The sequence below is a fragment of the Nitrospira sp. genome (genome assembly GCA_029194675.1).
In the GTDB taxonomy this organism is placed as follows: domain Bacteria; phylum Nitrospirota; class Nitrospiria; order Nitrospirales; family Nitrospiraceae; genus Nitrospira_D.
In genome coordinates this window covers 633,320-864,005 of record JARFXP010000001.1, presented here as the reverse complement: position 1 = coordinate 864,005, position 230,686 = coordinate 633,320, and the positions used below count along the sequence as shown (strand labels likewise).

The 230,686-nt window shown below is 56.0% G+C and carries 223 protein-coding genes, 1 tRNA gene, 5 pseudogenes and 1 riboswitch; of the genes and pseudogenes, 129 read left to right on the top strand and 100 right to left on the bottom strand.

Annotation, left to right across the window (positions count from 1 at the left end; all coding sequences use genetic code 11):
* Window positions 1-459 precede the first annotated feature (459 nt).
* From P0120_04085 to P0120_04035, 11 genes and pseudogenes are all read left to right on the top strand, one after another.
* Window positions 460-1,758 carry a cytochrome P450 gene (locus P0120_04085; GenBank protein ID MDF0673511.1) on the top strand — a complete coding sequence of 433 codons (1,299 nt, stop codon included), beginning with the start codon at window positions 460-462 and terminating at the stop codon, window positions 1,756-1,758.
* Window positions 1,759-1,783: 25 nt separating this feature from the next.
* Window positions 1,784-3,337, top strand: coding sequence for a hypothetical protein (locus tag P0120_04080; GenBank protein MDF0673510.1), 1,554 nt, complete (start codon window positions 1,784-1,786; stop codon window positions 3,335-3,337).
* Between the two features lie 27 nt (window positions 3,338-3,364).
* Window positions 3,365-4,858, top strand: a complete 1,494-nt coding sequence (locus tag P0120_04075) for a Dyp-type peroxidase (GenBank protein ID MDF0673509.1) — start codon at window positions 3,365-3,367, stop codon at window positions 4,856-4,858.
* A 257-nt stretch (window positions 4,859-5,115) separates the two neighbouring features.
* The gene (locus P0120_04070; GenBank protein MDF0673508.1) at window positions 5,116-6,714 is read left to right on the top strand and encodes a hypothetical protein; all 1,599 of its coding nucleotides are present in this window, start codon (window positions 5,116-5,118) and stop codon (window positions 6,712-6,714) included.
* Between the two features lie 6 nt (window positions 6,715-6,720).
* Window positions 6,721-8,979 (top strand): serine protease, encoded by a 2,259-nt coding sequence (locus P0120_04065; GenBank protein MDF0673507.1) that lies wholly within the window; start codon window positions 6,721-6,723, stop codon window positions 8,977-8,979.
* A gap of 182 nt (window positions 8,980-9,161) precedes the next feature.
* Window positions 9,162-9,632, top strand: a complete 471-nt coding sequence (locus tag P0120_04060) for a hypothetical protein (GenBank protein MDF0673506.1) — start codon at window positions 9,162-9,164, stop codon at window positions 9,630-9,632.
* On the top strand, window positions 9,625-10,869 hold the full coding sequence (gene ltrA / locus P0120_04055) for a group II intron reverse transcriptase/maturase (GenBank protein MDF0673505.1): 1,245 nt from the start codon (window positions 9,625-9,627) through the stop codon (window positions 10,867-10,869). Before P0120_04060 ends, ltrA begins: the two co-directional genes overlap by 8 nt.
* 601 nt (window positions 10,870-11,470) lie before the next feature.
* A pseudogene (locus tag P0120_04050) lies at window positions 11,471-11,734 on the top strand (IS1634 family transposase).
* 588 nt (window positions 11,735-12,322) lie between these two features.
* Entirely contained in the window at window positions 12,323-13,663 is a 1,341-nt protein-coding gene (locus P0120_04045) for a beta/gamma crystallin-related protein (GenBank protein ID MDF0673504.1), read from the top strand.
* A 188-nt stretch (window positions 13,664-13,851) separates the two neighbouring features.
* Window positions 13,852-14,346, top strand: a complete 495-nt coding sequence (locus tag P0120_04040; protein MDF0673503.1) for a hypothetical protein — start codon at window positions 13,852-13,854, stop codon at window positions 14,344-14,346.
* 608 nt (window positions 14,347-14,954) lie between these two features.
* Window positions 14,955-17,294: a tyrosinase family protein gene (locus tag P0120_04035; GenBank protein MDF0673502.1), complete on the top strand. Its 2,340-nt coding sequence runs from the start codon at window positions 14,955-14,957 to the stop codon at window positions 17,292-17,294.
* A 216-nt stretch (window positions 17,295-17,510) separates the two neighbouring features.
* On the opposite strand, the gene P0120_04030 is transcribed toward P0120_04035, so the two are convergent.
* Window positions 17,511-17,729 carry a hypothetical protein gene (locus P0120_04030; GenBank protein ID MDF0673501.1) on the bottom strand — a complete coding sequence of 73 codons (219 nt, stop codon included), beginning with the start codon at window positions 17,727-17,729 and terminating at the stop codon, window positions 17,511-17,513.
* On the opposite strand from P0120_04030, the pseudogene P0120_04025 reads away from it, so the two are divergent.
* The 8 genes and pseudogenes from P0120_04025 to P0120_03990 all read left to right on the top strand — a co-directional run bounded on the left by P0120_04025 (window position 17,640) and on the right by P0120_03990 (window position 26,044).
* Window positions 17,640-17,819, top strand: a pseudogene (locus P0120_04025) (ATP-binding protein). The gene P0120_04030 and the pseudogene P0120_04025 sit on opposite strands and share 90 nt — an antisense overlap.
* A gap of 232 nt (window positions 17,820-18,051) precedes the next feature.
* Window positions 18,052-21,378, top strand: coding sequence for a TIR domain-containing protein (locus P0120_04020; protein MDF0673500.1), 3,327 nt, complete (start codon window positions 18,052-18,054; stop codon window positions 21,376-21,378).
* A 776-nt stretch (window positions 21,379-22,154) separates the two neighbouring features.
* The gene (locus P0120_04015) at window positions 22,155-22,457 is read left to right on the top strand and encodes a hypothetical protein (GenBank protein ID MDF0673499.1); all 303 of its coding nucleotides are present in this window, start codon (window positions 22,155-22,157) and stop codon (window positions 22,455-22,457) included.
* Complete coding sequence (locus tag P0120_04010) at window positions 22,448-22,690, top strand: DUF2283 domain-containing protein (GenBank protein MDF0673498.1); 243 nt, start codon at window positions 22,448-22,450, stop codon at window positions 22,688-22,690. The genes P0120_04015 and P0120_04010 overlap by 10 nt, the downstream gene beginning before the upstream one ends.
* Window positions 22,691-22,989: 299 nt before the next feature.
* On the top strand, window positions 22,990-23,265 hold the full coding sequence (locus tag P0120_04005) for a type II toxin-antitoxin system ParD family antitoxin (protein ID MDF0673497.1): 276 nt from the start codon (window positions 22,990-22,992) through the stop codon (window positions 23,263-23,265).
* Window positions 23,262-23,570 (top strand): type II toxin-antitoxin system RelE/ParE family toxin, encoded by a 309-nt coding sequence (locus P0120_04000; GenBank protein MDF0673496.1) that lies wholly within the window; start codon window positions 23,262-23,264, stop codon window positions 23,568-23,570. The genes P0120_04005 and P0120_04000 overlap by 4 nt, the downstream gene beginning before the upstream one ends.
* Window positions 23,571-24,246: 676 nt before the next feature.
* Window positions 24,247-25,686: a glutamine synthetase family protein gene (locus P0120_03995; protein MDF0673495.1), complete on the top strand. Its 1,440-nt coding sequence runs from the start codon at window positions 24,247-24,249 to the stop codon at window positions 25,684-25,686.
* Between the two features lie 151 nt (window positions 25,687-25,837).
* Window positions 25,838-26,044, top strand: a pseudogene (locus P0120_03990) (IS5/IS1182 family transposase).
* A gap of 111 nt (window positions 26,045-26,155) precedes the next feature.
* On the opposite strand, the gene P0120_03985 reads toward P0120_03990, so the two are convergent.
* From P0120_03985 to P0120_03970, 4 genes and pseudogenes are all read right to left on the bottom strand, one after another.
* A complete protein-coding gene (locus P0120_03985) occupies window positions 26,156-26,401 on the bottom strand; it encodes a response regulator transcription factor (protein ID MDF0673494.1) in 246 nt (81 codons plus the stop codon).
* Window positions 26,402-26,512: 111 nt separating this feature from the next.
* Window positions 26,513-26,799: pseudogene (locus P0120_03980) on the bottom strand (response regulator transcription factor).
* Between the two features lie 203 nt (window positions 26,800-27,002).
* The gene (locus tag P0120_03975; protein ID MDF0673493.1) at window positions 27,003-27,623 is read right to left on the bottom strand and encodes a histidine kinase; all 621 of its coding nucleotides are present in this window, start codon (window positions 27,621-27,623) and stop codon (window positions 27,003-27,005) included.
* A complete protein-coding gene (locus P0120_03970) occupies window positions 27,583-28,035 on the bottom strand; it encodes a PAS domain S-box protein (GenBank protein MDF0673492.1) in 453 nt (150 codons plus the stop codon). Before P0120_03970 ends, P0120_03975 begins: the two co-directional genes overlap by 41 nt.
* 490 nt (window positions 28,036-28,525) lie before the next feature.
* On the opposite strand from P0120_03970, the gene P0120_03965 reads away from it, so the two are divergent.
* From P0120_03965 to P0120_03955, 3 genes are all read left to right on the top strand, one after another.
* Entirely contained in the window at window positions 28,526-28,912 is a 387-nt protein-coding gene (locus tag P0120_03965; GenBank protein ID MDF0673491.1) for a hypothetical protein, read from the top strand.
* Window positions 28,913-28,935: 23 nt separating this feature from the next.
* Window positions 28,936-29,295 (top strand): CBS domain-containing protein, encoded by a 360-nt coding sequence (locus P0120_03960; protein MDF0673490.1) that lies wholly within the window; start codon window positions 28,936-28,938, stop codon window positions 29,293-29,295.
* 96 nt (window positions 29,296-29,391) lie between these two features.
* Window positions 29,392-29,751: a hypothetical protein gene (locus tag P0120_03955; GenBank protein MDF0673489.1), complete on the top strand. Its 360-nt coding sequence runs from the start codon at window positions 29,392-29,394 to the stop codon at window positions 29,749-29,751.
* A gap of 54 nt (window positions 29,752-29,805) precedes the next feature.
* On the opposite strand, the gene P0120_03950 is transcribed toward P0120_03955, so the two are convergent.
* From P0120_03950 to P0120_03925, 6 genes are all read right to left on the bottom strand, one after another.
* Entirely contained in the window at window positions 29,806-30,612 is an 807-nt protein-coding gene (locus P0120_03950; protein ID MDF0673488.1) for a class I SAM-dependent methyltransferase, read from the bottom strand.
* Entirely contained in the window at window positions 30,575-31,729 is a 1,155-nt protein-coding gene (locus P0120_03945; GenBank protein ID MDF0673487.1) for an efflux RND transporter periplasmic adaptor subunit, read from the bottom strand. Before P0120_03945 ends, P0120_03950 begins: the two co-directional genes overlap by 38 nt.
* A 136-nt stretch (window positions 31,730-31,865) precedes the next feature.
* Entirely contained in the window at window positions 31,866-32,141 is a 276-nt protein-coding gene (locus P0120_03940) for a hypothetical protein (protein MDF0673486.1), read from the bottom strand.
* Between the two features lie 130 nt (window positions 32,142-32,271).
* Complete coding sequence (locus P0120_03935) at window positions 32,272-32,718, bottom strand: hypothetical protein (GenBank protein ID MDF0673485.1); 447 nt, start codon at window positions 32,716-32,718, stop codon at window positions 32,272-32,274.
* Window positions 32,719-32,765: 47 nt separating this feature from the next.
* Window positions 32,766-33,116, bottom strand: coding sequence for a sigma factor (locus P0120_03930; GenBank protein ID MDF0673484.1), 351 nt, complete (start codon window positions 33,114-33,116; stop codon window positions 32,766-32,768).
* Window positions 33,117-33,127: 11 nt separating this feature from the next.
* Window positions 33,128-33,484: a YciI family protein gene (locus tag P0120_03925; GenBank protein ID MDF0673483.1), complete on the bottom strand. Its 357-nt coding sequence runs from the start codon at window positions 33,482-33,484 to the stop codon at window positions 33,128-33,130.
* A 513-nt stretch (window positions 33,485-33,997) separates the two neighbouring features.
* Between P0120_03925 and P0120_03920 the strand changes: the two genes are divergently transcribed.
* The 3 genes from P0120_03920 to P0120_03910 all read left to right on the top strand — a co-directional run bounded on the left by P0120_03920 (window position 33,998) and on the right by P0120_03910 (window position 35,592).
* Window positions 33,998-34,909 carry a DMT family transporter gene (locus P0120_03920; GenBank protein MDF0673482.1) on the top strand — a complete coding sequence of 304 codons (912 nt, stop codon included), beginning with the start codon at window positions 33,998-34,000 and terminating at the stop codon, window positions 34,907-34,909.
* Window positions 34,910-34,921: 12 nt separating this feature from the next.
* The gene (locus P0120_03915) at window positions 34,922-35,122 is read left to right on the top strand and encodes a hypothetical protein (GenBank protein ID MDF0673481.1); all 201 of its coding nucleotides are present in this window, start codon (window positions 34,922-34,924) and stop codon (window positions 35,120-35,122) included.
* A 77-nt stretch (window positions 35,123-35,199) separates the two neighbouring features.
* Window positions 35,200-35,592 (top strand): nuclear transport factor 2 family protein, encoded by a 393-nt coding sequence (locus P0120_03910; protein MDF0673480.1) that lies wholly within the window; start codon window positions 35,200-35,202, stop codon window positions 35,590-35,592.
* On the opposite strand, the gene P0120_03905 is transcribed toward P0120_03910, so the two are convergent.
* The gene (locus P0120_03905; protein MDF0673479.1) at window positions 35,589-35,993 is read right to left on the bottom strand and encodes a hypothetical protein; all 405 of its coding nucleotides are present in this window, start codon (window positions 35,991-35,993) and stop codon (window positions 35,589-35,591) included. The genes P0120_03910 and P0120_03905 overlap by 4 nt on opposite strands.
* On the opposite strand from P0120_03905, the gene P0120_03900 reads away from it, so the two are divergent.
* Complete coding sequence (locus P0120_03900) at window positions 35,994-36,542, top strand: alpha/beta fold hydrolase (GenBank protein MDF0673478.1); 549 nt, start codon at window positions 35,994-35,996, stop codon at window positions 36,540-36,542.
* Here the strand turns inward: P0120_03900 and P0120_03895 are convergent.
* On the bottom strand, window positions 36,528-37,697 hold the full coding sequence (locus tag P0120_03895; protein MDF0673477.1) for an IS4 family transposase: 1,170 nt from the start codon (window positions 37,695-37,697) through the stop codon (window positions 36,528-36,530). The two genes, P0120_03900 and P0120_03895, sit on opposite strands and share 15 nt — an antisense overlap.
* A gap of 105 nt (window positions 37,698-37,802) precedes the next feature.
* Between P0120_03895 and P0120_03890 the strand changes: the two genes are divergently transcribed.
* From P0120_03890 to P0120_03850, 9 genes are all read left to right on the top strand, one after another.
* A complete protein-coding gene (locus P0120_03890; GenBank protein ID MDF0673476.1) occupies window positions 37,803-38,150 on the top strand; it encodes a hypothetical protein in 348 nt (115 codons plus the stop codon).
* A 469-nt stretch (window positions 38,151-38,619) separates the two neighbouring features.
* Window positions 38,620-39,141: an HNH endonuclease gene (locus tag P0120_03885; GenBank protein MDF0673475.1), complete on the top strand. Its 522-nt coding sequence runs from the start codon at window positions 38,620-38,622 to the stop codon at window positions 39,139-39,141.
* The gene (locus P0120_03880; GenBank protein ID MDF0673474.1) at window positions 39,138-39,293 is read left to right on the top strand and encodes a hypothetical protein; all 156 of its coding nucleotides are present in this window, start codon (window positions 39,138-39,140) and stop codon (window positions 39,291-39,293) included. Before P0120_03885 ends, P0120_03880 begins: the two co-directional genes overlap by 4 nt.
* A gap of 19 nt (window positions 39,294-39,312) precedes the next feature.
* Window positions 39,313-40,446: an FAD-dependent oxidoreductase gene (locus P0120_03875; protein MDF0673473.1), complete on the top strand. Its 1,134-nt coding sequence runs from the start codon at window positions 39,313-39,315 to the stop codon at window positions 40,444-40,446.
* A gap of 166 nt (window positions 40,447-40,612) precedes the next feature.
* On the top strand, window positions 40,613-40,837 hold the full coding sequence (locus P0120_03870; protein ID MDF0673472.1) for an addiction module protein: 225 nt from the start codon (window positions 40,613-40,615) through the stop codon (window positions 40,835-40,837).
* Window positions 40,838-41,038: a hypothetical protein gene (locus tag P0120_03865; protein MDF0673471.1), complete on the top strand. Its 201-nt coding sequence runs from the start codon at window positions 40,838-40,840 to the stop codon at window positions 41,036-41,038.
* Between the two features lie 332 nt (window positions 41,039-41,370).
* A complete protein-coding gene (locus tag P0120_03860) occupies window positions 41,371-41,604 on the top strand; it encodes an addiction module protein (protein ID MDF0673470.1) in 234 nt (77 codons plus the stop codon).
* Window positions 41,601-41,897, top strand: coding sequence for a type II toxin-antitoxin system RelE/ParE family toxin (locus P0120_03855; protein MDF0673469.1), 297 nt, complete (start codon window positions 41,601-41,603; stop codon window positions 41,895-41,897). The genes P0120_03860 and P0120_03855 overlap by 4 nt, the downstream gene beginning before the upstream one ends.
* 56 nt (window positions 41,898-41,953) lie before the next feature.
* Window positions 41,954-42,400 (top strand): GNAT family N-acetyltransferase, encoded by a 447-nt coding sequence (locus P0120_03850; GenBank protein ID MDF0673468.1) that lies wholly within the window; start codon window positions 41,954-41,956, stop codon window positions 42,398-42,400.
* Window positions 42,401-42,417: 17 nt separating this feature from the next.
* Here P0120_03850 and P0120_03845 read toward each other — a convergent pair whose 3' ends face one another.
* A complete protein-coding gene (locus P0120_03845; protein ID MDF0673467.1) occupies window positions 42,418-42,654 on the bottom strand; it encodes a hypothetical protein in 237 nt (78 codons plus the stop codon).
* A gap of 111 nt (window positions 42,655-42,765) precedes the next feature.
* On the opposite strand from P0120_03845, the gene P0120_03840 reads away from it, so the two are divergent.
* Window positions 42,766-44,244, top strand: a complete 1,479-nt coding sequence (locus P0120_03840) for an alkaline phosphatase D family protein (GenBank protein MDF0673466.1) — start codon at window positions 42,766-42,768, stop codon at window positions 44,242-44,244.
* 107 nt (window positions 44,245-44,351) lie between these two features.
* A complete protein-coding gene (locus P0120_03835; GenBank protein MDF0673465.1) occupies window positions 44,352-44,834 on the top strand; it encodes a hypothetical protein in 483 nt (160 codons plus the stop codon).
* Window positions 44,835-44,862: 28 nt separating this feature from the next.
* Here the strand turns inward: P0120_03835 and P0120_03830 are convergent, their stop codons facing one another.
* The 3 genes from P0120_03830 to P0120_03820 form a co-directional block, all read right to left on the bottom strand.
* Window positions 44,863-45,288 (bottom strand): hypothetical protein, encoded by a 426-nt coding sequence (locus P0120_03830; GenBank protein ID MDF0673464.1) that lies wholly within the window; start codon window positions 45,286-45,288, stop codon window positions 44,863-44,865.
* A 293-nt stretch (window positions 45,289-45,581) separates the two neighbouring features.
* Window positions 45,582-45,965 (bottom strand): OsmC family protein, encoded by a 384-nt coding sequence (locus P0120_03825; GenBank protein MDF0673463.1) that lies wholly within the window; start codon window positions 45,963-45,965, stop codon window positions 45,582-45,584.
* A gap of 34 nt (window positions 45,966-45,999) precedes the next feature.
* Window positions 46,000-46,728, bottom strand: coding sequence for an SAM-dependent methyltransferase (locus tag P0120_03820; protein ID MDF0673462.1), 729 nt, complete (start codon window positions 46,726-46,728; stop codon window positions 46,000-46,002).
* A 421-nt stretch (window positions 46,729-47,149) separates the two neighbouring features.
* On the opposite strand from P0120_03820, the gene P0120_03815 reads away from it, so the two are divergent.
* Window positions 47,150-48,388, top strand: a complete 1,239-nt coding sequence (locus tag P0120_03815) for an efflux RND transporter periplasmic adaptor subunit (protein MDF0673461.1) — start codon at window positions 47,150-47,152, stop codon at window positions 48,386-48,388.
* A 12-nt stretch (window positions 48,389-48,400) separates the two neighbouring features.
* On the opposite strand, the gene P0120_03810 is transcribed toward P0120_03815, so the two are convergent.
* Window positions 48,401-49,252, bottom strand: coding sequence for a hypothetical protein (locus P0120_03810; protein ID MDF0673460.1), 852 nt, complete (start codon window positions 49,250-49,252; stop codon window positions 48,401-48,403).
* A gap of 428 nt (window positions 49,253-49,680) precedes the next feature.
* Here P0120_03810 and P0120_03805 point away from each other — a divergent pair, with 428 nt between their 5' ends.
* Together P0120_03805 and P0120_03800 are read left to right on the top strand one after the other, a co-directional pair.
* Entirely contained in the window at window positions 49,681-52,872 is a 3,192-nt protein-coding gene (locus P0120_03805) for an efflux RND transporter permease subunit (GenBank protein MDF0673459.1), read from the top strand.
* On the top strand, window positions 52,869-54,071 hold the full coding sequence (locus P0120_03800; protein MDF0673458.1) for an efflux RND transporter periplasmic adaptor subunit: 1,203 nt from the start codon (window positions 52,869-52,871) through the stop codon (window positions 54,069-54,071). Before P0120_03805 ends, P0120_03800 begins: the two co-directional genes overlap by 4 nt.
* A gap of 173 nt (window positions 54,072-54,244) precedes the next feature.
* Here P0120_03800 and P0120_03795 read toward each other — a convergent pair whose 3' ends face one another.
* The 7 genes from P0120_03795 to thiC all read right to left on the bottom strand — a co-directional run bounded on the left by P0120_03795 (window position 54,245) and on the right by thiC (window position 61,256).
* The gene (locus P0120_03795; GenBank protein ID MDF0673457.1) at window positions 54,245-54,952 is read right to left on the bottom strand and encodes a methyltransferase domain-containing protein; all 708 of its coding nucleotides are present in this window, start codon (window positions 54,950-54,952) and stop codon (window positions 54,245-54,247) included.
* Between the two features lie 902 nt (window positions 54,953-55,854).
* Window positions 55,855-56,274: a group II truncated hemoglobin gene (locus P0120_03790; GenBank protein MDF0673456.1), complete on the bottom strand. Its 420-nt coding sequence runs from the start codon at window positions 56,272-56,274 to the stop codon at window positions 55,855-55,857.
* A 21-nt stretch (window positions 56,275-56,295) separates the two neighbouring features.
* Window positions 56,296-57,387, bottom strand: coding sequence for an aminomethyltransferase family protein (locus P0120_03785; GenBank protein ID MDF0673455.1), 1,092 nt, complete (start codon window positions 57,385-57,387; stop codon window positions 56,296-56,298).
* A gap of 64 nt (window positions 57,388-57,451) precedes the next feature.
* Window positions 57,452-57,850, bottom strand: a complete 399-nt coding sequence (locus P0120_03780; GenBank protein ID MDF0673454.1) for a histidine kinase — start codon at window positions 57,848-57,850, stop codon at window positions 57,452-57,454.
* Window positions 57,851-57,937: 87 nt separating this feature from the next.
* A complete protein-coding gene (locus P0120_03775; protein ID MDF0673453.1) occupies window positions 57,938-58,453 on the bottom strand; it encodes a tetratricopeptide repeat protein in 516 nt (171 codons plus the stop codon).
* A gap of 88 nt (window positions 58,454-58,541) precedes the next feature.
* A complete protein-coding gene (locus tag P0120_03770; GenBank protein MDF0673452.1) occupies window positions 58,542-59,342 on the bottom strand; it encodes a sulfide-dependent adenosine diphosphate thiazole synthase in 801 nt (266 codons plus the stop codon).
* A 9-nt stretch (window positions 59,343-59,351) separates the two neighbouring features.
* Complete coding sequence (gene thiC, locus P0120_03765; protein MDF0673451.1) at window positions 59,352-61,256, bottom strand: phosphomethylpyrimidine synthase ThiC; 1,905 nt, start codon at window positions 61,254-61,256, stop codon at window positions 59,352-59,354.
* Between the two features lie 115 nt (window positions 61,257-61,371).
* A riboswitch (TPP riboswitch) is annotated at window positions 61,372-61,474 on the bottom strand.
* 161 nt (window positions 61,475-61,635) lie between these two features.
* Here thiC and nadA point away from each other — a divergent pair.
* From nadA to lspA, 3 genes are all read left to right on the top strand, one after another.
* Complete coding sequence (gene nadA, locus P0120_03760; protein MDF0673450.1) at window positions 61,636-62,739, top strand: quinolinate synthase NadA; 1,104 nt, start codon at window positions 61,636-61,638, stop codon at window positions 62,737-62,739.
* 84 nt (window positions 62,740-62,823) lie between these two features.
* Window positions 62,824-65,637, top strand: a complete 2,814-nt coding sequence (gene ileS, locus P0120_03755; protein MDF0673449.1) for an isoleucine--tRNA ligase — start codon at window positions 62,824-62,826, stop codon at window positions 65,635-65,637.
* Window positions 65,634-66,167: a signal peptidase II gene (gene lspA / locus P0120_03750; protein ID MDF0673448.1), complete on the top strand. Its 534-nt coding sequence runs from the start codon at window positions 65,634-65,636 to the stop codon at window positions 66,165-66,167. The genes ileS and lspA overlap by 4 nt, the downstream gene beginning before the upstream one ends.
* Before the next feature lie 94 nt (window positions 66,168-66,261).
* On the opposite strand, the gene P0120_03745 is transcribed toward lspA, so the two are convergent.
* Together P0120_03745 and P0120_03740 are read right to left on the bottom strand one after the other, a co-directional pair.
* Window positions 66,262-66,522, bottom strand: coding sequence for a DUF2024 family protein (locus P0120_03745; GenBank protein MDF0673447.1), 261 nt, complete (start codon window positions 66,520-66,522; stop codon window positions 66,262-66,264).
* 12 nt (window positions 66,523-66,534) lie between these two features.
* Complete coding sequence (locus P0120_03740; GenBank protein MDF0673446.1) at window positions 66,535-67,410, bottom strand: undecaprenyl-diphosphate phosphatase; 876 nt, start codon at window positions 67,408-67,410, stop codon at window positions 66,535-66,537.
* A 286-nt stretch (window positions 67,411-67,696) separates the two neighbouring features.
* Between P0120_03740 and P0120_03735 the strand changes: the two genes are divergently transcribed.
* The gene (locus P0120_03735; GenBank protein ID MDF0673445.1) at window positions 67,697-68,362 is read left to right on the top strand and encodes a hypothetical protein; all 666 of its coding nucleotides are present in this window, start codon (window positions 67,697-67,699) and stop codon (window positions 68,360-68,362) included.
* Window positions 68,363-68,513: 151 nt separating this feature from the next.
* On the opposite strand, the gene P0120_03730 is transcribed toward P0120_03735, so the two are convergent.
* The 4 genes from P0120_03730 to P0120_03715 are packed head-to-tail and all read right to left on the bottom strand — an operon-like array spanning window position 68,514 to window position 75,448.
* Complete coding sequence (locus tag P0120_03730) at window positions 68,514-69,503, bottom strand: amidohydrolase family protein (GenBank protein ID MDF0673444.1); 990 nt, start codon at window positions 69,501-69,503, stop codon at window positions 68,514-68,516.
* A gap of 5 nt (window positions 69,504-69,508) precedes the next feature.
* Window positions 69,509-70,144, bottom strand: coding sequence for a DUF2238 domain-containing protein (locus tag P0120_03725; protein MDF0673443.1), 636 nt, complete (start codon window positions 70,142-70,144; stop codon window positions 69,509-69,511).
* A gap of 7 nt (window positions 70,145-70,151) precedes the next feature.
* Window positions 70,152-73,592 carry an acyl-[ACP]--phospholipid O-acyltransferase gene (locus P0120_03720; protein MDF0673442.1) on the bottom strand — a complete coding sequence of 1,147 codons (3,441 nt, stop codon included), beginning with the start codon at window positions 73,590-73,592 and terminating at the stop codon, window positions 70,152-70,154.
* Complete coding sequence (locus P0120_03715; protein MDF0673441.1) at window positions 73,589-75,448, bottom strand: MutS family DNA mismatch repair protein; 1,860 nt, start codon at window positions 75,446-75,448, stop codon at window positions 73,589-73,591. Before P0120_03715 ends, P0120_03720 begins: the two co-directional genes overlap by 4 nt.
* A gap of 92 nt (window positions 75,449-75,540) precedes the next feature.
* Here P0120_03715 and P0120_03710 point away from each other — a divergent pair, with 92 nt between their 5' ends.
* The 6 genes from P0120_03710 (at window position 75,541) to P0120_03685 (ending at window position 78,969) form a co-directional block, all read left to right on the top strand.
* Complete coding sequence (locus tag P0120_03710; GenBank protein ID MDF0673440.1) at window positions 75,541-76,422, top strand: 50S ribosomal protein L11 methyltransferase; 882 nt, start codon at window positions 75,541-75,543, stop codon at window positions 76,420-76,422.
* An 89-nt stretch (window positions 76,423-76,511) separates the two neighbouring features.
* A complete protein-coding gene (locus tag P0120_03705) occupies window positions 76,512-76,904 on the top strand; it encodes an MOSC domain-containing protein (protein ID MDF0673439.1) in 393 nt (130 codons plus the stop codon).
* Between the two features lie 86 nt (window positions 76,905-76,990).
* Window positions 76,991-77,650, top strand: coding sequence for a class I SAM-dependent methyltransferase (locus P0120_03700; protein ID MDF0673438.1), 660 nt, complete (start codon window positions 76,991-76,993; stop codon window positions 77,648-77,650).
* A 19-nt stretch (window positions 77,651-77,669) separates the two neighbouring features.
* Complete coding sequence (locus P0120_03695) at window positions 77,670-78,005, top strand: hypothetical protein (protein MDF0673437.1); 336 nt, start codon at window positions 77,670-77,672, stop codon at window positions 78,003-78,005.
* Window positions 78,006-78,048: 43 nt separating this feature from the next.
* Entirely contained in the window at window positions 78,049-78,228 is a 180-nt protein-coding gene (locus P0120_03690; GenBank protein MDF0673436.1) for a hypothetical protein, read from the top strand.
* 36 nt (window positions 78,229-78,264) lie between these two features.
* On the top strand, window positions 78,265-78,969 hold the full coding sequence (locus tag P0120_03685) for an FRG domain-containing protein (protein ID MDF0673435.1): 705 nt from the start codon (window positions 78,265-78,267) through the stop codon (window positions 78,967-78,969).
* Window positions 78,970-79,299: 330 nt separating this feature from the next.
* Here P0120_03685 and P0120_03680 read toward each other — a convergent pair whose 3' ends face one another.
* From P0120_03680 to P0120_03670, 3 genes are all read right to left on the bottom strand, one after another.
* Window positions 79,300-79,584: an XRE family transcriptional regulator gene (locus P0120_03680; protein MDF0673434.1), complete on the bottom strand. Its 285-nt coding sequence runs from the start codon at window positions 79,582-79,584 to the stop codon at window positions 79,300-79,302.
* A gap of 41 nt (window positions 79,585-79,625) precedes the next feature.
* On the bottom strand, window positions 79,626-79,952 hold the full coding sequence (locus P0120_03675) for a type II toxin-antitoxin system RelE/ParE family toxin (GenBank protein ID MDF0673433.1): 327 nt from the start codon (window positions 79,950-79,952) through the stop codon (window positions 79,626-79,628).
* Window positions 79,953-80,295: 343 nt separating this feature from the next.
* Window positions 80,296-80,454 (bottom strand): hypothetical protein, encoded by a 159-nt coding sequence (locus P0120_03670; GenBank protein ID MDF0673432.1) that lies wholly within the window; start codon window positions 80,452-80,454, stop codon window positions 80,296-80,298.
* 146 nt (window positions 80,455-80,600) lie between these two features.
* On the opposite strand from P0120_03670, the gene P0120_03665 reads away from it, so the two are divergent.
* Window positions 80,601-80,900, top strand: a complete 300-nt coding sequence (locus P0120_03665) for a BrnT family toxin (GenBank protein ID MDF0673431.1) — start codon at window positions 80,601-80,603, stop codon at window positions 80,898-80,900.
* Window positions 80,901-80,903: 3 nt separating this feature from the next.
* A complete protein-coding gene (locus tag P0120_03660) occupies window positions 80,904-81,122 on the top strand; it encodes a CopG family antitoxin (GenBank protein MDF0673430.1) in 219 nt (72 codons plus the stop codon).
* A gap of 165 nt (window positions 81,123-81,287) precedes the next feature.
* Here P0120_03660 and P0120_03655 read toward each other — a convergent pair whose 3' ends face one another.
* The 3 genes from P0120_03655 to thiD form a co-directional block, all read right to left on the bottom strand.
* On the bottom strand, window positions 81,288-82,064 hold the full coding sequence (locus P0120_03655; protein ID MDF0673429.1) for an alpha/beta fold hydrolase: 777 nt from the start codon (window positions 82,062-82,064) through the stop codon (window positions 81,288-81,290).
* A gap of 61 nt (window positions 82,065-82,125) precedes the next feature.
* Window positions 82,126-83,523, bottom strand: a complete 1,398-nt coding sequence (locus P0120_03650) for a hypothetical protein (protein ID MDF0673428.1) — start codon at window positions 83,521-83,523, stop codon at window positions 82,126-82,128.
* The gene (gene thiD / locus P0120_03645; GenBank protein MDF0673427.1) at window positions 83,462-84,262 is read right to left on the bottom strand and encodes a bifunctional hydroxymethylpyrimidine kinase/phosphomethylpyrimidine kinase; all 801 of its coding nucleotides are present in this window, start codon (window positions 84,260-84,262) and stop codon (window positions 83,462-83,464) included. The genes P0120_03650 and thiD overlap by 62 nt, the downstream gene beginning before the upstream one ends.
* 541 nt (window positions 84,263-84,803) lie before the next feature.
* Between thiD and P0120_03640 the strand changes: the two genes are divergently transcribed.
* On the top strand, window positions 84,804-86,111 hold the full coding sequence (locus P0120_03640) for a hypothetical protein (protein ID MDF0673426.1): 1,308 nt from the start codon (window positions 84,804-84,806) through the stop codon (window positions 86,109-86,111).
* Window positions 86,112-86,421: 310 nt separating this feature from the next.
* Entirely contained in the window at window positions 86,422-87,063 is a 642-nt protein-coding gene (locus tag P0120_03635; protein ID MDF0673425.1) for a response regulator transcription factor, read from the top strand.
* Between the two features lie 28 nt (window positions 87,064-87,091).
* Here the strand turns inward: P0120_03635 and P0120_03630 are convergent, their stop codons facing one another.
* From P0120_03630 to P0120_03620, 3 genes are all read right to left on the bottom strand, one after another.
* On the bottom strand, window positions 87,092-87,748 hold the full coding sequence (locus tag P0120_03630; protein ID MDF0673424.1) for a response regulator transcription factor: 657 nt from the start codon (window positions 87,746-87,748) through the stop codon (window positions 87,092-87,094).
* Between the two features lie 588 nt (window positions 87,749-88,336).
* A complete protein-coding gene (locus P0120_03625) occupies window positions 88,337-88,864 on the bottom strand; it encodes a hypothetical protein (GenBank protein ID MDF0673423.1) in 528 nt (175 codons plus the stop codon).
* 433 nt (window positions 88,865-89,297) lie between these two features.
* Complete coding sequence (locus tag P0120_03620) at window positions 89,298-89,744, bottom strand: response regulator (protein MDF0673422.1); 447 nt, start codon at window positions 89,742-89,744, stop codon at window positions 89,298-89,300.
* Window positions 89,745-90,635: 891 nt separating this feature from the next.
* Here P0120_03620 and P0120_03615 point away from each other — a divergent pair.
* From P0120_03615 to P0120_03605, 3 genes are all read left to right on the top strand, one after another.
* Window positions 90,636-91,022: a DUF2630 family protein gene (locus P0120_03615; protein ID MDF0673421.1), complete on the top strand. Its 387-nt coding sequence runs from the start codon at window positions 90,636-90,638 to the stop codon at window positions 91,020-91,022.
* A 198-nt stretch (window positions 91,023-91,220) separates the two neighbouring features.
* Window positions 91,221-91,604, top strand: a complete 384-nt coding sequence (locus tag P0120_03610) for a hypothetical protein (GenBank protein ID MDF0673420.1) — start codon at window positions 91,221-91,223, stop codon at window positions 91,602-91,604.
* 335 nt (window positions 91,605-91,939) lie between these two features.
* Entirely contained in the window at window positions 91,940-92,782 is an 843-nt protein-coding gene (locus P0120_03605; GenBank protein ID MDF0673419.1) for a dihydrofolate reductase family protein, read from the top strand.
* A gap of 149 nt (window positions 92,783-92,931) precedes the next feature.
* Here P0120_03605 and P0120_03600 read toward each other — a convergent pair whose 3' ends face one another.
* From P0120_03600 to P0120_03570, 7 genes are all read right to left on the bottom strand, one after another.
* Window positions 92,932-94,077: a sorbosone dehydrogenase family protein gene (locus P0120_03600; protein ID MDF0673418.1), complete on the bottom strand. Its 1,146-nt coding sequence runs from the start codon at window positions 94,075-94,077 to the stop codon at window positions 92,932-92,934.
* Between the two features lie 91 nt (window positions 94,078-94,168).
* On the bottom strand, window positions 94,169-95,272 hold the full coding sequence (gene pqqE, locus P0120_03595) for a pyrroloquinoline quinone biosynthesis protein PqqE (protein MDF0673417.1): 1,104 nt from the start codon (window positions 95,270-95,272) through the stop codon (window positions 94,169-94,171).
* Window positions 95,269-95,550 carry a pyrroloquinoline quinone biosynthesis peptide chaperone PqqD gene (gene pqqD / locus P0120_03590; protein MDF0673416.1) on the bottom strand — a complete coding sequence of 94 codons (282 nt, stop codon included), beginning with the start codon at window positions 95,548-95,550 and terminating at the stop codon, window positions 95,269-95,271. The genes pqqE and pqqD overlap by 4 nt, the downstream gene beginning before the upstream one ends.
* Window positions 95,519-96,313: a pyrroloquinoline-quinone synthase PqqC gene (gene pqqC / locus P0120_03585; GenBank protein ID MDF0673415.1), complete on the bottom strand. Its 795-nt coding sequence runs from the start codon at window positions 96,311-96,313 to the stop codon at window positions 95,519-95,521. Before pqqC ends, pqqD begins: the two co-directional genes overlap by 32 nt.
* Complete coding sequence (pqqB, locus tag P0120_03580; protein MDF0673414.1) at window positions 96,286-97,209, bottom strand: pyrroloquinoline quinone biosynthesis protein PqqB; 924 nt, start codon at window positions 97,207-97,209, stop codon at window positions 96,286-96,288. Before pqqB ends, pqqC begins: the two co-directional genes overlap by 28 nt.
* A gap of 26 nt (window positions 97,210-97,235) precedes the next feature.
* The gene (locus tag P0120_03575; GenBank protein ID MDF0673413.1) at window positions 97,236-97,373 is read right to left on the bottom strand and encodes a hypothetical protein; all 138 of its coding nucleotides are present in this window, start codon (window positions 97,371-97,373) and stop codon (window positions 97,236-97,238) included.
* A gap of 1,433 nt (window positions 97,374-98,806) precedes the next feature.
* On the bottom strand, window positions 98,807-99,082 hold the full coding sequence (locus tag P0120_03570) for a hypothetical protein (GenBank protein ID MDF0673412.1): 276 nt from the start codon (window positions 99,080-99,082) through the stop codon (window positions 98,807-98,809).
* Window positions 99,083-99,109: 27 nt separating this feature from the next.
* Between P0120_03570 and P0120_03565 the strand changes: the two genes are divergently transcribed.
* Window positions 99,110-100,573, top strand: a complete 1,464-nt coding sequence (locus tag P0120_03565; protein ID MDF0673411.1) for an IS1380 family transposase — start codon at window positions 99,110-99,112, stop codon at window positions 100,571-100,573.
* 227 nt (window positions 100,574-100,800) lie between these two features.
* Here the strand turns inward: P0120_03565 and P0120_03560 are convergent.
* The 7 genes from P0120_03560 to P0120_03530 all read right to left on the bottom strand — a co-directional run bounded on the left by P0120_03560 (window position 100,801) and on the right by P0120_03530 (window position 107,398).
* A tRNA-Arg gene (locus tag P0120_03560) sits at window positions 100,801-100,876 on the bottom strand.
* Between the two features lie 198 nt (window positions 100,877-101,074).
* A complete protein-coding gene (locus tag P0120_03555; GenBank protein MDF0673410.1) occupies window positions 101,075-101,425 on the bottom strand; it encodes a fibronectin type III domain-containing protein in 351 nt (116 codons plus the stop codon).
* Window positions 101,426-101,723: 298 nt separating this feature from the next.
* Window positions 101,724-101,927 (bottom strand): hypothetical protein, encoded by a 204-nt coding sequence (locus P0120_03550; GenBank protein ID MDF0673409.1) that lies wholly within the window; start codon window positions 101,925-101,927, stop codon window positions 101,724-101,726.
* A 478-nt stretch (window positions 101,928-102,405) separates the two neighbouring features.
* Window positions 102,406-102,600, bottom strand: a complete 195-nt coding sequence (locus P0120_03545) for a MoaD/ThiS family protein (protein ID MDF0673408.1) — start codon at window positions 102,598-102,600, stop codon at window positions 102,406-102,408.
* 89 nt (window positions 102,601-102,689) lie between these two features.
* Window positions 102,690-104,072, bottom strand: coding sequence for an HD domain-containing protein (locus tag P0120_03540; GenBank protein ID MDF0673407.1), 1,383 nt, complete (start codon window positions 104,070-104,072; stop codon window positions 102,690-102,692).
* Window positions 104,073-105,077: a galactose-1-phosphate uridylyltransferase gene (galT, locus tag P0120_03535; GenBank protein ID MDF0673406.1), complete on the bottom strand. Its 1,005-nt coding sequence runs from the start codon at window positions 105,075-105,077 to the stop codon at window positions 104,073-104,075.
* A 116-nt stretch (window positions 105,078-105,193) separates the two neighbouring features.
* Entirely contained in the window at window positions 105,194-107,398 is a 2,205-nt protein-coding gene (locus tag P0120_03530) for a glycoside hydrolase family 57 protein (GenBank protein ID MDF0673405.1), read from the bottom strand.
* A 99-nt stretch (window positions 107,399-107,497) separates the two neighbouring features.
* On the opposite strand from P0120_03530, the gene P0120_03525 reads away from it, so the two are divergent.
* From P0120_03525 to P0120_03515, 3 genes are all read left to right on the top strand, one after another.
* Window positions 107,498-107,899: a VanZ family protein gene (locus tag P0120_03525; protein ID MDF0673404.1), complete on the top strand. Its 402-nt coding sequence runs from the start codon at window positions 107,498-107,500 to the stop codon at window positions 107,897-107,899.
* A 61-nt stretch (window positions 107,900-107,960) separates the two neighbouring features.
* Complete coding sequence (locus tag P0120_03520) at window positions 107,961-109,064, top strand: phosphotransferase (protein ID MDF0673403.1); 1,104 nt, start codon at window positions 107,961-107,963, stop codon at window positions 109,062-109,064.
* 61 nt (window positions 109,065-109,125) lie between these two features.
* Window positions 109,126-109,875 carry a nucleotidyltransferase family protein gene (locus P0120_03515; protein ID MDF0673402.1) on the top strand — a complete coding sequence of 250 codons (750 nt, stop codon included), beginning with the start codon at window positions 109,126-109,128 and terminating at the stop codon, window positions 109,873-109,875.
* A 51-nt stretch (window positions 109,876-109,926) separates the two neighbouring features.
* Here P0120_03515 and P0120_03510 read toward each other — a convergent pair whose 3' ends face one another.
* From P0120_03510 to P0120_03500, 3 genes are all read right to left on the bottom strand, one after another.
* Window positions 109,927-111,291 (bottom strand): sigma-54 dependent transcriptional regulator, encoded by a 1,365-nt coding sequence (locus tag P0120_03510; protein MDF0673401.1) that lies wholly within the window; start codon window positions 111,289-111,291, stop codon window positions 109,927-109,929.
* Window positions 111,292-111,393: 102 nt separating this feature from the next.
* Entirely contained in the window at window positions 111,394-112,719 is a 1,326-nt protein-coding gene (locus tag P0120_03505) for a DUF1015 domain-containing protein (protein MDF0673400.1), read from the bottom strand.
* Window positions 112,720-112,845: 126 nt separating this feature from the next.
* Window positions 112,846-113,850 carry a polyprenyl synthetase family protein gene (locus P0120_03500; GenBank protein MDF0673399.1) on the bottom strand — a complete coding sequence of 335 codons (1,005 nt, stop codon included), beginning with the start codon at window positions 113,848-113,850 and terminating at the stop codon, window positions 112,846-112,848.
* Between the two features lie 1,383 nt (window positions 113,851-115,233).
* Here P0120_03500 and P0120_03495 point away from each other — a divergent pair.
* From P0120_03495 to P0120_03425, 15 genes are all read left to right on the top strand, one after another.
* A complete protein-coding gene (locus P0120_03495; GenBank protein ID MDF0673398.1) occupies window positions 115,234-116,043 on the top strand; it encodes a fibronectin type III domain-containing protein in 810 nt (269 codons plus the stop codon).
* Window positions 116,044-116,354: 311 nt separating this feature from the next.
* On the top strand, window positions 116,355-118,700 hold the full coding sequence (locus P0120_03490; GenBank protein ID MDF0673397.1) for a secretin N-terminal domain-containing protein: 2,346 nt from the start codon (window positions 116,355-116,357) through the stop codon (window positions 118,698-118,700).
* Complete coding sequence (locus P0120_03485; GenBank protein ID MDF0673396.1) at window positions 118,697-119,203, top strand: type II secretion system protein; 507 nt, start codon at window positions 118,697-118,699, stop codon at window positions 119,201-119,203. Before P0120_03490 ends, P0120_03485 begins: the two co-directional genes overlap by 4 nt.
* A complete protein-coding gene (locus P0120_03480; protein MDF0673395.1) occupies window positions 119,178-119,579 on the top strand; it encodes a prepilin-type N-terminal cleavage/methylation domain-containing protein in 402 nt (133 codons plus the stop codon). Before P0120_03485 ends, P0120_03480 begins: the two co-directional genes overlap by 26 nt.
* 152 nt (window positions 119,580-119,731) lie before the next feature.
* Window positions 119,732-120,427, top strand: coding sequence for a LysM peptidoglycan-binding domain-containing protein (locus tag P0120_03475; protein MDF0673394.1), 696 nt, complete (start codon window positions 119,732-119,734; stop codon window positions 120,425-120,427).
* 44 nt (window positions 120,428-120,471) lie between these two features.
* Window positions 120,472-121,686, top strand: a complete 1,215-nt coding sequence (locus tag P0120_03470; GenBank protein ID MDF0673393.1) for a type II secretion system F family protein — start codon at window positions 120,472-120,474, stop codon at window positions 121,684-121,686.
* Between the two features lie 63 nt (window positions 121,687-121,749).
* Complete coding sequence (locus P0120_03465) at window positions 121,750-123,477, top strand: ATPase, T2SS/T4P/T4SS family (protein ID MDF0673392.1); 1,728 nt, start codon at window positions 121,750-121,752, stop codon at window positions 123,475-123,477.
* 169 nt (window positions 123,478-123,646) lie between these two features.
* The gene (locus P0120_03460; GenBank protein MDF0673391.1) at window positions 123,647-124,477 is read left to right on the top strand and encodes a hypothetical protein; all 831 of its coding nucleotides are present in this window, start codon (window positions 123,647-123,649) and stop codon (window positions 124,475-124,477) included.
* A 10-nt stretch (window positions 124,478-124,487) separates the two neighbouring features.
* Entirely contained in the window at window positions 124,488-125,108 is a 621-nt protein-coding gene (locus tag P0120_03455; protein MDF0673390.1) for a PilN domain-containing protein, read from the top strand.
* 3 nt (window positions 125,109-125,111) lie between these two features.
* Window positions 125,112-125,684 carry a type 4a pilus biogenesis protein PilO gene (pilO, locus tag P0120_03450; protein ID MDF0673389.1) on the top strand — a complete coding sequence of 191 codons (573 nt, stop codon included), beginning with the start codon at window positions 125,112-125,114 and terminating at the stop codon, window positions 125,682-125,684.
* A gap of 2 nt (window positions 125,685-125,686) precedes the next feature.
* Complete coding sequence (locus tag P0120_03445) at window positions 125,687-126,301, top strand: hypothetical protein (GenBank protein ID MDF0673388.1); 615 nt, start codon at window positions 125,687-125,689, stop codon at window positions 126,299-126,301.
* A gap of 6 nt (window positions 126,302-126,307) precedes the next feature.
* Window positions 126,308-127,015 (top strand): hypothetical protein, encoded by a 708-nt coding sequence (locus tag P0120_03440; protein ID MDF0673387.1) that lies wholly within the window; start codon window positions 126,308-126,310, stop codon window positions 127,013-127,015.
* A 136-nt stretch (window positions 127,016-127,151) separates the two neighbouring features.
* Complete coding sequence (locus P0120_03435; protein ID MDF0673386.1) at window positions 127,152-128,462, top strand: glutamate-5-semialdehyde dehydrogenase; 1,311 nt, start codon at window positions 127,152-127,154, stop codon at window positions 128,460-128,462.
* A complete protein-coding gene (locus P0120_03430; GenBank protein MDF0673385.1) occupies window positions 128,463-130,253 on the top strand; it encodes a hypothetical protein in 1,791 nt (596 codons plus the stop codon). It abuts the gene before it with no gap.
* Between the two features lie 169 nt (window positions 130,254-130,422).
* Window positions 130,423-130,599 carry a hypothetical protein gene (locus P0120_03425; protein MDF0673384.1) on the top strand — a complete coding sequence of 59 codons (177 nt, stop codon included), beginning with the start codon at window positions 130,423-130,425 and terminating at the stop codon, window positions 130,597-130,599.
* A 38-nt stretch (window positions 130,600-130,637) separates the two neighbouring features.
* Here the strand turns inward: P0120_03425 and P0120_03420 are convergent, their stop codons facing one another.
* On the bottom strand, window positions 130,638-131,204 hold the full coding sequence (locus tag P0120_03420) for a metal-dependent hydrolase (GenBank protein ID MDF0673383.1): 567 nt from the start codon (window positions 131,202-131,204) through the stop codon (window positions 130,638-130,640).
* Between the two features lie 30 nt (window positions 131,205-131,234).
* The gene (trmL, locus tag P0120_03415) at window positions 131,235-131,699 is read right to left on the bottom strand and encodes a tRNA (uridine(34)/cytosine(34)/5-carboxymethylaminomethyluridine(34)-2'-O)-methyltransferase TrmL (GenBank protein ID MDF0673382.1); all 465 of its coding nucleotides are present in this window, start codon (window positions 131,697-131,699) and stop codon (window positions 131,235-131,237) included.
* 111 nt (window positions 131,700-131,810) lie between these two features.
* Here trmL and P0120_03410 point away from each other — a divergent pair, with 111 nt between their 5' ends.
* The 13 genes from P0120_03410 (at window position 131,811) to P0120_03350 (ending at window position 146,794) form a co-directional block, all read left to right on the top strand.
* Entirely contained in the window at window positions 131,811-133,760 is a 1,950-nt protein-coding gene (locus tag P0120_03410) for a sigma 54-interacting transcriptional regulator (protein MDF0673381.1), read from the top strand.
* Between the two features lie 231 nt (window positions 133,761-133,991).
* Complete coding sequence (locus tag P0120_03405; GenBank protein MDF0673380.1) at window positions 133,992-134,426, top strand: hypothetical protein; 435 nt, start codon at window positions 133,992-133,994, stop codon at window positions 134,424-134,426.
* A gap of 103 nt (window positions 134,427-134,529) precedes the next feature.
* Entirely contained in the window at window positions 134,530-135,303 is a 774-nt protein-coding gene (locus tag P0120_03400; GenBank protein ID MDF0673379.1) for an MBL fold metallo-hydrolase, read from the top strand.
* Between the two features lie 11 nt (window positions 135,304-135,314).
* The gene (locus P0120_03395) at window positions 135,315-136,130 is read left to right on the top strand and encodes a class I SAM-dependent methyltransferase (protein MDF0673378.1); all 816 of its coding nucleotides are present in this window, start codon (window positions 135,315-135,317) and stop codon (window positions 136,128-136,130) included.
* Between the two features lie 59 nt (window positions 136,131-136,189).
* Entirely contained in the window at window positions 136,190-137,257 is a 1,068-nt protein-coding gene (locus P0120_03390) for a hypothetical protein (protein ID MDF0673377.1), read from the top strand.
* Window positions 137,258-137,615: 358 nt separating this feature from the next.
* Window positions 137,616-138,026 carry an ester cyclase gene (locus tag P0120_03385; GenBank protein ID MDF0673376.1) on the top strand — a complete coding sequence of 137 codons (411 nt, stop codon included), beginning with the start codon at window positions 137,616-137,618 and terminating at the stop codon, window positions 138,024-138,026.
* Between the two features lie 207 nt (window positions 138,027-138,233).
* Window positions 138,234-138,836, top strand: a complete 603-nt coding sequence (locus tag P0120_03380; GenBank protein ID MDF0673375.1) for an MBL fold metallo-hydrolase — start codon at window positions 138,234-138,236, stop codon at window positions 138,834-138,836.
* A 442-nt stretch (window positions 138,837-139,278) separates the two neighbouring features.
* A complete protein-coding gene (locus P0120_03375) occupies window positions 139,279-139,836 on the top strand; it encodes a hypothetical protein (GenBank protein ID MDF0673374.1) in 558 nt (185 codons plus the stop codon).
* 391 nt (window positions 139,837-140,227) lie between these two features.
* Window positions 140,228-141,385: an efflux RND transporter periplasmic adaptor subunit gene (locus tag P0120_03370; protein MDF0673373.1), complete on the top strand. Its 1,158-nt coding sequence runs from the start codon at window positions 140,228-140,230 to the stop codon at window positions 141,383-141,385.
* Window positions 141,386-141,395: 10 nt separating this feature from the next.
* Entirely contained in the window at window positions 141,396-144,695 is a 3,300-nt protein-coding gene (locus tag P0120_03365) for an efflux RND transporter permease subunit (GenBank protein MDF0673372.1), read from the top strand.
* Window positions 144,696-144,757: 62 nt separating this feature from the next.
* Window positions 144,758-145,015: a hypothetical protein gene (locus P0120_03360; GenBank protein MDF0673371.1), complete on the top strand. Its 258-nt coding sequence runs from the start codon at window positions 144,758-144,760 to the stop codon at window positions 145,013-145,015.
* A 582-nt stretch (window positions 145,016-145,597) separates the two neighbouring features.
* Window positions 145,598-146,032 (top strand): hypothetical protein, encoded by a 435-nt coding sequence (locus tag P0120_03355; GenBank protein MDF0673370.1) that lies wholly within the window; start codon window positions 145,598-145,600, stop codon window positions 146,030-146,032.
* A 627-nt stretch (window positions 146,033-146,659) separates the two neighbouring features.
* Window positions 146,660-146,794, top strand: coding sequence for a hypothetical protein (locus P0120_03350; GenBank protein ID MDF0673369.1), 135 nt, complete (start codon window positions 146,660-146,662; stop codon window positions 146,792-146,794).
* Window positions 146,795-146,993: 199 nt separating this feature from the next.
* On the opposite strand, the gene P0120_03345 is transcribed toward P0120_03350, so the two are convergent.
* Window positions 146,994-147,407 (bottom strand): hypothetical protein, encoded by a 414-nt coding sequence (locus P0120_03345; protein MDF0673368.1) that lies wholly within the window; start codon window positions 147,405-147,407, stop codon window positions 146,994-146,996.
* Between the two features lie 492 nt (window positions 147,408-147,899).
* Between P0120_03345 and P0120_03340 the strand changes: the two genes are divergently transcribed.
* Window positions 147,900-148,130 (top strand): hypothetical protein, encoded by a 231-nt coding sequence (locus P0120_03340; protein MDF0673367.1) that lies wholly within the window; start codon window positions 147,900-147,902, stop codon window positions 148,128-148,130.
* Between the two features lie 145 nt (window positions 148,131-148,275).
* Here P0120_03340 and P0120_03335 read toward each other — a convergent pair whose 3' ends face one another.
* The 13 genes from P0120_03335 to rplU form a co-directional block, all read right to left on the bottom strand.
* Window positions 148,276-151,959 (bottom strand): DUF1566 domain-containing protein, encoded by a 3,684-nt coding sequence (locus P0120_03335; GenBank protein ID MDF0673366.1) that lies wholly within the window; start codon window positions 151,957-151,959, stop codon window positions 148,276-148,278.
* Window positions 151,960-152,315: 356 nt separating this feature from the next.
* Window positions 152,316-152,474, bottom strand: coding sequence for a hypothetical protein (locus P0120_03330; protein ID MDF0673365.1), 159 nt, complete (start codon window positions 152,472-152,474; stop codon window positions 152,316-152,318).
* A gap of 85 nt (window positions 152,475-152,559) precedes the next feature.
* The gene (locus P0120_03325) at window positions 152,560-152,751 is read right to left on the bottom strand and encodes a hypothetical protein (GenBank protein MDF0673364.1); all 192 of its coding nucleotides are present in this window, start codon (window positions 152,749-152,751) and stop codon (window positions 152,560-152,562) included.
* 13 nt (window positions 152,752-152,764) lie between these two features.
* On the bottom strand, window positions 152,765-152,992 hold the full coding sequence (locus tag P0120_03320) for a type II toxin-antitoxin system MqsA family antitoxin (GenBank protein ID MDF0673363.1): 228 nt from the start codon (window positions 152,990-152,992) through the stop codon (window positions 152,765-152,767).
* Window positions 152,989-153,270, bottom strand: coding sequence for a DUF4258 domain-containing protein (locus tag P0120_03315; GenBank protein MDF0673362.1), 282 nt, complete (start codon window positions 153,268-153,270; stop codon window positions 152,989-152,991). Before P0120_03315 ends, P0120_03320 begins: the two co-directional genes overlap by 4 nt.
* A 103-nt stretch (window positions 153,271-153,373) precedes the next feature.
* Window positions 153,374-154,366, bottom strand: coding sequence for a biotin synthase BioB (gene bioB, locus P0120_03310; GenBank protein ID MDF0673361.1), 993 nt, complete (start codon window positions 154,364-154,366; stop codon window positions 153,374-153,376).
* A gap of 118 nt (window positions 154,367-154,484) precedes the next feature.
* Window positions 154,485-155,885 (bottom strand): tetratricopeptide repeat protein, encoded by a 1,401-nt coding sequence (locus tag P0120_03305; protein ID MDF0673360.1) that lies wholly within the window; start codon window positions 155,883-155,885, stop codon window positions 154,485-154,487.
* A gap of 3 nt (window positions 155,886-155,888) precedes the next feature.
* On the bottom strand, window positions 155,889-156,269 hold the full coding sequence (gene rsfS / locus P0120_03300; protein ID MDF0673359.1) for a ribosome silencing factor: 381 nt from the start codon (window positions 156,267-156,269) through the stop codon (window positions 155,889-155,891).
* A gap of 22 nt (window positions 156,270-156,291) precedes the next feature.
* Window positions 156,292-157,029, bottom strand: coding sequence for a nicotinate-nucleotide adenylyltransferase (gene nadD, locus P0120_03295; protein ID MDF0673358.1), 738 nt, complete (start codon window positions 157,027-157,029; stop codon window positions 156,292-156,294).
* A gap of 23 nt (window positions 157,030-157,052) precedes the next feature.
* Entirely contained in the window at window positions 157,053-158,174 is a 1,122-nt protein-coding gene (gene proB, locus P0120_03290) for a glutamate 5-kinase (GenBank protein ID MDF0673357.1), read from the bottom strand.
* Entirely contained in the window at window positions 158,156-159,181 is a 1,026-nt protein-coding gene (gene obgE / locus P0120_03285) for a GTPase ObgE (GenBank protein MDF0673356.1), read from the bottom strand. The genes proB and obgE overlap by 19 nt, the downstream gene beginning before the upstream one ends.
* A 121-nt stretch (window positions 159,182-159,302) precedes the next feature.
* A complete protein-coding gene (rpmA, locus tag P0120_03280; protein ID MDF0673355.1) occupies window positions 159,303-159,566 on the bottom strand; it encodes a 50S ribosomal protein L27 in 264 nt (87 codons plus the stop codon).
* Window positions 159,567-159,586: 20 nt separating this feature from the next.
* Entirely contained in the window at window positions 159,587-159,901 is a 315-nt protein-coding gene (gene rplU / locus P0120_03275) for a 50S ribosomal protein L21 (protein ID MDF0673354.1), read from the bottom strand.
* 210 nt (window positions 159,902-160,111) lie between these two features.
* Here rplU and P0120_03270 point away from each other — a divergent pair, with 210 nt between their 5' ends.
* Window positions 160,112-160,456, top strand: coding sequence for a PilZ domain-containing protein (locus P0120_03270; GenBank protein ID MDF0673353.1), 345 nt, complete (start codon window positions 160,112-160,114; stop codon window positions 160,454-160,456).
* Between the two features lie 135 nt (window positions 160,457-160,591).
* Window positions 160,592-161,506, top strand: coding sequence for a branched-chain amino acid transaminase (locus tag P0120_03265; GenBank protein ID MDF0673352.1), 915 nt, complete (start codon window positions 160,592-160,594; stop codon window positions 161,504-161,506).
* A 96-nt stretch (window positions 161,507-161,602) separates the two neighbouring features.
* On the opposite strand, the gene secG is transcribed toward P0120_03265, so the two are convergent.
* The 4 genes from secG to gap all read right to left on the bottom strand — a co-directional run bounded on the left by secG (window position 161,603) and on the right by gap (window position 165,091).
* A complete protein-coding gene (gene secG, locus P0120_03260; protein MDF0673351.1) occupies window positions 161,603-161,959 on the bottom strand; it encodes a preprotein translocase subunit SecG in 357 nt (118 codons plus the stop codon).
* A gap of 6 nt (window positions 161,960-161,965) precedes the next feature.
* Window positions 161,966-162,748, bottom strand: a complete 783-nt coding sequence (gene tpiA / locus P0120_03255) for a triose-phosphate isomerase (protein ID MDF0673350.1) — start codon at window positions 162,746-162,748, stop codon at window positions 161,966-161,968.
* 39 nt (window positions 162,749-162,787) lie between these two features.
* Window positions 162,788-163,987 carry a phosphoglycerate kinase gene (locus P0120_03250; GenBank protein MDF0673349.1) on the bottom strand — a complete coding sequence of 400 codons (1,200 nt, stop codon included), beginning with the start codon at window positions 163,985-163,987 and terminating at the stop codon, window positions 162,788-162,790.
* 90 nt (window positions 163,988-164,077) lie between these two features.
* The gene (gap, locus tag P0120_03245) at window positions 164,078-165,091 is read right to left on the bottom strand and encodes a type I glyceraldehyde-3-phosphate dehydrogenase (protein ID MDF0673348.1); all 1,014 of its coding nucleotides are present in this window, start codon (window positions 165,089-165,091) and stop codon (window positions 164,078-164,080) included.
* A 358-nt stretch (window positions 165,092-165,449) separates the two neighbouring features.
* Between gap and P0120_03240 the strand changes: the two genes are divergently transcribed.
* A complete protein-coding gene (locus tag P0120_03240) occupies window positions 165,450-167,867 on the top strand; it encodes an endonuclease MutS2 (protein ID MDF0673347.1) in 2,418 nt (805 codons plus the stop codon).
* 271 nt (window positions 167,868-168,138) lie between these two features.
* Window positions 168,139-168,306 carry a hypothetical protein gene (locus P0120_03235; protein ID MDF0673346.1) on the top strand — a complete coding sequence of 56 codons (168 nt, stop codon included), beginning with the start codon at window positions 168,139-168,141 and terminating at the stop codon, window positions 168,304-168,306.
* Window positions 168,307-169,366: 1,060 nt separating this feature from the next.
* Here the strand turns inward: P0120_03235 and P0120_03230 are convergent.
* Together P0120_03230 and P0120_03225 are read right to left on the bottom strand one after the other, a co-directional pair.
* Window positions 169,367-171,496 (bottom strand): caspase family protein, encoded by a 2,130-nt coding sequence (locus tag P0120_03230; GenBank protein MDF0673345.1) that lies wholly within the window; start codon window positions 171,494-171,496, stop codon window positions 169,367-169,369.
* 135 nt (window positions 171,497-171,631) lie between these two features.
* Entirely contained in the window at window positions 171,632-172,906 is a 1,275-nt protein-coding gene (locus tag P0120_03225; protein ID MDF0673344.1) for an ISNCY family transposase, read from the bottom strand.
* 507 nt (window positions 172,907-173,413) lie between these two features.
* Between P0120_03225 and P0120_03220 the strand changes: the two genes are divergently transcribed.
* From P0120_03220 to P0120_03200, 5 genes are all read left to right on the top strand, one after another.
* Complete coding sequence (locus P0120_03220; GenBank protein ID MDF0673343.1) at window positions 173,414-174,793, top strand: autotransporter outer membrane beta-barrel domain-containing protein; 1,380 nt, start codon at window positions 173,414-173,416, stop codon at window positions 174,791-174,793.
* A 72-nt stretch (window positions 174,794-174,865) separates the two neighbouring features.
* Entirely contained in the window at window positions 174,866-175,570 is a 705-nt protein-coding gene (locus P0120_03215; protein ID MDF0673342.1) for a toll/interleukin-1 receptor domain-containing protein, read from the top strand.
* A gap of 14 nt (window positions 175,571-175,584) precedes the next feature.
* Window positions 175,585-176,607 (top strand): hypothetical protein, encoded by a 1,023-nt coding sequence (locus tag P0120_03210; GenBank protein ID MDF0673341.1) that lies wholly within the window; start codon window positions 175,585-175,587, stop codon window positions 176,605-176,607.
* A gap of 524 nt (window positions 176,608-177,131) precedes the next feature.
* Complete coding sequence (locus P0120_03205) at window positions 177,132-177,299, top strand: hypothetical protein (protein MDF0673340.1); 168 nt, start codon at window positions 177,132-177,134, stop codon at window positions 177,297-177,299.
* A 135-nt stretch (window positions 177,300-177,434) separates the two neighbouring features.
* A complete protein-coding gene (locus P0120_03200; protein MDF0673339.1) occupies window positions 177,435-179,054 on the top strand; it encodes a hypothetical protein in 1,620 nt (539 codons plus the stop codon).
* Window positions 179,055-179,961: 907 nt separating this feature from the next.
* On the opposite strand, the gene P0120_03195 is transcribed toward P0120_03200, so the two are convergent.
* The 10 genes from P0120_03195 to P0120_03150 all read right to left on the bottom strand — a co-directional run bounded on the left by P0120_03195 (window position 179,962) and on the right by P0120_03150 (window position 193,502).
* Window positions 179,962-180,135, bottom strand: a complete 174-nt coding sequence (locus P0120_03195) for a hypothetical protein (protein ID MDF0673338.1) — start codon at window positions 180,133-180,135, stop codon at window positions 179,962-179,964.
* 616 nt (window positions 180,136-180,751) lie between these two features.
* The gene (locus tag P0120_03190) at window positions 180,752-181,228 is read right to left on the bottom strand and encodes a DUF1284 domain-containing protein (GenBank protein ID MDF0673337.1); all 477 of its coding nucleotides are present in this window, start codon (window positions 181,226-181,228) and stop codon (window positions 180,752-180,754) included.
* Window positions 181,229-181,649: 421 nt separating this feature from the next.
* On the bottom strand, window positions 181,650-182,591 hold the full coding sequence (locus tag P0120_03185) for a hypothetical protein (protein ID MDF0673336.1): 942 nt from the start codon (window positions 182,589-182,591) through the stop codon (window positions 181,650-181,652).
* A gap of 70 nt (window positions 182,592-182,661) precedes the next feature.
* Window positions 182,662-183,648 (bottom strand): hypothetical protein, encoded by a 987-nt coding sequence (locus P0120_03180; GenBank protein MDF0673335.1) that lies wholly within the window; start codon window positions 183,646-183,648, stop codon window positions 182,662-182,664.
* A gap of 430 nt (window positions 183,649-184,078) precedes the next feature.
* Window positions 184,079-185,320: a catalase family protein gene (locus P0120_03175; GenBank protein ID MDF0673334.1), complete on the bottom strand. Its 1,242-nt coding sequence runs from the start codon at window positions 185,318-185,320 to the stop codon at window positions 184,079-184,081.
* Window positions 185,320-186,813: a hypothetical protein gene (locus P0120_03170; protein MDF0673333.1), complete on the bottom strand. Its 1,494-nt coding sequence runs from the start codon at window positions 186,811-186,813 to the stop codon at window positions 185,320-185,322. Before P0120_03170 ends, P0120_03175 begins: the two co-directional genes overlap by 1 nt.
* Before the next feature lie 26 nt (window positions 186,814-186,839).
* The gene (locus P0120_03165) at window positions 186,840-188,117 is read right to left on the bottom strand and encodes a hypothetical protein (protein MDF0673332.1); all 1,278 of its coding nucleotides are present in this window, start codon (window positions 188,115-188,117) and stop codon (window positions 186,840-186,842) included.
* Window positions 188,118-188,177: 60 nt separating this feature from the next.
* Window positions 188,178-190,073 (bottom strand): hypothetical protein, encoded by a 1,896-nt coding sequence (locus tag P0120_03160; GenBank protein MDF0673331.1) that lies wholly within the window; start codon window positions 190,071-190,073, stop codon window positions 188,178-188,180.
* Between the two features lie 67 nt (window positions 190,074-190,140).
* Complete coding sequence (locus P0120_03155; GenBank protein MDF0673330.1) at window positions 190,141-191,040, bottom strand: hypothetical protein; 900 nt, start codon at window positions 191,038-191,040, stop codon at window positions 190,141-190,143.
* A 29-nt stretch (window positions 191,041-191,069) separates the two neighbouring features.
* The gene (locus tag P0120_03150; protein MDF0673329.1) at window positions 191,070-193,502 is read right to left on the bottom strand and encodes a hypothetical protein; all 2,433 of its coding nucleotides are present in this window, start codon (window positions 193,500-193,502) and stop codon (window positions 191,070-191,072) included.
* A 439-nt stretch (window positions 193,503-193,941) separates the two neighbouring features.
* On the opposite strand from P0120_03150, the gene P0120_03145 reads away from it, so the two are divergent.
* The 13 genes from P0120_03145 (at window position 193,942) to P0120_03085 (ending at window position 208,451) form a co-directional block, all read left to right on the top strand.
* A complete protein-coding gene (locus P0120_03145; GenBank protein MDF0673328.1) occupies window positions 193,942-194,835 on the top strand; it encodes a glycine--tRNA ligase subunit alpha in 894 nt (297 codons plus the stop codon).
* Complete coding sequence (glyS, locus tag P0120_03140) at window positions 194,832-197,006, top strand: glycine--tRNA ligase subunit beta (GenBank protein ID MDF0673327.1); 2,175 nt, start codon at window positions 194,832-194,834, stop codon at window positions 197,004-197,006. Before P0120_03145 ends, glyS begins: the two co-directional genes overlap by 4 nt.
* 61 nt (window positions 197,007-197,067) lie before the next feature.
* Window positions 197,068-197,559, top strand: coding sequence for a hypothetical protein (locus P0120_03135; GenBank protein ID MDF0673326.1), 492 nt, complete (start codon window positions 197,068-197,070; stop codon window positions 197,557-197,559).
* A 29-nt stretch (window positions 197,560-197,588) separates the two neighbouring features.
* The gene (gene ppdK / locus P0120_03130; protein ID MDF0673325.1) at window positions 197,589-200,357 is read left to right on the top strand and encodes a pyruvate, phosphate dikinase; all 2,769 of its coding nucleotides are present in this window, start codon (window positions 197,589-197,591) and stop codon (window positions 200,355-200,357) included.
* Window positions 200,354-201,472 carry a bifunctional diaminohydroxyphosphoribosylaminopyrimidine deaminase/5-amino-6-(5-phosphoribosylamino)uracil reductase RibD gene (ribD, locus tag P0120_03125; GenBank protein ID MDF0673324.1) on the top strand — a complete coding sequence of 373 codons (1,119 nt, stop codon included), beginning with the start codon at window positions 200,354-200,356 and terminating at the stop codon, window positions 201,470-201,472. Before ppdK ends, ribD begins: the two co-directional genes overlap by 4 nt.
* Window positions 201,469-202,758, top strand: coding sequence for a hypothetical protein (locus tag P0120_03120; GenBank protein MDF0673323.1), 1,290 nt, complete (start codon window positions 201,469-201,471; stop codon window positions 202,756-202,758). The genes ribD and P0120_03120 overlap by 4 nt, the downstream gene beginning before the upstream one ends.
* A gap of 38 nt (window positions 202,759-202,796) precedes the next feature.
* Complete coding sequence (locus P0120_03115; protein MDF0673322.1) at window positions 202,797-203,570, top strand: hypothetical protein; 774 nt, start codon at window positions 202,797-202,799, stop codon at window positions 203,568-203,570.
* Entirely contained in the window at window positions 203,567-204,736 is a 1,170-nt protein-coding gene (locus P0120_03110; protein ID MDF0673321.1) for an MFS transporter, read from the top strand. The genes P0120_03115 and P0120_03110 overlap by 4 nt, the downstream gene beginning before the upstream one ends.
* Window positions 204,737-204,816: 80 nt before the next feature.
* Window positions 204,817-205,470, top strand: a complete 654-nt coding sequence (locus tag P0120_03105) for a riboflavin synthase (protein MDF0673320.1) — start codon at window positions 204,817-204,819, stop codon at window positions 205,468-205,470.
* Between the two features lie 79 nt (window positions 205,471-205,549).
* Entirely contained in the window at window positions 205,550-205,777 is a 228-nt protein-coding gene (locus P0120_03100) for a DUF433 domain-containing protein (GenBank protein ID MDF0673319.1), read from the top strand.
* Window positions 205,774-206,106, top strand: a complete 333-nt coding sequence (locus tag P0120_03095; GenBank protein MDF0673318.1) for a DUF5615 family PIN-like protein — start codon at window positions 205,774-205,776, stop codon at window positions 206,104-206,106. Before P0120_03100 ends, P0120_03095 begins: the two co-directional genes overlap by 4 nt.
* 302 nt (window positions 206,107-206,408) lie before the next feature.
* Window positions 206,409-206,651 carry a hypothetical protein gene (locus tag P0120_03090; GenBank protein ID MDF0673317.1) on the top strand — a complete coding sequence of 81 codons (243 nt, stop codon included), beginning with the start codon at window positions 206,409-206,411 and terminating at the stop codon, window positions 206,649-206,651.
* A gap of 408 nt (window positions 206,652-207,059) precedes the next feature.
* Window positions 207,060-208,451, top strand: coding sequence for a DUF1214 domain-containing protein (locus P0120_03085; protein ID MDF0673316.1), 1,392 nt, complete (start codon window positions 207,060-207,062; stop codon window positions 208,449-208,451).
* A gap of 166 nt (window positions 208,452-208,617) precedes the next feature.
* Here the strand turns inward: P0120_03085 and P0120_03080 are convergent, their stop codons facing one another.
* A complete protein-coding gene (locus P0120_03080) occupies window positions 208,618-208,812 on the bottom strand; it encodes a hypothetical protein (GenBank protein MDF0673315.1) in 195 nt (64 codons plus the stop codon).
* A gap of 95 nt (window positions 208,813-208,907) precedes the next feature.
* On the opposite strand from P0120_03080, the gene P0120_03075 reads away from it, so the two are divergent.
* The 9 genes and pseudogenes from P0120_03075 to P0120_03035 all read left to right on the top strand — a co-directional run bounded on the left by P0120_03075 (window position 208,908) and on the right by P0120_03035 (window position 212,873).
* Window positions 208,908-209,387 carry a type II toxin-antitoxin system VapC family toxin gene (locus P0120_03075; protein MDF0673314.1) on the top strand — a complete coding sequence of 160 codons (480 nt, stop codon included), beginning with the start codon at window positions 208,908-208,910 and terminating at the stop codon, window positions 209,385-209,387.
* The gene (locus P0120_03070; protein MDF0673313.1) at window positions 209,384-209,560 is read left to right on the top strand and encodes a hypothetical protein; all 177 of its coding nucleotides are present in this window, start codon (window positions 209,384-209,386) and stop codon (window positions 209,558-209,560) included. The genes P0120_03075 and P0120_03070 overlap by 4 nt, the downstream gene beginning before the upstream one ends.
* Window positions 209,561-209,907: 347 nt before the next feature.
* Window positions 209,908-210,129: a DUF3995 domain-containing protein gene (locus P0120_03065; protein ID MDF0673312.1), complete on the top strand. Its 222-nt coding sequence runs from the start codon at window positions 209,908-209,910 to the stop codon at window positions 210,127-210,129.
* A gap of 122 nt (window positions 210,130-210,251) precedes the next feature.
* A complete protein-coding gene (locus P0120_03060; protein ID MDF0673311.1) occupies window positions 210,252-210,494 on the top strand; it encodes a ribbon-helix-helix domain-containing protein in 243 nt (80 codons plus the stop codon).
* Window positions 210,479-210,817: pseudogene (locus tag P0120_03055) on the top strand (type II toxin-antitoxin system PemK/MazF family toxin). The gene P0120_03060 and the pseudogene P0120_03055 overlap by 16 nt, the downstream one beginning before the upstream one ends.
* A 419-nt stretch (window positions 210,818-211,236) precedes the next feature.
* On the top strand, window positions 211,237-211,485 hold the full coding sequence (locus P0120_03050) for a hypothetical protein (GenBank protein ID MDF0673310.1): 249 nt from the start codon (window positions 211,237-211,239) through the stop codon (window positions 211,483-211,485).
* Between the two features lie 45 nt (window positions 211,486-211,530).
* Window positions 211,531-211,848 carry a nucleotidyltransferase family protein gene (locus P0120_03045; GenBank protein MDF0673309.1) on the top strand — a complete coding sequence of 106 codons (318 nt, stop codon included), beginning with the start codon at window positions 211,531-211,533 and terminating at the stop codon, window positions 211,846-211,848.
* Window positions 211,829-212,173: a DUF86 domain-containing protein gene (locus P0120_03040; protein MDF0673308.1), complete on the top strand. Its 345-nt coding sequence runs from the start codon at window positions 211,829-211,831 to the stop codon at window positions 212,171-212,173. The genes P0120_03045 and P0120_03040 overlap by 20 nt, the downstream gene beginning before the upstream one ends.
* Window positions 212,174-212,471: 298 nt before the next feature.
* Window positions 212,472-212,873, top strand: coding sequence for a hypothetical protein (locus tag P0120_03035; protein MDF0673307.1), 402 nt, complete (start codon window positions 212,472-212,474; stop codon window positions 212,871-212,873).
* Window positions 212,874-212,986: 113 nt separating this feature from the next.
* Here the strand turns inward: P0120_03035 and P0120_03030 are convergent, their stop codons facing one another.
* The 3 genes from P0120_03030 to acs are packed head-to-tail and all read right to left on the bottom strand — an operon-like array spanning window position 212,987 to window position 215,629.
* Entirely contained in the window at window positions 212,987-213,208 is a 222-nt protein-coding gene (locus tag P0120_03030; GenBank protein ID MDF0673306.1) for a hypothetical protein, read from the bottom strand.
* A gap of 25 nt (window positions 213,209-213,233) precedes the next feature.
* Window positions 213,234-213,686 carry a hypothetical protein gene (locus P0120_03025; GenBank protein MDF0673305.1) on the bottom strand — a complete coding sequence of 151 codons (453 nt, stop codon included), beginning with the start codon at window positions 213,684-213,686 and terminating at the stop codon, window positions 213,234-213,236.
* Window positions 213,687-213,739: 53 nt separating this feature from the next.
* Window positions 213,740-215,629, bottom strand: a complete 1,890-nt coding sequence (acs, locus tag P0120_03020) for an acetate--CoA ligase (GenBank protein MDF0673304.1) — start codon at window positions 215,627-215,629, stop codon at window positions 213,740-213,742.
* A gap of 253 nt (window positions 215,630-215,882) precedes the next feature.
* Between acs and P0120_03015 the strand changes: the two genes are divergently transcribed.
* A complete protein-coding gene (locus P0120_03015; protein MDF0673303.1) occupies window positions 215,883-216,737 on the top strand; it encodes a caspase family protein in 855 nt (284 codons plus the stop codon).
* A 78-nt stretch (window positions 216,738-216,815) separates the two neighbouring features.
* Here P0120_03015 and P0120_03010 read toward each other — a convergent pair whose 3' ends face one another.
* A complete protein-coding gene (locus tag P0120_03010; protein MDF0673302.1) occupies window positions 216,816-216,986 on the bottom strand; it encodes a hypothetical protein in 171 nt (56 codons plus the stop codon).
* A 146-nt stretch (window positions 216,987-217,132) separates the two neighbouring features.
* Here P0120_03010 and P0120_03005 point away from each other — a divergent pair, with 146 nt between their 5' ends.
* From P0120_03005 to P0120_02980, 6 genes are read left to right on the top strand one after another with little or no spacing between them, the layout of a single operon-like run.
* A complete protein-coding gene (locus tag P0120_03005; protein ID MDF0673301.1) occupies window positions 217,133-217,699 on the top strand; it encodes a hypothetical protein in 567 nt (188 codons plus the stop codon).
* 43 nt (window positions 217,700-217,742) lie between these two features.
* Window positions 217,743-218,354 (top strand): penicillin-binding protein activator LpoB, encoded by a 612-nt coding sequence (locus P0120_03000; GenBank protein ID MDF0673300.1) that lies wholly within the window; start codon window positions 217,743-217,745, stop codon window positions 218,352-218,354.
* A gap of 15 nt (window positions 218,355-218,369) precedes the next feature.
* A complete protein-coding gene (locus P0120_02995; protein MDF0673299.1) occupies window positions 218,370-219,830 on the top strand; it encodes a hypothetical protein in 1,461 nt (486 codons plus the stop codon).
* A complete protein-coding gene (locus P0120_02990) occupies window positions 219,827-220,966 on the top strand; it encodes an LPP20 family lipoprotein (protein MDF0673298.1) in 1,140 nt (379 codons plus the stop codon). The genes P0120_02995 and P0120_02990 overlap by 4 nt, the downstream gene beginning before the upstream one ends.
* Before the next feature lie 31 nt (window positions 220,967-220,997).
* On the top strand, window positions 220,998-221,267 hold the full coding sequence (locus P0120_02985) for a hypothetical protein (GenBank protein ID MDF0673297.1): 270 nt from the start codon (window positions 220,998-221,000) through the stop codon (window positions 221,265-221,267).
* A 4-nt stretch (window positions 221,268-221,271) separates the two neighbouring features.
* Window positions 221,272-221,715: a type II toxin-antitoxin system VapC family toxin gene (locus tag P0120_02980; protein MDF0673296.1), complete on the top strand. Its 444-nt coding sequence runs from the start codon at window positions 221,272-221,274 to the stop codon at window positions 221,713-221,715.
* A 26-nt stretch (window positions 221,716-221,741) separates the two neighbouring features.
* On the opposite strand, the gene P0120_02975 is transcribed toward P0120_02980, so the two are convergent.
* The 5 genes from P0120_02975 to P0120_02955 form a co-directional block, all read right to left on the bottom strand.
* The gene (locus P0120_02975) at window positions 221,742-222,617 is read right to left on the bottom strand and encodes an HAD-IIB family hydrolase (protein ID MDF0673295.1); all 876 of its coding nucleotides are present in this window, start codon (window positions 222,615-222,617) and stop codon (window positions 221,742-221,744) included.
* Between the two features lie 4 nt (window positions 222,618-222,621).
* A complete protein-coding gene (locus P0120_02970) occupies window positions 222,622-223,329 on the bottom strand; it encodes a hypothetical protein (protein MDF0673294.1) in 708 nt (235 codons plus the stop codon).
* Window positions 223,326-224,651, bottom strand: coding sequence for a glycosyl transferase family 2 (locus P0120_02965; protein ID MDF0673293.1), 1,326 nt, complete (start codon window positions 224,649-224,651; stop codon window positions 223,326-223,328). The genes P0120_02970 and P0120_02965 overlap by 4 nt, the downstream gene beginning before the upstream one ends.
* Window positions 224,648-225,892, bottom strand: coding sequence for a glycosyl transferase (locus P0120_02960; GenBank protein ID MDF0673292.1), 1,245 nt, complete (start codon window positions 225,890-225,892; stop codon window positions 224,648-224,650). The genes P0120_02965 and P0120_02960 overlap by 4 nt, the downstream gene beginning before the upstream one ends.
* Window positions 225,893-226,143: 251 nt before the next feature.
* Complete coding sequence (locus tag P0120_02955) at window positions 226,144-227,805, bottom strand: thiamine pyrophosphate-binding protein (protein MDF0673291.1); 1,662 nt, start codon at window positions 227,803-227,805, stop codon at window positions 226,144-226,146.
* A 152-nt stretch (window positions 227,806-227,957) separates the two neighbouring features.
* Here P0120_02955 and P0120_02950 point away from each other — a divergent pair, with 152 nt between their 5' ends.
* The gene (locus P0120_02950; protein MDF0673290.1) at window positions 227,958-229,133 is read left to right on the top strand and encodes a class I SAM-dependent rRNA methyltransferase; all 1,176 of its coding nucleotides are present in this window, start codon (window positions 227,958-227,960) and stop codon (window positions 229,131-229,133) included.
* A gap of 175 nt (window positions 229,134-229,308) precedes the next feature.
* Here P0120_02950 and P0120_02945 read toward each other — a convergent pair whose 3' ends face one another.
* Window positions 229,309-230,460: a hypothetical protein gene (locus P0120_02945; protein MDF0673289.1), complete on the bottom strand. Its 1,152-nt coding sequence runs from the start codon at window positions 230,458-230,460 to the stop codon at window positions 229,309-229,311.
* Window positions 230,461-230,686: the final 226 nt, after the last annotated feature.

The window sequence follows — 230,686 nt, the reverse complement described above, 5'->3', positions numbered from 1 at the left end:
AGGATCTGCCCAAAACTTCCATGCATGAAGGGATCGATCGGCTGCGTAGTTCCATCCGAAAACGTAAAACCACCTCATAAGAAGAATCCAGGTGAACCGTGGCGATATGACTCCAATCCGACCGAATCCTGTCCTGCCAGAAGTCTGATTCAGCTCTACCCACCCATATCTTTAGGCGAGGGATGCTGTATCGCAATGGATACGGGACTGTATCGATTTCGATACCTGTGGGTGTAGGGATAAAAGCGCAGTGAATCACTACTAAGAACTGCTGATGCACATTGTCCGCATCCTCCAAGGCTATTGAAGCCCCGACTACTTGCGCAACCCCTCCTCTCGTCACGGTGGCATTCTTGCATAAGTAGAAGGTAACTGTTCGCCTTGACCACGAAAGCAAGATTGTTCCATCGTGCATTGAGGTCGACCTATCGAAACCTGTAGTCTTGCGGGGTGAATGCCATGACAGAGACTCCTCCTGTCCACATGAATCAGATGTCTCGGCTTCCCTCCACCTGGCGCTCTTGCCTCATCCCCCGCAGTGACACCATTCGAGCGTGGCTGACCGCGCCGTGGGTGTTTCGTCTGTTCAACGCGATCTTGAGACGATGGGCGCCGGTGCTGGAGCTGGGCAAACTGGTGATTGTCAGCCGGCATGCCGATGTGGTGGACGGGCTGGCGCATGACAACGAGTTCACGATTGCCGAGATCAACGCGGAGCGCACGAATCGCGACAATGGCCCATTTGTCTTGAGCATGGATCGTTCCCCGCAACATGACCGTGAAAAGGATCTCTTGAACGACGTCATGTATCGCACGGATCTCGAGCGCATCCGCACCATTGTCTCGACCAGGGCCGAGGAATGCATGGAACGCGCGCGCCGGCAGGGGTGGCTGGACGTGGTCGGCGGACTCACCCGTCTCGTCCCGCTGCGCGTACTCGGTGAGTATTTTGGAGTGCCCGGGCCGGATGATGCGGTGATGTTGCGCTGGATGCGGACCCTGTTCAACGATTTGTTCCTGAATCCCCTCGACTGTCCAGAGACCGCGCGCCAGGCGAAGGAATCGTTCGAGCAACTGCGGCCCTATCTCCTCGGGTGGATCGCTCGGCGTAAGGATGAGATCGCCTCCGGCCGTCAGGATGTGCCTGATGACGTGCTCACCCGCATGCTGCGTCGACAGCGCGAACCTGGCATGGAATGGCTGGACGATGACGCAGTGCGCCGGAATATCTCTGGCCTGATTATCGGGGCGCTCGACACGACCAGCGCGTCCGCGGTTCGGGCCATCGACGAACTGTTGCGGCGTCCCGCCGCATGGGCCGCCGCTCGTGAGGCAGCCTTAGCCGGGGACGAGGCGACTGTGTCGCGGTACGTGTTTGAAGCCTTGCGATTCAATCCGCATAATCCGTTCGTGACCCGGTACAGCCAGGAAGGGGCCACCGTCGGTCGCGACAGCCCGCGCGAGCGCCGGCTACCAAAGGGCAGGACCGTCGTCTTCGGCACGTTCTCCGGGATGTTCGACCAAGCGGTGTTTCACGAACCCCGGCAATTTCGGACCGACAGGAGTCCGACACAGTACCTGCACTTTAGTTCGGGCCTCCATGCCTGCCAGGGCCGCTACATCAACGGGGTGCAGATCCCACTGCTGGCGGCTGCCGTGCTGCGACTTGGCAAGGTCTCCCGAGCCTGCGGATGGGACGGACGCATCGCCTGGGATGGGCCTTTTCCGGATCGGTTGCTTCTCACGGTGGCTGGTTGACGTCATGTAGAAACTGGTGAACGACATGGCTGAACAATACGCGTTGACGGTGATCGTGCCGGTACCTGATGAGAAGATCGAAGGGCTTCGAGCGCTGTTGAATGCCGTCGGCCAGAACATTACCAATCCGGGTGAGCCAGGTGCCGGCAGCGTCAAACTGGAAAAAGTTCGTGACCATCTCCCTCCATCGCATGCCATTCAACAGGGTCCAAATTTCATCGAGTTTGGCCGACTGACAACGGTGCACTTCCTTCGTTGGGTGCTCCTCGAACCGGCACGCGATGCGACGGGCGGACCCATTGCGGCCAGCCTGGCCTTCTCGACTGACTATGACGGCCCATTCGAAGAGCACGTGAAGGAACTGGTCTTGGTTGCCGAGCCGGCCTTCCGTACAATCTACTCCTTTTGCGAGCCTCCACCTGGGAGTGAGTCGCTGCAGGTCTACTTGTCGGCGCACATTCGGCCGGAGGCGGCTTTCTATCGAGGACACCCCGGGCGGTCGACTCAGCAAATCCTGACGGCCGACGATCAGAACGAAGAGGAACTACGTCTGATATTGGAGCTGGAGCTCGATCGGGTTCATGCCACGGGGTCGGCAGCTCCGGCCACCATCGTTCAGCGATTACGTGAGGCGACAGGCCGAAGCGGGTGGAAATCGGCGCCTTCAAGCGGACCGCCGCCTGCGATCGCGACAAGAAGGCTTCTCCTTGTGACCCTCACAGGACTCATTCTGTTGGGGATGCTGTATGGAATCGGGACGTATTTCTTCGACACGATTCCGGCTCGGGTGCTGTTCACGTTGTCGGTCCCAATCGCGGCATTCGCGCTCTTCGCCGCCCTGGTGAACCTGCTCGATCGGATCGAGCATGGGCGTGAACGAGGAATATTGCAACGGGAAGGGCCTCCGAAGCAGGTGGATGGGTCGATCGATCCCTATGTGGCCGACCGGAGCGACGTCCGTCTCCGGATGGTGACGGAACTCGAAGACCGTGGCCCCTTGGTGCAAAACCAAATGACGCATGTGGCGAACATCAAGCCCGGCATGGTCAGGCTTGCGCTCTTGCGCGGCCTGTTGGCGACCAGCAGCTTCCTGACCCGCACGCTGTTCGTGCGCGGCACCTTGACAGGGCTCGCAACGATCCATTTTGCCCGCTGGGTCTTGATCGACGACAACAGGAGGCTGCTCTTCTTCAGTAATTACGACTTCAGCTGGGAAAGCTATCTGGGCGATTTCATCGACCAGGCGGCGGACGGACTCACTGGTATCTGGTGCAATACGACCTTTTTCCCGCGGGTCCGGTTCCACACCGTGAGTGGGCTGGTGCGCCTCACGGTGCTCGTCCTCCGATTCCTGCCTTGGTTTTCCCGGCTGCCGGCGGTGCGTGTATCTGAAGGCGGCGCGCGACGAGAACAGGAGTTCAAGCGGTGGACCAGAGACCATCAAGTACCGACTCAGGTCTGGTATAGCGCCTATCCTCGGCTCAGTGTCACCAACGTGAACGGCAATACCGACATTGCGCAGGGGTTGTTCTTGCCGTTGACCGGCGAAGCTCAAGCGGCTTGGTTGCGGCGTCTGTAACGGTGCACATGTGATGAGAGGTGGGGGATGATTCCGTGTGACGGACTTCGGCTGGAGTATCACGACATTCAAGCACTGGTACAGCAAGACTATGTGGATTTGCCCTCGGCGATCTTCATCCTGTGCCAGGTGACGGATCCTGAGCGTGCCCGCGCATGGCTCGCCGGTGTGGTCGAACAGATCGAACGGGTCAGCCGGCTCGATCTCGATCACCCCGGGCGCACGAGCGCGGTGCATGTCGCCTTCACCAGCCATGGGTTAAGCGCGTTGGGCCTTGCCGCTGAGGTACTGAATCAATTTCCCCGTGCATTCCGAGAGGGAATGGCCACCTTGCAGCGGGAACGATTGTTGGGTGACCGTGGGGAGAGCCGCGCCGCCAACTGGGAATGGGGGGCCGAGCGTGATTCGACGTGGGCCGACGACCATCCGCGGCCGGACCCCAGGCTGCACGTGATGCTGATGGTGTACGCGCAGGATGCAGACATGCTGCGCGATCGAATCGAGACGCTAGTACCTCGTGGAACGGATCAGGGACTCCGTGAACTCAAACGGCTCGACACAGTGTTTCTTGCCGGCCCTGAGCGTGAGGCCGACGGACGATCGGTCGGGCCGAAGGAACATTTCGGTTTCAGGGATGGAATCGGTCAACCGCATGTGGCGGGGATGCCTCCGCGCGATCTGAATGTGACCCCGGCGGAGGGGAACACCCTCGCGCCAGGCGAAGTGCTGCTCGGGTATGCCAACTCGTACGGCGAAATGCCGGAGGGGCCTACTGATGCCCAGGGCCTGGGTTTCGGGAGGAACGGCACGTTTCTCGTGTTCCGGCAGTTGCGGCAGGACGTCAAACAATTCTGGGACTATGTCGCTGCCTGCTCAAACAGTGAAGCCGACACAGCGATCAAGCTGGCGGCGAAAATGGTCGGGCGCTGGCCGGACGGCACCCCGTTGGTCGTGTCGCCGGATCATCCCGACCCTGAAGCACGGACGCACGATCGATTTCTGTACGCGAGCGATCGAGATCATCCCGATCCCCACGGCATACGTTGTCCCATCGGGGCGCACATCCGTCGAACCAATCCGCGCGACTCGCTGGGCGAGGATCCGGCCCGGGCTTTGGGGCTGGCCAATCAGCATCGCATCATCCGGCGCTCCAGGCCCTATGGACCACCGTTGGTCGAGAATATGGATCCCAAGAGCATGATGCGCGCCGTCGACAATGGGGTGGAGCGCGGACTTCACTTTCTCTGTCTGAACGCCGCTATCGACCGCCAGTTTGAATTCGTGCAGAGTCTCTGGGCCAACAATCCGAAGTTCGGGAATTTGTACGAAGATCCGGATCCCTTGATCGGCGTCCAGGATGGTCGAACGGGACAGTTCACCGTCCAAGGCGAACCGATTCGCTGCCGCTATGCCGGCATGCACCGGTTCGTGCAGGTGCGCGGCGGTGCCTATTTCTTCCTGCCCGGCATCGAAGCCATTCGAACGCTCGCTCGGAATTCGACGACAGCCTTGAGCCGCTGAGACCATCAGGACATTTCATCCTGCTGAGGAACAATGGAGTCCTGTCTTCCGAGAAACATGGTCGAGGTCTATGGCAGGATTCACGGTCAATGAGTTGGGGCACATCTTGTTCTGCTTGTGCCACTAAGCGCAGGAAGACGAGGAATGCACATGGCAAGATCGCTGACCCCACCTTTCATCTCCCATGTGTTAGAGCAGGACTACGGCATGATCTTTCAATCTGTCATTACAACCTAATGCGATTGAGGTCTAGACTGATGACGCTGATATCAGTGCCTTTGAAGGAGGTGTGTCATGTTTTCTGTTCCCCGACGCCCGATTCCGAGGTTGAGGCGTGCGCGGGACAAAGCAAGTGGTGGGTACAGGTGTCGCAAGCGGTGCTATTCTCATTGGCCGTTAGTACAACATTCTTCCTTTCGGCAGCTGCCGCTAGTCAAGCCGAGCGGCCAGTGGTTGTTGTTCCAGGTATTCTTGGTTCCAAGCTTTGCGATGGAACAGGCAAGGTCGTGTGGGGCAAGAATGACTCTCTTTTTAACTTTTCAGAGCTGAAGCTTCCATTTCAAATAGATTATGGCGTCCTCAATCATAAGCCATGTGGACTTATTGAAAATATACAGATTCTAGGTCCATTCCAATTGCATCAATACGATTCATTGCTTAGGTACTTAATGAGTCGAGGCTATAGGCTCAATGAGGATCTCAGGGTCTTCTCTTACGATTGGCGGCTCAGCAATTATCACAACGCTGAGGAACTAAGAAAATATATAGCAGTGAACCTTCCGGACGAGACCAAGCAAATCGACATCGTAGCCCACAGCATGGGGGGGTTGATTGCAAGGATTTATGTTCAGAACCTAGGCGGAGTTAACCGCGTCCATAACCTAATATTCTTAGGTACTCCCCACAGGGGATCAGCGAGCGTATTTCGAATGCTCGATCAAGGTTGGGGATTTTGGCAAAACCTGGCCGCAGGAGGGTTGGCCTCAATTCGGGAGACCGTGCTGACATTTCCATCGATATATCAATTGCTTCCGAGCTACAGGTATTGCTGCGCTTGGAAGAACGAAACGTCTGGTCAAATTGAGCGGACTTTCGAAAGCACAGATCAAAAGTCCTGGATGCGATTTGCTTGGCTCCCTGGCCAGTTCAAGAATGGCCAGGGTCGTGACGGTCTTTTCAACCTGCTTCGGGAAGCGTCGGAGCTTCAGGATCTAATGATTCAACCATTGCCAGAGGGCTTGCGATCCTTCAACATTGTTACGGGGCTCATCGATACGCCATGGAAGACATTCTTCGGGTCTCAGTCTGGTGCCTTTGCTGGCGCCATACCTTATCCCGGTGACGGGACAGTCATCGATTGGAGCGCGGCCAACGGTGTTCTGAGCGAAGCGCGTCCCTCAACAGCCGAACATGGCACGATTTTCGATGGCGACGCGCCTCGTCAAGCAATCAAGTGGTTACTTGGAACGGATACTGAACCGAGGAAGGGAATACCCCTCGATTACCGTGGCGTCCTTCGGGATGCTAAAGGCCGCGATTTCAATCTGATTAACATTTTCTATGAGACGGAACCGAACGTCTCAGTGCCGGGCACGCCTACAGTGTTTCGTTTGCGCTTAAGAGGGGAGCTGGCACTGGCCAAAGCAGATCTCCGAAATGTCGAGCTTTGGCTGGACGATGAAACAGGCGGTCACCCTCTGCAGATAACCAGACAGGAGGTAGTCACAGAAGGAAACATCGCCCAGCATGATATTGCTGCGGCGTTTGCCTCACCCACGGAATCAGGACCTCACAGCGTCAATGTGAAGATACCTGGTGCCGGTACGTTTGCCGACATTGTGTTTGTTCTGAGGTAGAGACGCATGAGAATGGTTTCTCGTATGTCAGTCTTGTATCACTGTCTAGTTATTGTCCTCTGTGCGATGTTACTCCGACCGGCTACGGCGGAAGCGGCGACGGAGCAAGCATTTCAGTCCGCAAAACCGGGTGTCGTCAAAATACGAGTTGAAGGTGCTAATCCTGTCGACAAGCCTAAACGCATAGAGGGGAGCGGCTTTATCGTATATTCCGACAAGGGACTCACACTTTTGATAACCGCTGCCCATGTCATTGGTTCCAGTCAAACCACGCAGTCGCTCAATCCTGACTGGCTTGTCAACGATCTGGAGCAAACAGTTAAGAGAACGATCAAAATCGATGTTCTTGACGCGAACGGTGTGCTTGTTGAGAAGAGCGCGGCGGCGGTGCTGGGGCAGGACGACAAGCAGGACATAGCTGTTTTGGAGATGGAAGGAAGCAACTTCAAGACTTTGGAAGGCGTATACGAATTGCAAGAGCTGCAGGGACATCTCAGCAATGTACTCGCGATCGGTTACAAAAAGGGGGAGCGGCAGATCGGATTTCATTCCGGAATGGGAAGCCTCGAAAGCTCAACGAGGTTCGGTCGTTCGTTCACCATCGATTCCAAGATTGACGCGGGAAGAAGTGGGGGGCCAATCCTGGATTTGGAAACAGGCAAGGTGGTTGCGATAGTAAGCCAAGACCTGGGGAGCTTAGGCCGTCATGAAGCAGTTCCCGTCGCCTTTGCACTTCCTATTCTCAACATTGTGTTCGGGGATCGGGGCATTCCATTTCCTATATCAAGAGCATCGCCGACTCCGCAGGACAAAATCGGTATATGGGTAGCACGGTTTCGGGGCGACGACAAAGAAAAAGACTTTCCCGCTCAGCGGGATGTTGTCGGTGATCTTGTCGCGGCGGTAGATCGACGGCAAGAGTTGAAGGATCGCGTAGAAATCCGAGAGCTACCTTATGCAGTCAGTGGAGGCCCTGAAGATGTGAGAGAGCGCGAGGTAATGTCATTGGGGGAACAACACAACGCTTCCGTGGTTCTATGGGGTGATATTACAGGAATCGTGGCAAACGAGGTTTTCCGTCCAAGGGTAACAATCATGAAGAAATGGCAGGAGGGTTTAAAGGCACCAACAATTTTGATGAAACCTATTACGAAAATCGTCCGCGAAGAAGAACTCCGTGAACTGACGAGCATCCCAGATACGGCCTATCTACCGCCGGAGCGGATACAAGCGCCGCTCAAACTGGTGCGGTATATCGTTGCATTGGCATATTTTTCGCAAATCATGCCGAAGGAAGCGGCGCAACATTTTGATGAATTCATTACAGAGGGAATCTCTTCTAACGTAAGGGTGCCTGTAGTTTATCTCTATAGTGCTCTCTCACACTTTATTGTCTACCGTATGACCGGAGAAAAGGAGGCATTAGCCAAAGCGCATGTTCGTTTCGAGGAAACCGTGCAGCAGGCTCGTACATCAGAAGAGGCTTCATCGTATGCAGCTGTCCTCCGAGTCGTATCTTCAATGTATAGAGTTATGGTTCAAACGAATGTGGACCCCGAAGAGAACCGTAAGCGTGCTCGTCAGAGATTAGAGGAGCTTGTATCTATTTTGGACCAGCAGCAGGTTTCGCAGTCTCTTGGAGAGAAGGAGAAGAAGGAAACACTCGCATTCGCGAAAAAATACCTCGGCGTGACCTATCAGGAGTTAGCCATGACGGAGCTGATCCCTGATGAGGATGAGGCGAAGATTAAGGAGGAGATCCTTAGAGACATGGGCCTAACAGACGTGCAAGGCCTGACAGATGTGGTAAGACTCCCTGGTGTGCCATTGGCCGGGATGGTCAGACATTACCAAAAACAATATCTTACGCTTTCAGTCAAGGCACTGGAAGGTGCTACAGTTCTTTACGAAGAGCAGCAGAACTGGGAACATTATGCGAGAGCGCAGAACCTTGTTGGCCCCTCGTACGAGGGTTTGGCGATTCTTAATGTGGAGCCTTATCAGAATCGCATAAATGCCATTCGTGCTTTCCAGAATGCAGCTAGGGTGAGGAAGGAGCAGAAAGACTGGGATGGTTATGCCTCAGTGCAATATAACTTAGGTATTGAGTACGAATATATGGCTGAAAGCGGTATGGACAAAGAGAAGAACATGGAGTTAGCAAGAAATTCTTATGAAGAATCGTCAAGGGCGTCGTATGAAGCTAACAATCAAATCAAGCTTGACCGCGCCAAAGCAAAACTTAGAACATTGTTTGAAAAATAGATTTCTGACTGTGGGAGTTAACCTCCCCCCCCCTTTTATTACACCAAAGCCGAGGAAGCACCCATAAATAGGGTCAGCCCGACAAAACGGGGTCGGGAGCCAGTGTGCTACAAACGTCGCCATCACGGAAATGATGGGGACGGTGCTTTATCCATGATGAGGGGCGGCCCCTCGGAGTCGGCGTGCAGGCGCAGATTTCAAACCACCGCAAGCGGCGTCGATCAAGAGTCGTCGTCGTGAACGTTGCCGGAAAAGGCGGAGAGACACTCCGTCAGGTGAGAATCAAGAAGACGAACGCAAGTGAACCGCTGAGGACGTGTCGAAAGACCCTACCCGACGTCGAAACCGGGACGAAGACTCTGTCCCGCGAAGCAGGTGGAGGGAAACCTGTCTACCGCTCCACTGGCGTCCGGCATGAAGGCGGCGTGATCTTGATGCAGGCGTGGGTGAGGAACGTAGGAACCTGTCGTTCCGATGCAAAGGGAGATGCGCAAGCGGGGAGCCCCCGCAAGCGCCTGAGTACCGAGGCGGAGCACAGGGGCGGAGTTGCTCATAGTAGGGACGAAGGTTCTGTAATGGGACTGGACCGAAGGGGCGGCGTCGTCAGGGGTTATCGGGCGGGCAACTCGCAGGAGGAGGACTCGCATGGGTAACGCCAAACCGTTTTGTATTTCCCAACACGACGTGTGGGATGCGTACACACGGGTGAAGGCCAACCACGGGGCAGCGGGAGTCGACGGCCAGTCGATTGAGCAGTTCGAAGAGGAATTGGAACACAACCTCTATCGGCTGTGGAATCGACTGAGTTCAGGGAGTTACTTCCCGCCCCCGGTGCGCCGGGTGGACATTCCGAAGGGTGATGGACAACGGCGGCCGCTCGGGATTCCGACGGTCGCAGATCGTATCGCCCAGACGGTGGCCCAACGATACCTCGAGCCGATGGTGGAACCACGGTTCCATGGTGACTCGTATGGATATCGCCCGGGTCGGTCAGCGCATCAGGCCCTGTCAGTCGCGCGTCAGCGGTGCTGGCGCTATGACTGGGTACTGGATCTCGATATCAAGAGTTTCTTCGAGACCATCGACTGGGAACTCTTGTTACGAGCGCTGCGCCGACACACTGAGTGCAAATGGGTGCTGCTCTATATCGAGCGCTGGCTCAAGGCGCCCGTGTGCATGCCGGATGGGACGTTGGTAACGCGGAATCAGGGAACGCCTCAGGGGGCCGTGATCAGTCCCTTGCTGGCAAACTTGTTTCTGTATTATGTGTTCGACGGCTGGATGACGAGACATTACCCCGACATCCCCTTCGAGCGCTATGCTGACGACATCATCTGTCACTGCAGAAGCGAAGCGCAAGCGCGAGTCCTCAGAGACGCGCTTGGGCAACGACTGAGACAGTGGCACCTGGAACTACACCCGCACAAGACCAAGATCGTGTACTGCAAGGATGCCAATCGACGGGGAAGCTATTCCGACCAGTGCTTCGACTTTCTGGGCTACACATTTCGCCCGCGATCGTCGAAGAATCGTATGGGACAGCTCTTCGTCAGTTTTGCACCGGCCGTGAGCGAGAAAGCGGCCAACGCGATGCGGCAGCGCATCCGTCGCTGGCGGCTGCATCAACGCACCGATCTGGCTTTGGAAAAGATCGCTCATTGGACCCGACCAATGTTGCAAGGCTGGGTGAACTATTATGGGCGATTTTACGCGTCGGCACTCCGTCGCGCCTTGCGCACGCTGGATGCATTCCTCGTGCGCTGGGCACAACGCAAATACAAAAGACTCCGCGCTCGCACCACACGGGCATGGCAATGGCTGTGGCGGGTATACGCTCGCCAGCCAGACCTGTTTGCCCATTGGGCGCTGGTCTCAACGGTTCGACGCTAGGAGCCGGATGAACCGAGAGGTTCACGTCCGGTTCTGGGAGGGCGTAGGGGTGAAATTCTCCTGCGCTACTCAACTTGTTTGGGAAAGTCACTTTCCTGGTCATGCTGGTTCAGACGCAACGCCTGTTGTAGGACTCGCGGGCTTCATGTGTTCGCCCCAGTCGCCGGCAGAGATCGGCTCGCGGGATGGATCGAATGATACTCGGCTCACCCGCCTACGTAGGGAGCCACGGTTGCCTGTCTCTCCGCAGTAGTCTGCTATGGCGGATGGATCAAGCCGTGGGGCTCCACTCGTTGTGCGGAGGCGCGCGGTGGAGGGGAGTGTCCAGGTGCCATGACCCGTTGACATTGTTTGAGAAACGCAGGTACGGTCTGTGGCGCTAGGCACGACATGGGGCGCAACAAGAAGCCTAATACTTTCCGATGTCTCGCCGTCGCGAAAGGGGTGGACCGGACATATCATCAATAACCAAGCCGATGAGCGAGTGCGACCAAGCTCTGTAGGAGTCTGACAAATGAATCGGGGTCACATCTTGTTCTGTGCGTGCCAATAAGCGCAGGAAGACAACGAAGGGACAGGGCATGGTCTGACCCCAACTTTCTTTATGGCCTATTGCCTGCACATTACCTTGAGAGCACACCTCAAGTCCTTGGCGCCAGGCCTCACCTCACGTGCCGTGCTCGACAAGCTCGCCGGTATCCAGATGCTCGATGTGCACTTCCCAACCACCGATAGCCCCACCTTGATCTCGAGCCGTTACACCGAGCCCAACCTAGAGCAGCAATTGCTCGTGGACCGACTCAAGCTTACTTTCCCCCCGCAAACCCCACCGCGAATCACCCCCGCCGGCCAACTCGTGCGCTGACCTGACCGAGCCATTGGAGTGGAGCCCTGAACACCTCGTTGTCCATTTCATGCGCTTTCCGGACCGGTTAGCCCCTCCAGTTGAGAAAGTTGGGCTAGTATCGGATTGGATTCACCTCATGAATCTCTTTTGATCCGCCCGTCTGTGGTCAGGATTTGTGTTCAAGCGTGAGTTGTTGCTCCGCTATGTGTACGACGTTGAATTTACTGATACTGAGGATCCCATCCGATGAGTCGACGTTCTTGTCTTATGCTGGCACCTAGCTTGCCTTATCAGTGAATATCAATTCACCCAAAAGAGAGCCTAGAGAAAAGGGTGGTGTTGGCAATGGGCGTTTCCGGCGTCAAGCCATTACCGTGATTCGCTGACGAAAGAACCGCAGCGTGACGATCTTCACGAATCCGGCATGCAGAAAGCGATGAAGAGCCATGACGCAGGGGGGATTCCAAAATTGACTCATACAAAATATTGCCTCTAGACGAGGCGTTTGAGCCATAACATTGTTACTTTCTTGAAAGGAGAAATACGATGGGACATAGACAGGACCTTAACAGTTTATCGGCTAGCGAACGTCAAGCACTAGTCAACTTGATCCTTCAATACCTGAACGATGCCGTTGTCGCAGCCCACACGACGATCACGCACTCAGGTGAGCATATATTCACTGGCCACCGCCAATATATCGAGGAGTTGGAGACCTTCCTGGCTGCCCAAGGCGGTGGGCGTTTTGTCCCGCTACCAGCATGGAGTCCGGCCAATCCGATCCCACCAGAGTTCAATGTGGTCAAACCTAAAGATGACGGGACCCCGCAGCCATTCGGTCCGTTGAACAACCTGAATCCCAACTTACCGATGCCGAGCCAGTACGCGCCACCCGCGGTGTGCAACTTCGCATCTGCCACAGATCTCGGCAACGACGTTAATGGGTGGCATGGCTCGGTTCACGGCGCGATCGGGGGTACGATGGGAGACTTCAACACGGCCTCGGCCGCGCCCATCTTCTGGTGTTGGCACGCATTCGTCGATGAGATCTACTGGGATTATCAAAACCAGTGCACGGCGCGTCCTGACTCAGAGATCATCCTCTTTGAGCACGCCAACTTCCATGGCCAACACAAGCACGTCTTCAACCCTGAGCCCAACCTGAATGCCGGCGACGACTCGTTCTTTAACGACCGCGTATCGTCAATAGTCGTGTTGGGGGGCAACTGGGAGGTGTTTCGACACAGCCAATACGTCCAGCCATATCCGGTGGTGCTGGGTCCTGGCCGATACCCATGGGTTGGCGCTATCGGCATTACGAACGACGATATGTCGTCTCTCCGACCCACATCGAGAGCAGCAACGGTGCAGGGAGAAGCGCTTCACGCCCATGCCGTACTGTTTGAGCACATCAACTTCCGCGGCGCGCATAAGCACGTATTTGCTGAGGAGCGCAATCTCGCGGCCAGTGACGACTCGTTCTTTAACGATCGAACCTCGTCAATCGCCATTCTGTCGGGAACATGGGAGTTCTTCCGGCACATCAACCTGGTAGACCGGTATCCGCGCTCGCTGGGCGAGGGGCTCCATCCTTGGGTCGAGACTGCTGGTATTCGCAACGACGATCTGTCCTCCCTGCGCCACGCTCATGGTCAGCCGCAGCAGCCTGGTACCCCGATCAATTCCCACCTCGTACTGTTCGAGCACGCCAATTTCCATGGTGCGCACAAACATCTGCTGCGGGCCGAACATAATTTCAATGCGGCCGATGACTCCTTCTTCAACGACCGCGTTTCGTCACTTGCTGTGCGCCAAGGACGCTGGCGCTGTTTCCGCCATGCTGATTTCATAGCACCGTATCCACCGCTGCTTGCGCAGGGACTCTACCCATGGGTCGTCGCAATTGGCATAGACAATGATGATATGTCTTCAGCCCGGCCCGAGTGAGTGGAGGATGGGGTTGTTGACAGGGTGACAACTGACCCAACTGGTCGAAATATATACCGTGTACGGTCACAATTGACTAAGCGCCTGGATGTAGTGCCACTTTGCAAGTAAGGCTAAATTGTGCGTGTGGCGTTGCTCTAACGCTCGATTGTGACCGGCCTTGGTATGCCAGATTTCCACTTGAAATCATGAACGTCGATGTGGGGCGACCTAAGATGAGGGGCGGTTTTTTAATCTGGTTCTTCACGGCCTTTCTGCTCGGCTACGGAAGTGGCTATGCCGAGGAGACAGTGCCGTCCCTGCCCATCCTTGACTGTAGCGTTACCGCCATTCATGGCTATTTCCCTACCTATTCGCGACCACCGGTTGCTGGGAACAAGGTGCAGATCAATATTGGTCATCTTACCGAGACACGAGGCGTTCTCGATTTTGTTTCCGAACGGCACCGTGAAAAGAAAGTGGTGTCCGTTATTTCGTATAGGGAACCATTCAAAGTCGTAAGGGTAGTGAGGAGCCCGGATGGGCAGCTCATTCGGCTCCTATCTATATCAGAGCTGAATCAGTCGTTAACGCTTGATTTGCGCTACTTTGCTAAAGCGCAAAAGAAGTCCTATGTCTCATTGCTGTATGAAGTGCCCATTGTTGCCGGAATCTGTTTTCTTGAATGTGTCGCAGGCAAATGAATCGGGGTCACATCTTGTTCTGTGCGGGCCAAGAAGCGCGGGAAGACGACGAAGGCACAGGGCAAGGTCTGACCCCAACTTTCCTATACCGAAGGCGGCTCTCAATTGGCCTCCATTGCGTAGTGCTCCGTAGTGACCTTGACAAGCGGGTATACTACGTGCTATGCAAAACGCTCTTTTCGATGTCGGCAAAGTCGCACCAGCGGTTGTTCAGGTGGAGGGCGCAATGCAGCCTGACACCAGTAGGCGAATCACCCCTCGCAGCCCTCTCGTTGCACTCACGTCTTTCCGCATAAGCGCACCCGTCCGATTGCACCGAATCAGGGAGGGAGGTTGTCCTGATCTGAACTCCCCGATGGTCGAGACGGCTTCGGTTTCACTCTCCAACAGTCTGATCGTACTCTTGGCTTTGACGTTGCTCGCGGCCCTAATCCGTCTCGTGCTCGACTTGTCAAGCCAATGCTCACCGGGGTGCATTGGGCAAGACTTGACCCCAACTCCCATTCCATCGTGCCGAGGAAAGGACAACTATGAGCATACATAAGATGAGGTCTAGTTCTTGGGCTATGGCCTTCGTTCTTCTATTATTGATGTGCTTGATAGGAATTTTGAGTAATCCAAAGAGTGTGAGCGCCCAATGGGGTGGATGGGAGAATTTGGGAGGAACTATACTGGAGCAACCGAATTGTGTCAGTTGGAGTTCAGACCGCATCGATTGCTTCGCCCGGGGAACGGACAGCGCCATGTACCACCGCTGGGGGGACGGGAGCCAGTGGGGTGGCTGGGAAAGTCTGGGCGGCGTCATACTGGAGGCACCCGAGTGCGTCAGTTGGGGGTCGAATCGCATCGATTGCTTCGCCCGTGGGACAGATCTTGCCATGTACCATCGCTGGTGGGACGGGAGCCAGTGGGGTGGGTGGGAAAGTCTGGGCGGCGTCATACTGGAGGCGCCCGACTGCGTCAGTTGGGGGTTGAATCGCATCGATTGCTTCGCGCGCGGGACAGATCTTGCCATGTACCATCGCTGGTGGGACGGGAGCCAGTGGGGTGGCTGGGAAAGTTTGGGCGGCGTCATACTGGAGGCGCCCGAGTGCGTCAGTTGGGGGTTGAATCGCATCGATTGCTTCGCGCGCGGGACAGATCTTGCCATGTACCATCGCTGGTGGGACGGGAGCCAGTGGGGTGGCTGGGAAAGTTTGGGCGGCGTCATACTGGAGGCGCCCGAGTGCGTCAGTTGGGGGTTGAATCGCATCGATTGCTTCGCCCGTGGGACAGATCTTGCCATGTACCATCGCTGGTGGGACGGGAGCCAGTGGGGTGGCTGGGAAAGTCTGGGCGGCGTCATACTGGAGGCACCCGAGTGCGTCAGTTGGGGGTCGAATCGCATCGATTGCTTCGCGCGCGGGACAGATCTTGCCATGTACCATCGCTGGTGGGACGGGAGCCAGTGGGGTGGGTGGGAAAGTCTGGGTGGCGTCATACTGGAGGCACCCGGCTGCGTCAGTTGGGGGTCGAATCGCATCGATTGCTTCGCCGGCGGGACAGATCTTGCCATGTACCATCGCTGGTGGCCATGCCCTTCCTGTGGGGTGGTGAGCCGACGGAATATCAAAACTTTCACGGAGGCGGACCTCAACGCTCTGCGTCACGGGATTGAAGTGATGCAGAGCCGGCCGGAGACAGATCCAACCAGCTGGGTCTATCAGGCCAACATTCATGGAACCTTCGACGTTCCGACCCTAGAGGCATGGAACTCCTGCCAGCATGGAAGCTGGTATTTCCTCGCGTGGCACCGCATGTATCTCTATTATTTCGAGCGCATTCTGCGGAAGGCGTCTGGTAATCCAGAATTTGCGCTTCCTTACTGGGACTACAGTGATTCAGGCGATCCCAATGCGCGTCAAATTCCACTGCCCTATCGAGAGCCGGCCGACGCTTCTAGCAATCGTCTATTCGTGACGGACAGAAGTTCTGTGATGAATACCGGAGGCCTCCTCCCTGCATCAGCGGTGCAACTCTCTGCCTTGTCCCGTACCAACTTCAGCTCTCCGGCCGGTAGTAGTCTGAGTTTTGGTGGCCAGCGATCCGGTCCCGGTCATGCTCTGGGTCCCCACAGTCAATTTGAGAGTACCCCGCACGACGCTGTGCACGTCAACATCAGCGGCTGGATGGGCAGCTTCGAGTTTGCAGCCCGTGATCCGGTATTCTGGCTCCATCACACCAACATTGATCGTCTATGGGAAGTCTGGCTCGCCCAAGGGAATGGGCGGGCCAATCCTGCCACAGGGCAGGGCGATCCATGGCTTACTGCCTCCTTTACCTTTTTCGATGAAAATGGAACTCAGGTGACCTTGACGGGCGCTGACATACTCAATACGGTGACCCAATTGAATTACCGCTATAACGACCCTCCAGAACAACAGAAGATTCACGGACAGGAGAAAACATCAAGTCAGGCCGGCCAACCGAGGCTCCTTACCGAAAAAGACACGAGTCATCTCATGCTCAAGGATGAGCCCGTCTCGGTCCAATTGAAACTTCCAGAAGAAAAACGGGACGTGGTCAAGGGCGGCCTTGTGCTACGCCTTGAAGACGTCGAGATCGAGGATATCCCTATCGGACATTATGAGGTGTACGTCAACTTGCCTGAAGGTGAAGTGCCTAATTATCAGAGTGCCTACTATGTGGGCAACATATCCTTCTTTGGCCTGTCGCCAAAGAGCGAGACGGAGCGCGCAGGGAAACCGACACAAGGGTCCTATGCCTTTGACTTGTCCGATGTCGAAGTAAAACTGAAGAATGCCGGGAGTTGGACTGGGGACCTGAAGGTGACGTTCGTCAAAACGGGCCCAGAAGCACCTCCAGGAAAGGAGAGGAGGGAGATGATTGAGAAGGCCGGTAAACCAGCCAAAGTAAAAATTGGACGTATTAAAGTTACGAGGGAGTAACTTCCCATCGTTGCGGCAACCGGAGTTAACCCCAATCCGAAAATAAAATTCGTCTCTTGGTTTATTCCGCGGGTCCTGTCATGGCGAACAGCCCCACCGTGCTCACTCCACCCATCCCCCAGTGGGGCCCTTCCGTTGCGTGCGGTGGGGCGCCCCGTTCGCCACATCACCCGCAGCGTTTATGCGATCTGGTGTCAAAATTATTTCGGACTAGGGTTAAGCTTCATCTGTGACGACTTTGTTAGCTGGGAAGCGTTCATGAATTGAGGTCACATCCTGCCGTGTGCAGGTCAATAAGCGCAGGAAGACAAGGAAGGCACATGGCGAGATCTGCCCCCAATTCATCTCGTGGTCGGTCAACTCCCAGTCGATCACTGGCATACGGCGATCGGTGAGCCGACGTTGGCCGATGCCATTCTTGACCGGCTCGTGCACAACGCTCATAAGATCACGCTGAGAGGAGAATCGATGCGCAAACGGTTAGCCAAATCGGACAGAAGTCGGCCACCGAAGACAGAGCAGTGAGGCCCTGCGTTCGCGGGGCTCCGAGAGGTGGCCGGATTCGCTCGGAATCGGCGGCGGGATTCAGCGGAATATGCAGTGTGTAAAGTGAATTGAAATCCGAAGTGCAATGGGATTTTGAGAACGCTGAACTTCTGCTAAGTCAGGGTGACCACGTTTCATAGGTGGTATTCCTCAAACAGTCCGCTGAGAGAAAGGATAAAGAGAAAGGAGACAAGACCCAACACAATCTGTCATGAGCGTAAAAGGTCAGTTCAAATATAAAGCCTTCATATCATATAGCCACGCCGCGGATGGGAAACTGGCGCCGGCGCTGCAATCGGCACTCCATCATTTTGGCAAGGCTTGGTACCGCCTTCGTGCGATACGGGTCTTTCGGGATAAGACCACACTTGCCATGACCACTGAGCTGTGGCCATCGATCGAAAGAGCTCTCAGCGAGTCCGAGTTTTTTCTCTTGCTCGCCTCGCCCCAAGCGGCGGACTCACAATGGGTTCAGCAGGAAGTTGATTGGTGGCTGCGGAATTGTGCTGTTAACACGCTCTATATTGTGATGACTGAAGGAGCCATATTCTGGGACCGGACTAAAGGCGATTTCGATTGGGCCAAAACCACAGCGCTCCCGCCTAACCTGCGAGGCCAGTTTAAGAACGAACCACTTTATATCGATCTGCGGTGGGCTCGTTCGGAAGAGAAGCTCTCGCTACGGCATTTGCAGTTTCGAGCCGCAATACTGGACATCGCCTCGCCACTTCTCGGCAAATCTAAGGATGAACTGGATGGAGAAGATGTGCGCCAGCACCGCAGGACTAAGCAAGTGTCCTGGGCGGCTGCGATTGCGATAGTCGCATTTGCGGTGGCGGCTGGCTGGCAAGCCGTTGTGGCAACAAGAGAACGAGTCGTGGCAACGAGGGAACGAAATGAAGCACAGTCGCAGAGGGCTATTGCCGATGATCAACGGCGGAATGCGGAAGCGCGCCTGGGCGATGCCGTTGATCTTGCCAAGACGATTCTCGGCGGAATCGACCAGAAGCTCCTTCCCGTGGCGGGTGCCGAACCCGTCCGCTTCGAACTGCTTCAGGCCACCTCGAACCTTCTCGACCGCCTCCAGGCCGGAGCGGAGAATAACGCAGTTCTGCGGGCGCGAATGGAAGGACACGGACGGCAAGGCTACCTCGCCGAGTCAGGCGACCTCTCCCTCGCGGCGCGCGAGTATGAAGAGTACGCGCAACTCGCAGAAAAGCTGCGGATTGCGCAGGGCGATGCTACTGAGACGGGACGCGACGTGGCCGCCGCATACAGGAATCTCGGCAACGTCCAGTTGCAACAGGGACACACCGCCAAAGCGCGGCAGTCGCTGGATAAAGCGGTAAGCCTTGGACAGGGATTGGCATCGCAGTCCGTCGGCGCGTCACAGTATACGTATGAGCTGGCGCAAAGCTATCGAGGACTGGGAGACGTCGCCCGACTCGAGGAAGACTTTGCTGCCGCCAGGGAAGCATATATGAGACTGGTGAAGCTCAGCGAGGAATTGGTAAAGACCGATGCATCGAGTATCCCATACCGATGGCAGAGTGCACTAGCGTATACCGGCCTGGCGGACTTGGAAATGGATGCGGGGAATCCTACTGGCGCCAAGAAGCCGTTGAAAAACTCACGCCGGATCCTGGAGTCCCTGCGTGCCGGAGCGGGCCGCGACCAACGACTTGATTTTGCTCTAGCGATGGCATATTGCAAATCCGCTGAGGCCGCCAAGGCTACTGGCGCCGACGTTGAAGCGCATAGATGGTACGAACCATGCTTAGAGCACAGTACTGCTCTGCGGAATTCAAACCCCGACAACGCGCAATACCGACAGGTACTCGCCGGCGCCTATGTCGGGCACGGCGATCTGCTGGCGAGAACCGGTGAGCCCGGCCAAGCTCGGGACGCATTCGTTTCCGCCATCGCTATGCTGGACGCCGTGATCGCGCGCGATCCGTCCAATGCCGTTTGCCGTTGGCAATTGGCCGGCGTGCATCAACGGCTCGCCGCCTTCTCGCAACAGCTGGGGAATTGGAAAGAAGCGCGCGCCGAACTCGAGCACAGCCTGAAACTCAAGAAGCAGTTGGTGGACTCGGATCCCGACAATATGCGATGGCAACGCGACCTTCTCAAGTCTTACGCGGACATACTCCGTCTATCCGATCATCCGCAGGCCGGCATCCCCATCCAGGAGCACCTGCAAGCGGCCAAGACGGTCCTCGCGCATCTACGCCGGGACCCTCGCTCTGCGCGCCACTCCGCAGTGCTCGAAACGGCGGCATTGCTAAAGCAGTTCCTCTACCGGGAGCGCTATGTGCAGGTCTCGCTGTTTAACTTTCTTGGCAAAACCCTAATCGTCAATACGCCCGTTTTCCTGAGTCTACCGCGGAATTATGTGATGAGCCCCATTGGACTAGGTGACGCTATTGATGGATTTCTCTGGGGCGTCAAAGACGATCTGGACATCGTGCGTAAGACTGGTGACTTCACACGAATTAAGCACGGTGTCTTTCATACCAGGATAAGTATGAACGTCGGTTACTTCGATGGCAGATTCTCGGCGGAAGATGAGCTTCAAGCCCAAATGGCTGCAATGAACGCGACAAACGTCAATGTGGTCAAGGAGGTGATTGCGACCTACCCTACTCTGACGGTTACCGCCGATGCTTTTGGTAAGCGCATTTCCATGTTCTATCTCGCGTTAGGAATCGACAGTAATACGGCGCTTATCAACTATCGTCATCCACCGGTCCGAACACCTCTCGATGACGAGGTGTGGCGGGAATTTCGAAACGGATTTTCGATGGACATCGTTAACCGCTGGGATCGAGGCCAAAACGCATTCGATATCATCACAAACGCCCTGGCTCGCCTTGCAGTTGTTCCCTCGTACGTATCGCAGTTCATGTTTCAGACGACACTTGGTCCTGAGACGTCCAAGACTCGGCCTTTCGTCAGGCAATCGTGCGAGCTTAAAGTGCGAGAGGGAAAGCTCGCGGGGCTCCGGACGGAGATCGATTCCTCGAACAAACTGATCCGACACGCCAAAAACGAAGTGCGGATCAACACTTACTCGGGAGGCGTTTTTGATCAAGGTAAGGTCACATACGAGGTAAATCCGACGGGTCGGGTAATTGTCTCGAAAGGAGCGCCAGAGATCGCTAGTGAAATACAAGAACCATTAGTAATTTCGGGAGCGGATGAGCTGCTATCTATGATGGGATTCCCATTCGCCGCACGCATTCCTATGCATGAGTTTCTGGCGCGGCTGTTCTCGTTTTATGATCTGCGGTTCATGGGCGAAACCGAGGGGCGACTGGTCCTCGAAGGAAAGATCAAGATGGCGAAAGCGAAGCGCGTTTTGAACAACCTCGAATTTAATGATGATCTGGCAGTAGTCGCCCTCAATCGGATTGCAGCGCTTAAGGTTTTGGTCAGTAAGAAGGACTATCGCCTCGAGCGTATGGAAGTAACTGGTAAGCAGGATAATTTGCCCTTCCAAACGCAACTGCATCTGTTAGGCTTTGAGCCGGAATAGCCACTCCATGTACCTACGAGAAACTTGATCTGTTCGGCCCGGTTCAGGGATGAAACAAAGGGAGTCGGCCACTGCTGTCCAAAATAATCGGCTGTTTCGAGTTCTTCCCCCGTGAATGCTGCATATGAGACGGTCTCTGGTCACCCATCCAGTTCAGGTTGTCCGTTCTGCTGTCCAAGATCAGGTAGCGAATAGCCTCTGTTGGGGCGGCGCTGGTATGAGCAGCGGCCGTTCAAAGGACGCAATGAGCCAGTCCCACAGATCCCGATAGGCCACAAAAAGGGGTCGCCCATCTCGAAGGCGCCGGTCAAGAGGGCACAGTCCATCGGTCTAGAAAAGGGTCGGGAGTACTTTATAGTCATCGGGTGTATTTTCTGGCCATTGAACCGACCCAGACCATTAAATCCAGCCAGGTTTCTTAACCAGAAAGTCCCTCCCTCTCATCCGCCTCCTCGTCGCACGTGATATTCTCCTCACACAGTGACGACGCGCCCTCGCCGCGATTGCCTCGTTCAAGGTCGTGAAAGGTGTTCTGTTGCTCCTTGTCGTATAAAATAGGGTCTGGCTTTGGAATCGCACAGTTGAAACAAGGTGCTGAATCCCTACGTCTGGTGAAGTTCACGGCATCGTCCACGCAAGCCTTGCCAGGTCGCTGTTCCTGATTGAGATTGTGCTACACTGGCGCCAGCTGGCGGATAGAAGAATATCGTGTACAGGCTGCGGCTTCGACCTCGGCTTCACCGGGGCGGTAGAAGCACGGTGCACTGACGAGTGGCATGGTCGACCGCATTGTTTCCAAGAGTGGAAACACTGTTCGGCTTACGGATGAGCGGTGGGCTCATATCACCAAGGAGCATGGTGAACTTGCTGGGTTGCGCGTGGATGTGCTGGAGACTGTGTCGTCTCACGACCGGGTCCTGGTCGGTGGGGATGGAGAGCTCCTGGCTGTTCACGAAATAGAAAAGGGGAAACATCTTGTGGTCGTGTATCGAGAACAGGGCGACGATGGCTTTGTCATCACAGCGTTTCTGACCCGTCGCATTCGGTCTCTGGAGAAGAGGAGGCAGTTATGGCCATAGCGGACATTCAGGAGTATCTGAAGCTCATTCCAGCCGTGAACCGGGCGCCGCAGCATGCCGTCTGGCTGGCGTATGATGCTGAGGCGGACACCCTGTACGTGAATTACAAGAAGCCCAGTCATGCGACCGATAGCGAAATGACCGACGACGATGTGATTGTCCGTTATGAAGGAGACGAAATCATCGGGTTTACCGTGTTACAGGCGAGCAAGCGCATCAAGAAAACAGCTTAGACTTGAATGGTTGAACCACAAAACGGGGTCGTGAGTCATTGTTTGGGAAAGTCACGGTCCTGCTTTTGCTGGCTCAGGCTCAACGCTTGCTCGGAGGCCGCGCGGGCTTCAGTTGTTCGCCCCAGCCGCCGGCAGAGATCGGCTCGCGGGATGGATCGAATGATACTCGGCTCACTCGTTGCCCGGAGGCGTACGGTGGAGGATAGTGCCCATGTGGCTTGACCCGCCTGCAAATATCCAATTGTCTTAGTAAAATAATATGATAGAATATGATTTATGAATCATACACGGAGGACGTTATGGCTAGTATTGAACGCATGACTATCACCATGCCTACTGACATGGCGGCGGTCATCAAAGCGGCGGTTGATGACGGTGACTATGCCTCTACCAGCGAAGTTGTGCGCGAAGCCTTGCGCGAATGGAAACAACGCCGAGCATTTCAATCTCAGGAATTTGCGGCACTGAAAGCAGATATCGATAAGGGATTGGCTGACATTGCTGCTGGTCGGGTACGTCCGTTTGATAAAAAACGAATCATTGCTAGAGGGAGGAAGTTATCAGGCAAGTCTTGACCCTCCATCTCACCGATGCAGCGGAAGCCGACCTTGCGGAAATCTGGACATACATTGCGACTGAAGCCAATGAAATCACTGCAAACCGTTATTTTGAATGGATTACCAAGACTATAGATGTGGTGCGGCAATCTCCGCTAATTGGCACGACCCGCGACCAACTCGGTACGGGCTTGCGTGTGACGTTTCACCATCCTTATGCCATTTACTACCAAGTGACTCAGCGCAGACTTATTGTTGTCCGGGTTCTTCATGGTGCGCGAGATGCTGCCGCCATCGCTGAGCAAGGTGGGTTTGTTCACTGACGCACGTTTTTACCACAGTAACACCGCCTGGCTTACAGCTAGGCGGCGCAGCAAGGAACCATTTTATGAAATACGGATATGCCCGTGTCTCTACCGACGACCACAATCCTGACTTGCAACTTACCGCGCTCAAAAGAGCGGGCTGAAACAAAACTCTTGTTGATGAAGGTAGAAGCGGCCCGACCCTTAACCGCCCTGCCCTTAAGCGTTGCCTGAAACAATTGGAGCATGGCGATATGCTGATGGTCTGGAAGTTCGATCGCCTCGGGCGCACGCCTGTTGTAGGGCGCGCGGGCTTCGGTTGTTTGTAGGGGCCACCGGCAAAGGTGTTCTTGCGAGTGGGCCAGGTGGCAGGTAGCCGGTTCGCGCGAGAGTTACCTTGACGAGGTTCAGGCCGACCAGTCATTACGCATCGTCATGGCGAGCACACTGTTGAGTTCGGCGGTTAGTGATGGCCCAGGTTGAAAGAACATGGACCACGCTCATTCCTCAAAATCCACATGTCCTCAAATCCACATTGCATACCTAAGCAAGGTGTGCGAGACTCGTTCCCGTCTGGATGGTTGCTTCGTGGTCTTCCCGGTAGAGGTGATCGTGAAGCCAAGCTGCATCCAGGCGATGTGAGCTGGGTGCACATATATCTACCCTTTAATACTACGAACTGTTGAGGTGACCAATGAATTCAAAGACAGCGGCCGAGCTGAAGAGTTTCCTCGAGATTCCGTATGAAGAGCCCGAAGAGATGAATCTCCAGGCGGCGGAGCGCGCCGGGCAGACCGACGCAAAAGATCTCGAGCAGGAATATACGGCTTGGTTAAAGAAAGAAAAGCACATCAAAGCCGTCACCTTGTGCTTCTCTGATATCGAGGGACGCCTCCACATGCTCGATTACGACAAGAAGTTTCTGCTGGACTCGTTGGCGAATCTGACGTTTGACGGGTCGTCGATCAGGGGATTCACGCCGCAACATGAGTCGGACCTGCGTCTTGCCGTCGACTGGTCGTCCATCCGCTACTTTCCCGCCGATGTGATCGGGGCGGGGAAGGTGATTTTCTTTGCGTCTGTTTTAAACAGCGATCGGACGCCATATCACAGCGACTTCCGGGGCATGCTGAAATCTTTCACGGAGCACCTCAAGAAGAAGGAAGGTCTGACGGCCTATGCCGCCTGTGAAATCGAAGGCTTTCTGGTGGAAGGGCCGAACGCCGAGCAACGGTACCGCGAACAGGGGCTGAAGCTCATCTCAACCGGCGGGTACTACCACTCACTCCCGATGGATCCGCTTCGCCAGTTCATCGACAAGTCGGCGGAAGCCCAGCGGGCGTTGGGCTTCAAGAACGAAAAGGATCATCCGGAGGTCGCACCCTCGCAGTTCGAAATGAACTTTTCCTATGCCGATGCGGTGCGTGCGGCCGATCAGGTGCAACTGTACAAGCTGATCTGCCGCCAAGTGGCCCGCTCCATGGGACACACCGCCACATTCCTACCGAAGCCGTTCGTCGGGATCAACGGTTCCGGTATGCACACCAATTTTTCCTTGAGCAAGAACGGCAAGAATATGTTCTACGATGCGAAGGGGAAAGACGGCCTCTCCGATCTGGCCTGGGACTTCATCCTCAAGCTTCTGAATCACGCGCCGGAGATCTGTCTTGTGTTCAATCCGTCGGTGAATGCGTATCGCCGCCTAGATCCTCATTTTGAGGCGCCGAACCAGATCAAGGTCTCGGCGATCGATCGTGGCTCTATGATCCGTATCCCGATGGCTAATGAAAAAACGGCGCGCATCGAATTGCGTTCGGTCGCTCCCGATGCGAACCCCTACCTCGTGCTGTACACCATGCTTAAGACCGGTCTGGAAGGGGAGCGCTTGGAAAAGGAACAGACAGCCGGCGTGCGCGGTGGATTCCTTCCGGGCAACATCAATGATGCGATTGCGCTGTTCAACGAGTCGAAATTTATCGCCGAAATCCTCGGCGACGACAGTAAGAAGAAGTATGCGAGCTTCAAGCAATTGGTAGCGGATCGATCTTCGAAAGAGCTTGGGACGATCGTGAAGGCTTCGGAAGTGCTTTTCCATCACGAAGTCACAAATCAGATGCTCTGGAATCAGTTCTAGGAAGGGCTGATTTATTCTCCGCTCGTGATGGGTTACGGGTAGCGCAGCACTGATGAGGAGGCGCGCCCATGCAGCAATCAACGTTGGCCGAGGTTACGTTTGAACAGTATCGCAAGCCCACCCGGCGGGAACGGTTTCTCGACGAGATGAACCGGATGAGACGACGCTCGGCAAGGTTCGCCACCTGCTGGAAACCCACCAGCTGGGCGAACCACTCTTTGTGCGAATCCGAGCGCATGTGGTCACGCACGGCTTGCAGGTGAGCCGAGGGACCATCGTGGATGCCACCATCATCAGTGCGCCCAGTTCGCCGAAGACTCGCCAGAAGGCGCGGGATCCGGAGATGCCTCAGACCAAGGACGATGTAGTTTAGTTGAGCGGTAGTGGGGGAGAGAAAGAAGACTACCGGCTGTGTTTGCAGAAACTACGAGGTTTCAGTGAGGCAACTACCCTATTGCAAACAGAGGAATCACGCTGTTGTGACCAAGCCATGCGCCATGGCGTACTTGACCAACTCCGTCGTTGTGTGGACGTTGAGTTGTTCCATGATCTTAGTCTTGTGAAATTCAACGGTACGGTGAGAAATCTTCAGCTGGTCGGCGATTTCTTTCGCGGACAGTCCTTCGGCGACCAATTGCAGAATCTCGTGCTGCCTTGTCGTCAAGTCCTCAATCGTGGCTGAACGGGGCTGTGTCGGTTTCAGGAAAGATGCCATGACTTCTTTCGTAATGAGGGGAGTCATATAGAACTTGTCGTTCATCACGGATTGAACCGCCTGCATCAATTCGGTGGCCGCCGATCGTTTCAGTAAGTAGCCTGATGCTCCTGCTCTGAACGCTGCGTTGACATAAGCCAGGTCAGCATGCATCGTGACGAAAATCAGTTTTACTTCAGGATCTGCTTCTTGAGCTTCTTCGCCGCCTCGATGCCGTTCAGCCGGGGCATTGAAATGTCCAGTACCACGATGTCAGGCCGGAGATTGAGAGTATCTTCGATCAAGGCGCGACCGTCTTCTACGGCGCCTACCACGTCGCAATGGTCTTCCAGCAATTTCTTGAATCCCTCGAGCACAAAGGTATGGTCGTCAGCTATAAGAACTCGTGGTTTCTTCATGTAGCGCTCCAGAGAATGGAATGTGCACAATGATGTGTGTGCCTCGGCCTAGTTGGGACTGGATGTCTAATCGGCCTCGCACGGACCGTACCCTCTCCGCATATTGACAAGACCCAACCCGGGATGGCGAGCCCGAATGTCCTTGAGATCGAAGCCGACACCGGTATCATAAATCGATAGCGTAATCTCTTGGTCGTCACAGGTCAATTCGAGCCCACGCGTGCGGCGCGGGCATGTTTCATGATGTTGGTCAGGCTCTCCTGCGCCACTCGATAGAGACAACTGGCAATATCGCGCGGCAAAGTATCGGTTACCTCTTGCTGTACGATGACGGTTTTAATCCCAGTCTGCTCCGACCATTCATCAGCCATGTGTTTGAGCGCCGCAGTCAGACCAAGGTCGTCCAGGACGGAAGGATGAAATTGGTAGGCCATGCGGCGGACATCATCGGAAATCCTCACCAACCGTTGATTGAGGGATTGGATCGTCTCCTTAGCTTGGATGGTCAGCGTCGCTGGGTCGGACAACATATTCGTCATCTCGATTGCCAGCAGAGCCAGCCGCTGATTCACGTCGTCGTGAAGTTCGCGTGCGATGCGCCGACGTTCCTCTTCCTGCGCCGCCATCAGTTCGGTGGTGAGCGACCGGAGCTGCCGTTCAGTCCTCAATCGGTCCGTGATGTCCCGCACGATCACTGTAAACGTCGTCCTCTCGCCAAGGCTCAGCTTGGAGATACTCGCTTCCGCGGGAAACTCACTTCCATCCTTTTTCAGACCGAACATTTCACGTCGCTGTGCCATCCGGACGAGCCGATTCAGTGTCATGGACAAACGCGTTCATGTAGGATGGATGATCAATCCGAAACCGTTCGGGTAGCAGCAGGTCGATCCGGTTTCCGAGCACTTCCTCCGGATCGTAGCCGAATAGTTTCACCGCCCCTTGATTAAAGAGCGTGATCGATCGATCGTCCGCGGTGACGATGATGGCGTCTTCGGCGATATCTAAGATGTCGGCAAGCCGCCCCTGCGAGAGACGCAGCGCCTGTTCAGTCTGAACGCGTTCCGTGATTTGCGTTACCAAAGATCGATTCACGGTGGCGAGTTCCTGAGTCCTTTCTGTGACCTTTTGTTCGAGATCTTCGTTCGCCTTCTGCAGTGCCGTTTCCGCTTGGCGCCGTTTCCAGGCAAACCAGACCAGGACCCACAAAGCCACAATCGTGATGGCCCGGTTTCCCATCTGGACCCATCGCGGTAAATCGACAAACCACGGGCTCCAAGTCCTCCAACCATCGTGAGGAGCGTTCCCGCTCCGGCGGCTAGGGACGGTAGCCATGAAAAACGTGAAGCTGTGGCGATCAACACGACTATGACATAGAGCGCATGGTCGGCGAAGGCCGTAGGCGTGTAGATGTCGAAGATGAATAACCCGATGAAGAGCAGGAGTGTGACGCCGAGCAGGATAGGTTCCCTGAATTGAGCATTGATACGCATGCTGTCGCCAATGAGCTATCGAAACGATAATGCGTCCGGCTCTCGGGTGGGTTGCGGTTGTCACTAAGGTTATCGAGGATCGTTGCCTCGCGTCAAATGAGTTGGGTCGACAGGCTGGATAGTCACAATTATATGGTGGATATTGCAATTGAACACCAATTCGAGCGGCTTGCTTCGCTTATTCCGATGGAGGTATCATCCACCTAATTCATTCCCGCCTGTATAGAGGAGGTGTTATGTCTACGCGCACCGCTTCTGCAAAACAACGGATTTCACTCGATCGTAGTATCGAACGCATGCGCAAACAGTTGGCTGAACTGGCCACGTTCCTGGGCAAGGGCACACCGACCCGTAATTTGGAGGAGTTTGATCTGGACACGGAGCGATTGATCGGCGATCTCCTTGGCCAGACCTCCGATCTCCTCCATGCCTATGAGTATGCTGAACTGGGTGAAGCGGCCGGCCTGGTGAACATGACGGACGAAGCACCGGAAAGCGCCGGAATGGACGATCAACGATACAGCTTGCTCCAGCGGAGCCGGGTATTGGAAAGCTGCGTCTCGGAGTTGGAAGCCCGCCGCGCGACCGAACCCAAAGGGGGAAGGCCAGTCGGAGGACCCTGATCGGACCCCAAGTGGTGGAACACATGACTCCCGAGATCCAGAGTCTCTCGCAAGAGGCAAGCCTGCGGGAGGCGGGGCTGGTGATGCAGAAATGGAAATTGGGCTCACTGCTTCTGACGGACGATCAATCGTACGTGGGGTTCATCACGGATTCGATTCTTGCGCGCGCAGTGGTCGCCAACGGCGTCGACGCGAATACCACGCCGGCCAAAGCCTGCATGCGCAAACCGGTGGTGGCCATTGCAGGCGATCGTCCGATTATCGAGGCCGTGCGGCTCATGAAGGACCAGGCCACCAGGCACGTCGCCGTCACGCAAGACGGACAGATTATCGGCGTCATCTCGGTCTCCAATATTCTGCGGTACTACTCGGGTGTCGTCTAACATGAGACTCGCAATGTCTGACGTGCAATGCGTAGAAGACACGGGTTTTTGAGATACCTCTACACTCATTATGGATTGTTGCCGGGAGGTGAACCGATGGGGCCGACTAAAGTGATCGTAAGAGACAGCGGGCTATACGATGCTGTATCCGGTAAACTGGTCAAGGACGGTTTTGCGAATCGCCGCGAGATGGAGGACTACGTGAACCATCATTACCTCGTCTTACCGGTCATCGACAATGCAGGACGACCATGGCAGCTTGATGGAAAACCGGTGTACTGTCTTCATGGTGTGCAATACGAGACGGTGGATGATCAGAAGGTCCACCTCGCCCGCTGCCCGGAGTGCGGCGGCATGGGGATACGTTCAGACGAATTTACGGTGGAATCGGATTGCATCCGGTGCACAGCCTGCGGAAACGAGTTTGATACCAGGCTCGAAATGATGGAGACGTAAGAAAGAATTGCTTGGCTCTAACCTCTGTTCATGGAACCCGAGAATGACCGGATCTCAACTCTCCGCCTTCGCAAAAATCTGGAAGTGCTGGCGATCGATGAGATCGTAATCACCTACCAGGAGATAGCCGGCGTCCTCCATTTCGCGCCGGACCTCTGCTTTCTCGACTCTGTGATCGAATAGGCCGGAAACGAATCCACGAGGATAAAAATCGAGAATCGCGACGCGACCGCCGGGCCGTAGCGATGAGGCAAGAGACCGAAAATAGGCGACGCGGTCATTTATTTGGTGGTAGGTATCGCAACTGAACACCAGGTCGACGGGCTCTGGAAGTCTTGGATCGTGCGGCTCGGCCAGGACCGGTCGGACATTCGGGGTCCCTCGGGCGACCATCTCCTTGAAGATCATGTTAATGGCTCGCTCCTCGATATCAACCGCATAGACCGTTCCTCTTGGCCCGACCGCCTTGGCCAGATGCCAGGTAAAGTACCCTCCGCCGGCACCCAAGTCTGCAACGCGCGATCCCCGCGCGATGGCCAGCTTTTCAACGACGACTTGTGGTTTCTGCCAGACGTCCCGCGAGGGATCGTTCATGCGCTGATAGGCCCGCTCGATACAACCGGTGAGAGAGAGCATGACAACCAATAACGCGCTGAACAACTTGCGTGGCAACCTGTGGTGCATAGCTTTTTCCGTTCTCGAGGCCTGTGTTTCGGATCGGTCAAGTAGGTTGACCGGGATGACGACGATCTCCAACAGGGGATGTTTGGTGAACACGTCGCCGAACGATGTTCGGGTGGTGTCCTGTGGCATCAGGATCGGTTCAAGGCTTTCCGGCCTCGTGATGCTCTTTCGAGTCATTCTCGGCGGCCTTCGCGACCGCGACGAGGACCCCATCGCGGAGCTTAAAGGAGCCCACCGCTGCGATCTGCTCGCCGGCCGCCAGGCCGGTATGGATCACGATCTCATCCCCGAACATGGGGCCGCTTTCAACCTGTCGGGTATGGACTCGGTTGCGTCCATCTTTGTCCGACAGGATGACGAATACTTGGTCGCCTCCCGGCCCCTTACGGAGCGCGCTGACTGGTATCGCGACGACTGTACGTTGAGGGCCGACCGGGACCCGGACTCGGACCGAAGCTCCGGGTGCCGGTACATTGTTGGTGCCTTCGATTCTGGCACGTATCATGGCATTCCGGGTCGTCGGATCGATGCGGGCGTCGAGAGCCACGATCTTGGCCGTGACAACCGGGGAATCACCGGCCGCGAGCACTTCGACGGCTTCGCCGCCCTGCAAGCCGGCGGCGATCTGCTGCGCGACTGTGAAGTCCACATGCACGGCTTCGCCGACGCCCTGGAGCGTTGTGAGCAACGTCCCCTCCTCTAGATACTGGCCTGGATGGACATCGGCAATGCCGACGCGCGCACGGAACGGGGCCCGGATCGTCTTCTTGGCGATGATGGCCTTCGTGCGGGCGATCTGAGCTCGTGCCACATCCAGGTCGGCGCGGGCGCGATCCACTTCTTCCTGCGTGGTCGCCAACTCTTGATTCAGGCTTCGCCTGCGATTGAGGATTGTTTTAGCCAGGGCGGCCTGGGCTTCTTGGGCCTTGAGCTCCGCTTCTTCCACTGACACATCGAGCGCAACCAGTAACGTCCCCGGTTCCACGATCTGCCCGGGATGAGCCGGACGTCCCGGACCGTCCCGGCGAGTTCGTTCTTCAGCGTGATGGAACGTAAGGCCAGCACGGTGCCGATCGACGTGGTAGTCTGGCGGTGGTCGATCGCTCGTGCGACGGCAAGGGTGACCGACTCCATCGGCTCCGGCTGATTGGCCGAGGCGGCCTGCTCGCTCTGGAACGATTCGTACTTCCATGACGCGAGGCCGATGCCCAGCAGGAGCACAAACAGCACAAGTAAGATCGATCCGACCCAATTCTGACGATTCATGGTTAGGCTCGCCGGACCATGTTACCAAATTCTGAGCCTCCATGGCTTGGGTCTCCGTTTGTCACGGTCTGCCCTTGCGGAGCGATGGATGGGTCAGTCAGAGGACGGCAGGGAAGGATAGCGGTCAATGATCAGGCGAGGCTGGTTGATCATCAAGGCCACACTCAGTCCGCCAACTCGGCCAGTCGCTTTTCCAGAAACCGCTGTTCCGGTTCTTGCTTGGTGAGAGCAAGCGCCTTTTTGTATGAAGCGCGGGCCTCTGCGTCTTTTCCAAGTCGTCGACAGAGATCAGCCCGTGCAGCGTGCGCCAGATGATAGTTGGCCAACTCACCGCCGACCAGGAGATCATCAACCAACTCTAATCCCTTGGCTGGTCCATCCCGCATCGCGACCGCCACGGCTCGGTTAAGTGCGATGATCGGTGATGGGTCGGCGCGCAAGAGCAGATCATACAATGCGACGATTTGAGACCAATCGGTCTCAAGGGTGCTTGGGCCTCGGCGTGGACCGCGGCAATGGCTGCCTGCAAGGTGTAGGGACCGAAGCGCCGTGAAGCCAGTGCTCGTTCGATCAACCCGATGCCTTCCCTGATGAGGTTCTGATTCCACAGAGAGCGGTCCTGATGTTCCAACAATACGAGCCCTTTGTTTCGGACGTGCGTGCGGCACGCCGTGATTCGTGCAGCAACATCAAGGCAAGTAGACCCATGACCTCCGGCTCCGGCAAGAGATGTAAGAGGAGTCGGCCGAGGCGAATCGCTTCGCCGGATAAATTGGCTCTGGTGAGCGAGGTGCCGAACGAAGCCGAATAGCCCTCGTTGAACAGAAGATAGACGACGTGCAACACCGTATCCAATCGGTCCGGCAACTCGGCTGGAGGCGGCACTTCGTAAGGGATGCGCGCATCGCGGATCTTCGATTTGGCGCGCACAATCCGTTGTGCAATCGTGGCCGGTTTGGTGAGAAACGCATGTGCGATTTCTTCCGTGGTGAGATTGCAGACCTCTCGTAGGGTCATGGGCACTTGTGCGTCCGATGAAAGAGCTGGATGACAGCAGGTGAAAATCAGCCGTAATCGATCATCCTCGATGTGCTGATCCTCCTGCTCCACCGGATCGCTCGTCGCCGTTTCGATCTGCTTGGCGAACTCCCCAAGGACGCGTCGTATCGGGCACGCCGTCTCATGCCGTCGATGGCTTTGAAGCGGCCGGTGGAGACAAGCCATGCGCGAGGATTGACCGGTACGCCGTCGCGTGGCCATTGCTCCGTCGCCGCTACGAACGCTTCGTGCAACGCTTCTTCGGCTGCGTCGAAATCGCCAAGCAGACGAATCAACGTGGCCAGCACCTGGCGCGACTCGGAACGATAGACTTCTTCCACCCTCTCGCGCGCCTGTGTCAGTGAGTCGTCGCTCATGGTGAATCCCGTTACGCGCAACCGTGCTCCTTTAAGGGGCGGACTTCCACCGCGCCGAAGCGGGCGGCCGGAAAATGAGCCGCCACACGGATGGCGTCGTTCAAGTCCGGCACGTCGATCATGAGAAATCCACCGAGTTGCTCTTTGGTCTCGGCGAATGGGCCATCGGTGGTCGACGTCTTGCCCGCTCGGACCCGCACCGTGGTCGCGGTTTCCACCGGATGGAGCGGGGAGGCGGCGAGCAAGCGGCCGGCTTTCTGCAATGTGTCACAGTAGGCCATCGCTTCATCGGAGATCGCGAGGCGCTCGTGATTTGGAAAAGCATTCAGCACTTTTTCTTCGACGTAAACCAGGCAGAGATATTTCATGGTGTACTCCACGTTCTGTTGGTGGTTAATCCATGCAGTCTATTCGGTCATTCGTTGTCACCTCCTCATAGGTCCTCCTTTTTCCCGTCTGGAGATGAACGCCTACTTGCTGGTCGTCGGAGTAGCCTGAAATCGACAATCGTCTTCCACGCAAGCGGGATAGGCCTCGAATCAAGGAGCCTGTCCGACATTGACCGTTCTACTGCGACGAACGATCTGCAACCATCTGCATCGTTCTCGGCCCGAAAAATCCTCAATGTATTGTATTCCAGCGAATACACTTCCGGTTTTTCCAGGCCTGCGGCCTCGCATCTTGCCGCACCTCCTTCGCCTCTCGTCACGAACGGCAATGCCGGACGAGCCCTGGGACAACGGCTATGATACCTCGTTCTGATGAGGTGAAATAGGCGGAAGATATCTGATTGGTTGAACCATTCATAACGCTCAACGCCGTCAAGCAAGTGAAATGTCGGTGGAATACTGCTTGACGCCAAGCCGGAACGACGGTATCCAATGACAATGAGTCAACCGGACAATACGCTGGCCTACGGATCTGTCGTGCTCGCGGCGGTTCTGTGGGGCGGTTCCATTGTGGCGCAGAAGATGGCCCTCGGCTCGTTTTCCGCCGTCGAAGCGTCGGTCCTGCGCGATATCGGAGGGCTGGCGATCCTCCTCGCAACCTGGTGGTCGCAAGAAGGCGGTACGATCAAAATCAGTCGAGTCGACATGGGGTCGCTGGGGCTACTCGGGCTCGGCGTGTTGGGCAACCATCTGCTCATTCTTATGGGACTCAACTATGTGAGCGGAGCGGTTGGCGGGGTGATTATCGGATCGAGCCCTGTCGTCACGGCCCTGCTCTCGGCAATGTTGATTCGAGATGTGCCGTTGCGCGCAGTGTGGGCCGGAGCGGTACTTTCCTTCGCGGGCGTCGGACTGGTCTCCGTAGCAGGCTTTCAAGCGGCGGGCGAGCAGCCGCTACTGGGAAGCATGTTGGTCTTTCTCGGCGTCGTGAGTTGGGCGCTCTATAGTATCGGCAGCCGCGCCATCATGGAGCGAATTTCGGCGCTGACCGTGAATTGGACGTCACTGATGGTCGCGACGGTCCTACAGATTCCGCTCCTGTGGACAGATCAAAAAATGATGACCGCCGGTGTCACCTCGGTGACCACCTCTGATTGGCTCGCACTGGGCTATCTCATCATCTTTGCCACGGCTGTGGCCCAGCAGGCATGGCTTTTTGGCGTGAAAGGCATCGGACCATCGCGGGCCTCAGTCTTGGGGAACCTGACACCGGTTGCGGCAATCGGGCTATCCGCCCTGATCTTGGGGGAATCTGTCGGGGTGTTCGAACTCATCGGCATCGGGCTCATCCTGGCCGGGGTTTGGGCCGTCAATCGTCAAACGGCAAAGCTTGATCAAGGCTAGCCCGCATTATTCATGAACGCTTCTACTGCAACCGCCGATACGCCGCTGCGACAAGCCGTCATGCAACATTGCGGCATGCCGGCGGGCGGGCTCGCCCCTCGCGACCTCGACGTACTGTATCAAGTACGCCTTGGCCTCTCGGGGCTCCACGCGCCCGTCCCGCTTGGCGTCTTGGCGGTTTCGTCACGAACCGTCATGAATAATGTGGGCTAGTCGTTCGCCTGATTCCCTGCTCGCCTGTTCCTGATGATTCCAGTATGATACGGCTCCGCTGACTGAGAGGCGCAGCTGTGTTGAAACAGCGTATTGAAGCCGTTACAAGGGCCAACCAGAAATTCTACGATGCCTTTGAGAGCCTCGACATCGCCAAAATGGACGAGATCTGGGTCCATCAAGAATATGTCACCTGTATACACCCGGGCTGGACGATTCGTTCTGGGTGGCCCGCCGTCCGCGATTCCTGGGTGCTGATCTTCAATAACACCTTCTCGATGAAGTTCGAACTCACCGACGTGATGGTCCAGGTGGCGGGCGATATGGCTTGGATCATTTGTGTCGAGAATCTCACTACCCAACAGTCCGACGAACCGCAACAAGCCAAGGTCCTCGCCACGAACCTCTACGAACTGATCGGCGATGAGTGGCTGATGATCCATCACCACGGCTCGCCGGTGATGGGCTAGCGTGTGAGGTCTCTCCTTGCTCGCGCAGCCCGCACACAAATCAATCGGATTCTTGCTGGATGATGGTGTGCTCGCTGCATGCGCGCAGTGGGAGAGACCCCACGCGCTAGCCCGGGGTTGTGGGGAAGAAAGAGAACCAGCCGGTGCTCTGGGAATGCGCGCAGTGAGGAGACCACCAGGCCGCCCGCTTGGAAGAGAAAAGAAGAGAGAAATGGCGGTGCTCGCTCGTAATACGCGCGGAAGAAAACCACACCACCGCTTGCCTCGCTCTTGGCAACGAGAATGAGGTCGGAGTAACGTATGCCCATGTTCGCCACACTCCATGGCGGCACGATGAGCATCGCAATGCATCTGGTGAGCATTTCAAACAGCTTGTTGTCCTTTAAGCCAAGCGCCGGCAAATGAGCGACCTGTTTGTAGACTCCTGGGGAACAGGCACGCCTGTGGTGCTCGTGCACGGCTCGCTCGCGACCGGTGCCGAGGAGTGGCAGGCGCAGCGACCGCTCGCCGATGAGGGTTTTCGACTGTTGGTGCTTGACCGGCGCGGCTACGGACAAAGCCCCGTGGCGGAAGGTGAGGATTTCCTACGCGATGCCGACGACATCGTTGAACTCATGGGCGATGGCGCGCACCTCGTCGGGCACTCTTACGGAGGCCTTGGAGTACTGTTCGCAGCCGCCCGCCGTCCGGATGCGACGCTATCTCTGGCGTTGCTGGAGCCGGCTGCACTCGCCTTGGGCCGGCACGTTCCTGCCGCGCGGACCCTTGCGGACGAAGTTCGAGCCCTCTGGGATCAGGACCTCCCTGATGAAGACTGGGTCAACCCACTGCTGTCCAAAATAGTCGGCTGTTTCGAGTTCTTCCCCGTGAATGCGGCATATGAGACGGTCTCTGGTCACCCATCCAGTTCAGGTTGTCCGGTCTGCTGTCCAAGATCAGGTAGCGAATAGCCTCTGTTGGGGCGGCGCTGGTATGAGCAGCGGCCGTTCAAAGGGCGCATTGAGCCAGTCCCACAGATCCCGATAGGTCAACAGATTGAAGCGGAGCAACGCGGCCAGATTCGAGAGACTCCAGGGCCACGTGGACTTCAGCTGCAGAAATTTCAACAGCAGCATCGCGAGCAGGGCGATCCAGATTTGGACCTGTACGGCGTTCTCACTCGTGCCCACAAACGTCTTGATCCGGAGATGCTGTTTCAAGGCCTTGAAGAGGAGTTCGATCTGCCAGCGCTCCCGATAGATGGCGGCAATCGTGCTGGCCGCAAGCTGCATGAGAGTGGTCAGGAACCGTAGCGGCCGCTGCTGTCTCTCATCCCAGATCGTCACCTGTCGCAGGGGGACCGAGCACCGGTCAGCCGCATGGGAACTGGTGAGACGGATCACCTCATCGACCAGCACCGGTCCGCGTGTCGGCACGGAGCGTTGCTCCAGCACTTCGTAGAGCATGTTGGTGCGGGGACGGGTGACAAATCCCACCTCGTCGACCGTCCAACGATGATAGCGGGCATAGTCGAGATACCCGCGATCGATCACCACGATGGTGCCTGGCGCAAAGGTGAGCTGTTGGGCGATCCGCACGTCGTTGGTGTCGCCGTCGGTCACGAGGGCCCAGCAGGGCAAACACCCCTGGTGATCCAGCTGCAGATGGAGCTTGATCGCCCCCTTCGTCCGCTGGAATCTGGCCCAATCGAACACCGTGGCACAGAGTTCAATGATCGTTGCGTCGAGGGTGCGCAAGGGGTGCTTGAACCGGAACCGGCGGCGCTTCAAGGCCGCGACGGCTTGGCAACGGGTGAGGACTTGATAGAAGAGCGTCTCGTACAGCTGCCAGGGCCGATGCGCATTGGCATAGGCCAGCGTGGACCGAGTCGGTGTCCGACGGATGCCAAGGTGGACGAGTTTGCCAAGGGCGGTGGCCAAGCCGCCACAGATTTCTCGAAGTGAGTGCGCACTACCCATCTGACAAAACAGCATCGCTATCAAGTGATCCCAGCAGCTGAACCCCTTGGCTGCTCGCTCAGCGGCGTGCTGTCGAACGGCCCGAGCGAAGTCCGCGCGATCGATCAGGGCGAGCATTTGCGCAAAGCAACTGGCGACGGTTACCATACTGCACCTCCGGCTTGTGGGTGCCACGGCGCGGGAACGCCGTGGATGGATGTGCGTTGAACAACCTATCCTACTCACAAGCCGGAGGCCTGTTGAGAACTTATTTTGGACAAGAGTGGGGTCAACCGCTTTTTGCAAGCAGTGGGAAGTGACCCCGACAGGCTGCCTCCCGAAGTGATCGCTGGCATCATGCCACTGGTGCCCGTGCTCCGCCATGGGCGGCCGGTCTGGCATAGCGAGCTGCCGCTGGCGGAGCTGGCTGCGGCCACCTTTCCGAAGCTTGTCATATCTGGTGGACACAGCGCGGGGTTCGACGCGATATGCGACGAACTCGCTGAACACATCGGCGCGTCTCGGGCGGTGGCTGCCGGCGCCGGCCACGAGATCCAGTTCACCGGAGGACCTCTAAACGAGCTGCTGCTCGCGCTGTGGTGCGGAGCGAATTCACGCTGATCTGAACAAGCAGACCTCCAAGTTCTCCTGCCGAATAACCATCACCTGCATGAAGACATTCCACGAAGCTCTTTCCCAAGACGATCATCTAAGTGACTTGACCGAGTCAACCAATTGGCTGAGAATGTCCCGCGCCTGACCAGTCGTGAGAGTGTCGTGGGCGCCATGTAAGACTTGCGAGAGCCAGTGTGACCCTGACTCCCATCTGCAGCCTTTCAATCTATACGCATGTCCTCAATCGGGGCGGCAAAGGGGTACGGAACCCAGCCGATACGCTGGCTCAAGGGTTGAGCCCTTCGCAGCTATAACGGAACTATGCCGACCTGTATAGCAGGCTACCTCTGGTGGATAGAGCTGATAAGCCTATGAACCAACACATGAATTGTGCGAGAGTTGGCACGCAGTATCTGCGTACTATGCCGGTCAGTATACTCAACAGTTATCCAGACGTGTCACAGGAGACCTGAAGATGCCAAAGACCGCAAGGCCGGCGATCCCCGTTGAGACGGCGGCGGCTGTTTACTTTCGCGACGGATGGATCTGTGCACTGTGCCACCGCCCGACCGTTTTTCACTTGGCGTTCAAGTACGCGGGACAGTTTGTGGCCACCCGTCTGCCGGATATGCAGCTGGCCTACTTTCATCCGAACTGGCGTCGAGACGCTTCGCCTTTGCTTGACGAGCTCGGTGCTTGTGTCGACCATGTTCACGCGTATGCGAGAGGCGGTGCGCACGATCTCTCGAACTTTGCGACGGCATGTGGGAAGTGCAACACGCGCAAGAGTGCTCGAGAGAAGGCGGAGTATCTAGATGCCAATCCGCCTCATCGAGTGAGGGGGAAGTATGGCGAACCCACGCGATGGGATGGGCTTTCGTCCTTGTTCGTGGTGCTGGCGCGCGAGTCGCGTGAACTCCTGACAATGACCGAGAAGCGTTGGCTGCACACGCTTGAGGCGCATCTATCCGGTGCCGTCCCAGAGGTGAAGTCGTGAACTGCGATCCAAGCGGGCTCCGGGCAGTGGCGCGGGATAACTCGCGGATGGAGCAGACGACGCGGTCGCCGTCACGTCCTGCCGGTCGAGTAGCCTATGAGAAGGAGACCGTGTCGCAGCTCAGCCGCACGTTAGCCGGTAAGATTCAATGATTGTCAAGTCAGGAGGCGTATGAAACAGCGCATTCTCATTCTCGGCGCCGGCTTTGGCGGGCTCGAACTCAGCACCATGCTCTCGGAGGCGTTCGGCGATCGTATCGACGTGACGCTCATCGACAAGAACGACTCCTTCTATTTCGGCTTCTCGAAGCTCGACGTGTTGTTCGGGCGCACGAGGCCCGACGCGGTGCGCCTGCCGTATAAGAAATTCGTGAAGCCCGGCGTGCGGGTTCTCCAGGAAACGGTCTCATCGATCGATCCCATAGCGAAGCGTGTCACGACCGATCGCGGAACCCACGAGGCGGATTTCCTGGTCGTCGCGCTTGGAGCAGACTATGATTTTGCCGCCACACCGGGCCTGGCGGACGCCACCGAGTTCTATACCTTAGGGGGCGCGACGCAACTCGGTGGAATCCTGCCCACGTTCACCAAGGGCCGCATTCTCATTGCCGTCGGCGGGGCGCCATTCAAATGCCCGCCGGCGCCCAGTGAAGCCGCGCTGATGATGCACGATTACCTCGCGACTCGCGGCATCCGCGGCGCCTGCGAGATCACGCTCATCCTCCCGCTGGAAGTTCCGGTCCCTCCGTCGCCCGAGACCTCGCGCGCGCTGCTCGCCGCGTTCGCGGAGCGGAACATCACGTTCGTCGCAGACCGTGAAGTGCGATCGGTCGAGACGCAGCGCCGGGTGGTAACCCTCGACGATGGCCGCGAGTTTCCCTACGACCTCTTCCTTGGCGTCCCGGCCATCCGTGCCCCGAAGTTGCTCGAGGAGAGCGGCATGACCGAGGACAAGTATGTGCCAGTGAAGCCCAAGACGCTCGAAACGCGCTTCCCTGATGTCTATGCCGTCGGCGATTGCGCGCGACAAGGCACGCCGAAAGCCGGGGTCTTTGCCGAGGGCGCCGCGCGTGCCGTGGCCACAGCCCTGATTGCTCGCCTGCGGAATCAAGAGTCACCGGTCACCCACAAGGGAACGGGCTCGTGCTACATCGAGTTCGGCGGCGGGCGGATCGGGCGCGTGGACGTGGACTTCTTCTCCAATCCCGATGGTCCGACGGGCACGTACTACGAGCCTTCGGTGGCTCTCCGCGCCGACAAGGAACACTTCGGTTCGAGCCGCCGTGCCCGCTGGTTTGGCCTGTAGAGATGAAAGCGGCTAACCAGATCACCGGAGCCGACACGCTCGAGGGGGAGGGTTTTCTTCCATTCGGCGGCGACCGTGCTGCTGATGGGAAGCAGGGTTGAAAATTATCATCGGGTGCGCTGCGGTATTGGTTGGTTCAAGAATCCGGTTGGTGTAGAATGCGCCCATGAGTATTAATGAACTTGAAGCCGAGGTATTGAAGCTCGACCCAAAGTCGCGAGCGCGCTTGGCGGGGAAACTTTTGGAGAGTTTAGAAAATCTTTCCGAGGCGGAAAATGCCAGGCTTTGGGCGGAGGAGGCGCAGCGCAGAGATGTGGAGATGGATGCCGATCCTGGCGTTGACGTGCCGGCCGCGAAGGTGTTCCACGATGCATGGGCCAAGCTGAAATGAATGGAGCGAGTTTCCTATCATCGGTTAGCCCACCGTGAATTGAACGAAGCCGCACAGTACTACGAGTCAGAAAATCCCAGGCTGGGAGCGGCGCTCCTCGACGAGGTTGAGCGCTGTACTCAAGCCATCGTGAACTTCCCCGAAGCTGGTTCGCTGATCACGAAGACAGTCCGCCGGCGACTTGTTCTCCGATTTCCCTAAGCGCTTCTCTATTCCATAAAGCCCGACAAAATCCGAGTGTTGGCGGTCATGAACCTGAAACGCCGACCGATGTATTGGGTGGGTCGGAAGTGACCAGAGAAGCAAGAAGGTGCATGGACGAGGTTGGTCAGGCTTCTGGGTGGTGAAGGGGACATCGTCGAGAAGCAGGATTCTCACCCACTCGGCGACGACAGCGCTACATTCGGCTATGGTGATGGAGGCATCTTGTCGGAACCCCATGGACTCTTCGGACGATCGTTGACATGCGGAAGAGCTCTGGCTAGAGTTTACCCGTAAACTGCATGACAGTTCCTTGATCCATGGGAGGTTGTATGTCGGCCGATGTTGCTGAGATTGAAGCCAAGATTCGATCGTTGAGCCGAGAAGATAAAACCGATCTGCTGCGGATGCTGATCGCGGAACTGGATGGACCGGCTGATGTAGATGTTGAGCAGGCTTGGTTGGCAGAAGCGCAACGCCGACATCGTGAGGTCTTGGAAGGGAAAGTGAAGCCGGTCCCCGGCGAGCGAGTCTTTGAAAATCTCCGTGCCCGTTTGGAACGATGACGTTCGAGTTCCACCCGGAAGCCGAAGTGGAACTTATTGAGGCGGCCGCATACTACGAACGACACGTCCCTGGTTTGGGCGATCGGTTCCAGTGTGAAATTCGCCGCATCGTCGATTTATTGGTGAGCCAACCGCAGATCGGGGCTCCCGCCGATCCAAACCTTCGCAAGTTCATCCTCACTCGCTTCCCATTTACCCTGTACTACAGCATCACGGCAGATGTTCTACGGATAGAAGCTGTAGCCCACCACAGTCGGCGTCCAGGCTATTGGAAAGAGAGAATTGTTCAGTAGCGGGTGAGATTGTCGGCGCGACCGACGGCACTTCATTTTGTCCACATGATGGGCTCATGACCGACAGCGTACGTCGAGCCAGTATTCACGATCTTGACCGGCTCGCGGCGTTGTTCGATGCCTACCGTCAGGTTTATGGGCAACCATCAAACCTGGTCGTTGCCCGGCGATTCTTGAGTGATCGTCTATCTCGGAATGAATCTGTCGTGCTGATGGCTGAAAATCGTGCTGGGAGCGCGGTCGGCTTTGTGCAACTCTTTCCGACGTTCTCTTCGATCCTTGCCGCACCGATGTATCTGCTCAGCGACTTGTTTGTCATACCTGAAGCCAGGCGGCGAGGTGTTGGAACTCGATTGCTCGCTTCTGCGGCCGAGACCGCTCGTACGGCTGGTGCCGTTCGTTTGGAATTAGCGACGGCGATTACGAACAGGTCGGCACAACGGCTCTATGAAGCGATGGAGTGGCAGCGGGACGAGTTCTATCTGTATAGATTGTCGTTGTAGCGCAGGACGATGGTTGGTCAGATTTTCGATGGGGTAGCTGGTACTTCGTCGAGTCGCATTGATTTCATCCATTCACCGACGATGGCATCGCGTTGCTCCATCGTCATGCCGGCGTAGGCATGAAACATCTGAGTGCCACGACGACGCCTCCAGGTGAGAAAGTTGAGGAAATGGTCTTTGCAAACGGATCGAGTCCCGGCCGGGGCATAGGGGCTCGCCAGGCAATCAGGCACGCAGCAACTGGTGTCCAGCATGTAATTCTCCCGGTGATGCTCCTCAGTATGCCGGTCGGCGTTGTCAATTTTCAAGGCTCCGGCCAAGACTGTCTCTTGACCTTGCCGACTTGCTCGGGTAGGAGTGTTCCTATGCAAGTATTCTCTCTCGTCGTCCTTTTCCTCGTTCTCGCAACAGTCCCCATCAGTTGCAGCGCTTTGATGGCAAGGAGCCTGGGGAGCAGTCCATCAGGAGATTCATCCGCATCGAGAGCGGACCTTTTGCCTCAAGGTGTCGCCGTCGGTGATATCAGTTCCACCAGCGCGTTGCTCTGGCTGCGAACTGATGGGCCGGCCATCGTACAGGTCGAATGGGCATCGCTCTCAACCTGGGAACGGGCATCGAAGCTGGCGACGGTAGTGGAACCGGTGTCTCGCACGGCGGAACTGACGACGACGGCGGAGACGGATTATACGTTGACCATCCCTCTTCAAAGGCTCAGTCCCGCGACGCGATATCGCTACCACATCCTGATTGCGCCGAGAGAGCAGGGCAACCAACAGGTTCCAACGAAGGTTGCGGCGAGGGGAGAGTTCACCAGTCTGCCGGATGGGACGACGTCCGCACCGGTGACGTTTGCCTGGAGTGGAGATCTTGGAGGTGGAGGACAATGCCGCCAGGGGACCGACGGCTATTCCATCTTCGATGTGATCCAACGACACAATCCAGACTTCTTTCTATTTCTCGGCGACACGATTTATAGCGATCATATCTGCACTTCCCCGCCGAACGAGCCTGGTGCCGCTTTCAAAGCGACTACGTTACAGGAGTATCGGGCACGCCATCGCTACCAACGTGAGGCCAAGTCTTTGCGTCGGCTTTTAGAAACTGTGCCAGTGTATGTGATGTGGGATGATCATGACGTGAGGAACAATTTTTCTGGCCCGTTTGACGAGCAGATGCCGGCAGGCCGGGAGGCATTGCGGGAGTACTGGCCAATCGCTTCCCCGGCACAGGATCCGCATCGTCTCTACCGGCTGGTACGTTATGGTGCCGACCTCGAACTCTTTATTCTGGATACCAGGCAATATCGGAGTCGTAATGCCGATCCGGATGGTCCGGCCAAGACCATGCTCGGAGCAACACAATTGGCCTGGTTGCTCGATGGGCTCCGCACTTCAACTGCGACATGGAAAGTGATCGTGACCTCCGTTCCGCTCTCGATTCCAAAAGGTGGCAACGTCGATGTTCCCGGCTATGATGGCTGGGCCGGAGGGCCGGACGGTACCGGGTTCGAGCGGGAACGGCAGGTCATTGTTGATGTGATTCTCAAGCACAAGATCAAGAATGTCGTCTTTCTTGCAGGCGACGTGCATTGGGCACAGGCAAACGCTTATGATCCTGATCAAGACGGCGTCGTCGATTTTCACGAATACATCGCAGGGCCGCTCTCTGCACCCTCAGGAAGGTTCGCGCCGACTCGCGAGGAACTGCATCCGAGGCAGATCTTTTACGAGTCGGGGTACTATAATTTCGGCCTGGTTCGGGTCACCAAAGATGCGTTCGAGGTGACGGTGGTGGACGAGGCCGGTGCTCAGCGATTTTCTCACGTTGTGTCGGCTAGGCGATAGACCGATCTCACCTGCTCAAGCCCCTTGCAATTGCGGCAGATGGCCGGGTACCGTACACTTCCCAAGATCAACGTCACATTCACTTCAACAACTGAGAGAGGAACACTATGTCAGGATTGATGTCCGCCGATGATATTTTCTCGAAAGCGGAAGCGGCGGCCGTAGCGGCGACCGGGCCGGATGAAAAGGCCCTGCAAATCGATTACGACGCATTGAAAGAGAAATTTCGCAAGGCGTTGGGCGACCGTAAGGTTGCGCTTTGTCACATCAATAAATTCTTACCGGAAGGATACGAGGATCAAGGTCGGTTCAATCTGGTACTACTGACGGCGGGGAACGTGGTATTCGACATCGTCATCGGTGATTCCTATTTCCGGTACGATGTCGTATCGGTCGGTCAATTGGACAAGGTGCAGCTGATCGACGCGATGTGGGAGAACCGAGAAAAGCGTCGAGAAGAGCCCTTCCTAAGCCTGCGCTTGATGCATGGTGAGGAAGCCCATCTCCTGTTGGCGCTTGACGACAATGAACGGGCGAGTCTGCTGAAGTTTGCCTCGGCGGTCACCGCAGCACGCAACCCAGAACGCTGAGCGTACACTCGAAGTCAGTGCAGGCGTGTTAATCTGTCTCATTCCATTTCTCGCAAGGACTCAGGCGTTGAGTGGAGGTATCCCGCCAGATGAGGCAGAGTTTCGTTTCATGCGGATTGCCGAGAATATCAGCGTACGACACGATTCCAAGTATCACAATGAACCAGTCCTTGCGCTCCAAATGCATGCCCTGCACGTCGGTCAGTGGGGTTATTAAAGCGACTGTCCGCCGCAGGGTAGCTTCCTGACCAACTTCTCCAATTTCTTCGACATCCGTCGTCAGTTTTAGGGGCATGTCCCAATCCGGGAATCTGTTAGAGGTCCAAACGGTCATCACCAGGCGGGCTTTAGTCGCCAGTGCAGGGGACTGCCCGGCATTTTTGAGGAGGACCGTTGCTGTTGGGACGTTGTGCTGGACGAGTGGGCCGACGATCGTCGCTTCTCGCACCGTCATCCGAGCACGCTCCCCAGTCTGCTGACTTCCTCCTCGCATCGACACAATCGTTACAGATGCCGCGATCAGAGCGAACCCTACAAGTGTAATTGAACCGACAAACAGATACCGACGTTTTTGGGGGCTGTCCTTCCGGGTTGGTTGAGGTTTAGTCATTCATCGGTTCAGGTGTGTATCCTGCGTCGCAGGATGAACAAGAAGGCCTGTTGTCTGCAGGTTGCCTTCCAGTGGCAGACAACCCCGAGTTCTGAGCTCAACAAGCGCAGTGCCGCTGCCATGCGGAACTAGGCCCGTCATTGCCCACAAAGCTTGAACCGGAACGGTTTAGATAACGTGGTGCGAACGGGACATCTTTCTACTGCTGACAGGAGCAGAGTCTTGTCTGTCTCAGATAATCCGTCTGGAAGCTCCACGCTGTATTCGCACAACGGACCATCAGGGGTATTGCGGTTGAGCGAGACGGCGACTGATACGCCGGAAAGCGGAATGGCATGTTTCTCAGCAGCCATGCGTACGGTCATGTTCATGCAATTCGCCAAAGCGGCTTCGAGTAGTTCGTGAGGACGGAATCCACGACCCCCGCCGCCCTTATCATGTGTTGTATCTGATACCGAAACGTGTTCTCCGTTTGTGAACTGTGTGTGAAATTTTGCAAGTTGGCTGTCTGCACGAATCATAGAGGGCCTCATTAGGGATGACTGATATGCTAGCTCACCGGCATATCGTCTTTCGCGTGTCGTCGTGAAGCGCAGAATGGGTTTGCCTCGTAATGCGTAGCATCTGGTTGCCTCCTCGTTGAAGCTGATACTGAACCGACTGACCTCCAGCTGCATATCCTAATGACTCGACCTTTCGAATGAGCGGCTCGACATAGGGGGAAGGCTCGAGTGTGAGCGTCATCAGCGGGAAGATACGAACCTCTTTTGCCACACGAAGCATGTCGAGCACGCTTGCAAGATGGAACTCATAGGAGAAGTGGTCCGAGTAGAGAAATAAGAAATGGGAACAGAGTGCCAAATCGAATTGATCGTTCCGGAATTCAAGGTTCGGTAACTCCCCGACGAGATATCGTCCGTCTCTTTTCCCGACATCATAGTCGGCTATGAAGCGAGTTAAGACTTTCACTCGGTTTTCGCGTAGATGTTCTGGTGAACGATGGTATGTCCACACCCAATCATCAGGTGTGCCCTTCACCTGCTCGATGATGTTGTCAACCACGGCATGGAATTGTTTTTCGATATCGTCCGCACTGAATGTGAATAGTGGGTCGATCGAGACGACACGTTTGCCCATCACATGCATTTCTGCGTTGAAACTCGCCGGCCCATCTCCAACCCCTACAATATTACGTTCGAGGTCAACTTCCGATAATCCGAACATCAGGCGATATTCGTCCAGTGACCGGCCAAACGGAACCACTTTTCCAAGTTGCATCGCCATCGGATTCTTCTCAGAGCCTATCCCGACAAGCCAGCATCATAGGTAAGCATGGTTGGTGGCACTATCCGAACACTGGGAGTTGTTGTCAAGTATCACTCGTCACAAAATGCTGCTCAGTATGGTTTCAAAGTGCCGCTCTTATTGTTCTAAAATGACGAAGAGCGAGCGGCAATGCCGGTGCCTCCGACTACCGATCCAAGCCTCTCTCGGAGGCCGTTATGATGGCGCTGCTCCTTCACCTCCTTTATTCTGTCGCGCATTTGAGGTCGAGCATGGCAAAATATCAGAGAAAAATATTGAAGAAGCCTCATTCATGTCGCAGGAGGCGCATAAGTACGATGAGCAGGCCGGTGTGATACCGTCGCGGAGCATCCTCGTCCGATTTCAGCAGCACCTCCGTGAGTTCCGGAGGTGCTGCGGTGTGTCGCTCGAACAGATGATTGTCCGTCGCCGTGGAAGAGTCATTGTCGCTCTAGTGATTCTGTTGTGCTTGCTGTATCTCGGCTACCGCCTTTATGACGGCAAAAACGACGCTGCGGAGCTTCGTCACGAGCCGCTTGAAGAAACCGTCCCTGCCGTGATCGTCACCCTTCCCACGGCGGTGCCGCCGACCGAGACAATTACTCTTCCCGGCAACATTGTGGGCTGGTACGAAGCGCCGATCTACGCGCGGGTCACGGGCTATGTGAAAATGTGGTACACGACCTACGGAGCCCGGGTGAAAAAGGGTGACCTCCTCGCCGAAATCAGCACGCCGGATCTCGACGCCGAATATCGGAAGGCCAAGGCCGATCTGAAATCGGTGCGCGCTAGGTATAAACTCGCCGAAGTGACGGCGAAACGTTTGATCGCGCTGCGCTCAACCTATGCGGTTTCCGAACAGTCGATCACGGTGGAAGAACAGCATATGAAAACCCAGGCGGCTCTGGTCAAGGCAGCCGAGCAAAAGGTCAAGAACATCGACGCGTTCATCGGGTTCAAAAAGATCCTTGCCCCCTTTGACGGCGTGGTCGTCCAGCGCAACATCAATGTCGGTGATTTGGTCAGTAAGGAAGGCAATCTCAGCTCCCCCAACGGGATCACCAACCTCTTTACGGTGGCCATCGTCGATAAATTGCGTCTCTTTGTCAATGTGCCGTCGCGGTTCGGCCCTTTCCTTCACCCGGGCCTGACGGTCGACGTGACGGTGCCGCAATTGCCCGATCGCCATTTTACCTTCAGCTTCCTGACCATCGCCCGTCACTTTGAGCCGGGCACACGCACCGCGACCACGGTCTTCACGATCGACAATAAAGATCATGCGCTTTGGCCCGGCTCTTACGCCCAGGTCCAGATCACGGCACCGGTCGATAGGCAAGCCTTCACGATGCCGTACACCGCGCTGGTGTTTCAGGAGCACAATGCACAGGTGGCCGTGGTGACCGAGGATGACCGCGTCCACTTCAAACGCATCACGATCAGCAAGCTCACGAACCAAATTATCGAAGTGGAAAAGGGGCTTTCCGCAAGCGACCGCATCATCAACAATCCGAGCAACGCATTGCTCGAAGGCGACAAGGTGCGCATCGTCACGCCGGCATCCGACGAAGACCGTCCCAACACGCAAGAACCCTCGTCAGAGCAATCATCCACGGAAGGTGACCAAGGCGGACTCTCTTGAGCATGATCGAGCTTACCCCCTGTCTTCGAGGAGAAATCGCCGTTTGGGTTCACGGTTCAACGGCCTCAAAGGAAGCTCAATAAACGTATAACCCCAGACTTCGCGCATCGCCGACCTGAGGACGAGCCACCGTTCAGTAGATCGTCCCGTAGACAGTTCCATGATACCGAAGATCGGGCCGACAGGTTCTAAAGACCCGCTGTTCTGTAGCCCATAAGCGTCACTGGTGTTATACGCCAATACGTGACAGGAGTTTTCAGACTCAACCATGCCGACCATCTCTTTCATCGATATCCCTGAATGGTCGTCTTCGTCGATCATCATGTCGGATGTGGACTTCCGAATCTCTTCCTGCAGATAGTAGACCTTCGCGTTCCACTCCTCAGAGATCAGAACTTGAAGCCCTGTGATGACGAAGCCTTTATCCGGTGTCATACAGGAGCTGGCCGTCTGATAGCTGCTCATCGCGTCGGATGCTTTCCATTTGAAGCGGGATGTGATCCCCTTTCCCACGGCCACCAGAAACTGCGCTTGTGGATCCGATAGTCGCCCCTCCGTGAGACCGTAAACATAATGCGGTCGAGGGTGGGCCATTGACTTCGGCATGATCGTCTCTTCTTGGATGCGGGTGAGATGATAGAGATCCGTCCGGTGATAGAGCAGGAGCACCTCTTCGTTGGGCGCAGGCGGGTGAGCGAATGGAATGAGAATACGGTCACCCTCTTGCTGAGCCGGATAGAGCCGGATTTGGCCGTCAAGAAAGCTCAAAGTTTCCGCATCTGCCATTGCCACAGCTAGGAGTAACGAGATCGTCCAAAGGAGTAGGATCGAAACCGCCTGTCTGAGACTGCCTGTAGGATCCATTCCTTCATCATGAGAGTCCCGTTTGGCTTGCATTGATTTTGTCGGTTCGGTCAGATTGCTCGAAATCGCGACACAGGTTGTATTGTCCTGTCGCTCGAAGGGCATGGCCCTGCCGTTCACCCGCTTCGGCGAGGTGTCGCCGAAGAATCACCAGGGACCACGGCTGTCAAACCGTGGAGCTCCACCACCATGCTCCGTCATACCACTGTGACTTGCAGAGGTCAGCGCTCCCCTCGGGACACTCCTAGGCAACTAGCTAGTTCCCGGCTGATGGTGAAGGCTGTATACTGCCGGTAAGGTCGCCCTAACCTTCTCCGTTAATATTGCTTGAAAACGCTCGGTCGGACAAGGCCCTTCTGCGTGATCAAAGAATTCGCCGTCGGTGAGGAGTCGACGTCCCTCACGACAACGGCCGTCGAACTTCACCGATGAACCAGCTTGTCCTCATAGCTCTCCGACGGCCGTACACATTTGTCGTGCTGGCTATTCTGATCGTGCTGTTCGGGACTCTGACGATCCAAGACATGCCGACCGATGTCTTTCCATACATCAATATTCCCGTCACGTCCGTGGTCTGGATCTACAACGGGATGTTGCCGCAGAAGGTGGAAGGGCGCATCACGTATATGTTCGAGCGCTTCGTGACCTCCACGGTGGAAGGGATCAAGTATCTCCATAGTCACTCCTACTACGGCATCAGCATCACCAATATTTTTCTTCAGGACGGCGTGGATGTGGGGCGGGCTGAAGCGGATATCACGGCGATTGCACAGAACGTGGTCAAAGCGCTCCCGCCCGATATCTCCCCTCCCATGATCATGCGTCTTGCCCCATCGTCGATCCCGGTGGCGATGCTGCAAGTGGGTTCCGATACGATGACGCCGGCGGAGCTCTATAACCTCGCCTACATGCGAATCCGACCCCTGCTCGTGACGGTGCCCGGCGTGATCGTGCCGCATCCATACGGGGGCCAGCCCATGCAGGTCATGGTCAACCTCGACCACCAGCAATTGCTCGCCCGCCATATTACCCCGGCCGATGTTCACGACGTGCTCCGGCAACAATACCTCATCCTGCCGTCCGGAGACGTCAAGATCAAGCAGACCGACTGGATCGTCCAGACCAACGCCTCACCGATGAAGATCGAGGACTTCGAGAATATTCCGATCAAACGCGAAGGCAACGCGTTCGTCTACATGCGCGACATCGGCACGGTCCGTCTCATGGGACAGGTGCAACAGAACGCGGTGCTGGTGGAGGGCAAACAGACCGTCATCATCGTCGTGATGAAGAGCACGGAGGCGTCCACCCTGGACGTGGTGGACGGGATCAAAAAAATGATCCCACGTATCCAGAAGATCGTCCCGAAAGGCGTGAAGATCACACTCCTCGATGACGCATCGGCGTTCGTCAAGGACGCGATCTCGGACGTTCTCCACGAAATGTTGTCCGCCGGCCTGCTGGTCGGCTTCATCGTGCTGGTGCTCTTGGGGTCCTGGCGGCCGACGGTGATTATCGCCACCTCGATCCCGCTCTCCATCCTGACCGCCATTATCGGCCTCCATTGGCTCGGGGAGACGATCAATGTGATGACCTTGGGCGGTCTGGCGCTGGCCGTCGGCATCCTGGTCGACGATGCCACCGTGATGATCGAGAATATCGATCGCCATCTCGAAATGAACAAACCGCTGGAGGACGCGATCATCGATGCCGCCAATGAGATCGTCGTCCCGACGCTTGTCGCCACCCTAGCCATCGCGATCGTCTGGTTGCCGCTCTTCAGGCTCAGCGGCGTGTCCAGCTGGCTGTTCATGCCGATGGCGGAGGCGGTCATCATTGCCATGCTCGCCTCCTTCATTCTGTCGCGCACGCTTGTACCGACCATGGCGAAATACTTGCTCGTCAAGGGCCACCAGGCGTCACCGGAACGTCAGGAGCATCAGGTTGGCCGGCGTACCAACGTGACGGGACTGATGAGTTTCTTCACCCGTTTTCAAGCCGGCTTCGAGCGCCGCTTTAATCGATTTCGCCAAGGCTATGAAGAGCTGCTCGAAGGGGCCGTGGATCGTCGTCGCAGCTTCGTCACCATTTCGCTGGCCGTCGCAGTGGGCTCCTTTTCCCTCTTTTACTTCCTGGGACGCGACTACTTCCCCGAGATTCGGTCGGGGGTCATTCAGATGCATCTGCGCGCGCCGCTCGGCACGCGCATCGAAGTGTCGGCACGCATCACTTCGCTTGTCGCCGAAGACATCGCGACGTTGCTGCCAGGTCAGGTGGAAAACGTCGTCAGTAATTGCGGACTGCCGGCCGGACCGCATAACCTTGCCTTCATTCCGACGCCCACGATCGGCTCTCAGGATTGTGATCTGACGATCCTCTTGAAGGATGGCAAGTCGCCGGTGTGGGAGTACCGGCGCATTCTCCGTAAGGGCTTGAAGGAGCTCTACCCAGGGACCGAATTCACCTTTCAGCCTTCCGATCTGACGGCAAAGATCCTCAACTTCGGCGAGCCCGCGCCGATCGATGTGCAGATCAACGGCCCGGATTACTATCCGAACTACGAGTTCGCTCGTAAATTGGTGGGCCGGTTGCGTCGGATTCCAGGCGCCTCGGACGTGGTGATCCAGCAGACGATGCGCACGCCGACCATCATGGTCGAAGGTCGCCGCACGTTCGGCCTTGAGGTGAAGAAGACCGAGAAGGACATCGCAGACAATCTCCTTCTGACGACCGCCGGAAGCCAACAAGTCGACCAGATCTATTGGCTCGATCCCGCAACCGGCTTCTCCTATATGATCAACGTCTACATCCCGCAGCCGCAGATCAACAGCATCAATAGTCTCAAGACCATCCCGGTCGGTTCCTCCGGCCATGCGTCAGATACAGGGGTGGAGCTGCTCGGGAATTTGGCCAGTCTCTCACCGGTGGGAACACCGGGCGTGGTCACGCACGGGAACATTATGCCGTTGTTCGACATCTACATTTCCGCCGAAGGGCGTGACCTCGGCGCGGTGTTGGAGGACGTCGAGGAGATCACTCATGATATGGAGAACGAGTTGCCCGAAAGTGCGGAGATCCAAATCCATGGCCAGGCCTCCCTCATGCATGATGCCTATGCTGAACTGGTCTTCGGTCTGCTCGCCGCGATCGTGCTGGTCTATCTGCTGATCGTCGTCAACTTCCAGTCCTGGCTCGATCCCTTCATCATTATCACGGCTTTGCCCGGCGCACTGGCAGGCATTGCCTGGTCGTTGTTCCTGACCCATACGCGGCTGTCGGAACCGGCACTCACGGGTGCCATCATGTGCATGGGCACGGCGACCGCTAATTCGATCCTCGTTGTCTCCTATGCGCGTGACCAGCTCCAAGAGCATGGTGACGCGCTGCGGGCCGCGATCGAAGCCGGGAAAACCCGCTTTCGTCCTGTGCTCATGACGGCTTCTGCCATGATCCTGGGCATGGTCCCCATGGCGACAGGGTATTCGCAGAATGCACCGCTGGGGCGAGCGGTCATCGGTGGCTTGCTCGTGGCGACGGTCTTTACCCTGTTCTTCGTGCCCTGTGTATACGCGATTATCTACAGCCGGCGAATGGCTCGGCAAAAGGCATCGACCCCATGATGAAGGCACTCAACAGAAAGCGCATTGCGGTGTTGGCAATCTTGTTATGTCTGCTCTATCTCGGCTATCGGATTTATGACAGCAGAAGCGATGCCGCGGGGCTCCGTGAAGCGACGCTCGAAGGCGCCATTGCCACGGTGGCCGTTGTCTCTCCCAAGGCGATGCCGGCGACCGAGAGTATCACGCTTCCCAGCACTATTGAGGGCTGGTATGAAGCGCCGACCTACGCGCGAGTCACGGGTTACGTGCACATGTGGTACAAGAAATACGGAGACTGGGTGAAAAAAGGCGACGTCCTCGCCGAAATCAGCACGCCGGATCTCGACGCCGAATATCGGCAGGCCATAAAGGATCTTGAATCGGAACGCGCCAAGTATCGGCTCGCCTCTGTGACCGCGAAACGTTGGGTTGCCCTCCGCCCCAATCATGCGGTCTCTGAGCAGTCGATCACGGTGAAAGAACAAGAACTGAAAGCCCAGGCTGCGGTCGTCGAGGGCGCGGAACAACAGGTCAAGAACATCGAGGCGTTCATTGGGTTCAAAACAATCATCGCCCCCTTTGACGGGGTGGTGATTCAGCGCAACATCAATGTCGGTGATTTGGTCAGTAAGGAAGGCAATCTCAGCACCCCCAATGCAAAAAGTAATCTGTTTACGGTGGCCGTCGTCGATCGGTTGCGTCTCTTTGTCAATGTACCGGAGTTCTTCGGCCCCTTCCTTCACCCAGGCTTGACGGCCGACGTCACCGTGCCGCAATTGCCCAATCGCCATTGGACCGCCAAGTTCCTCACGGTCGCCCGTGGATTTGACATCGCTACGCGGACGGCGACCACGGTCTTCACGATCGACAATAAAGATCATGCGCTTTGGCCTGGCTCCTACGCCGAAGTCCACCTCACGACATCGGTCGATCGGCAAGCCTTTATCATTTCGACCAGCGCCCTGGTCTATCAGGAGCAAGCTATGCAAGTGGCCGTAGTGACGGAGGACAACCACGTGCATTTCAAACCTATCACCGTGACACAACTCATGGACAACGTGGTCGAGGTGGCACAGGGGCTTTCCGCGAGCGACCGGGTCGTCAACAATCCCAACGCCACGTTGCTCGAAGGGGACGTCGTGCGCATCGTCACGCCGAGGCCGGGGTATGACCTCGTCACGACAGAAGAGTCCGAGCCAAAGACAGCATCGTCACGGTGACCACGGCCGGCTGACGGCGCTCAGTACCCTGGAGCCGACAAAGTGACAGTGCTCTAATGTGTTTGGTGGTGATCATTCACTGCTGGCAGTCGGCCCTTCGGGCCGCGAGTGTCAACTAATCGAAAGATGCCCTATTCATAGACTCTCTGCATTTCTGTCTCGAACATTCAGGCTTATAGGTTCGCGGCATCCTTCGCTCGTGCCGTTACCACAATAGCTTGCATCGTTGAGCGGCATGGGTTGTCTCCACCAACTCGGGCTAAGGCTGTCGCCACTGCATCGACGATTGGTCCGGGAGAACCACCGCGTTCTTGAATTTCGGCGAGGATCGGCGCGCCTTCGATGAGCCCAATCGTCAGTGATGCGGCCGTGTGGCTGTAGCATTCCTTCTGGACTGATCGAATATTGATTCGATCAAATCCACTTGCCGTCAGCAAACTGCGCAAGATGTCGACATCGTAAAAGCTACAAGGCGTTTTGAAAAACTGCGGCGGATTTTCCGGGAAGAATCCTCCAACGGTCTCATGCGCAATGATGCCCCAGGGGTTATTCTCCATCCGATCCCACACACTGAAGGTGAGCAAGCCACCTTTGACCAGCACACGACGTATTTCTCGAAACGCGCGGTCTTTATCCGGCACGAACATGAGTCCGAACTGACAGACCGCCACGTTAAATGAAGCGTCGGGAAACGGCAGGTTCGCGATATTCGCCTGTTTCCACTCAATTCCCTTCAGGTCCGGTTTCTTCTGCGCATAGTCGAGCATGCCGGGATTGATATCGGTTGCGGTAAGGGCCACAGTCGGCGCCAGATGAGCACGCAACTGCCGGGTAACGATACCGGTCCCGCAGGCCATTTCAAGAACGGAGCCTTTGCACAGTCACCAGCTACACGATGCGCAAGATCAATTGCATAGGGCTCAAACAAAGCCGATCCGAGGTGCTGTTCATACAGGTCGCAGATCGGGGCATAATCATGTTCGATGGTGTTCATTGCGATTCTCCGTAGCATCTGAGAATCGGCGGCACTCAACGAGTCAAATATTACTCTGGTAACGTGTTTATGATCAATTGAACGGCTCAACATTCCTGATGGGGACACGATTCTTACATGTGATGGTCCGTTCGAATTCGGCAGCACTTCTCTTCTAGCTCGCCGATGACATGCGAATGGCGATTGTGGCTTGCATGGCCTGAGACGGCCAGGCCAAGCCTTTGAAACCGCCCGGCTCGTCGTTCTGCCAATGAACCAGATGATTTTGCGGTGGTAGTTAGTCTCAGCTTTCGGTGGAACCGCGCCGAAACTTCCTACGTAGGAAGGCAAAGGATTTCGTCAGGGAGCTGTCGGCAAGATCTGAACGCGGATGGTCTGCGGACGCTTTGAGATCCCTAACGGGCTGGTGCTCGAACTTCTCTCCGGGACAAAACCGGCTCACGTCGATCCACGCTTCGCATCCGATCGAGATTGGTTCCGCCTGGAGTGAACGGGAGGTGTGGTGCTCCTCGGAATGGTTGAAGAAGAAAGCCATCTCGTCCTTCATTAATTTCGGCCCACCGCGACTTTTTCTCATTTCTGGCGAGCAAGGAGAATGCCACACAATTGATTGAATGGGGTGAGGCGAGCTTTTCGTTCATCGCGTTGATTTTGAAGGATAACGGTTCCACAAGAGAATCGTATGAAGATTGAGGTTCTGTATCCTGCAGGATGCAGAGATGTATCCCAACGTGCGTGCCTGTACGTCAATCGGAACTGATCGGCCTGGGCAGGAGACGGGGAGAGGTACTAGAACTCTCCTGCGTTCACTTCTCGCACTCGTTCGGCTGGGATGCTGAGTGCTGCTAGAAGGTAGTCTTTGAATTGGTCGCTGTAGGGTTGGACGGCGAGCGCTCGTTGCATGCAGAGCAACCAGGCATCGCGCTCTTCATGCCCGATGGGAAACTTTTTGTGGAATCCCGGAATGCTGATCGGCCCATAGTGCTGCTGAAACAGCTTGGGACCACCAAGCCAGCCGCACAGGAAATAGGTCAGCTTCTTGCGCGATTCAGTTAAATCCGAGGGATGCATACTTCTGATGGTTTCGGCTTCAGGCAGCCTGTCCATATTGACGTAAAATTCGTCCACCAAGCGAGTGATTCCCGCAAGTTCACCTGCCTCATGATACGGAGTGGTTTGTACGCTGTCTTCCTGTTCACCAACGGACATATGTCTTCGTGAGGCCTGGTGTTACTGTTTGGCGTAGAAGGGCAGGGTCTGAACGGTGGCCGGATGTCTGCCACTCTCAAATTCCACGGCCAGATCCGTGCCAGGCTTGCTGAAGTCGCGCAGAGGAAATCCGAAGGCAATGACCTTATTGAGCTGGGGTGAATGGACGGCGCTGCTGATCCAGCCTACTTCGCGATCACCACTGTATAGTTTGGCTCCATGCGACGGAACGACTGAATCCTTTAGGACAAGCCCGACGAGCTTGCGGCGCACATTGCCGTAGGTATCCATCCGTGCAACGACTTCTTGTCCCGGATAGCACCCTTTGTTCAGGCTGAAAGCCTTTTCCTCAAGATTAGCTTCTGGGGGCACAATCTCTTCGTTCAAATCAGCTCCGGCCTTCGGGAGGCCCGCTTCGAGGCGCAAGGCTTCTCGCGTGTGGGTTCCGAATGCCCTCATGCCGTACTTGTCTCCGACCTGCATGGCACTGGTCCAAGCGGCTAGGAGGCCATCCGTGGGGAGCAGCACTTCAATATCAACTTCTCCCGTTTCTTCGGTGCGTAACACCAGGGCGTGATGTCCGCTGATCTGTGCGGTGACAAAATCGACCGGCTTTACGTCCGTGACGTCCACACCGAACGCGGATTGCACCACATGCAGAGCCTTCGGTCCGCTGATCAACAGCAGCCCCCAGCTCTCGGCACAGTTTTCCATCTTGGCTTTGGTCCCGTAGAGCAGGAACTTGCGTAGGGCCTGGAACGTGGTGTCCCCGATCTCGCCGACGTCTTCCAGCATGACGGCTTCTGTCTGCATATACAGGCGGAAGTATGTGAGCATCTTGCCTTTGTGGGTCAAAAAACTGGAATAACGGCCTTGCCCTGGTTGGAGGGGAAGGATGTCGTTGCTGATGACGCTTTGCAGCCACTTCACACGATCCTCGCCCGTGACTCGGAGCTTGCCGCGATGGGAGAGATCGGCTATCCCCACGGTGTGGCGGACGGCACGATGTTCGGCCGCAACGTCGCCATAGTGGGCCGGTATTTCCCAGCCGGTGACGTCCTCAAACGTCGCTCCAAGTTGGGCATGTTGCATGTGAAGGGGGGATTGTTTCATCGAGAACCCCTGAGAAGTGAAACGTTAGGTGTGAGACGAGCTACCGTGTTGTTCCGAAAACCGTTCACGCCTTGCTCCTTACGCCGGACGTGAGTATTTCTTCCACCAGTTCCCTCGTGCGGGCTGAAAACTCATTACGGGAGACTACTTTCGTCACTCCCAGTGCTTTCGCACGGTTCCAAGTATCCACTTCTTCATGATTGGCAAAGGCCAGTGTCGGAATGCTCTTCAATCGTGGATCGGCTTTCAGTTTCTCCAACGCTTGAAAGGCATCAAGGGTGAGGTCGTTCATATTGAAGAGGATTACCCTTGGGCTGGCCGATACGGCCTTATCGACAATATCCTGTTGTGTACGTGCTTTTTCAAGCTGGTATTCCGGTTGACGTAATGCGTCTCTGACTTTGGTGTAGAAGAAAAGATCTGTAATGGCGACCAGGATGGTTGTGTGGTTTGTCTGGTTCATTTGATTTTTCTTGTTTACAGATTAATGTCCGGCACAATGAGATGAATCGAATAAACGGAACAAACCAGATAAACCAAACAAGCCGTTTCAGTTCAGGGAGCTGACCAACCGTCCGAGCGCCTTCCTGGCCAACACATAGTTTGGATCCAGAGTGAGCGCTTTCTTATACGAATCGATTGCCTCGGTCCAGTCGCCTTTGCGCTCGTACACGCGGCCGAGATTGAGGTGCGGATAGGCCGGACTCTCGTACCGCTTGGCCTGGATCGCCTTCTGAAACCAGGGAATGGCCTCGTCGAATTCGCCCTTTTCGATCAGGTAGGCGCCGATGTCATTGTAAGGGTTGCCGAAGTCAGGGTCCTGCACGATGGCCTTGTGACATTCCTCAATTGCCTCGTCAATCCGCCCCATCCAGCTATAGGTCCATCCCAAGAACGTGTAAGCTTCGGCAGTGGGATGAGTCGCAAGCGATTTTTTGTACAGGTTGACGGCTTCCTCCAATTCACGCTTCATCTGTTGCTCATAAGCCTGCTGAAAGAGATCCCATGCCTGGCGTTTGTCTTCTTCGCGGCCTTCGCCTTGGACCAAAAAGTCTTGAATATCCATGTGAATCACTGAATGGTCGATAGTTGAGGGTTAACGAGCATCGGCTCCTTGTCATCCGCCATGAACCCATCATTCATCAACCATTCCCTCACTCCTGTTTCAGCTTCTTCTTAATCAATTCCGCTCCATATCGCCCGGACAACAGCATCGAGCCGAAGGCTGGGCCCATTCTTGGAGTGCCATATACGGCGGCGACGGCCAATCCGATGACGAAACAATTCGGATACACTTCTCCGGTACGGTCCATGATCTCTTCTTCGGATCGTGCGACCCACATGGCACCGTTTCCCGGCAACTTATTATACAGGTTTCGCTTGTGAAGAAGCTCGACTAGGATCGCGTCATGGCCGGTGGCATCAACGACGATCTTACTTTCAAGGGCGATGGGATCGACGTGGATGATATCATGACCGGCCATCTCGGCAGTGGTGCTGTTGACGACGACTCCTTCCAATCGGCCGTCATTGCGCAGGATCAAATCCACCACTCGCGTCAGATTCATGATCTTGGCGCCGGCATTGTACGCGGCGGCAATCAAGGCTCCGGTGGCGTGCGGTGGGTCGACTATATACATTCCCTCGCACTCTTTGATCTTCTTACAAGGCACGCCGATTTCTTCAAGAATTTCATTCGCCGGCTCGCAGATGGTGGCCTTGTTCATGAGATACCCGCCGGACCAGAATCCACCGCCGAGAGCCAGGCTTTGCTCGATGAGGAGCGTGCGAAATCCCATCGCGGCCAAATCGTGCGCGCAAATAAGCCCGGATGGTCCCGCGCCGACGATAATGACGTCACTCTCGATGAGCTGATCAAACTCTTTATAGTATTCCCGGGCGATCTGCCGGGTGATATCTCGTTCACGTAACGGTGCAGGTCTCGGTTTGGCCATGTGGTGCTCCTACCGGTAAATCTCCGACCCGGTTTGTTTGAACTCTTCGGCCTTTTCTTTCATGCCGATCTGAATCGCTTGTTGTTCGTCGACGTGGAGCTGCGCGGCGTACTCTCGGACGTCTTGTGTGATTTTCATGGAGCAGAAGTGTGGCCCGCACATCGAGCAGAAATGCGAGACCTTGGCGGCATTATCGGGAAGCGTTTCGTCGTGGAACTGCTGCGCGGTCTCCGGATCGAGAGAGAGGTTGAACTGGTCTTCCCAACGGAACTCGAATCGAGCCTTCGACAGAGCGTTATCACGCGCTTGGGCTCCGGGGTGACCTTTGGCCAGATCGGCCGCATGCGCGGCAATCTTATACGTGATGACGCCGGTCTTGACGTCCTCGCGAGTCGGCAAGCCCAAATGTTCCTTCGGAGTCACGTAGCACAACATGGCACAGCCGTACCAGCCGATCATGGCGGCGCCGATGCCTGATGTAATGTGGTCGTAGCCGGGTGCAATATCGGTCGTAAGCGGTCCCAGCGTATAGAACGGTGCTTCATGGCAAGCCTCGAGCTGCTTTTCCATATTGGCTTGAATCAGGTGCATGGGCACATGGCCTGGACCTTCGATCATGACCTGCACATCATGCCGCCATGCGATCTTGGTCAGCTCGCCCAATGTCTCGAGCTCGGCAAACTGCGCTTCGTCGTTGGCATCGGCGATCGATCCCGGTCGGAGTCCGTCACCGAGACTAAAAGCGACGTCGTAGGCCTTCATGATTTCACAGATCTCTTCGAAGTGCATGTAGGCGAAGTTTTCTTGGTGGTGTGCCAGACACCATTTCGCGTGGATCGAACCACCACGCGAAACAATCCCCGTCATGCGCTTTGCGGTCATCGGCACATAGGCCAGGCGCACGCCGGCGTGGATGGTGAAGTAATCGACGCCCTGTTCCGCCTGTTCGATCAGGGTATCGCGAAAAATCTCCCATGTGAGGTCTTCCGCCTTGCCGTTCACTTTTTCGAGCGCTTGATAGATCGGCACCGTTCCGATCGGCACCGGGGAATTGCGGATGATCCACTCGCGGGTTTCGTGAATGTTTTTGCCGGTCGACAGGTCCATCACGGTATCGGCGCCCCAGCGAGTGGACCAAATCATCTTCTCGACTTCCTCTTCGATCGAGGAGGCGACGGCGGAATTGCCGATGTTGGAATTGATCTTCACGAGGAAGTTCCGGCCGATGATCATCGGCTCGCTTTCCGGATGGTTGATGTTCGACGGGATGATCGCGCGGCCACGGGCAACCTCGTCGCGCACGAACTCCGGCGTGATGACCCGAGGAATGGCGGCACCCCAGGCAAATCCAGGATGCTGCGTCACCCCACCACCATGGCCGTTCCGGGATGCAACATCGGATTCGGTTTGGCGCGATTGGTTCTCACGGATGGCGATAAATTCCATCTCTGGTGTGATGATGCCTTTTCGCGCATAGTGCAATTGGGTCACGTTGCGACCAGGCTTCGCCCGCAACGGCCTACGGATATGCTGAAAACGAAGTTCTACCAACTTTGGATCGGCCGCACGGATGCGGCCGTAGGTCGAACTCACGTCGGGAAGCTCTTCAACATCCTGTCGGCTGAGCACCCAGGGGCGTCGCAATGGCGTAAGTCCCTTACGGACGTCGATCGTGACGGCGGGATCAGTATAAGGACCCGAGGTGTCATAAACGATCACGGGAGGATTGTTTGATCTCGTCCCATTCGTCCCCTTCGTCTGGGTCAAGCTAATTTCTCGCATCGGGACGCGGACCCCCGGCTGCGTTCCGTCCACATAGACTTTGCCCGATGCCGGAAAGGGCGTCGTGGTCAATGAAGAAGTCGGGATCCCATTCCCGGTAACGGATCCGTTTGTATTTGCCTGGATGCTCATAAAGAGATCCTTTCATGGTTGATCGACGTGCAGGGTCCACTGCTGACGACGGCATTCGTGCAATAAAAAAGCCGCCTTCCCACAAGCCGGGAACGCGGCTGAATTCCTCACAAGATCCGATGTCGCCCGGCTTCCCTACGCTGGTATTATCCAGGTCAGGTTGTGAGGGTCGTCCGATCAATCGGACTCTCAGCCTCAAGGCTCCCCTAGCTATAGAGGACAATCGTATTCTTTCGAGATACCGAAGTCAATCGGCTATTAGGCCTATTCCACTTCTTCTCCTTTGGGCGGGTGACTAGGGCTTTTCCTCGATTGGCGATCCGTTGATTGTGGAAGGGGCCTATCGTAGAATCAATTCCCTTACGTTTGGAGGAGTATTGTGACGGCTACTGCGACGCTACCGAGGCCAATCACCGAGTACCAGACTCAGTCGACGGAGGAATTATACCGCCGGACGACAGCAGCGAAGAGTGCGCTCGGTGAGCAGGTCATGATCCTGGGCCATAATTACCAGCGGGACGAAGTCATCCAGCATGCCGATTTTCGCGGTGACTCGCTTATGTTGTCGAAATTAGCCGCCGAACGATCCGAACGCCCCTACATCGTCTTCTGTGGCGTGCACTTTATGGCCGAGACGGCAGACATTCTCAGCCGTTCCCGACAAACAGTGATCCTGCCGGACATGGCCGCCGGTTGCTCGATGGCGGACATGGCTGCGATTGAGCAAGTCGATCAATGTTGGGAAGCGTTGGGACGCGTGGTTTCGGTCGAGGAGACCGTGATGCCGGCGGTGTATGTGAATTCAGCGGCGGTGCTCAAGGCGTTTTGTGGGGAGCACGGCGGAATCACCTGTACGTCCTCCAATGCGAAGGCCGTAATTGAATGGTGTTGGGCGAGGCGAGAAAAAATTCTCTTCTTTCCTGATGAACACTTGGGCCGCAACACGGCGAACAAAATGGGCATTCCCCGCGAACAGATGATCGTGTGGGATCCCTATCAACCCAACGGCGGGAATACCAAGGAAGCTATTAAGCGAGCCAAACTGATCTTATGGAAAGGTCATTGCAGCGTCCATCAAATGTTTCAACCAATCCACGTGGATCACTTCCGCAAACAGTATCCGGACGGCAACGTCATTGTGCATCCAGAATGCCACGAAGATGTGGTCAATAGGGCGGATCTCATCGGATCGACCGAGTTCATCATTCGCACGGTGACCGCTGCGCCGGCCGGCACAATATGGGCGGTCGGGACGGAATTGAATCTCGTCAATCGACTGAAGCATGAACTCACCGATAAAAAAGTGTTCTTCCTGTCATCCACGGTCTGTCAGTGCGCCACCATGTTTCGAATCGATGCGGCACACCTCTGCTGGGCCATGGAGAATCTTGCCGAAGGCCAGATCGTCAACCGTATTGTGGTACCGGAAGACGACAAGCGCTGGGCGAAGGTTGCATTGGACCGCATGATGGCCATCAGTTAGGGCTGGTGCCTCCCCCCTTCCTTCCGGTATAGTCCATCGATTCCATATGATCATCCGGTGAATGCTCGAATCCCATAGAGTCTTATGGATTACAAATCAACACTCAACCTTCCGAAAACCGATTTCCCGATGAAGGCCAATCTGCCGCAACGCGAGCCTGAAATGCTGGCCTGGTGGGAGCAACAGAAGCTTTACGAGCAGATTCAAGCGATGGGGCATGGACGGCCTCTGTACGTGCTCCACGACGGCCCTCCATATGCCAATGGCCGCATTCACATCGGTCATGGGTTGAACTACGTCCTAAAGGACATCATCGTCAAGTCGAAGACGATGTCAGGGTATCAAACCCCTTTTGTGCCGGGTTGGGATTGTCACGGCCTGCCGATCGAGCACCAAGTGATGAAGGACCTCGGGGAGAAGAAAAGGGATCTGGATGCTCTCGCTATCCGCAAACTCTGCAAAGAATACGCGGAAAAACATGTCACTCTCCAGGGAGAAGAATTTAAGCGGCTGGGAGTGCTGGGTGACTGGCAGCAGCCCTATTTGACAATGACGCCGAGCTATGAAGCCACGATCATTCGTGAGTTTGGAAAATTCGTTGAGCGGGGCGGGGTCTACAAAGGGCTCAAGCCGGTCCTCTGGTGTACTCAAGATCAAACCGCGCTGGCAGAAGCTGAAGTCGAATATGATGATCATACATCCCCGTCGATTTATGTGAAATTCCCGATCGTCACCTCACCGTCGGTTCTGGGAAAGACCTTCCCTGGCATTTCTTTTCCGGAAGGAACGAAGCTGGTCTCCATTGTCATCTGGACGACCACACCCTGGACCCTTCCGGCGAATCAAGCGGTCTGTCTTCATCGCGAGATCAACTACGCATTCGTGCAGGTGGGAGATGAGCTTCTCGTTATGGCCGAGAAGTTGATCGAGGGCGTGGCCAAAGCTTGCAAGTTCGAAGACTATCGGGTGTTGGGGGTGAAGAAAGGTGGAGAGGGGTTCGAGGGGTTGGAGACGCAACGTCCGTTGTCTACCGGCCTGTCACCGATTCTGCTCGGTGACTTTGTGACTCTTGAGCAAGGAACCGGCTGCGTCCACATCGCCCCTGGACATGGCATGGAAGACTATCTCCTCGTGCTTGAGCACAACGCTAAGGCTTCATCCGGTGAACGACTCGAAATCCTGGCACCCGTCGACAGCGCTGGGCGGTTCACGCCGGTCGTGAAGGAGTTCGTCGGCCAACATGTCTTGAAGGCCAATCCGAAAATCGTGGACTACCTGCAGGCAAATGGTCGCCTGCTCGGGCATGGTTCGTTGAGCCATTCGTACCCCCATTGCTGGCGCTGCAAGAGTCCAGTGATCTTCCGGGCGACGGAGCAATGGTTTGTGTCGATGGAGATGAACGATCTGCGGAAAGAAGCCGTTGCCGAGATCGAACGGGTTCAATGGATTCCGAGCTATGGCCGCGATCGAATCAATGGCATGATCGAAAACAGGCCTGATTGGTGCCTCTCACGTCAGCGTGTGTGGGGCGTCCCGATTCCGGGGTTCACCTGTAAGACCTGTCGTCATGTGCTCGCCGATCCAGTCGTGATCGAATATATCGCGGTCTTAATGGAAGCGAAGGGGGCAGACCTCTGGTTTGAACGATCTGCCGGTGAGCTGTTGCCGGCTGGCACGAAGTGTCCGCAGTGTGGCGAAGATCAATTCGAGAAAGAGCAGGATATTCTCGATGTCTGGTTCGAATCGGGCGTGAGCTATGCCGCTGTGTTGAAGCCGAGGAAGTGGTGGCCAGCTGACTTGTATCTTGAAGGGTCCGATCAGCATCGCGGCTGGTTTCATAGTGCCTTGCTGGCAGGGATAGTCACAGACCGACGGGCACCCTACAAGACAGTAGTCACACATGGTTTCGTCGTTGACGATCATGGCAAGAAGATGTCGAAATCGGCCTGGAACGGCGTGGCACCCCATGAAATCATCAAGCAGCACGGGGCGGAAATCTTTCGGCTATGGGTCGCTGCCCAGAATTATCAAGACGATATACGCATCTCTACCACCATCATGGCGCAACTCATCGAAGCCTATCGGAAGATCCGTAACACCTGCCGGTTTCTCTTGAGTAATCTGTACGATTTCGATCCGGCAACCCATCGTGTCCCCTTTGAGAAACTGCCGGAATTGGACCGATGGGCATTGTTGCGTCTCGGGGAACTGATCACGAAAGTGCGGCAAGCCTATGAAGATTTTGAGTTTCATACGATCTTTCATGCATTGAACAACTTCTGCTCCGTCGATCTGAGCGCGGTCTATCTCGACATCCTAAAAGACCGGCTCTATACGTTCCGCAAGGATGCACACGAGCGTCGCAGCTCCCAGACCGTCCTGTACGACATCGTTGTGGCGATGGCGAAACTTATGGCCCCAGTGTTGAGCTTCACGGCGGAGGAGATCTGGCGAACATTAGCCGCGCAGGTACCTGGAGGGGTGGGAACGGCGAGTGTGCATCTCGCCTCGTTTCCTGAGGTCGATCCAGCTTGGCCCGATGCGAAGCTGGCCGAGCGGTGGGAGCGGCTGCTGAAATGTCGTACGCAGGTGCAGGGGGTGCTGGAAGAGAGCCGCCAGAGGAAGACGATCGGTTCTTCTTTGGAAGCTCATGTGCACATCGAAGCTAATGCCGATAATTTCCGATTTTTGAAGCCGTACGAACAAGACCTCAGCGCCCTGTTCATCGTCTCGAAAGTGATGTTAACGCAAAGTCCGGAAGGTGGAGAACCGCTTCGTGTGACGGTGTCGAAATCACAAGCGGGAAAGTGCGAACGTTGCTGGAACTATCGAGAAGCGGTCGGCAAGGATGCCGCCCATCCGACACTGTGCGATCGATGTGTGGAGGCAATCCGTTGAGTGCATCAGGCCTTCGCAATCTGGCCCTCGCATCAGTGACCGGTAGCATCATTTTTCTGGATCAGCTGACCAAACAACAGATCATGCAGACCATGCGGCTCCATGAATCGATCTCCATCATCCCCAATCTCTTCAGCTTGACCTATATTCGAAATCCGGGGGCGGCATTCGGTCTGCTGGCCGGGAGCAGCAACGCGTTTCGGATGGTCTTCTTCGGGTTGACGTCGATTTTTGCCCTTGGGCTGCTGGGTACGATCCTGTTACGGATGCCCGAACAGGATTGGATGGGGCGGGTCAGCGTTGCGGGAATTCTCGGCGGCGCAATCGGCAACCTCATCGATCGGCTGCGTTTTGGAGAAGTGATCGACTTTTTGGATGTCTATGTCGACAACTATCACTGGCCTGCGTTCAATGTCGCGGATTCTGCGATCACCGTCGGAGTGATCTTCCTGATCATTCACTTTGCCTTTGAGAAACGGACCGATCCTCCTCCTGCCTCGGAAACTTCTTCTGTCCCGTCAGACCAGTAGCATGATCCCGGTGCCATGAGTATGTATTCCTAAATAGTTCGTGTTGAACTTGCGCTCAACACGAACTATGTACCCCTCATTTACCCCTTCATGGTTAAGCCGGCATTCGGACGATAAATCCGCCAGTTTCCTTGGCTTGCTTCTGCTGCTCCGCAGAGAACATGAACAGCGGTTCGCTGTGACAGAATTGACATTCTTTCGTTGTCACCGCCGCAGTCGGCTCCCCGATGCTGACGAGGTATTCCTTGGCAAGTTTGAGGGCGGTGGCTTCGTCCGTCGTCATCACATCGAAGTGAATGCGACCGCTTTTACCGTTGACCCACGTATCATAGACATGAATCGTATCAGAAGACATGAACAACTCCTTTCAGCGGACGATCAACATCACCAACAGTCCGAGAATAATACGATAGTAGGCAAAGACGCGCAAGGTATGCCGTTGGACATAGGTCAAAAAGGCGGCGATGACGGCCCAGGCCACCAGGAATGAGACGAACATGCCGAGGCCGAGCGCCAGAAAATCCTGGTCTGTAAACGTCCCTCGTGCCTTCCACGTTTCGTAGACCGTGGCCGCGATGATGGTCGGGAGGGCGAGGAAAAACGAATATTCTGTGGCAACTTTTCGATCCAGCCCCGCGAGCAGACCTCCAATGATGGTTGAGCCGGATCGAGACATGCCGGGAATCAGGGAGGCGCATTGTGCAAGACCGATCCAGAATGCATGGACTGTCGACACCTGGTCCAGACTCATCGCATGGATGGTTCGTTTCCTGGCTTCAACAATGAGGATGATGATACCCCCGAGGATCGATGTTGCCGCCACTGTTTGGGGAGTGAACAAATACGACTTGATCCATCCATGAGCCGACAGGCCGAGTATGGCCGCCGGCAGGAAGGCGATTCCCAGTCCCAGCAAGAACCATAAGTTGGGATGACTGTGCATGGAGACCTTGATGCGGTCGGACCATGGGGCGGAAAGCTGGTTTGCCGAGGCAGCACGCACGGCCTTCTGCTCCTGCCAGGCTCCGGACAGCAATCGTCCAATTTTTTGCCGTTCAAAGACGATGACGGCCAGAATTGCACCCAACTGAATGGAGATTTCGGCGTTGGCAGCTACGTCTCCGGTGAAGCCGAGGGCATGGCCGACCAGAATAAGATGTCCGGTGGACGAGACAGGCAGAAACTCCGTCAGTCCTTCGACGACCCCGAGAATCACCGCGAGCGCTGGACCCCATTCGTTCATGCGTGCACCACTTGGAATAGTGAGAGGGAGGTTTCAATCCTCATGACCATGTTTGTTAGAATGTGAGCGATAATCACAGAGCGACCCTGATCCGTCAAGCGCCGGATGGTTTGCCGGCAGTCTGTGTCAGTGGCAAAGTCTCACATGAAAGCAATTATGTTGACAATGCCCGACTGTTGGCATACACACAAAGAAAGTATCCGGAAGGGCGACTGTAACAGCCGGTGGAAGCGGACATCCACATGAAGGATGGTCAAGCCCTGAAATTCGATGGAGGGAGGATCGCATGAGACGCGAGTGGACGGCGATAGTGTTGGTTGGAGCGGTGTTGACCACGGGTTGCGTATCCAACAAGAAATACCAGGAGGCGCTGACGGAAGCAGACAGCGTCAAGATGGAACTGGAGAAGACCCGTCAACAGAAAAACGCCATGGAACAACAGGTCCGAACCCTCAAAGAACTGAACGTGAAGTTCAGCAATGAGGCACAAGCGGCTCGCGATGAACTTCAGCGCATTGAGCATGCACGTGATGCGGAGCGAGGCACGATTGAAGGACGAACCAAGGAGCTCGAGGACAAAGTCAAAGCGTTGTCGGCGCAGAATAAGAATGTGCGACAGGAATATCAGGATGTAAAACGCCATAACGACACGCTGAAAGCATTGGTTGCCCGTTACCAAAAGGAGCTCAAGGATCGTTCCAACCCTCAAACAGCGATAGTGACCCCGAGCCAGGCTCCATCCGGAACCGCTCCGGCAGCTGCTTCGGCGACGATGAACATTAATAAGGTTTCAGCGAGCGATATGATCCTCTTTTTAGGCCTGAAGCAGGACGAAGCCGATCGGATCGTGAGCAATCGTCCGTATCGCGTGAAGGGTGAATTGGTGGCGAGAAACGTCGTTCCGAAAGAGACGTTCGACTTGATCAAGGATCGGATCTCAGTCAGTCCATAGATCATCTCGGTCAGATTCAGGGAGACATAAACGGCCGTTCTCCTATTGGGAGAACGGCCGTTTTGTTTGGATGGACAAACCGTACTCCAGCTTACCGATTTACCTAGGGGAACGATCCAGCGCAGAGCTGCCGTGGTTGATATCTGGGGCGTCAGCGGTATGAGGTCCGGCCTGAAACAAGTTCGCCGAAGGATCGAAAATTCAAATTCAGACCGGTACAGACCTCGACTTGTCGATCGAAGCGGTTCTTTGTACGAATCAAGTTCCACAACCTGCCAAGGCCCACGCGGCCCCAAGTTGCCAGGTGGAAGACGGACAATGGGTAGTCGGTTCCAAAGAGCAGACGGGAGTGGAGTTCAGGGTGATGCCTGAGATGCAACAGCATTTTCAACCGATGGGGTTGGGTGAGGGCGGAAATGTCGGCATAGAAGTTTGGATACTGCCGCGAGAACTCCCGTAACGTCGGCAGGAACTTCTCATAGAACATGAGACCATAACTGCAGGCATGAGCGGCGATGACGGTCGCTCCTTCTTCCAGTGCCAGGCGGAGCCGATCGGGATTTCCGAGGGATTGGTCTTTTCCGTACAGACTGAATTCGTAACCGACATGGCTCAAGAACGGTAATCTCCGTTGCGCCAGTGCACGATAGAACGCTCTATATTTCACGTCAGCCGGGTTGAAGTGCTGGGCGTTCGGCAACGCTTTGATCAAGACGGCGCCGGCATCGGCACAGCGATGGACTTCGTCGATGGCATCTTCGCGCTGGGGATTGATCGACGGACCGGCAAGGAATATGTCTGGATAGGCTCGGACAGTCGTGAAGACGTAATCGTTGCTGACAAGAAAGTCCGTGTGCTGCCGATCGAGCAGGCCGGCTTGGTCGTAAAACCCATCCATGCCGAGCAGCACTGCTTTCGAAACATGCCGTGAGGCGCGTAGCTCCGTCAGCAGATGTTCGAGATACTTCCGGTTGGTTTCGCGCGGGTGGGCCGGTGAGAGGTCGTGCTTCCACAGGAGAAAACGAAAGAGCGGACTTCGTAGGAGGTTCGGCGAGATGAAGCAGCCGTTGTCACCGTCAGGCAATGCCGCGAGATGGACATGACAGTCAATGAGTGATTTGCTGTACAGAGGAGATGTCATGGCATCTATGTGATCCTTGGTTTGGCAGAACCTAGCACGATGAGATGGCGGTCGTGCATTGGAGAAAGAGCCAATTGAGCAATCACTGATCCAAGGAATGCCAAAAACATGTCCCACTGCGTATCCCACTCATCGCCCTGCGTACCGAGGAAGGCAGTTGCTGCTTCGCCGGTTGAAAGTGCGATTCCCCATTCAAAGAGCTCATAGGAGGCGCTGAATGCGAGGCAGACCGAACAGACCAGGAAAAAGAGCCATTTCCCAGGTTGAAGCGGAGAGCGACGAAGAAGGATTTCTCTGGCCAGAATTGCTGGGACAAAGCCCTGCGCGAAATGGCCGATCCGGTCGTAGTGGTTGCGGGTGAAATGAAACAGGTCCTGCATCCAATGGCCGACCGGTGTCTGAGCGTAGGTGTAATGGGCACCCAGCAACAGAATGCAGGCATGAACAACGAGTAGGCGAGAGAGCAGGGGCGTCAATGGAAACGCGGCATGTGTGCTAATCACGAGAGGAATTCCGAGGAGCACCGGCAGTGCTTCGAGAAACCATGTAAATCGATCCGTTGGTCCGATGGCGGATGCAAGAAGGCCTCCGCCAACAAGACTCAGCAAAAGGTAGGATTCACGGTTTTCAATCTCGGCCATCAGGTGATCACGTGTTCGACCCTAATCGTTCCGTTGCAATACGCTTGACGCCCCGCAAATCGAGCTTACCGGTCCCGAGGACCGGCAACGCATCAACCTTGATGAACTGTTGCTTCCCCGGGATAAATAAATTTGGTAGGCCGCTCGCCGAGATCCTTTCCAGAACGTGAGGAATGCGGGATTCCTCCAACGTATGGAGGACTGCGAGACGCTCTCCCTTTTTCTCATCCGGTAAACCGGTCACGGCAAAGACTTGCGTATCGGTTTCAGCAGCCAGTTGCAGGGCTTCTTCGACTTTGCCGTGCGGGACCATCTCCCCACCGATTTTTGAGAAACGTGACAGCCGGTCGGTAATCGTCAAAAATCCGTCTTCATCCAGGGAGGCAATGTCACCGGTGATGTACCACCCGCCCCGCATGACCTGGACCGTGAGGTCTTCACGCTCCAGATAACCTTTCATCACGTTCGGTCCCTTCACAAGCAACATTCCCGGTGCGCCGGCCGGCAGCGGTGTGTAACTATCAGGATCGACAATCTGCACGGATACACCGGGGAGCGGTTGGCCGACGGTCCCACGGCGCGAGGCCGGTTGATAGTAGCCCGCTGCGCGATAGTCCTGGCAATTGACGGCAATGACAGGGGCGCATTCGGTGACTCCATAGCCTTCGATCGGGGCGACACCGAACTTGTCTTCGATCACTTGGGCGAGTCGAGCCGACAGCTTTTCCGCACCGGTGAGGATGATCCGCACTGAACTGAATTGTTCCGGCGTGCAGCGGCGCGAATAGAGCTGCAAGAACGTCGGGGTGATGACGACGAAGGTGATACGGTATCGTTGAACGAGTTCGCCGATCGCCGCCGCGTCGAGCGGCGAAGGGTAAAAAACCATGGTTCCGTTGTTGAACATCACGAACCAGAACACCATGTATCCGAATGAATGAAAGAACGGCAGGATACCGAGAACGCGTTCGTCTTGATAGAGATGGAGCAGCTGCGTAGCGCCCTGGCAATTGGCGTCAATGTTGAAGTGCGAGAGCATGACCCCTTTGGGCTCTCCGGTGCTGCCGCTGCTGAAGATGACTGTGGCCAGGCTGTCGGGAGTGAGCGGGGTCGTCTGACCACAGGCTCGTTCGATGACGCGACAGGGAGCGAACAGGGCCAGCAGCGAAGCCAACACTTTTTGGCTGAAATCGATCGTCTTGGCCACGGTCTCCAACCAGATCACCGACGGCCCATTCGGGAGTTCGAGTTTGGCTTTCTCGACGAAGGTATGACTCGTCACGATCGTGCGCAGCCCGGCAAGACGTACAGCGGTCTCCAAGCCAGATTTCCCGACCGTGTAGTTCAAGTTCACGATCGTCTTGCCGCAAAGCGGCGCTGCGACATTGACCAAGGCTGCGGCAACTGTCGGTGGTAGCAGAACACCGACGCGTTCTTGATCTTTCCAGTAGGGACGAAGCGTCCTGGCAAGGACGATCGATCCGATGAGAGCCTGCAAGGACGTGACGTGGGGGCGATTCTGGTCGGCTAAGGCCAGGCGGAACGGATAGCGACGCATCGATCGGATGAATTCGCGGTGGAGCGGTCGACGAGTCGCTTTCCTGAGTTGCCAGGCTGCTTCGCCGAGCTCTCGAATCTTCCCACGCAGCTCATGCGCCGAGGTATCCGTCGGCAGCGGTGCGCCGAACGAGACGGTAACGGGATACGGAAGTTGGTCCGGAACTTTCCACAGAAAGCGGCCGCGATTGAAGCTGAAGATGCTGCCCCAAACACGATCCAAGTAAATCGGAATGATAGGAGCCGTTCGTCCCTTGACGATACGTTCGAAGCCCCGGCGGAACGGTAAGAGCGTGCCGGTGCGAGTGATCTGACCCTCGGGGAAAATGCAGACGAGGTCTCCTTTGTCGAGAGCGGCGCCGGCTTCGCGGAGCGCCTTCAAAATAACACGCAAGCCTCCCTGAGAGGAAATGGGGATGACTCCGAGCACCTTCATGAAAGGTTTGAGGATGGGCTGTTCGGCATATTGCGAATCAACGACAAAGCGCACGGGGCGATCCAGACTGGCGATCAGCAGAAAACCGTCGATGAAGGAGACATGATTAGGAACGAGGAGTGCTCCACCGGATTGTGGAACATGAGACTGGCCGACGATGCGGAGGCGATAGAGTGTGATTGTGAGCATGACCAGCACCAGCCGAATAAACGTGTCAGGCAAGCACCAAAGCGCCCACCCGATGCCGCCCAGAGTCATGGCGGCCGCGGCCAAAAAAATGCCGGTCGTCGAGATACCGATATTGGCCAGAGAGCCACCCGCAAGTGATCCCAACAGGATACCGGTGAAGACACAGGTGTTGGAGAACGAAATGACGGCGCCGCGCCGATCGGACGGGGATTTCCATTGGAGGATGGCGTTCAACGGAACAAAGATGAATGAACTACAAATTCCCAGTACTCCCATCATGAGGAATGTTCCTGTCAACGGGGGTGCCAGGATGCCGAGCGACAGCAATGTCAGAAACACGCCGATGCCGCCTAACGGAATGAGTCCGTACTCGACCCGGTTCTGGGAGATTCGTCCAACGAGCATGGCGCCGATTCCGATGCCTACCGACAGAACGGTGAGTGGAAGGCCCGACATCGCGTCGGACAGATGCAAGACAGCTTTGGCATAGACGATGATGTTCTGTCCGAACAGGCTCGCAATCGTCCAGAACATGATTTCCATGGGAATGGCCATGCGCAACATCCGTTCGGATTGAATCGCCGCCCATGCGCCTTGGACTGTGGTTCCCACCCCTCCGGCAGCACGGGCGGGCGACACTCGTGGAATCCTAAAGGCGGTCGTGAGACCGACGACCGACAGTCCGGTCAATACGAGCGGAGCCAGCCAGGTGTGGTCTCCGGACATCTGTAATAGAAAACCTCCGGCAGCGGTACCGGTCAGAATGGCCGCAAAGGTCCACATCTCCAACAGACCGTTACCGACAGCGAGTCGCTCATGCGGGATCAATTCAGGAAGAATTCCGTACTTCGAGGGACTGAAGAGCGCGCTGTGCACGCCCATGCCGCATAAGACGATCAAGGGGAGCATGCCACCGGCGGGATTGAGCCAGAGCGCGCCGGTGCCGGCGGACATGAGACATACCTCAACAATTTTGATGGCGATGATGACCGTCCGCTTGCTCACGCGATCGGCCAATGTGCCTCCGACAAGAGAGAGGAACACCAACGGCAGGGTAAAAATGACAAATGCCATCGCGGTCTGGGTCTGGGCCACTGTCTCCAGTTGGGGGCCCGATGCCATACCTGCCGTGGCTTGCCGAATGGCGAGTAAGGCGACCATCAGTTTCCACGCGTTATCATTGAATGCGCCGCAGAATTGGGCGATCAAGAGACCGCGAAGGGGATGCGACAGAGGTTGAGTTTCAGAACCGGCCGAGGTGGTCATCCGTGAGGGTTATTGTGCCTGATTTGGGGGGCCGGGGAAATAGGCAACCCTTCCAGTTCCATGATTCTCAGCGCATTGGTCGTGGGGCAAGGGCCAGGTCTGAGCCTGTAGTCGAATTCCAGGGCGCCGGCCGAGACGGTTTCTTGAAAGTGCGCGTTGGCCAAACCCGGTATTGCTGATTCCAGATCCGCCAATTCCAAATCATGGGTACTCACGAGGCCGAAGCCGTGTCCTTGCGACAGTGCGGTAATATAGGCACGGCTGCCGATGAGCCGTTCCCGGTTATTGGTTCCCTTGAAGATTTCATCGATGAGGAACAGTACGGGTGGCAAGGTGCGTTCCTTGGTTGCATCGAGGATTGTTTTCAGCCGTTTCACCTCGGCATAAAAGAACGACAGACCGGCATCGAGGGAGTCATCGACGCGGATGCAACAGGCCAGCCTGCTCCAGGTCCATTCAAATGAATCGGCGCAGACAGGGGCGCCGGCTTGCGCTAGGCAGAGATTGATACCGATCGTCCGTAGGAAGGTGCTCTTGCCGGACATGTTGGAGCCGGTAATCAGGTGAATGGAGCCGAGTCCCTTCAGATGAACGTCGTTGGTTATACGGGTCTTGGCCGGCAGTAACGGATGGCCAAGTCGGTCGGCGTTGAGAGCAGGAGGGATGCCGTTTTGTTCGCCGGCTGCGATGAAGGGAGTTGGCCATGTGTAATGGGGATGGAGATAGGCAAAGGTAGCCAGGGCCGATGCCGCTTCGATTTCGGCCAAACAATCAAGCCAGCGAGGGAGGGCAGTTTTGATTTCGTGCTGGATCTGAATCAGTCGTCGAGTGAACCACAGATCCCATGGGCACAGCGCGTTGACGGCCAGATGGACGAGGGGATGGGCCTTGATGCTGATCGCATGGAGTGTACGTGCAGCACGGTTGAGATGCAGCGTAGGACTGACTGCATCGATCAGGTTCGTCCAGACTGAAGCGAGTGCCGTGTCTCGTCGTCTTGCATGCCGCTCAATGTAACCGAGAACCGTGGCAAGCCTCTCAGTTTCATGGTGGAGTCCGACGGCATGCTCCAGCAATTCTTCCCCTTGATCAGTCATGAAGTAAATCAATACATAGGCCGCGAACGAAAACATCCAATAACCGGGAAGCAGGCCGAGCATCGAAGCTGAGGCAAGGCCTATCGTGGCAAGAGCAAGGACGCTCTGAACGGCAAGTATGGCGTCTAAGCGAGGCAAGCCGATCGGATGTTCCAGCACGGCGGCCAACCGCCTACCGTTGATTTCTTGGTCTCCCGTCAGCTCGGCTTCGAGCGCAAGCCGGTCGCGAAATAAGGAACGAGGCGCCAGTTCTTTCACCAACGACTGCCGTGTGTCCCAATGCGAGGGGGAAGGGGGGTGCTCCAGCAGCCAGCTCTGCAAACGCTCGCGACCATGGTCCGACACGGTGGTGTCGAGGAGATGTGTTAGGGAATGTGCGCCGAAGAGATCCAGATCAGCGGCATATGGATGAGACCTCGGACCTTCACCGGGTCTTGGAGCAATCGCGGCCCAATCCAACGCCATTCGAGCCAGATGACCCAGCTTGACCTGCTTCCATTGGCGGAGCCGGTGAATCCTGGTTTCCACCCTGTTATGATACGCGGCCACGGTGACGAAAATGGTAAGGAATGCTCCAAGGGCCAGGTTGCCGCTGTGATACCAGTCGAGCTTATAGAGGGTCACGGTGCCGACGAGGCCGGTGAGGAAAATAGCCAGCCGCCATCGTGTGAAGGTTGCGCTGGTCTTCGTTCCTTGAGCAATGAGGCGGTCGGTGCGTCGGATAACCGCCTCGATCTGGGCGATGCGTGAGCTTGCCATATCCGGCGACCTTACTGGGAACAGATGGTGAACGTCAAATCAGGCTGCATCTCCGGCATGGCACGATGGAAGTAGCCAATCACGAGTGAGTAATGATGATGCCGCATGACTGGGTGGATGTGTGTATTCGCGGTTCTCTGGATGCGGGGGAATTGCTGAGTCGGCTTGATGATCCGACGGTCCAGGGAGCCTGGGAAGATGTGGACGAGGTTCATCTCTATTGGGCGCAAGACCACTGGAACGGAGAGCGGTTAGCTTCGGTGCGTGAGGCCGTTTCAAATCTGGCGACAGCGAGCAGCGAGCATTCTCTTTTCGTGACACGGATGGCGGTTCAAGACTGGAACGATGCGTGGGCACGCTCCGTGAAACCGCTTCGAATCGGTCGCCTGGTCATTCGTCCGAGTTGGGAACCGGTCGTGCTAGGGCCAAAGGATGTCGAGATCGTGCTCGATCCCAAGCAGGCGTTCGGCACCGGCCACCATGCGACCACTCGCATGTTGCTCAGCTGGTTGCAAAACGACATTCACGGCGGAGAACAGGTTTTAGATGTGGGGACGGGCAGCGCAATCTTGGCCATAACAGCGGTAAAACTAGGTGCGGCATCAGCCATTGGCGTCGAAATTGATTCTGTTGCCGTAGATTGTGCGAGAGAGGCTGTCGTGCTGAATGGATTGAAGGAGCGGATTGAAATCCTGTGCGGGACGTTGAAGGATCTGGCACAGAGAGGTTCGTTTGCCGCCGATCTCGTGCTGGCCAATCTTGATCGGCAAACCATTTTAGCTCTCGCGAAGGATTTAGCCAGCCGTGCATGCTCCGGGGCGCGTCTACTGCTCTCCGGTATTCTCATCGAGCAAGAAGCGGAGATCACCGAACAGTTGTCCAATCTAGGCCTTGTCTGCGTCGGCCGACGTGAGGAAGAAGGTTGGGTGGCGATGAAACTCCTCAAGCCGGAATCCTGCGACGGCACGGACTGATGATGTCCACCAGGCCATCTTACCCACATGTCCATCAGATCAACGTTTCTGATGGCGGAGTCCCGAAACTTCCTGTCTGGGAAGCGAAGGTGAGTGAACGGGGGTTGGATGGCGATCGGCAGCGGAACCTCAGGTTCCATGGTGGACCTGACCGTGCGGTCTGTTTGTATTCGCTTGAGCTCATCGAGCAACTTCAAGATGAAGGTCACCCCATCGATGCAGGGTCGTCGGGTGAAAACCTGACTTTGTCCGGCATGGACTGGGACCTGGTCCGGCCAGGCGTACGGTTGACCATCGGCCCAGATATTCAAGTCGAGGTGACGAGCTACACGACGCCCTGCAGTCACAATGGCCGCTGGTTTCTGGACGAGGACTTCTCGCGCATTTCGCAGAAGTTAAACCCAGGCTGGAGTCGGGTTTATGCGAAAGTATTGCGCGGCGGTGTGGTGCGGCCGGGAGATGCAGTGGAGATAGGGAGCTAATGGCGTATAGCGTATGGCACAGGCGATTCCTTCGTCACTCTTGTTTCTGCAACAAGCCATCGGCCATACGCTCTTGGAGCTAACCAATGGATCGAATATTAGAACCGGAACTCATGGACGATCAGAAGCAGGCCGAGGCCTACGCGCGTGCCGACTTCTCGGAGGAGAATCAAGGATTCGTCGATCGTTTTAAAGAATACTTCCCGGAGTTTTCGCAGGGTCGGGTGCTGGATCTGGGCTGTGGGCCAGCCGATATTCCGATTCGATTCGCCAAACTCTATCCAGCCTGCCAGGTCATCGGCATCGATGCCTCAGCCCCGATGATTCAGTTAGGAGAGCAAGCGGTAAAGCAAACGGGATTGACGGATCGCATTACGCTGCGCTGCGAACGGTATGAAGAGGTCGCCGGTGCAAGAATCGTTGATGCCGTCATTTCCAACAGCCTGCTCCATCATCTGTCGAATCCGTTGCAGTTTTGGCAGAAGATTCGCCAGCTAGTGAAGCCTGGTGCGCCGGTACTCGTGATGGATCTACTCCGTCCCGAATCGCCGGAAGAGGCACAGGCCATCGTTGACCAGTATGCTGCTAACGAGCCGGACATTCTACGCCGTGACTTCTACAATTCCCTGCTCGCCGCTTTTACGGAGGATGAAATCGGTTCGCAGCTCGCCAGAATGAATCTCACGAGATTGTTGATCGACATTCCGGACGACCGGCATTGGGTGATCGGGGGGATCATTTATTGAGAGGAGAACACGAGAAAATATGTGGCCCTGTACAATCCGTTTTGGTAAGCCCCTGGCCCTGCTGGCTTTACTGATTCTGAGTGTCTCAGTCCAACTTGGGTGCGAGAACCCCGAGACGATCCTCCTGATCGAAACGCCGACGGAGGTTCACAGCATAGACCAGATACCTTCTTCTGACTCTCAGCGCGCGAGTTTTCAACCAGGTAAAGTCATCACGATTCTGAAGGCAGATGAGAAAATAAAAGCTGTCGGCGTCTATCACGGCCAGGATCATGACGGCTTCAAGGTCAAGCTTGCCGACGGCACCGAGGGACTCATCATCGCCGGCGATACATTCAAGGTTGTGTCCCGGTGAGATATGTAAAGCAGTAGATGAGATCGGCTCACAGCTGGTTCGCATGAATCTCACACGATTATTGATCGACATTTCGGATGGCCGACACTGGGTGATGGGCGGGACATTTATCGAGAGGGATATGGAAAACTGGATGCATAAGCCATTACCACACAAGGCGTTGCATGCGACATCGCTCACCCTGCGATCTCGCGGTTCTCTCGCCTCGCTCGGCGACGTGTGAACGTCGGCGCTATGCGCTTGGGTAGCGATTTCCCTTATGGACACGTATACGATATCCAGCTGGGCAGAGCTTTCCGATCTCGCTCAGCAGTTTTCGACACGGAACCGGGTTTTCCGTGGTGTCGAAGATGAAAGCTATGACCTTATCCCCAAGATTGGCCGGTGCGGTACTCGCAAGAAGCTAGATGGAACCGATTTGGTATATTCGCCTGATGCCGAAGGCAAGTGCATCGCGCGGTTCAAGCGCGAAGCTCGTCCTCATCTGATGCTAGAGCCACGCTCCGAACTGGAGTGGCTGTGCATTGCGCAGCATCATGGATTGCCCACCCGGTTACTTGACTGGTCTGCTAGCCCGCTGGTCGCCGCATTTTTCGCGGTCAAGCCAACGGGGATAGTTCGAGGGGAGCGGAAAGACCCCGCGATCTATGCCCTGCCTCCCCCGTCCGTCGTTGAGTCAGACTTGGAACTGTCGTCCTCTACCGAAGAGGTTGTTGCCTACTTTCCGCATCACGTTACGGCACGAGTCACGGCTCAAAGAGGTTTGTTTACCTGGCATCGCACCCCCGATGGTCCATACCAACCGAAGGCGCTCAGTAAATGGGTTATTCCAAGTCGCTTGTGCCTTGGTCTGAAGCTTTCATTGAATAAAGCCGGGATCAACCAGGCGTCGATGTTCCCTGATGTGGATGGGATAGCTGGATACGTAGAATGGCTATACAAGTGGGATCTGTTCGATCACTAGCATGCATAACTGGCGTGCAGCGGAGAACTGGCCTGGGGCCACGTCTTGTTCTGTGCATGCCAGTTTCGAATGCAAGTGGGGCCACATCTTGATTTGTACATGCAGCTGAGCAGTGCCTCGGGCAACACTAGGCAGCGATTTTCTTGATTCGCATTTCGGTACGGTGGTCCATTGCGGCAAGTATTCGAATCAACACGTCGGTTGAAACGCCCTGCGTATTCCCATTTGCGATGGCCGTCACTCTGGTTCTCGATGTACCGGAAAGTTTAGCGATGTCCGTGTGGGTGAGCTGTCCGGATTGAATGATCTTAGCAAGCAATGTGGTATTTCCTAGGCTGCAGCCCGGATTCTTACCTTGAGCCGCACCTCAGCCCCCAAGCGGGCTAAGAGATCGATCAGTGCGTCCGTACTGAAGAGGTCGATTCGTCCCCGAAGGAGATCGCTCACGCGAGGCTGCGTCACACCGAGGATCTTGGCCGCGGCCTTCTGCTTGAGACGTCGGGAGGCGATGAGCTTTTGCACTTGGATCATGAGGTCCGCGCGGACCAACAGATGTTCGGCTTCTTCGCGCCGAAAGCCGATATCCCGGAAAACATTGCCGCTGGATTTGGTCATCTTGAGTCTCATGGCCATTCTTTCCCTGTGTCCATCACCACTCAACGTTGGGTGAGGAGGGCTTGATAACGTTGTTTTGAGACGAGGACATCATGCTGCGATGTTTTTCTGGTTCGTTTTGAGAACGCGTGGAGCACATAGATGGCCTCGGCAAACTTTGCCACGTAGCAGACACGGTGTTCCACTGCCGTATGCACTCTGATTTCATAGACGCCTGAACCAATCGAAGGCATCGGCTTGAAGTCAGCCGGGTCCAGGCCTTGTTGCACCTGCCGGAGTTGAAAACCGGCTGACCGCCTGGCATCTTGAGGGAACGTCTGAAGGTCACGGTGCGATGATCCCAGCCACACGATCGGCTTTTGGCTCACGTGAAATAATATGCGAGTTTTAGTATATTCTTGTCAAGGGCATCAAGAAGGTGAGCCTGGTTTTCTACGGCGAGTGAGACCGCACTGTCGCTTCCTTGCGGTGCTCTCATGGCAATACTGGATACCTTAAACAGAACCGGGCGTACGTCGTGTTTTATGCATGCCAGCCTACTTGCAGATTGTGGAGAACTACTCGCGGGCAAGGGAAGTGCCTTAGTTGCCAGATCCAATTGAAGGATAGGGGCTAAATCTGTCCTGTACCTGCACTAGGCAAGGCTAGGGTCCATGGCAAGATCGCTGCGTGTCGAATTTCCAGTATTGTTCATCACGACACTGCCTGGGGCTACTGCAGCCCATCCGGCGGGGTGTTGAGGAGCTTGGTAAATCGGTTCTTGTCGATGGCTTTCTCATACGCCTCTTCAGGTGAGATCCATTTCTTTCTCAGTAGATCCTGGATCGCGTCATCCAAGGTCTGCATGCCGACGTTCTTCCCTGTCTGCATGAGCGAGGCGATCTGAAACGTTTTGGCGTCCCGGATAAGATTGCTAGAGGCTGGGGTACAGACGAAATGCCTAGCGCAACAAGGGGCTCTTCATCCTTCCGCTCCTGCTTCACCGAATAGTCCCCATTGCCGATGACGTTAAGCTTATGTACACTGTACACATGCATGAGCTGCGCTTTGAATGGGATGAAGCCAAGAATCGGAGCAATAGCAGAAAGCACGGCGTTTCATTTGAAGAGGCGCAGACGGTGTTTCTTGATGATCATGCTATCAGATTCTATGATCCCGACCACTCAGACGACGAAGATCGCTTTCTCATGCTGGGGATCAGCTTCAAGCTGCGCGCTCTGATCGTCTGTCATTGCTACAGGGAAAGTGATCGAGTCATCCGGATCATCTCGGCACGGAAAGCTACTCGAAGCGAAACTAGACATTATGAGAGGTGACACATGAGAGCTCAATATGACTTTTCGAAGATGAAGGGAGTTCGGAATCCCTATCGGAAATTACTCAAGAAGCCCATTACGATTCGATTGGATAGCACAACGATCTCGTATTTTAAGGGGCTGGCTGATGAGCTTGGTATGCCGTACCAGCGTCTCATCAACCTGTACTTGAGAGACTGCGCCATCAACCAGAAAAAGTTGGCGCTCAAGTGGGCCTCCTGAGGTTTGCTCGGGTTCAGGCCACATCTCTCGGACATACCGGAAGAGAGTGTGTTGGGATTTTACTGTCAGCGATGGTGGAGATTGCGTCGGTGGAGGTGTTGATTTGACGTGGGGAGGAAACTTGACAATACTGCGTCGAACCATTATTCGCTTTCAACCGGCTGATTATGACTGAGCGGCCGACAGGTGCCGTATCAGCCAATCGCCAATGGTTTGGGTCATCCGTAGGAAATCCGGACCCTTCGTGAACTGATGGTCGGCTCCTGGTAGCATTTCAAGGTGTTTCTTGACTCGGAGTGCGTCACAAAGCTGACGGCTTTGATGAAGCGGAACATGCTCGTCCTTGTCGCCTTGCACAATGATGGTCGGAGCCGTGATCGATTGCGCGGGGACGTAGGCGATTTGCCGAAGCGCATCTTCATAAAAGGCATAGTGCAGCGGGATTCGATCGGGGCCGCCCATGATGTTTGGAATCGTGTCGGTTGCCTTCCATTGAGCCATTCCATCATCTCCGAATTCGAGCCGAAGCTCCTCGGCGAAGTCGACGACGGGACATTTCAGGGCGAGGCAGGCCAAGTCCGTCCGTTGCGAAGCGGTCAAAATCGAGACCAGACCACCGAAACTTGATCCCATCAGGCCGATGTGTCGATACCCGCGATCTCTCATGAGATCGACTGCTCTCTTGGCCTGTTCAACGGCCAAGCTGACGGTAATCCGATCGAACGGACCCTCGCTTTCTCCCTGTCCGAAGAAATCGAAGCGGAACGTGGCGATGCCTCGGCCGACCAACATGCGGGTCAGCGCATTGTTCGTCGAGCTGGTCTTCGATGAAAGAAATCCGTGACACAGGATGGAGACTTTGTCCGTTCCTCCGTTGGGGATGGTCAAGATGGCGGCTACCCGATGGCCGTGAGGATCGGGAAATGAGAACCGTTCTTCCACGGACGGGATTGTATCAGAATCGGTGTCTGAGGTCAGGAAGAGGGACAGCCCAGTCAGACGTTCAGGCGGTGAGCTTGAGTTCGTCGGTGGAGATCTGTCCTGTCCGAAGCTGGACCGGCTTCCTGGCGATAATCGAGGTGAGCCTGACCGAAAAGATGACCAAGCCGGTCGTCAAGAGGGTTAGGCTGATCCAGCTTGCAACCAGGATGTAGAGGGATGTCAACGGCACATTCCAGCTCAGTGTCGCCAAGATGCCGAGTCCCATGGTTCCTAGGTTGAGGGTGACGATTTGAACGCTACTCCATCGGTTCATCATGGTCGTGAGTTGGTCAAGATAGGGCCCTCGCTTCTTATGACTTGAAGTGCGATCGGTCGCAAGGGTGATTGGAATCAGGTAAGAGAACGCGCCCATGATGGCGTTCATGATGAAGCCGACGAATACCATGTGCGTGTAGGCCACAAGGTGGAGTTTGCCATAGGGTAGCACTGGTGGACTGGAGAGGTTATTTGCTCCGACAAGTATGCCTAGAATGACGGTAAAGATGAGAAAGAAAGCGCTGACGAAGAGATGGTCCGAGGCGGCGCTGCCGGTATGAGTTGAGAAGAGCCACGTTCGAAACAGGCTGCCGGTCCAGAGGATCCCACCCATGAAAAATATGGCGCCGCCGGCCAGCTCAATCGGGACGGATGAGTTCAAGAATCCACCGATTAAGAGGGCCATGCCTATCGGCATCACGATCGTTCCTGCTTGGGCAAGCTTGGGGCTCAAGCGCGGACGGTTCCAAACCGTCGGCAGGAGATGCTGCACCATCCCGACGATGGCCAAGACCACAAAGCCGAGCACCACCAGATGAATGTGCGCGAGCCGCACATAGCCATGGGATTCCTGAACGAAACCGAGTGCCATGATTTCTCCGAAGGCCGACCCGGCGACAAGGCAGAAGAGGGAAAGCGCGTAGTACCAAGATTCTTTGAATGAGAACTTCCAAGTCCTACTCGCACGGATCCAAACGGTGTAGATGACGGAAAGAAACGCGGCAATCACCACGAAGCCGCCCACACCCACGACCAGGTACTGATGCAACCAGAACCCCACGAGCATTGCAATCAGGCCGCCGTTCATTGCCCAGAATGTGAGAGGATGTGAGTCTGCTTCCTTTCGGTTTGCCGAATTCGGCGAAGGGATGAGCAAGAGAAATCCGCCGAGAATGATCTGCGTTATACCGCCGACCAGGACTGCATGGACATGGAGCGCCCTGACCCATGACGGCAAAGGGGTCCCGTGGACCAGCCCGATCAGGGTCGCCATGCCGACAATCGAAGCCAGCACCAGCCAGCTGAAACCCGTGATGCAAAACACGAGAGGGGGAATAGTTCGTGTGAACATTGGCCTGTTGTTATCGCTCCAGGAAATAAAAATGATCTGTCGGGCCTTGTCCATGGCCGATGGCCAATCCATGCCGGATCGCTTCCGTCACGTAGGATTTGGCGGCTTGCGCGGAATCCAAAACGGATCGCCCTCGTGCAAGATGAGCCGCCAATGCTGAGGCGAACGTACAGCCGGTGCCATGAGTATGGCGGGTCTCGATGAACTCTCCCTTCAAGACGTTGAAAAATCGTCCGTCATAGAGCAGATCGGTCGCCCGCTCATTGAGCAGATGTCCGCCTTTGATCAGGACATGCCTGCATCCGAAGCCATGAATCACTTTGGCTGCTCGTCGAGCGTCGGCCAACGAGGCGATTTCAATCCCTGAAAGCTGTTGGGCCTCATGCACGTTCGGCGTCACGACCAAGGCAAGCGGGAGCAACTTCGTCTTGACGGCCTCGATGGCGTCCGGCCGCAAGAGGGAATGACCGCTCTTGGAGATCATCACGGGGTCCACAACCAGATTCACGACATTTTGAGGTTTCAACATCTTCACGATCACCTCGACGATGGCTGCCGAGGACAGCATTCCGGTCTTCACCGCCGCAACGTCGAAATCGTCGAAGACTGCATCGAGTTGCGACGCAATGATGGCCGGAGGTAATTCGAAGACATCCGTCACTTCCTCGGTGTTCTGAGCCGTGATGGCCGTGATGACGGACATGGCGAAGACACCGTTGGCGGACATGGCTTTGATGTCCGCCTGGATACCTGCGCCTCCGCCTGAATCCGAGCCGGCAATTGTGAGCACCTGTTTCAACGTATTCGACATGAATGATCCTTTACTGAGTTGTCTGCGCAGGTTCAGGCGCTGCCAGAAGTCCGATCGTACGTACGAACTGAATGCCATTATACTCAGTGAAGGTCTGCTGTCTAGCGGGCCGTAAATAAATGGTGCGGCGAAGAAGGCGATTGAAGTGGGGTGGGACGGCGTCGATCTGGTGTGGTTGAACAGAAGACGCGGTGAACGGTTTGGACGGTGGTAGTTTACGGTGTACGAGCGTTACCGGACGCGCCCCACTATGGGACAAGCGACTACCTGCCTTCCGTAATGACGAATTACACACTGGCCACTGACCCGTTTGACCCGTTGCTTGCACGCCACAGCGTTCAGCTCTGAAACCGGTACTTTGTTTGGTTTATCGCTTACTTCGTGGTTGTTCTCTAGTTTCCTGCCGACTGATTGAGGCTACTATTTTAGTTGCTGCCCCTGTGAGTAAGCCTTAGGTGGGGTTTGACAAGGGCGCTTGCTAGTGGAGTACACTGCCACCCCTATAGCCCCCCATTCACTCCTACTGTCCAAGGAGGACTCAATGCAGAACAGCTTCTGGGTGAAGATGCTCAGCGCAGCAAGTCTGTTTCTCTTGTGCGTCACGAGTTGGGTCGGTGCCGAAGAACCGGCGGGTGCCGTCAATGAGGCACGCTTGGTCGCACAATACAATTACTCGATTCACATCCTGGCCATGTTGTTGGTCGGCTTCGGATTTCTCATGGTGTTCGTCCGACGGTATGGCTTCGGGGCAACGACCGGTACCTATCTCCTCGTCGCAACCGGATTGCCCCTCTACATATTTTTGCGCGCCAACGGGATGGTGGGGCATGCGATACAGGCCCATTCGGTCGAGACGCTGATGCTGGCCGAATTTTCGGTGGCGACGGCGCTGATCGCGATGGGAGCGGTGCTCGGGAGATTACGCGTGTTTCAATACGCGTTACTCACGCTGGTATTAATACCACTCTATGCGCTGAACGAATACTTGGTGTTGGACAATGGCTCGGGGCTCACGAAAGGGTTTCAGGACTCGGCAGGTTCGATCATCATCCATGCGTTCGGGGCTTATTTCGGATTGGCCGCGTCGCTGGTTCTGACGACTGCGGAGCAACGTAGTCAACCGATCGAATCCGATCCGACGTCTGATCGGTTCGCGATGCTCGGTTCCATGGTCCTGTGGCTGTTTTGGCCGAGTTTTGCCACCGCGATTGTGCCGTTCGAGCAAATGCCCCAAACCATCGTGAATACGGTTCTTGCTCTCAGCGGGGCCACGCTTGCCACCTATTTTCTCAGCACACATTTTCATCATGGAAAAACCTCGATGGTGGATATGGCCAATGCGGCGTTGGCGGGTGGGGTCTCCATCGGCTCGACCTGTAATCTCGTGAGTCCCACTGGTGCGTTTGGTATCGGATTGCTTGCCGGTGCGCTCTCGGTGATCGGGTTCGTCTTTATTCAGCCCATCCTGGAATCGAAAATCAAACTGATCGATACCTGTGGCGTGCACAATCTGCATGGGATGCCGGGGCTCCTAGGCGGACTCACTGCGATCGTCGTCGTTCCGAGTGTTGTCGGCGTCCAACTCGTGGGCATTGCGATGACGCTTGTCATTGCCGTTGTCGGTGGGGTGATTGCCGGCATGGTGATCAGAGCCACAGGCACGACAGAACTGGCGTATGAAGACAGCCATGAGTTTTCCCATGTGCCGGGGCCTGAGAGTGAACGCAAGGTTGAGGAGCTCGCGTTAGGCGCAAAGGCGGATATCGAAGCCTTGCAAAAGGAACTGCTTGCCCGCACAGGGATGCACATTCCGCCTTCCGCGCGAGAGGAGCCGAGACCGATCGCATGACGTACCCGCTCGGCCTGGTCGGCGTGCGGGGAGCGCCCGTTAGCCGGAGTCACGCAATGATAGCCTCCGTGACCTTCGGAAGCTTCCGTAACGGCCAGGCCGGCCTCGGCCTCAACGCAGTTCAACGCGCTGCGCTGTCTGGCGTTCTGCGGTAACCCAATGTCGTGCCCCCGGAAATGCTAGGGATACCTCTAGTCGGATTCTTCGGAAGCGGCTGCCATAATTGATAGAGGTGTTTGAAGTTTAGACCTACCATTAGAACGCGATGTTGAGCGGAAACAGGTTGGCCGTATCATGCAAAGGGAGTGTCATGTCTAGCGTTAGAATTTTGCTTGCCGACGATCACCCGTTAGTTTTAGAGAGCGTGAAGCAATTACTCGAGCCGGACTTTTCGGTGGTAGGGACCGCACAGACCGGGCAACAAGTGCTGGAGCAAGCCGAGAAGTTGCAGCCGGATATCGTGCTGCTTGACGCCAACATGCCGGGGATGAACGGATTTGAAGCGGCTCGACAACTCAAAAACATCTTGCCCACGGTTAGAATTATCTTTCTTACGATGCTGACCGAAGCTGTTGCAGTCAGTGAGGGATTCCGTGCGGGAGCCATGGGCTATGTGTTAAAGCAAGATGCCTCGGACGAACTCCATGCCGCGGTCAAGAGCGTCATGGCGAATCGAAGATTTGTGTCTTTCAAACTTGACGTGGAAGTTCGTGAAGCGATGGAATGTCAATGGTCGCGACCGGAAGGCTATACGACGAACTTGACCGACCGACAGCGGCAAATCCTTGCGATGCTTGCCGACGGGACTTCCACCAAGGATATCGCCAAAGAACTCAACATTTCGATGAAGACCGTGGAATTCCACAAAGGCAATATTACCCGCAAGCTCGGTGTTCGTACCACGTCCGATTTGATTCGCGTTGCGCTCGCTTCAGGCATGACAGCCTTGTGAACGGACATCGATCGACCGGTCTATCAGGCTAGTGAAGGGCGATGAGTCCGTTCGTGATTGCATACTTCGTCAGCTGAGCCGCCGACCGTATGCCGAGCTGCCTCATAATCCGTGTCTTGTGAAACTCGACGGTCTTGATCGAGAGGTTCAGGACGGCCGCCACTTCTTTGATGGATTTCCCTTCGGCCACGAGCTGCAGCACTTCCCGCTGTCGTAAACTGAGCGTGTGAGCAAATCCTCCTTCGGGTGCTTCTTCAGTGTCCTCATCGGCCTGAGAATGTTTCCCCCGGTCGGCGACGATCGGAGAAACGAACGTCTTGCCGTTCAAGACTTCTTTGAGCGCCTGCACCAATTCCGATCCGACCGACTGCTTCAACACATAGCCCGATACTCCTATACGGAGCGCTTCCGTCACGAAGTTTTGCTCCGAGTGCATCGTCAGGATAAGGACTTTGACGGCGGGGTGGTGCTTCAAAATTTGACGGGATGCATCCAATCCGTTGAGCAGCGGGAGAGAAATATCGACGATGACCACGTCCGGCTGACATTCTTCGACGGCTTTGAGCAACGCGCGGCCGTCCGGAACAATCCTCTGCAGTTCGAATTCCGGTTCCAACAGTTTTTGAATGCCCTGGGCGACAAGGACATGATCATCGGCCAGCAAGATGGAAGGTTTGGTATTCATGGACGATCTCCTTCTCTGCTTGTCATAATCGCATCATTCTACACCTTGAACGATGTCTCGTGAATCGTGCGTATTCAGTCCGTGCTACCAGCTGTATGACAAAATACACTGCGCGTGGCGCTCAAGGGAGCCTACTAGCCCGCCGAGCAGGGATCCGTTGGTATATGGCCACCATGAGGATGGTTGATTGTCGGAGGAGAAGCAAGGGGCAATGCCATCAGTGTAGCTGCCACATCATTCAAGAGCGTGCATTCCCTGAATGTGCTTCCAAAGCAGATCTTCGAAGTCCCGCTCTGAATGGATTGCCGGTCCACGGAATATCGAGACGAAGGTAATGAAATGAAATGGTCGTCGATAGACGTGAACTCATGGCAAAAGCAGTGCAGGTGCTAGCTTTCTGCATCGGGATAGAGGAGGTTAGCTGGAATTGATCGAAGCGGGGCGAGGACCTGAACATCCTGCCTTGCCGGTGACAGAATGTCCCGTCGATCAGCATCCGTGAAATCGATTCTGACCGAGGCTCTACGGGTGCTAATTGGTTGCGGTCGAGTAGGAATCCTGCCGACTAGCTTACAAGAAAGGCGTAGTTCATGAATTAAGAGCAGCGGCATGCCACGTAGATGTGTATCGAGCAATGGCAGCAACAGTGAGGCCGATCAAGAAAATCCAAAAGAGGAACCCAAGACCGGTCACGCTCGTGGAAGTGTCCTGTTCCTGCTGAGTCGAGACATCCGTCTGGGCATGGGTTCGTCTTGAAGAAGTGGAAGCGCTCACCAGCCAGAATAAGGCCAGAATAACGGCGATAGCTAGAGAAGAGAGCCAGTAATGCCCCACAGCGTCAGCTCGAAATGGGATCAGCCAGAGGCCACCGGCCCATATCAAGAGCGTCGGCAGGCCTGCACCTTCTTCCATACTACGATCCGCTGCGGCCACCATGATCGAGAGGACGACTAACGCTAAAAGACTCGCGACCATAATTTCCAAACGTTTGCTCCGTTCCTGAGGTTGCAACGATTGGGCGAGAGTTTTGATAGGAGCGGCCAGTTTATCTGTGACTCCCCATGCGATGGCGATCACAATCAAACCCAACATCCACAAGATGAGAATCTCTGCCATGGGAAGCCTCTCGATCCGGGTCGGTTATGATACCTTGCAAGATACTCGCCATGACATCATGGCATAGCGGCAACTCTTCGCCTAGCTTTTGCTGAGATTCATCACTCAAGCAAAACTGCGGCGCACCGGCGGACGACTTGGCTGTATCTTTCTTTCACCGGCGCGGGACGGAGCCGAGGTCTCTTTGGCTGCCCGATGACTGTAACATGGTGAACGTATCGCCGGCAGCTTGTTACCAGGGATCATCATCGTGACGCTGTACTGATTTAGGGCGTTCCAATCCCCAACCCTCAGCCTCCCGTACGTCTGGTTGTGCCGTTGAGCCTTGTACTTCTTGCTGACGCTGCTAAGGCTGACGCTCTGGTATGGCGGGAGAGAACGTCTCTCTGAAGGATATGAGCAGCCCTCAACGCAGTGTAAGCCTCAGTGACGATCAATGTGGTGGAGTGAGCTTGTCGAGGGAAACGCCGGTCTCCTGAACGATTACAGCATACAACTGGTCGCCCACCGTTTCTTTCGGAAGGACGGCGGTCGCGCCGGCTCGCTTCATCGCGGCACTGTTCTCGTCACCGGTATTGACCGAGATCCCGATCACTATCGTCTCCGGCCAGTGCGTTTTGATGTGTGTCGTGGCATCGATTCCGTTCATTCTCGACATGTTGATGTCCATCACCATCACATGTGGACGTAGGCCTCCGACGAGCTTAACCGCCTCCGCACCATCCCGATCGAAATCGAGCGTGAGCCTGTCATTCACCTTTACAGGAGCGAAATGTCCAGATGACCGTTCATATTGAAGGCCGAAAATGTCGGCAAAAAAGCGCGCCGACTTTTCCTTGTCACGCGCGGGCAGGATCGTATGATCGAGTTCGATGGTCATGAATGACCTCCATGGGTATCTAACCCACATTCTATGAATGTCGCCAGTTCCCGAATGCTATGGTCAAAACGTGCTTTCCAGTCTGCCTGGGATGCAAAATGCGCTGGATTCTGTACAGCCTGCCGACAGAGTTGAGCGTCGCCTGCACCCACTCGTTGACGACATCTAGGCCGTCTCGATCGCAAAGCATTGTTAACCGTATCCGTTCACTCATGGTGTTGTCATAAATAGGACAAAGTTGGTTTGGTTCCCAGCCATTGTATTCTCCAGTCAAACAAGACCATTCTTCTATCCAACTCGCAGATTCACGTGCATCAAAAAACCTTTCTATCGCCGACGTTTAAATCCATCCCAGCGACCTGACGATGCTCTGTGGACCGGCGAGGTACAATCGGGTGGTCTCTCCTGGATGGCACCACGAACCTGCTCATCAGTGACGCCGACTTGATCCGTCAACGATTGTTCCACGACGTTTCCTCTCTCACCGACAGGGATCTCTGGTTCTAAACTGTTTGCGAAACGCTTTCCTATTTCACATGGTGGTCTTCTTACGGGCCTCCGAGAAGTCGGAAATTCCCTGATTCTCACTGAAGTGTCCGGTATGGCGGTGTTCCCTGATGACCATGCGGTCTCATGGCGTCGCCGGGAAGGCCAACCGCGCGCATCACCCTGCTGCCACTGACAGGCGAATCGAGCATGGGCATGTGCGACACCTTGAGTACCTCCGCTCTGAGCCACAGCATGTGCTGATTGTCCGCCAAAATCGGCTACGAACGTAGCCCAGCAGGAGATGCTGGATACATGCACAACTACATCTCTGTGCTCATTTCTCGGGAATCTGCTAGTCCTCATCCGCCCTTACAGGCAGTACAATAGAGTGGAGAAGTTCGAATGTTGTGTAAAGACCATGCAGGATCAAGACATCAAGCAGTGGATCGTCTCGACTCTTCCGGTTCTACAGACCCATCGGGAAAAGTCGCGCCAAGTGAAATACTCGTTGCAAACGAACCCTTAACGGACGCGGGTGTCGAAATGGATGAGAAAACAACCGATCAGTCAGTGCTCAATCGTATCGAAGAACTCGTCGGCCAGGAGCATGAGATGCTGGCTCGCGAAACCACGAGTGAGGAAGATCAAGGCTGGTTGAGGGCTCTGCAAGTGGAACTCGATCAATGCTGGGATTTCCTTCGTCAACGACGCGCGCTACGGACCGCCGGACAAGATGCTGACATGGCGCAGGTCCGACCGCCGGAGATCGTCGAGAAGTATGAGCAATGAAACAGTCGTTGACGTGATCTCTCAACGGATGGAAGGAGACTTGAAGCGATCCAAAGATTTTATCGAGTCACAGGGCCCAAAAAACGAGGTCTGACGAAATACCATCAAGTAGAAGCAGATTGCGCCTTTCGTCGTATTGACCGGGGGTGAAAAGTGAATCACCGAACGAACACAGATCGATGGATCATTGATGGATGCGTGGGTCTTTGTTTCGGGATCGGCCTGTCCGCTGCATGGGTGACTGCCCCGGCATGGGGGGCCGAAGAACCATCCGCTGCCCGGGCCGGTCTAGCCGGCGACGTGCGATCGGGCGAGATGAGATTCAAGGAACCTGAGATGGCTGGGTTGGACAACACGCCAGAAGGGGGTACCTTACCGGGAGGCACAGTGCCCGGCGGAACCCTGTCCGGCGGTACTCTTCCCGGCGGCACGGTTCCGGGGGGCCCTGTTCCAGGCGGGACATTGCCGGGCGGGACCTTCCCAAATGAGACGGTACCGGGCGGCACGCTTCCCGGCGGAACGGTGCCGGGCGGCACAGTGTCCAGTGACGATCTCCCTGGCGAAGATCAGCCGAACTTGTGAGCATGCTTTATCTGTCGGTCTGTGTGAATCCATCAATCATCGTTATCGCTCGTGCCTTTGCCGTTTAGTGCTGGAGCGGCTTTACACTTCCGCTTGCTTGTTGATGGCAACGAACCCATCCAGAGCCAAAATCAGCCAACCTGCTGCGGACTTGACCTTCCACCGCTTTGTCGTCACGCTGCAAGGTCATGTTGTGAGATTCCTAGGTAACCAGAGGACATAGGCTCGAGATCTCCATGACCGGCGGGTCTACTACTCCGAAAAATCCTAGTACTGATAGCAACCGCGCCGGGGCTCAATAGGGTACATCTGCAGCCTGGCCTCACTCTGGAGGGATGTTGGACATTAGAACGCTATACGATGGAAGCGGAGCTCAACCCTCTCCCTGTCTGACGAAGATCCTGCGCGAAGCGTATGATGGAGAATTGTTCTTCAGCAATTCATCGAGCAGACCGCTGATCTTCGGCAACTTCGTACAGACATTGGACGGTATTGTCTCACTGAAGATTCCAGGTAAATCGGGAGGCGCGGAGATCAGTGGGAGCAATGAAGAGGATGCGTTCATCATGGGGATGTTACGCGCCTATGCCGACGCGGTCGTGTTCGGAGAAGATACCTTTCGGAACGCGCCCGAGCATGTTTGGACTGCGGGCTGCGTGTGTCCCGCATTCGAGACGGAGTTTCACGCACTTCGCAAACATGTGGGTAAGGACTCTCTCCATCCTCTGAATGTCGTCGTGAGCGGCAGAGGCCGTGTCGACCTGGACGAACCATTGTTTAGACATGAAGAGATCCGGAGCCTCGTGCTGACGACCGAACAAGGCGCCGCGCGTTTGCATCAAAAATACGGAGCCACGTTACCGGCTACGGTCCACGTACTTCCAGGCGACGCGGCGCTCGATCCATCAGATATGGTTGCGCTGCTCCATGCCGAGTATGGAGTGAAGCTTTTCCTCCACGAAGGAGGGCCGACGTTGTTTTCAGCTTTCCTGGAACAATCGCTGCTCGACGAATTGTTTCTCACCATGGCCCCTCAAATCGTCGGGCGAAGCCGGACGGGAGAGCGGCCGGCTTTTTCCGGCCCGCTTGAGTTGATCCCCAAGCAGGCAATCTGGGGAACCCTGCTATCCGTGAAACGGTCCAAGAGCGGTCATCTGTTTCTACGCTATCGAGTTTGATCGCAGGCAGGACGTGACGAATATCATGAGCGGGCGATCAATTCGAGAGCAGCCGACTCCCATGAAACCTTCTATCAACGAACCAGCCCTTGGCTCGACCGACACTGCAATCTGCCTTGGAAATCTCTTTGATTGCGCTGCGATGGCGATTAGGGTTCGCTGTAGGTGATTCGGTAGATCGCCCCGGCCGAATCGTCTGAGACCAGCAGGGCACCATCCGGCATGACGAGGACGTCGGCAGGGCGGCCCCATTCCTTTTGGCCTTGAAGCCATCCTGCTGCAAAGACCGAATATCGGGTTCGCCCCTGCTCATCTCGTGACACCAGCGTGATCCGATATCCGATTTTCTCGCTCCGATTCCAAGACCCATGTTCGGCGATAAAGATTTGATTCCGATATTCCTTGGGAAACATGGTGCCGGTGTAAAAACGCATGCCCAGGGAGGCGACGTGAGGACCCAGATTGGCGGCAGGTGCCGTGAATTCCCGGCAAGCATGTCTGCGGCCGTACTCAGGATCCGCAATCGTTCCCCCATGGCAGTAGGGATAGCCGAAGTGCTGCCCTGGCTTCGCCGCATGGTTGAGTTCGTCCGGCGGTTGATTGTCACCGAGATGATCCCGACCATTGTCGGTGAACCATAAGTCATGAGTGGTCGGGTCCCAATCGAAGCCGACTGAGTTTCGGACCCCACGCGCGACGATCTCGTACTCGCTCCCGTCCGGATTGAGCCTGCCGATGAGGGCGTAGCGATCGGGATCTGGTTCACAGATATTGCAGGGGGCTCCCACCGGCACGTAGAGTTTTCCGTCCGGCCCAAAGGCGATAAATTTCCACCCGTGACTGGTCTCTTTGGGCAAGCGGTGCGGGATGACCACCGGTGGCGGCACATCTTTCAATCGTGTATCGACATTGTCGAACCGCAGGATGCGATCGACGGCGGACACGTACAGCGAGCCCTTTCGATAGGCCACGCCCACCGGCATGTGCAACCCGCGAGCGATCGTCAGCACTTCGTCGGCGCGCTGATCGCCGTTCTTGTCCAGCACAGCATAGACATCGCCTTTTTCCTGTGTGCCGACGAAGAGGGTGCCGTCCTGCCCGAGCGTCATACCCCGCGCATTCGGAACATTGTCCGCGTAGACGGCGATGGTAAAACCAGGAGGAAGTTTGATCGTATCGAGTGGAAGAGAGCCGGCTTCGATCCGGTTCCCGATGAAGCACAGGATCAGCGAAGCACAGACCGCCACGACAACACGATTCATGACTGTGCCTTTTCGCACGCGGTTTGACCTCATGATGATCTCCTCGCGATTACAGATCCACTATCCCAGCAATACCATAATAGAAGAACGAAGAGAGCGGGTAAACCCCGGGCAATACGTCGGATCATCGCGAAGAGCACCCCCGACCGGTCCGATAATCGAACAGAACAGGGATTTCGGTCGTGCGACTAGCCTGAGCTCTGGCCGACTCAATGTGGTCATGGCCGGGAGCGAGAGAGCAGACAGGGTCGGTCATGCCGGCATCTCCCATGACATGAAACGCTTGACAGCGACAACCTCCGAAGTCCACGGCGCGGCGCTCACAAGTGCTACAAGGCTCGGGCAGCCAATCGTCGCCACGAAATCGGTTGAATCCCGCTGAATGGTGCCAGATATCCGCGAGCCTGCGCTGCGCGACATGCTCGAAACGCAATCCCGGTATCGTATGCGCCAGATGGCAGGGCAACGCGAGCCCTTCCGGATTGATCACGATGAACCGGCGGCCCCATCCTTCCATGCAGGATTTGGGGTACTCGGTGTAATAGTCGGGCGTGACGAAGAGCACCTCCATTCTTCCACGAAGGCGTGCTTTGGCCTCAGCCGCAACGGTTCGCGCCCGCTCGACCTGTTCCCGAGTGGGGAGGAGCGCGACGCGATTCTTCAATGCCCATCCAAGATACTGCGTATTCGCCAACTCGAGCCGATCGGCGGAAACGCGTTCAGCCAGGGCGATGAACTCTTCGACTTCAAAGATGTTCTCTCGATGGAGCACGACGTTCATGGTCAATGGAAGTCCGAGCGATGTGACCCACTGCATGACATCGAGCTTGCGGTTAAACGACGGTGCTCCGGCGATTCGGTCCGAAACGGACGATCTCGTACTTTGGATTGACACTTGCACGCTATTCAGCCCAAGTGTGCGAAGTCGAGAGAGTCGCTCGGGCGTGAGCGGAATTCCGCTCGTAATGAGATTTGTATAGAGGTCGAGCTTGCCGGCCCCCTCGATGAGCAAGTCCAGATCATCTCTCAATAACGGCTCGCCTCCCGTGAGGTTGAGTTGAACCACGCCGAGTTCTTCGGCTTCATGAAACACCCGAAGCCATGTGTCAGTGCCGATTTCGCTCCCATGCTCTGCAAGGTCCAACGGATTCGAACAGTAGGGGCAGTGAAGCGGACACCGGTAGGTGAGTTCGGCAATCAATGTATAAGGGCGATGCTCGTGATTCATGACAGGCGTTGAAGCAGGCCGCGATCGGCGAGGACATCCAGAAACTTGCAGACCTCTCGCTTGATCTCATCGGGAGACCCGTTATCATAGGCTCGGGTGAGATGATCCACCATATCCTCGATCGTCCATTCACCCGTGCAAAGACGCACAATTGCCGTGGCCGTGTCGTTCAGTTCGAGTCCCCTCTCAGGGTACAAGAGCAGGTGACGACCGGTACGCCGATCGAATCGAAGGCGTACTTTTGGACTAAGCCGAGGTCTGACTGTGGCGAGAGTCATGAGCAGTTTGCTTCCGTTGCGATCCCGTCTCAACATACGCCAAAGAGAGGTGGTCGAGCATGGTCCACAAAATATCGGCCTTCTTGACCAAGGCTTTCACGCAACTTTCTTGAAGGGAATAAGTGGTCGCGTGCTGAACGACAAATTCGACGGCCTGGTTCGAATCGAGAGTTGCACGAGAGATGCGCAACTGAAAATACTCCAGGGACTTCGAGCACACCCAGGGATAATGTTGCCTCCACGCTTCGAGGCGGCGCGCCATGAGGGAAGGCGCAAACAATTCCGTAAGCGAGGAGGCCACGGCCTCGAGAAGCGGAGCCTCGCGGACGAACCGGACATAGTCGTCGCACGCGACCCTGACTCCCGGGAGGACGGATCGGAAACTCCCCACCTCGTCTGCGTTGAGGCCTACGCCTCGTGCCAACTCAAGCCATAGGGCGAGTCCGCCTTCTCCTTCCTGTTCGCCGTCATGGTCTCGGATGCGACGGAGCCACATCCGCCGAAAAGCCGGGTCCTCGGATTTCGAAACAATGAGGGCATCCTTGATGGGAATCCGCGTTTGATAGTAGTAGCGGTTCAGTACCCACTGTTGGAGCTGTGTCTTGGTCAAATTCCCGTCATGCATCAGCTCATGGAACGGATGGCGGTCATGGTAGCGACGAGAGCCTTCCCGCTTGAGCCATTCGATAAAGGCGTCCTGTGAGAGCCGATCCCGACGGCGATCTTCCTTCATCGTCACAATAGGATCTCCATTCCGTCCCATGCGACCTCCCATCCTGTCGTCTCGACGAGTTTTCGTTCGTGAGAATCCTCCCGTAACATCGGATTGGTGTTGTTGATGTGGATGAACACCCGGCGAGAAGCGACAATCTTCGAGAGCATCGAAAGGCTTCCTCCCGGTCCACCGACAGGACAATGTGCGAGATCTTCCGCCGATTTTTCAAGAAATCCCGGGGCGGACAGTTCATCGCTCGACCAAAACGTCCCGTCGAACATGACGCAACCGGCTCCCTCGAGCGCGTTGAGAACTGAGGGCGTGATCCGACCGACAGCGGGAAAATAGGCCAGCACTCCCCCGTCGGACGATTGGCGAAAGCGAAGCCCCACATTCACGTCCGCCTCACAGGAGGAAACGAGTCCCTCCAAATGGATTGGAAGCTTCCCCGGAACTGCCACGGCTGTCACCGTCAGCCCAGACGGTCCTCCATCCGCATGTAACACTTGTTCCTCAACATCGAGCTTCAAGGTCCGCCAGGTGACCTGTTCGGCGAAACGCTGGAGCGTCCGATACAAGACATTGCCTTCGGTGAATCCTCGGCGCACGGAGTCGGTCGCATACAGAACAAGCCGATGATTCTCCCGAAGCGAGAGGAGTCCCAGACAGTGGTCCAGATCTCCGTTGGTCAAGAAGATGGCTTGGATCGGCGTAGAACGTGATTGACGAGGATGGAGGGGGCCGAAGCTTTCGATCTGAGCCCGAATGTTCGGAGAGGCGTTGATGAGAAACCAGTTATCCCCGTCTGCGCTGAGACTGATGGATTCCTCTGTCCGAGAGCTTGCGACGACCAGCCCGTTCCGCAGGCCTCTGCAATTCACACAGGCGCAGTTCCACTGTGGGAATCCACCTCCAGCAGCCGACCCTAGAACCCGAAGGATCATCACATCCACCCTATTGCCATTCTTGGCTATCCTTGACGGGTGGTGCTCCTCGGCTCCTCCGTCGATCGTTCCTTCGCGTCGGGGTCGTCTCGAAAATCATCTTGGTACGAACCGATCTCGGCGTCCATTTTTATTTCCACACATGAGGGCGCTTCCCAATTCATGATAGGTCCTCCTTCTGTTATCGACAATGTGCCGATCATCGCCGGAACTCGGTTCGCATTTCAATATTCTCTTTTCCACCCGACGGGTGTGAGCCATGAACGCACATCGGAAGTGCGGTATCTTTTTTCGATCAAACTTTGCTTCGCGGCGTAATGGAGATTCTTCAGCTTAATGAAATCCTGTCGAGTGTGGGATCCGCCGCGATGGCTAGGCATGAGAGCAAGACACAAGGCTCATCCACCTGACAGACCAGGACGCGCTGCTGCTATTCAATGCTCACCACGAACGGTTTCCCTTCGTCCTTTCCGCGCATCAGCGTGGAGCTCGGTGGGGAACATTCGTCGATACAAGCGATGCCGAAGAACAGGAAGATCGCAAATAGCTGTGGGGCGGAGAAGCGCTCGACCTCAAAGTCCGCTCAATCGCGGTGCTGCGGATAGATAAAACCCGCAGGAATTCATTTCACATGACACGGCTGTCCGTTGTATCAGGGCTATTCGCTGGGTAGTTTCTTACTTTGCACTGTGCCACCTGGTAGCGTGCCGCCCGGCACCATGCCACCAGGCACCGTTCCTCCTGGCAAGGTCTTATTGGGAAATGTTCCTCCCGGGACTGTTCCACCCGGAAGAGTCCCACCAGGCAACGTGTCACCCGCACTGTCCCTCCCGGCAATGTGCCGCCAGCCGGCGTATTGTCTAGGCCGGAGCGTCCTGTCCGTTCACCGGTCTTTCCCGAACGTACGCTATCGAGTGTTCTGCCAGACGGGTTGGGTGAATCCCCAGGCCCTGCGGCACAATCCGAGGACATCAACAGGACGGAGACTCCTAAAATGAGGACGAGTGGTGTGATCTGTTTGGTCACAGCCTGGGCGATTGTACGTGAACGAGCATTGGTTTCTGAACCATTGGTCGGTTGGTCACCTGATCAGACACGGGCCACTGTTTCTTGTCGGAGAGCGAAAGCGAAACGGGGCTGCCGGCTTTCGCCAATCGATACAAAGCCTCTATTGCAAACAAAACTTCCACCATGGACCGCCTCTTTGTGAAGAAGACCAGGGCTCCTCAGCAGTGCCTGTGAGGCGGACTCTGTCCTTCACATTGATCTGATAACAACAACCTGCTCGTTCGTTCTTATGCCAAACATGTGAAACCATACCACTCGGCATCACCCTCGCATTCACGCAGCCACAACTCGTTGTTCATTGGACGGACGAGGTGATGCTTCGGGACAATCCCAGTGCGAGATTCGTTCTGCCCCAGGCAGAAAGGCATGGGGAGTTAACATTATTCATCAAACGTAGGTTTCATTCGCCACAAAGAGCCGACTGGAAATTTTTCCCAAGGAGTAATCCTCTTTAAGATCGCGGATGATCCGCTCGACGCCCGCGCAACAATTGTGCAAGCACCAGAGGTTCAGTGGCTGCAGCATGAGGTTAGTGGTGAGCACTTGATAGTGGTACTTCCCAAGATTGAACAGCATCAGCGGCTGGCTGGGCCATGCGCAACAAGGACTGCCGCAACGTGCTGGGATCGGGGTAGGTCGGCAGGCCGCTCAGGCGACGAAACATGTCATGGGCTTGCAACATGGTAGTCTCGATTCGCTCCAGACCCCAGATCATGGAGTAGAGAATCGCGAGCAGCAACTCGCCCACGCTGTATTGATCCCGGATTCCGCAGTAGAGTGGTTTTGATGTAGAGTAGGCGGCCAAATTCTCCTGTCCACAGAGGAGGTTGGCATGCGCGTCCGTCCAGCTCCCGCATCACCGCTCTATCCGAAGATTCGCTTTGCCTTCACGGACCATCCGATCACCGTCTGGGCCGGTGCGATTCTACTGCGGCTGTATTTCGAATTGATCGGGCTGCGCGCGGCACTTGCTCCGCTGCTGATCCCCTTTGCGAAGACCTCCAACAATCAGATTCCGACCGTGGACGTGCTGCTGGCCTGGTGGTATGGGCTGGCACTGGGCGCTGAACGTTTTGCGCACATGACCCGCTATCGGCGGGATCCACTGTTGCCACGGCTGCTGGGCCTGCCGCGGTTTCCCTCGCCCGATACGCTGCGGCGGTTCTTCTGTGGGTTTACGTACCGGCGGACCACCGAGGTATCGGAGGCCCTGATGCGGTTCTCCTTGAAGGCCATGCGACCGATTCTGCTGGGCCACACGCTGGATTTGGATTCGACCGTGTTCTGTCGGTATGGCGAGCAAGGTGGGAGTCTCAAGGGGCATAACCCGATCAAGCGTGGCCGCCCCTCCCATCATCCGTTGGTGGCGTGGTTGAGCGAGCGTCGGCGGCTCTTGTGGGCCACCTTGCGGGCGGGCCATGCAGGGACGGCCAACGGCGCACGGGAGTTTCTGGCGCAAGCGCTGACGCTATTGCCCGCCGGGCACCAGATTGGCCTGGTGCGTGCCGATGCCGGCTTTTTTGTCACGGCCTTCTTGCACTGCTTGGAAACCCGGGACTTGCCGTACATCATCGTGGCGCGGCTCACCCCGCTGGTGCGCAAAGTGGTGATTCACCGGATTCCGGAAGCCGACTGGCGGCCCGTCGCGCGGGGCATCGCGGTCGCCGACATGATGGCCACGTTGCTAGCCTGGCACGGACAGCCACGGCGGTTCGTGTGTCTGCGCCAGACGCTGACGGATCGCCCCGATGCGAGTGGGCGGCGGCTGATCGAGTGTCCGGGCTATACGTACCGCGTCTTCGTCACCAGTGTCCCCTTCGCCGCAGAACTGGTCACCCGAATGTACGCGGGCCGAGCCGACAGTGAGAACCGGATCAAGGAACTGAAGGAGGACTTGAGTCTCGACACGTTCTGTCTCCAGTCGTTCGAGGCCACCGATGCGGCCTTCCGCACGGGCTGCGTCCTCTACAATCTGCTCATGGGCTTTCGCGAGACGGTTCTGCCCTCGGGCTGGTTTGAGCGGCGGCTGCGAGCCGTGCGAGATCTGGTCTTCCTGGTCGGGGCGGATCTGATCCCCGACGCCCGACGGCTGCGGGTCCGGTTCGCGGTGCCCCCTGAGGAACGGTCCGAGTTGCTCCAGCGCCTGCGCACGCTTTCCGAGGGGCTGCCCATTGCGGCGCAGTTGGACTGGGACTTGAGTGCAGCCAAGAACGAGGATCACGCCCTCGCTCGCGCCCCCAATCCCTCCATGCCTACGATCCAACCATCACACCAGATGTCTGGGGCCTCCCCCTAATCGGATCTCTACTGCGGAATCCGGGTTGATTGTTGCGCTGACGGACGGCGACGTCCTTTGCCACCGCGGTCTTGACCTCAATGCGGGTCAGGAGATCGTTCTCCGAAAGCATGGTCGTTGTGAATCATGCAGAAGACCGAATACTTGACAGAGGTACATACAAGGAGGTGCCGAGTGAAAATAAGGCAAGCCGGAGGTCTTGGTAACCAAGGAGAAGCCAGTAGGTTTGGTGCGCCCGACAGGACTTGAACCTGTAACCCCCAGATCCGTAGTCTGGTGCTCTATCCATTGAGCTACGGGCGCATGCCGAACCAGTGCTGAGGTGTGACTTCTGAGTTAAAGGGCTAGCTTGAAGACGATGGGCAAGGAGGGAGTTTCGTCTCAGGACTTAGCACTTTCGTCTCAGCACTTCCTGGAGTCAGTGGTTATACAGTTCTCGGAGAGTGAGGGTCAAGGGACGAACGCTGGAAAAGTCTGGACTCGAGGTTCAGCGATGGTTGATTAGCGGATAGTCTTGCTCACTTCGTTTGAGAAGGAACTTTCGGCCCCATCCGAATTGTACGCGGTGACTGCGAAGAAATGGGTAGTGCTGGCTTCCAGACTAGTTACGGTGTAACTCGTGAAGTCCATGGTCACGGTAGCAATCGGTGCACCATACCCCCCTGAGGCCGTTGCCTGATAGATCTTGTATCCTTCAAGGTCCGGTCCTGCGCTCGCATCCCACGAAAGCGTGGCCGTTCCACTGGTTGGCGCGGAATCAGAATCAGGTGAAGCGCACGCTGTAATAACGAGCGGAAACAAACGGATCAGAAGCCAACGATACTGGCTGGTCATCGATCTCGGTAGCTCCATGCCGAACTCCTTGGTTGTGGCAGTCCGTTTGGAAGTCTATCCGCAAAGTTTGTACCGATGTCAGCATGGAAATATTCCCACAGAAGTACGTGGAACTACAAGAGATGAAAAGGGATTGCCAGGACGATCAGCAGGATGAGGCTCGCCGGGTCACTGTCAGAATCGTACAACTTGGCCCGAATTTGTTACTTCTTAGAGGGCTGGATGAGGGGAGCGAGGCTCTGCTCCATGAAACGAACAGAAAGGGGGCTTCCTACGGCGTAGAAAGCCCCCCATCCCAGCTTTACGAAGCTGAGTCTTACTTGCCCTTCTCTTCCTTCTTCTTATCACTGAAGGTCTCGTCGACCTTTCCGCCCTTCTCGTCCTTCTTCTTCTCTTCACCGTACACAACCACGTGGCCGCTCTTCTTCTCTTGCTTCTTCTCATCACCACTGGCAAACGCTGGTGCGCTGAACGTCACTGCCACTGCCACTGCCATGACTGCCATCAACATGCTCTTCATTATGAGATACCCCCTGTATGAAAGTTATAAAAGTGTGTGCCACTCAATGGGCACTTACCGGAGACATTCAGCAAAGGTAATGCCGTTCTGCCTTATTCGCAAGATGAAACACAGACCTTTGATGAATCAGTAGGTTAGGAAATTTCTCTCATGAAACCGCGAATGATTAATCCTACATGGCGCTGTAGCAGAATGGTATCGATACGACTAAACTGCCTCATTTGTATAGCAGCATGCTGACCGGCAGACTCTTTGCGATCACCTGCCCTTACTCGGTTGCAAATCCGTTCGAGGGGTTCAACGGTTGGCTGCAAGTAAGAAGACAGGCCTGACCAGCGACGGGGCGGGATACCTTGAGATGCTCGTGTAGAAACCAGATATATTCGTGTTCCTATTTCTATGCTCAGTATTTTGGCGGCGCCGTCCTCGATCGGGCCAAAGCAGCAGGGTGTTCATTATGACAAAATCGGAACGATCCTTACCCTCCCGAAATCACCGGACGGATTTCAATCTGGTCTTGGTCGGAAAGCATCTCGTCCTCAGTCACTAATTCGTCGTCTCGAATCACCAGGTGTGCTTCAGGCAGAAGATGCAATTCGCGCAGCAGGTCTTTGGCTTGCTTCGGCCCTTTGATTTCGATCGACCGCGACGGGTGATTCAATTGCACGTGCATAGGAGGATGATACGCGTTCCAGCAACCAAGGGGCAAGCGTGTCAGGAACTATGAGTGAGCGTTCGAAAGGCCGAAGAACAAGTAGCTGATCAGCACCGAGCGGAGAGTCGATTCTTTACGTAAGTGAGGCCGTCCTCCAGCGTTCCAAAGTCTCCATCAAGTTGAGCCTCATAACAGTCGTCAAGGAGTCGGCCCATGTCAGGACCTGGCCGGATTCCCAATTCCAACAGGTGACGGCCCATGATAATGGGAAGAGGAGCCCGACGGTCCACTGCCAGGTGCTGTGCCCGGGTCAATAACCACTCGCCGGCGGGAAATCCATCAAACTGGTTCGGCGGCCGCCCTGCATGGTCCGCCCGAGCCACGCGCACCAATCGGTCGATGCGGTGGACTTGCTTTGCCAATCGACGGATTGCGCTGTCCGAAGCGTTGGTGTTATGGAGGGCACGAGGACGAAGATGGCAACACACCAGAGGGACCACTTCATCGATGAGGTCCTGCTGGCTGGTCAGTCGTTCAAGAAAACGTCTTGTCGGGCCTGCCCCTTCCGATTCATGTCCTCGGGAGGTTACGTACCCATATTCCGCTCTCGTCGTGGCCGGTTTGCCGAAGTCGTGGCAGAGGACGCCCAACCCGACGGCAAGATCGTCCGGCTCATCACCGGTTCGCTCCGCTGCGAACCAGTCCAAGCAGTGGAGTGTGTGCACCCAGACGTCGCCTTCAGGGTGCCAGATGGGATCTTGTGGGCAACCTTCAAGGGCTGCGAGCTCCGGATAGAAATGCAGCCAGCCGCAGTGACGTAAGAACTGCAAACCCAGCGATGGCTTGCGTCCTTGAAGGAGCAGCTTCTTCCATTCTTCCCACAGACGCTCGCTTGGTTGACCCTCCTGGGACAGTGTTCGGCACAGGGCCACTGTTTCCGGCGCAACAGTGAGCTCAAAGCGGGCAGACAGCTGCATGCCACGCAAGACGCGCAGAGGATCGTCGGCGAATCGGTTTGACGTGTGACGCAATGTCCGTGAATCAAGATCGTCGCGACCGTTGAAGGGATCGCGAAGCTCCATGGTGTCCGGATCCCAGGCCATCGCATTTATGGTGAAGTCTCGCCGCGCCAGCGCCTCGTCGATGAGCATGTCGGGAGCGCTTTGCCTGAGCAAGCTGGGGAGAGGGGTATCGTCGGTGAGCATGCGGGAAGGAATGGAAAGATCGACCGGCAGACCTTGCAGCTTGAAGACCTGGAACGCTTTTCCAACGAATTGCACCGAGAAGTGCTCGCTCAGCAGTGCATAGACTTGACCAGGCGGGAGTCCAAGGACTTCGAGGTCCAGATCCCGAGGCTGTCGACCGAGCACGAGATCGCGGACTGAGCCGCCAACCAGCCAGACCCTTCCGCCTCCACGACGAATGGTGTATTCAATACGGCGAAGGACTTCCCTTAGGGCAGGATCTGCAAGACGAAAGCGGGCCGGCATTTAGATCACCGCTTCGCGGAGAAACGTCGCGGCTTCCTCCGGGGCTACCGGATTGATGTAGAAGCCGGTGCCCCATTCGAAGCCTGCGACTTGCGTCAGTTTGGGGATGATCTCCAGGTGCCAATGGTAGTAGTCGCCGGTCTTCTCATGAAGGGGAGAACTGTGGAGGATGAAGTTGTATGGGGGACGGGACAGCACTTTGTCCATGCGGCGCAGCGATTCCGAAAGGATGGGAGCCAGAAATTCGAACTGCGACTTCTGACTTTCCTCGAAATACGCCGCGTGACGCTTGGGAAGAATCCACATTTCGAACGGAAATCGGGGTGCGAACGGCGTCACACAGAGGAACTCCGTATTCTCGGCGACGATCCGATCTCCATCCGAGAGATCTTGTCGGAGAATGTCGCAGTAGATGCAGCGCTCCTTCTGCTGGTAGTGATGGCGGCATCCGTCAAGCTCCTCTTGCACGCTCGTCGGGACGATCGGTAGGGCGATGAGCTGAGAATGGCTGTGTTCCAGTGTCGCACCGGCGGATACACCGTGGTTTTTGAAAATGAGAATGTAGCGGAACCGAAGATCCTTTCTGAGATCGATCATTCGGTCCCGATAGGCCCACAGCATGTCCTCGATCTTCTTGGTCGGGAGATCTGCGAGGCCTTCGACATGGTTGGGTGTTTCGATGATGACTTCATGAGCGCCCACGCCGTTCATGCGGTCGTAGAGTCCGATCCCCTCGCGACCCATGTCCCCTTCGACATGCAGCGCGGGAAATTTATTCGGGACGACACGCACGGTCCAGTTGGGAGAATTGGGTCCGCCCGACTGCGGTCGATAGGCCATGATTTCTTTGGGTGTGAGCCGTTCCTGTCCCGGGCAAAAGGGACAGAGGGCGGTGGAAACAGGTCGGGTCTGTTGGGGTTTGACGAAGTCATGTGGGCGGCCCCTTCGTTCTGTGGAAATGATTACCCAGCGGCCCACAATGGGATCACGTCTTAAATCGGGCATGTGCTCTCCACTCTCTTTGAAAAGTTCTAAGTGCTCAGTCCTGGGTGCTCAGTGTCCCAGACAAAGACCGATTTCACAACTCAAAACCCAGCACGCAACCCTCAGCACTGTTTCTCCTAAACTCTCCACAGTCCGGCCTCAAATTCCGGCCCGGGGACGGTGAGGATGGCCGAACCATGGCCGGGATAGCGGGCCACTTCAAGACCCTGTTCTCGGACGATGATCGAGATCTGGGCCGCATTTCCTTGTTCCAAGCACAACTCTTTCCAAGGGACCGCCAACTCCAGGATGGCGTGGGCTTTGATCGAGCCATAAGAGCCGATTTCCTGCCAGGCATCCGTCTGGGTCCGGCGAGATAAGAGAAATGCCTTCGGGCCCGGCGAGGAAGAAAGCGGAAACATAAGCCGAAACGTGAATTGAGGCCCTTGCACAGTAATGTCGACGTCGAGGCCCTGTCGTGTGCCGCTCGTTTCGTCGGGGTCGAATCTCATTACGAGATGATCCATGTTCCAGCCGAATCGGATCGCAGTGAAGAGCCCGTCGGCTTTCCACATGGCGCCAAGCGGGGGTCGCGTATCGATGCTTCCCGCGCCGCGCCATTCGAAAAAATCGGTCACCATGCCGTCGATCGTGGGATTCAACAGGACGAGCGGCTGTTGAATCGAATCGGACCAGGAGGCGATGTCCCTGGTGCAGATGGGATTGTTCAGTTGGTCGGGAGGCGGAATGCCCATATAGGTCCAGACATTGCGGAGATGCGTTCGAAAGAGCCGATCGAATTCCGGCTTGAAATCGGTATCGAAATCATCACCGTACCACCAGAACCAGTCGCTGCCTTCGGCGGCGTACAGTTCTTGCCATGCCGCTCTTGCGCGGTCAGGAGGAAGGCTCGGCGCTAGCTCCATGAGCCGTGTGCGCGTATGGCCGAGGAGATCCCATCCGCGATTGTCCTCATGGTGCCCGATCCAGATCTTGTAGTCGGAATTGATCCAGGAGCCTGAATGGAGAGAGGGCAGCTGCTGCATGGGCTGAAAGGAGGTAATCGCATCGGAGACAGTCGACGTGTGGACCACGATCTGTCCGGCTTGATCCAGTCTATGATTCGTGAACGCCTCGTACAGGAGCGAAAGGAATCGTTCACCGCCGTCGTGATAGTGTTCCCACGGGTTTTCACCGTCCAAAACGATGGCGATGACGATCTTATCTTGTGAGACTTCATGGAAGATGCCCCGCACACGCCGCATGACATCCTCGGCTGCGGATTCGGGAGTCGTCTTGTGATAGACGAATCCGAACGCGTCGGAGATCTCGCGGTCGCGAAACAGTGCGGTTAAAGAATGCCCCTCTTCACCGATGCGATAGGGTTGATAGAGCGCGGACTGTCGATGCCATGGACGGCCGCACATTCCCAGAGAGCGTGCAAGGATGCCTTCGTCCGTGGCAAACCAGCGAAGGCGGGCCTGATGGATAAGAGGAAGCATCTCGGGACAAACCGATCCCTCTGATGGCCACAAACCGACAGGAGACCGGCCGAATGTTTGATGATGAAAATCGACGGCCTGTTGAAGTTGAGCCGCGGCATCATCAGGTGCGTGGAAACGAGCGGGCAAGGGGAGGTCCGGCCTGGCCCGTCGGTTGATATCGGTGTCGATGACCAGCGGCAGAATCGGATGATAGAAAGGAGTCGTGGTCAGTTCGATTTGTTCCCGCTCCATGAGCCGTCGGTACAGGGGGAGAATTTCTCGCACGGCCGTCCGTTGCAGTTCCAATACTTCCTGCTTGTCGTCCTCGGTGAAGCCGCGATTTTTCTGGCGCAGCGTGGCCAGACGAGGATATTGTTGAACGGTGCCGTACCCGAACCAGGCGAGATTGTGCCAAACTTGCAGATCCAGGAGCTCTTGTGTGGAAAATTGGCGGGCGACGCGGTGGAGATCATGCCCTGGCATGTCCAGTCCCCGTTTCACCAGCAACTCATGGTATCGTGGATAGGGTCGTACCATCGTCGCCCAGTTGGCCGAAAAGAAATGACGAACCAGGAAGGCCTTTTCTTCAAGAGTGAGATTGGCTGCTGGGCGTTGTGCATGTTCCAGAAAAAGGTCGAGAATCTTACCGGTGTCGATTTCCTGTAACTGCAAGAGAAGGGATGGGGTAAAATTGAATGTGGCGCGAACAGCAGGAAATCTTTCCAACAAAGCAGCCATATCATAATAGGCCTTGGTCGCATGCAAGCGTACCCACGGCATGCTGGCCGATCCAGCTACGGGATCGGTGTAATAGGGTTGGTGCATATGCCACAGGAAACACACGTGGACATTCTTCATCGCTGCCGATTCTCCCTGCTTTCGGCGAGTATGTCATAGGGGGTATGAGCATGCAATCCGCGGGTGAATTTATGATCGAAGATTGGGTGAGGATTTGAGATGACGACATTTCTTCGGTACTGGGGGCCGGTGTGCGGATATGCCGGGCTCATTTTCTATCTATCCGCGCAGTCTCATCCTGAAACCCATGTACCGTTCGTCACATATTTCAGTGATAAGGTCTTGCATGCCGTCGAGTATGCGGTATTGGGTGCGTTGTGCTACAGGGCAATTCGTGGAAGTGGAAATGATTCGTGGGGGCAGGTTGCGATTCCAGCGGCCATTCTACTGACCTCGTTGTACGGGGTGAGCGACGAGGTTCACCAAGCGTTCGTTCCGTTTCGAGAATCGAGTTGGCTCGATTGGCTGGCGGATACCGTCGGAGCCGCGCTCGGGGTGACCGTCATGCATCGGGCGTTGAGTTTCAGACCGGTGGGCTCGATTCCGGAAGCGCTGCCGTAGCACCGATCGAATACGTGGTGTTCGTGACAAGTCACGGGACGCTCGCTATAATTCGCCGGGTATGTTGTCGGCCAACCCAACCCCTTTGAAGGCACCACTCTCTCCGCCTGATCAAACACTCATCGCTCAGGCCGTCGAAACTCGTCTTCCTCCTGGCCTCTTGTTGAGGACTCTGACGCCATTGGCAGGGGATGCCTCCAATCGGCGCTACTATCGAGCTGCTGTTGCCGGAGGGCCACCACATTCCGTGATCGTGATGCAGCTGGCTGAGCCGGAAGGGTTCAAACAGTCCGAAGAGGCGGTGAGTGGGGGGATACATCAGATCTCCGAACTGCCGTTCGTCAATATCATGTCGCATCTGGCCAAAGCGAAGGTGCCGGTGCCTACACTTCACTACTATGATCAATCCGCAGGGCTGCTCTATCTGGAAGATTTCGGAGATGTGACGTTGGCGGAAGCTGTCAGCCAGGCGGATGCACCGAGAGTGGAGTCACGGTACAAGCAGGCCGTCAACGTCTTGGTACAGATGCAGATCGACGCGACGACACCGGCTGATCCCGGGTGCCTGGCGTTTCACCGTAGCTTCGACGTGCCGTTATTGATGTGGGAGTTCGATCACTTCCTGGAATATGGAATCGCGGCACGCAACGGTAGACCGTTGCCCGATGAGGATGCCACGGCGATAAGGCGCGAGTTCGAAGGCATTGCGGAACTACTAGCTGGGCAGCCACGCGTCTTCACCCATCGCGATTACCACTCTCGCAATTTGATGGTCGACGGGCTGCGGCTCGGCGTGATCGACTTTCAGGATGCCTTGATGGGACCGACGACCTACGATCTTGCATCACTGCTGCGGGACGCCTACATTCAGCTCGACGAAGCCCTCGTTGATGATTTGGTGGGGGATTACCTCGACCAGCTGGCCGAACGACGTTTCGTCGGGGCTGATCGTGCCGCGTTCCGACGGCTGTTTGATCTGACGAGTATTCAACGCAATCTGAAGGCGGCAGGCCGGTTTGTCTACATTGATCGGGTGAAAGGTAACCCGAAATTCTTAGCCGATATCCCTCGTGTCTTGAGCTACGTCAAACGCAATCTTGAAAAATATCCGGAACTGACTACCCTCCGGAAGCAGCTCAGCCCACACGTGCCGGAATTGCAGTAGAGGACTGAGGACTGAACGTCGAATCGTCGACTCAGCACTCAGCACTGATTGTGTGAAAGCCATGATTCTTTCGGCCGGTCTCGGCACCCGCCTGAGACCGCTGACAAACACCATTCCTAAGCCGTTGTTGCCGGTCGGAGGAGCGCCGCTCATCGTCTGGAACTTACTGCTGCTGAAACGGCATGGGTTCCGCCAAGTCGTCATCAACCTGCATCACCTGGGTTCGATGATCGAACAGGCATTGGGCACAGGTTCAAAGTTCGGGGTTCGGATTACTTACTCCCATGAGCCGGTCATCCTTGGAACCGGCGGTGGGATAAAACAGGCGGAGCCTCATTTTTCCGGAGAGCCGGTTCTGATTCTCAACGGGGATACGTTGGTGGAATTGGATCTTGAGGCACTCTGCGATTTTCACCGCTCGCGCAATGCAGCGGCAACGTTGGTACTCCGGGAAGATCCGGAGGCTGCCCGTTGGGGGCTGGTTGAGGTGGGAGACAAGGGGCAGGTCTTACGTATCACTGGACAAGGGCTTGTGGATTCCGTACCCGCGACGCCGCGCATGTTCGCCGGAATTCATATCTTGCACCCTCGATTGCTCCGGGAGGTGCCGAAAGGAGTGGCATCTTCGATCATCGATCCCTATGTGAAGGCCATCGAGCGAGGAGAACCGGTGCTTGGGTATGACCTGCAGGGATATTGGTCGGACATCGGCACGGCCGAGCGCTACGCGCAGGCGGAACGGGATGTCCGAGCGGGGTTGATTCGTTTGGAAGACCGGCAGTCTCTCGAACCGCGTGTTCCGCTCACGTAAGTAGAGTTGATCTCGATCACGACGCTTCACCCGCTGGGCACTCCATCGGGCCTATTCTTTTTGTTGTTTGAGTAACCGAGCCAAGTAAGTTCGTTGAAGCTTGAGCGAATCGGCGGCTTTCGTCTGATTGCCTTCGGCCTGCTCCATCGCGCGCGCGATGATGTAGCGGCTGTGTTGCTCCATCGATTCATGGTAGGGCAGGTTCAGATAGGCCAGGGGAGTATCGTCATTTCGACGGAGCATGGTGTCCTCCGCCAGTAGGGCCAACATCTCCGGTTCGATGATGTCTTTCGGGCTCAAGACGACGGCGCGCGCGATCACATTATCCAATTCCCGAATGTTTCCCGGCCAGGGATAGCGGATCAAGGCATTGAGCGCGGCTGTGCTCAGAGTCATGCCTGGTCTTTTCGCATCTCTCGTATGTCGATCCAAAAAAAACTGAGCCAGGGCCGCGACATCCTCCGATCGTTCGCGGAGCGGCGGCAGGGTCAGGCTCACGACGTTGAGTCGAAAATAAAGATCTTCGCGGAAGTGGCCTGTTCGCACAGTCTGCCGAAGATCCTTGTTCGTGGCTGCAATGATGCGAATGTTCACCGAGACGATTTTGGAGCCGCCGACGCGGTGAAACTCACGGTCTTGCAGGACACGTAAGAGCTTAGCCTGCAGCGGAAGCGACATGTCTCCAATCTCGTCGAGGAAGACGGTCCCACCGTTGGCCATTTCCAGCTTGCCCTTTTGCTGTCGGTCCGCCCCGGTGAACGCGCCACGTTCGTGGCCGAACAGTTCGTTCTCCAGCAGAGTCTCTGTCAAGGCCACGCAGTTGATGACGACTAGCGGCATCGAACAGCGATGACTCCACTGATGGATCGAACGCGCAAAGAGTTCTTTTCCTGTGCCGCTTTCACCCAGCAGCAACACGCCCGCATCTGACTTGGCGGCTCGCTGTGCGGCTTCCACGACGGACCGAACCGATGGACTGTTGCCGACGATGTTGGCGTAACGGCTGTGGACCTCGGAACGAAGATAGGCGACTTGCCGCCGGAGCGAATCTCGCTCCAACGCTTTGCGGATCACGATGAGCAGATGGTCTTTGTCGAGGGGCTTGGTCAGAAAGTCGTAAGCTCCTTGTTTCATGGCGTCCACTGCGGCTTCAATGGATGCGTATGCGGTCATCACAATGACAGGAGGACCTTCCGATGGTTTCATCTGGGACAGACGCTTGAGGACATCAAGCCCCGACACTTTGGGCAGTGTGAGGTCCAGTAGGATCAGGTGCGGAGATTCGTCAATGATTTTGTCGAGCGCCTGCTGCCCCTCGGTGGCCACGATGGTCTCGTATCCGGAGGCTTGGAGCCGGTCCTCGAGCATCGTGACGATGTCGGGATCATCGTCGACAATAAGAATTTTGGCGTTCATCGGAATAACCCTCTGCCTCGGGTCATCTGTCGGCCGTCATGGACGAATCGGCCAGGAAGTCGTCTTGCGATCGGCGAGCGACGATTTGAAAAACATCTCCACTTAATAACCGTTCATCACATTGATGACGAGGCCCGTCAACGGCTTCGGATAAAAATACGTTGACTTGTGCGGCATTCGTTCTCTCGCTGCTGCGACGGCTTGAACTTCACTGACCTTCGTAGCGTTGAGCAGGAATGCGCCCGTCCCCGTTCCGTTGGCCACCCAGTCCAGGGCTTCGTGGTCATCTTTCGTGTACAGAATGGCTTCTTGTTGCTGCTGCGTCGCACAAAGCCTGGTCACGATCAGTTGTTGCAGCAAGGAGACGTCGAGTTTGGCTCGTGGTGATGCCTGAGTGGAAGGGCGATGGGCCGGTTTCAGCGTGAGAGTGACGTACCGGTCGTCGCCTCGTCGCGCCAGTCCGAACACCGGAACGTTCTTTCCTTCCGTCCGCAAGCTGGCCAAGAACTGTGACCGCGCTTGCTGTTGTGTGGATGTGCTGAAGGGGAATTCCCGAAACTCGAACGTGTCTCCCAGTATCGTCTTGATCTGGCCTGAAGACGGTAAGGGGGTGGTCGCAACTCGGTGTGTCGGTAATACCGTCAGCCCTGGATCTTCAAGCGGGGTGAGCAGCATTAACACGGAGTCGTAAGGTTGCAGCCCAGTCTGAGGCCCCGCCTGCTGTTGTCGGAGCTTCTGATAGCTCAACGCCGTTTCATAGCGATGGTGACCGTCCGCGATGAACAGCGGCTTGCTCTGCATCGCGTCGGTAACTTGTTGAAGGATCGTCTCATCGGTCACGTCCCAGAGGCATTCGCGACAGCCTGCATCGTCTTGAAAGTCATAGCGCGCCGGCTTGCCTTTTACCGCGGTTTCCAGAAGTTGGATGATGTCACCGAGCGGATCGGAGTAGAGGGACCAGATCGGGCTGAAGTTTGAGCGACAGGCTTCGATCAGATTCAGGCGATCAGTCTTTGCCGCGGCACGTGTATTCTCGTGAGGATAAATATGTCCGGAGTCGAGCGCCTCCAGCTTTGCCAGCGCCAGAAATCCCCGAAGCACTTTCTTGTGAGCGTCGGAGGCTAAGTAGGGAGGAGCGTATTCAATCATGTGAAAGTAGACGGCCGGCTGTGCGTCGCGCTTGAGGATGCCCTCGGTGAGCCATGTCCGCAGCGTAGTTGCAGCGCGGGTATACCGGTTATAGGCAAGGCTGTCACCGGTCTGGTCGAGACCCAATTCCATTCGGATAATGTTGTGAGGATGGCGGTCGTGCAGTCGTTTCTGTCCCTCCACATCGATGATATCGTATGGCGGGGCGACCACGTCCTTGATAGAGCCCACGAGCGTTTGGTCGTACAGCATGCCCTGAAACGGAATGATCTGAGACATGAACAACCTCTTGGCAGTGTCGTGACAGCGACACGGTTTGATGGTTAATAGGAGGGAGTGGGATCCTTTCGCCCCACGCCGTGCCGCTCCTACGGCCCAGCGTCTTTCCAGCCGGTGGGAGGACAGCTAACGGTCGCGGGTAATCATATAATCAGCGGCGACCGACAGCGCGCGCCGTGCAGTACTGTCGTCAAAGTGTTCGAGCTCATGTTTGGCGGCGGCGATGTAGGCACTCGCGCGATCCATGGCATAGGTGATCGAACCGAAATCGGCCATGAGGAACAGGATACGTTCAAGATCGGCGGTGCTGAGCGTCCGAGTTTCCATTCGATCCTTGATCATCTGCCGATCCTGTTCCGAGCAATGTTGTAACAGATGTAGAAGGGGCAGCGTCGCTTTTCCCTGCCGGAGATCCTGCCCGATCGTTTTTCCGAGCGATTCGCCGTTTGCGATGTAATCCAAAGTATCGTCGGCAACTTGAAACGCGATACCGAGGTATTGGCCGAAGCGGAACAACGCTTTCTGTTGTGTTTCGGGAGCATCGGCAAGAATGGCACCCATGCGGCAGGCGGCCGCAATCAAACCGGCGGTTTTGTGCTCGACGATCTTGATGTAATCGATTTCGGGCATGGCGGGATTGCCGTTGTAATACAACTGGAGGACTTCACCTTCGGCCATTTTCTTACAAGCCTCGGCGAGGACTTCATTGATCCCTTGGCTCTGAAACTCAACGACTTTGCACATGGCTTTGGTGTAGAGATAATCCCCCACAAGGATGCTGATCTGGTTTCCCCAAACCTTGCGCGCGGTTCTTCTGCCTCTACGGAGATCGGCGTCATCCACGACATCGTCGTGTAAGAGGGTGGCGGTATGGATGAATTCCACGATGCTGCCGAGCTGATGATGCTCGATTCCAGGATAGCCGCAGAGGCGAGCCGACAAGAGGAGGAGCAGTGGTCTGATGCGTTTGCCGCCACCGCTCAAGATGTGGGCGGCGACCGTATTGACCAGGGTCACGCTGGAGTCGAGGTTCTTCCTGACCCGATTCTCCACCCCGTCCAGTTCATCACGGTAGGCGTCCCATACATCCGACATGCTGTGCAGGGCTGCGATCGCAGGACCTTGTGCCATGCGGCGGATGGTATGGCAGCCGAGGAAATAAAGTCAAGCAAATGAAAGCGGGCTATGCCTCGCCGACTTGGATTGTGTATCGCGGTACGTGCCGTTACCTGTATATTTCAAACGCCGCGTCTCCCGACAAAGAAACATTCCTTATATCAGCCTCAATAACATTATGGGGCTTCCGGATTTATCATGAATACAGGTAGAGCCCTCCGCATGTGAGTCCATCGCCGGCTTGAAGCGCTCGGTGTTGCGGAATCTTGATGCCAGGCTCTTGGTCTGCTGAATCTGGCAATTGTGTTCTCACTCCTCGTGTTGGTCGCCGGGTGCTGGCAATAACTCACAGTGTTCTCGGTGCCTGCGAATCATCGCGGTGGTCTTGCGGATCGGCTTCAGTCGGCTGTGCGTTTTTGCGCAGTACCACCGTTCTAAACTGCTGAGCTGACGCCGGGTAAGCGTATTGCCATAGATGGCGCAGCGTCTTTTTCATGGCGCCTACGTCCGGCCGACCTTGAGCTCCAGACGAATCAGGGTGGCAAACTCATTGCGCCATCGCGCCGACACGTACCCCCCCGGGGGTACGGCTCCTGATACTTGTTACCCTTGAGCGCCTCGTCATCTGATGCCATCAGGTCTCGGTGGTAATGGTTTCGAGACCGTGTCTGCCGCTTTGCCGATATGGCCCATGACCTGGCGGTAGAAAGCGATCTTCTTGTCCACCGCAGGCACCTTAGATACTGAAGATACTGATAGAATGCGGTGTGGTTTCTCCTTGGAAGACCATGCTTCCCTTATCCGAGAATTGCCAAAGATATCAAAGAGATCTCCGTATGCATGTACATGTCGAATAAGGACGATACGAGTGGTTCTAACACCGATGAACATGAACCTAAACCATCACTTCATGTGTACGTCTAGGAGATGCGAAAGTTCCCTCATGGATCTCTTTCTCTGAAACCGCTCGAAGGGCACGAATTTCAGTAAAACCCATAGAAACCTCTTCATTTGAACACCCACTAGTCAAAATTGTTTCCCCATTCGCAAGGGGCACCTAACTTGCTCATCGCTTTCTAGCCTTGTGCGCATCCACAGTTCGCAATGTGTTTTCCATGGAGGACTCCGATAATGCGCCAGAAAATTCAGCGATTGTTGTTCTTCGCGTCCAGTATGAGCACACTATTGTTTGTTTTTGATCAGATGATTCCATTGATACAACCAGCGTTAGCGGCGCCAGGTCGAGGTACAATCTCGACGACTGCACCGCTTCCCGGTCAGATGCAAGGGCGACCGACAACACCCCCCCTGGACAGGCTCGTGTCTGAAATGCCGGGACCGAAAAAGCTTGCTCCGCCGCCCATCCCTCTTCCGACTCCACCATTACCAAAGTCTCCTATGACGACTGTTGCGTTGAGTCCGTCATCGTTGACGTTCTCGGGGGTTCAGGGAGGGGGCAATCCGGCAAGTCAAACCGTGACGGTCAATTCTAATGGCAATTGGACGGCCAATAGCAGCGCCCCTTGGCTCGTGCTGAGTTCATCATCAGGGAACGGCAACGGATCCATCGCAGCCAACGTTGACTTATCAGCTACTACGGTAGGCCTGAACAACGCCACGATCACCGTTACGAGCGGTGGCGTGGCGAGAACTATTTCCGTCACGTTAACCGTATCAGCCGGGTCATTGACGGCTTCCCCCAACAGCGTGACCTACACAGCTACGCAGGGAAGGGCAAACCCTTCCGACCAGAGCATCGCCATTAGTGCAAATGGAACGTGGACGGTAAGTGATGGTGCCTCCTGGTTATCGCTTAGTCCTACGTCCGGCTCTAACAACGGAACCATTACGGCAAGCGTCAATACCGCTACCGCGACCCAAGGAGATAATGCGGCCACCATCACTGTGAAGAGTGGCGGTCTAATCAGCACCGTACGGGTCACCCTGATGCTGAATCCTTCATCGAGTTCGTCCGTCACGCTGACTTGGAATGCCAATGTCGAAAGCGACCTAGCGGGATATAGAGTGTATCGATCGACGTCATCAGGAATCTACGGAGCCGCCATTGCGACGATCCAGGGTAATACGCCCGGGTACATTGCAACAGGACTCCAATTCGGTACGACGTATTTCTTTGTTGTCACGGCTTTTGATATCGCAGGGAATGAAAGCGCTTACTCGAATGAGGTCAGCAAGAGTATTTTCTGACCCACGCGAGCAGAGACTTGTGTTGCTGATGGGGCGAGACAGTCTCTCGACGCTTGTTCGCACAGAAGCCGCTTCTTCAACTGACCGAAGAGCCGATTTTAGGGTTCCTCAGGTCCAGGGGGGTATACTTTTGCGGCGGTCAAAGTCGCCATCCTGCTCCACCCTAACTTGTTGACTTGTTCTTGCGGGACGTCGCTCTCATCTCTTCTGGGCTTTTCCTTTGAGCCTGTCCTGATCCGTAGTATAAAAATTGATGGCTGGGCACGGGAAATGCTTCAGGCCATACGGAATATCCCTAGGAGACATATAGGGTGGCTCGTCAATTGAAGCCGCGTCTTCATAACCGAACGATAGAAATCACCCAGGTTCTGGCAATTCTCGGGACGTTTGGATGTGCTCTACTGGTGTCTCCGGAGGTCAAGCGTGGAGATCAGCATTTGGCCGGGGAGCGTTGGGAAGAAGCCATCCTTGCTTACAAACAGGCGCTAAAAGACGATCCTTTTGATCCGTCTCTACAACGCAAGTACGCGTTGGCTCGCGAGCGCGCTGCGGCGATGCATGCGGAGCACGGTCGGGCGTTTCTGAAGGAAAAGCAATTCGATCTTGCCCTTGAAGAATTCAAGCGAGCTCTGGCCATCGACCCCTCCAGTACCGACCACCAAGCGGGTTTCATGGAAACCACTCGGGTGAAAGAATCCAGGTCTCATTACCGCGAGGCGGAACGGCTGGTTCAACATGGACGAATCGAGGAGGCGATGGGTAGTTTTGGGCGGGCTGTTGAGCTCGATCCAGCGTACCGGGAGGCGCTGGAGAGCATTACCCGGCTTACCGAAGAGCAACAAGGGCTCGCAAGAGGCGAGCGTTCCAGGCAGCCTGTGACATTAAAGTTCAAGAACGCCGGGATTAAGGAAGTCTTGGAGAGTGTGGCGAAGGTTGGCGGGTTTACGTTGGTTTTCGACAAGGATGTAAGGAACGACCCTATTTCTATTTCGATTCAGGACACGTCTTTTGATGAAGCACTGCAACTGATTCTCAATAGCAATAGTTTGTTTTCCCGTCAGGTATCTCCAACGGTCTTGATCGTCAGCCCTGATACCAAGCAGAAACAGGAACAGTATCAGGATCTGATGATCCGAACCTTTTACCTTTCGAACGCCAAATCCAAAGACATGTTGTCGCTCCTGAAAAGCATGCTCGATTCGAAGCGCATGCATGCCAATGAGCAGTTGAACACGATCGTAATCCGTGATCAGCCTGAAAAAATCCAGATGGCTGAAAAAATTATCCTGGCCAACGATCGCCAGGAGGCAGAAGTGCTCTTTGACGTCGAAGTGCTGGAGGTCGATCGGACCGTCAATCAGACCTATGGACTGACATATCCGAAACAGGTCGCCTACGCCATGGTTCCCCCAGGACCTGCTGGCCTTATTGCCGGGACACTTGCCCAACAGTTCACCTTGCGTCAGTTGACCAACTTAGGACCGGATAATTACCTCTTCAAGCTCCCAACGAATGTCCAGCTGGATTTCTTCAAACAGATAACGGACGCGAAGACGCTTGCCGCGCCGAAGATCCGGGTCGTGAACAATAAGAAAGCGGAGATCAACATTGGCGACAAACAGCCGATCCTCCTGTCCACGACGAACGTCCTGCCCGGTCAAGCCACGACGGGCGCGGTGCCGACGACATCGACCGTGACGTCGATTGAGTTTCGGGATACCGGCGTCAAACTGACGGTAGAACCTTCTATCAGGCTGGGGGGCGAGCTCGGATTGAAAATGAAGATCGAAGTGATTCGGCTGGGCGAGCAAGTCACGTTGCAGGCATCTCCGCCCATTACGCAGTTCAAGTTTGGCAATCGGTCGGCCGAGACGATGCTCAGTATCAAGGATGGGGAAACCATTATCCTGGGCGGGCTCCTGCAAGAGGAAGATCGGAAAACCAAAGTGACGATCCCGTGGCTCGGCGACCTTCCTTTGATCGGGAATCTCATCAGTTCGTTCAGGACCGACCGAGTTACCACTGAAGTGATTTTGACGATTACGCCGCATATTGTGCAGAACATGACCCCTCCAACACTCAACGCGCAAGCGTTTTGGTCCGGCACGGAATTCACCTATGCAACCGAGCCGATGTATCCGGTCCCTGGGCGGAAGGTATCCACGTCGGTAGGGACGGGGTACGGAGAGCATCCCGTCGTAGGCGACAGGGCGGCGAAAGACACCGGAGAAACGAACCTGGCCCGTTCCTTGGCTCAACTGGCTGTCCCCGATCCACTGCTGGCCATCCACCCAGATGAATCGGTTGTTCAAGCTGGTCGGGAAATCAGGTTGTCGATCGTGGATGGCCGGATCGGTGCATCGGATCGCAACGTATTCAAGTTTGAATATGACCCGAAGGTGCTTCAGTTCAAACGGCTCAGTGCGGCGGAACTTGTCATCCCATCGGACCTCCCTCCTGGAAATCAGAGGAAGGCCGTAGGAAATATAGCGTTCAGGCTAGCCCGTCCGAACCAACATGCTCCGCGGTCCGCGAGCATTATCTTTGTCGCAAGGGTGCCTGGGGTGTCGCCGGTTCGCGTTGAACTGACTGATTCTGGTGGTGCGGTACAGGCATCACCCGGAGTAATCGGGACAGGTGTGGTGAGAGTGCGGTGAGCGAGGGCGGGTTAACACTCATCGAGATTCTTGTCACCATGGCAATCATTGTGCTCTTGGCTTCGGTCGCCATGCCATTGAGTAAGGTATCAATGAAAAGAGCCCAGGAGATTGAGCTGCGCCAGCATCTTCGGACCATTCGCGGCGCGATCGATCTGTTCAAAATGGAATGGAATCGCGATGGAGATGTCTTACTTGGAGCGGTCTGTATGAAGAATAGGTTGGTGTGTAAGGAAATCACCGGGTCGTACGGCTATCCGAAGTCCCTCGATGCTCTGTTAGGAGTAAAACTGACGGGAGAAGAGGCGACGATTCGAGGCACCACGGTAAGGCGCTATTTACGGGTGATGCCAATCGACCCACTGACAGGAAAACCCGATTGGGGCCTGCGTTGTTACAAAGATCGTCCGAAGCCGTCTAGCTGGTGCGGTGAAGATGTCTACGATGTGATGACACAAAGTGAGGAGTCGGCACTCGATGGTACCAAGTACCAGGATTGGTAAGATAGATGGATGGAATCCAAAGGGGTTCACACTAATTGAACTTATGATCACCGTGTCCATCGTCGGCATTTTGGCTACTATTGCCGTTCCGTCCTATCAATCATCCTTGATCAAAGCTAGGGAGACGGTGTTGCGGCAGGACCTCTTCACGCTCCGCGAGTTGTTGGACCATCATCGTGCGGACAAAGGGAAGTATCCTCCGGCTTTGGATAGTCTGGTAACTGCAGGGTATCTACGGACCCTACCTAAAGACCCCTTTACGAATTCGCCGAGTTCCTGGCAACAGATCATTGAACCAACAGAGGGTGGCATCTTTGATGTGTATTCAGGGTCAGACCTTGTTGGGACAAACGGGACTCCATATAACCAATGGTGAACAGGCGCGTGAGATCGCCTCGGAGTAGATTCTGCCTGGGGCACGAAGCGTTTCGAGTGAGGGGAGAATGGGGGAGTACGTTCCTGGGAATCCTTTTGCTCGGAATGTCGGCCTGTAGTCCGCTCGAACCCACCATTAGGGAAGAACCGGAGATGTCGGATCTCCAACTCACGGTAGACACCCTCAAGATCTCATTGCGAAATGCCCAGCGAACGGTTGCCGAGTTGAGAGCAGAGGCCGACGCACGACGTCAGGAATTGGCTGATGTGCAGATCGTCCGGGCGCAGCTCGAAGGGCGTAATCGGGAGGCGGAACGTCGGTTGACGGAAGCTCGCCATGTGATTGATCTCCAACGGGAAGAACTAAGCAGCGCTCGTTCCGAACGGGAAGAGGTGGGGCGGACCAGAGTCGCACTGCAGAATCAACGGAGGCAGCTTCAAAAGCAGTTATCGAAAGTTGGGAGGCAGGTGAAGGGAAATGTGTCTCCCGCGGCTATGGTTTCTCCAAGAGACGGACAACTGGAGTTGGTGGCTGTCGGCCCCCAGCAGGATGCCCTGTTGGCGGCTCTGGAGGAGGGCACCCGGATTGTCTCGGGGCCGGCGACCGAGGTATCCAGAGCATCCTCGGTCGGCGAACCACCGCGGAGTTCTCTGTCGGCAACTGTGGGACCTCGCATACAGGTAGTAGTCAAGTCTGGGGATACGTTGTGGAGTATTGCACGCCGATATCACACTTCCGTCAGACGCCTCATGGTTCGTAACGCGCTGCCTCACGACCGTATTCAAGTTGGTCAAGCCCTCTGGTTTACTGAGCCTCCAAGTGAAGCGTCCGAGTGCGAGCGAAAGTAGTGGCGCACGATGGGCTAAGCGGCAATTCCTGAAGGTCTAGTTCTATGGCAGTATTTGCGTATCGAGTCGCACGTCATGATGGGTCTACAATCCATGGGCATGTGGAAGGAGAAAGTGAGTCGTTGGTTCGCGCCAAGCTAGAGTCACAAGGGTTGTTGGTCTTCAATCTTCACCGTCGGGGAGTCACCTTAGTCAAGACGGAGGCCTCGTGGTCATGGGGAAAGCTTCCGCTGGGTCAGTTCTTGGTCTTCAATCAAGAGTTGCTGGCTCTGGTCAAGTCCGGGCTACCCATTATGCGCATCTGGGATCTCCTGATCGAACGAGCCGGCCATGCTGGATTTCAGCGGATACTACGTGACGTGCGAGAAGACATTCGAGGCGGAGCCTCTGCCTCGGACGCGTTAGCTAAACACCCCGCATATTTCCCGGAACTCTATGTCGCCACGGTAAAGGCAGGAGAGCAATCGGGCAATCTTCCGGAGGTGCTACAGCGGTATGTGGCGTATCTGAAGCTGATGGTCGGGCTTCGTCAGAAGGTGAAGAAGGCGATCTCCTATCCCATTGTCCTTATCGGTATCGGCCTGGCCGTGGTCAGTTTTCTGTTGATCTATGTCATGCCGACTTTCGTATCGGTCTATGGAGAATCAGAGAAGACCTTACCATGGGCGACTCAGGTCTTGCTTGATATGGTTATGCATGCCGAGTCACGGATAGTGCCCGCAGTAGTCGCCGTGATCGGCATCGTGATCGGAATACGTACCTACTACGCCACCCCGGCAGGACAGCTGGCGATCGATCGTCTTGTGCTGAAACTCCCACTCGTGGGTCAGATTGCAGTCGAACACAATACCGTTCAACTTACGCGAACGCTCGGAACGATTCTTGCTGGCGGCACTCCACTCATTGATGCCTTGCAAGGCGCACGAGGAGCCGTTTCAAACAGATGGATTTCACAAGAAACGATCGGAGCCGTCAATGAGATTCGTGAGGGTGCGACATTGGCTGATGCATTGGATCGTTCCAGAGTGCTCCCGAGACTCGCGATCGAAATGTTATCGGTAGGGGAAGAAACAGGTTCGCTTGATACGATGTTGCGAGACGTCGCGGAGTTTTATGAGGCTGATCTCGATACGAAGCTTGTGCAGCTCACCATTTGGATAGAGCCGGTCTTGCTGCTCGTCATGGGGGTGTTAGTCGGCGGGATTGTCATTGTGATGTATCTACCGGTATTTCAGATGGCTGGGACCGTCGGCGGTTAGACAGGAACAAAGTGGGAATGGGATCCGAGGGCGTTGAGGATTCAACGAGGAGAGAGGTCGCGTATGCCGCGTAGCCTTTCAAGGCCATCTCTTGCCGAGGTCCTGGTGGACCAGCGAATGCTCACAAAGCACTCGGTCGAGGATGTCCTGCGCCGATTGAAGGGAGCGGCTGTCGCCTTAGGACAAACGCTGATCAGTGAAGGGCTCCTCTCGGAGGATCAATTGGCTCATGCCCTGGCTGTTCAATACGGTCTTCCCTATGATCCGTTGACTGATTTTCAGATCGATCCGCGATACTACGAAACCATCTCGATCAAGTTGATGCAGCGATTTCCCTTTGCGCCGATGGCTGAGCATTCTGGAGGATTGACGATCGCCGTTGCCGACCCGCAAAACCGGCTCGGGCTCGACGAATTGGAGCTCCTCATCGGAAAGCCGCTGAATCGAGTCGTCAGCTCGAAGAGCGCCATTCTGGCGGCGCTGGAACGCAGTGAAGGATCGAGTCAAGTGCTCCGTGAGCTGGAAGCGGAGTATCGGTCGATCTTGCTGAAAGAAGATGATCAAGGAGAAGAAATTCCAACTCTGGATCATACGGGGGAAGAGCAGAGTCCGACCGTGAAGCTGCTGGACTCGATTTTGCTGAGTGCGATGCAGCGCCGCGCAAGTGACATCCACATCGAAGCCGCAGATCGCGCGACGAAAGTTAAACTTCGTGTCGACGGCATTCTGATTCCAGCCATGGAGCCGCTGGATATTCGATTGCATGCCCCTTTGGTGTCGCGATTGAAGGTCATGTCAGAGCTCGATATTGCGGAGCGTCGGGTGCCTCAGGATGGAAGCTTCCGTATGAGGCTGGATCGCAGGGCAGTGGATTTGCGTGTCTCCATCCTACCCAGCGTCTTCGGCGAGTCGGTCGTGATTCGAATACTGGACCGGGACTCGATTGCGACCGGAGTGTCGGCCTTGAAGCTCGAACGGCTCGGGTTTAATCCGGAGGATCTGAAACGATTCAGAAAAGCCATCACGCGGCCCTATGGCATGGTGTTGGTAACGGGGCCGACGGGAAGCGGGAAGACGACGACGCTGTACGCTGCGATATCCGAGATGAACACGCTCGAAGACAAGCTGATTACGATCGAAGATCCCGTTGAATACCAACTCTCAGGAGTGGTGCAGATTCCCGTCAATGAAAAGAAAGGAGTCACGTTCGCCCGCGGTCTCCGCTCCATACTCCGTCATGATCCAGATAAGATCATGGTCGGCGAAATTCGAGATGCCGAGACGGCGCAGATCGCGATCCAATCGGCCCTGACCGGCCATCTTGTGTTGACGACGGTGCACGCGAACAATGTATTCGACGTCATCGGGCGGTTCGCGTCGATGGGGATCGACGCCTATAATTTTTTGGCCGCTCTCAACTGCGTGTTGGCGCAGCGGCTGGTCCGAATCCTGTGTCCGTCATGTCGGACACCAGTCAAAGTGCAGCAGGCTCTTATTGAAGAATCCGGGTTGGACTATGAGCAATACAAGGATACGTTGTTCCATGAGGGAAAGGGTTGCCCACAATGTCATGGTACTGGGTACCGAGGGAGAAAATGCATCACGGAATTCCTCGATTTAACCGATGAAATCAAAGAAATGATTCATGCCGAGCGACCCCTTTCAGAAATCCGATACCGGGCCGTGACCGATGGAATGATTACGCTGCGGCAGTCGGCGCTGAAAAAAGTGTTGAATGGGGAGACGTCGCTGCGAGAGATCAATCGTGTGACGTTCAGCGAGGAGGGGTAATCCGATGTGGCAATGGACCAGTAGCCGCCCCCAACGTTGCTTAAAATTCGGAACCGACTCAATCGCGTGGGCCGAAACCGAGCGAAATTGGTGTGGACAGCGTCGACATACGTGCGTCATATCCCCGCTTTCCGATGGCATGATCAAGCCTTCTCCAACTGAGGAGAACGTGTCCGATCCGTCAGAATTGGCAAATCGTATTCGTGCCCTGACGGGCTCAGAGTCGGTTCACCATGCGGCCGGGGGAGCAATCATCCCTGAGCTTCCTCGACGAATTGGAGTGTTGCTGCCTGACACGGCGGTCAGAGCGACAGTCTTGCAGCTTGAGCAGCTCCCTGTCAGGCGCGAGGAACGCGATGCGCTGATCCGCTGGCGGCTCGGTCAAGAGCAACTGTTCCCGCTAAGCGGGGCGAAGGTCTCGTTCCAGGTATTTCATGATCGCTCGGGGAGTAAAGGGCCAGCCCATACTGTGCTGACGGTGGCGGCCCAGGAATCGGTGCTGCAGCAGTATGAGTCTCTGTGTGAATCTGTCGGGCTCATCCCACAAGAAGTGGGGATCACGAGCCTACGGATCTTCGATCTATGGAGAAGGGCCTTAGGTGGATCTCGTTGGCAAAGCCGAGAGTGTCTGTGGGTCAACCTATCGGATCGAGCCTTGACGACCATAATTTGTCAACGAGGACGTTTGCTGTTCTACCGGTGCAAGCTCCTGGGGGTCGAGGCGGCTCACGTGTTTACGAAGACCGATATGCTGAGCAAGATTCTCGAGGAATGCTGCATATCGTTAGAGATCTGTCAACAACAATACCCCTCAGCGGTCGTTAAGGAAGCCGTTATTTGTGCAGACGGAGACATTTCGGCCTTTCAAGAATTGATTGAGGCAGAGCTCCGACTGTCCGTCGAACAACTAGGCTGGGAATCGCTCGAGGCCCTTGGTCGGGTGGCCAAAAGGAGTCATCGAGGGATGACATCGTTGGCTGCGATGGCTGGGTTGCTCTAGCATGACGATCATGAGTTCTGCGGTCGCCAGGTTCTTCGAACCACTCAGATCAATTCCATTGCTGCGTCGCGCCGATAATCAGTTCCAGATAAACCTGAGCCGCCGCTATCGGCCGATGGTCGTTCCGCTTCGATTGCTCTTGATCGGAAGCTGTGTCCTGCTTCTGATAGGGATTAGTTGGAACGTCAGGCAAGTGATTCTCACCCATCAAGAATCTTTGACTATCCAAGTAGAATTGGATGGAGTACGGCAACAGGACCTAGACTTGATTGCAGAGGCCCGAGATGAAGGCATTGATTTGTCTGAAGAGGCGTTGAAGAGGCTGCCTTTCGAGGTTGAGTTGGCCAATCAGCTGCTTGAAAAAAGAACCTTTTCATGGACAAAGTTTTTGACCGAATTGGAACAGACGATCCCTTCACGCCTTGCCCTCAGCAGTGTTCGCCTAGATCAAGCCGGCACTATGGTTCGACTCACAGGAACCGCTACGAGCCTGGAAGACATCAGTAGTTTCACCATCGGACTCCAGGATCACGCAACATTTAAGGACCCGATCCTGGCGCAGCATCGTGTCGGACCGAACGGGTTGGTGGAATTCGACGTCACATTACGCTACCGGCATGAAGGAGCTTGAGTGATGAAAGATCGCCTGCTCTTTCTCTGGCAGCATCCCTTCGCACCCTTGCTTCCGTGGCTGGGGGTCGCTCTGGGTCTGCTTTTCATACTGTTCCTCGTCCAGGACCTCGGTGTGGCAGGCGTCCAAGCTAGCCGGGAGCGTTTGGAAAACGAATGGGCCGCGGCCCGCCAGAAGTTGGTCTATCATCGAGAAGCAAGAAAAGCGAAACAGGACCTAAGCCGAGTATGGGCGCTGTTTCCAGCCGAGCGCGACTTTACCCCGTTAGCACTGGGGATTTCAGATGAAGCGAAGCGCGATCGTGTCACATTGCCGGCGTTGTCCTATAAGACCGAGCCTACGCTCGTTGCAAATACGAGCAAAGGACTGTTACAGGGGCCGATGACCGGACGATACGAGGATCTCCGCCGATTCATCTATGGTCTCGAGACGGCTGAAGAGTTGGTGTTCATCGAGGATCTTGAGCTGACTCGGTCCGGAGGCAGTCAGGACGCGTTGTTGACATTCAATATTAGGATTGCGACGTACCTTCGCGGCGATGCTGGGGAGTCCAGTGCGCCTGGACCAGCACAGTAACCATGGATGCGAAAAAGAAGACGATGCTTGCTGCCGCGCTTATCTTCCTCTGGGTAGGACTGGCTGTATGGCAATGGCGGCTGCTGCAGGAGCCTGTTCGTGTTCCGCTCATGAATGTCACAGGGCACCCGTCGTCCGTGGGGCGACATGCGGAGACGAGGGGGACAGGGTTGCACGTCAATCTCGATTTGCTTGCTTCAATGGATCTTCAACGTCAGGCGAATTTCACAGTGCCTCGGAACATCTTTTCCGTACCCCGTCCCGATGGCACGTTCGCAGCCGAGAATGCCCCAGCTTCCCTGGACCAGCCTGGTTCGGGTGCAGTCGAGACTTTGAGGCAACAAGAGGATGCGTTGGAATTAGAGCAGTATCGATACCTGGGATTTCTTCGCGTGGGTGCGGGTCGCCGAAAAAATAGGGATATTGCGGTACTCAGGAGAGATGATGAGGTGCTGGTGCTCAAAATCGGTGATCGTGTCGACGACCATCTGATCCTCAAGGCAATCAATTCTGAAAGCGTGACCATCCGAAACACCGGGACCCATACGGATCAAACGGTGCCGTTGTCGGAAGCATCATCGGAAGAACCAGCAGAAGCACCAACGGGTCAGGAGTGATGGATAATGGGGAGCCGCTTGGCGCCGCTGAGGTGGCAAGAAACGGGGTTCTCATACTTCATGGTGATGATTGCCATCACTCTCATGGGGCTTGCCATGACGATGGCTGCCCGGCAGTTGAAGACGATAGTGCAACGGGAGCTCGAAGCAGATTTGCTGGCCAAGGGAATAGAAATTCAAACGGCCCTAGCTCTCTACTCGGCCAGAGCAAAGGCTGGAAGGGTTGTACCTGGTGAGGTGTACCCGCAAACGCTGGCCGAACTCACGAGACCGCCCAAGCCCTTTCTCAGGAAGGTCTACCTCGATCCGGTGGGACGTGGTGAGTGGGAATTGCTGCGGGCACCCACGGGCGGTATTATGGGAGTTCGAAGCAAGAGCAGACACAAACCGATCAAGCAAGGTAATTTCCCGCTCGCAGTGCGCCATTTTGAGGGAAAGCCGACCCACTACGATTGGGTATTCCAGTATCCGAATCCGTCTACGGCAGCCTCGACTTGGCCTGTCGCGAGGCCGTTTACGGTTCCTCCACAGCCAACCCTACGTGATCAGCCGATCGTTCCAGTGGAACCGAGCTCACAAGACCAATCGATCGATTCGGAAGAGATGGATTCGTCAGGCGGCGCAATGAATCTCACCGACTCGCCTCCGCCAACGCCTCCGACCTCGCCACAAGAACCTGCTGCGGATCCTCCTCCACCGGAAGCAACACCGTAGGTCATGCAAGGTCGGCATTGGCCATTGCCTACGCTTCCTGATGCTACGGAGTGTTAGGACCAGACTCTTGACCCGTCTCTTAGTCGCACGGTATTGTCAACGTTGCTCCCGAGTTGTTCAATCATTGGTGCGAAGCGTGGAACCTCTCGACAAGACTGCCTCAGATCAGAATATCGACGAATCCAAACCGCTGCCTGTTTTGGAGTATGTTTTGGAGCTGGTTTCCAAGGCTAAACAGGCGTCGAGGAGATTGGCGTCTCTGCCGACAGCGACCAAGGATCAGGCACTCCTTGCCATGGCTGAGGCGATCGAGGTTAAGTCGCACGAACTCCTCGCAGCGAATGAGCAAGATTTGAAGGCATTTGGAATGACACCTGCAAAGAAGGCGATGGCAGATCGCTTGAGATTGACCGAGAAGCGGATCGCTGAAATGGCCGCCGGCATTCGTGAAGTGGCGAAGTTGCCCGATCCTGTAGGAATGATGTCCGCTATGTGGACGAGACCCAACGGGATGCAGGTCGGGCGGGTACGTGTGCCCATTGGAGTGATCGGCATCATTTATGAGTCGCGTCCCAACGTGACGGCGGATTCGGCGGCCCTCTGTCTTAAATCGGGCAACGTCTGTGTGTTGCGAGGCGGCAGCGAGGCGATTCAGTCCAACATGGCGATTGCCGCCATTCTGTCTGAGGCATCGGAAAAAGCCGGTGTTCCATCCGGTGCGGTCACGTTCGTCGACCGTGCAGATCGTGAGGTGGTGCCGGTGTTGCTCAAGCAGGATCGGTTCATCGACTTGATCATCCCACGTGGCGGGGAATCGTTGATGCAACTCATTGCGGGACACTCGGCGATTCCCGTGGTGAAGCATGATGCAGGCGTGTGCCATATCTACGTCGATGCCGAAGCGGATTCGGCGATGGCGGAGACCATTTGTGTCAACGCCAAAGCGCAGCGACCGTCCACTTGCAACGCAATGGAGACCCTGCTGGTTCACCAGTCGGCGGCGCGGACTCTCTTGCCCAAGCTTGCCGCAAGCCTCAGCGCGGCCAAAGTTGAGATTCGTGGCTGTCCTAAGACCTGCCAATTGATTTCTGAGGCCAAGCCGGCAAGCGAACAGGATTACGGCAAAGAGTTTCTTGAACTGATTCTTGCGGTGAAAATCGTAAAGAACATGGATGAAGCGATGGAACACATCGCACAGTATGGATCACGGCACACGGAAGCGATCGTGACGTCGGATTACGGACGTGCCATGCGGTTTCTCAAAGAAGTCGATGCCGGTGCCGTGCTTGTGAATGCCTCCACTCGACTGAATGATGGGTATCAGTTCGGTCTAGGAGCCGAAATCGGTATCAGCACCTCGCGCATTCATGCGCGGGGACCCATGGGGTTGGACGAGTTAACCTGCTCCAAATTTATTGTCATGGGGAGCGGCCAACTCCGCGAGTGAATGCCCTCGGACGCCATTGCATTTGCTCTCAACACTCCCGACCATCTCCTGTTTTCTTCCACACGTACACTCGCTGAAACCTTCGACAAGGTCGGCGGACACGTTGAAACTTTTCCAAACGGACACCTCGTTTTTTATCGGCGTGATGGACGGCGCTTTCTTGAGACAGACCCGGCGGGCCATCCCTTGCACGAGTGCGAATGGGAGTCGACCGGCACCGGGACCGTCTTTCTGACGCGAGCGCGAGTCCGACTTGATTGGGGCCGATGGGTCCTTCTTAAACCCGGTGGGCTGGTGAATGAAACCAGATTGAATTTAGCCTCGAGACCCAATTGGCAACGGATCACTCCGGATGATCTTCGTGCCATGGCTGCCGGGGCATTACGAGTCCCCATTGAGGAGGTACGGTGGTTTTATCGCGATGAGGATTTGGCCATCGATCCCAAAGGGATAGCCACGATTCGACAGCGAAAAGACGCCTTGTATGTTTTGGATGGTGGAGGATTTGAAGCGATGCGCTTCATGGCCTGCATGGGAGCCATGCATTGGGACGAGATTGACTTTCTCCCGGTGGTCGAACTGTTCAAATCGTTGTTGCCGGGGACTGGCTCTGCCGTGTTCGAGCTGATTCGCGGACTGTATGACGATCAAAACAAGGGATGCTCTGCTCCGAGGGTTTTACGGTATCGCGGGATTCCTACGTATCCATCCGAAGCAGCCTTTCGCTTGTTCGCCGGCTTTTTTACGCCTCAGCCATTAGATACTGAGGCCCCATTCACAGCATTCATGAATCCCTCAAAATCTCATCGTATTGCCTGGTTGCCGGCCCAATATCCTCCCGTTCGGTATTTTGACGAGAGCCAAGGGTTGTGTCTGACCGTGAAAAACGGGATTGTTCAAAAGGCCACGCTTGCCGAAGATCCGGCGGGGCTTCCATACGTCAGTTCCATCGGGCGCCGAGTCGTCCCGCTGGATCGCAGCCTCCGTGTCGAAGGGAGTCGGTTGATTTTGAAAGATCGTGAAACGGAATTACCCTTGCCGTTAAATCCCGATCTCTCGGTGAGGCCATCGCCGCCAGAGAAATGCCCGATCAGTCCGGTCGATTGGCGAACAGTATTCGTGGAAGGAGTCCCGAAGATTCCCGCTGCCGAAGCCTTCGGGGCGGTACCCTTATTTCCCGAGGACGACACAGAAATCAGCGAGCTCGCCGCCCAATCCTTCGTTGCGGACTATCTCGACGATCTTGGGGAACAGGATCGCGAGGTTGGAAGGCTGCGCTCGCAGGCAGAGCGTGTGTTCATCGCGAACGGCGATGCTGTCATTTCCAGTTGTATTCTCATTGATCGGCCATGTGAATATACCGTGAATGTCCGCTACTTTGCCTATGCGCAGCGTCAGGCTCAGCAGCTCTGGACTCAGTGTGCTGAGGTGCAACGATGGGATTGGCTGAAGCGAATCCGAATGGTAGCCGCGGATACGTGGGAAGAGCCCTTGGTAAGCCGGGAACCCTATGACCTGATTTATCAGTGGCTGCCGTATGACTCGTTTGATTCTTCGGCGACCATGAGAACGATCGTCGCGAGATTGAGTCACATGTTACGGCGGGGTGGTCATGCCTTTGTCGTTGGTCCGGTTCACCTGGGGGAGCTGCTGACGCAGGAGCGGTCGCGGTTGCTGGTGCATTGGGATCAATCAGTTGCCTCTCTTCCGACCGTTCTTATGCATAAGATGATCTTACCGAGGGCCAGAGTTAAACCAGGTCTTACGTTGTTCCATGTCGGACGATTGTAGGCTTGCGCGCAGGGCTCGGATTGTGTCGGGACCTTCTCCCGTGGAGGAACTGGCTTGTCTCTCGAAATTTCTGTAGAATCCCCGGACAGCTGCTGCGACCTGGAAATCGTATCGTACAGGCAAGGGCGTGACCGGTTGGAGGCTAGTGTATGAATCGGGGAGGAAGATTATGCCAAGTGTGCTGGACCGGGTGATCGAAAGAGAATTGAGAAGAGAGTTGAAGGATGCATTGATTCGGTTTGAGCAACAACTGCTACAGACTGGTGTCACGGAGGAAAACGTAAAAAATAGAATGCGTGGGGCAAAGCAATTTGTTGCCTTCCTGTATGGTCGATATCTCGGATAACAGCCATGGCGGTATTCGTCTGGCGAGCCTGGGCCTGATCAATCTCCCGGTGCTTGCTTCACAGCAGATTGAGCCGATCGTACATAGTGTAGCCCGCGAGCGATGAGGAACCCCGCAATGGTCGGGAGCCAGACCCATTTCACCTCGCTGGCAAGTACGTGAAAGGCATCCTCGCTAAAAAATGCGCCAATGCCGATCGGAGACACCGCAACCGGTCGAGCCGCGAAAAAGTACCGGCTTGAATCGAACGGAGAGAAGAAGGCCACACCGAGTCCGCCATCGGTCAGTGCATCCAGCACACCATGTGATGCGGTGCAGAGGAAGAGATACACGAATAGGCCCACCTGCGCTCCCCTTGCTTTCTGTTTGTGCCACATGGCCACAAGAGCAACGCTCAACAGGCCGGCAAATAAGAGGGAATGCGTCATGCCGCGATGGCCCCAGAGGTCGCCGTATTGGATGCCGAAGTAAAAGCCGATGACATCCAGATCCGGAACAATTGAACAAGTCGTACCAAGGAGCAAGACCTGCCAAGTCATGATTGGATGTGAGGAAGCCTTGCCGAGCGCGAGGGCGACAAACGCATGGGAGAATGCCGATGCCATAAAGGCGGCCTTTCACGCGAAGAACGAATGTCAGCGTCCGTTCTCAAAACTGATCTGCCGCCAAGCTTCATAGACGACCACTGCCGCGGCATTCGAAAGGTTGAGACTGCGACTCTCAGGGAGCATCGGCAAACGGATGCGCCTTTCTTCCGCAAACGATTCAAGCAGTGTGGCCGGCAGCCCACTGGTTTCAGGGCCGAAAAGAAATGCATCGCCTTTGGTGTAGGTGACACGATCGTAACGGTGAGTGTTGCGTGTAGAAACGGCGAATAGGCGGTGGGCCTTGAAGTGTGCGGCGCACGCAGCCCAATTGTCGTAGACGTTGAGCGTGGCAAACTCGTGGTAGTCTAAGCCGGCACGCAGCAGTTGTTTGTCGTCCAGAGAAAACCCCAGCGGTTTGACAAGGTGCAGTCCCACACCGGTGTTGGCGCAGAGACGGATGATATTGCCGGTGTTGGGGGGGATTTCAGGTTGATAAAGGATGACATCAAACATTGAGGCGAGAAGTGTATCACGGCCAGGGACTTTGTCACGATGCAGCATTGTGGAGTAGGGAGGTGTCCCCCCTCTTGAATCTGATTCTCACCCCGCCCCATACTTCCACCCATGGCTCTTTCGTCAGCCGATCCTTCCAAGCCGCTCCAGGATCTTGAAGCCGACGTCGCCTTACGCGCGATTCTCGAAGGCACCGCAACGGAAACCGGGCAGCAGTTTTTCGCGGCTTTGGTGCAGAACCTGGCCAAGGCGCTCGGCACGCACGGCGCCTGGGTGACGGAATATTTCCCCGAGAAGCGCCGCCTCCGTGCCCTCGCCTTCTGGATGGACGGCCGGTGGGTCAATGATTATGAAGTGGACATTGCCGGAACGCCCTGTGAGCGCGTGATCGATACGGCCAAACTGGTACATTTCCCCGATCGTATTCTAGAGATTTTCCCTCAGGGGGAGGAATTGAAGGCCACTGGAGTGGTCAGTTACCTGGGCGTGCCTTTGCAAGACACGGACGGGCAGATTCTCGGCCATATGGCCGTGGTCGATCGACGACCGATTCCAGAAGAGCCACGAGTTCATACGATCTTTCAGATCTTTGCGGCGCGGGCCGCAGCGGAACTCCAGCGGCTTCGCGCGGAAGCCGGGGTCCGCGAACGGGAGGAAAAACTCGGGCGGCTCTTGGGCACCGCAATGGACGCGATCATCGAGTTGGATCACCAGCTCCACATCACACGCGTGAATCCTGCAACTGAAAAGACCTTTCAATGCCGTGCGGAGACGATGATCGGTCAGGATTTCCGATCCTTCATGCGCTCTGATGATGCCGATCGGCTGCTCGCACTGACAGACGAATTGGACAAGCGGCCCGAGGGGCAGCGATCAATGTGGATTCCTGGGGGACTCACCGCTCGTTGCCCAGGAGGCCAATCGTTTCCTGCGGAGGCGACCCTGTCCCGCTTTGAGCTGCATCGCCAAAAATTCACGACTCTTATTCTTCGCAATATCCATGATCGGATAAGAGCGGAAGAAAAAATCCAGTCGCTGACGGCTGAAACCGAACTGCTCCGGGAGGAATTGCAGTCACTCCATCAGAACGGTGCCTTGCTCGGTGAGAGTCCGGCATTTCGGCGGGTGCTCCAGGACATTGCACAAGTTGCGAAGACCGATGCGACCGTGCTGATCACGGGAGAAACCGGAACCGGCAAGGAACTCGTGGCCCGCGCCGTCCATGCGACTAGCGCTCGCCGAGAACGGCCGTTGGTCACTGTCAATTGTGCCGCGATCCCGGCCACATTGATTGAGAGCGAATTGTTTGGTCATGAAGCGGGCGCCTTCACTGGTGCGACCAGGAAGAGAAATGGCCGCTTTGCCTTGGCCGACAAGGGCACAATCTTTCTCGATGAGATCGGGGACCTTGCCATCGATCTACAGGTTAAGCTGCTTCGGGTGCTCCAAGAAGGCGAGTTCGATCCCATCGGCAGTGCCTCAACCAAAAAAGTGAATGTGCGGGTGTTGGCCGCAACCAACCGCGATTTATCCCAGCTCGTCAGTGGCGGAAAGTTTCGGGAGGATCTGTTCTATCGGCTCAACGTCTTTCCGCTCCATCTGCCGCCCTTGCGCGAGCGTGGTGACGATGTGGTGCGGCTGGCTTCGGCGTTTGCACAGCGGTTTGCCGACAAAATGGGGCGCTCTGTTATGCCACTGAACACTGAGGATATACGCCGGCTGAAGAGTTATGGATGGCCCGGCAATGTGCGCGAGCTGCAGAATGTCTTAGAACGGGCCGTGATCACGGCTATCGACGGCCGGCTGAATCTGGATCGAGCCTTACCCGAACCAATGGCGCAACCGTCTCTAACTGATCGGACCGGTGAACCAGTGCCAGGGATGATTCGCACCGCGAAAGAGCTGGAAGAACTGGAGCGGAGCAATATCCTCCGCGCACTGGAGGCTACGAAGTGGAAAGTTTCGGGTGAAAACGGTGCGGCGAAACTGCTTGGAATCAATGCCTCCACTCTTTCTTCCCGTATGAGAGCGCTCAAGATTGATAAACCTGCGGTACACTGACCTTGCCCTCTGGGGCATCACGGACCGTACGTCCCGCGAGCGTCTTTCCTTTTGAAATCTCACAAATGCACTCATGAGATTTCACAAATCGTGAAATCTCATGAGACCTTTCTTGCTCCCTCCTCATCACTAACTCGTTGAAAATGCATCACACGCTCTCATGTTTGAGGTGTGGCATCAATACTGCTGTAACAGTCTAGCATCAGCGCAGTGATGAGTATCAGGAGGAGAATGATGACGATTCGCGATCTCGGCTGGTGGTACTGGTTCATAACGGCGGGATTACTCGGCACCGGTCTCCTGGGATGGACTGCAGGAAGGTATCTGGCGATGTTGTTTTGTGCTGTTCAGATCGTCCATGTGATCTGGCTGACACGAGACGTTACTTCGTTTCCAGTACAGGTGCGGTTCGCCTATGTGGGGCTGTTGTTTGCCGGATTGTGGGGACCACTCCAGTGGATTCATTGGGTGCAACTGGTCGGAACAACTGCCAGGGTTGTCGTGGGGTACTGTTTTCTGGCGCGAGTGTTGTCCTTGGCATCCTGGAACCGCCGGCAGTCGTTATCTTTGGATTTCGTCGCACGCACGTTCCTTTCGCGTCAGACCGTCGTGCCACCTTGCGGTGAAGTGTTTCAGCAATTGTGGCTTGAGCGGGTGCATGGATGAACTGGGAATCAATATGTCGGAGTGCCGACCGGCTTTTCTTTCGGCAATGCCGGCTTAGCCAATCGGGAAGGTTGAATTAATCACGCAGGGGAGACTCATTATCATGAAACTCACACAGATCCGCAACGCAACACTCAAAGTTGAGTATGCCGGGAAAAAATTCTTGATCGATCCTATGTTATCAGCGAAAGGTGGCTTTCCTGGGTTTCCAGGTACGCTCAACAGTCATGTCGCTAACCCCACCGTTGAGCTGCCCTTGTCCATGAGCGAGATTCTCGCTGTCGATGCAGTTCTCGTAACCCATACCCATCAAGATCACTGGGATGACACCGCCAAAACGGTCATTCCCAAAGATATGCTGACCTTCGCTCAGAATAGTAGAGATGAGTGGGATATGCAAATGTCATGGTTTCGCAACACGCGGGCACTCGATGAGCGTAACGAATATGATGGCATTACCTTGATCAAGACCCCTGGCCAACATGGCCGAGGTGAGATTCTTGAAGGACTGATGGGAGATCTCCTGGGTCAGGTTTGCGGCATCGTCTTCAAACATCCAAGTGAGAAAACGCTCTACATTGCAGGCGACACTGTTTGGTATAAGGGCGTCGAACAGAACCTGGAGCAGTACAAACCCGATGTCATTGTTCTCAATAGTGGCGACGCTAGAGTTCTTCCTAATGAGCCGATCATTATGGGGAAGAATGATGTGTACGAGGTATATAAGGCCGCTCCCTCCGCAACCATTATCGCTAGCCACATGGAGGCAGTAAACCACGCCACGCTGTCACGAAAAGACCTGCGAGCGTTTCTTCTCGAACAGGGCATGACCTCGCGCGTGTTGGTTCCTGAGGACGGCGAATCTTACATTTTCTGAAAGGTTGTTCGATGAGTAATTCTCTTGAACATGATTACGCTCCGGTTTGCGACCTGTATGAACGGCACCTTGGGTCGGCTTTGTTCGAGCCTTATGCCATAGATCTTGCCGAGCGGGTAGCTAACGATTACGCGGAAGGCTCCGTTCTCGAGATGGCCTGCGGGACCGGCATTGTCACTCGGCAGCTGCGTGCACGCCTGAAGCCGACCGTGGCCCTGATGGCAACCGACATCAATCCCGGCATGCTCGACTACGCGCAGAGAACACTGAGGGACCTGGAAGGAATCGACTGGAAACAGGCGGATATTGCAGACCTCCCGTTTCCCGCCGCTTCGTTCAACGTGGTCGTCTGTCAATTCGGGCTCATGTTTGTGTCGGATAAAGACCGCGCCTTTCGGGAAATGCGCCGCGTCCTGCTCACAGGAGGCTTGCTCGCCTTCAGTGTGTGGGATCGCATGGAGAAGAATCCCTGGGGCATCATCGTACACGAGACCGTGAGAGGATTTTTCCCGGATAATCCCCCTCAGTTCTTCAAATCGCCGTGTAGCTTTTACGATATCGACGTCTTGCGCAGGTTGCTGACTGCGAGCGGATTCGATAACGTCAATATTCAGGCAGTCCCGAAGAAGTGCTACAGCGGCACGGCTAAATCGCTGGCGATTGGGCTGATCGAAGGCGCGCCGGTCCTCGCTGAAATTCAAGAACGCGGCGGTTCGTCTGGACCAATCGTCGAAGCAGTGGCGACAGCCCTAGCCAGGACCGGTGGAGACACCCCCTACCGCTCATCGATGCAGGCGATTGTGGCGACGGCACGGGCGAAGGAATGACGGGGAACCTACCTGCTTAGCATCTGAACGTACAGGATCGAAATACGGAGGTTGGTTGTATGAAAGCGCACAAATTACTTCCTCATCACTGGATGGCGATGCTCACACTTTTTCTCACTCCTGCCTGGACGTATGCGATGTCAGGCATGGAGATGCCGCATAGCGGACACGCGAATACGAGTTCCTCACTCTCGAAGAGCATGGGGGAGCCCATTAACTCATCGGACTCGGAGATCGAGATGACCTATAGTGCCGACGGGAAGACCGCCATCTTCGTCTCCGGTCGCCCAGGGAGTATTCCATCACCTGGGGTTCCCTACAACTTCGATATCTGGATGTCTCACAATGTGAACGGCACGTGGCAAGCCCCGATTCATTTGGGACCGGGCGTCGATCCGACGGTGGGTCCGAACATCAATACGTCTGCGTGGGAGCTGGAACCGAGCCTCTCGGATGACGGCAACGCCGTGTATTTCACGAGATACGAGCCGGGCAATCTCTCGACCGGCGATCTCTACGTGACACAAAAAATGAACGGCGTCTGGCAACCGGCCAGAAATTGGAACGATGTCCCGGCGCTTCCCCACATCAATACACCCACCGGCGAGGAGCACTGTCCGATTATTGCCTCCGACAGCTTGATTTACTTCAACAATCAACAACCCGGGGTTACCCAAGACAGCGACATCTGGAAAGTCGAGAAGAAGGATGGTGTCTGGCAGAAACCCCAGAGTCTGGGCCCACGCATCAATTCGGCCTATCGTGACCATATGCACTGGACCGGCCTGTCAAAGGACGGGAAAAGCCTCATCATTACCAGTACGCGTCCGGACATGGGCTCGCGGGGAGGACATGATATGTGGATTTCCTATCAGAATCCGAAAGGCGAATGGCAAGAGCCATTGAACCTCGGCGATACGATAAATACAGCCGGCGAAGATATGTGCTGGGCCTTCTCGCCTGACGGCAAGAAATTCCATGGTAGCTGGGGACCGCATGGCAGCTACAATCATGATGTGATGTGGGTGAACAAAGACGATGTGCCGTTGCTGAAGAACTTTGAGCCCATCGGCCCACCACCCAATTTGCTCACCACCAGCAAGATGACACCTAGCGCAACAAAGTGATCGCGATACCTACTATGGAAGGAATGTTTATCACTCAGAGGCATATCCCGACCGATGAATGACCAGTCCACTCTGGCCAGAGTCCGCACCGACCAGGATGAAGCACCCTTCGAGCAGTCGCTTCGGTTGCTGTACCACATCCGGCGAGATACTTCCGAAGAAAGTCTGAATCCTTGTGAGAATGGAATGTCGCAGACTAATTGGAAACTGCTAAGTGAAAAGTATCCGGTGGGAAGGGCAACATAGCGTAGCTTGGATTCGCTGTGCCCATAGATACAACGATAAGGATCAGGATATTCAATAGGTCGATGTCGCAAACTTAAGGCTTCATTATGCTCATCAACTGAGGGAGGAAATTATGGTGCAAGAACGAATCACACAACTTCGCGACTTTGCTGCACGATACACGGCCGCTTGGTGCAGCCAGAATGCTGCCAGTGTCGCGCAATTCTTTGCTGCTGGTGGCTCGCTTACAATCAATGGAGGCACCTCGTCAGTGGGCCGAAGCGCGATCACCCAAGCTGCACAGGGGTTCATGACTGCCTTCCCAGATGTCAAGGTCTATATGAATGATCTCGTTGAGAGACACGAAAAGATTATCTATCAGTGGACGCTGGAAGGCACCCATAATAAAACGGGTAAACGCGTGCGCATTAGTGGATTTGAAGAGTGGCGGATTGGTGATGACGGCTTGATCGCTGAATCACTCGGCAGCTTCGATGCTGCTGACCTTGAACGTCAAGTCGAGCATGGAGTAGATCGCAAGTGACCCATTGGGTCTGGCGAGCTGTGTCCCCCGGCGGGGTCATCCAAAGCCCCTGTGCACCAGATTCGCTCAGGGCTTCGTCTGCTTCCGCGGGTTGGTGAGCCCAGCGGTTAGCCCTCTGCGATGGTGCAACAGCCGCTCTGTCGGAGAAGGCTCTCTTGTGAGCCTAATTGGCGACTAGGTAACTTTAACTGGTGGGGAGGAATCAGCATGAATAAAGTCACTGTGCTTGCTCCAGGGTATGCCCAACCCATTGAGGGGCGTAAACTCATTCCCTTCACGTCGGATGATGGTGCCAGACGCGTCGCAAGTACCATTACCCTTATCCAGAGCGATCATGCGGTTGTGGTGGCCGATCCAGGCATGGTCACAGACCGTTCGCTTATTCTGGACCCACTTAAAAAAGCGTCGATCTCTCCGTTGGACGTGACCCATATCTTTATTAGCCACCATCACATAGACCACACCGTAAACATCGCGCTATTCCCCAATGCTGAAGTCGTAGACTTTTGGGGCCGGTATAAGGGAGATCTGTGGTGTGATCATGAGGACGGTTACGAGATTGCTCCTGGTGTCAGAGTGTTACGGACACCTGGTCATAGTGAGGAGGATGCTTCCCTACTCGTGGAGACTCCTGAGGGCATCTATGTTATGACCCACCTCTGGTGGTTTCCAGATATGACTCCGGAGAAAGATCCGGTGGCCTGGAACCAAGGCAAACTCGAACAAGGCAGAAACAAGATAGTCACAGTTGCAGATTGGATCATCCCTGGGCATGGACACATGTTCAAGAATCCTCGCAAGGAGAAATAATTAAAGATGTGAAGTCGGAAGGGGCTTCAATCTGCAGCACAACTCGGCCGTATCGCATCGCCGCGGGGTTGACCGGAAAGCCAGGTGGGGATAGCTCTTTCTCATGGATCAATTCAAAAATACATCATTATGCTGAAGTGGACCCGACGACTCATGTCATCAAGCCTCTTGCGGTAAGCGATGCGGTCAATGTCACATCGGGTGCGATGGTGTTCAGAATATTTTATGTCGCGCCAGCTCAAAATTTGCCGCCTTGTTCATTTTCCGACGATAGACTGTCTTGGCGTAAGCGCTTTTCATGGCCCTGTTGAGTGACCCGTTCGATGAAGCAGCGGGAGAATGTGATGTCCCGAATTTTAGGAACCCGGACAGAAGACCCTCATGCTGTGAGAAACGACGTTGCATCTGAGTTCATACCATTGCGGCATGAGGATCGTGCCAGATGTATATCGACGCTTGCGCAGTGAGCCTGGCCAGCGGGAAGTTTGTTCGCTCCATGTGCGAGAAGTTAGACGCCCTGACGTTTGAGGCCTTCTTGAAGACCCTGCTGCGGCATCGCGCGCGCGGAACGCGCATGGTCATCGTGCTGGACAATGCCAAGGACCACCATGCTGTGCTGCTGGCGCCCCTGCTGCGGAAGTATCGCCGGTGCTCACGCTCCTCTTCCTGCCACCATACAGCCCGCAACTGGCGCCCATCGAGCGAGTCTGGAAGCTGGCCCGCCGGATGGCCACGCACAACCGTTTCTTCGAATCGCTGGGCGAGTTGGTCAGGGCGGTCGAAACCTGCTTCGATCGCTGGCACAAACCCAATGCTGTACTGCAAAGACTATGCGGCATTATTTAAGACGCTATGTATAGAACGAACCAATATCCTGTGCGCTCTCGACGCGGCTAAGTGGAAGGTTTCTGGTGAACAGGGTGCTGCGTCATTACTCGGACTCAATGCCTCCACGCTTTCGTCACGCATGAAAACGCTGAAGATTCAGAAACCCCGCTGAACCCATATTCTTCCTCGAATCGTCACTTCTCTTTCGTCCAATCCCGTCGCAGCTGTCTGCAAGAGAACTTGCGAAATTTCACAAATCCTCTCGTGAGATTTCACGTATCGTGAAATCTCACAGACCCCCATCGTGCCCGGTCCATCCTCCAACCTCTGGAAATTCCATAACATCATCGATTCATTGTCCTGGCATCGATGCTGCTCTAGGAATTCAGCACCGCGTCAATCACTCACAGCAAGGAGCGGGACCACGATGACGATTCGGGATCTTGGCAATGACAGGAGTAGCAGAACAGGAAGCAGCCTGAGATTCAGGTCGGGGCTGCGCCTATCGATAATTCAACCTGAACATCAGGCTCAGATTTCTTTGAGCTGAAGCAGGATCAAACATGATAGCAACACGATGCTTAATTGCAACGACGTTTCTACTGGCCGGTTGTGGGTCTAAGGAGGAGCCCGGCAGGGCGGTGGTTTCGGCCGCTTCACAGGAGGCTATTCAGGCTGAGGTTGTCGAGGTCAAACACACTTCGGTGCCGATTCGTATTGAAGTGACCGGCCAGGTGGCGGCGATCTTCCAGGCTGCGCTTTCCAGTCGCATCCAAGGAACTATCGACACACTGTTCGTTCGAGAAGGCACGCCGGTCGTCAAGGGACAGACGCTTATTCAGCTGGATAACCGCGACGTACGGGCCGACTTGGCGCGCGCCACGGCGGAAGTAGAAAACACGAAGGCCCAGCTCGACCGCATGAACCAATTGTACGCCCAAGATGCCGTTTCAAAACAAGAGATGGAGAATGCGACTCGTGCCTACAAGGTAGCGGAAGCCAACCGTACGACAGTGCTCGCCCAGCTGAGTTATACGATGGTCAAAGCGCCGTTCGACGGCGTGATTACCGAGAAAATGGTGGAAGCAGGTGAATTGGCCTCGCCGGGACAGCTCTTATTGAGAATGGAAAATCCCCGACAACTACGGCTTAAAGCAACGGTGGCGGAGGGAGATTTGAGATCGGTATCTCTCGGAGACAAGATTGCTGTGGTCATCGACGCCTTGGGTGAACAAGCGCTGGACGGCGTCGTCGGTCAAATTCTGCCGGCCGGCGATTCGCAAACCCACACGTTCACCGTGAAAGTGGACTTGCCTGCTGAACCGGGGCTGAAAACCGGCATGTTCGGACGATTCCAATTGGATAAAGGAACGAGCAAGACGATTCTCGTGCCAGGGACCGCCGTCGTCGAACGCGGTGAACTCACGAGCGTCTTTGCCGTTGGCTCGGATCAGATCGGCCGCCTTCGCTGGGTCAAAGTCGGTCGGCGGCTCGACCAACAGGTCGAAATCCTGTCCGGTGTGCATGTCGGCGAGTCCGTGCTGCTCGATGCGACCCGCGGTATCGATGGCATGGCAGTCAAGATCGTCGATACGACAGCCTCACCAGCCGTTCCGACACCCTGTACCGTGTCTTGTCAGTCACCTTGGTCAAAAGGTGGGAGTTCTGTCGCTCAGGTTTCTGATAGCGGGCTCTCTTACGTGAAACCTTCAACTCAATAAGGGTGAACGAATGACGAACTATCGTCCCGGCCTTTCGGGCCGCATCGCCGCCCTCTTCATCGGGAGCAAGCTGACGCCGCTCATTATGGCGGGGGCATTGTTGCTGGGCCTGTTTGCGGTCGTCGTCACGCCGCGTGAAGAAGAGCCTCAGATCGTCGTCCCCATGGCCGACGTCTGGCTGCCCTTTCCCGGCGCCTCCGCCAAAATTGTCGAAGAGCAGCTGACCAAGCCCTTCGAGCGCAAGATCTCCGAAATCAAGGGCGTGGAGTACGTGTATTCGATCTCGCGGCCAGGGGGCGCGCTGATCATCGTCCGCTTCTACGTCGGCCAGCAGATGGAGCAGAGTCTGGTCGATCTCTACGATAAGCTGATGTCGAATCAGGACCTGTTGCCACCGGGGGCCGAACCCTTTGTGGTCAAGCCGAAGGACGTGAACGACATCCCGATTGTGACGATCACCCTGTCGAGCGAACAGTATGGCGAATTCGAATTGCATCAATTGGCCGAGCAGGTGTTGGAGGAAGCCAAGAAGGTTGCCGGCACATCCGGGGGCTTCATCGTCGGCGGTCGGGCGCGAGAGCTGCGGGTGCAGATAGCCCCGGCAAGGGTGAAGGCCTATGGGCTGACCCCCTTGCAAATCGCGGCGGTCATTCGCGGGGAGAATCGAGCCTTGCCGACGGGCCGGTTCGACAACCGCAATCAGAACTTCCTTGTGGAGACGGGTCGGTTCATTCGATCGCGCGAAGACCTGGAAGGCCTGGTCGTCGGCGTGAGTGATCAACGACCGGTCTATCTGCGACAAGTGGCGGAGATCCTCGACGGGCCGGCCGAAGCGACGAACTATGTCTGGTTCGGTCTCGGCGCCGGTGATGCCTCGTCTGACGCCTCTCGCCGGACGCCTCACGAATCCCCCGCCGTGACCGTGGCCATTGCCAAGCAGGGTGGCGTCAACACAGTAACCGTGGCCGAGCAGGTCATCCGAAAAGTTGAAGACATGAAAGGTGTGACGGTTCCGTCGGATGTCCGCGTCACCATCACACGCGATTACGGGGAGACTGCGCAAGAGAAGGCCAACGAACTGCTGTGGCACCTGTTCACCGCCGTCGTCGCGGTGGTCCTCTTCCTCGGCGTTGCGCTGGGACCGCGCCCCGCCCTCGTCGTGTCCGTTGCGATTCCGCTCACCCTTGCCTTGACACTGTTTACATCCATGCTCATCGGCTACACGATCAACCGAGCCACGCTCTTCGCCCTGATTTTCTCCATCGGGATTCTGGTGGATGATGCCATTGTCGTCGTCGAGAACATGTACCGACACCTGCGGCTGCACCTTCGTCCCCATGACGAAGCGTCCATCTATGCGGTCGATGAAGTCGGAAACCCGACGATTCTGGCGACCTTCACCGTCATCGCTTCGCTCCTTCCGATAGCGTTCATATCCGGTTTGATAGGCCCCTACATGAGGCCGATTCCCATCAATGCCTCCATCGCCATGTTCTTTTCCCTGCTCGTCGCCTTCGTGGTAGTTCCGTGGTTCTGTCGAACCTGTTACCGTCCCGGGGCTGCCGCTAAAGGCGTTGATCACGATGAAAATGAAACCGGCTTAACGGCACGCCTCTATCGTTGGGCGCTCTCACGGTTGTTGCTCCGGCCGTACGTAGCTTATTCCTTCTTGAGCATGATCACCCTCCTGCTGGTCTGGTCTTGCCTCTTGTTTTACACACGCCACGTCGTCATGAAGATGCTGCCGTTCGACAACAAGAGTGAGATTCAGTTGGTGATCGATATGCCGGAAGGGACGACGCTGGAGGAAACCGCCCAGGCCGCTAAGGCTCTGACGCAATATGTCCGCACCCTTCCTGAGGTTCGGAACTACCAGGCCTACGTCGGCACGGCTTCCCCATTCAACTTCAACGGCCTGATGCGCCACTACTTTCTGCGGTCGCTGCCGCACGAGGCGGATATTCAGATCAACTTGGTACCAAAGGCTGAACGGCGGGCTCAGAGCCATGACGTCGCGCGGCGGATTCGTCCCTCTATTCAAGAGATCGCCCGTCAGTATGGCGCGAATGTCAAGGTCGTTGAAGTGCCGCCTGGTCCGCCCGTCCAATCGGTGTTGGTGGCGGAGATTTACGGGTCCGACTATGGCCGGCAACTTGCCGTCGCGAAAGAGGTTCGAGCGCTGTTCGAGTCTACGCAGGGGGTTGTCGACGTAGACGACTCTGTTGAGGCGGATCAGGTGAAGTACGTCTTCACGGTCGATCAGGCGAAAGCGGCGCTCGCCGGAATTTCTTCCGAGGAGATTGTCTACACCTTGCGCATGGCGTTGGAGGGAACGAAAGTCGGGCTCGTCCATATTCCCCGAGAGAAGAGCCCGGTGCAAATCATGCTGCGCCTTCCGTTGGCGGAGAGAACGGGGCTCGAACATCTCGGGGAACTCGGATTGAGGACGAAGAGCGGCGGGCTTGTCCAGCTCTCCGAATTGCTCTCGGTCGAACAGACCGTGCAGGACAAAGCGATTTACCATAAGAACCAGAAACCCGTGGTCTATGTGACGGCCGACGTGGGAGGACCTGGCGCAGAGAAGGCGGAGAGTCCCATGTACGGCATGCTCGGAGTCGGCAAGAAACTGGAAGACTATCGGCCGGCCGAAGGATATCGGATCGAACAATACTACACTTCCCAACCATGGTCGGAAGATAAGATCGCGATGAAATGGGATGGGGAATGGCAGATCACCTATGAGACGTTCCGCGACATGGGTATCGCCTTTGCTGTTGCCATGTTGCTGATTTACATCCTGATCGTCGGGCAGTTCCAATCCTTTCTTACGCCGCTGATCATCATGGCTCCGATTCCACTCACGCTGATCGGCATTCTGCCGGGGCATTGGCTGACAGGATCGTATTTCACGGCCCCGTCGATGATCGGTTTCATCGCCCTCGGGGGCATCATCGTTCGGAACTCGATTTTGCTCGTGGATTTCATCCAGCTTCAAGAGCGTGCGGGTGTTCCATTGCTGGAGGCGGTCGTTAAGGCCGGCGCGATCCGTACCAGACCGATCCTCTTGACGGCAGCCGCGCTCATGGTGGGCGCCTTCGTGATCATTTTCGATCCGATCTTTCAGGGGCTGGCTGTATCTCTCCTTTTTGGCGTAGGAGCTTCGACGTTACTCACACTGTTCGTGATTCCCTTGCTCTACTACCGCATTGTTGGACAAATGCCCCAATCTGGCCGCCCTTCCGCGGAAATTGCGATGGGAAACGGAGAAGCGGTCACTCATCGCGTGCGGGCAGAAGGAGTTTCGGTTTGAGCGAGTGGATATGGCTTTCTGCAAGAGACTGGGATTTCCCCTGTAGGACATGGAGAGCTGTAATGGTGCTTCTCCAAAGGATAAGAGTGCGTCGTCTCTCAATCCGATTGCTTGTCAGTTCTTTTTTCCTTCTCTTCCTTCCTCTCTTGGGCGGTGGTGACGGAATCGCCGACGCGCAGGAGCCGCCGGGATCGGCCACTCCTGAGCTCCGGATCAGCCTGCGTGAGGCCATCCAGGCGGCGATCGACAACAATGTCAACGTACGGCTGCTGAAGGAGCGCATCGCTGCGGCGCAGGCTCAAGGCGAGATTGAGTCATGACTTCTTTAAGGGTGACGATTAGCGATTGACTCATAACGGTGGCGAAAACTCCCTGAAATTCTGACGAAGACAGCTCGGTATGACGGCGCATGGGGTTGCGCCAGTATCCGGGATCTATCTTGCGCGTGACTGGTGGATTTTGAACAACGGCTCGCCGGGCGGCCAAATCCTGCCGGCAAGAGAACTCAACTAGAACGAACCAATATCCTGCGTGTACCCGACGCCGCCAAGTGGAAAGTTTCCGGTGAGAGGGGCGCGATGTCATTACTCTGACTCAACGCCTCAACGATTTCATCACGTATCAAAGCGTTGAAGATTCAGAAACCCCGCTGAATCCACATTCTCTTTCGAGCCGTTCCTTTTCTTTTGTCCCACTTTGTCACAACTGTCTTCGCGTGGACTTGCCAAATTTCACAAATTCTCTCGTGAGATTTCAGGAGTCATGAGATTTCGTGAACCGCCCGTTTCGGCTTTCCGGTTCCAATCCGCCTGATATTCCACCGGTTTCATCGAAGTTGACGTTCTGGCATCGATGCTGCTGTAAGCACCTGCATCGGTGTGAGCAGCAGAAAGGAGCAAGCGATGCCGAAAACATATGATCTCGGCTGGTGGTACTGGTTTCTGACTGTAGCGCTGTTGGCAGCAGGGCTTGTCGGCTGGCAGCCGGGCCTCTACCTGGCGATGGCGCTCTGTGTCATTCAGATCATTCATGTGAGGAGTCTCACGCATGAACTCACTGCCTTTCCCGTACAGGTGCGGATAGCCTATCTGGTGTTGTTGCTGGCGGGGCTATGGGAGCCGTTGGCCTGGCTCCACTGGATGCAACTGGTCGGAACCAGCGCCAGGGTTTTGGTCGGCTACTGTTTCCTGGCGAGAACCCTATCGTTGGCACCTTGGAATTGCGTACAACCGTTAACACTTGCGTTGCTCCAGCGAACCTACTTCTCGCTGCAGGCGGCCGCACCTCCTTGTGGTGCTGTGTTTGCTCGCATATCACTCGAACGGGTGCAGGTATGAGCCGGGAAGTATTCTGCTGGAATACCGACCAGGTTTTCTTTCCGCAACGCCTCATGCACCTCAGCATATGGGAGGGAGAGCTATGGAACAGGCAACTTTGAGCGGAGCCATCAACGACGTCGATGTGGGGATTGGTTAGGGGCAGACGGTCCAGGCTGTCCAGCAGAATCCAAGTTTGGAGGGCTCGCAGTTCCGAGCCGTCCACTGCTGGATCAGTGAAGACACAATCGTTCCAAGTCCGGTCATATTGTTCGGTCGTCCTCCGGGCAGTGGGTGAAGAAATAGCTGCCTGTTCCGAGACGCCTCCGCCGCCCTTTCCCGCCTTTCCCTCTTTCTGCTCCCTGCATTCTACCGTCAGCCTCATGACCTTCTTTGTGGCGGGGGACTGCAGGCTGCCGGCTATCTCTCTCGTATACGTTCCGATACACCGGTTGAAGAAACAGATACAGCCCATTCGGTTGTCGGCTGACAGTGCGTTAGTCCGACCAAGCTGGCTCCTATCCTTCAGCTTCAATTCCCCAAGAAATTCCAGCAGTCTTAGCCCGTCAATTCCGATCAACACCAACTTTTCTCGCGGCGAGCTCCTGGCCTGAGAGTTGCTCCTCTCGATAGTGTACGAGGTCTTCGATGATGCGGCTCCTCTTACATAAGCTTGGACACCTGATGGCCCTTGGCGCCAGAACAACGGTCCAAATTGGAATGACCCTGTTTCTGACGAAACAGTTGATCCTGCGAGACTGGTTCGAGAAGGCGATCTCGTAGCCTATGTGGGGCAAGCTATTTCGAGGGCAAGAAATCAACTACTGTGAATGAGTTGAGTTCCCATATGAATTTGCTGAGTAGAACTATCATGGGGTGATTGCCGCAGCGGTTGCAAGGCTTGCACCGGCTACATCGCTTCTATGCGAATGCCTGGAGGTCGCGTGCGGGCGAGCCAAAGCGGGTCCTGCAATCCGTCTGTCTATCCCGTGCCTAAGACTTTGGCGGCTTTTTTGATATCCCGTGTCTTGACCCACAGAATGGCGCCGAAGCGTCCCTGACCGGCCGTTGTAGCGGTCACCGCAGTCAGGTTGATTTTAGCTGAAGCAAGTTGGTCAGTCAGACCCACCAGCGCTCCTGGACGATCATCGCCATCAACCAAGAAACATACTTTCGGGCCCTGCATTTTCCACTTCAGCGGCTTGACAACATCCTTGAAGGTAGTGGGATCTTCCGGCACCACATCTACTTGCGTGCGACGATTTCGAGGAAACGCATGCACCGCCAGCAGGTTGACTCCAGCGTCGTGGAGTGGCTTCAGCATGTGAGACAAGGTCCCTGACTTATCTGGAATGGTCACCTTGAAATAGTGGGCAGTGCGAATCAGATCGGCCATCGGGCCCTCCTGTACCAGTCCGCATAGCGCGGTATCATTCGGTAGAACATGCGTCACGCTGAAAGAAGTGTGTGGGAACATCATTGTGGAGACCACCCTCCTCAGCAGATTCGTCATGATGAAATGGGGAGCATCAGCCATAGCCTAGGCGCTCATCCCTGAGAAATGCAACCAGGCAAAGACATCGTCTCACGGGGTGGTTCAGCGGCTCCAAAGCCGGCTTGATCGGTCACCTTTGGGCGCGGAGGGGGATGATTTCCGAAAAGTAGAATGTCCGGATTTTTGGTCTTCATGACCACCATGAACGATCGATCGGGTTATTTTCTCTTTACCTCTCCAAGAACCGGATGGGCAACAGGCGTCTACCGCTGCGGCCTCCTATGAGCACGAAGTCCGGTTCCGGATCATCGAACCCACCCCCGTAATGAGCCGGATATGGCTGTCCACTAGGTGCAATTGAACTCACTGTCTACGCGGATGTAGACTGAAAAGATGGTGCCTCTCAAAACCCCGTCAACAGATAATTGGTGGCTTAGGGGTGTCATTGCCCGATCCGTCGGAATCATCGCCATTGCCCTCGGGTTCGTTATCGGAATGTACGGACTCGATCACCCTGAGTTACATTGGCTTCAGACCGCACTTGGGTTACTCGTGACCGGCATGGTGGCCCAAGGCTATGCGCTCTACTGCTCGATCAAACGGATGCAACAACGGAACTCCTAATAGCGCTTCCCTCAGCTGGCTTGACCAGCCCCGATACCACCAACATCAGCCATCACTGACCAGCTCGTGATTGACATTGGTATAAAAGACACGCGGTACCTTTTCATCCTCTTCATAGGTGGCAGTTATTTTCGCTAGGTTGAGTCTATTCGCTCATGGGCGCGTCGTAGCTTCGCACCAACCGAACGAAGTGAACCGAGTCGGCCGATACGGGACCGACTCGTCCCGCGCGATAGTGAACGATCCATCGGTTCGTGCCGTCGATGGTGTCGCTGGTCCAGATGTCCTCTTCTTCGCCCAGTCCGGCGACGATATGAAGGCGTCCGGTGAGCGTCGGAGACAACGTTGCCGCGGCTTCATGAAGCCGCGGCAACCGCCAATCGTCGAAGCCGGCGAATCTAGCCGCATTCATGGAGCGGACATAGGCTACCGCACCTTCGAAGTTGAGGCGATCCGATCCGCGCACTTGCCACATCAGACCTTGGGACCGCTGGATCACCACGGTATCTCGGCCCCCGGTCTGGAGATTACTAACACTAAACGGTTCAACTGGATAGATACGGCCAACCGGGCTCATGTGCAGGTCGAACAACTGCTCACCAACGAGAAGATCGTGAACAGCTGCCTCCGTGAGTGGGCGAGCTGACAGGAATCGGCCCACTGCAACAGCACGCGACATTTCCCTGCGGTCGTAGACTAAATTAAGCACCGAACGAGTGGTTGACATGTCTATGCGAGCATGCTCGGCGCCATTCAATGGCGACAAGACTCGTCGATTGATATCGAACGCAACACTCGTGACATATTCGCTAGTCGGTCGCCAATCGATGACGCCTTTTGCGCTTTCGAATCCCCAAACGGATGCCAGTCCATCATTGGTCCAGGTGACCAGCATATCGTCAACGAATCGTGCGGAAAACTCCTTGCCGCCGTGATGCCATGGCCCGGCCACCAACAGAGACGTTTCCGGATCAAAGAGGCTCAGTGACGTGCCTTCCATAACGGCCACGCGGGCATTGTCCAGCGTCCAAAAGGCACTGGACACCAAATCGGGAACTTCTATGTCCGGTCCTGCCTTGGAGCCGCTCCATGGGTTCCAGGTCGAAACAACATCCGCCCCCCACGTGAGTATTCGCTCGACGTTATCGGAGGCCGCAATCCCTGCCAGCCGGAAGGGATGCACAGCCGGCTCGGCCACTTCGTCACCCGTTGCAACATCCCAGATGCGCATACTCCGATCAGCCCCAGCCGTGAAGAGCAGCGACCCGTCAGAGCTCATGGTCACGATCTTGATACCTGCTTCCATCACGGTATCAGGGCCAGGGTGCACGCGCCGGATAGCTTTGCCGGTCATAACGTCTATGATCACGAACGAGTTGTCCAAGCTCCATGCGACCAGCTTATGTCCATCGGGCGGCGTGAAACCCAATGCGACAACAGGCGCTTCGAATATAACTGAATCACTGATAGGACGACCGGTCCTAGGATTCCATAGACGAACGACATTCTGTGAAGCAGACGCCAGTGTGGCCCCCGCTGGACCCAGTTGAAGGTGCATAATCCGTTCGTCCTTGGCGTGCACCATGCTGCTCACGACTTCGACCCTCTCGTCAACTGCCATGATCGAGATATCAGCACCAGTTGCAACGGCAATAAGATCGCCCGCCTCCGTTACAGACGTCTTTTCTACCGGGACGCCTAACGGCAAGGGAGTCTGTTGAGCCTCGAAGCCGTGCCGGCGCCACAGGTGGAGTCGGCGTTGCATATCCAAGGTCAACGCGGTGAGATGGTCGGGAGTGATCAGAATGTCTGTGATCTGCATCACAGTGTTGAGCACCGGAAACGCCGGTTCACCCGACACAGCATCCAGTATTCGTAGAGTACGGTCGTGCTGTTCGAAGGCGGCCAGAATACGGTTGCCGACCTGCAAGATATGAGAGACATCATAGTAGCGTCTCAGTGCTTCATCTGCCCGCCGGCGACGCAATGAAGCGAGACGCAGTGAGTTTTCGCCACTCGCTGCCGCAATCTGACCGGCACTACAGCTGTCGACGTATCCGGCGGGGCGCACCGCACGCCTGGTTTCAAGGACGCTGCCGTCGGCGAGGTCGATATACGTGGTGTGGCTCAATTTGGAATCGACTCGAGAAAGGATGCCAAGATCTGAGTGTACCTTCAACCCGCCCAATGCTGTGCAATGATCGAATTCGCGCTCCCAGAGCATTTCCCCATTTGCAGCTAAAGCGCAAATGGTATGATCACCGTACGCAACGGCAACAGCATCGCCGTTCCAGAACTCGAGGTCGTGCTGGTCTGGTTTGATTCGAACGAACATCCTGCCGTCATCCGCATCTCGGTCCAAATCGTCATCATCTCTATACACAAACCAGTCACGTGAATAGAGAACGTGGCTCTGGTCAATCCAACAGAGTCTTGTCAGGTTGGGGCCAAGTCTGGCGGCAACCACTTGTGCGGTATTTTTGGCCACCATCATTGTAGCTGCTTCAACTGACTCGGGTAGACACGCGACCAGTTGTATGCTCTCCGAGTCGGATACCAGGAACGATCCGAGCGGCGCCACGGCTTGATGGACCACGAACTTGGTTGGGAGTTGGATCCAACTCCGGTCACCCGTATGTTCCAGTTGAAGCACCGATGAACCGTTTGTGGCCAGAAGGGTATTCCCATCATGGTTAAACAGCGCGAGCGCCTGATCGTCTCCCCAGAATTTCTTGACCTGGATAGGCCCAGTGAGCCGTCTCGACCACAGACATACCTCTCCTTGCGGGCCGGTCAGCGCCAGGAGATCGCCGATAGGAGCTTCGACCACGCGAGCGATGAAGAATGGCGCATCCCATGTAACTACGTCGAGGGACTTCTGTATGATGGTTATTCCTCCCCCACCGTAGGTCACCACCGAGCCATCGTGCAGGAAGGCTGCGTTCAGAATCTCGCCTGGATGAATCGCGCTGGCGAGCACCTTGCCGGAAACGACGTCAATTAGCTGCACCCTGCCACTGGCGCTCCACCCGATTAACTGCGAACCGTCCCGGTTGAATCGAAGACCACGGAGCGGTGCGTCGACTGTCAACACGCGGTCGACCACAATGCGAGGAAACAAAGCTATAGTCGCGATTCCCAGGCTGATCTTAAGCTCGGAGTCGGGCATGATCGCGTGCGCTGCCGCAGCGTGGAGCAACGCCTCTACCAGGTTCTCATCTCCCTTCTTTGTGCTTGCGAGCTCCCAGAGCCGAAGCGCTTCAGCTCGCCCGAGTTCATGACTTACATTGACTTCAACCTCGAATGTAGCACGCTCGACGTCAAGAACGTTTGCCAAGATCAGATGCCAGGCTTCGCTCCAGTCAAGATCCTGCAAACGATGCCGCCGTGGCTCAAATGTTGACAGGTTCGCCGCTAATGGCATGTCGCCGAGAAGATCGGGAAAGGCCTTGAGATCATCGGACGGGGCCTCGTTGTTGGGCCAACCCGACGCGATGACAGGAACGATGTCATTGATCGAATGGGTGCCAAGGAATCGCCTGATCTCGTCGCAAACAAACTCACTGCGCCTGGCGGCTGGAGAGCAGATCAGCAGCATCTTCCTCGATTGCCGTAGGTGTGCGTCGATGGATTCGTAGTACCTCGTGCCGCTCATAGCGGTCTCGTCGCGGAACACGGATATCCGGCGACTGGGGCGAGACAAGTGCGAGGGAACTTGGTAGCGCTCGAGAGCCGCATGCAACGCTCGGGCGAGTCTGACATCCACGCGACTGTAGCTGATGAACACATCGAACGCAGCGCTTAGAGAAGCACTGTCGTATTTTGCCATCGCGCTCATTCTCCGCATTGTTACGTAAACAGAAGCCGTGCAGACCAGTTACGGCACTCGACGCTCACCTGCTTAAGCGGACACACTGCTGAACGCCTGCTCAGCTGAGCAACAGACTATCGGAAACAGTTGTCAGTGAAATCGTTCTCTGTCGGACTCTCCACCTGATTCATCACTATTCCATTTGTGAAGTTGAGTAGCCAGACATCTTGTCGGTTGTCGGATTCAGAGTGGTCCTGATGGAGCCGGCGGTGATATGCGACCACGAGTTGTCACAAAATTGGTCTGGCATACGCGTTGATCTATTAGGCCTTCCAAGTCCGTGAGAAAGGCCTGGTGGGCGATAGGCAGGAATCTCATGGTTTCTTCGCCACCACCTTGCCGTTTTCCCACACATAGATGGGTGTCCCATACATCTTGGCGGTTTTCCGAGCCGCCTTGGCAGCTCGCCGCAGGGCGCGCCCAACAGCCTCTGAAAAAGCTTTGGTCTCCTTCTTCCTTGTTGCTTTCCTCATGGGCCTTCCTCCAGCAGCCGTGGAGCATCGCCTGAATTCTCATAGACCGACCAGGTGTCGGCAAAAAGTGTATATGGCTCGGCGGTCATTTGTTTGAACTATCGTCGAGTGACCAGACGGTGACGTGCTTGCCGCGAGCGCGCAGTACAGGCGCTGCCATTTTCTGCAACTGTACGATCGCTCGCACTTTTTCATGGAATGGCATGTCCGCAAGTTGACTCCGGCGCTTTTGTTTGGCGACGAAGAGCTTTTCGATTCTTGGTTCGATGACGTTCATACACGCTTCTGAATCATGCCGCTTCGTACGATCGAACGTCCACCTGAACGCCTCTTTGGGCCACCTCTTCTGCGGTTTTAAGCAACTGTGAGGCTGCTTTGTCGTCCACGTATTCCTCGCCACAGTTCGTACACACCTCTGCTGGGACATTCTTCACCACCAGTGTCGTTTCTTGGCGTTCTAGCGTGACCGTTGCCTTTCCAGGTTTCGTTTGTCCGGTTTTGCAGATGACGCATTTCATCGAGGTTTCCTCCGTGCAAATCCGGCTTCCCACTCTTGAGAGTCCGGTTCATACACCGTAATCACAATGGTTTCATCGTTTTGAACATTATCTGCTGCGACTACATGCAATGGGCGACTTCCCCGCCACCCCAGCAATAATTTGCTGGGGTATGGAATATCGTTGGGATAGCTTTCGATCATTTCTCCCGTTGCCAAGACCTGCTTGACGTCTTCCTCTGAAACCTGTCGTTGGAACATACGCTTGATGGCATGGATGCGGAAGATGATGCGGCTCAAATAATGCTCCAGCTGTGGGTGCTTATCGAGCGACGATAGAAGTCCTTCGTGTCCACGGATATTGGACGATAACAGGCTACTTGTACAGCAACAACGAAGTCAATCAGCTGGCGACTGGCTGCTGATAATCGACTTCGATGGTGAAGCCAAGATCTTTGATCATGCCCCATACTTCTGGGGCTGGTGCTCCTGGCGTCGTGAGATACCCGTTCACGAAGACTGAGTCCGCCGGATAGAGTGCCAACGGTTGGAGGCTACGTAGGTTGTGTTCGCGACCGCCCGCGATGCGAATTTCCGTGCGAGGATGGAGAAACCGGAAGAGGCAGAGCACTTTCAGACAGCGCTGAGGCGTGAGTTGATCGCACTTTTCCAACGGTGTGCCGACGACCGGATGCAGTGTATTCAAAGGAATGGAATCCGGCTTCACCTCGCGCAGGGCCATCGCCAGTTCGATCACGTCCTCATCCTTTTCGCCCATGCCGACGATGCCCCCTGAACAGATTTCCAACCCCGCTGCGCGGGCGTTCCTGATGGTAGTCAGTCGGTCTTGGAAGGTGTGGGTGGTGCAGATCGACGAGTGAAAGGCTTCGCTGGTGTTCAGGTTGTGGTTCACTCGATCGACACCGGCGGCTTTTAGTCGTTTAGCCTGAGATTCATTCATTAGGCCGAGAGAGCAACAGATCTGAATCGGGAGCTCTGCCTTAATGGAGCGCACCGCTCCGGCAATTTCTTCGATTTCCCGATCCAACGGACTCCGACCGCTGATGACGATGCAATAACGCTGGGCTTTGGAGGCGGCGGCTTGTCGCGCGCCTTCGATCATCTGCCTTTGTGGGAGCAGGTTGTAGCGCTCGATCGGTGCCGTTGAAATCGAAGACTGTGAACAGTAGTGGCAGTCTTCTTGGCAGGCTCCGCTCTTGGCATTTTGGAGCATCTGGAGGCGGACGGTCCGTCCGAAGTATTTGGAGCGGACTTGAAAGGCTGCATGCAACAATGCGAGCAATTCGTCATCCGGCGCATTCAAGACGGAATGGCACTCTGATCTGGTAAGGGATTCGTCGTTGAGCGCTTTGTCTGCCAAGGTCATATAGGTCATGAGATCCTCAAAAAGTCGTGATGTGGTGATGATCTGCTGGGCTGCCGATGTATTGAATCGAAGAGAGAGGTTCCTCAAACACACCAGGTCAAGTAATCAGCAGACGCTGGCGGGAAACCTACACGGTTTCAAAGGGAGAAGCAATGCTTTGATAGGGAACAGCACGCACGGAATTAGGCTCTCCGGCTGATCCGATAGCGGTATGTCCGGCTTCAAGCCAGGGGAGGGCGGTGAGCGTGTTCCACTTGGCGCAGCGGCGGCAGCGGCCTGTCCACTCGACGGATTCCTGCTGACACTGTGTGCAGATATAAGGGACGACGACGCGCTTCTTGAAGCTGAGGGCCTTCTTCAATTCGGTGATGGCCTCTTCGAAATGTTGCTTCCGCAAATAAAGATTGGCCATGATCTTGTGATAGTCCAACAGATGGTCTTGTGGCCCTTCGATCGTCGACAGCAGGTCGAACGCTTCATCCACCATTTCCAACCGATAGTAGAGCTTGCCGAGATAGAACTGGAGGACCGGATTCTGCGGGTTTTGCTGTAAGGCCTCCTGATAGACCCGAATGATTTCGCTGGGCTCGCCCTGTTCCAAGAAGAGTTCTTCCAGCCGATGGAGAATAATCACGCTTCGAGTCCGTGAGTAGACCTTCTTGAGGATTTCGACGGCATCTTTAGTCTTGCCTTCATGGAGCAGGATCTCGCCCATTCCGATATAAGCGGGCAGGAAACTGCGATCCTTCTTGATGGCGCCTCGGAAGTATCGACGAGCCTTGTCGGGATGTCCACGTTCGAGCAGTTGACGGCCGACTTCATACATGCATCCGATCAGCAGTGCCGCCTCCGTCTGCTTTTCAGGGGTGGGAAGATTGGCCTTGAGCAAGCGGTGTTGAATCTCAAGCGCTTCACTCCACCGCTCCATACGAATATTGAGATTACGCTTTCGAATGAGCGCGGTCAGGTTATCCGGTTCAATGTTGAGAATTTTCTGGAGCGTCTGAAGCGCTTCCTCGTAACGCTTGGCTTCTTCCAAATCCTTGCCTAATTCCAACAAGACTTCGATGTTCCGATCGTCCACCCGTTGCGCATGCTGATGGAGCCGGATTGCCTCAGGATAATTCTGTTCCGATCGGTGGATGTTGCCCAGCCATAGGAGTGAATCGACCCTGTTGGGATCGATGGCGAGTGCCTTCTCCAAGAGAGTAATCGCCTCGATGGTGCGCTTCGACATGAACGCATGGGTTCCGTCTCGGTGAAGTGTATCGACCTTCTCCTTGCGACGGACGAGACGGCTACTACGCCAGTTTAAAATCAAGTGCGCCGTTTGCTGCAGCCCTACCACAAGGGTCGCGAGCACCGCTCCCAATGCCATGGAAATCAACACAAGTGTGACGGGACTGAGCTCAAACTCGGCACCAGGCGCGGTATGGACTACGACCGTTCCCGGGTTCAACTCGCGAAAATAACTGTAAATGAACACACCGGCACTGATGAGAAAAATGGTGACCAGCAGTTTGAACATGGCCTAGACCATCTTCCGTGAAGTCGTTTTCTGGATCATGTGTCGCTTCGGTGCGGTGGCTGAAGCCGATGCATTATCTGGAACCGGGATAGATCGGGCGTCGCTCCACAGGCGCTCAAGGGCATAATGCGAACGCGTGTCGTGTCTGAACACATGGGCGACAACATCGCCAAAATCGATCAGGACCCACTGGCCCGAGGATGTGCCTTCGAGACTCAGTGGGCGTTGGCCCACGCGCGAGAGCGCTTCTCTGACGGAATCAGCGATTGCGCGTGTTTGTCGGTCGGATTCAGCCGACCCAATGACCAGGTAATCGGCGATTGACGTAAGCGGGGCGACATGGAGGACCTGGACATCAAGAGCCTTCTTGTCGAGCATCGCCATGGCTGCGGCCAGGGCGGTGGCCTTAGATGCGCGTGAGATCGCTATCCTCCTGATAAAGGCTATGCCGAAGTATATAGGATTCTACCGAGGGGGGCAACATATCTGCCAGCGATAGTCCATCCCGAACTCGCCGCCTAATTTCTGAGGCCGAGATCGAACAGGGTGGAAGGGCCAGACAGGTGATCCCCGGGCAGGAAGGGATGACGATGTCGAGTCGATTCTGAACGCCGGTGTCGAGCTGGCCAAGGGCCAGTGGATCCAGGTTTGGAAGCAACGGCATCTCGGCCAGCGCCTGGAACGATCGCTCACGCCGAGGCACCACCACGAAATGACAGATCTTTAAGAGCTCGTGCGGTTCTCTCCATGTAGGGAAGTCAAGAAACGCGTCAAGACCAATGACGAAGAACAGCTCTGTGTATGGGCCATAGTGGTCCTGTAATGAGCGGACGGTATCGATCGAGTAGGACTTTCCTGTTCGCTGTATCTCGATATCCGATACCATGAAAAGTGGGCTGTCAGCGATCGCAAGACGTACCATGTCAACGCGAACGTTCGCCGGCGCCAGTGAGCCGCCCTGTTTATGGGGTGGGTCGCCGGTCGGGATGAATAGAAGCTGGGAGAGCTGCATCCATTCATGTACGTGATGAGCAATGCTCAGGTGACAATTATGAATAGGATTGAAGCTTCCACCCAGCAGGCCCAGTTTTAGTGGCGAGTGGCGAGTGGCGAGTGGTGAGTGTTTGGACCTCGGAAAACTCATAACTCAGCACTCACACCACACGATTAGAGAATGACAAGGTTGTCTCGATGGATGACTTCCTCATACTCTTGGAGGCCGAACTGCTCATGGATGGCCGCTGTCTTGAGGCCTTTCATCTGACCTAATAAGTCGGACGAAACGTTCACCAGGCCTCTTGCGAATTCCTTTCCATCTGTATCGAGACAACTGACCGGATCACCGGCATCAAATGATCCCGTCACCTGAAGGATGCCCGATGCCAGCAAACTTTTCCCTCGCTCGATCAAGGCATCGACTGCCCCCTGATCGAGATGGACCTGACCGCGGGAGCGAAGCGTAAAAGCGATCCAATGTTTACGGCTGTTCAGTCGACGTTCCCGGGCAAGAAAGAGACTTCCACCGGGCCCGCCTTCAAGGACCGCTGGGAGGAGTCCGGCTCGTTCGCCATTGAGGACTAAAGTCGAGATTCCATACTCGCCGACTTTCTTGGCTGCTCGAAGTTTGGTCGCCATCCCGCCTGTCCCTTCAAATGTGCTGGAAACTCCTGCCAGGCGCTCGACGTCTTGGGTAATCTCCGTAATCAAGGGGATCAATGTCGCCGACGGGTTTTTCCGCGGATCTTCCGTATACAGTCCGTCTACATCGGAGAGAATCACCAGCAAGTCCGCATCCGCCAGATGAGCCACTTCGCTCGCGAGGGTGTCGTTGTCGCCGACCCGGATTTCATCAACCGCGACGGTATCATTTTCATTGATGATGGGCACGATGCCGAAACCGATGAGTGCCGCGAGTGTATGGCGAGCGTTAAGGAATCGGCGGCGATCAGCGAGATCCTGGTGGGTGAGCAGTATCTGCGCCACTTGAATATTGAGACGTTCAAACGCTTTTTCATAGGCCCACATGAGCCGGCTCTGGCCTACGGCTGCCGCTGCCTGCTTGACAGGCAGGCTTTTCGGGTAATCTTTCAGCTGCAATTTCTGAATACCGGAGACGATGGCACCGGACGAGACCACCAGGATTTCCCGCCCCTGTGTTCGGAGCCCAGCGATTTCATCAGCCAATCGCTCAATCTGTTGAGGCCGCAGACCTTCCGCACGCGAAGCGATCAGGCTGCTGCCGATCTTGATGACGATCCGCTTCGCTTGTCCTAAGAGCTTGTCTCGCATGGCGTCTTTCGTAAACGCTCTACCTGTTTCCCGACGTAGGTGACCAAGTCATCAAGCCCCTTGTTCGTGGCGGCGGAAATCGGCAAGCAGGGATAGTCGTTGAGGCGACAATAGGACCGCAGCTGGGCAAGCCGGTCGCTCGTGCCGATTATGTCGATCTTGGTCGGGACAACGGCGAATGGGCGCTTGGTGAGCTCCCCGTCATAGGCTGCAAGTTCCTGCCGTAAGGTCTTAAAACTCACCACTGGATCGTCAGGGGTCCATTCTGAGACATCGATCAGGTGGAGCAAGAATGCGGTGCGTTCGATATGGCGGAGAAACTGCACGCCCAAGCCTCTGCCTTCGTGGGCACCCTCGATCAGGCCCGGAATATCGGCCATGACAAAGCTTCGATCGGATCCCCACCGAACCACGCCGAGATTGGGGGTCAGAGTGGTGAAGGGATAGTCGGCGATCTTGGGGCGGGCCGCTGATACAGCTGCAATGAGCGTCGACTTGCCGGCATTAGGAAAACCGACCAGCCCGACGTCGGCGAGGAGTTTCAGTTCAAGTCGCAATGATCGTTCTTCACCTGGAGTGCCCGGGGTGCACTTCGTCGGCACTCGGTTGACGGAGGTGGCAAAGTTGCTGTTGCCTTTTCCGCCTCGCCCTCCTTGGGCGATGACGGCCGTTTGAGCATCCTCGATGAAATCCGCAAGTATTTCTTTCGTCTGGTCATCATAGACGATGGTGCCGACAGGAACGGCGATGGCCAGATCTTCTCCGGAACGGCCCGTACAATTGGAACCCCCGCCGGCGCGCCCGTCTTGAGCCTCATAATGGTTCTGGTAGCGGAGGTCGAGCAGGGTGGTCAGTCGATGAGATGCGGTCATGACGATGTCGCCACCGTCGCCTCCATCCCCGCCGTCCGGGCCTCCACGTGGAACAAACATCTCCCTCCGGAAACTGCAGATGCCGTTTCCGCCACGACCGGCTCGTACTGTGATGTGCACCTCATCGACGAACATAAGTTGTCAGCGTCATCGCAGATGAGTCAGTCATGACGACGAGAAAGTATACCCGACCGTGATCCGAGGGGGAGAGAGAACATATCCAGCTTGGTTGTAACGGAGAGAGTAGAAAAGAGGATCAGGGTTTGGTCGGAACAGGGTATACGCTGACTTTTCGTCTGTCGCGTCCACCTTCAAACTTCACCACACCGCTTATTCTGGAAAATAGGGTATGGTCTCTTCCAAGATCCACGTTGAATCCTGGAAAAAACTTGGTGCCGCGCTGGCGGACGATAATGCTGCCGGCCGTCACGGTCTGACCACCATAGGCCTTCACGCCCAAATATTGAGGATTGCTGTCACGGCCGTTACGTGATGATCCGCCGCCTTTGTTTGTTGCCATGGTATACCCTTCCTGTGACTTCAGGCTGTCGCAATATTCCTGATCAACAGCTGGGTGAATCCTTGTCGGTGTCCACGAGTCCGGCGATAGTTCTTGCGACGCTTCTTCTTAAACACGGTAATCGATCGGGTCCGCCCTTGTCGCACGATTTCAGCCGTGACTTTGGCTCCGTTAACGAGGGGCTGTCCAATCAGAATACCGGCATCGCCATGTACGAGACGGACCTTGCTGAGTTCAATCTGGGCTCCGACGTCTCCCGGCAGCCGCTCGACCTGAATCGTCGTGCCGGTTTCAGCTCGATATTGTTTACCACCTGTTTCAACGATCGCGTACATAATCCATTCTCCGAACTTGAGGAACGGTTCATTTAACATGGAGATATGAGAGGTGTCAAGCGAACGAGGAGCGATGAGAGCTCATTGACCACCCATAAGCCCCTCTTTAGAAGGCTATGAGGAAGGTCGTCCTGACACGTATGCTTGGCGTCATCATTGCGATGCCACATTCCAATTTCATGATACCAAGCGGGAGATGGCAACGAGCACATGTTTCACGCTAGCAAGTTTGTGATCCGTACCTATCATCGGATTCCCGTTCGCTGTGAGGTGTACTACCTGGGCGGAGATTTTCTCGGGAAGGGAACGGTGATGAACCTCTGTCGTAACGGGTTCCGGGTTTTGGGAGACCATCAAGTGGTTCCTGGGATGGGGTTGGTTGTCCGGCTCACCCTTCCCGACAAAGATGAGCCGGTCGAAATTCAGCGCGTCGTGGTCCGATGGGTGCGAGGTCTGTTGTTTGGTGTCAAAGTCCTGACCATGAGTCCAGCGGAAGAAGAACGAGTCGGAACGTTCCTGAGTTCCCGCCTGCGCGCCTATTGCGCTTCCTCGTAGGTCTCATATCATCGGTCGAGTAGATTCCGAGTCAGCCGCTGCCTGTTTGCTTGACCCACGTTCGACCTCACGCTATAGTCCCTCACGCCCATGGGGGCGGAACGGTTACTATCCCTTTATTGGAGATTGCTCTCAATGTTGGAACCGGTCGAAAAAATCTGGATGGATGGGAAATTGGTGGAGTGGAGAGAGGCCAACGTCCATGTTCTCACCCATTCGCTACACTATGGCCTTGCGGCGTTTGAAGGTCTTCGGTGCTACAAGGGTAAGTCAGGCTCCGCCATCTTCCGGCTTCGTGAACATGTCGATCGCCTGTTTGATTCGACTCATATCGGCATGATGACCATGCCGTATGACAAGAAGCAGATCACGGAGGCCATCATCGAGACCGTTCGTGCCAATCGGCTCGATGCCTGTTACATTCGCCCGTTAGTCTACATCGGGTATGGGGCGATGGGCGTCTATCCAGGAGACAATCCGATTCGGGTAGCCATCGCTGCTTGGAAGTGGGGCGCCTATTTGGGGGACGATGCATTGGCCAATGGGATGCGCGCCTGCGTCTCGTCTTTTACGAGGCACCACGTGAATGTGTCCATGACCAGAGGAAAAATATCCGGGTACTATGTGAACTCCATCATGGCCAAACAGCAGGCGAAGGCCGATGGATATGACGAGGCGATTCTTCTCGATCCCGAAGGCTATGTTGCCGAGGGAACGGGAGAGAATGTGTTCATCGTGCGGCGTGGGGCCTTGAAAACGACGCCCTTGACGTCGGTGCTTGAAGGGATTACGCGAAACTCTGTCATCCAATTGGCTCAAGAAAGAAAAATCGCCGTGGCGGAGGAGCGATTCACGCGCGATGAAATGTACATTGCCGATGAAGTATTCGTGACAGGAACGGCTGCTGAATTGACCCCGGTCCGAGAAATCGACAACCGGCGAATCGGAAATGGTACGCCTGGGCCGATTACACGCGCCCTCCAAGACGCCTTCTTTTCGATCGTACGCGGGGAAGACGTCGCACATGAGTCGTGGCTAACTCGTATCTAAACCCCGCTGCAGACCGTTTACCATCAATCGAGTGGAACCGAACCGGGACTGTCTTTCGGACGACGAACGGCAGGCGTCGATCTGACGATGAACAGATCAGTGTCCGGCTGCGGGAGTCTCTCCCGAAGGATGCGAATCCCCTGAAGATTGAGCGGGTGGGGCAGTCGGGGGAGCTGTTGGAGCGCTCTTGGGCTGCATATCGATGACGGTCGAAGAGAAGTTTCGTTGCTTGGCTAAAATCGCCAGACTGAGCGACGTCGCCATGAACACCGCCGCCACAATGACCGTCAGCTTGCTCAAAAAATTGGCGGGACCACGGCTTCCGAACACCGTCTGACTGGAACCGCCGAACGCGGCGCCGATCTCCGCTCCCTTCCCTGATTGGAGAAGAATCGCCCCGATCATCAGAAAGCAGATAAAGACATGGACAATAACAATCAGCGTATACAGCATGAGATCTCAGACTCCGATTGATCGTGCAGTGGATACGATCCTCGTAATTGTAGCAAAAGACTCGACTTGGAGACAAGCGCCTCCGATGAGTGCGCCGTCGATCTGGTCTGAAGAAAGCAGCGATTCTATATTCTGTGGCGTGACGCTCCCTCCATAGAGAATCCTGGTGGCGTCGGCAACGGTGGAAGACCACGTGGCGGTAAGGAACAGCCGAATCGTCCGATGGGCAGCGACGGCTTGGTCGATGGTCGCCGATTTGCCCGTGCCGATGGCCCATACTGGCTCATAGGCGATGGTGACAGCGGCCATCGCGTCAGGGGCAAGACCGGAGACGCATTCCTTCAGCTGTTGGGTCAGCACGCTGTCGGTCGTCCCGTTTTCGCGCTGGGCGAGTGATTCGCCGATACAGAGAATGGGACGCAGGCCATGGATGAGTGCGGCTAGGATTTTCTTGCGGATGCTGTCGTTCTGCTCACCAAAAAGGGTTCGTCGTTCCGAATGGCCCAGAATCACGTAGCGACAACCGAGATCTTTCAGCATCGGTGCGGAGACTTCTCCTGTATAGGCGCCGTGATCCTCCCAGAACATGTCCTGCGCTCCGAGCTGAATCGGCGATGAGGCGCCCAGCGCCATACGAACGGATTCCAGCGCAGTAAAAGGGGGGGCGACGACAAGCTCAACGCCCGTGGAGGTGCCAGGTAGGTGCTGGCTGAGCTCATGAACGAAGGTTGCCGCTTCAGACGCGGTTTTGTTCATCTTCCAATTGCCGACGATCAGGACTGTACGCACCGTACTTCCAGGAGCTCGGGTTTCGTTGAGGAACCTTGATCAGTTTGGGCGGTCTGGCAGCGCTGCGAGACCAGGAAGTGTTTTGCCTTCCAGTAATTCAAGGGCCGCGCCACCACCGGTCGAGATGAACGAGATGTTCTCAGATTCACCGGCCCGATGAACGGCCAGTGACGTTTCACCGCCGCCGACGATCGTGAGCGCGTAGGCGTCGGCGATTGCATGAGCCATAGCCAAGGTGCCTCGCGCATAGGCGTCGATTTCAAATACACCCATCGGTCCGTTCCACAGGATGGTTTTCGCATTTTGAACCGCCTCATTGAATAGTTTGACGGAGGCCGGACCAATATCGAGGGCATACCATCCCTTGGGAATTTCCTGTACCGGAACAATCTTGGTTTCGGCGCCCACCTCTCGGCCGGCCGCCACCACGCAATCGACAGGCAGGTAAAATTTGACCCCTCGTGAGAGGGCATGGTCTTCGATCCCTCGGGCAAAATCCAACATGTCCATTTCGCAGAGAGAATTGCCGATCTCCATGCCTTTCGCCTTCAAGAACGTAAATGCCATGCCGCCGCCGATGATGACCTTATCGACCTTCTTGCCAAGGTTTTCAATGACGCCGATTTTTCCCGAGACCTTGGCTCCCCCTAAGACAGCGGCAAACGGTCGAACGGGATTGGCGACGGCACCTTCGAGATACTCGATCTCTTTCTTGAGCAGTGCGCCTGCAGCCGCATCTTTTATGTAGTGGGTGATGCCGACGGTCGACGCATGGGCCCGGTGGGCCGCCCCGAAGGCATCATTGATGAAAACATCGCCCAGTGAAGCAAGGGCCTTGGCGAAGGCGTCGTCATTCTTTTCCTCGCCGGCATGAAAACGAAGATTTTCCAGCAAGAGGACATCGCCGTCCTTCATCTTCGAGACCAGTTTCTCGACGGCCGGCCCTATACAGTCCGGAGCGAAGACCACGTCTTTCCCGAGCAGGCGTCCCAGTCGTTTTGCGACCGGCGCCAGGCTGTATTTAGGGTGAAAGGTCCCCTTGGGTCGACCGAGATGAGAGCAGAGAATGACTTTCGCTCCCTCGTCGACGACGCGATTGATCGTCGGCAGGGTTGACCGAATACGGGTGTCATCGGTAATTTGAAGCGACTCATCGAGCGGGACGTTGAAATCGGCGCGGATAATGACCCGTTTGCCACGAAGTTGCACATCGTCGATCGTTTTCTTGTGCAAATTCATGAGGCGCTCCTCCAGTATTCTATGACCTGCGAAATGAAGCGAGTGAGATGGATTCGTCTGAAACCTGCCCGATCATTTCCCACACGGTCATCAGTGAGTGGTGGATTTTCCGGCCAGAACCTTGACCAGGTCGCGGACTCGGCATGAATAGCCCCATTCGTTGTCGTACCAGGCCGTAACCTTGACCAGACGCTTGTCGACGACGTTGGTCAGCGGGGCATCGACGGTGGCCGAGTGATCGTCCCCCTTTTGATCGATCGAGACGATGGGGTCTTCAGAGTACTTGAGAATACCTTTGAGTGGTCCATCCGCCGCCTTCTTGAAGGCTGCGTTCACAGATGCCACGTCACAATCCTTCTCGGTTTCGACAGTGAGATCGACCAGTGAGACGTTCGGCGTCGGCACCCGAATGGCGAGTCCATCCAACTTGCCCTTGAGCTCAGGAATGACGAGATGCAGCGCTTTGGCTGCGCCGGTGCTGGTAGGAATCATCGACATGCCGGCTGCGCGGGCGCGCCGAAGGTCCTTATGAGGAAGGTCCAGCAGCTGCTGATCGTTGGTGTAGGAATGGATCGTGGTCATAATCCCGTGCTTGATACCGAACGTTTCCAACAAGACTTTAGCAACAGGCGCCAGGCAGTTGGTCGTGCAGGAGGCGTTGGACACAATGTGGTGGGATTGAGGGTCGAACTTGTCGTCGTTCACGCCGAGTACGATGGTCACATCGGGATCTTTCGCCGGTGCCGAGATAATCACGTGCTTGGCGCCGGCAGACAGGTGTTTGCCCGCCGCTTCCCGGTCGGTAAATCGACCGGTCGATTCAATGACAACGTCGATGTTCAGCGCCTTCCAGGGCAATTCCTTTGGGTCTTTGATCGCGAGCACTTTGATAGGTTTCCCATCCACGAGGATCTGGTCTTCCTTGGCCTCAACACTTGCCGAAAGGGTGCCGTGCACCGAGTCGTACTTGAGAAGATAAGCAAGCGTTTTGGCGTCCGTGAGATCGTTAACGGCGACGATCTGCAGATCTTTATCACCCATCGAGGCACGCAGCACGTTGCGCCCGATGCGTCCGAATCCATTGATTCCAACACGAATGGACATAGCGTAATCCTCTACATGCAAATATATTGGTTGAATACACCCGGATGGTACAGCACGAACTGCGATAGTATCGACGCTCTCTGCTTCTTGTCAAGACACTTGGTTAGCGCGCATTATTCACGAACGCTTCTGCTGTAATCGCGGATTCGCCGCTACGATAGCCCTGGACGCGATTCGAGAGCGTCCAGGAAGACGGGCTCGCCGCTCGGTCGGTCGACATACTGTTTCAAGTACGCCTCCCTTCCTTGCGGCTCCGCGCGCCTGTCTCGCCTGGCGACTGCGCGATTTCGCGACGAACCGTCGTAAATAATGCGCGCTAGCATCCAAAATGGAGTACAGGAGGGGAGAGGAGGCTTGTGTGAACGAGACATTATCTGAACATGCAGCACAGGCGTTGGAGTGGCCTCGGCTGTTGGAGCTTCTCGCACAACATGCACAGTCGACGATCGGAGCTGCTCGATGCCGGTCGCTTTCCTTATCGAGCCACCTGGCGGATGCTCGCCTGCGCCAACAAGAGACGACCGAGATGGTGAGTTTACTGGAGGGGAGTGATCCGATGCCGGGCCTCACCTTTCCCGATATTCGCGAACAACTGATTCGATCCAGGAAGGGAGGAGCGCTTGAGGCCGGTGAGTTGCGAGACTGTGCGGTTGTGCTGGCCCTCATGGCAGAGGTGGAGCGATACGCCGAGTCTCATAAAGATGAGACTCAAGCCCTGGCCCACGTCTTGTCTCCGCTTCATAGCACAACAAGTTTGCGCGGAATCCTGAGGGCTATCGAGGGCGCGATCCAATCGGATGGCTCTATGAAAGACACGGCTTCGCCGGAGCTGCGATGTCTGACTCACCAGGCTCAGGAGCTGAAACAGGAGATGCGGCAGCGTCTGGAGCAGATACTCCATTCCAAACGCTATGAGGAGGTGCTTCAAGAGTCGTATTTTGTCCAGCGAGAAGGACGCTACGTCGTGCCGGTGAAGGCGGACATGCGGGGAAGAATCCCCGGGATCGTCCACGATGTGTCGTCCAGCGGGGCAACCATCTTTCTGGAGCCGCGGGAGTTGGTCGAACTGAACAATTCCATCAAGGTGGCGGATCTGGAGATTGAGCGGGAGGTGCATCGCATCTTGCGGGAACTCAGCGGTTTGGTAGCCTCCAAAGCGGAGGACATCGGCCGAGGAATCGAGGCGTTGGCCGAATGTGATGTGATCAGAGCAAAGGCTGAGATGAGTCGTCGGCTGAAGTGCAACCCTGTCATCTTGAACAAAGATGGCCGCATCATGCTTAAGCAGGCGCGGCATCCGTTGCTGCTCGTCGCGAAAGATCAGGTTGTCGCGAACGACCTTCACATGGATGAAGCGATCCGCGTCCTTGTGATCTCCGGGCCGAATACAGGCGGAAAGACCGTTACGCTCAAGATCGTCGGGCTGTTTGCGCTCATGGTGCGGGGCGGACTGCATCTTCCCTGTGCTTCGGAATCCGAGATGGCAGTTTTTACCGACCTCTACGCCGATATCGGTGATGCACAGGACTTGAGTCGCGATCTGTCGAGCTTTTCGGCTCACATGACTTACATGATCCGACTCCTTACCGAGAGCGTTTCCATGGAGAGGTCGCTCGCACCCTCAGCACCCTGCGCACTCGTGCTCCTTGATGAGCCTGTGACTTCAACTGATCCGCAAGAAGGGGCGGTGCTGGCAGAGGCGCTGCTCTGTCGTCTGGCCGAATTGAACATGAAAGTGGTGGCGACCACGCATTACGGTGCGCTCAAAGAGCTGGCACAGACGACTTCTGGCTTTGCGAATGCCAGCGTGGAATTCGACGTGGAGCAGTTGGCGCCTACCTACCGATTATTCATCGGGATCCCGGGCGGCTCATCCGCCTTGGAGATCGCCGGCCGCCTCGGTATGGACGAAAGTATATTGAGCGACGCGCGGAAGCGACTCCACCACGATGGCCAACGGCTCGACGAGTTGATGGCTGACTTGCAGCGGAAGCAACGCCAACTGATTGAGGATACCGAGAAGGCTCAGCAGGCGAGGGAAGAAGCCGAACAAGCGGCCCGGGAAGCACGAGCACTTCGAGCGCAACTGCAAGAAGCGGAACAAGAAGCTCGACGAGGGCTCAAGAAGAAACTCGGCGAACAATTTCAGCGTGCGCGAGCCGAGGTTCAAGCCACGGTCGATTCCCTGAAGCGCGAACAGAAGCTCATCAAGGCGAAGGAGACGAAACAGCGGTTGCATGAGTTAGAGGCGCAAACTAGGCAGGAGTTTGTGCCGACCGGCAAGCCGATTCCACTTGAACAGCTTGGGATCGGCGATACGGTGGAAATTGTCGGTTTGGGCATGACGGGGAGTTTGTTGGAAATGCCTCAGGGGAAAAAACGTGTGCGTGTCAAGGTTGGGGAGGGCGAAATCTTGGCTGCTGTATCGAACCTCGTCGGTCTCGCGCATGAAGCGACTGCAGAGGCAGCAGCTCCCACGTCAACCGCTACGATTCCCCGACGAGTTTCGACGAGCAATGGGCTGGGACTGGATGAGCAAACAGTGGTGGACGTACGAGGGCAAGCAGCTGACGAGGCACTCGATCACGTCGTCGTGGCATTGGATCGGGCAACTCTCACTGGCGCCCCGTACCTCCGCATCATTCATGGCCATGGAACCGGTCGTCTCAAATCCGTCCTGCGCGAATATCTCAAAGAGTCGCCTTATGTGGCAGACTTTCGTCCTGGCGATCGAGCCGAGGGAGGCGATGGGGTGACGGTGGTGAAGGTACAATGAAATTTTGAGATGGTTTGTTCCGGCAGAGAAAATTCCCCCAAGCTTTCAAAGCGCTTGTCTGTCAGCATTTGCACGATATGATTACTCCCCCAAAAGTATCTTTTCCGATCCACCACAGTATCTGACTAGATACGCATAGAATTCGACCACCTCAACATTCAGCACGTTTGCTGCTCTCCAGGCACATCCCCACCGTGGAATCAAGTTTGCAGAACCATTGATTATCTGTGACAGCTCTTGTCAGGAGCCACCTTAAGCCAGGAGGTCCGTTATGCGTACCTTCAAAATCATCGAAACGGAAAGCGTGAAGGCATCTGACGCGAAACGCCTGAGAGAATTGCAATACGAGAACGATTGGCTCAAACTTCTCTATACGGATCTGTTGGCGAAGACTGTGGTGATAAGGGGCGGTCTTGCGAGAGGTATGAGGGACTGCTAAGCGACAAAGAACATCGATTAGGTAGTGATGATACTCTTTCAGCTAGCTGATCCTAGAATCTGCTTTGAAAATGCCGCCGCTGTCTCTTAGGAGACCGGTTCGTGGACGACCCGATGGTCCGAGCACTCCAACTGCTTGACGTGCCGGCGTGTGGCGTGCTCTCAGCTTTCGCTGATCGAGATATGTGGCCGCCAACTCCTTATACGGGACGTGGTCCTTGAGCAGATGATATCGGTCAGAGCTTGGCAATGTAGGACCGGTTGGGTGTCAGCGCTGAGTACAGAACAGTGCACTCCGAGTACCCAGTCAGACATTCAGGGACGTCTTCTCAGTTTAGCTGCTTTCCCAGGACCTGTTCCCCGCCGCGGATGGTGCAATCTTCTTTGGTCGTGCGAATGGGGCGCCGTTCAGTGACATATGTCATTTGTGTGCCGAGCTGGCGGACTTGTCCGGGCAACAGGCAATCAACCATTTCGTTGGATTTCGGTCCATCCGGTACATTGATCACCTCGGCTCCCGGGGGCATCGAAGCGACTGACGAGGAGTCCGAAGCACAGGCCGACAGTGCAACCAGAAGAGTCATTGCCATAAAGCAAGAGTCGAGAATCTTTTTGCATGAGATGGCTATGTCATGAGATCGCGCCGCTGAGATCGTGATCGGTTTATCGTAAAGCTTTGAAGAAATGTTTATGGCTGAAGCAGGCTTCCGACTGATCATGAGCGCTCCTTGTGTTGAAGGGTGAGCGTTCGGTGTCACTGAGAAGTGTAGCAGGCGTTATTGAAGCGTCTGAGGTGACCAGGTTGTTTTTGTATTCAAGCGCTTAGCGGTATGAGCTTGATTGCGGCAGGCAGGGTTGGTGGAGGAGAAGATTTGCCACGCCTATCAATGACGGGATCAAAGATAAGATGATGGCGAAATAACAGTGAGCTTTCAGGAGAGGCGCTCACCGATCACGAGATTGTTTTGGACATGAGTTGGTTATCCTCCTTTCCGTTGCTTCCATCCGGTCCGTTGCCAGCAAATGACAGCTCAACAGCGTTCTGTGGGGCGGGGATGTTATCAGAGCGCCCGCGGGACGAAGATAAAGTCGCCGATACTCTCATGTCCAGCCATGTGGATAGGGTCGTACGTGGGAATTTGCTCGCTGTGTATTTGTTGTGACGTGCTGACGACGCGGGAGCGGATGGCCAAAAACAGTCGTTCGGCCTCCAGAACGGTGTCGTTCTCTTCCAGCACGCCAAGAAAGGCCTCGGCAAAAACCGAATGGCCGCTGCCCCCCGCATCCAAGACTGGGTTCACTCCACCCGAAGTCATGGCGGTACGCACCCGTCGTTTCGCGAGCTTTTTCAAGATGTCTAACCGTGCGTGGGCAGTCAAGCCCGGTTTTAACTGCGCCAATGAACTTCTCGTCAATTTTCCGCCAAAGCAGGAATCCGCCACCACCATCACGTGTTTTGCAGAGATGAGTTGCAGAAGGTCGGTTACGTCGGAGAGATTCACCCATTCGGAATTGTTGTCGATCTCGGCATTGACGGGAATCCAGTACCCTCGATCGATGTCTTGTTCCAGGTGTCCGTGGCCGGCGTAATAAATCAGCAGATTGTCGTTTTCGTTGAGGATTTTCCGGTATTCATTGAGCGCATTCATGATATCTGAGCGTATCGAGTCTTTGATGATCGTGACGTGGAAACCATATTGCTCTTTCAATGTCTTAGCGACGGCAGTGGCATCAGAAATTCCATTCTTCAAGACCTTCCAGTGTTTGTAATGGTCATTCCCAATGACAAGGGCATGGTAGTGACCGAATTCGGAGAGATCCTGCTTGGGCACCTGGGGGTTGGGTTGTATCGTACCTTTGCCTTTGAGTACGAATTTCAGTGCGGCACGCTTGTTTTGCGTGTCCACGGCGAGAATCTGGACGACCGATTCATCGCTGGGTGATTGAAGAGCTCCGAAGGTCGACGTGAACACCCCGTCTTCGTTAACCTTCATCTTCTCTCCATTCACCATCAGCGACCGGAGCCCGGCAGGCGCCAGCACGCGACCGGTGACGGAACGCTGGGAACCGGTGTTGATGGGAATCGCCAGCTGCTCTTTGCTACGGGTCCTGGCGAGCGGCGGGTCGATAATCTCCAACGTGGGCCCGTCAAAGCCGAGATCAATGGCGTTGGTTTCGAACGAGGCAATTTTCTGCTGAAGTTGCACGATGTCTGTATTCCTGGTGTCGAGTTCTCTCCTTGCCCGGTCCATTTCCTCCTGGATCTGCTTGACCCTGGCATCGGCTTTGGCTATGGCTTCGGACTGATCAGGTCTCTCGCGAAGTTGGTCCAGCTCTGCGCGCGCCGCTTGGTAGCGCTGATCGGCATCCTGACTTTTGCGCCGATCGGTTTCTGCTAATCGTTGTAATTCCTGAAGGTGATTGTTTAGCCGGGTGACTTCCTGGTTTGTCGTAGCGAGCGCCTGCTCCAGTTCACGGATGCGTGTCGTGGCTTGCGCGTTGGGGAGTTGCTGGTTAGTGAGGAGGGATAGCGCGGCGTCATCCAAACCGGACGCTTTCGCGAACCATGTGAAGGCTTGCGCGGGATCCTTCGAAACGCCCAATCCTTGTTCATACAGCCGACCGAGGTTGACCGCCGCTCGCTTATCTCCCTGTTCAGCGGCCTTGCGGTACCAGTTCGCCGCCCGCTGATAATCAGGTTCTCCCCCTGCGCCTCTTTCATACAGTGTCGCGGTATAGTACTGGGCTTCTGCAGACCCTTTTTGGGCTTCACTGAGCCAGAATTTTAGGGAGGTCCCATAGTCTGCCCGATCTCTCGCGACGTATTCACCACCACGGATGGCGCAATCTTCTGTGGTTGTGCGAACGGGGCGCCGTTCAGTGACGTACGTCACCTGTGTACCGAGCTGGCGGATTTGCCCTGGCAACAAACAATCGACCACCTCATAGGTTTCTGGACCGCCCGGCGCGTTGATCGCTCCGGTCACCGCCTTCACCGTATCGACTGACGGCGGATCGGAGGTACAGGCCGACAGCACGACCATAAGAGTTACCGCTATAAAGAACGAGAAAGGAATGTTTTTACAGGCGGTTTCCATGTCGTGAAATTGCTCCGCAGAGCCCGTAATCAGTTGTCGGCAAAACGGCAGTTCTTGCTGCAGATGATTGCGGGAGAACCAGGTCGCGTGCAAAAAATGAACGTGACCTGCGTCGGAAGCATGTGAGCCAAGGCTACGGTCTCTACGTAGAGAAATCAAGCCGCCAAATCGTTCTCTGTCAAGCCCAAATAGAAATGTCCGCTTTCTCCCAAAGTAGAAATGTCCGGTTTATGTTCCGGCCGCCGCCGGGTGGTGTCCTCGTTCCTGCCGCCATCGCTTGCGCCATGGATGATCCGCCGGCGGTTTGATCGGGCGCTGCGATCGGGACACCGCCGTGACCGCTGCCGCCGACACAGGTCGCGCCGCGATCGCGTGAAAGGCGAGCGCCCGTCCGTGGTGCGTGAGCCGCATCGTCCCATCCACATGTTCTTCGACCACCACACGAGTGGCGCGGAGATTGTCGTGAACCTGATAGAGCCGCCCTTCATGAGCAATGGTGAAGTCCTTCCGCAGACACCGGGATGTCTTGATACACAGGCTTCGCTCCAGCACCTGGGCCGTCGGCTTCGGCCGATGCAGATTGACTGCGTGCGCCGGCCGCACCGCGAACCGGCGGTTGTAGACCGGCAGATAGCCCTCCAGGAATCGGTTCGCCGCCTCGAAGGTCCCAATCCGTGCGAGGCGCAACTCCTTGACCAGTCGATCCTGGAACGTCTTAAACAGCCGCTCCACCCGCCCCTTGGCCTGTGGGGAGTGCGCCGCGATCAGCTCAACCCCCAGCTCATCCAGTGCCCGTCCGAACTGACTCTGGGGTGCCTCCCCGGCCAGCTGCTCCGCCACCGTGGGCTCAGCTGGCGACTGGTAGGTCGTATGCTTGTCCGCATAGATGGCCAGCGGAATCCCCTGGTGCCGAATGTAGCGCTGGAAGCTGTCCATCGCCGGGATCGTGCCCTCGTACTCATAGAACCGAGCAAAGACGCGACTGCTCGCATCGTCGATGTAGGCCATCAGGACACCCCACGGGCCGCGCCCCTCCAACCAATCATGATGGGACCCATCCAGTTGCACCAGTTCCCCGACATGCGCCTTGCGCGCACGCCACGCGCGATGCGGTCGCTTCCGGCGTGCGAAATGATCAATCCCCCGCTCCCGCAACCAGCGCCGCAGAGTCTCGTCGCTGACCTCGAGTCGGTGCCGCTCCGTCAACTTCTCCGCCGCCAACGTCGGCCCAAAGTCTCCATAGCGTGTCTCATACAGCCGCAGCATCTTCGCCTTGACCGGCTCCGCGATGCGCCGATTCGACGGCTTCCCCCGTCCCCGATGGACACGTCCCTGGTCGCCCTCCTCCTTTACCCGCCCAAGAAGGCGCCGGATCTGACGCTCCGTCAGCCGCAACATGGTGCCCGCCTCCTGTTGTGTGATCCGCTTGTCCCGCACCTGGCGAATCACATGGATCCGCCGCAACTCCTTGGCACTCATCATCACCCTGTCCTCTCCCACCATCCCGTCCTCCTTTGAAGAACGGGCAGTCTATCAACGAAGAGGACATTTCTACTTTGGTGAAACCGGACATTATCATTTTGGGATTACAGCCGCCAAATCGTTCTCTCTCCAATTCCTCTGGCCCACGCGATCTGGCCGTTTCATCTGGGATCTCCGCTCAGGTAGTCATCTCAGGCGACCCGCTACTTCGCAAAGGTTTCATTGCCAAGGGACGTGTGGAGTGAATCAGTTTAGATACATAGGGTGAATCTATTTAGATACTATTCGTTTCGGCATCTCATCGTCCGTCTTCCGCTCGTCATGCTCGGTGTCCCCGAAACTCAAGAAACCGGGTGATACGAGCTTGAAATCATAGGGGAACTATCTAGCATCGCTCTTGCTCATCGTACAGCATAGGTGCCTGCGATGTTTCCGAGCCGAAGGTGACCATGGTGCTTCGCCGAGCTCATTCCATATAGCCAGGGAATAGCCAGGCCCACATCACACACTTGCCGAGGAGGCATGACAATGAAGAACACCTTGTCCATTGGCAAGAATGGGTTTCTCGTCCTTCTCCTGATCGCGCTTCTTCCCTCCAAAGCACCAGCACAAGTCCTCAACGACAAGGTCAATTCTCTGCTCACTGACGCGTGCGCTGGTTTAGGCTTTGGTGTCGACCCCGATGTACCTATAGTAGGTCTCGGCCAAAACCTAACAGCGATCTGCGACTCTCAAAGGAACCAAGTACCTGTCGCTAGTTCAGGCGGCGGTGGAGCTGCCTCTTTCCAGGGTTCTGCCGCATCGATTTTGAACAGATTGCTGCTCCAACGGTTGGAGGAGACGGACGAAGAGGAAGGCCAAACACATGCACGATCCTCCTCCATGAGGCTCAACCCCTTTGGCTCACTGCTTTCCCTTGGGTACGCTTCTTCCGTATCATCTCCGTTGTATGCCGCCACGACAGCCGACGGTGGGTCAGCGGCGACATTCACCATTGGCAGCCAGAGGCGCTGGAATGGGTTGGGATTGTTTGCCAGCGGGCTGGTCGAATCCCTCAACCGTGACATTACGACCTTTCAGGATGGGTACAGGTCCACAATCTTTGGCTTCACTGGCGGAGCAGACTATCGGTTTAGCAAAAACCTCGTTGCCGGGCTGGCCTTCAGCTATTCCAACACCGATGGAAACTTCAGCAGCGGCGGTAATTTCAGCACGAATTCCTATGGCGGCCTCTTGTTCGCCTCCTATCTGCCGACGGACCGGACCTTCATGCAGGTGAGCGGTGGGTATACACGAAATAATTATCTGATATCTCGACTGGCCGAGGCTCTTACCGGTCAGCCGCCCGGTGCAGCTGGATGTTGTGTCCCCGGCTTTGCGTCAAGTAATTCCAACGGCAATGTCCTCACGCTCGGACTCTTGACTGGGTACGACCATCCGATTGGCCGATTCACCATTGGCCCACGCCTGGGGGTGACCTACAGCAATACCCACATTGGCGGCTACACCGAGAACGGCAACACGGGAATCGAACTCAAGTACAACGATCAATGGATCAATTCTCTGCAAAGTGTCCTCGGAGTCCAGGGATCAGCCGCTTTCAGCACCAGTTTCGCTGTCCTGGTCCCACAGTTTAATGCGGACTATATCCATGAATTCGCCAACAACCAGCGCTTCATTAATGTACAATTCGCGCAGGACTTGCGAGGCACTATGGGCTTTCCCGGGACTCCGACCAAGTTCACATTCCAAACCGATGTACCGGTTCGAAATTACGCCAATCTTGGGACTGGCCTCGTGATGATTTTTCCCAATGGCTGGCAAACGTTCGTGAACTTCCGAGCCATGGTCGGGAATGAACAGTTCAACAATTACGCCGGCATGTTTGGGCTGCGGCGAGCGTTATAGGCGCCGCTGATGAATAGGCAGTAATTAGGTGAATGGCTAGTTCAGCCACCTGCGATACAGGCCGAGAAGCGCATGGCGGGAATCTTCATCAGCTATCGGCAGGATGATACCGAAGCCTGGGCGATCTTGTTGTGCGAGAGTCTTGCGAAGGTATTCGGCGAACAACAGGTTTTCCTCGATAAGGATACATTGCATGCGGGGAACTGGCGAGACCAGCTCAACCAGGCGCTTGATCGCTGCGCGGTCGTGTTGATCGTGGTCGGCCCTCGGTGGCTTACCATTGTGGACAGGCAGAACCGGCCGCGCATCAGTCTTCCAGACGATGTCCATCATCAGGAGGTTGCCCTGGCGTTGAGCCGGCCTGATGTCACTGTGATTCCCGTGCTGGTCGATGAGGCGCCCATGCCTCGACCTGATCAGTTGCCCACGGATCTGCACCGGTTGTGTGATCAACAAGCGTATAAAATCGGGGATACTCAAGCTCGGCGCAAGGCTGATTTAGAGGCCCTGATCAAAAATATCCGGACGGTCGGGGGCTTTGATGTCCGTGCAGAGGAGTGCATCAAGAGCGACGGCGACCCGCCACTCAAATCGTTCTCGTGGTTCAGGCTGGATCTTGTGGCACTTGGCAGTGCGGTCGCATTGACGGTCGGTTCCGCCATCCTGGCCTTTCTCTCCAACACACCGTTTACCAACGGGGAACCGGTTGTTTTGCTCCCGCTGTTCTACGTGCTGGTACTTGGCGCTAAATACCTGTGGCACGGACGTGTCAACTGAGGAAATGAGGCAAAATGAGGCGAGGCGGATATTGGCGTGCTGTTGTCGTGTTGTGGTTGATGGTACCCCTGTCTGATTTCCAACCTGTCTATGCCGCAGCGGATGCCGGGCTCAATGGAACCAATGGTCTGGAGATGATTTGTCTTACTGAACGACCTGTCATCGTCCAGGGCGAAACTGTTCGATTGCGTGTGTGGGCGAGTACATCAGATGGTCAATCAATAGCGCAGCCGCTCACCTTTCAGTGGCAGGTCACTGAAGGCCATATCCAGGGCACGGGGAACGAAGTGCGCTGGGATCTGAGCGCAGTGACAATCGAGCCGAGCGAACCCTATAAGAACGTTGTCGCCACTGTCACGGCCAATGCGCCGAGTGTAGGCAATGGACGGTGTTCGGTACGGGTCACTATCAAGGAACCCGTTCAAACTCGAGGGCCTCTGATCTCGACTCGAGGGTTCCTCAAGCCCAAGATGAGAGAAAAACCGGGTTATGGGCTCTACAGCTACCTGCTCTTTAGTGCACCCCCGCAACATGAAGGAGAGAAAGCACGATATCTCAAAGTCTTAGAGGCCTGTTTGAGCATCATGCGTGAGAGTGAGGAGTTCCTCGATCGGCAGCCGGATTCCGAGCTGAATGCCACATATATTCCCGTGAGGAAGACCCCTATGTCTGGTAAGTCGGATTCAGAGTGGGCAGAGAAGGTGCTGGCCGTCTACGATTATGCGGCCGCACAAATTCTGTTGAGCAAGCTTGATACGATGTATCAACAGGGCCCTTATCTGATTTCCACCCTGAAGCCATTGTCCATGTCGGACAGCCCTCAGCCCTTGCATCTGTTTCAAGACTTGACCGGCGTTGTTCCGGATCAGGCATCGAACTGGGTGAAGCATTTCACTTATCTCGTGGCGCAACAACGGAGTTGGCAAGATCAATCTCTGCGGCAATTTCACCTCAAAATGCGCAATCTTCTCGCCGTGGCCGGCATCGTCACTCCTGAGGTGGTGAACGCGGTCAAAACTCTGGTTCAGGTCAGGTAGAGAAGGGGGAGATGCCATGCAGATAGGAACCGACTTTGGCAAACTAGGATGGGCGATCTTCCAAATCTGAAGAGGAGTGTTTCATCAAGACAGGTGGTACTTCGCCATGCGGTAACGCATGGGTATTTCGAGTCATCTTGAGGAGGCGGCTGGTTTCCGAGGCATTGCCGGACGTTTTTGAGGTGGTCTTACGTTTAAGCAGACAGGGCCTGCTTCGAGAGATTTGGAGACTCCGCCTGTATATTTTCCGATCCACCGCAGTATCGAAAGAGATACAGCGTCTGATTCAACTATCGATAACGTTCCTCGCCCTCCAGGATGCCATGGAGTACCGTATCTGCCGGCTCTTCCAGAGGTTTTGGAGTATGACACTATGAGTAGTTTTGCGTGGTATCGAGTTTGCTTCACCGCTGTCTGTCACATTGCTTACCACGGACATAAATGCCATGCCTCGGCTCTTGTCATCAAACTCAGTCTTTGGGGATGCGTTTACACATTAGCCATCTGTTGTCAGGAGGTTCGTTATGCGTGGTTCAAAATGGATTGGAGCCCAGTCCATGAAGCCGCCCGAGGTGAAACGCCTCGGAGAATTGGAGAATGAGAGCGGTCTCCTCAAACTCCCGTATGCCGATCTGTTGCAGAAGTTTTTGGCTATGAAGGATAGCCTTACCAGAAGCGCGAGAGCCTGCTAAGCGTGCGGGAGGGGGTATCAGTCGCCTGGATATAGAAGCTGACGACCTGAGGAGTCCACATGTGCACTTCGCGGTAGAGCCGCACAGTGCCGGTTGCTTCGACCTTGACGGATGAAGTGAGAAAGGAGATCAACGATGCCTACGAAAGGGAAGTCCGATACTGGTCTCAAGGTAAAAGTCACACCGTTCGGTCCGACGCGTGAGGAGCTACAAGCGATCGGCAAACGTGTGCTGACACTGGAGAGCGTGCGCAAGTACATCGGCCGCAGCAAGGCTCGGCTGCTGTACGTCGAGGCGCTCGATGATGACGGAGCCAAGGAAAAAAAGCCGCAGCCGCCGAGCCGCTTTCGCGCCACGCTCTATGACGACACGAACCACCGCACGATCCTCGTCGACGGTAACCTGCGTGATGTGCGGCGCGTGGACATCACCGAGTCGGCGTTGCCACCGCACCCATCGGCTGAAGAATTTGCCGCAGCCGTGAAGATGCTCCGTGGCGATACGACGTTTGCCGCGCTGTCCGACTCACAACAGATCGAGACGTACCAGCCTATTCCATCGCTCGTGTTGAATGAATTGCCGGATGGCCGCATCGAGCGTCGCATCGCGGTCGGGCTGTTGCCTCGCGGCGGCGACGCGCAGCATGAGATCGTTGCCGTTGACCTCGCGCGTAAGCGGGTCATCCGCTTCGAAGAACACCTGCCGCCAAACGTCCGTCCGCGCAACCGGAGCTTATGCGGCGTACCGCATGCCGCCGACCAGACCACGGCCGCGAAAGGTACCGCCGGGCAGGTATGGGTGACGGTGACACAAGGAGGGCAGACGCTGTGGCGCTTTCTTGCGGTGCGGCCGGCCGCTTCGAGTGGAACCAACGGCTCCGGTATTGAGCTGCGCTATGTCGACTACAAGGGTAAACGGGTTTTGTATCGCGCGCATGTGCCGATTTTAAACGTCAAGTACGACGGCGATGCCTGCGGACCCTATCGCGATTGGCAGTACCAAGAGGGCATGATTCAGGCGACCGGCACCGACGTCGCGCCGGGCTTCCGCTTCTGCCAAGCGCCGGCCCAGACGATCATCGACACCGGATCGGATACCGGCAACTTCCTTGGTGTCGGCATCTATGTCTTGTTCAACGAGGTCGTGCTTGTAAGTGAAATGGAGGCAGGCTGGTACCGCTACATCAGTCAGTGGCGGCTGCACGCCAATGGCACAATCCGCCCAAGGTTCGCGTTCGCCGCGGTCGAGAGCACGTGTGTGTGCAATGTCCATCACCATCATGCCTACTGGCGGTTCGACTTCGACATTCGCACTGCCGGCAACAATCGCGTGCGCGAGTTCAACGATCCGCCGCTGATCGGCGCTAGCAAGTGGGACGACAAGCGCTTCGAAATCCGCCGCCCGCGCGACTTCGCCCACAAGCGCAAATGGCGTGTTGAGAACACCCGCACCGGCGAGGGCTATGAGATCGTGCCGAATGCCGATGACGGTGTGGCCACCGCCATGTCTGACTCACCGTTCGGCCGGGGTGATGTCTGGGTCCTGCGTTATCGCGGTAGCGAGATCGATGACGGCGTGGTCGCAGTCGGCCCGCCTTATGAAGCCGATATCGACCGCTGGGTCAATGGAGAGGCGATTAACGATCACGATGTGGTGATTTGGTACGGGGGGCATTTTACGCACGATGTGAACCACGAAGGTCCGGCGCAGCACGGCCACATCGTCGGGCCGGATCTGAAGCCAGTGAACTGGTAGTGCGGCATGGGTCAGTGACCTGCTTGGCGGAGTTGGATTCAGGCTGGCGGAGCCCAACGGCTAAATCGGTCATGGGGATCGGCTGGCTCAAATGCGTTTTGCGTGACTATCTCAAAGATTCACCCTATGTGAGAGCCCTTTGGACAGAATTTCGGAAACATCACCAGGACTCAGCGCTAGCCCACATTATTCATGAGCGCTTCTACTGCAACCACCGATACGCCGCTGCGACAGGCTTGGCTGCGGGTTTCCCGCACCCAAGCGGGCAGGCTCGCCGCTCGGTCGGTCGACATACTGTTTCAAGTATGCCTTCCTTCCTCGCGGCTCCGCGTGCCCGTCTCGCTTGGCGTCTTGGCGGTTTCGTCACGAACCGTCATGAATAATGTGGGCTAGATCGATTCACAACGCTGATAGCGGCTCTACACCGATTTGAGCACATTCGTTACCCCGAGAACCTTATTAGCGAGGGCGGATTCTCCGCTGTGGGTTTTCCAATAGTAGCCGCCAGAAGCACGCAGCTGGGTGCGGAGAAACTACCTGAGTATCATCTTTCTGTCGCGGAAGTCGATGCGTTGGTCAAGGAGATCTTTGCTCGCGGCAATGTAAATCCAGCCTTCTACGCTTTCCACCTGAAGCAGGAGCATGCGTCAAAGTATTTTGAATTTAGAAATGAGACGCCTCTTGTGTAAGTCACGGTCTAATTGCGCGAGAGTTTCTCGCCTGTAAAGGCGGGGTGTGAGCACGGTCCCGCGTCTTCCGAGACTGGCGTGCGTGAAACTGCACACGGCGCCTGTCGCCGCGAGGAGCGAAATGAGGACGTCGTTGAGAAACCGTGGGTATTGCCGTTCGCTATCGTCGTCACCCTGGCTCCCGACGTGCGGGCGTCCTTGTTAATAAGTTACCGCCCTCAAAGCGTCTTCAAATACTCCACCAACGCATCCTTGTCCTTGTCCGGCAGGTTGGTTCCAAATGTGTGACCCTGATTGCTGCCGGCACGTTGGCTCACGTCGAACCTGGTTTCCATCCGCTCAACGTCCTCGCACAATTTCTCCCGCTCTCGCTCATCCGTGAGCCCGTTCATGTCAGCCTCCTACTTGGTCGCGACGACGCCCACTTTCACCGGATTATAGACGTCGTAGCCGCGAAAAAAGATCTTGGGTCGTTTATCGACCGGCTCCAAAAGATCGCGCAGGGTCGGCACGGCGACAACGTCGGAATGAACGCGTCATCTCTCGCCGCTCTCGGTGAAACGAAGATCTATCAGGCTGCGGGAAACCCCTCCGTTCCTCCTTCGAGAGCATCAGGACGAACGGTGTGGCCATTGAACTTACTGAGGTTTTCCGTTCGTGCTGAGCCTGTCGAAGCACACACATCGAGTTTTTTCGCAGCCTGCTAAAGATGTTGGCTGGGTAGATCTGAAGGAGTCTTGCGGCAGGACAGGAATCGGTCGGATTTGAGTCACACCGCCACGGCTCACCTGGGTTCTAGCCCGCAATATTCATGAGTGTTTCTACTGCAACCGCCGATACGCGGCTGCGACAAGCATGGCCGCGGTTTGTGTGCGGCCAAGCGGGCAGGCTCGCCCTTCGTGGCCTCAACATACTGTTTCAAGTATGCGTCGGCCTCTCAGGGCTCCGCGTGCCCGTCTCGCCTGGCATCTCGTCGGTTTCGTCACGAACCATCACGAATAATGCGGGCTATGGGTTGGTTTTTCGTCTTCGGATGGAACTGCGCAGCCGATCGATCCCCTCACGGCAATAGCCGAGCGGCAACCATCGGCAACTGCCGCAGATGGAAGGCAGGTCGCCGCCGCTCATCGACCTGCTGATCCGCGCGAGAACCTCTTGCCAAGAAAGATGATCCCCCGCTTTCAGACCAAGCCTCCCAAGGACGACCCGATCCTGGTCAATCATGTCCGCTTCCGACGGCTCTCCGTTGAGTGTACAACCGGACGACCCTTGTTGATGGAGGCAGGCGGCACACACTGCATCTGGAGATGCCACGACCTGGACAGTGGTTTCGGGCTGATGACACAGAGTCTGATGAATCGCCGCCATATTGGCAACAAAACCCGGGCTGTAGCCTTCCCCACGAAACCCTTGCAGACAGAGGAGGGTATGGCCCCGGAGACGGATTGGAGTGGAGAACCCGGCGTATATTTTCAGCTCGGCCATCGCGGAAGTTCCACCACCATTGTGTCACCGCCTAGCCAGACGATGCAAATATGGGATGCCGGCAGGAACAACAGAAAGGAACGGGAATTGGGCGTGCCATGGCGTGTGGTGTAGCTCACAGAGATGCACGATCCAAGATCTGACCCCATTGGGCTTTGTGGGAGTGGACGACCCGGCGTATATTTTCAGATCGGCCATCGCGGGAGTTCCATCACCATTGTGTCACCGCCTCGCCAGACGATGCAAATATGGGATGCCGGCAGGAACAGCAGAAAGGAACGGGAATTGGGCGTGCCATGGCGTGTGGTGTAGCTCACAGAGATGCACGAAACAAGTTTGACTTCTCACGAAACTGCGGACAAGGAGTTTGCCCTTTTGCCGCCTGTGATTGGTACAGATACGGTCGCCAAAGTCTTGGTACTTACTTTGGGCTCTCCGTGTGTGTCATAACACTGGGCATCATAACATCTCCAACTACACCATACTCAGACCAGACTTTTCCTTTTGTATCATCCCAAATCTGCGTGGGCATCTCGTTCTGAGTTTGGGGGGGGATCTTATACGTCCACACATACCGTGGCCTGTCCGATTCCTCTCGGTTTCCCATGAGATACGCAACGCCATGTTCATTTTCATGTATAAGATCATTACCGAAGAGAATATATAGCCTGCCATCTGTATGAGCTGAAAGAGGTGAAAATAGAATCAGCTTCGTCGTTGATCGATAATTCTTTGCAATTTTATAGGCTTCACTATGTGTCCAGCCACTCTCAACCATTAATGCTCTTGCGTCCTTTGGTGGGTACGAAGGAGGAGGTTTATTATTTGTAAACTTTGTGACCGCCAGCTTAGCTTGCTCAAGATTTGCGCCCATTTGAGACAGAATCCAGCCTGTATAATAATCTGCTTTTAGTTCGAAATCGGGTCTGTCGACACTTTGAGATTGCTCCCAGGACAATAAGTGCGAGTGCACGTGATGTCCTATTTCGTGAGCTAAAACCCCTTTTACCGTCCATCGCCCCTCCTCAGGCACGGTATCAGATTGAAGCCAACCAGGGTTATATACAATTAATCTTCTCGGCACATTCGAGCCTGCTACCTTGAGTACAATGGCCTCCGCGCTGCTAACGTCGGACGAGGATTTGAGTTCATAACCACCTGTAGCTGTAGTGTCTTCGAGAATGCCGAGTATCTCTTTTATGCTTGGCTCTGGGTCTGTAACACGGATTGTTCTTGGCCCTGATTTGACAGTCTCTGCTACATATTGGCAATAAGCCATTACGTCAATCGTCTCATCGGCCCGTGTGGGGAGTGGGGAGAAAATCACCCAAACGACAATCAAAGGGGTAAATATTCTGCACATACTACCACCTCACGTGATAATGGAGTTATGGTATGAAGATTAAAGTTCCATTGTCGCTGTACCCCCTATTTCATTTGGAACTACCACTGCTAGCAGGTGGCTTTAATGCATTTGTAATCGTTGTACTCAGTGCGTCTGCTAAGGTTTTCTTGTTGTCGTCGATTTGTTTTCCTAGGGTGCCAAAATCATCTCCTCCAGAGCCTGTCTCAGTCACCAAAGCAGAGATTGTAATTGCCGAGACACCCCGGCATTCACCTCCACTAGAATGGATTGCTTCACATTTCTGTATTTCGGCATCGCTGCGAGGTATAGGAGGAAACCAACTGGATTCTACTGTGGACGCAACAAAGGTTGCTTCCTTATTAAGTTCAGGAGTGGTCATTCCTGGATAGCTCAGCGTCTTGTCGGCGATAGTGGTCGTTACAATGTCTCCTTGCTTGTTATAGGTCGTGGCATCGATCTTTATCTCAACGCTGACATCAATTTTTCTGCTTGCGCTGTCCGTTCTTGCACCAGCTAGACTGAGCTTGGTGTCGATCGTATCTATTTTTAGAGCAGTTCCTGATTCATTAGGAATAAGGGCTGCCCGCCATACGAATGCACGCTTCGTTTTCTTGTTTGCCGAAGAACTGTCTGTTGTTTTGTCATCGATGATGCGTATCAGTCGCAGGCAGTTATACGCGGGTTTAGTGTATTGCTTGCTTCCACGGTCTTTGAGGTAAAATTCCGGCAAGTTAACCTTTGTGTTGTATTGAAAGCTGAACTCCTTTTTCTTCTTACTGAGATAACTTGATAATTCGCTTGCGGCGTAGTTAAAGACAGCTACAGCTCCTGCAGCTATCATTGGTGCGGCAGCGGCGAACCCAGCGCCTTCCTGTTTGTCTAGGTCATCGCACTTAGTCATGTCTGAACCTTCAAATACAACCAATTGAGCTTGTGAATTGTGTATCGCGTAACTATTGGCGTCGGAAGAGAAAGTCATCACGTCCCACAACGTGCAACCTGGTAATAAGCTAATCGCAATCAGGAGGCAAATTACTCTCATCGCGACCTGCATTTCTCCACCTCTTCCAAATGAAGCATCTCATGACGTGCCTTCCCTATGACCAGCGCGGAAGGTACAACATCTGGTGTTAAACCACAAGCAAGCAATTAACAAGAACCAGCCTACTTCATGACACATGTTTGTAATGCACAGTGTTAAGGGGTCGTGTTAAGGGGTCGGGTCGTGTTAAGGGGTCGGATACCTTTGTCGTCATCATCGTCAATTCCGAGGATAACTAGATAGCGTCAGACCTTGCCTCTTGCATCAAGGCCTATTTGCTATTCGGCTCACTGTCGCGTAGTGCGATCTGCAACCCCTCTCTGGCTGTACCCGTAACGATGAACCGCCGGGACAATCGCGGTGTCTCGCTTGGCGTCTTGGCCTGCCTGTGCGGACACGCAGACAGGCGGTTTCGTCCCGAACCGTCATGAACAATGTGGGCTTATTGAAACGTTTCATCCCCGGTCGGCTCATAGTGCGGCTCAGCGTTCATGTCGTGTCGAAACTTCGATAACTCGAAATACATGCGGCGCCGGGCGCGGCTTTGATTGCCGAGCGGGCGGTGCTCGGCGATGCAGTGCCATGGATTGTAGGATAGGCGTCGCGCGAACGCGATCTGCGCCGGTGAGTCGAACTTCTGCTTTGGGATGCGCAAGGTGGCCACCGAGACGCGGGGCGACAGCCGCTCCGGCCACAGCACCGCATTGTTTTCGAGCGGCATCAGGTGAGGATCGGTCTGCAACTGCAGGCGAATGTCCAGCTCGACATCACGTTGATTGAGCGCGGCGACCATGGCCTGACGCAGGTAGTCATCCGGCGGCCGCAGCGGAAGGCGTGGGATCGGGGTTTTTGTGTTTGATTTAGGCCACACCGAATATTGCATCGCCTGCCCTTCTCCCAACAGATAGGGCACACAACTGAAGTACGGCGCTTCGAACGGACTGCTCTGCGTCTTGATCCATAGTCCCTGCATGATGAAGTCCAACAGGTGGGGGCGGCGAAGATTGAAAAAGTAGTACATCTGCGCATTCTTCAGGCTCTCAAGCTGCAACTGAGCGTTCGCGCGCGTGTCCGGTGTGACGAAGGTCGGCGTGGATACACCGAACATGTCCTGCGTGAATTTCTCTTCGTCCATCAATTTGGGGCCGGGAACCCCCATCAGCTTGATGCTGATGCTCATGAACCCCACATCGTCGATGTCCGGCGTCACGTAGGGCCCGGGGCCTGAAAAACGTACCCATGCGCGATAGGTTTTGGGTTGCGCGTAGATGCCGTGCCGGAACCGCGGCGGCAGGCCGTCGTGGACGATGAACTCGGCACGCACGATGCCGTGGGTCTTGGTGTTTCCGCCTCGTTCGAATCCACCCGGCTTCCACAGCCCGCGCATCTGCTTCTGGAACGAATCGATGATCGATTGGAGCGAGGCCTCCTCGTCCGGTTGCAGCCGTTCCTCGGCGATCTTCAGTCTTTCGTTCGGGCGGAGCAAGTTGATCAACGCGGTGGTCAGGCGCGCGACCGGGTCGCGCAGCACCGCGTCGAAGGGCGGACGCATCCAGGGATCGATGCGCCGCTGCAGTTGCACCAGTCGCAGTGACGTATCGCTGATCCAATTCAGGACTGCCGAGCCTGTATTGGCAGGCGGCACCGGGCGGCTCGTCATTGAGCCAATTACGTTCCGTTGCATCACGACTCCTTTGAGTGTGTCGTCGCGAGGTACCGCAAGGCGCGAATCCCGGGCAGGAAAAAGTAGGCGCCGCCTTGCACGGTGACAAACTGCGGCAAGCTGTTCAAGCGTCGATCCGGACCATCGGCTTGCGGAATCGAGAAGCCGTCGGTGGACGAATCTCCCGGCTCCGGCAATCGGTGGCCGAGCAACGGATCGCTTTCGCCGGTGAGCCCGGCAAATTTGCTTCCGATCACCCACGCGCTTTGCACGAACTCGAACTGCCGTTTGATATTGGCCACCAGGCAGATGAAATAGATCCCGGTATCGGCCCCGGACGAAGGTTCCACTGTAGACAATGCAGGCGCCACGCCTGCACCGAATGTTCGTCCGCGGCGAAGCAGGCGATGAAAGCGTGTCGATGCGACCAAATCTTGATGCCGCGCCGCCGCGTTGAAGCCCAACATACGCCACAGACGCGAGAGGATTCCCGGAGGACCGGGCGGCAAATCCGCATTGCGCGGATTCATACGTCGGATGTGCGCGCCCAACGGGCAGCGCAGCCCTCGCGGATCGGCTTCGTACGTGAAGTCGTTCAGGTTTGATCGCTGCCCGGGAGCGTCGTCGGCGACTGAGCCCTCGCTTGGCGCGACCAGAGGTTCGCCGTTTTTCTTTCGACCCACCATCGCCTCGGCCAACCGCTCGCGCAGGTCCACATCACCGCCCGCTTGCCGATTCAGTTCGCGCCAGAAACCTTGCACGTCCTGCTGAAGTTGACGCAACACGAGATAGCAGCCGTTGCGTCCGAGGTCGGCTTGGTCCGGTGCGTCTTCGGCCCTCGGCAGCAGAGCATCGGAATCACGCCGTGGAGTCAGCAGCGGACGCGCTGTGTAGAGCCCGTATTCGTTGGGATAACCGAGCAGGAACTCGCCGAGGCAACTCACGTTGCTGTACTCGAGCTGGTCCTGGTCGCGCACCGGCCGCTTGCGCTCCCAATCGATTTGCGGTTGCGAAATGCCGTCGGCAAATCCAAACGGCTCCACGTCCTGCCTATCGGATGTCGACAGGCGTTCGATGCGCACGAAGCCGGCCGCGCACTGCGCTTCGATCTCCTGTTCCCATGCCGCCAGTCGCCCGGACCGGGCATACAGAAGCACGGCGACGTGCGGCACCCGCTCACCGGTGCCCCATTGCCAACCGCTCGGATCATTGGCGCCGATATCTCCTAAACGGCGCGCGCGTGCGGCGTCACTTGTCATGCCGGCGACAAATTCGGCTGAAAACTCCGCGAGCAGGTCGGGGGCGATCTCCAATGCACGCAGTCCCTCGCTCGTGAATGCGACATGGAGCGCAGTCTCGGGCAGTGGATCGACCTTGACAGCGGTTGTGATGGGAGCCTGCGCCAACCAGGCACGTGCCGCGGCTGGATCCTTGACGCACAGTAGGAGAAAACAAGCTTCCGTCAGGTGCTTGTGCCCGAACCGCACCAAGCCCTGAACGTCGTTCAGTTCCACGGACCTGTCCTGACTCAGGTTTGTGCTCATAGCAGCTGTAACCAGGCTTGAGCCTGCGTATCAGTCACGTGCGCAAGCTCCAGCCCTTCCCTGATGCGCTGGTTCCGTTTGAGGTCGACCAGGGCCAGGCCCGGGTAGGCCCTGTACCAGACCTCTGTCGGCAACTGATGCCGCCTCTGGTAGTGCTTGAACTTGTTTTCAATGCGTGCGCCGCGCGCGACCAGCCAACGAGTGCGCGGCCAGCCCACGCCGTGACTGAAGGCCAGATTCAGACCCCACGCCACCTTGTTGATGAAGTCGTCCATGTAGGCCTCGTGACCGCCGTCATAGTTGCTGGTGAAGACGAGCCGGCGTTTGTCATCGAGAAAGGCCCAGAACGCAAAGTGAATCGTCTGCACGCGTGCGAGAAAACCGCGTGTGAAGACATGGCGACAGGTATAGTCGATCAGCGTCAGCACCATGGTCACGAGCCAGCGGCGAAATAGCCCCGGCTTGACCGAGCCGAACGCCGTGTACTGGTTGGTCACGTCGTAGTCTTCCAGACGCTGCAATTCCAGCAGCGCCGCGCGATCAGGGGGCGGGCAGATTTCGGCGTCGCTGTTCTCTTTCGTGCGCAAGATGAAGATCAAGAGCGGCGACAGGACAATCAGAAACGGCAGCAGGATCAGGCCCGCCAGGGGAATCGCAACGAGATGGAGGAGCTTCGCGATCTTCCAGCGCAGCGGTGTCGGGTCCGGTGGCGTCAGGCCAAGCCTCCCGGCGCTGACTTCAGCATCGACGAAGTCGATCAGCTCGCGCCGGAGTTGCTGAGCTTGCGCGGCCGATGCGAGCGACGCGCGCGGCACTTTCGCGGCGAGAGCACGTTGCAGTGCGCTTTCCTCCTTGACTTGCCGTACCGTACGACCGACCCAGTTGATGTAGTTGGCAGCGAGTCGATGTTGATGCGCTTGCATCCAGGGTAGTAGATCATCATCCGCGTTGAAGTCGTCGCAATGCATGAAGATTCGGCGCAACCCCGTATCCGCGCGCTGTGCCAGATCCGCGATGCACTCGCCTGCGGATCCGTCACAGCTGCCGATAAACGCAAGGTAGACGGGCAGGTTCGGGCGCGGGACCGCGTGCGCTTCAATGTCGCCGAGTGTGGGATCGTCCAGCACCACCAGCCGCGCAAAATGCAGGCGTTCAAATTGTCCGAACGGTAAAACTGCGTTCGCCGAGTCGGCCATACCCGGATCCGAGTTCATCGTCTCCAGCAGGTCCCGCAGGCCGCGCTCGCGGCCCGGCGCGACCTGTGCCACCAGCATGAATTGGGACTGCGGGGTCACGGCATCAGACCCTTTGCATGGCAACCGTTGGCCTTCAATCTATCCATGATGCGCTCCTACTGCTTCGGTCATCTCACGACGAGGAGCGAGGCAAGCCGGTAAGGTGTCATAGTCCTGTTGCAGCAAATCTTCAGGGCTAAATGTCGCGCCTCGCTTTCGCTGAATGGCAGCCACTGCCTCCTTGCGAAGCACCTGCAAATCGGAGTGACGTTTCCATTCGTCCAGACCGATCCGGTAATGTAAGAGATGCATGGCCGGCGGCATCGGAGCTTCCAGCTGTTCGGGGCCGGCAATGTCCCACATGCTTAACCGCACGAAGATCCGATCGGCACATTGCGTTAAATTGGCCTCGACCTCGGCAGGAGACCCATGGAGAAAGTTCGGTGGAAAGCTATCCTCTCCATGATGACAAGCACCGCAATACCGATCTAACAGGTTGTGTTCGCCGATCAGCGAAGTCTCGTGCGCTGCACCTGTTGAGTGATGGGAGGCAACCTCGTCGTCCAGCGGCGGCGGCATGCCGTGATCATTCAGACAGCAACGATGGGTCACCGGGACCCCTAATTGCTGATCAAACGCAGCCAAGATTGTCGCCCGACGGAACGCCTGGTTGGTGAAAGCATCGGTTCGGCCCATCAAGGTGCTTTGCGCCACGGCGCGTACTGTCTGCTTGAGTCGCTCAGGCTGCCGATGCATCACGCGTTTCAGTCGATTGAGGTCCGCCTTGATGAAAAACTGCGCAAACGAAACCAGTACTCGCTCGAGTGTCTGTGGAGTATCGGGGACGGTCCATACCTCGAGCGGTTCGCGAGGCAGGGTCGGTTCGTGTGGTCCGCGAAACAGGGATCGTGGTTCTCTTCCCTCAAGAGCTGTAGCTTCTACCTCACTGAGACCGGGGAACTCGCTCACCGCGACATACCGAAAGGGATTGCGATTAGGAATATCAGGATTGGGAATGGCCAATCCATGCGGCCAGCGCACATGCCATGCGGCAAGAAAGGAGGGTGGCTCGACAGGGTCCTCGCCGGTGTGCCAATCCTGGACCAATCTTTTAGACAGCGCATATCGAAGCACCCACTCGATCAGTTCGGCTCGACACCTGATCGACTGCTCCGGTCGACCGGCCTGTTCACATCCCTCGCGCCAGAGCAGCTGGGCCAGCGAAATCTCATTGGCTCGATCGGTGGCATCATCGAAGGCCTGAAGCACTCCCACTCCTTGTCTAATGGGAAAGCCGTGATACTGGCGACGTTGATGGACAAGCAGGGCGGCGATCTTGGGGTTCACGTTGGTTTCGTCCCACATGGGGCGGGAAAAGATGGGACTCTGATTCTGATGACATGCGGTGCAGAGCGCACGATTGGCGTACCGAACCGCCGGCGTTCCACCGGCACGGTAGTCATCGACAATCTGGAACTCGAACCGGCCCGCCGCCTCGTTATAGCTGATGATCTCCAATACTGCCGTCTTTTCGTGGTAGCCGATGAAGAGCCGGTCTTTGAGATGCATGGCTGATAGACCTAAGGACGAATCCGCTTCTGTATCGACGGCGAGCACAGCTCGCGGATAGGTAAAGAACTCGCCGTCGCCGGCACGCCGCTGCAGCGAGCGATTGACCGGAATCAGCAATCGTTTAAGAGTCGCCGGTGTACGTTCGGAGTGGAGGTGCGATTCGATTCGAGCTGTCAGAGCCGGGAACGGAAACGGGATGTCGTAGACCTTTTCCCCGCTCACGTTCTTTGTAATAAGGAAATCAAACAACGATCGCCCGATCGGCGGGAGGTTCGTCCCGGATTCAGTCGGATCAACAGCCCATGGAGGTACTGCCGAATCACTAGATACCGGGGTAGTGGGTTGCGCAGAGGGAGTACCCGCACCGCTGTTGGACCTTTCCGCATCCTGGCGGCCACATCCAGAAACAAATACAGTCGTCATAAGCAGGCATCCCATGGCAGTTGCCCACCGTCTTAGTATTTCTTGCATGAGTTGCTAGGCGTTTACTTCACCGGGCTTGTTGGGTGCCCGGTTTGTTGGCCATGGCTGTCAGACGCTGATTGCCGACCCAGCAGTCCTCTGCCACCGAGCCGGAACTGGCAAATGCCGGAGATTCCTTCTCCGCCACGGTCTTGTTGTACAGCGTGAAGTTCAAGGCGAAGACCTTCTTCATGTAGGCTCGTCCCAGGTAAAATCCTGGACGAACCATCCGAATTTCGTCGCGTATCTCCAAGCCTTCCCGTCCGGCCAACACATCGGGCATCTCGCGGTAGCCCAGCAGGTCATCGGTAAACGCGTAGTCGATAATGACCGATTCACGGCGCCCATCCAGCAGACTCTGCCCACAATAGAGCTTTGCGGGGAACAGCAACCAGGCGTCTTTGCCGTCTACGTCGATCTTTTGAATCTTGTCGGTGTGTGGACCGACGATCGGCTTGAGTACGGCCAAATCCTGGATGCGATTCCGAAGGACGCCGTCCTGACGATAGAACACTTTCCCTTTCCAGATGAATTCACCGATGTGCTCGAGCTTGGCCGCTTTGAGATCGACGAGGAAACCCTTGATGCCTCCTCCGACGATCTCGGCCAGGCGGGCCCGTTCGCTCGATCCCTTCGGAAAAAACATTTGCCCATCGTACACCCCGTCCGGAATCGGCCCGGCTGTCAAGCGGGCATAGATCTGATCGACCTGTTCCTGCGTGGCGCCCTTGAGATTATCCGGCGTGATCTTCATGAGATCGGCTGGTCTGAGGGGTGACTCGTGCTCCAGCCGGGCAAAATCGACCTTGTCGGAATATCCTTCCCCGCTCTGGGCAAATGGAATCGGCGGCGGATCTGGGTTACAGCCGAGGAGCACAGTTTGGCTCACTACCAAACCGACCGACATCAACCATCGTGCGCGTTTCATCGTGATCACCTCTTCCCAGGGTTCATGCATCAGAGTGTCGCTAGGAACGCTGTCAGCGCATCCTTCTCTTTATCCGAGAGATCCTCGCCGAATCGGTGCCCGTCGTTTTCGATGACTGCGAGACTGTTGCTGTAGACCTCGCGCAATTCCGCTCCAGCCTCAAGGGCTGATCCCGGCTTCTCGAGCAGCTCCTTTCCCTTTTCTTGGATCGTTTTGGCGATCTGTTCGCCCTTTTCCGCTCCATAGCGGCCGGCGTACTTGGCCTTCAGCTTGTCAAAGTCCACCCGCGCCATGACGAGATCTCCCACCAGTTCCTTGTGGCGGAAGTTCCCGATCCGCGCGGCCGGTGTGCCGACCGGGAAGCGAATGGCCGTGTCGACAAAACGCTCCAGTTTGCCGTCACCCAGCTTCGGGAACAGCCGAATGGTCACCTCGTGATTGAACCCGGTCACTTTTTGAATTCGTTGAGAAGGGTTGAGTAACTCTTTCATCGACGCTTTGTAGAGCTTGAATCGTCCCTCCACGCTGGGATCGAATACCCAACAGGGTGGAGGGGAGGCCAGCGGTTTCCCATCTTTATCGACATAGGATGAGTAGTAGTGCTCATCCAATGGACCACCGCAGACTTCGGGGCCCACGGCGTTGTTGTGCATGAATGGAGCGTAGGCCCAGAGGCTGAGTAGTGAGATATTTCGGTAGTAACCCCGTCCGCCGTCTGAGGGTTCCTTGAGTTGTGGATCGCCGGGCTTCGCCCGCAAGGTTTCAGAGCCGTACTCTTCCCAGACGCGGCCCTGCATGTGATTGGAATGGAGGGATCGCGAGCGGTTTGTCCCGACCTCGCTCACGGGAATGACCTTGTCGTTCCCGAGCCAATCGATGCGGATGCCTTTGTCCTTAGGATCTGTGGAGACCGTTCGAAAATCTCGATTCTCGAACGGTGGGCTCTGGCTGGAATGGCACGAGGCGCATTTGCTCGCGAAAATCACGCGACCCTGCTCAACTGCGCCTTTCCCGAATTCCTTATTGAGCTGTTCGACGAGCGCGGCGTTGTTCTTCAACCCACGGGCTTGGTACAGGTCGGCCGGGGCTCCGGTAGACAAGAACTGAGCGATTTCGCCCAAGCGATCCTCAATCGCGCGGAATTGTGGACAGTCCCGGCGAACCTGTCCGATGTCGAACGGCGTCTGCCCGAACCCACGCATCGTGGGATCGAGCTGCCGCATGTCGGTGAGATGGTTGCCCCACCCTTCCTCGGAGCAACTGCCGATGTTGAAGTAGACGCGCTGAATGGCTTCGAGGGTGCCGATGCTGTCCTCTCCACCTTTCAAGATGTGGTGGACGAACTCTTTCTTTCGGCCCCGCTCCCAACACTTGCCGTCCTTGCCCGGTTCGCACCAACAGGTCCGCTCGTTTCCTCCAGCTGGACATTGGTTCGTCTTGCGCCATTTGATGATGTCTTCCTCGAAACTCGGTCGCTTGGCCAGATTGATGATGGCGTTCATCGTGCCGGCGTTGTTGACCTGATCATTCGGAATCGCGGAGGTGTCGACGGCACCAGGACGCGAATGCCCGTAGATTTGGTACTCAATGGTGTTCGGCGCCATTCCCGATCCCAAGATCTGCGCGAATCGGCCATACTGATTGCCGACTGTGCCGGAGAGGTTCTCCCATTTCGGATGGACCGGATCTTTGGGAGGGCGGATCGGATCGAAGGCAATATGACAGGCACCGCAGGACATGCCGATACGATAGGGCGGCTCGATCGAGCCGTCGACCAGATGACTCTTGGCTGGCGCTTCACGGTCCTTGCGCGGCACCACTTTGGCTGTATAGCCGTCCCACGAGTCCAGGTGTCCGCCGTTAATTTTGAGCCATTTCACCTTGTCGAACTTGGGATTGGGGAACTTCCGGAGGCCCAGTGCACCGGTGGATGTTCCGAATTCAAGGTCACAGGCCGACTGGCGCAAATCTCTTTGATCATGGGGATCGCCCTGCACAAGGGGCACGTCCTGCAGATCGCAGGCAGGATCTCGATACCCGCTCTTCCCGACATACTTGAGCAGTTCGTCGTCGCCTGGACAGTAGTCGAAACCATAGGTCTCGTCATAGCTCTTGGCCGGACAGTGAGCATCGCCCGGCTTACAGCAATCCGGATCGTTGATCAGGCCCCACCGATGGAAACGCGCGTCGCGTGCGTCGCTTCGCAAGACTCGATACCAATCGATCATGACACCGAGTCGCTGCTGATAGACGTAGGTGAAGAAGCGAGCGTTGCCGGCTGTGGCGTTGAACCAAATCTCCGCTCCAACCAGTTCGGCATCCGTCAGATGTTTGCCGTAGTGAAATGGTGAAGGGGCGGGCTTGCCGCTTGCCGCGACAGCTGGTCCTTCCGCCAGGATCGCATACCCTGTAAGTAAGGCCAAACCGAGAATGAGTGTGAGTACGGTTTGTATCCGTCGCATGACCATATCCTCCTCCGTTCTTATGGGCACCGTTCAGGCGCTGCCGGTGCTCACGAGCGAAGCCTTCTGCCTCCGGCGAGTTCTTGAGTGTGAGGGTACCGATGCCTGTACGTAGAGTCAACGAGCAAGTAGCTTGCCCAAGAGCGTATCGGTAGACAGTCGTCAAATCTGTGAACATTGTGAGTGAATGCCTGCAGCAAACGCCGAAGTAGTATCTGATTGGATACCGAGTAGGATCAGAAAGGATACAGTTGATTAGGTCTTTGGCTCGTGAGGTGATGGCTATCGTAGCGGTTAGCCCGCAAGAGAAACGATTTTCAGACTGCAAGCTATTGATCTAGAGGGCTTGTTCCTTGACAGGGGAAAAGCGTTCTTGCTAGCTTGACGATCGTTTCCCAAACGTAAGCATCGGTTCTTTCCCCAACCAGGCTGTATCTTCGTGAACTTCCAAGAACTGATTCTCGCCCTCCATCGCTTCTGGGCCGATCAAGGTTGTGTCGTTCATCAACCCTATGACGTGGAAATGGGTGCCGGTACCTTTCACCCAGCCACGTTTTTGCGATCACTCGGACCGGAGCCCTGGCGGGCGGCCTATGCGCAGCCCTGCCGCCGTCCGACGGATGGCCGCTATGGCGAAAACCCCAACCGTCTCCAGCACTATTATCAGTACCAAGTCGTGCTGAAGCCTTCACCGGACAATATCCAAGAGCTGTATCTGGAAAGTCTGGCGCGGCTGGGGATCAATCCAAAGGAGCACGACATTCGCTTCATCCAAGACGATTGGGAGTCGCCGACCCTGGGGGCCTGGGGGCTCGGCTGGGAAGTGCGTTTAGATGGGATGGAAATCACCCAGTTCACCTACTTTCAGGAGATCGGCGGGATTGAACTGGCTCCGATCACGGGCGAAATCACGTACGGCACGGAGCGCATCGCCATGTACCTGCAAGCGGTGGACAACGTGTTCGACCTGGCCTGGACGGACTCGATCAAGTATGGCGATATTCACCATGAAACTGAGGTGCAGGGGTCGCGGTACAACTTCGAGGAAGCGGACGTCAGCATGCTTATGCAAGCTTTCCAGGCGAACGAAGCCGAGTGCAAACGATTGCTCGCGCAGGCCGACAAGCGCTTGACCTTGCCCGCCTACGACTATTGCATCAAATCATCCCATGCGTTCAATCTCTTGGATGCGCGCGGCGCCATCAGTGTCGCGGAACGGACCGGTTACATTGCCCGGGTGCGGGCGCTGGCGAGGCAATGTGCCGAGCGCTATATCGAGGAGCGGGCTTCGATGGGGCATCCGCTCATGAGGATGCAGGTGACGCATCGATGAAACGCACGCTCGTGAAGGGACCTCGGCAAAAAGCCCGCAGCCCCAAATCGACCGCCGAGCTATTGTTCGAGATCGGCATGGAGGAGCTGCCGTTTGAATTTGTCGCGCCGGCCCTGACGGCCCTTCGAGAATCAGCCGCCCGTATGTTTCAGGATGCGCGATTGTCGTTCAGGTCCGTCAACACCTATGGGACACCACGACGGCTCGTCTTGGTCGTGGACGATTTGTGTGCTCATCAAACTGCGGTGATCAAAGAAACGATGGGGCCATCGAGAATGGTGGCATTCGACCAGACCGGCCAACCCACTCGAGCAGCGATGGGGTTCGCAACGGGCCAGGGCGTTGCAGTGGAAAGTTTGGAGGTCCGCGCAACGCCGAAGGGCGAGTATCTTTTCGCGGTCAAGCGCGATGCGGGGCGGGCGACCGCAACCCTTCTTACGGAACTACTGCCTCAACTTGTCGAAAAGATTTCTTTTCCCAAGGCCATGAAGTGGAACGAGGCGGGCTTACGCTTCGCCAGACCAGTACGGTGGATCGTTGCGCTATTCGGAGGAAAGGTTGTGCCGGTACGGATAGCCGGCATCCAGGCCGGCTATCGGACGTACGGTCATCGCGTAATGGGCAGTGGAAAGCCTATCACCGTGAGGGATTTCAAGACCTATAGCCGTGAACTCGAACGGCGAGGGGTGATGGTTGATCCTGAACGGCGCCGAGCCAAGATTCAGACACAAATCGACCGTCTGTGTGTCAGGGCGGGCGTTGCCTTGAATGCAGATGACGCCCTGCTCGATCAGGCGGTGCACACCACCGAGTGGCCTTGTGCCGTCTTGGGCAACTTCAAGCCTGAGTATTTGGCGGTTCCTCAAGAAGTCTTGATGACGTCGATGAAGCACCATCAAGGATTCTTCTCGGTCAGGGACAAGCAGTCCGGCAAGCTGGCGCCTCATTTCATCGCAATCGCCAACAATGAACCCAAAAATATGTTGCTGATTCGGGCGGGGAACGAGCGGGTGCTGGCAGCGCGATTGGCTGACGCGAAGTTCTTTTTTGACGAAGACCGTAAGGTGAAGCTGGAGGAACGGGGGAAAAAACTCACCGGCGTCACGTTCCATCAGAAGCTCGGCACGATGGCCCACAAGGCGGAGCGAGTCTGCAAGCTTGCTCGTCTCATTGCCGGCTTGCTGGCGCTTCCACAGGATTCTGTCGAGGCCTGTGTGAGAGCAGCCCAACTCTGTAAAGCGGATCTGCTGTCCGGCATTGTGGGAGAATTCCCGGAGCTTCAAGGCATCATGGGAGGATATTACGCGCAGCACGATGGAGAGAAGCGCGAGGTCTGCGAAGCCATCCGGGATCAGTATGTTCCACGGGGGATGGACGGGGCCTTGCCGGAGACGACCGAAGGGCTCGTGCTGGGACTAGCCGACAGGCTCGATACGATCGTGGCGTTTTTTCAGGCCGGCATCATCCCAAAAGGGTCAGAGGATCCGTTTGCATTGAGGCGGCATGCGTTGTCGGTCGTGCGAATTATGATTGAAGGCACTATCCAAGGCAATGTCAAATTCGATCTGCGTCAGATGATCACGAGCGCCAGGCAGGGCGTGGAGACTGATGTCAAATCGGCAGCGTCGATCGTCGAGGATCCGTTTGGATTCATCATAGAGCGACTTCGGTTCTACATGAAAACGACGAAGAACCTGCGGGATGATGTGATTCACGCTGTAACGGGGTCCGTCACGAACGAATGCGATGTGGTCGATCTTGCCCGACGAATGGAGGTCCTACAGACCACGACTTCGCTTCCGGAATTTGACCCCTTGATAGTCGGGTTCAATCGAGCGAACAATATCCTCAAGAAAGAGGGAGTGCGGAAGTCGGAGTCGACACCGGTGGACTCGTCGTTGTTCAAAGATGACGCGGAGCGGGAGCTCCATACGCGATTGCAATCAATGGAAGAAAGATATGACAGGCTTATCGAGCAGCGGCAGTATAAGGACGCGCTCCATTGTCTGGTTCAGTTGAAGCCGTCCATCGATCGTTTTTTTGACTCGGTGATGGTCAATGTCGAAGATTCTGCATTGCGTCATAATCGGCTTTCGTTGCTGAGACATGTGGCGGATGGTTTCTTTGGGAAGTTCGCAGATTTTTCACAGATTGTGGTACAAGTACGGTAGATCAAATCGGACTGAGTGCAGGCATCCTGTCGGCGAGACGTGAAACAAGACTGGAGAGGCCATGGATCAGCCGATGACGGACGTAGGCCGTCGGGCGGACAAGATCCGACGATTTTCTCTGGGCGTCTCGCTGACCTTGATGGTGCTCTGCAATGCAATCCTCCTCCTCGGGCTTAGACTCAGCGGCATCAATTTGGATGACTTGGTGAAGACACCTGAGCTCTTCAACGTAAAACAGGACGTGTGTCTTCGGCTGACGTGGCAGTCATTCCCTGGTGTGAATGAACCGGTCCGCCTCTGTTCGGAATGGCTTAATCTCTCCGACCCGAGTGGGAACCCCCATTTTCTCCAGCCAGACACGAAGCTCAAGAAGGGACTTGACGGCCAGTATTATGTCGATCAGGGTATTCAAGCTGACTACCGGTTATTGATGCTGATATTGTTCGTCACCGTCATTATCGTCGGTGGCGTAAGGGCGAAGTGGTTCTTGGTGAACCGCTATCGGCTTCGTCTGGAATCAACCGAGGGTCGTCGCGCGTCGCCCGTTCATTGATACGCATTCTTCCCGGAAGGAGAAGTCACGTGGCAAAGAAATACGTCTACTATTTCGGCGACGGCAAGGCCGAGGGCACGTCGAACATGAAGGAACTGCTCGGCGGAAAGGGCGCGGGATTGGCCGAGATGACCAATTTGGGTATCTCAGTCCCGCCGGGCTTCACGATCACGACCGAAGCCTGCATCGAATACGACAAACAGGGTAAGAAATATCCGCCCGGGATGTGGGAGGCGACGTTGGCCGCCCTGAAGCGCGTGGAGCGGTCGATGGGTATGGGGTTCGGCGATCCGGAGAAGCCGTTGCTGGTGTCCGTGCGATCCGGGGCCCGCGCATCGATGCCCGGCATGATGGACACGGTCCTGAATGTGGGCCTCACGCTGAAGACGGTCGAGGGGCTTGCCGCCAAGACGAAGAACGAGCGGTTCGCCCAGGACAGCTATCGCCGTTTTGTCACGATGTTCGGCAGCATCGTCATGGGGGTGCCTCGCGAACACTTTGAAGCCATCCTGAACCACAAGAAAGAAGAAATGGGCGTGGCTCACGAGACACAATTGGACGGGCGGGCCTTGCGGGACCTCGTCGGACGATTCAAGTCGTTGGTGAAGGAGGAAACCGGGAAGGATTTCCCGGATGATCCAAACGAGCAACTGCGGATGGCGATCAACGCGGTGTTCTCGTCGTGGAACGGCGCCCGCGCCATTACCTATCGGCGGCTGAACGGCATTCCGGACCATTGGGGCACCGCCGTCAACGTGGTGGCGATGGTGTTCGGCAACATGGGCGACACCAGCGGGACCGGTGTGGCGTTCACCCGCGATCCGAATACCGGCGAGCATAAATTCTTCGGCGAATGCCTGATGAATGCGCAGGGCGAGGACGTCGTGGCCGGCATCAGAACGCCGCTGCCGGTCAGTGCCCTTGCGAAGAATGTCCCGGCCGCCTACAGGGAGCTCGAACACACCTATAAGAAGCTTGAAAAGCATTACCGAGACATGCTCGACCTGGAGTTTACGATTCAGGAGGGCAAGCTCTATATGCTGCAAACACGCGTTGGGAAGCGGACCGGCATCTCGGCGGTTCGTATCGCCGTCGAAATGGTGAAAGCAGGACTGATCACGAAGCGCGAAGCGGTGCAGCGGGTCGGCCCCGATCAGCTGGCGCAGTACCTCTATCCCATTTTCGACTCAACGGTGGAATCCAGCTCGACTCCGCTGGGCAAAGGGTTGCCGGCCGGTCCCGGTGCGGCAGCAGGCAAGATCGCGTTGACGCCGGAGCGCGCGGTCGATATGAAAGCAGCCGGTCAACGGGTCGTGCTGGTCCGCGAGGAAACCAGCCCGGATGACATTCACGGCATGAATGCGGCAACCGGATTTTTGACCGCACGCGGCGGGATGACGTCGCATGCGGCGGTGGTGGCGCGGCAGATGGGCAAAGTCTGCGTGGCCGGCTGCGAAGCGGTGCAAGTGATCGATGCTCAATCGGTGCGGATCGGCTCGAAGGTGTTTCGCGAAGGGGACTATATCTCCGTCAACGGGTCGACGGGGAACGTCTACGACGGCGATGTGCCGGTGGTGGAGTCGGAAATCATTCAAGTGGTGCAAGGGAAGCTGGATGTCAAGCAGTCGCCGAAGTATCAGCTGTTCGCGACGTTGCTCTCATGGGCGGACGACGAACGTCGGTTGCGTGTCCGGGCCAACGCCGACGTGCCGGACCAGGCCAAGATTGCGAGAGGATTCGGAGCGGAAGGCATCGGTCTCTGCCGGACCGAACACATGTTTTTTGCCGAGGACCGTATTCCGATCATGCAGAAGATGATTCTGGCGCGGACCAAAGAAGAACGTGAGAAGTACTTGGATCAACTCCTGCCGCTGCAGAAACAAGATTTTATCGGACTCTATCGGGAGATGCAGGGATACCCGGTCACGATTCGTTTGCTTGATCCGCCGCTCCATGAGTTCTTGCCCAAGCGGGAAGAATTGATGGTGGAGATTGCGCAGCTGGAATTGACTGAGCATGACGGGGCCAATCTCGCGGAGAAACGTCGTTTGCTGGCCCGAGTGGAAGAACTTCATGAATTCAACCCCATGCTGGGTCTTCGTGGCTGTCGGTTGGGCATTACGATGCCGGAAATCACCCGTATGCAGGCGAGGGCGATCATGGAGGCGGCCTGCGAATTGGCGAAGGAAGGCAAGAAGATCGTGCCGGAGATCATGATCCCGCTCGTCGGCATGGTCTCCGAAATGAAGTCGCAGAAAGATCTCGTGAAAGAAGTCGCCCAGGAGACGATGAAGCGGTATGGCGTCAAGTTGAATTACTTGGTCGGCACGATGATCGAGTTGCCGCGTGCGGCGGTGACGGCCGACTTGGTTGCGCAGGAGGCGGAGTTCTTCTCGTTTGGGACGAACGACCTGACTCAGACGACGTTCGGCTTTTCACGCGACGATGCGGCCAAGTTCATCGATTTCTATAAGACCGAGAAGATCATGGACTCGGATCCCTTTGCCGTACTCGACCGCGAAGGCGTCGGGTTGCTGATGAAACAGGCGATCGAAGGCGGGCGCAAGACAAGGTCTGAGCTCAAGCTCGGCATTTGCGGCGAACATGGCGGCGATCCCAGTTCCGTCGAGTTCTGTCATCAATTGGGATTGGATTACGTCAGTTGTTCCCCCTTCCGCGTGGCGATCGCGCGGTTGGCGGCGGCGCAGGCAGCCATCGCGGAATCGAGTGCGAAGCCGGCTGGGAAGAAAGCTGGGACGGCGCGCAAGCCGTCGACCTCACGCCGCAAGAGACGGTGACCAGCACTGAACGAGATCTCTACTTCATGACCCTGGCCCTTCGCCTGGCGGCGAAGGGCCAGGGAACGACAAGCCCGAATCCGATGGTTGGTGCCTTGGTGGTTCGTCAAGGCAAGATCATCGGGCAGGGTTTTCATCTCCGACCCGGAACTCCTCACGCAGAAATTCTGGCGCTGCAAAAGGCAAACAACGGTGCTCGAAGCGCGACCCTCTATGTGACGCTTGAGCCATGCTGCCATCTGAAGAAGCGCACTCCCCCTTGCGTCCCAGAAATCCTTCGCTCATGCGTCCGCCGTGTGGTGATTGCAATGCAGGATCCGAATCCATCAGTAAAGGGAAGAGGAGCCGCAGCGCTTCGGCGGGCCGGACTCGCAGTCACGGTGGGAGTTGCCCGGTCTGAGGCGGAAGAACTGAACAAGTCCTATTGCCATTGGATGAAAACAGGCCGTCCCTATGTGATACTGAAGGCGGGCATGACGCTTGACGGCAAGCTCGCGACGGCAACAGGGGAATCGCGATGGATTACGGGCGGATCGTCCCGTCAGGAGGTGCATCAACTTCGTCGTTCTGTCGATGCAGTCTTGATCGGAGTAGGCACCGTTCTGGCTGATGATCCATCATTGACGGCGAGAACCGGACCGCGATTGGATAAAGTAGCGCTACGGCAGCCTCTTCGCATCGTGGTCGATAGCCGGCTGCGCACTCCGTTCAACGCACAGGTCCTGGCACAACAGGGTAAAGCCAAAACGATTGTTGCGACAACTGCTGCAGCCCCAGCGGCTCGACGATCGGTCCTGCAAAAGAAGGGTATAGAGATCCTCACGTTGCCCGCAGTGCAGGGCCGTGTTTCGCTGCCCGCTCTGCTCAAGCAGCTCGGTCGGCGCGGTATCACGTCCCTACTCGTGGAGGGAGGTAGCGAGGTCAATGCGGCGATGCTGAAGGCAAAGTTGGTCGATCACATTCGTCTTTACATGGCGCCGCTGCTTCTTGGCGGCCAGAATGCCAAGGCTGTGATCGGGGGAGAAAGTCCGGCACGGCTTGCAGGTGCGATCGAGTTACGGCATGTGCTCATACGGTCCGTCGGCAATGATTTTGTGGTGGAAGGCGATCTGTGACTGTCTGGATAAGATTCATCAGCTTGGCAGTGGTTCTTGGCGGCGGAATAAACTCCAGCTTTGCAGAGGAGCCGGTATCGGTCGTCGAGAGTCTGTCTTCGCTCGTGGTCCGATATATAGCGGCCCATGACAGTGACGACGTCGATCGGTTGTTGCAGCGCATTCTCCTCGACCAACGCGCGTCCGTCGAAACAGTCTCCCATATCATAAGGACTGAACGAACCTATCAGAACCAACCAGTCGGGAGTCTTCCCGATGAACAGACTGTAATCCGTGGACAGGCGTACCAGCTATCCCTGTTTATCCCACCGACGTACCAAGCTTCGAGGGCCTATGCCTTAGTTGTGTGTCTGCATGGATTCGGTTTTACGGGTGAAGAATATTTGGAACGTTGGCGAACAAGGTTGGGCGAGGACTATCTGTTGGCCTGTCCCACCTATCCCTCCGGTGCCTGGTTTACAAGGCGTGCTGAAGAGTTGGTGCTGGAGACGATCCGGCAAGCCGGGCACCGGTATCACATCGACCCTGATCGGGTTTTCCTCACCGGCATGTCGAACGGCGGGATCGGTGCGTGGCTGATCGGGATGCATCATGCGCCGTTGTTTGCCGGCCTCGCACCCATGGCGAGTGGATTGGATGATGTGGTGATGCCGTTTTTGGCGAATCTTCGAAACACGCCGGTCTATATCATTCATGGGGCCAAAGATCAGGTGATGCCGGTTGACCTGAGCCGCTCGATCGCCCGAGAGCTGGACAGGCTCGGCTATCCCTATGTGTATCGCGAGCATCAACGTGAACATCCCATGGCGGGCGGACATTATTTCCCCAGAGAGGAGTTGCCGGACCTTGTCGCCTGGTTCAACCGTCAACGCCGTGATCCCTTGCCGACCAGCCTGACCGTCGTGCGTGATGGCAGCCACTTTCAAGCGTTCAACTGGGTCCGCCTCGATGCGACCGATCCGATTGCGGCGTTTTCAGAGGATTTGGTCGACAAACGGGACGAGCGAATCAAACGCCGGGAATATGCCAGGCTTGACGCGTCGATAGCCGGAAGTAATCGTATCGAGGTGAAGGCTGAGCACGTTCAGCGCTATAGCCTATTCCTGAACGAGCAGTTGATCGATTTCTCCAAACCGCTCACGGTGGTGACGAACGGCCGTCTCTCGTTTGAAGGAACCGTGACTCCATCAGTGGAAACCCTGTTGCGCCAAGCCAGGCTACGACAAGATCCTGAGCGACTCTTCTCCGTTCATCTCACGATTACCATAGCGAAGCCGGCTTCATGATTTCCGCATGGCGGTTCCAGCCAGGTCCTGTGACAGGCATGCTTCTTCCTTGGATCGGTATGGGGATTCTTGTGTCTGCCGGGTATGGCCGGTCGGAAGCCTGCACATTGTCCCCCGACCATGCCGGGCTCATATTTCCCGTCGAACGAGTGGATCCCGTCTTGACCTGTAGACTGCAAGCCATCATTCAGAATCATACGACCGAAAGCAAGCTCGGGCCGATCCGAACCGCTCTATCCGAACCGCTGTATCGGCACCTGTTGGATCATCCTCCCTTTACAGCGGATGTGATCCGGCGCCTGCATCTCGGTCTTTACCGGTCGGAAGCGCGAGGCCCCGGCCGATTCTGGGGTGATGACGGCGAGGGGACGAAGGGCATTGTTGAGTTGGTGTACGAGGATCCCACGAGCCGCATCTACTTTCTTGAGGGAACTCATGAAGGTCGGTTGCTTCCTCACGTGACGGGAAAAGCAGTCGTCTTTCTCAGGACAGGTGCTCTACGAGACGGGAACAACAATGAAGCGATGGACAGCACGTTGGTGGCGTACACCAAGTTGGATAATCGTTTTCTTTCAGGGTTGGTTTCGCTCCTGCATCCGCTAGTTTCCAGAATGGTTACAAGCAGGTTGCAAAAAGGAGTGGAGACTGTCGATCGATTGGGGGTGGTGATGAGGGTGGATCCTCAACGGGTGATGTCCGCACTGGCGAGTCCGCCGTCTTTACCGGAACATCACGTGGCGTTTCTGAAACAGACGCTGATGGGTCCACAGAGCACCGGCGAAGGTAGTTCGGACGGTAGATCGATCCCATGACGACATCGCGCAGTTTCGTGCTGATCTGCACGGTCGGCATCTTTTGCTTCATCAGCTACAACATGGTGCGGATGCCCGCGCTCTCCTTGTTTGCCGAATCGCTCGGCGCGGGTCCGGAACGGATCGGTCTGATCGTGTCCGTTTCGACCTTAACGGGCGTCTTGCTGAAACTGCCTTCCGGTGCCCTCTCCGATATTTATGGAAGACGGTTTTTGCTGCGGATCGGCGTGGTGGCGTTCGGGCTGCCGCCGTTTCTCTATCCCTTCATTACGAACTTGGATGCGCTGACGGCATTACGGTTTCTGCACGGTTTCGCCACGGCCATCTTCGCTCCGAGCGCTCTAGCGACGGTGGCGGAGCTCTATCGGGAACGGCGTGGTGCGGCGCTCGGGACCTATACGGCCTGCACGCAGTCCGGTTCTCTCTTGGGCCCCTTTCTCGGAGGATACCTCGTCCATGCGGCAGGGTTTCCCACGGCGTTTGTCACGGCCGGCGTCTTTGGCTGCATCGCCATGCTGTTGTTCTATAGCCTTCATCTCGACGTCTCGGTGCCGCAGAGGAAGGAGCAGGGGGCGGCCGTTGTGCTGTCCGAAATGTGGAGAGGGTTTGCCGCCGTCGCCAAAAACAGCAAGGTGCTGATCACCAGCATGACCGACGCGGCCAAGATGATCGCCAACGGAGCCTTGATGGCGTTTCTCCCGCTGTATGGAGTTGCAGTAGGTTTGAATCCCGGCGAAGTCGGTCTCTTGTTTACGGTCCAGGCCTTTACGTCGTTCTTTTCCAAGCCGATTATGGGGCGAATATCCGACCGAGTCGGTCGTCAACCGCTGATTGTCCTTGGTCTAGTGATATGCGCCGGAACCTTTGTCTGTATCCCGCAGGTGTCGATGTTCCCGATCATGCTGATGCTGTCGGCCGGATTCGGCTTCGGTGAGGCGGTTGTTTCTTCATCCTCCTCAGCTCTTGTCGCGGACAGTTCGGAGTTCAAGACGTTGGGAGCGGGTATGGGAATGCAGGGCACGATCATGGATATCGGACATGCGAGTGGGCCATTACTGGCCGGCCTGCTGATCGCGCGCATGAGTTATGAAGGCGCCTTCATGGTCATTGCCGGTATGCAGCTCATAGCAGCCGCCATCTTCTGGCTGGCCATGAGGAAGAAATAACAAAAAGCCGCTATACTAGGCGGGGCGACATTGAATCATCATCTTTCACTATTTGAGATTTGAAATTCGAGAAGTAAAACATGTTTACCGGTATCATCGAAGAAATGGGCGCGATTACCGTCCTGAGAAAAACGCTTGCGGGAACCAGGCTCACGATTCTGGCCTCGACGGTGATGGGCGACCTGAAGATCGGTGACAGCGTGAGTGTGGATGGAATCTGTCTCACGGTCGTATCGAGAAGCGAGCGCGACTTTTCCGTAGACGTCTCGCCGGAAACACTCTCGGTGACGACACTCGGCAACTTTGCCGTGGGACTACCGGTAAATCTAGAAAGGGCCATGAAGCTCAACGAACGCATCGGCGGGCATCTGGTGGCTGGTCATGTGGATGGGGTCGGTGTCATTCGTAGCCGGCATCAAGACGCCAATGCGACCATTCTCGCCATCGAAGCGCCACCGGAGATTTTGCGCTACTGCGTTGTGAAAGGCTCGATCACCGTCGATGGCATCAGCTTGACGGTCAATGATGTGAGCAACAATAGGTTTTCCGTCTCCATCATTCCGCACACGGCGAAGGTGACGACACTCGGTCTGAAGCGGGAGAAGGATCCCGTCAACCTTGAATCGGACCTCATCGGCAAGTACGTGGAGCGATTGCTCCAAGAGCGGAGCCACCTTCCTAAACCCACCATCAGCATCGATACAGACTACTTGCAGAAACGCGGGCTGATCTGAAGAAGTATTGAGGGAGGACAGGCGCAGGCTTCTGATTGCGGCCTTGATCTTTGCGGTTTCCCAGGCTACCCTTCATCTTATGGATTGGAAAACTCGCATAACCATTGATCCTGAGAAGCGTGGCGGTAAGCCCTGCATCCGTGGCCTCCGCATGACCGTGTACGATGTGTTGGAGTACCTTGCTTCCGGAATGAGCGAAGAAGAAATTCTCAAAGACTTCCCCGACCTCACACGTGAAGACATCCGCGCCTGTCTTGCTTTTGCGGCTGATCGGGAGCGGAAACTTGTGTCAATCCCCCCGTCGTGAAGCTTCTCTTCGATCAGAATCTCTCCCATCGTCTCGTTCAAGCCCTGCAAAATGAATATCCTGACTCCCGGCACGTCCGCGAAGTTGGGTTGCAGGAGGCGGCTGATGCAGTTGTCTGGCAATATGCCGCACAGCAGGGCTTTGCTATCGTGACGAAGGATGGTGATTTCCATCAACGCAGTTTTCTCTTCGGCCACCCGCCTAAAGTGATTTGGGTTCGAGTCGGCAATGCTTCAACCGCCATGATCGAAGCATTGCTCCGCCGCCGCGCTGGCGACGTGGGGGCCTTCTCTTCCGATCCCGAGAGTGCGTTTCTGATCCTCGACTAGCGGAAGAATAAAGGCATGACCAGGGCAATAGCTGCGCATGGGCCTCCTGCCAGGTCTGACCGGGTTATCCTGCCAAAAGAAATGGAATCAATTCTCAGGACTCCCGGCTAGGTTGGACTTGACGGGGCCTGTAGATCGGCAGAGAATCTGCCGCGTTCGTCGTGCGCACGTGGACCACGACTACAGCCTTTCCGACATCGGCCAAGCGGTGGGGGTTGCACTATTTGACGATCAGTCGCATCGTGAGTCCACATGATAGTAACAATGCACGATACAAGATCTGACCCCTATTTGTCTTTCCAATTACCGTCGATGGCATCAGCTTGACGGTCAATGATGTGAGCAACAATAGGTTTTCCGTCGCCATCATTCCGCACACGGCGAAGATGACGACGCTCGGCCTGAAGCGGGAGAGTGATCCCGTCAACCTTGAATCGGACCTCATCGGCAAGTACGTCGAGCGCCTGCTCCAAGAGCGTGGGCAGCTTCCCAAACCTACCATCAGCATCGATAAAGACTACCTGCAGAAGCGCGGACTGATCTGATTTATAGCGGTCAGCCTTCGGTTCTCAGCAGCCAGCTTAGGTCGGGCAGCGCTGCTTCGCCCACAGCTGAGTGAATACCTCTCCGGTTCCTGCGTGTTCAACCCTGCCCAAAAAATGGAATCACTTCTGATGGGTCCTGGCAAGTGCGACTTGACGGGGTCTGTAGATTGGCTGAGAATGTGCCGCAGTTGGTTATGCGTGTCCGTTCAAAGCTTGAGGCAACCAGAACTCATCAATGGTCTATGCCCCTGCTCTTCATCGTGGGCCACGAGGTGTCCGGAGCCCAGCCGATGCGCTGGTGCAATGGCTGAGCCCTTCGCAACTGTAACGGAACTATGCCGGTCAGCATACTCAATAGTTCGGCGGCGTCGAGCGGCACGATCGAAAATAACTACTAGGAGACAAACTGTGAAGACTCTCATCCTCATCGTTCTCGTTGCCCTACTCGGGGTGGCGTTCGGTTCGCCCACCCACGCACAGGACGCTACGCCCAAGGAAGCTCGCGCCATCGCCAAGGAGGCGTACATCTGGGGGTATGCGCTGGTGGACGACTACCGCGTCCAGTACTCGTACTTCATTGACAAGACCAATCCCGAGTTCAAGGGCGGCTGGAACACCATCGCCAACAACGCGCGCCTCTACACGCCTGCCGATACGACGATCCAGACCATCAACGCCGACACGCTCTACTCGTTCATCGGCATCGATGTGCGCGATGAGCCGATCGTGATCACCGTGCCCCAGGTCGAGAAGCAGCGCTACTACGGGTGCAGCCTCTTCGACCTCTGGGGGTACGTCGAAATGTTCGGCACGCGCATGACCGGCAACGACGCCGCGAGCTTCCTGGTCGCCGGGCCATCGTGGAAGGGCGAGACGCCGAAGGGCATCAAGAAAGTCTTCCGTATGGAGACCCCGCTCGCGACCGCCGCGTTCCGCACGCAGCTCTTTAACCCGGGCGACATCGACAACGTCAGGAAGGTGCAGTCCGGGTACAAGGTGCAGACGCTCTCGTCGTTCCTCGGCCAGCCTACCCCCAAGCGCACTCCGCTCACCTTCGTGAAGCCACTGACAGTGGCTGAACAAAAGACCTCGCTGCAGTTCTTCAGCGTCCTGAACAACCTCCTGCAGTTCGCTCCAACCGTCCCCAGCGAGGTCGAATTCAGGAAGCGCGTCGCGAAGGTCTGGATCGGCGAGGGACTCACCTTCGATCCCGCGAAGCTCTCACCCGAGCTCAAGACGGCAATCGAACAGGGAGTGGCCGACGCCTGGGTTGACATCAATGCCACCGTTCAGAAACTCAACACCGGCGAGATTACCCCCGGCGACTGCTACGGCACGCGCGAGTATCTCAAGAACAACTACCTCTACCGCGCCACGTGCATTTACCTCGCCGGCAATGCACAGCCGAAAGAGGAAGTGATCTACCCGTTCATCTCCGTCGATGCGGATGGCAAACCGATGGACGGCGCCAACAAATACACGATCACCTTCGCTGGGGACCAACTTCCACCGGCGAAAGCGTTCTGGTCAATCACGATGTACAACCTGCCCCAGCGCCTGCTCGTAGCCAATTCGATCAACCGGTACCTGCTCAACACGCCGATGCTGCCCAACTGGGTGAAGAACGCCGACGGCGGCTACACCTTCTACATCCAGCACGAATCGCCGGGCAAGGACAAGGAAGCGAACTGGCTGCCCGCGCCGAAAGGCCCATTTTACATGGTCATGCGCCTCTACCTGCCGAGCGTTGAAGCGCAAGACGGCGTGTGGAAGGCGCCGAGGCCGACACGGGTCAAATAGAACAGTCGGCAAGTTCGCTTCCTGGAGAGGATGGGCGCGAGAAACAACAAGGCAGCGCCGAAGAGCAGAAAAGGGGTCAGGAATCTTTTCTATCCTAACACAGGGGGGGAAAGTTGAGGAGAGAGAATGGGGTCAGATCTTGTGATGTGTATACGGATGAGCTAGTCTATGCCCGATGGCCCACCCACTGCGCATCGCATTTCGTGGCGCACTCTACCACGTCACTGCGTGGGGCAACGCCCGCCAGAACATCTTTTGGGACGATGAGGACCGGCAGCGATGACTTGGGGTCCGCGATCGTGTCGTCGCCCTGTTTCAGCTCCTGCTGCACGCCTATTGCATGATGGACAATCACTTTCACCTGGTGGTCGAGACACCTGACGCCAATCTGTCCAACGCGGAGTCAGCAGGTCGGCGCCGTTGAAGACATCAGCCTGAGCGCGGTATGCTGCATCCATGAGCAAGCCGCGCGTGTACGTCGAGACGACAATTCCCAGCTTTTACCACGAGACTCGTACTGCTCCCGAGATCGTCGCACGACGCGAATGGACACGGCAGTGGTGGGCAGAGGCAGGACATCACTACGAACTTACGACGAGTCCCGCCGTGCTGGATGAGCTGGCTGGCGGCCCTCCCGATCGCTCTGCGGGTTGGTTGGCGCTTGTGGCCGGGCTGCCGGTCTTGACGGTCGAGCCGTCGATTGCCGTGATCGTGCAGACATACATTCAGCACATGGTGATGCCGGCTGATCCGGCAGGCGACGCATTGCATCTGGCTCTGGCCTCATTTCACAAATGCGATTTTCTCGTCACGTGGAATTGTGAGCATCTGGCTAACGCCAACAAGTTTGGCCACATTCGTCGCATCAACACCATGCTAGGCCTTTTTGTGCCATCGATCGTAACGCCATTGGAACTGCTCGGAGGTAAGCCATGAAGAGCGATCAACCAATCGACGAAATCCGCGAGGTGCGTCATCGCATCTCGGCTCGATTTGACCACGATCCGGTGCGCTTGGTGGCTTATTACGCCAAGCTGCAGGAGCAATACCGCGATCGACTGATTGACCCAGCGAAGTCGACCGATCAGAAAGACCAAAGCGCCGCATAACGAACGGATCACAATGTGGGGCCCTCTGACCCCTAGTTGTGTGATTTGTCCTTCATCGTGGAGCAGCAGGTGTCCGCCGTCCGCTGGACAGCGGTGAATCCATTCACGGGAGTGGGTGGTATGCTGACCGCGTAAGAAAGATGAGATTAGGGTCGGATCTTGGTGTGCCAGGAAAGCCTGGGAGAGGGGAACGCTCTGCGGCCACAGAGCGGAAACATGCGAAGATGAAGTCGGGGTCGGATCTTGAATCGTGCATAGCTGCAAGCAAGCCTGTTTGATCTAGCCGCTCAATGCTCTGGCAAGGGCCATGTTCGCAAACCACCCTTCTTCTCTTCGTGGCTCCACACATGAAGGCGATTCTCGATGCCACTACCTCATTCAGTCCGCGCTTGGCTAACCCGTTGGCGTTGGTGTTACTGCTGCGTGCGATTGGAGACTTCCGATTGGTGGGGTTCTGGAACCGTATCCGCGATACCTGCTTTGCCCGTTTGGACACCGCCCTGTACTCACCGCTTTGTCTGGCATTGGCCATCAGGTCTGCTGTTATCGGTTTTGCCGGACATGGCTAACCAGGCATGCCAACAAGACATTCGCGCTCGGCCCCGTTCGGTCGCGTGGCGGATGGCCACGAGAGAGTCAGGGGTTTGACCATGCCGGAGGTATGACGTATCGTCATACTTGGAGGTGTGACATGCCGCGAATAAAAATTGCAATCTCCCTCGATGCATCCACCCTGGCACGCCTCGATACCCTCGTGGAGCGAGCCGCCTTTCCCAGCCGGAGTCAAGCCATTCAGGAAGCTGTGGAGGAGAAACTCGCTCGCCTGGACCGAAGCCGCTCGGCTAGGGAGTGTGCGAAACTCGATCCCGTCTTCGAAAAGACGCTTGCTGAGGAAGGCCTGTCTGAGGATGTGGCGACATGGCCCGAATACTGAGGGGTGAGATTCGGTGGGCGGAGCTTAACCCGGTCCGGGGCAAGGAACAAGCCGGGAGGCGCCCTGTGCTGGTCTTCAGCCATGACGTGTTCAACGAATGATCCGGCACGGTGATCGCGATTGCGCTCGCGAGCCAACCGCAACGAGCGGGCTTCCCTCTCACGCTTGAGCTTCAGTCGAAGGGCCTTCCGAAGCAGTCATGGGTCAAGATCAGCCAGATTCGCACGCTGGCAGTGGAACGAATCGGCCAGCGACTCGGCAAAGTGAGCCCTGAGGAACTGGCTCAGGGCATCGAAGGCCTGAATGAAATCATCGGTGCCTAACCCTTCGCTGCATCCGACGTGCTACAGTCGCCTTCGACGGCTTCCGCAAAGCGGGTGAACTCAAACGTTAGGCATTTCTCGGAGACTCCAACAAGATTCGCACAGACAGCCAATCCGCCAAATTTTAGACACAGTTCACAAACGGCGTACAGGCCTCGGTGTCCGACACTACACCGGACAAAGGGGGAGGAAACCTTGGCTTCCGCCCGTACGAGCTTCTTGAGGCTGCGCCGGCCAGTTGCATGAACATGACCCTGCGCATGCATGCCGAGAAATAGAACATTCCGCAGAGGAGCGCCGCTTTGTAACCTTTGGCAATTCGAGCCAGGGTCGCCTCGTGGTTGTGGCACATGCCGATGAAGGTGAACATATTCGCATTATCAGTGCTCGGCTGGTAACGAGACGAGAAAGGAGAATCTATGAAGAAGGGGAGTCGTAAAGCAGTCGACGAACTTCGGCCGGAATACAGACGTTCGGACTTTGGCAAGCTCGTGCGCGGGAAGTATGCTGCTCGGTTTGCGATGGAGACAAACGTCGTCGTTCTCGAACCCAAACTTGCCGAAGCCTTCCCGAAGGCTAAAGCGGTCAACGAGGCGTTGCGAGGACTGTTGGATGTCGCGGCGACCACTGCACGCCAAACAGCAACGCGCCGGTTAGCCCCGCGTTAGGCCTTCCACCTCGCATCAGTCGGATGTTTCGTGTATGTTCTCCACATGAGCAAAATTTCCCTCACCCGTGACGAGGCGATCCGGCGGCTACAAACCGTTGAGTCCGAGATTCGGCGCCTCGGTGTTCGTCGGCTGGCGCTCTTCGGATCGGTGCTTCGCAACGAGGCTCGCCCCGACAGTGATGTTGATGTGCTTGTCGAGTTCGCTCTGAGAGAGAAGACCTTCGATCGCTTCATGGCGCTGGCGGATCTGCTCGAAGACACGTTGGAGCATCGGGTTGAAGTGGTCACCACTGAGTCACTCTCACCGTTTATTGGGCCGCACATCTTGGCCGAGGCAATGGATGTCCTTCGAGCCGCGTGACTATCTGCGGCATATTCTCGTGGAGGTCGAGTACCTCCTCGATCAGAGTCAGAGTCTGACCTATGAGCGTTTTGCAGCTGATGAGACGTTGCGACGTGCGTTCGTGCGCAGCTTGGAAATTATCGGCGAAGCCGTGAAGAACCTGCCCCAGGAGTTCCGGGCATCGCATCCCACGGTTGAGTGGCGTCCGATTGCTCAGATGCGCGACCGCCTGATCCACGGTTACTTTGGGGTGGATTATCAGCTGGTATGGGACGTGGTGTACGAGAAACTTCCAGGATTGAAACGTAACATCCAACGGATCATTGATTCACAACAGGCCTAACCATCGGATTGAGAAGGAGGCGGCACGTCGCGCCTCTCGCCCGAAAGGTTAGCCACATGAGTGGGGTTGTTCCACCGCCTACGCAGGAACCCACGACTGACAAGCTGTGCGGCTCCACGGAACGGGTGTTATGCCGATCCGCGTAAGAACTCATGAGGAATGGTCAAACGGTCGTCCCTTGTGGAAACAACGAAACAGATGGCATATGGTGTGTGAATGTTCGTCGCGTGTTATGCGGATCGGCCTAGACATGGTTGGGTGTCCTTAGGTCGGTGGTCTAACTGAAACGGAGGTCAACATGTTACCTTGGTATTGGATGTGGTCCCCTCAAGTCCATTTTCCCCTAAGCGGAAGTGTCCTTCAGGATATTTCGCCCGATCTAGGTTGGTTCTTTGGGGCGATCAAGCCGGAGGCCGGTGTAGGAAGTATCGAAAAGGAAGTATTTGAGAAGGCTTCGTATGGAAGGCAGCTGGGTCTGATATTGGATGTGTTGCTTCCCCTGGTTGGGGAAGGTTCCCTGGATTCAGAGAAGGCTAAGAAGGCTTTAGCCGATTTGAAGAATGTTTACGAAGAGATCGAGAAGGTGAAGGTAGAGAAGAAGGCCGAAATGGAACAGGCGGCCGTTTCGCTTCTTAGGAGGATTGAAAAGACTGACAAAGAAATGCTGAGTCGTGTCATAAATCAGTTTGGGTCGGCTTGAGGGCGAGACACCTAACTACTAGTTGGGGGCACTCGCTTCCCGATGCGCTCCCCATGAGGTTAGCCATCGGGGGGCTGGTCACCCCGTGACAGGACCCGCTGATTGAGAAGCCGTTACTGCTGATTCCGAGCGGACGAGCGGTAGGTGTAGTAGAGGATGATTCCGGCCAGGATTGAAACGAGAATCCCAAATCCCATCTGTGCATCGAAGCTCACCGGGCCTACGTAGATCTTGTACAGTTGCAACAGAACAACCGGCAGGCCCACCGCCAGGGCGAGCGCGATCATGTGCCGTCGCTGATAGATCGGCTCACCCGGTTTTCTAGTCCACTTCATGCTGAAGAACCGCAGACCCGTTCGCCTATTTGACCAAGAAGGCTTTGGAATCTTCTCCGGAAGCCGTTGTGACGGTTACTATGACGAGGCCCTTACGGCCACCGGTTGGGACTGTTGCTATGATGGTGGATTCGTTTTTCATTGTAAAGGTGGACGCGTGGCCTGGCCCGAAGGAAACGCCTCGCAAGCAGCCGGGCGAGCCGAATTCCACGCCCTTGATCGTGACTTTCATGCCCGGTTTCCCTTCATCGGGAACAAGTTTTTCGATCTGTGGAGCAACGCCGGAACAGGCGTTGCCCTTCGCCGCAGTTTCGGCTGCGTGAAACTTCGGTTCAGTCTTGGGTTTGACGGTCTTGGAGCGCGGTTTGGCCTTTGGTTGCTGATCCGCGGCAAGCGTGAGTTCTGGACCGAGTGCCGGTAAGGACAGGGTTATGATACCGATCGAAATTGCCGCAGCGAAAATCATTGGTTTCTTCATCTGTCGTTCCGCTCACTCAGCTAGGCCCAGATCGGGTCTAACTTCTCTGTACGCTACTCTTCGATCGTTGAGATATCTCCCGGGTCTTGCCCCAGCTCTTTTGCTTTGAGGACGCGCCGCATAATTTTTCCAGACCGAGTCTTGGGGAGGGAGGAGACGATATCAATCTCAGCCGGGACGCCGATCTTGCCCAATTCTTTATGGACCTGATCCTTGATCGACTGAATCAGCGCAGGACTTTCCTGCTCTCCCTGTTTCAGAATGATGAAGGCCTTAATGGACTCACCGACCGTCTTGTGGGGTTTGCCGATCACGGCAGCCTCCGCGACGGCCGGATGGCTGACCAATGCGCTTTCCACTTCAGCTGTGCCAAGCCGATTCCCGGCGACTTTGATCACGTCATCCGCACGGCCCATGAACCACAGATAGCCGTCTGCATCCTTATGGCAGACGTCGCCTGCCGTGTAGCAATTGGGGATGGTGGACCAGTAGGCCTTATAACGCTCAGGATCCTTGTAAATGGTACGCATCATAGCCGGCCATGGTTTTTTGATGACGGCAAAGCCGCCGGCGTTTGCGGGGAGACTGTTTCCCTCGCGATCGACGACATCGGCTTCAATGCCGAGAAACGGGCGCGTGGCCGAGCCTGGCTTCAGCGGCACGGTGGGAAGCGGGGTGACCAAGATCGATCCCGTTTCCGTCTGCCACCAGGTGTCCATAATAGGTTTGTCTTCGCCTGTCACCCGATGAAACCATTCCCAGGCTTCCGGGTTGATCGGCTCTCCCACGCTCCCGAGGATACGGAGTGTCGAGAGATCGAATTTCTTCGGCCAGTCTTCGCCGTAGCGCATGAGCAGTCGGATCGCGGTCGGGGTCGTATAGAAAATCGAGACCCCATATCGTTCGATGAGATCCCACCAGCGTCCAGGATCCGGATAATCCGGTTTCCCTTCCGCGGTCAGAATCGTTGCACCATTGAGGAGAGGACCGTAGACGATATAACTGTGGCCTGTGACCCACCCCGGATCAGCCACGCAGAAGTACACGTCATCATCCTTCAGATCGAACACATACTTCGTCGTCGTATAGGTGCCGACCATGTACCCTCCGTGGACATGGACGACGCCCTTCGGCTGACCGGTCGTGCCGGACGTATAGAGGATATAGAGCGGTGCTTCGGCATCCAGCTGCTCCGCTTCGCAAACCGGTCGTTCACTCTCGATCCACTCCTTCCAGTCGATTTCCTTTGGGGCGGAGAGGGGCGGACTTTGGATCTGGCGGCGTACGACAACCACATGGTCGATCGTCGGGCAGGTTTTGAGAGCCTCGTCCACGACCGGTTTCAATGGGATAGCCTTACCGCGGTCGAACCCCACATCGGCGGTGATCACCACTTTTGACTCTGCATCGTTGATACGGCTGGCGAGGGCAGGGGCGCTGAACCCTGAATAGACGACGCTGTGGATCAGGCCGATCCTGGCGCAGGCCAGCATGGCGACAACTTGCTCGGGAATTTTGGGCAGATAGATGGTGACACGATCGCCTCGCTGGAGGCCAAGCTTTTTGAGGGCGTTGGCGCAGCGATTTACCTGTCGGTACAGTTCAGCATAGGTGAGGATTCGTTCCTGATCCTGTTCGCCGATCCAGATCAAGGCGACCTTGTTCTTGCGCCAGGTCTTGACGTGACGGTCCAGACAGTTGTAGGCGATGTTGCATCGAGCGCCGACAAACCATTTCGCCCATGGGTAATTCCACTCCAGGACCTTATCCCAAGGAGAGAACCAGTCCAGTTCCTTGGCTTCACGGCTCCAAAATGTTTCAGGGTCTGCGATGGATCGTTTGTACTCGGTCTCGTAGTCTTTGATATAGGCGGCGGCTATCGTCTTGTCGGTGGGCAGGTATGTCCGCCTTTCCTTCAAGAGGGTCTCAATCTTCTCGCTCATGGCGGCTGCCTCTCCTTCTCCAGAGCAGTCCCTTGTGGACGCGTCATTATGGAGAAAGGCGAGGATGCCTGCAACCATACAGTTGCTCCGAGACCATCTTCGAGACCATCTTATTGTGGCGCCGCCGTTCATCTCGATTCCGTTGCTTGACACCTGTCTAGGCCGAAGATAGGGTGACTCGATGAACAGCGCAAGGCAGTTTGGGAAACACCTGTCGCGTATGCTTTTAATCCTACTTTTACTGGGCGCTCATATGATCGGCATGTTTTCGGTTGTCGCGCTGTCGACTGCTGAGGCTCAAGTGGGAAAGCCGGAGGGCCTGTACTACAAGTCCTGGGCGATCATTATTGGGATCGAAAACTATGTCTTGGCTCCTCCCATCCCGGGAGCGATCAGCGATGCCAAAAAGGTGGCCGAAGCGTTTCGGCGGTTGGGGTTCGATGAGGTGATCGAGTTCTACGACAAGGATGCAAGCTCGCGGCGCCTCCATCAGCTTTTGGACGACATGTTGCCCAGAAAAGTCGGCCGCATGGACCGGCTCGTGTTCTTCTACGCGGGCCATGCCGAGTTTACACAGGATTCCGATGGGCAAGAGCGAGGGTATCTTGTGCCGTTTGACGCACAGCTCAGCAACGCAACGAAGTCGATCACGGTTGAGCATTTAAAGGAATTTACGAGGCGGACGGCTTCCAAGCATACGCTCCTGATTTTCGATGCGCCGGTATTCGGATGGGAGATCACTGTGCCACCGGAGCTGTCATTGGAAGGACGGATGGCCCCGGAATCGGATACGGATCGGCGTGCGGTGCAAGTCATCAGCGCGGCAAGTAAAGGAGAAGCCGCCGTTCGCGTTGAGAAGAGCAGTCGTTTTGTGGAGGTTTTGCTGGCCGGGCTGTCAGGCTCAGCCGATCTCGATGGAAACGGCTGGCTCATGGCTTCCGAGCTGGGGGCCTATCTTATGCAACAGGTGGGGGTGGCATCCAACGGTGTGCAACATCCGACGAGTCTACGCATCGACGGTGATGGAGACACGGCGTTGGTCGAAGGACGGAGGTCGGCGTTTACGCTTGGCACCGGCCCTCAAACCCCTTCTGAACGGCAACAGTAGGCGAAGGCTCAATACGAGCGGCTGTTGCGCTGCTCGCGCCCGAGCAACCGTCAGCCAAGCCCATCGCACCCCAATGCCTTAATCGTGCTCGCCACCTTTCAAGTATCCAAGGCCGATCTTGACCGCTCGACGGGTGATTTCCGCCCAACGTGCCTGTGGGTAGGCAGAGAGTACTGCAGCAGCCTTGGGATCCTGGATCTCCAAGTTCAAAATTCTGATCATACCGTCTTCAATCTGGATGTCCGCCACAGGGTTTCCTCCTTGTCTATGGCGATACCCGCTCGAAACGAGCGTTGCGTTGACTGATAAAATAACGCATGTTAGCATAATTTCAAGGTTTTTAGCCTGATATTATACGTGCGGCAAATATGCTTAGTTACCCCAAGGAGGATTGTATGATCTGGTCACAAACGATGCATTCAAGGCTGGTCGGCTCCGGTCTTGTCGTCCTTCTCGTGATGGGACTTGCGGCTTGTGGCGGTCCTCCTAAATGGGTTCAAAAGGGGTCCGGAGCATTTAATGAAAAGGACAACAAAGCTTTTTATGGCGTGGGGGCGGTCGTGGGGGTCCGGAATGCGCCGCTTGCTTGGGATACAGCCGAGAATCGCGGGAGAGCCGAGATCGCCAAGACATTCGATACCTACACCGGGTATCTGATGAGAGACTATGCGGCCTCAACGACCGCTGGAGATTTTACCAGGAATACGGAAGAACAGAATGTCGAGCGGGCCATCAAGACCATCACGACGACGACACTGAGCGGAGTTCGGAGAATTGATCAGTACATGGATCCCAAGACCGACACCTATTACGTGTTGACCAAGTTGAGCCTGGAGGACATGAAGAATAACTTGGAACAGGCCAAAGAACTGAATAAAGAGGTCCGGGACTTCGTACGGAAGAATGCGGACCGTCTGTTCGAACGGTTGGAGAAGGAAGAGGAAAAGCGAGGCGTTCGCTAAACCTCATGGTGAATGAGAGTTCACCCCTTCTCGGAGGTTCACGGTGATTCGGAAGCAGAGGTCGTCGCTTGTCGTGGTGATGGGTGTCGTCCTTGCGTTGTCAGGATGCGGACATGAAACAAAGGTGACCCGTGTCGATGCCGCGGTCGTTATCGATTTGAGCGGCCGGTGGAACGACACGGATTCCCGGATGGTCGCCGAATCCATGGTCAAGGATGCGCTACAATATCCGTGGCTAGGGAATTTCGAAAAGGCGAACCAACGTCAGCCTGTCGTCGTCGTGGGAACGGTCCTGAACAGCAGTCACGAACATATCAACGTGCAAACCTTCATCACGGATTTGGAACGAGAACTCACCAATTCCCAGAAAGTTACGTTCGTGGCGGGCAAAGGCGAGCGTGATGAAGTTCGTGCCGAACGAAAAGAGCAAGCCATCTACGCGCGCGAAGAGACGCAGAAAGCCCCAGGAAAAGAGACCGGGGCCGATTTCATGATGAAGGGTACGATCGCCACCATTCTTGACGAAGCCGACGGAACCAAAGCGGTCTTCTACCAAGTGGATCTCCAGATGATCGATCTGGAGAACAATGCGAAAATCTGGTACGGGCAGAAGAAGATCAAGAAGGTGGTTGAAAGGAAACGCACCGTCTTTTAAGTTCCGCGGACACTGTTGAACCCCATCCTTCCACGCTCTACCCACGGGCCGATCTCGTTGCTGCCGTTTCTTGCCGTTCTCCTGTTCCTGACCGGGTGTAGTCCTTCCGGTAATCGCTACCGCCTCATTGAACAAAGCCTCTTTGCCGGTGATCCGCAACGGGCCGCGGCAATCGTCGAGCAGACCGAGAACGAGTATGGAGCAAAGGGGCGGTTACTGTATGAAATGGATCGAGGAATGGTGCTGCAGCTGGCAGGCCAATACCAGGAAAGCAGTGCGGCATTGGAACGAGCGGAAGAGGAGGTCGAGCGGCTCTATACCAGAACCATCCGCTCGGAGACCGCCGCATTTGTCTCTAACGACAATGTCTTGCCGTATGAAGGCGATGCTTACGAACACGTCATGATCAACGTCATCAAGGCCTTGAACTATGCGGCTCAGGGACAACTTCAAGAAGCATTGGTGGAGGTGCGACGTATCGACCATCGTTTGAATGTGCTCAGTGACAGAGTAAAGGGTGCCGATAGGTACCGGAATGACGGGTTTGCGCGGTATGTGAGCGGTATCCTGTACGAGGCAGCCGGTGATCTCAACAACGCCTTTATTGCCTATCGCAACGCCTATGACGCGTATGGATCGATGCAGGAGTGGTCGAAGATGTCCGTTCCTCCCTCCTTGCGCTCCGACCTCTTGCGCACAGCGGAGGCACTCGGCTTAACAACCGAGTTTGCCGAGTATCGACAGACTTTCCCTGATGTTGAGTGGCAGTCTCGATCATCCCAAGAGCAACTCGCTCACGTCGTGATGATCAGCTATAATGGTCGGGCTCCGCGCAAAGAGGATCTGTTCTTGGACTTACCTATTAGTCTTGATGCCGTACAGTTAGTCTTGCTAAATCGAGCGGTCTTTCAGTCGTCCTATCGACGAGATCGTGTGGCGGACAGCATACTGTATGGACTCAATGGAGAAGTGGCCCGCGTTGCGCTTCCACGGTTAGTTGCGCAAAAGACGCGGGTAGGATCTGAAAGTATGACGCTGACCGATTCGTTCGGCCATTCCGTCACCGTACGATCGGAGCCGGTGCAGAATGTAACCGCCCTCGCGGAGAAGAGTCTTTCGGAACGGTTACCAGCGATCACTGCGAAAGCTCTCGCGCGAGCGGCGACGAAATTCGCCCTGGCGGAGGGGATCACCAGGGGAGCTCAGCATGCTGCCGGCAGAGAGGCCGGTCCGTGGGTGGGACTTCTCGTCGAGGTGCTGGCGAAGGGGATTGCTGTGGCGTCGGAAGAGGCCGACAAGCGAAGTTGGCAGACCTTGCCCGACGAAATTCACGTGGCTCGGGCGTGGGTACGACCAGGTCCGTACCAGGTGTCCATTCAACCGTCTGGACAAGGGGTGACGACGGTGAAAGATGGACAAACGATCGCGCTGACCGGCGGCCAGACGGTGTTCATCATCCAGCGTGTGATGCAATGATGCGCACCGGCGAGTCTTCTTTCGGACAAGGAGTTGTGGTTTTCCTGTGTCTGTGGTTGCTGGTGTCCGCATCGACCGCCTGTAGCTGGTTCGCGGGAAAAGAGAAGCCGGGGTGGGTCGATGGTCGGGGTTCGGAGTATCCGCCGAATCACTACTTGACCGGAGTCGGCCAAGCGGACATTCGAAGCAATGCTGAAGACCAGGCGTATGCGGCCGTGGCCCGCATCTTCAAGGCGGAAGTCGCGGCGCAGGCAAAGGACCGGGAATCGTATTTGGTCGTTGAGAATCGCGGTGTCTCCAATGCCGAGCGGCGACTCACGATCGACAACGTGACGAAAGTCTCGACCGACAAAGTGCTGGAAAACGTCAGGATTGCGGATGTCTGGTACGACTCGGACAGCCGGTCGTACTACGCTCTGGGCGTGATGAATCGTGATCAGGCCGAGGCCGCGTTGATGGAGAAGGTGTCGGCGTTGGACCGTGCGATCGAGGCGGATGTCGCCGAGTCACGGCAACCGACGGACAAAGTCGCCAAGGTTCGCGCTCTTCGGCGGGCCGGGAGAAATCTCGTTCTGCGCGAGGCATACAACAGGGATTTGCGAGTGATCCGTCCCAGCGGGCAAGGCGCCCCATCCAGCTATCAGGTAAACGAATTATCCGATGAGTTGGAGCAATTTCTTGCCACGAATCTGGTGATTGCGGTACAAGTGTCCGGAGATCATGCGGAGCCGGTTGGACGTGCGCTGGCGGAAGGGTTGATCCGGGAAGGACTTCACGTGACCACGAGGACGGAAGATGAAGAGGTTGGTGCTCCGGAATTGATCGTCCGAGGCACTGTCCGTCTGTTTCCTATTGAGGCGCGCGACCCAAATTTCAAGTACGTTCGGTGGTGCAGCGATTTCGAGGTCGTGGAGCCGGGGACGGGGCGCGTCCTTGGGACGATGGCGCACGGTGGAAAGGAAGGACATCTGACAGAACGTGAAGCCACGGCGAAAACGCTGCGTGTGATGCAACAAGAGTTGTCGTCGGATGTCGCGAAGGCGATCGCCGCGCATGTTTTCGGCGAGGGCGCGTTGCTCGAGACGGCGACGAGGCCGGCGAGTTGCCCGCGAGAAGAATCAGGGGTGAGGCGGTAACTGAACGTTCTTTCAGAAGGAGGCGTCCATCGTGGAAAAGACAGATGAACTATCCGTCAGCCGAGCGCCACGCAGCAGGGGACGGGGGCTGACCAAGCCAGGACAAAAGATTTCAAGCCGTCTGGCAAAGCGGCGATTGAATGACCGACTGAAGGAAGACACGGCGTCCTTCAATAGAGGTAATCTTGCCGACACCTTGCGAAAGGAAGGGTACGAAGAGGCGCCGCTCGATGAACTACAAGATAGGCTCTCCAAGCTCCAAGGGCCGCTCGCGGAAATCATTCTGAAGGGGAGGGCGTAAGGGGATGCCATACTACTATTTCGACTCAACCGCACTCATTAAGCGCTACAGCATGGAGCGAGGAACCAGGATCGTGAATAAGCTGATGGTGAAGCGTGGGAAGGTTGCGATCGTCCCGACATGGACCGTGACGGACTTCTATTCGGTTCTGTGCGCACGAGCTCACGAGGGACAGATTACGCGGGATGATTGCTACTCGGTGCTCTATAAGTTCGAAATTGAATCCAAGCAGGGACTCTATCGGTTCATCGCACCGAGGATGGAAACCTATCTGGCCACTAAAGAATTGGTCTTGGAGTATCCGTCTCTTCGATCGCCTCAGGTGATGCATCTGGCATTGGCATTGGAGCTGAAGCCGTTGCGATTGACCGTCGTGAGCGCGGATTCCCAGCTATTGGCGGCATCAAAAGCCGCAGGACTCCATATCATTAATCCGGCAGAGGACTGACGCAACAGGTTTCGAACTGAGGGCGATCATGTGGCTCGGAGGTTGACTGGTCGCCCATGAGATGTTTCTTCCGAGGCCTGTCGTAGCAGTTCCAAGACGGCACGATTCCAACCGACAGGGCCGATGCCGGGTGCGCGAATGAGGTTCGGCAGGTTGATCTCAGGGTCGTACGAGCCGTCTGGTTTTTGTACCAACACCGGATGGTCGACCGTCAGTAACAGAGGGAGATCGTTGAGGCTATCGCCGATGCCGATGGTTTCTATGTCGTCCGGCAGGTTAGCGAATCGACCCTGCCGTTTGTAGCAGCGAAGCAGAATTTCTGCGGCCCGACCCTTGTCGTTGTTTCCCGTCAGGTGAAAGAAACGCCCGCCTCTTGTCCAATTCAGATCTCGCCTCACGATCTGGCGGCAGACTTCCTCGATTAGCTTGGGAGGGCCGTTCACTAGAAACGGCTCATCGAATTCCCGCAGCATAGCCCGGAGCGCATCTTCTCGGGAGAGCCCTGTGTTCTCCATGACTTCGTCGACCGACAGGTCGCCGAACCCTCGGAGCGGTGTGCCTACCGCTTCTTCGATTTGCCGGAGTACATCCCGGAGGAGCGCATAGGGAGTACCGAGTTCGATGATCTGATAACTGGAGCGTCGCCGCGACCGCTCCAGGGGGAAGTCAAAGGTATGGAGGGGCACAAACACCGCCGCGCCATTCTCAACGATGAAGGGATTGTGGTGATCAAGGCGCTCTCGAAGCGGCTCGATTTCCGCGCGGGTCTTTCCGGAAACGAGAATGACCGGAATGTTCTCTGAACGAAGGGCCTCGAGTGCCGGTCTCGCCTCGTCAAAGGAATACGTGTCGTTGTCCAACAGAGAGCCGTCTAGGTCTGTGAAGAGAATATAGCGTGACATGGGATTAGAGATGTCGTAGATCTTCGTTGATCTGCGACCGGGAATGTCCGGCCAGACGTCGCTCCAGGAAATCCTTCGCCAGATCCTTACCGCCCAATCCCAGCGCCAGTGCAGCGGCGAGGACAAGGCCTCCCCAGGTGATGCCGAATCCAACGACGACGATGTGCTGGGCAATCCCCAACTGTTCGAGCGCCATGGCCACCGTCAAGAGTTGAATGCCCCATCGGGTCCCGGCTGCGATCCAGCGGGCCGGAGGCAATCCCGCGTTCACGGCAGCGATCAGGACGGCCTGTGACACAAAATTCGAGACGAGATAGCCGATGATCCCGATCACGGCCGCTGTGACTATATGAGGAATGTATGACAAGAGCGACTGAGCCGCCTGATTGATCGGAGCAACGTCGAGCGCGCCCAGAGATGCCGTGGTGGCAAAGATCACGATCAGCCAGTAGGTAATGCGACCGATGATGTAGGACGGATCGGCTTTGAGGCCTCCTCTCAGCAGGGCTGCCGCGATACCGATCCGATCGCAGAGTCGATCCAAACCGATGATGCGAAGCAATCGTTCCATCAAATGCCCCATGCCCCAGGCGGCGCCCAGACCGACCAGCAAGAGAATCATCATGGCCAACACATTGGGAAGAATGGCGAGGACGCGTTCACCGAGAGCCGCAACCGGTCCGAGTAATGTCTGTTCCCAGCTTGAAGTCATGGCTGGCTCCTTTCAGGCCTCACGTGGGCAGCGCCGATGACTTCGCGCGCGTCTTGAGACTGAGGCCAACGTGCGACAAGGTATTCTTTCTGTTTCTCGAACGTTCGGCAGAGCGCTTCAATCAGGTGTTCGGCCTCTGCCGTTGTCAACCCCTGACTATCCATCACGAATGACGCAGTCTTCCCTAAATAGAGAGGGGTCAGAGCCTTCAAGAGATGTTCTTGTGGGAGCACGCTCCGATGATGCGCGAGGGCCGCATCATAAATAACCTGGGCCCAGAGCGAATCAGGAATGCGGAAGTCACGTATGGGGACATCCCGAAGACGGGACAGGTGGTCCAGTGCGTCTTCGGAGAGAATGCGTGCCCAAATATCGTATAGGTCCGTAAGCCCGAGATGAAACAAATCCACCATCCGTTCGACATTGACGTTCACCGGCTCAACTCCCACCTCATACTGGAAGCCGAAGAGAGGTATCTTTCGCGAACCTGTGACGGGAAGCCAGCTGGGAGCATGGGCTTCCATCAAGGCGAACAAGGCGCCCACCACCTGTCGCAACATGGAGGAGAGATCGGCGGCAGGATCCTTGGGATCATGAATCTTGGCCCCGAGAAAACTCTGACACACCTTGGCCCCGCTCGTAATGGCTTCGGTCGTCATCCAGATGTCGATCCCGAAGCGCGCGACATCGGACTCCCAGACATGTTTCTCGAGATAGTGTTGGGCCAGTGCTCCGGTGAATCCGAAGTCTCCGCCGATCGGCTGACGGACTTCCTGTCCATAGAGGGCTCTGGTAAGGGGATAGGCGATGCTGTTGGTGATGGTGCCGTCATATTTGTGGCGTCGGTAATACGGAGCCACATAGTCGTATCCTTCTTTGATGATCGGATGAAGGAGCAGTTCCATCCACTCGGGTGTGATGCTGCGGACGTCCGAGTCGACGACGGCACAGGCCGTGACTTTGAGCCGTCGAGCGACCTCGAAAATCGTGCGAAACGCGCTGCCCTTGCCGGGGATTCCGTAATAGGGCGTGATGATTCGGTGCAGCGTGCTCTGTCGATCGCTGATGAAGAGGGGTTCCAGATCGACCATGGTATGGGCGACGATAGCCGCGGTATCGTCAGTGGAGCCGCCGTCGGCATTCACCAGGACGGCACGATGGCCGTGAAAGTATTTTGCCAGACCGGCTCCGACGGCCCGAACGACATGTCCCACGGTGCCCGCATTATTAAAGCTGGGAATGCCGACCAGAATATCGGCAGTGCGCACCGCTTCCAGCACCGCTTCGGTTTCAGGAGTGAGTGGGATCAGGCCGGTGTTCATGAGACGGGCTGCCTTGTTTCCGCTGTGGGGTCCCAGGCATGGTCTTGTTCTACGGCGTCCATGAGGCGATGAAAAATATCGGGTACGGCGTGGGCGACGCGGCTCCAGTTCGAGATCATCGGGACTCCCAACGGATCTCCGAGGAAACTGTCCGTCGCCAAGGTCATGCCGCGTAGAAAGACTTCGACGGCGCGCCGTTCCTCGTGGCGATCAAACTGCAAGCTGTTGATCGCCGCGTCATTTTCATACCGGCTGATCGCTTCTTGCGCGGCTTGGAGATAGGTGGCTCGCAATGTTTTGAGTATGCTTTCCGAGAGGACCAGACCTTCGCTTGCCAGGTTTCGGAACAAGGACTTCGTGATATCGATGCACATCTTGAGCAAGCCTGCATCCGGATTGTGGGTCGACAGCGTTTGATGCTTATGCTCATAGGCATCGGCGATGTCCGCCTGGCAGATCCGCCGGAGCGCACAATTGCGGTATACCTCCGCCAGCATGCCGACCTCCAATCCCCAGTCGCCTGGAATACGGTTGATCCAGGCCAGATCCCGCACCATCGCGAATTCACCGGCCAGCGGGTACCGAAAACTATCCAGAAACGAGAGCAGGGGATGCGGTCCGACCAACAGTTGTAGGCTGCGGATCAGCGGAGTGATGAAGAGACGCGTCACCCGTCCATGCATCCGGTCCGTCACGCGGCTGTAATATCCTTTGCAAAATTCGTAGGCGAGGTTCGGATTGGCGACGGGATAACAGAGGCGAGCGAGGTACTGACGATCGTAACTCACGATATCGCAGTCATGAATGGCGATCACCTGGCTCTGGCCTCGGGCCAGCACATAGCCGTAGGCCGTCCAACATCCTCGTCCTTTGCCCTGGAGCCCGATGTCGATTTCATGCGAGACGAGTGTGTTCAATAGTGCCTGGATTCGGGCGCCGTCGTTCCAGATTACACGGACTCGTTGGGGTAGCTGAGAAAAAAATTGCTTGGCCAGTCTGAATTCCAACGCGGAGGCCTGATCCAAGGAGATGACGATTTCGTTGACATATCGAACTTCGCCGAGGATTTCGACGATTCGCTTGAGAGCCGGCCGTTCCAGCTCCGAATAGAGGGAGGGGAGAACCAAGGCGATCGGAGTCGTCCTCGCATATCGTTCGAGCTCTTGCTCAAGTTGCTCAATGTTGGACTGGCCGAGCCGGTGGAGAACCGTCACGACTCCATTTTGATAAAAGTCAGACACGGTATCCTCTTTTACGGATCCCTAATTATTACTGAAAGCCGGTCTCGCGTAAAGTCAGATAGACGAGGAGGGGTAGATTATACCCCGGCTAAGTGAAATACAAATATGGGGAAAAGGTGCAGGGAGTATACCATTCTGACCTCGTGGAAAAAACCCTAGATTCTCATCGCTTCACGCATCAGTTGCGGGGAAGCTAATGGAAATATCTGATGGAGCTGTAGGGGAAAGCAGGCAGGAGTGGAGGGTTGTCCCTATGGTTTATCAGTAGAAAGCTTCTTGCCCAAGCGTCTTGCCAAGCGCACCATGCCGGGCGATCGATCGCTGGGGCTCAAGAGAACATTGAGGAGATGCAGCTGATGTTGGTCCGCAAAGGCGGCGGCGAGGCTCTGTTCGAACTCTCTCTGGGTGTTTACCCGCGAGCCCCGCCCACCCCCGATCAGATCGCACACCTTGTCATATTGCCATTCATAGACATCGTTGAAGGGACCGTCCAAGATCTCTCGTTCAGTTGAATAGCCGCGATTATTAAGCAGGATCACAATCGGAGCCTGCCCGTAGCGAACGCAGCTCGCTAGCTCAGTGCCGGTCATCTGAAAAGCGCCGTCTCCTACCAGGACGATCGGTCGCAGGCTGGGGTCGGCGAAGGAGGCGCCTAAGGCAGCGGGAACGGCGAATCCCATCGAGGTGTAGTAGGCCGGCGAGAGAAACTCGAATCGATGGCGCACGTGCAGGTCAGCCGCTGCAAAGAGTGACTCGCCGACGTCCGCGATTACGACCGTCTTTTCGGTCAGCACCGTATCTAAATGCCGGAAGAGTCCCTCCAGCGTCACCGGGGCGTCCAAGTTCGGAGGTGAGGATACTACGCAGGTTTGGGATGGGAGCGATCGTGGGGAATGGGAAAAGGAAGGAAGCGGAGATTTCACCAGGCCCTGGACGAAGTCCTGGAACTTGATGGATTCATACCGATGATGCTTGATGGCGACACGGTCGGCGGTGGCGTGGATGGTTCGTCCCTCCGAGAGTAAGGGCGACGTGGCATCCAGATCTTCAACATCGGACAGAATGGACCCCAGGATCAACAGGCAGTCGGAATCGTTGATGAACCGTTGCACGTCGTCCCGGCCGATCAGGCCGCCGTAGACGCCGACGTAGAGCGGATGATCCTCGCGGATGATGGATTTGCCGAGCAACGTCGAGGCGACGGGAATGTGGAGGCGTTCGACCAAACGAGCCAAATCGTCCTGAAGTCCGAACCGACCCACTTCCGCTCCAACGAGCATGGCCGGTCGTTTGGCTGAGGCGAGCATGATCCGCACCTCACCGATCGCTTCCTCCAGGGCGGCCGGGTCACTCGGAGTATCTGCAATGCAGAAGGGCTTCATGCCTCCTGTCAGCGGGCAGTGAACCCTGTCTCTGGGGATCTCGATATAAATGGGACGACGGTAGCGAAGCAGGGCGGAAAAGGCCTGATCCATCTCTCGCTCGGCGGTCAACGGATCGTCCAACGTCACGGCGGCGACCGTCATCCGTTCAAAGACCTCTCGTTGCGTGGAGAAATCGCGAACCATATGGTGCAAGTATGGTGTGCGGCTTCGTTCCGAGAGTCCGGGAGAACCGGTGAGCAGGACCACCGGCGATCGTTCCGCATAGGCGCAGGCAATCGCATTGACGGTATTCAATCCCCCCACACAATAGGTCACGCACAAGGCCCCGATACCGTTAATCCTGGCATAGGCGTCAGCTGCAAAGCCGGCGCAATCTTCCCTGGTCGTCCCGATGTGCGTGATCGGCGAGGCTTCGATCAGCTGGTAGAGAGACAAGACATAGTCGCCTGGAATTCCGAAGATATGACGGACGCCGAGACGATGCAGGCGATCCAATACTGCCGATCCGATCGTAGCCTTGTCGCTCATGCTGATGCTTTCAATGGTCGGTTGAACGTATTGATATCAGGAAAACATACTGACGACACTTCGTCAAGAACAACTGAGGGGCCGCGAGGTTCCTCATCCGGTACTTGACCACTTACTCATAGAGTCGGGTACAACATGGCATGGGAAAAGGTATGCCACAGACCGCACAGGTTCGCCTCACCGCATCACGTGGGTCAGAGAGTCGGCATCTCTGGCTCTATGCCGGCCACCTGGGACCAGTGGTCGGTGAACCAATAGCCGGTGGCCTGATCGATGTACTCACCCCAGACGGCCGATTCTACGGGCGCGGCTTCTATAGCCCTGCTTCGAAAATCAGAGTCCGCCTGCTGACGTTTCAGGATGAACCGATCGACGAGACCTTCTGGCTGGGAAGAATTCAGCAAGCGATCCACTTACGGCAACGCGTCGTCGCTCAGTCCAATGCTTACCGTTTGATTTATGGAGAAGGGGATCGACTGCCGGGGCTGATCGTTGATCGGTATGATCAGTTGCTGGTCATGCAGACCCTGTCTGTTGGCATGGACTCCAGAAAAGAGCTGTTGGCCGATTTACTGATGAAGGAATTGAACGGCGCAGGCATCTATCTTCGGAACGATGCCAAGAGTCGGCCACTCGAAGGCTTGCCCCTGGAGCGAGGCTTTCTTCGCGGCAGCGGTCCGACGCAAGTTGAGACTCAGGAAGGGGCCGCGAAGTTTCTCGTCGATGTCGAACGGGGGCAGAAGACCGGCTGGTTCTGCGATCAGCGGGAAAATCGGCTGGCTGCGGCGAAGTTGGCAGCAGGAGCCGAGGTGTTGGAAGTATTTTGTCATACCGGCGCTTTCGGCATTCATGCGGCCCTGGCTGGAGCGCGGTCGGTGGAGAGTCTCGATGTCAGTCCAGATGCGCTAGAAATTGCTCGCCGGCACGCTGTGATGAACCATGTGGAGAGTCGCTGTACCTATCGCCAAGCCGATGCCTTCGAAGAAATGCGAAAGCTGGTGAAGGCCGGCCGACGCTATGATCTCGTCATCCTTGATCCTCCCGCCTTTGCACGTAGCAAACAGGCCTTGCCTGGCGCGTTAGCTGGATACAAGGACATCAATCTATTGGGTTTGAAATTGTTGAAGCCGGACGGGTTTCTGGTTACATGTAGTTGTTCTCATCCAGTATCCGAAGCGGATCTCTGGACCAGTATTCGCCTCGCCGCCCGTGATGCGAGGCGAGACATTCGCTTGATCGAACAACGAGGCCAAAGCGCCGACCATCCGATCCTCGCCGACATGCCGGAGACGCGCTATCTGAAGTGTTTTATTGTGCAGGTGTTTTAACAGGTTGTTGGTGCGAACACCTCCTTCCAGTTACGTCCAAGGCCGCATGAGAGGTTGCAGTGTATTGGATCTCATCGACATGGATGACGATCGCCTTCCTCTCTGAAGCTGAACGATTGAAAACTCACGAACCTATCCCCCTCATGTTCGACCTGACACCACTCGGCTTCACCTGTCATCTGACGGACATCTCGAGGGGGACCCCGTTATGCCTGACGGTCAACTGCGCCGGGAGTGTGACCGGATCCGACCAGCTTCCGACCGGTCGATCATCGGACTCCACGATTTGATCACCCGACTTGATTCCGGCACGGAAGCCCGGTCCCCCTTGAAGGACGTCCAGTACTTGTATGCCTTCCCCCGACCAAGTGTAGTCCGGCACCAGTCCTAATGGATTATCGCCGAAGGCAGCCGTGAGCGCGGCCAATCCATAGGCGGCGGCTTCTTGGAGCAAGAGACGACTGGCAAGAGAGTCAGGCTTGGCGGAACGCTGGGTCCTGGCTGCGACCGGTACCGGCGACATTTGGCTTCCCGAAACCATTTGGCGGAACAGGGTGGTGCCGCTTTCAACCTTGAAGAGGCGGAGTTCGAACGCCGCCGACAATGGTATGCGCTCCGGTAGGATCATCCGATAGATCAGCAAACTGTCCGCGCCGACAAGTCTCCCGATATGGATCGACGTCTCGTCATCGACATGGCCGCCGTATTGAATGCCCATCTCCTTCAGCACCGCCTTCAGATCCTCTCGTTCCACCAGCACCAAGTCTCGATGGCGTGTGCGCAGGAAATTCAAGGTCAGATCGAGCCATGAACTGATTTCGACATCAGACGACCCGTCGATAGGCATGATAGCCAAACGCTGCGGCAGGGGCAGGATGGGAGGAGGCATGAATACCGGAATCACCGAAATGCGAAGGCCTCCACGGACATGCGCTTTTCGATCGAGCGGAACAGCAGGCCCACAGACGAGCCCCAGCAGGGGCCGGACGACCTCAGGCGTTCCCCAGAGGCACAATTGATTGTCTTGCAGCACGACATAATACGGGTGCCCCGCTTCGCCCGGAAAGTAGCAGTTTGGGAAAAACGGACAATGGATCACATAGGCAGTCCAATCGCCCTCTGGATAGAACCGATACTCCCAAATGGTCTGCCGCCCCTCGTCCTGAACGACACGATTCGGTTTGCCCAACTGCTTCAGGACTTGTTCCTTCGGCATCGACACGACCAACCGATCTCGGAGTGTTTGGGCATCGTAGATATAAGGAACGAGGACGCCGCACCCTCCCACCAACAGAACCGACAGCAGAGCGGTCACAGTCCGTTTCATGGTGGTTTCTCAGGTCCAGCACGGTCCTCCCACTCGCCTGAAAATTATTGTACGCTGGACTGTGGCGTCTGAGCTAGAGGGCCTATGGAACCTTGGAATACATGCGGGAGGGATGGCGTGAATAGATTCTCCCGCCTTTATAGGTGCGGTCCTCAATTGATTACGAGCGGGACTCGTCCTGCTTCGCAGGACCTTGCTCTCACCCCCGTTTCCCCAGACGGGGAAC

What these genes read in the sequence shown, in the direction of transcription:
- P0120_03695 (MDF0673437.1), top strand. Translation starts at nt 77,670, where the DNA reads ATGTGGCCCTGTACAATCCGTTTTGGTAAGCCCCTGGCCCTGCTGGCT.
- P0120_03200 (MDF0673339.1), top strand. Translation starts at nt 177,435, where the DNA reads ATGCCTACGAAAGGGAAGTCCGATACTGGTCTCAAGGTAAAAGTCACA.
- thiD (MDF0673427.1), bottom strand. Translation starts at nt 84,262, where the DNA reads ATGTCGAATACGTTGAAACAGGTGCTCACAATTGCCGGCTCGGATTCA.
- P0120_03515 (MDF0673402.1), top strand. Translation starts at nt 109,126, where the DNA reads ATGATTCTTTCGGCCGGTCTCGGCACCCGCCTGAGACCGCTGACAAAC.
- P0120_03410 (MDF0673381.1), top strand. Translation starts at nt 131,811, where the DNA reads ATGGCTCTTTCGTCAGCCGATCCTTCCAAGCCGCTCCAGGATCTTGAA.
- P0120_03900 (MDF0673478.1), top strand. Translation starts at nt 35,994, where the DNA reads ATGAGCGACCTGTTTGTAGACTCCTGGGGAACAGGCACGCCTGTGGTG.
- P0120_03870 (MDF0673472.1), top strand. Translation starts at nt 40,613, where the DNA reads ATGAGTATTAATGAACTTGAAGCCGAGGTATTGAAGCTCGACCCAAAG.
- P0120_03425 (MDF0673384.1), top strand. Translation starts at nt 130,423, where the DNA reads ATGCCAAGTGTGCTGGACCGGGTGATCGAAAGAGAATTGAGAAGAGAG.
- bioB (MDF0673361.1), bottom strand. Translation starts at nt 154,366, where the DNA reads ATGACCTATATGACCTTGGCAGACAAAGCGCTCAACGACGAATCCCTT.
- P0120_03860 (MDF0673470.1), top strand. Translation starts at nt 41,371, where the DNA reads ATGTCGGCCGATGTTGCTGAGATTGAAGCCAAGATTCGATCGTTGAGC.
- P0120_03830 (MDF0673464.1), bottom strand. Translation starts at nt 45,288, where the DNA reads ATGACGGTGCGAGAAGCGACGATCGTCGGCCCACTCGTCCAGCACAAC.
- P0120_03745 (MDF0673447.1), bottom strand. Translation starts at nt 66,522, where the DNA reads ATGTCTTCTGATACGATTCATGTCTATGATACGTGGGTCAACGGTAAA.
- P0120_03805 (MDF0673459.1), top strand. Translation starts at nt 49,681, where the DNA reads ATGAACCAGCTTGTCCTCATAGCTCTCCGACGGCCGTACACATTTGTC.
- P0120_03390 (MDF0673377.1), top strand. Translation starts at nt 136,190, where the DNA reads ATGAAAGCGCACAAATTACTTCCTCATCACTGGATGGCGATGCTCACA.
- P0120_03335 (MDF0673366.1), bottom strand. Translation starts at nt 151,959, where the DNA reads ATGGCAAAATACGACAGTGCTTCTCTAAGCGCTGCGTTCGATGTGTTC.
- P0120_03975 (MDF0673493.1), bottom strand. Translation starts at nt 27,623, where the DNA reads ATGACACTGAATCGGCTCGTCCGGATGGCACAGCGACGTGAAATGTTC.
- P0120_03605 (MDF0673419.1), top strand. Translation starts at nt 91,940, where the DNA reads ATGTTGGACATTAGAACGCTATACGATGGAAGCGGAGCTCAACCCTCT.
- P0120_03265 (MDF0673352.1), top strand. Translation starts at nt 160,592, where the DNA reads ATGTTGGAACCGGTCGAAAAAATCTGGATGGATGGGAAATTGGTGGAG.
- P0120_02955 (MDF0673291.1), bottom strand. Translation starts at nt 227,805, where the DNA reads ATGAGCGACAAGGCTACGATCGGATCGGCAGTATTGGATCGCCTGCAT.
- P0120_02970 (MDF0673294.1), bottom strand. Translation starts at nt 223,329, where the DNA reads ATGACTTCAAGCTGGGAACAGACATTACTCGGACCGGTTGCGGCTCTC.
- P0120_03835 (MDF0673465.1), top strand. Translation starts at nt 44,352, where the DNA reads ATGTCAGGATTGATGTCCGCCGATGATATTTTCTCGAAAGCGGAAGCG.
- P0120_03190 (MDF0673337.1), bottom strand. Translation starts at nt 181,228, where the DNA reads ATGGCCGAGCTGAAAATATACGCCGGGTTCTCCACTCCAATCCGTCTC.
- P0120_03630 (MDF0673424.1), bottom strand. Translation starts at nt 87,748, where the DNA reads ATGAATACCAAACCTTCCATCTTGCTGGCCGATGATCATGTCCTTGTC.
- acs (MDF0673304.1), bottom strand. Translation starts at nt 215,629, where the DNA reads ATGAGCGAGAAGATTGAGACCCTCTTGAAGGAAAGGCGGACATACCTG.
- P0120_03710 (MDF0673440.1), top strand. Translation starts at nt 75,541, where the DNA reads ATGATGATGCCGCATGACTGGGTGGATGTGTGTATTCGCGGTTCTCTG.
- P0120_03160 (MDF0673331.1), bottom strand. Translation starts at nt 190,073, where the DNA reads ATGACGACTGTATTTGTTTCTGGATGTGGCCGCCAGGATGCGGAAAGG.
- P0120_04010 (MDF0673498.1), top strand. Translation starts at nt 22,448, where the DNA reads ATGGCCATAGCGGACATTCAGGAGTATCTGAAGCTCATTCCAGCCGTG.
- pilO (MDF0673389.1), top strand. Translation starts at nt 125,112, where the DNA reads ATGAAAGATCGCCTGCTCTTTCTCTGGCAGCATCCCTTCGCACCCTTG.
- P0120_03350 (MDF0673369.1), top strand. Translation starts at nt 146,660, where the DNA reads ATGATGCGGCTCCTCTTACATAAGCTTGGACACCTGATGGCCCTTGGC.
- P0120_03065 (MDF0673312.1), top strand. Translation starts at nt 209,908, where the DNA reads ATGAAGGCGATTCTCGATGCCACTACCTCATTCAGTCCGCGCTTGGCT.
- P0120_03685 (MDF0673435.1), top strand. Translation starts at nt 78,265, where the DNA reads ATGGACACGTATACGATATCCAGCTGGGCAGAGCTTTCCGATCTCGCT.
- obgE (MDF0673356.1), bottom strand. Translation starts at nt 159,181, where the DNA reads ATGTTCGTCGATGAGGTGCACATCACAGTACGAGCCGGTCGTGGCGGA.
- P0120_03070 (MDF0673313.1), top strand. Translation starts at nt 209,384, where the DNA reads ATGAAGAGCGATCAACCAATCGACGAAATCCGCGAGGTGCGTCATCGC.
- P0120_03775 (MDF0673453.1), bottom strand. Translation starts at nt 58,453, where the DNA reads ATGGATATTCAAGACTTTTTGGTCCAAGGCGAAGGCCGCGAAGAAGAC.
- P0120_03110 (MDF0673321.1), top strand. Translation starts at nt 203,567, where the DNA reads ATGACGACATCGCGCAGTTTCGTGCTGATCTGCACGGTCGGCATCTTT.
- P0120_03370 (MDF0673373.1), top strand. Translation starts at nt 140,228, where the DNA reads ATGATAGCAACACGATGCTTAATTGCAACGACGTTTCTACTGGCCGGT.
- P0120_03825 (MDF0673463.1), bottom strand. Translation starts at nt 45,965, where the DNA reads ATGATTCGTGCAGACAGCCAACTTGCAAAATTTCACACACAGTTCACA.
- P0120_02965 (MDF0673293.1), bottom strand. Translation starts at nt 224,651, where the DNA reads ATGAACACCGGCCTGATCCCACTCACTCCTGAAACCGAAGCGGTGCTG.
- P0120_03995 (MDF0673495.1), top strand. Translation starts at nt 24,247, where the DNA reads ATGAATTCAAAGACAGCGGCCGAGCTGAAGAGTTTCCTCGAGATTCCG.
- ileS (MDF0673449.1), top strand. Translation starts at nt 62,824, where the DNA reads ATGGATTACAAATCAACACTCAACCTTCCGAAAACCGATTTCCCGATG.
- pqqB (MDF0673414.1), bottom strand. Translation starts at nt 97,209, where the DNA reads ATGATCCTTCGGGTTCTAGGGTCGGCTGCTGGAGGTGGATTCCCACAG.
- P0120_03040 (MDF0673308.1), top strand. Translation starts at nt 211,829, where the DNA reads ATGTCCTTCGAGCCGCGTGACTATCTGCGGCATATTCTCGTGGAGGTC.
- P0120_03555 (MDF0673410.1), bottom strand. Translation starts at nt 101,425, where the DNA reads ATGGAGCTACCGAGATCGATGACCAGCCAGTATCGTTGGCTTCTGATC.
- P0120_03855 (MDF0673469.1), top strand. Translation starts at nt 41,601, where the DNA reads ATGACGTTCGAGTTCCACCCGGAAGCCGAAGTGGAACTTATTGAGGCG.
- P0120_03015 (MDF0673303.1), top strand. Translation starts at nt 215,883, where the DNA reads ATGATCGGCATGTTTTCGGTTGTCGCGCTGTCGACTGCTGAGGCTCAA.
- P0120_03475 (MDF0673394.1), top strand. Translation starts at nt 119,732, where the DNA reads ATGTCGGATCTCCAACTCACGGTAGACACCCTCAAGATCTCATTGCGA.
- P0120_03380 (MDF0673375.1), top strand. Translation starts at nt 138,234, where the DNA reads ATGAATAAAGTCACTGTGCTTGCTCCAGGGTATGCCCAACCCATTGAG.
- P0120_03780 (MDF0673454.1), bottom strand. Translation starts at nt 57,850, where the DNA reads ATGAACCAGACAAACCACACAACCATCCTGGTCGCCATTACAGATCTT.
- P0120_03845 (MDF0673467.1), bottom strand. Translation starts at nt 42,654, where the DNA reads ATGCTGGACACCAGTTGCTGCGTGCCTGATTGCCTGGCGAGCCCCTAT.
- P0120_03305 (MDF0673360.1), bottom strand. Translation starts at nt 155,885, where the DNA reads ATGTTCAAACTGCTGGTCACCATTTTTCTCATCAGTGCCGGTGTGTTC.
- P0120_03025 (MDF0673305.1), bottom strand. Translation starts at nt 213,686, where the DNA reads ATGAAGAAACCAATGATTTTCGCTGCGGCAATTTCGATCGGTATCATA.
- P0120_03915 (MDF0673481.1), top strand. Translation starts at nt 34,922, where the DNA reads ATGAACGCTTCTACTGCAACCGCCGATACGCCGCTGCGACAAGCCGTC.
- P0120_03035 (MDF0673307.1), top strand. Translation starts at nt 212,472, where the DNA reads ATGTTACCTTGGTATTGGATGTGGTCCCCTCAAGTCCATTTTCCCCTA.
- P0120_03670 (MDF0673432.1), bottom strand. Translation starts at nt 80,454, where the DNA reads ATGCAGACAGGGAAGAACGTCGGCATGCAGACCTTGGATGACGCGATC.
- P0120_03720 (MDF0673442.1), bottom strand. Translation starts at nt 73,592, where the DNA reads ATGACCACCTCGGCCGGTTCTGAAACTCAACCTCTGTCGCATCCCCTT.
- P0120_03405 (MDF0673380.1), top strand. Translation starts at nt 133,992, where the DNA reads ATGATGACGATTCGCGATCTCGGCTGGTGGTACTGGTTCATAACGGCG.
- P0120_04070 (MDF0673508.1), top strand. Translation starts at nt 5,116, where the DNA reads ATGACGCTGATATCAGTGCCTTTGAAGGAGGTGTGTCATGTTTTCTGT.
- gap (MDF0673348.1), bottom strand. Translation starts at nt 165,091, where the DNA reads ATGTCCATTCGTGTTGGAATCAATGGATTCGGACGCATCGGGCGCAAC.
- P0120_03445 (MDF0673388.1), top strand. Translation starts at nt 125,687, where the DNA reads ATGGATGCGAAAAAGAAGACGATGCTTGCTGCCGCGCTTATCTTCCTC.
- P0120_03565 (MDF0673411.1), top strand. Translation starts at nt 99,110, where the DNA reads ATGCGCGTCCGTCCAGCTCCCGCATCACCGCTCTATCCGAAGATTCGC.
- P0120_04075 (MDF0673509.1), top strand. Translation starts at nt 3,365, where the DNA reads ATGATTCCGTGTGACGGACTTCGGCTGGAGTATCACGACATTCAAGCA.
- P0120_03730 (MDF0673444.1), bottom strand. Translation starts at nt 69,503, where the DNA reads ATGACATCTCCTCTGTACAGCAAATCACTCATTGACTGTCATGTCCAT.
- thiC (MDF0673451.1), bottom strand. Translation starts at nt 61,256, where the DNA reads ATGAGCATCCAGGCAAATACAAACGGATCCGTTACCGGGAATGGGATC.
- P0120_03400 (MDF0673379.1), top strand. Translation starts at nt 134,530, where the DNA reads ATGAAACTCACACAGATCCGCAACGCAACACTCAAAGTTGAGTATGCC.
- P0120_03800 (MDF0673458.1), top strand. Translation starts at nt 52,869, where the DNA reads ATGATGAAGGCACTCAACAGAAAGCGCATTGCGGTGTTGGCAATCTTG.
- rpmA (MDF0673355.1), bottom strand. Translation starts at nt 159,566, where the DNA reads ATGGCAACAAACAAAGGCGGCGGATCATCACGTAACGGCCGTGACAGC.
- nadD (MDF0673358.1), bottom strand. Translation starts at nt 157,029, where the DNA reads ATGAGTTTTCCGAGGTCCAAACACTCACCACTCGCCACTCGCCACTCG.
- P0120_03935 (MDF0673485.1), bottom strand. Translation starts at nt 32,718, where the DNA reads ATGACCCTACGAGAGGTCTGCAATCTCACCACGGAAGAAATCGCACAT.
- P0120_03340 (MDF0673367.1), top strand. Translation starts at nt 147,900, where the DNA reads ATGGTGCCTCTCAAAACCCCGTCAACAGATAATTGGTGGCTTAGGGGT.
- P0120_03520 (MDF0673403.1), top strand. Translation starts at nt 107,961, where the DNA reads ATGTTGTCGGCCAACCCAACCCCTTTGAAGGCACCACTCTCTCCGCCT.
- pqqC (MDF0673415.1), bottom strand. Translation starts at nt 96,313, where the DNA reads ATGGGACGGAATGGAGATCCTATTGTGACGATGAAGGAAGATCGCCGT.
- glyS (MDF0673327.1), top strand. Translation starts at nt 194,832, where the DNA reads ATGAAACGCACGCTCGTGAAGGGACCTCGGCAAAAAGCCCGCAGCCCC.
- P0120_03215 (MDF0673342.1), top strand. Translation starts at nt 174,866, where the DNA reads ATGGCGGGAATCTTCATCAGCTATCGGCAGGATGATACCGAAGCCTGG.
- P0120_03115 (MDF0673322.1), top strand. Translation starts at nt 202,797, where the DNA reads ATGCTTCTTCCTTGGATCGGTATGGGGATTCTTGTGTCTGCCGGGTAT.
- P0120_04005 (MDF0673497.1), top strand. Translation starts at nt 22,990, where the DNA reads ATGGCTAGTATTGAACGCATGACTATCACCATGCCTACTGACATGGCG.
- P0120_03770 (MDF0673452.1), bottom strand. Translation starts at nt 59,342, where the DNA reads ATGGCCAAACCGAGACCTGCACCGTTACGTGAACGAGATATCACCCGG.
- P0120_03220 (MDF0673343.1), top strand. Translation starts at nt 173,414, where the DNA reads ATGAAGAACACCTTGTCCATTGGCAAGAATGGGTTTCTCGTCCTTCTC.
- P0120_03165 (MDF0673332.1), bottom strand. Translation starts at nt 188,117, where the DNA reads ATGCTGGTGGCACAGGTCGCGCCGGGCCGCGAGCGCGGCCTGCGGGAC.
- P0120_03965 (MDF0673491.1), top strand. Translation starts at nt 28,526, where the DNA reads ATGTCTACGCGCACCGCTTCTGCAAAACAACGGATTTCACTCGATCGT.
- P0120_03225 (MDF0673344.1), bottom strand. Translation starts at nt 172,906, where the DNA reads ATGGTGGGAGAGGACAGGGTGATGATGAGTGCCAAGGAGTTGCGGCGG.
- P0120_03395 (MDF0673378.1), top strand. Translation starts at nt 135,315, where the DNA reads ATGAGTAATTCTCTTGAACATGATTACGCTCCGGTTTGCGACCTGTAT.
- P0120_03420 (MDF0673383.1), bottom strand. Translation starts at nt 131,204, where the DNA reads ATGGCATCGGCATTCTCCCATGCGTTTGTCGCCCTCGCGCTCGGCAAG.
- P0120_04040 (MDF0673503.1), top strand. Translation starts at nt 13,852, where the DNA reads ATGAACGTCGATGTGGGGCGACCTAAGATGAGGGGCGGTTTTTTAATC.
- P0120_03385 (MDF0673376.1), top strand. Translation starts at nt 137,616, where the DNA reads ATGGTGCAAGAACGAATCACACAACTTCGCGACTTTGCTGCACGATAC.
- P0120_03135 (MDF0673326.1), top strand. Translation starts at nt 197,068, where the DNA reads ATGGATCAGCCGATGACGGACGTAGGCCGTCGGGCGGACAAGATCCGA.
- P0120_04015 (MDF0673499.1), top strand. Translation starts at nt 22,155, where the DNA reads ATGGTCGACCGCATTGTTTCCAAGAGTGGAAACACTGTTCGGCTTACG.
- P0120_03195 (MDF0673338.1), bottom strand. Translation starts at nt 180,135, where the DNA reads ATGAACGGGCTCACGGATGAGCGAGAGCGGGAGAAATTGTGCGAGGAC.
- P0120_03480 (MDF0673395.1), top strand. Translation starts at nt 119,178, where the DNA reads ATGGTACCAAGTACCAGGATTGGTAAGATAGATGGATGGAATCCAAAG.
- galT (MDF0673406.1), bottom strand. Translation starts at nt 105,077, where the DNA reads ATGCCCGATTTAAGACGTGATCCCATTGTGGGCCGCTGGGTAATCATT.
- P0120_03930 (MDF0673484.1), bottom strand. Translation starts at nt 33,116, where the DNA reads ATGAGCGACGACTCACTGACACAGGCGCGCGAGAGGGTGGAAGAAGTC.
- P0120_03005 (MDF0673301.1), top strand. Translation starts at nt 217,133, where the DNA reads ATGATCTGGTCACAAACGATGCATTCAAGGCTGGTCGGCTCCGGTCTT.
- P0120_02975 (MDF0673295.1), bottom strand. Translation starts at nt 222,617, where the DNA reads ATGTCACGCTATATTCTCTTCACAGACCTAGACGGCTCTCTGTTGGAC.
- P0120_03205 (MDF0673340.1), top strand. Translation starts at nt 177,132, where the DNA reads ATGCGTGGTTCAAAATGGATTGGAGCCCAGTCCATGAAGCCGCCCGAG.
- P0120_03700 (MDF0673438.1), top strand. Translation starts at nt 76,991, where the DNA reads ATGGATCGAATATTAGAACCGGAACTCATGGACGATCAGAAGCAGGCC.
- P0120_03505 (MDF0673400.1), bottom strand. Translation starts at nt 112,719, where the DNA reads ATGTCTCAGATCATTCCGTTTCAGGGCATGCTGTACGACCAAACGCTC.
- P0120_03500 (MDF0673399.1), bottom strand. Translation starts at nt 113,850, where the DNA reads ATGGCACAAGGTCCTGCGATCGCAGCCCTGCACAGCATGTCGGATGTA.
- P0120_03355 (MDF0673370.1), top strand. Translation starts at nt 145,598, where the DNA reads ATGCCGAAAACATATGATCTCGGCTGGTGGTACTGGTTTCTGACTGTA.
- P0120_03735 (MDF0673445.1), top strand. Translation starts at nt 67,697, where the DNA reads ATGAGACGCGAGTGGACGGCGATAGTGTTGGTTGGAGCGGTGTTGACC.
- P0120_03985 (MDF0673494.1), bottom strand. Translation starts at nt 26,401, where the DNA reads ATGGCATCTTTCCTGAAACCGACACAGCCCCGTTCAGCCACGATTGAG.
- P0120_03330 (MDF0673365.1), bottom strand. Translation starts at nt 152,474, where the DNA reads ATGAGGAAAGCAACAAGGAAGAAGGAGACCAAAGCTTTTTCAGAGGCT.
- P0120_03345 (MDF0673368.1), bottom strand. Translation starts at nt 147,407, where the DNA reads ATGGCCGATCTGATTCGCACTGCCCACTATTTCAAGGTGACCATTCCA.
- P0120_03620 (MDF0673422.1), bottom strand. Translation starts at nt 89,744, where the DNA reads ATGACCATCGAACTCGATCATACGATCCTGCCCGCGCGTGACAAGGAA.
- P0120_03375 (MDF0673374.1), top strand. Translation starts at nt 139,279, where the DNA reads ATGTATATCGACGCTTGCGCAGTGAGCCTGGCCAGCGGGAAGTTTGTT.
- P0120_03615 (MDF0673421.1), top strand. Translation starts at nt 90,636, where the DNA reads ATGTTGTGTAAAGACCATGCAGGATCAAGACATCAAGCAGTGGATCGT.
- P0120_03600 (MDF0673418.1), bottom strand. Translation starts at nt 94,077, where the DNA reads ATGAGGTCAAACCGCGTGCGAAAAGGCACAGTCATGAATCGTGTTGTC.
- P0120_03715 (MDF0673441.1), bottom strand. Translation starts at nt 75,448, where the DNA reads ATGGCAAGCTCACGCATCGCCCAGATCGAGGCGGTTATCCGACGCACC.
- trmL (MDF0673382.1), bottom strand. Translation starts at nt 131,699, where the DNA reads ATGTTTGATGTCATCCTTTATCAACCTGAAATCCCCCCCAACACCGGC.
- P0120_03360 (MDF0673371.1), top strand. Translation starts at nt 144,758, where the DNA reads ATGGTGCTTCTCCAAAGGATAAGAGTGCGTCGTCTCTCAATCCGATTG.
- P0120_03325 (MDF0673364.1), bottom strand. Translation starts at nt 152,751, where the DNA reads ATGAACGTCATCGAACCAAGAATCGAAAAGCTCTTCGTCGCCAAACAA.
- P0120_03575 (MDF0673413.1), bottom strand. Translation starts at nt 97,373, where the DNA reads ATGAATTGGGAAGCGCCCTCATGTGTGGAAATAAAAATGGACGCCGAG.
- P0120_03185 (MDF0673336.1), bottom strand. Translation starts at nt 182,591, where the DNA reads ATGTGCAGAATATTTACCCCTTTGATTGTCGTTTGGGTGATTTTCTCC.
- P0120_03060 (MDF0673311.1), top strand. Translation starts at nt 210,252, where the DNA reads ATGCCGCGAATAAAAATTGCAATCTCCCTCGATGCATCCACCCTGGCA.
- P0120_03100 (MDF0673319.1), top strand. Translation starts at nt 205,550, where the DNA reads ATGGATTGGAAAACTCGCATAACCATTGATCCTGAGAAGCGTGGCGGT.
- P0120_03430 (MDF0673385.1), top strand. Translation starts at nt 128,463, where the DNA reads ATGCCCTCGGACGCCATTGCATTTGCTCTCAACACTCCCGACCATCTC.
- P0120_03955 (MDF0673489.1), top strand. Translation starts at nt 29,392, where the DNA reads ATGGGGCCGACTAAAGTGATCGTAAGAGACAGCGGGCTATACGATGCT.
- P0120_03440 (MDF0673387.1), top strand. Translation starts at nt 126,308, where the DNA reads ATGGGGAGCCGCTTGGCGCCGCTGAGGTGGCAAGAAACGGGGTTCTCA.
- P0120_03365 (MDF0673372.1), top strand. Translation starts at nt 141,396, where the DNA reads ATGACGAACTATCGTCCCGGCCTTTCGGGCCGCATCGCCGCCCTCTTC.
- pqqD (MDF0673416.1), bottom strand. Translation starts at nt 95,550, where the DNA reads ATGACTCTCGCCACAGTCAGACCTCGGCTTAGTCCAAAAGTACGCCTT.
- P0120_03885 (MDF0673475.1), top strand. Translation starts at nt 38,620, where the DNA reads ATGCCAAAGACCGCAAGGCCGGCGATCCCCGTTGAGACGGCGGCGGCT.
- P0120_03840 (MDF0673466.1), top strand. Translation starts at nt 42,766, where the DNA reads ATGCAAGTATTCTCTCTCGTCGTCCTTTTCCTCGTTCTCGCAACAGTC.
- P0120_03740 (MDF0673446.1), bottom strand. Translation starts at nt 67,410, where the DNA reads ATGAACGAATGGGGTCCAGCGCTCGCGGTGATTCTCGGGGTCGTCGAA.
- P0120_03635 (MDF0673425.1), top strand. Translation starts at nt 86,422, where the DNA reads ATGTCTAGCGTTAGAATTTTGCTTGCCGACGATCACCCGTTAGTTTTA.
- P0120_03810 (MDF0673460.1), bottom strand. Translation starts at nt 49,252, where the DNA reads ATGGATCCTACAGGCAGTCTCAGACAGGCGGTTTCGATCCTACTCCTT.
- P0120_03785 (MDF0673455.1), bottom strand. Translation starts at nt 57,387, where the DNA reads ATGAAACAATCCCCCCTTCACATGCAACATGCCCAACTTGGAGCGACG.
- P0120_03850 (MDF0673468.1), top strand. Translation starts at nt 41,954, where the DNA reads ATGACCGACAGCGTACGTCGAGCCAGTATTCACGATCTTGACCGGCTC.
- P0120_03050 (MDF0673310.1), top strand. Translation starts at nt 211,237, where the DNA reads ATGAAGAAGGGGAGTCGTAAAGCAGTCGACGAACTTCGGCCGGAATAC.
- P0120_03650 (MDF0673428.1), bottom strand. Translation starts at nt 83,523, where the DNA reads ATGGATTGGCCATCGGCCATGGACAAGGCCCGACAGATCATTTTTATT.
- P0120_04080 (MDF0673510.1), top strand. Translation starts at nt 1,784, where the DNA reads ATGGCTGAACAATACGCGTTGACGGTGATCGTGCCGGTACCTGATGAG.
- P0120_03920 (MDF0673482.1), top strand. Translation starts at nt 33,998, where the DNA reads ATGACAATGAGTCAACCGGACAATACGCTGGCCTACGGATCTGTCGTG.
- P0120_03950 (MDF0673488.1), bottom strand. Translation starts at nt 30,612, where the DNA reads ATGACTCGAAAGAGCATCACGAGGCCGGAAAGCCTTGAACCGATCCTG.
- P0120_03235 (MDF0673346.1), top strand. Translation starts at nt 168,139, where the DNA reads ATGCGTACCTTCAAAATCATCGAAACGGAAAGCGTGAAGGCATCTGAC.
- rsfS (MDF0673359.1), bottom strand. Translation starts at nt 156,269, where the DNA reads ATGGCGATGCTCGACAAGAAGGCTCTTGATGTCCAGGTCCTCCATGTC.
- P0120_03175 (MDF0673334.1), bottom strand. Translation starts at nt 185,320, where the DNA reads ATGCAACGGAACGTAATTGGCTCAATGACGAGCCGCCCGGTGCCGCCT.
- P0120_03790 (MDF0673456.1), bottom strand. Translation starts at nt 56,274, where the DNA reads ATGTCCGTTGGTGAACAGGAAGACAGCGTACAAACCACTCCGTATCAT.
- P0120_03180 (MDF0673335.1), bottom strand. Translation starts at nt 183,648, where the DNA reads ATGCAGGTCGCGATGAGAGTAATTTGCCTCCTGATTGCGATTAGCTTA.
- P0120_03470 (MDF0673393.1), top strand. Translation starts at nt 120,472, where the DNA reads ATGGCAGTATTTGCGTATCGAGTCGCACGTCATGATGGGTCTACAATC.
- P0120_03625 (MDF0673423.1), bottom strand. Translation starts at nt 88,864, where the DNA reads ATGGCAGAGATTCTCATCTTGTGGATGTTGGGTTTGATTGTGATCGCC.
- P0120_03495 (MDF0673398.1), top strand. Translation starts at nt 115,234, where the DNA reads ATGACGACTGTTGCGTTGAGTCCGTCATCGTTGACGTTCTCGGGGGTT.
- P0120_03455 (MDF0673390.1), top strand. Translation starts at nt 124,488, where the DNA reads ATGAGTTCTGCGGTCGCCAGGTTCTTCGAACCACTCAGATCAATTCCA.
- ltrA (MDF0673505.1), top strand. Translation starts at nt 9,625, where the DNA reads ATGGGTAACGCCAAACCGTTTTGTATTTCCCAACACGACGTGTGGGAT.
- P0120_03895 (MDF0673477.1), bottom strand. Translation starts at nt 37,697, where the DNA reads ATGGTAACCGTCGCCAGTTGCTTTGCGCAAATGCTCGCCCTGATCGAT.
- P0120_03525 (MDF0673404.1), top strand. Translation starts at nt 107,498, where the DNA reads ATGACGACATTTCTTCGGTACTGGGGGCCGGTGTGCGGATATGCCGGG.
- P0120_03465 (MDF0673392.1), top strand. Translation starts at nt 121,750, where the DNA reads ATGCCGCGTAGCCTTTCAAGGCCATCTCTTGCCGAGGTCCTGGTGGAC.
- P0120_03970 (MDF0673492.1), bottom strand. Translation starts at nt 28,035, where the DNA reads ATGGGAAACCGGGCCATCACGATTGTGGCTTTGTGGGTCCTGGTCTGG.
- P0120_04085 (MDF0673511.1), top strand. Translation starts at nt 460, where the DNA reads ATGACAGAGACTCCTCCTGTCCACATGAATCAGATGTCTCGGCTTCCC.
- P0120_03155 (MDF0673330.1), bottom strand. Translation starts at nt 191,040, where the DNA reads ATGAAACGCGCACGATGGTTGATGTCGGTCGGTTTGGTAGTGAGCCAA.
- P0120_03540 (MDF0673407.1), bottom strand. Translation starts at nt 104,072, where the DNA reads ATGCCGGCCCGCTTTCGTCTTGCAGATCCTGCCCTAAGGGAAGTCCTT.
- P0120_03665 (MDF0673431.1), top strand. Translation starts at nt 80,601, where the DNA reads ATGTACACTGTACACATGCATGAGCTGCGCTTTGAATGGGATGAAGCC.
- P0120_04020 (MDF0673500.1), top strand. Translation starts at nt 18,052, where the DNA reads ATGAGCGTAAAAGGTCAGTTCAAATATAAAGCCTTCATATCATATAGC.
- secG (MDF0673351.1), bottom strand. Translation starts at nt 161,959, where the DNA reads ATGCTGTATACGCTGATTGTTATTGTCCATGTCTTTATCTGCTTTCTG.
- P0120_03925 (MDF0673483.1), bottom strand. Translation starts at nt 33,484, where the DNA reads ATGAAATATCTCTGCCTGGTTTACGTCGAAGAAAAAGTGCTGAATGCT.
- P0120_03075 (MDF0673314.1), top strand. Translation starts at nt 208,908, where the DNA reads ATGAGCAAGCCGCGCGTGTACGTCGAGACGACAATTCCCAGCTTTTAC.
- P0120_03510 (MDF0673401.1), bottom strand. Translation starts at nt 111,291, where the DNA reads ATGAACGCCAAAATTCTTATTGTCGACGATGATCCCGACATCGTCACG.
- P0120_03550 (MDF0673409.1), bottom strand. Translation starts at nt 101,927, where the DNA reads ATGAAGAGCATGTTGATGGCAGTCATGGCAGTGGCAGTGGCAGTGACG.
- P0120_03865 (MDF0673471.1), top strand. Translation starts at nt 40,838, where the DNA reads ATGGAGCGAGTTTCCTATCATCGGTTAGCCCACCGTGAATTGAACGAA.
- P0120_03320 (MDF0673363.1), bottom strand. Translation starts at nt 152,992, where the DNA reads ATGAAATGCGTCATCTGCAAAACCGGACAAACGAAACCTGGAAAGGCA.
- proB (MDF0673357.1), bottom strand. Translation starts at nt 158,174, where the DNA reads ATGCGAGACAAGCTCTTAGGACAAGCGAAGCGGATCGTCATCAAGATC.
- P0120_03680 (MDF0673434.1), bottom strand. Translation starts at nt 79,584, where the DNA reads ATGACCAAATCCAGCGGCAATGTTTTCCGGGATATCGGCTTTCGGCGC.
- P0120_03875 (MDF0673473.1), top strand. Translation starts at nt 39,313, where the DNA reads ATGAAACAGCGCATTCTCATTCTCGGCGCCGGCTTTGGCGGGCTCGAA.
- rplU (MDF0673354.1), bottom strand. Translation starts at nt 159,901, where the DNA reads ATGTACGCGATCGTTGAAACAGGTGGTAAACAATATCGAGCTGAAACC.
- P0120_03690 (MDF0673436.1), top strand. Translation starts at nt 78,049, where the DNA reads ATGAATCTCACACGATTATTGATCGACATTTCGGATGGCCGACACTGG.
- P0120_03210 (MDF0673341.1), top strand. Translation starts at nt 175,585, where the DNA reads ATGAGGCGAGGCGGATATTGGCGTGCTGTTGTCGTGTTGTGGTTGATG.
- P0120_03250 (MDF0673349.1), bottom strand. Translation starts at nt 163,987, where the DNA reads ATGAATTTGCACAAGAAAACGATCGACGATGTGCAACTTCGTGGCAAA.
- P0120_03820 (MDF0673462.1), bottom strand. Translation starts at nt 46,728, where the DNA reads ATGGCGATGCAACTTGGAAAAGTGGTTCCGTTTGGCCGGTCACTGGAC.
- P0120_03640 (MDF0673426.1), top strand. Translation starts at nt 84,804, where the DNA reads ATGCAGAACAGCTTCTGGGTGAAGATGCTCAGCGCAGCAAGTCTGTTT.
- P0120_03725 (MDF0673443.1), bottom strand. Translation starts at nt 70,144, where the DNA reads ATGGCCGAGATTGAAAACCGTGAATCCTACCTTTTGCTGAGTCTTGTT.
- P0120_03960 (MDF0673490.1), top strand. Translation starts at nt 28,936, where the DNA reads ATGACTCCCGAGATCCAGAGTCTCTCGCAAGAGGCAAGCCTGCGGGAG.
- P0120_03270 (MDF0673353.1), top strand. Translation starts at nt 160,112, where the DNA reads ATGTTTCACGCTAGCAAGTTTGTGATCCGTACCTATCATCGGATTCCC.
- P0120_03545 (MDF0673408.1), bottom strand. Translation starts at nt 102,600, where the DNA reads ATGCACGTGCAATTGAATCACCCGTCGCGGTCGATCGAAATCAAAGGG.
- P0120_02990 (MDF0673298.1), top strand. Translation starts at nt 219,827, where the DNA reads ATGATGCGCACCGGCGAGTCTTCTTTCGGACAAGGAGTTGTGGTTTTC.
- P0120_03105 (MDF0673320.1), top strand. Translation starts at nt 204,817, where the DNA reads ATGTTTACCGGTATCATCGAAGAAATGGGCGCGATTACCGTCCTGAGA.
- P0120_02950 (MDF0673290.1), top strand. Translation starts at nt 227,958, where the DNA reads ATGCCACAGACCGCACAGGTTCGCCTCACCGCATCACGTGGGTCAGAG.
- P0120_03530 (MDF0673405.1), bottom strand. Translation starts at nt 107,398, where the DNA reads ATGAAGAATGTCCACGTGTGTTTCCTGTGGCATATGCACCAACCCTAT.
- P0120_04065 (MDF0673507.1), top strand. Translation starts at nt 6,721, where the DNA reads ATGAGAATGGTTTCTCGTATGTCAGTCTTGTATCACTGTCTAGTTATT.
- P0120_03150 (MDF0673329.1), bottom strand. Translation starts at nt 193,502, where the DNA reads ATGCGACGGATACAAACCGTACTCACACTCATTCTCGGTTTGGCCTTA.
- P0120_02945 (MDF0673289.1), bottom strand. Translation starts at nt 230,460, where the DNA reads ATGAAACGGACTGTGACCGCTCTGCTGTCGGTTCTGTTGGTGGGAGGG.
- P0120_03030 (MDF0673306.1), bottom strand. Translation starts at nt 213,208, where the DNA reads ATGAAGTGGACTAGAAAACCGGGTGAGCCGATCTATCAGCGACGGCAC.
- P0120_03045 (MDF0673309.1), top strand. Translation starts at nt 211,531, where the DNA reads ATGAGCAAAATTTCCCTCACCCGTGACGAGGCGATCCGGCGGCTACAA.
- P0120_02980 (MDF0673296.1), top strand. Translation starts at nt 221,272, where the DNA reads ATGCCATACTACTATTTCGACTCAACCGCACTCATTAAGCGCTACAGC.
- P0120_03660 (MDF0673430.1), top strand. Translation starts at nt 80,904, where the DNA reads ATGAGAGCTCAATATGACTTTTCGAAGATGAAGGGAGTTCGGAATCCC.
- pqqE (MDF0673417.1), bottom strand. Translation starts at nt 95,272, where the DNA reads ATGAATCACGAGCATCGCCCTTATACATTGATTGCCGAACTCACCTAC.